The sequence below is a fragment of the Ochrobactrum quorumnocens genome, assembly GCF_002278035.1.
Taxonomy (GTDB): domain Bacteria; phylum Pseudomonadota; class Alphaproteobacteria; order Rhizobiales; family Rhizobiaceae; genus Brucella; species Brucella quorumnocens.
The window spans coordinates 1797501-2008185 of record NZ_CP022603.1 but is presented as its reverse complement, the minus strand read 5'-3'; the positions used below and the strand labels follow the sequence as shown (position 1 = coordinate 2008185).

Here is a 210685-nt window from a genome sequence, read left to right as displayed (position 1 = left end):
AGTGTGAAACGGTTTTCGGAAAAGATGCGCTTTAAAACAAGCAGCGAGCGACAAAAAATCCGATGAATATTTGTCTGACCTATCGCATTGAGACAACCGGCAGCATCGAGCAGATGGCGGCCAAGATCGCGAGCGATCAGTCGACCGGCACTTTTGTCGCCCTCCCCGGCGAAACAGAAGAACTCAAAGCCCGCGTGGCAGCGCGGGTGCTGGAAATTCGTCCGCTTGAAAATGCAACTGCGCCAGCATGGCCAGAGCTTGAGGCCGGACACGGCCCTATCAAACGCGCCGATGTTGATATTTCTTTCCCGCTCGATGCCGTCGGTACCGACCTTGCAGCTTTGATGACGATTGCCGTGGGCGGTGTATATTCGATCAAGGGCATGACAGGCATCCGCGTCGTCGATATGAAGCTGCCGGAAGCATTCAAAAGCGCGCATCCCGGACCGCAGTTCGGTATTACCGGAAGCCGCCGCCTGACCGGCGTTGAAAAGCGTCCGATTATCGGAACAATCGTCAAGCCAGCGCTGGGTCTGCGTCCACATGAGACGGCAGAACTTGTCGGCGAACTGATCGAATCCGGTGTCGACTTCATCAAAGATGATGAAAAATTGATGAGCCCGGCCTATTCGCCGCTCAAAGAGCGCATCGCCGCCATCATGCCGCTTATTCTCAACCATGAGCAAAAGACCGGCAAGAAGGTCATGTATGCTTTTGGCATTTCCCATGCCGATCCCGATGAAATGATGCGTAACCATGACATGGTGCTTGAAGCTGGCGGTAACTGCGCAGTCGTCAACATCAACTCGGTCGGTTTTGGTGGCATGAGCTTCCTGCGCAAGCGTTCTGGACTTGTGCTGCACGCACACCGCAATGGCTGGGATATTCTGACCCGCAATCCGGGCGCTGGCATGGATTTCCGCGTCTATCAGCAGTTCTGGCGGCTGCTCGGCGTCGATCAGTTCCAGATCAACGGCATCCGCGTGAAATATTGGGAGCCGGACGAAAGCTTCGTCAATTCATTCAAGGCAGTCAGCACGCCTCTGTTCACGCCTGCCGATTGCCCCCTTCCTGTCGCGGGTTCGGGCCAGTGGGGCGGACAAGCCCCCGAAACCTATGAGCGCACAGGGTGTACAACGGACCTGCTCTATCTTTGCGGCGGCGGCATTGTCAGCCATCCGGGCGGACCGGCGGCTGGCGTTCGCGCGGTGCAGCAGGCCTGGCGAGCAGCAGTCGCTGGCATCCCGCTCGAAACTTACGCAACGGACCATCCCGAACTTGCGGCTTCAATCGCAAAATTCGGGAAGGGAGGCGAATAATGGCCAACAATCTTCTTCTGTCTTATTACGGCGACGATCTCACCGGCTCGACGGATGTAATGGAAGCCATGGCTTCCAACGGCGTCGATACAGTTCTGTTCATGAACGTGCCGGATGAAACGCTGCTTGCGCGCTTCTCGCACTGCAAGGCAATCGGACTTGCAGGCACCAGCCGCAGCGAAACGCCAAAATGGATGCAAGAGCATCTCACTCCCGCTTTCAGCTGGCTGAAAAGCCTCAATGCGGCGATCGCACACTATAAGGTCTGCTCGACATTTGATTCTGCACCCCATGTCGGCAATATCGGCAAGGCAGTCGAAATTGGCAAAACCATCTTCAATCAGGCCTATGTGCCATTGGTTGTCGGTGCGCCGCAGCTCAAGCGCTACACCTCATTCGGAAATCTGTTTGCCGCCTATCAGGGCGAAACCTATCGCATCGACCGCCACCCGGTCATGAGCCGTCATCCGGTTACACCAATGCATGAGGCTGATCTTCGCTTGCATCTGGCACAACAGACCGCACTAAAAACAGCACTTGCCGATCTGGTAACGCTTGCAGCACATGACGCAAATGATCGCGTCAACGCCATTGCCGAGAATGCCGACGGCATGTTGCTGCTCGACGTCGATAGCGTTGAAAGCCAGTTGCAGGCAGGCGAACAGCTCTGGCATTTGCGCTCCCGTGACGGCTGGTTCGTTGCTGGCTCGTCGGGCGTTGAATATGCGCTTCTGGCCGCTTGGGCCAAGGCCGGACTGATCGGCGCTAAAAAAGAATTCCCGCTTCCCGGCAAGGCCGACCGTATTGCGGTGGTTTCAGGCAGCGTTTCGCCAACAACCGAACGCCAGATCCGTCATGCAACCGCATCCGGCTTTACCGGCATTGATCTCAACCCGCTCGATCTGCTTGGCGAAAATAGCAATCAAGCAATCGAGACAGCCATTGCTGAAGGCCAGAAAGCGCTCAAGCAGGGCAACAGCGTAATCCTCAACACCGCGCTCGGCCCTTCGGCTGATCGGGGTGCAGAAATCGATAAGATCGCAGGCAGCCGTCACACACTGGCACGCAGCCTCGGTTTCATCCTCCGCAGCCTTGTTGAGCGCGAACAACTGACACGCGCAGTCATTGCAGGCGGCGACACCTCCAGCCACGCATTGCGTGAGTTGCATGTTGATGCACTCACCACGCTTTTGCCGCTTCCACAAACACCGGGGTCGCCGCTTTGCACGGCACACGGCACTCACGCCGCCACCAACGGTCTGCAAATTGCCCTCAAAGGCGGACAGGTCGGTTCTGACGGATATTTCAGCCAGATTCGCGACGGGCTCACCGCCTGAATCTGGAATACTCATTGACTGGTCATACCAGTTAAGATACCAAAACTACGGGAAGGAATTTCAATCATGACAGCTATTGCTCTGTTTGGCGCAGGCGGCAAGATGGGTTACCGTCTGGCCAAGAACCTCAAAGGTTCACGCTTTGACGTACGCCATATCGAAGTCAGCGACGCAGGCAAGGCACGCCTGAAAGACGATCTCGGCATCGATACCGTCGATGCTGATGCAGGTCTTGAAGGCGCTGAAGTCGTCATTCTGGCTGTTCCAGATACCATCATCGGTAAGGTTGCAGCAGGCATCGTCGACAAGCTGAAGCCAGGCACCATGGTAGTTGCGCTCGATGCAGCAGCACCATTTGCCGGTCACCTGCCGGACCGTGCAGATCTCACCTATTTCGTGACGCACCCTTGCCATCCGCCGATCTTCAACGACGAAACCGACATGCAGGCAAAGAAGGACCACTTTGGCGGTCTGTTTGCCAAGCAGCACATCGTTTCCGCTCTCATGCAGGGTCCGGAAGAAGCCTATGCGCTCGGCGAAGAAGTCGCCAAGGTCATCTGGGCTCCTGTCATGCGCTCGCACCGCGTAACCGTTGAGCAGCTTGCAATTCTTGAGCCCGGCCTTTCGGAAACCGTTGCTGCGTCGCTGCTTGTTGTCATGAAGCAGGCCATGGACGAAACCGTTCGTCGCGGCGTCCCTGAGGAAGCCGCTCGCGACTTCCTGCTCGGCCACATGAATGTTCTGGGCGCCGTCATTTTTGGCGAAGTACAGGGCGTGTTCTCGGATGCCTGCAACAAGGCAATCGAATTCGGAATTCCTGCGCTGATGCGCGACGACTGGAAGAACGTTTTCGAACCTGAAGAGATTGCAGAAAGCATTCGTCGTATCACGTAATAACTATTGGGGAGAGCGCAAGCTCTCCCTTCACTGCCTCTTGGGAAATGGGGCTTCAATTGGGAGGAAAACATGAAGTTTACACGTAGGACAATTGCGCGCGGATTTGCGGTCGCAGCTCTTTCGGCCACTTTGGCAGGCGGAGCGGTCATGCCGGCTTGGGCGGCAGACCTTATCGCAATCATCACACCATCGCATGACAATCCATTTTATAAGGCTGAAGCCGTTGGTGCGGAAGCCAAGGCTAAAGAGCTGGGTTACGACACGCTGATCCTTCAGCATGACGACGATCCGACCAAACAGTCGCAGCTCGTTGATACGGCCATTGGCCGTGGTGCCAAGGCTATCATCCTCGACAATGCCGGTTCGGAAGCATCGATTGCAGCCGTTCAGAAGGCCAAGGACGCGAAGATCCCTTCGTTCCTGATCGACCGTGAAATCAATGCCTCAGGCGTTGCCGTTTCGCAGATCGTTTCCAACAACTATCAGGGCGCACAGCTCGGTGCAGAAGAGTTCGTCAAGCTGATGGGCGAAGCTGGCAATTATGTCGAGCTGCTCGGTCGTGAATCCGATCTCAATGCAGGTACCCGTTCCAAGGGCTATCACGATGTCATTGATGAATATCCAGACATGAAGATGGTAGCGCAGCAGTCGGCAAACTGGAGCCAGACTGAAGCCTTCACCAAGATGCAGAGCATTCTTCAGGCAAACCCAGAGATCAAGGGCGTGATCTCCGGCAACGACACCATGGCCATGGGCGCATGGGCAGCACTTGAAGCTGCCGGTCGCAAGGACATTATCGTTGTCGGCTTCGACGGCTCCAACGACGTCCGCGATTCCATCAAAGCCGGTGGCATCAAGGCAACCGTTCTTCAGCCGGCCTATGCCCAGGCACAGATGGCGGTCGTTCAGGCTGACGAATTTATCAAGACCGGTAAGGGTCCTGCTGAAGAAAAGCAGCTGATGGACTGCGTCCTCATCAATCCTGACAATGCAGACAAGCTCGAAACCTTCGCTTTGAAGGACTAACTCCCAAGGCTTGCGATGCCGGGAGCGCAGTTAAAAAGCGCGCTCCCGGTAATTCCTAAAGTACGTCGCGTTCAACCATATCCGGACGACGCGCTTTAATACCGAGGATAGATTCATGTCAGTGCTGAAGTCAGCTTCCATTATCCTGCTGGCCTGCGGTGTCGCGCTTTCGGGCTGCAAAATTATCAAGACGCCAACAGCAGAAGAAGCCGCCGAAGCACGCGGCGATAATTTCAATCCCGATCGTTCGGTTGCCGACGTCTGGGATTCAAAGGTTAAACCGTTTTTTGCCGAAAAAACTGCAACACTCGACGAAGTGATACAGGCCACCAATGCTGATGTTGATGCAGCAGGTGAGAAATTCGGTCACCGCGAAAAACAAGGCAATGCCCCATGGACTTTTGCAGCCAAGCTTGAAGGTACTGTGGTTGCCGCTGAAACAAAGTCACGTGCCGCTTATGTCGATGTCGACAGCAACGGCGACGGCAAGGCCGATGCGCGCGTACAGATCGGGCCGACGGTACGCGGGAGTTCGATCCGTGACAGCCTGCCCTTCGTGAGTTTCAACGAATTTCGCAACCAGATTGACTGGGCGCAGTACGGCAAGGCTTTCAACACCCGCATCAACGACGATGTGCTGTCAAAGCTGCCGCGCGAAAATCTGGTCGGCATGAAGGTGAAAGCTGAAGGTGCCTTCCCTCTGCCATCGAAGGGGCAGCTTCCGCTTCTCACCCCCGTTTCCATCTCTGTGGAGAAATAAATAATGGAAACGGAATTGAACGAGAAAAACGACATCGTCCTCAAGCTAGAGGATGTTTCCAAGGTCTATTCGGGCATTGTTGCGGTCAAGCGCGCCAATCTTGAATTGCGCCGTGGCTCGGTCAATGTGCTTGTCGGTGAAAACGGCGCGGGCAAATCCACGCTGATGAAAATCATCGCTGGCGTTGAACGCCCTACCATGGGGAAGATTATTCTCGACGGCGAGGAAGTGTCGTTCGACAGCCCTGCCGCCGCGCAAAAGCGCGGTATCGCGATGATCTTTCAGGAGCTGAACCTGTTTTCAAACATGTCGGTTGCAGAAAATATCTTTGCCACCCGCGAAATCATGCGCGGTGTGCGCGGCATTGATCATCAGGCACAGGTTGTAAAAGCCAACGAATATCTCGACCGGCTCGATGCTGGCATCAGTGCAAATACGCTTGTCGCCGATCTGCCAATTGGGCAGCAGCAGCTCGTAGAAATCGCCAAGGCGATCTCCATTGATGCGCGTATCGTCATTATGGATGAGCCGACATCTGCGCTTTCCGCAGCCGAAGTCGACATTCTTTTCAAGGTCATTGCCGAGCTGAAAAGTCAGGGCGTGGCAATCGTCTACATCTCGCATCGTCTGGAAGAGCTGATGCGGATTGGCGATTACATCACGGTTCTGCGTGATGGGAAAATCACCGGGCAGGAAGAAATCAAGAATATCGATACGCAATGGATTGTGCGTTCGATGATTGGTTCTGATGCCAAGGATTTTGCCAAACCTGTTACCCATAAAATCGGTGCAGAGCGGTTTCGTGCCGAAAACATCACCCTACCCCGCCCAACCGGCGGACTGGCAGTCGATGATGTTTCGCTAAGCGTGCGTGCAGGTGAGGTTCTGGGCATTTATGGCCTTATGGGCGCAGGGCGTTCCGAGTTCTTCGAATGCGTGATGGGCCAACACGGACACTCCACCGGCACAATCTTTATCGATGGTCAGCAAGTGAAGGAGCGTGACACCACCCGTCGTATTCGGCGTGGCCTTGCTCTCATACCAGAAGATCGCCAGCGCGAAGGCCTGGTGCAGATATTGTCTATTGCCAGCAACCTGACATTGGCGAGTCTTGACCGTCTGGCGCGCTTCTTCCACATCGCGCCAAAGCGTGAAAAAAAGGCCATCCAACAGGCCATCAAAGACCTTGCTATCAAGGCACCAAACCCGGAATTTGAAGTTACTTCAATGTCGGGGGGCAATCAGCAAAAGGTGGTCATCGGCAAGGCGTTGATGACCAATCCAAAAGTGCTTCTGATGGACGAACCATCGCGCGGCATTGATGTGGGTGCGAAGGCTGACGTCTTCCGCACCATGCGCAGGCTTGCCGCCGAGGGCCTTTCCATCCTCTTTTCAACCTCTGATCTGGAAGAAGTCATGGCGCTCTCCGATCGCATCGCGGTGCTCAGCAATGGGAAGCTGATTGCCATATTCGACCGCGACAAAGCGACGGAAGCCGACATCGTTGCCGCTTCGGCCAAAGGCCACGGGCATACGCATGACAACGACCACAACAAACAAACAAGGGAACTCGCGTCATGACAGCCAACACAACGGCGGCGGCCACTGACTCAGCCTTTAACAGCGGCTCGGCCCTGCTAACACTGATGAAACTGAGAACCTTCATCGCGCTTTTCGCGGTGTTCATCTTCTTCTCGTTCGCAGCACCAAACTTCCTTTCTGCCGCGAACCTGATCCTGATGTCGAAGCACGTCGCCCTGAACGCATTTCTTGCGATGGGTATGACTTTTGTCATCATCACAGGCGGCATCGATCTCTCGGTTGGCTCCATTGTTGGACTTTGCGGCATGGTCGCCGGTGGCTTGCTAATCTATGGCATCGACCTCGGTGTCGGCTACACGATCTATTTCAACATCATTGAAATATCGCTTATCACTTTGGCTGTTGGTGTCGCAGTTGGCTTCATAAACGGGCTATTGATAACCAAGCTGAATGTCGCGCCGTTCATCGCGACACTCGGCACCCTTTATGTGGCGCGCGGCTTGGCTCTTCTGTCCTCGGACGGTCAGACCTTCCCAAACCTGGTGGGTCGTGAAGACCTCGGAACAACCGGATTCGCATTTTTGGGCTCAGGCAGCATTCTCGGTCTTCCGGTGTCGATCTGGATTCTGATCGTTGTTGCCCTGGTTGCGGCGTACATTGCGCGTTACACACCACTTGGCCGTCAGATTTTCGCAGTCGGCGGTAACGAACGTGCAGCACGCATGTCAGGCATCCGTGTCGATCGCGTAAAGATGTTCGTTTATATGTTTTCGGGCTTCTGTGCGGCGATTGCTGGCCTCATCATTTCGTCTGAGCTGATGTCGTCGCATCCGGCAACAGGTAACTCGTTTGAGCTAAACGCCATTGCGGCGGCAGTTCTCGGCGGCACCTCAATGTCTGGCGGGCGCGGTACCATTGGCGGTACGATCATCGGTGCATTCGTTATCGGAATTCTCTCCGACGGTCTGGTCATGATGGGCGTTTCGTCCTTCTGGCAGATGGTTATCAAAGGTCTTGTCATCATCATTGCCGTGGTGGTCGATCAGGCACAGCGCCGCCTGCAGCAGCGCGTTACACTCATGCAAATGGCAAAAGCGGGTTAAAAATGGCAGAATTGAATGGCGCTCTCATCGGTTGCGGTTTCTTCGCAATCAACCAGATGCATGCATGGAATGACGTTTCGGGTGCCAAAATCGTGGCAATTTGCGACCGCGATCCTGAGCGGTTGAAGATGGTCGGCGACCAGTTTGGCATCGAACGCCGCTACACGGATGCGCAGGCGCTGTTTGCGGATGGCGGCATCGATTTCGTCGATATCGCCACCACGGTTTCAAGCCACCGTGCGCTGGTGGAACTTGCTGCCGCCCATAAGGTGCCAGCAATCTGTCAGAAGCCCTTTGCCAAGGCACTCGATGATGCAAAGGCCATGGTGAAAGTCTGTGTTGAAGCAGGCATTCCGCTTATGGTGCATGAAAACTTCCGCTGGCAGACACCTATTCAGGCGGTCCGTAAAGCGCTTGATAGCGCTGCAATCGGAACACCGTTCTGGGGCCGCTTTTCATTCCGCTCAGGCTTTGATGTTTTCTCCGGCCAGCCTTATCTGGCAGAGGGCGAGCGCTTTATCATCGAAGATCTCGGCATTCACACGCTGGATATTGCACGCTTCATTCTGGGTGATGTTACGAGCCTCGTCGCACGCACAAAGCGCGTTAATCCCAACATCAAGGGCGAAGACGTGGCGACCATTCTCATGGACCATGAAAATGGCGCTACTTCCATTGTCGACGTGAGCTATGCCACCAAGCTCGAAACCGATCCTTTCCCGGAAACGCTCATTGAACTTGATGGTACCGAAGGCTCGATCCGTCTTTATCAGGGCTATCGTTTTGAAGTGATTACCCCTTCTGGCACCACAGTTTCCGATGTTTCGCCAAAACTGCTCTCATGGGCCTCGCGTCCATGGCACAATATTCAGGAAAGCGTCTTTGCCATTCAGCAGCATTGGGTCGACAAGCTTGCATCCGGTGAAGAAACGTCGACCTCGGGTGCTGATAATCTTAAGACCTTCGCGCTTGTTGAAGCCGCCTATGACAGTGCGGCCAGCAGTAATCGAGTTGATGTGACGGCATTGCTCAAATGAGCAGCGTCGATCCCTTCCTGCTGTATGGAACGCGTGAAGCTGAAACCTCGCCTCAGCATCTCAAGGCAGGTTTGCTTTCAGTTGATCTGAGCGATGGCAATCTACGAACTATCAAATATGATGGCGTCGAGGTTCTGCGCGCTGTTTCCTATCTGGTGCGGGATCGAGACTGGGGAACCTATAATCCGGAAATCCATGATCTGAATGTTGAGCAAAACGACAGCGGTTTCATCGTCACCTATCAGGCACGTTGCGAAGGCCCAGATGCGACCCAACTCACCATTGATGTTCGCATTCAGGCAGAGATTGGCGGCACGCTCACTTTTGATGCCGTAGCGAATACAGCAACAGGCTTTGAAACCAACCGTTGCGGCTTCTGCATTCTGCATCCAATCGTCGGCGTGGCAGGCTCGCCTGTTAGCGTCGAGTACGTCGATGGAACGCTCAACCAAACCCATTTGCCCGACCTGATCGAGCCATGGCAGCCTCTTATGGACATGCGCGCTATCACCCATGAGGCTATCTCCGGCGTTTCAGCCGAGTGCCGTATGGAAGGCGATACTTTTGAGATGGAAGATCAGCGCAACTGGTCTGATGCATCTTACAAGACCTATGTGCGTCCGCTGGCTTTGCCATGGCCTTACCAGATCGAAGCCTCCAAGCCTCAGCATCAGCGCATCGTGCTCAGTATTCGCGATAAACGCAAAGCAGCGTCACAAGCGGGCACGAATGCGGAGCCGGTGAGCATCACGCTCGGCGACCTAAGCGGCAGGATGCCAAATATCGGCATCATCATCACGCCAGAAGAAGCCAAGGCCAGTTTAGCTGCAACAGAGCTACTTCAGGAAATAGCCCCGCAAGATTTGTTATTTCATTACGATCCTTTGGCCGGACACGATAGATCAGCTTTCATCTACTTTGCAGCTCATGCAGCTCGACATGAAGGGCGCGTTTCGCTTGAAATTGCATTGCCTTGTGCAAAGTCTCTGATCGATGAAATGAACGAGATTGCAGCAGACATGAAAGCGGCTGGCTTTACCCCAGATGCGGTCATTGTTTCACCGGCCATAGACCGACAATCGACGCCTCCCGGAAGCGAATGGCCGCCCTGCCCGCCGCTTGAAGATGTTTATGCGGCAGCAAGAGCAGCATTTCCCAATGTGCGTCTCGGCGGTGGAATGCTGAGCTATTTCACTGAGCTAAATCGCAAGCGTGTTCCGGGTGAGCTTGTTGATTTTGTCACTCACTGCACCAATCCAATTGTCCATGCAGCCGACGACTTGAGCGTCATGCAGACACTGGAGGCGCTGCCTTTCATCACCCGTTCTGTGCGTGCCATCTATGGCGACAAGCCCTATCGGATTGGACCGTCTACCATCCCTATGCGTCAGAATCCCTATGGAAGCCGGACGATGGAAAACCCGAGTGGCAAACGTATCGCCATGGCCAATCGCGACCCGCGCCATAATGGAAAATTCGCGGAAAGCTTTGCAATGGCCTATGCCATATCTGTGCTGAATGCTGGCCTCGATAGCCTGACACTTTCCGCCCTCACCGGCCCGTTCGGGCTTGTTGCGGGCGAAAACGAACCGACAGTTGCTGGCGGCAAGCGTCCTTTGTTCAACGCTGTAAAAGTGCTTGCACAGCTTGCCGGGAAAAACTTCAAGCCGTGCCAGTCTTCGCGTCCATCGGACGTTCTGGCAATGGCGGTGGAAGAGAAGACCGTCTGGCTGGTCAATATCACACCGCATACACAGAACGTGGTGGTTGCAGGCAGCAAAATAATATCATTGCTGCCCTATGGCGTACAGTCGAGCGTGATCTAAAAAACGAGCCGCTGGCCCGTTTTTATTTAGGTGCTTGGATATTGAGTATCCGTCACATGCTCCATCCAGTCGACAACCTTGCCGTCGAGCTGTTCCTGCATTGCGATATGGGTCATCGCATTTTTCGGTGACGCGCCGTGCCAATGTTTTTCACCCGGTTCAAACCAAACAACATCGCCGGGCCGAATTTCCTCAATCGGTCCGCCCTCACGCTGCACCAACCCCAAACCAGCGGTAACAATCAGTGTCTGTCCCAGTGGATGCGTGTGCCAAGCGGTCCGTGCACCCGGTTCAAATGTCACGGTAGCGGCTGCAGCGCGCCGCGCGTCATTGGGCGAAAACAACGGATCAATGCGAACCTTGCCCGTAAACCATTCTGCGGGTCCAACACCGGATGGTGTCGATCCATTTCTTTTGATATCCATAGCGTTCTCCTGTCAGCGCATAAGATAGCGTCGTGACCTTGCAAAGAAATAGCAAAACGCCGATCAAATGACCGGCGTTTATCAACTTGATTTGAATGTTTTAAAGCATGTTTCCCAAAAGTGGGAACCGGTTTCGGGGCAAAGACATGTACCGTGTTCTAGCGGCGTTTCGCTGGCTGCTCGCCAAGCTTCATGCCGTGACGTTTTGAAAGCTCAGCAATAACAAGCTCAAGCTCCTGCGCCTTGCGTGCAGCGTCCCAGCCAAATTCGACTCCAAGAATATCAGCAATTGCGGCCAGATTGGCATTTGACAGCGCGCCATCAATTGCCAGTGTCGTGCGTCGCAGAACTACGTCGGAGAGATGCACGACCAGCTCATTGCGCGCAATCCACGCTATTTCCGCACGGCTTATGCTGTCTGTGTCAGGCAGAAGGGTAACGCCAACTTTTGCTTCATCCGCAATGATAGGCAAGGCCGTGGTGCCATAACGCTTCAAAAGCGTCTCGACGCGTTCGGCTGCAAGCCCAGTTTCCTTGGCCTGCTTCGCCACCCATGCGGCGCGTGCACGCTCGTCTGCCGGGTAATCCTTGCCGCCACCAATCGTCAGAGTGCGGGTTGATTTGAGACGCTCGCGGCCAAAACGTTTGAGCACAATATCTGCTACTTCTTCGGCAAAGCCGCGGAACGTCGTCCACTTACCGCCAACCAGCGAAATGATCGCAAACGGACGGCCTGCATCTGGCTCGATAACCGGTGCGGAATGATCGCGACTGATGAGCCCCGGCTCCGACGCATTCGAGGCAGGCAGCGGACGAATGCCGCTATAGGTGTAGACGATCTGGTTACGGTCGAACTTCAGCTTCGGCAGCAGCGAGCGCAGGCTCTCGATGAAGTAATCGATTTCCTTGTCTTCCGCGAAAACCTCATCCGGATTGTTTGCCGGTATGTCAGTAGAACCCACGAGCGCCAGACCGTGATAATCATAGACGAGGCAGATACGACCATCATCGGCCTCGAAATAGATCATGCGGCCCTTGAGGCTTTTCACCAGGTCTGGGTGATCGATCAGGATATGCGAGCCCTTGGTGCCGCCGATCATCTTGGTTTCTTTACCAAGCGCCGCGTTGACATGATCGATCCACGGACCAGCCGCATTGATGACGAGCTTAGGTTTAACCGCGAAAGTCGCCCCATCCGGCCCTTTAAAACTTACTACGCCGTCGTTGGCTGCAACAATTGCTGTGAAATTGGCTGCTGCACTTTTCGGGTTAGCCTTCAAACCATCGCTGACAAGCTCATAAACCAGACGTTCTGGTTTGCTGACCCATGCATCATAATAAATGCCACCAGCCACTATGGATGGTGTCATGTAAGGCATTTCCTTCAAGGCACTCTTTTTGAAGAGAAAATTATGTTTTGGCATAACGCGTTCCCGCGCACCAAAATAATCGTAAAGTCCGAGACCGATTTTGATCAGCACGGCACCACGGCTACGTGGAGCAGTGGTTGATCCAAACAGAGTCCTGAGCGCTGCGCTAATACCCTTGGTCCACGAAAAGACCGGAATGAAGGTAGGCAGCGGCTGGACATTATGCGGCGCATTTTTCAGCAAGATATTGCGCTCGACCGTTGATTGAGCAACCAGACCAAATTCACCGGTTTCCAGATATTTTAGGCCGCCGTGAATGAGGCGCGAAGGAGCGGCACTTGTGCCCGAACCAAAATCGCCTTTGTCAACGATAAAGCAGCTTACGCCCTGTTCGCTCAAATCGCGATAAAGGCCCGCGCCATTGATGCCTGCACCCAGAACGAGCACATCAACACCGTCGGCTTCGAGTTGGTTGATACGGCTCTTCATTTGGCTACTGCTTACGAAATCGTTCATTTCACTGTCTTTACTTCGTCATCGCGCAAACGAGCGCGGCATATTTCAATCTGTTAAGGCGTCGATCTTGGGCCAGATCGGTCCAAGCGCAGATGCGATTTCTTTGAACAAAGCATAGCGCTTTTCATATTGCTCGCTGCGTGCAGCATCCGGGATATAGGTTCGGCCAATCGCATCAAGATCACGCGGATCGCTGTAAACATCGGCGAAAACGCCTGCGCCCTTGCCTGCACAAAGAGCAGCGCCCCATGCAGCCGCTTCGTCCGTATCAGTAACTGTGACCGGCATACCCAGCACATTGGCAAACATCTGCGCGAATGATGGGCTGCGCGAAACACCACCTGTCAGGCGCGCTGCGGAAATTGCAAAGCCGTCTTTCAAATGATCGACATGGATACGGTGGTTAAAGGCAATGCCTTCCCAGACTGCGCGCAGCATATCGCCACGTTCCTGCCAGCCGCGAAGACCAAAGAACGCGCCACTTGCCATCGCACCATAAGGCGAGCCAAACAAATAAGGATGGAATAGCGCTGTCGAAGGCTTGGCCAAAGCGGCATCGATTTCCGGGCGCAACATGTCGTGGATCGACCGACCGGTTTCCGCCGCTTCACGCCGCTCTGCCGGGCAGAGCTTGTCGAGGAACCAATCGTAATTTGCGGTAGAAGCCGGCGAAATGGACATGTTGTTCCATTCACCGGGCGCAATGCCATTGCGGCAGAACCAGCTCTTATCAACACGGGGTTCGGACGACAGCGTTTCATTGATCGAATAGGTGCCAGCGACGACCGCAACCGTGCCGATCTTGAGGCCGCCAACACCAAGCGCCGAGGCGGTTACATCATGCAGACCACCAACAACGGGTGTCCCGGCGACAAGGCCGGTTCGGCTTGCACATTCCTGAGAAACGCCACCGACAATTTCGTCGGAGCGCGACATCGGAGGCAATGCATCCCACAGCGCCTCAAGGCCAAAAAGCTTGAGCGCTTCCAGCGAATAGTCCTGTTTTTGGTAGTCGGTGAAAGACGTCGATGCCTCGGTGCGATCAGTACCAACTTCTCCCGTGAGACAGAAACGCAGCCAATCCTTGCAGGCAATCACATGCCCGATACGATCATAACGTTCCGGCTCGTTTTCCCTGACCCACGCCAGAATAGCAGAAGGAGCAGATGCATGCGGCAATTGCCCGGTGACGGCAATCGACTGGTCTGCAACTGCGCTGTTTAACCAGCGCTCGGCAACGTCAACCGCCCGGCTATCGAGTGACAGGATACCCTTGCCGAGTGGGCGCGCATCGTGATCGAGCATATAGATCCCATCGCCATGGGCTGTAGTGGCAATGGCGAGAATGTCGGATGCAGGACGTCCACTTTTTGCAATGGCCTCGGCAATTGCATCGGCAGTTGCATTCCAGAATTCATCCATATCGCGCTCGACATGGCGCGGCTGCGGGAAGGATTGCGCAACACGGCGACGAGCGACAGAAAGCGTTGTGCCATCAATATCGAACAATACGGCTTTGGTGACGGTCAGTCCGCTATCAATTCCCAACAGAGACGGCATGGATCGTATTTCCTGATATGTATGCGATGAGCGCGTCCCGAAAAGTGTAGAACCGGTTTAGGACTAAGATGCGCGTTAAACTCTCAAGCGTTTAGGCTTATTCTTTTGAACCGCCCGAGCGGGCGACGACGACATTAATTCCCTGCGCCTGCATGCGTTCGATATGCGCGAAAGGCGTCTCCTCATCGACAATCACAACGTCGAAATCAGTAAGCGCTCCGAAATTATGCAATGCGCGGCGCTCGAACTTTGTGTGATCAGCAAGCAGCACGCGCTTTGCTGCACAATCAAGCATGGCGCGCTTGGTTTCGACCATTTCCGGCGATTGGTGAAACAGCAGATCGTCGGTGATGGCCGCGATCGAAATGAATGCCACATCCGCACGAAGGCGGCGAATTTCATGAATGGTCATGCCGCCAACAAAGGCGTTGCACCAGTTATAAAGCTGTCCACCGAGACCAAGCAGCGTGACATCTTTGATGTCGCGTACTTCATTCATCAGGATTAGCGAATTGGTAATGACAGTCAGCGGTCCCTTGCCGGGCAGGTAAGGCACCATCTGAAGAACAGTTGTGGAGTCGTCGAAGAAGATGGCCTGGCCCGGCTCTACAAACTGCATCGCGGCTTCCGCGATCAGCTTTTTCTCTTCGGACTGACGTGCAACGCGATAAAGGTCGCTCGCTTCAATGAGGCTTGTCGGTGCGGCAGAAACAACGCCGCGCGCCTTACGAAACAGACCGCGACTGACGAGTTCGTCAACATCTCTGTGCGCAGTCATCAGGCTGATGCCGAAACGTTCGGTCAGATCTTCGATCCTTACCGATCCTTCGGACATAATCATTTCAGCAATCTGCTGGCGGCGAACCAACTGACGTGCGTGCCGGCTATCGTTCGGCACCTGCTCTGTCATCAGGTTGTCTATGCTTGCTTTGTTGCTTGTGACCATGCTTACCACTCGTCCCCAGCCCGCTCAGTTTATTGACCGGTCCCGATTCATAGCATCGGTACGAAAAATGCGGAGAGGAGCGCGAGATCAAGCCCGCGCCCCATCTTGTCAGGTCTTACTGTTCCAGAACGAAAGGAGCAGTGTACTTGTCTACATTGTCCTTGGTGATCAGGAAGCAATCGAAAAGCTGCTTTTCCTGGTCAACACCGGTCTTGCCGGTCTTGATGAAGTTGTCGGCCTGCTTAACAGCAGCTTCCGAGAAGATCGCAACTGGCTGCAGAACGGTGTACTGAAGTTCACCGGCCTTGATGGCTGCAACAGCGTCCGGCGAACCGTCGAAACCGCCAACCTTAACCTTATCCAGCTTGCCAGCCTTCTTCAGAGCAGCGATTGCACCGAGAGCCATTTCGTCGTTACCGGAGATAACGCCGATGATGTCTGGGTTTGCCTGAAGCAAAGCCTGCATCTTGTCGTGACCCTGAGTACGGTTCCAGTTGGCAACATCCTGACCAGCCTTTACGAGGTCTGGGTACTGCGAAAGAACGGTTTCATAGCCGTTCGAACGAGTGGCGGCATTGTTGTCCGACGGCGAACCGAACAGCTCAACATACTTGCCTTCTTCACCAACGCTCTCAACCCACTGCGTTGCACCAAGTGCAGCACCCTGTGCATTGTTGGAAACGAGCTGTGCCTTTGCGAGGCCTTCCTGATTGATTTCAGCGTTTACGAGGAACACTGGAATACCAGCTGCAACAGCGCGCTTAACCGCACCGACCGAGCCGTCAGCATTGGCCGGATCAAGAATGATCGCGACCGACTTGTTGGTGATCGCGGTGTCGATCAGGTTGCTTTCGGTGTTGGTGTCGCCCTTGTGACCACCAACAACTGCCGAATAGCCGAGGCCTTCAGCGGTCTTCTTGGCGATTTCGCCTTCGGTGTACCAGTATGGGTTCGAAGGATCGTTGACCACGATTGAGATCAGACCTTCGGCCCAAGCCGAGCTGGCAATAAGCGGCAGTGCTGCAGCAGCAGCAAACAGAACGCGCATACCCTTCTTAAACATGTCTCACTCCCGTAAAATTATCGTTGAGTTATGCCGGTTGCCCGGCGTTACCATTTCCAGTGGGCGAAATTTCAAACTGATATCGCCGTCTTGGAACCTTTCGATACCCCCGAAGAACCAGCTCCGCCCGGAACGGTGGGCGGAGCCGTAATTATCAACGCCGGGAGTATTGAATGCTGTTGAGCAGAACTGCGAGCACGATAACCGCACCGGTAAAAACAGTCTGCCAGTAGGATGATACGCCGATGATCACGAGGCCATCGGAGAGGAAGCCGATAACGAAAGCACCCAGAAGCGTACCCTGAATGGTACCGCGGCCACCCGTCAGTGCTGCGCCGCCGATTACGACTGCGGCGATAGCCGTCAGTTCGTAAGTGGTGCCGGCGGTTGGGCCTGCAGAAGTCAGCTGTGAAGACAGAACCAGACCAGCGATTGCGGCACAAATGCCAGAGATCACATAGACCGAGATCTGTACGCGCTTGACCGGAACGCCGGAAAGTTCAGCTGCGCGTTCATTACCACCGGACGCATAGAGCCAGCGGCCAAATGCCGTGCGGTTAAGCACGACTGCAACGATGATGGCGAGGACAGCCAGTACCAGCACGCCAATCGGCACACCAAAAAGCGTATTGAAGCCGAGCCACTCAAAGCCGGTATTGCCGAGTTCCGGGCGCCCCCCGAGATTGTTGTAGGTGAGACCATTGGTCATCAGAAGTGCCACACCGCGCGCGCAATACAGTACGCCGAGCGTTGCCACGAAGGCCGGAACGCGCAGATAAGCAATCAGAACACCGTTGATGGCGCCGACAAATGCACCCAAAGCACAGGTGATGAGGACAACCGCCCAAATCGGGAAATAGAGAATGATACCCAGTTCCGAAAGGTTCACACCTTGCATCAGGAAGCCAGCAACAACACCTGCAAGACCGAGTGTTGAACCGACCGAAAGATCGATACCGCCATTGAGGATAACCAGCAGCATGCCAATTGCCAGCAGCCCGAAAATGGCCACATGCGATGACATGATGAGGAAGTTATTGACGGTGAAATAATAAGGCGAAAGGAACGAGAAGACCGCGATAATCGCGATTAACGCAAAGAACGCACGGCCTTCGAGCAGCAAATGCACGATGCTGGTTTTGCGCTTTGTCCCAGTGGACGCCGCCTTTTCTTTTGTGCTCGTGACTGACATTCTATCAGTGCTCCATAATCAACAGCATTTGCGGGCGGTAAGACCGAACCGATGCTCTAACTCTTTGTTTTAACCCATAACCTTGTCTGAAAAGTCCAACGACGTTTCAGGATTATGCTCTGGCATTTTTCGCATTATCCAACGCAAAACCGCGTCACACTTTTGCTGGAAATGCTTTAGTGACCAACCATAGACTCGCCCGAGGCGGCCATGATCTTTTCCTTGGAGACATCAGAACCGAATTCGGCGGAGATGCGTCCACGGTGCATAACGATGATACGATGAGCGATGCTGAGGCATTCGCCGACTTCAGATGTCGTGTAGACGACCGCAAGTCCATCTTTGGCCTTTTCAGCCAGCAGCTTGAACACTTCGGCCTTCGCACCAATGTCGATACCGCGGCTTGGCTCATCCAGTAGAATGACCTTTGGCTCAGTCGCCAGCATCTTGCCGATAACGACCTTCTGCTGGTTGCCGCCTGAGAGCGACCCGATTGCAGCGTCGCCACCGTCCGTCTTGATGTGAACATTCTTGATCGACTGATCGACGATGTTCTTCTCACGTTTCGTTGACGTGAAAAGGCCTTTCGTCATTTCGCCAATGCTTGCAAGCGAAAGGTTTCGGCCAACCGTCAAGGTCTGCACCAGACCGTCGCGCTGACGATCTTCCGGGACCAGGACCAGGCCTCTGTCGATGCGCTGTGCAATCGTGAGGCCAGCCACATCCTGTCCCTTGAGAAGAATGTTACCAGCACTGGCCTTGAGACGTCCTGCAACAGTTTCAAGCAGCTCGGTACGACCGGCACCCATCAGGCCATAGATACAGACGATCTCACCAGCGCGGACTTTCAGCGACATATTATCGACAAGTGCGAAATCGCCGCCTGTTGGGTCCTGAACCGTGAGGTTTTCAACCGAGAGAGCGACGTCGCCCCATTCGTAACCGGTCGGAGGCGAACCGAGATCGAAGTTCTCGCCAACCATGTTGCGAACGATCCATTCAAGATCAATCTCAGCACGCGGTGCATAAGCGGTCATCGCACCATCACGCAGCACCACGGCATGATCGGTGATCTGCAGGGCTTCTTCGAGATGGTGGGAAATGTAAACAATCGCCACGCCACGCGCTGTCAGATCACGAATGACCTTGAACAGCACTTCAACTTCCGATGCACTGAGCGCCGAAGTCGGCTCATCCATGATCAGAATGCGGGAATTGACCGAAAGTGCACGTGCGATTTCGACAACCTGCTGTTGGCCGAGACGAAGCTCTTCGACAGGCGTAAGCGGATCGATATCTTCTTCGAGTTCTGTCAGAAGTTCGCGGGTCAGGCGTTCTTCTTCCGCAAAATTGACACCGGTTGAACCGCGAATTTCGCGACCCATGAAGATATTGTCGCGCACATTCATATTGGGCGCGAGGCTCAGTTCCTGGTGAATGATCGAAATACCGCGATCGCGCGCTTCCGAGGAGGAATTGAACGAAACCGGCTCACCATCGAGAATAATCGTGCCAGAGGTCGGCTGAATAACACCCGACAGAACCTTCATCAACGTCGACTTGCCAGCACCGTTTTCGCCAAAAAGTGTGGTGACCTGACCGCGACGGATTTCGAAATTCACACCCTTAAGCGCGTTGATACGCCCATAAGCCTTCGCTACGTCATGTGCGGAAAGAACGACTTCGCCGTGCTTGCCTTCAATTTTGGTCTGAAGGGTCATTTTACTTCAAACCCCACTGGCGTAACCAGCCAGTTCTTCGGATTGACCAGCTTGAAAACGCCCGTCACCGACACTGTCTTGCCAACGAGATTGTTGACGTCAACACCTTCGAGAACCTGCTTCTTCATCTCATTGTTGAGAGCGGAACCTGCATTCTGGAATTCGATCTGATTCTTGAACTGACCAAATTCGATTGTGCCAGTTGCATCGCGCAAATCAGTACCGTTTACGGCCGGACCAGTCTGGACCCGGATTGCCATGCCTTCAGGGAAACCATCGACCTTGATGACATTATAGTTCGACTTACGCTCTTCAACGGTGCCCGTGAACTTGATCGAAATGACCGGGTTCACACTGCCAACACCATACTTCTTGCCAGCAGCATCCTTGTCAGCAGCAAGCGCGGTGCCAACTTCAACTGCATCGGCGGCGCGCTCTTCAACGCTTGCCTTAACTTTCGGAAATTCCGTAGCGCCATAGGCTTCAGGGGAGAATGCCTGCTGACGCACATCGGCATCTGAACCGATCTTCACGATCTTGGTGTCAAATCCAATCGCACCGACAACCACCACCGCAGCGACCACACTCCAAAGGACTGCGCGGTTCAGCTTGGCTGGCTTCTGTGAAACTTGATTAGCTTGTGTACTCATAATCAAACGCCTTCAGCAAATTCTGCCGGATTGTCGTTGTAAAAAACGGATTACGCCGCGGAACTTACACCGCTTGTAGATTGCACCCGCGATAAGGCACCCGGCCAGCGACGGCTAAACGGATTTTCGCGCAGGCGGCCATGGGAGTGAGAAATTCAATCATAACGACCTCCACATAGTTCCCTGGCTCCGACCCTCCGCGCAGCTTGGAAACAGATGCGCCGCAACCATATGCTATGATAGCGGCATGTTATCAACTTCAATAATCATGTTATAAACACCAATATCTGTCAATCAGCTGTTTTTGAAACCCGCCCCATTTCGCACAATTGCAGTCCAAAAACTCACAATAACGCAAGGGAATCCATCGTCAAAAGACAGCCTTAGATGATGAGCACAGCGAACCGACTTTGTTTCCATACAACTTCGTCCACACCGGGATTATCTAAATTTAGTGTTTCAAAACAGATATATAGCTTTCTTCTACCTCATATTCATTGCCGTAATACCGACGAAACCATATAAAAAAGAGCGAGATTGCAGGTCGAGAATTTCGCGGCAATCACCTTTTGTTGAAAAAAAATGCTTACCCACGAAAATTTTACAGACAGTTCGATACCGTTATGTTATCTCGATCATACGCAACAGCTCTTTTTCATTAAAACAAGAGCCGCGAGCGACAGAATTATAGTCGCGGGAGGAATCCAAATGTCCCTGAATGAGCACTTTGGGAAAGCGTATTTCAGTCATGCGTGGTAAGGGTGATATAATCATCGGTATCGACGCGGGCACATCCGTCGTCAAGGCAGTGGCGTTCGATCTTAGCGGTCGTCAACTGGAATCGGCGGCCGTCCGCAATACATACGAAACCGGAGAACATGGTGCCGCAACTCAGTCTTTGTCCCAGACATGGGAAGACTGCGTAAGCGCATTGCGCGGCCTGTCAGAAAAAGTTCCCGGCTTAAGCGAGCGCACTGCCGCTATTTCCGTCACCGGTCAAGGTGACGGCACATGGCTTGTTGGTCGCGACAATAAGCCGGTCGGCGATGCCTGGATCTGGCTCGACGCGCGCGCCGCCAATACCGTCACAAAACTTGCAGGAGGTCCGATGAACCGCGCGCGCTTTGAAGCGACCGGAACCGGCCTCAATACCTGCCAGCAAGGCACACAAATGGCGCATATGGACAGTTTCGTGCCGGAACTGCTCGATAATGCCGAAGTCGCCCTTCACTGCAAGGACTGGCTTTATCTCAACCTCACCGGCGTCCGCGCAACAGACCCCTCGGAAGCCAGTTTCACATTCGGCAATTTCCGCAATCGCCAATATGACGATGTGGTTATTGATGCGCTTGGCCTGAAAGAGCGCCGTGGGCTGTTGCCCGAAATCGTGGACGGCACACTGACACAGCATCCGCTATCCCCCGAAGCAGCAGCTGCGACTGGTCTTCTCGCCGGTACGCCGGTGAGTCTCGGCTATGTTGATATGGTCATGACGGCTCTTGGCGCTGGCGTTTATTGCGGCACCGCAGATGCCGGTTGCTCGACTATCGGATCGACGGGCGTGCATATGCGCGCAAAGCCAGTTGCCGACATTCACCTGAATGCTGACGGCACAGGTTATGTGATTGCGCTGCCAATCCCGGGTATTGTCACCCAGGTTCAGACCAATATGGGCGCGACGATCAATATCGACTGGATTTTGCAGATTGCAGCCGATCTCATGTCGACCGCAGACAAAAAAGTCAGCTTGAACGATCTGATTCCCCGTCTTGATGAGTGGTTCAATACGAGCCGCCCCGGCGCGTTGCTTTATCATCCTTATATTTCCGAAGCTGGAGAACGCGGACCTTTCGTCAACGCTTTTGCCCGTGCGGGCTTTATCGGCCTTTCAAGCCGCGACCGTTTCCCTGAATTGGTACGCTCGGTCGTTGAAGGTCTCGGCATGGCAACACGCGATTGTTATGCGGCCATGGGCGGCATGCCAGCGGAACTACGCCTGACAGGTGGTGCTGCACGTTCGCGTGCGCTTCGCAGCACGCTTTCCGCCGCAGTCAATGCGCCAGTTCGTGTCTCTTCGCGTGAAGAAGCAGGGGCCGCAGGCGCTGCGATGATGGCCGCAGTCGCAATCGGCGCTTATCCTAGCATGGATGATTGCATCGCAGAATGGGTCGCGCCTCTGCTGGGATCGGGAGAAGCGCCTGATGCCGCGCAGGCACAGCGCTATGAAGAGCTTTTCACCGCCTATAAGGACGCCCGACTAGCCCTGGCGCCCATCTGGGACAAGCTTGCAGCCGACAGATAATTCGACAATCGGCTGTAATTACATATTATTTTGCCGGAGTTCCGGCATCCGAAGGAGCATGAGATGGCTGAACCGGAAACCTACGATCTGTTTGTGATTGGCGGCGGTATCAATGGCGCGGGTGTAGCTCGCGATGCGGCTGGGCGCGGCCTCAAGGTTGTGCTGGCGGAAAAAGACGATCTCGCGGAAGGCACCTCCTCCCGCTCCGGCAAGCTTGTGCATGGTGGCCTGCGCTATCTCGAATATTACGAATTCCGTCTGGTTCGCGAAGCTTTGATCGAGCGCGAAGTTCTGTTGAACGCCGCACCGCATATCATCTGGCCGATGCGCTTTGTTCTGCCGCACAGCCCGCAGGATCGCCCGGCGTGGTTGGTACGCCTCGGCCTGTTCCTCTACGATCATCTCGGTGGTCGCAAAAAGCTGCCCGGCACCCGCACGCTTGATTTGAAGCGCGACCCGGAAGGCACGCCGATCCTTGATCAATATACAAAGGGCTTTGAATATTCAGATTGCTGGGTCGATGACGCCCGTCTCGTCGTACTCAATGCCGTAGGTGCCGCCGAAAAAGGTGCTACCATTCTGACCCGTACGCCGGTTACTTCCGCACGTCGCGAAAAAGGCGGCTGGATTGTTGAAACCAAGAACCGCGATACCGGCGAAGTGCGCAGCTTCCGCGCGCGCTGCATCCTCAATTGCGCAGGTCCGTGGGTTACTGACGTTATCACCAATGTGGCTGGATCGAATTCTTCGCGCAATGTGCGTCTGGTCAAGGGCAGCCACATCATCGTGCCAAAGTTCTGGTCGGGTGCGAATGCTTATCTGGTTCAGAACCACGACAAGCGCGTAATCTTCATCAATCCATATGAAGGCGACAAGGCACTCATCGGCACAACCGATATTGCTTATGAAGGCCGAGCCGAAGACGTGAGCGCGGACGAAAAAGAAATCGATTACCTGCTCACCGCAGTCAATCGCTACTTCAAGGAAAAGCTGCGCCGCGAAGACGTGCTGCATAGCTTCTCTGGCGTGCGTCCGCTGTTTGACGATGGCAAGGGCAACCCTTCCGCCGTTACGCGCGATTATGTTTTCGATCTTGATGAGACCAACGACGCCCCTCTTCTCAACGTTTTTGGGGGCAAGATCACCACATTCCGCGAGCTTGCAGAGCGCGGTATGCATCGCCTCAAGCACATCTTCCCAAATATGGGCGGCGACTGGACGCATGACGCTCCATTACCGGGCGGCGAAATTCCAAATGCGGATTACGAAACCTTCGCCAACAGTCTGCGTGACAACTATCCTTGGATGCCGCGCAAGCTGGTCCAGCATTATGGACGTCTCTATGGTGCGCGCACGAAGGATATCGTCGCGGGAGCTAGCGATCTCAGCGGTCTCGGCCAGCATTTCGGCGGCAATTTCTATGAGGCTGAAGTCCGCTATCTCATTTCCAAGGAATGGGCGAAGACGGCAAATGACATTCTCTATCGCCGTACCAAGCATTATTTGCACCTGACCGAAACCGAACGCGCTGCTTTCATCGCATGGTTCGACAACGCTAAAGTTTCTGCTTGAGGTTCTCATGGCTCTGACATTATCGCTCAATACCAATCCGCTTGTGAACCGCTTTGCAGAGCCGGATGATCTGATCGAAACGGTTGCGCGTGATTTGCGTCTGCGCGATCTGCAACTTACGCATGAGTTCATCAATCCAAGCTGGCAGGCATCAACCGTTCGCCGTCTGACCCGCGATATGGACAAGGCGCTGCAGCGCACTGGCGTTCGCGTCACATCCGGTATGACCGGCCCTTATGGTCGTCTCAACCATTTCGGCCACCCGGATGCAGAAGTGCGCCGCTATTATATCGACTGGTTCAAGACATTCGCCGATATCATCGGTGATCTGGGCGGCAAGTCGGTTGGTACACAATTTGCGATCTTCACTTACAAGGATTTTGATAATCCTGAACTCCGCGAAGAGCTGATCAAGATCGCCATCGACTGCTGGGCGGAAGTTGCCGAACATGCGAGCGGCGTAGGCCTTGATTATGTTTTCTGGGAACCGATGAGCATTGGCCGTGAATTTGGCGACACCATTGCTGAAAGCATCAAGCTTCAGGATCGACTGACCGCTGCCCAAATGGCAATCCCGATGTGGATGATGGCCGATATTGATCATGGTGATGTGACCTCGTCCAATCCGGATGATTTCGATCCCTATGCATGGGCGCGTGCGGTGCCGAAAGTCTCGCCAATCATTCACATCAAGCAGAGTCTGATGGATAAGGGGGGGCATCGTCCTTTCACCGCTGCGTTCAATGCCAAGGGCCGCATTCAGCCGGAACCGCTACTCAAAGCTTTTGCCGAAGGCGGTGCGGTGGACAATGAAATCTGCCTGGAGCTGTCGTTCAAGGAACGTGAGCCGAACGATCGTGAAGTTATTCCACAGATTGCGGAAAGTGTGGCCTTCTGGGCACCGTACATTGACACGGGCACCGCGGACCTGAAGATATAAGCATAGGAAAAATATAAAGAATCGGGGACAGGCAGCGCGAAAATGGCAGATTCAGACGATTCCTTAGCCCTTCGTGCGGCCTGGCTTCACTTCGTCGCCGGAATGACCCAGTCTGCAGTGGCAAAGCGGCTTGGAATACCTTCCGTGAAAGCACACCGTCTTATTGCCAAGGCGGTTGCCGAAGGCGCGGTCAAAGTGACGATCGACGGTGACATCACCGAATGTATCGATCTCGAAAACCGGCTCGCCGAAAAATATAACCTCGAATATTGCGAAGTCGCGCCTGATCTCGGTGAAGAAGCCTTGCCACTTCTATCGCTCGGCAATGCCGGTGCGGAATTTCTGCGTCGCGAAATCGAGCACGGCGATCACGAGGTGATCGGTCTTGGTCACGGTCGCACACTTTCTGCGGCGGTCAATCACATGCCACGTGTTGGCGCAAAGGATTTGCAGTTCGTTTCATTGCTCGGTGGCCTTACCAGAAATTTTGCTGCTAATCCGCATGACGTGATGCATCGCATCGCTGAAAAGACCGGCAGGCCAGCCTATGTGATGCCGGTGCCATTCTTCGCCAATACTGCGGAAGACCGTGAAGTGTTGCTGGCGCAAAAGGGCGTGACCAGCGTTTTCGAAATGGGCTGCCGTGCAGAGCTGAAAATCGTCGGCATCGGCACAGTCGACGCCCATGCACAGCTCGTCACTTCCGGTGTGATCGACCTCTCCGAAATGGAAGAGATCGCGGAGCGTGGTGCCGTTGGCGAAATGCTTGGCCACTTCTTTGATAGCAATGGTACGCGTCTTGAAACCGGGCTGACGGCCCGAACCATTGCGGCATCGGTTGAAAACGCCGATATGAGCCGCATCATTGGTCTGGCAGGCGGTCTTTCGAAGGCAGAAGCCATTCGCGCCGTACTGAAAAGTGGTCGTCTTTATGGCCTCATCACGGATGAACGCACTGCAAAGGTACTTCTGCTGTAGCACACGGCTCGCTTACACATCGATCAACAAAATATCACAAAATCACATTTTATATGGATTGTTTTGTGATTTTGTGATTTAAGCTTGTGCGATAAACAAACATGTTCTGAGATCGGAAATTCCGTGAAACGCGACGAACGAAGACAAGCGATCATCAATCTGCTGATTGAAAATCATGCAGTCGATCTCGATGATCTTTCCGAGCGTTTTGCAGTTTCCAAGATGACCATTCATCGTGATCTGGATTCGCTTGAAGAATCTGGCGTGCTGCGCAAAGTGCGCGGCGGGGCGACTATGGATGCCGGCTCTCAGTTCGAGAGCGATTTCCGTTTTCGTGTTCAGCAGGACAATGAAGCCAAGATTGAGATGGGCCGCGCCGCTCTGGAGCTCATTGAGCCCGGCATGACGGTTATGATCAATGATGGATCAACCGCCGCAGTTCTGGGGAGTATGCTGATTGAAAAGCGTCCGCTGACGGTCATCACCAACAATGCTGTCATCATTGAAAACCTCAAGGGCGAAGGCGGCATCAATCTGATCGCGCTCGGCGGCGTATTTTCTGCGAAATTCAACGCTTTCTTTGGCCTGCTGACCGAGGAGGCCCTTTCCAAGCTCAGTGCCGACATTGCCTTCATTTCCGCGCCTGCGGTCAACGGACGCCTCGTCTATCACATGGACGAGAATGTTGTTCGCACCAAGCGCGCCATGACGGCATCGGCAACGCGCACATGCCTGCTGGTCAACCACCAGCGCTTCCGCCGCACAGCGCTGCATGTGATGGCTGACCTTGGCGATTTCGATGCCATCATTACGGATAAATCACCGGGCGATGCGCTTGTGGCCGAACTTGAGCCGGCAGGCATCAAACTGACGATTGCAGAATAAAACACGAGAAGAAAGAGCATTCGAGCATGTCCAAATTCTTGGCCAAATTCTGGGTTGGTACGAGCTGGAAAATGAACAAGACGCTGGCCGAAGCCCGCGTTTTCGCGAACGCGCTCAAGGACGCCGACGGCAGCCGTTCAGCAGACATTCAGCGCTTTGTCATTCCACCGTTTACCTATGTTCGTGAAGTGAAGGAAATCCTGTCGGAAACATCCGTCAAGGTCGGCGCACAGAACATGCACTGGGCTGATCAGGGCGCATGGACCGGTGAAATCTCGCCACTGATGCTGAAGGATTGCAATCTCGACATCGTCGAACTCGGCCATTCCGAGCGTCGCGAACATTTTGGTGAAACCAACGAAACGGTTGGCCTCAAGGTTGAAGCAGCTGTTCGTAACGGTCTGATCCCGCTTATCTGCATTGGCGAAACGCTGGAAGACCGCGAAAGCGGACGTGCGGCAGAAGTGCTGGCAGAAGAAGTACGCGCAGCACTTTCTAAGCTGTCCGACGAGCAGAAAAAAGCTGAAATTCTTTTCGCTTATGAGCCGGTATGGGCGATTGGCGAAAATGGCATCCCAGCCTCAGCCGATTACGCTGATGCCCGTCAGGCCGAAATCATTGAAGTTGCGACAAGCATTCTGGGACGTCGCGTGCCTTGTCTCTATGGCGGCTCGGTCAATCCCGGCAATTGCGAAGAACTCATCGCCTGCCCGCATATTGATGGCCTGTTCATTGGCCGTTCGGCATGGAACGTGGAAGGCTATCTCGACATTCTGGACAAGTGCGCCAGACAAATTCAATCCAATTAAAGGAGTCTCCCCATGAAAGTAGCAGTAGCAGGCGATAGCGCCGGTGAAGGTCTGGCCAAGGTTCTTGCCGATCATCTCAAGGGTCGCTTTGAAGTGTCCGAAATCTCCCGCACGGACGCTGGCGCAGATGCGTTTTACGCCACCCTCTCGGACCGCGTAGCATCCGCAGTTCTCGATGGCACCTATGATCGTGCAATTCTTGTTTGCGGCACCGGCATCGGTGTTTGCATTGCAGCCAATAAGGTTCCAGGCATCCGCGCAGCGCTGACGCACGACACCTATTCGGCAGAGCGTGCAGCACTTTCCAACAATGCGCAGATCATCACCATGGGTGCACGCGTAATCGGTTCGGAAGTGGCAAAGACCATTGCTGACGCATTCCTTGCACAGACGTTTGACGAAAACGGCCGTTCGGCAGGCAATGTTGATGCGATCAACGAAGTCGACGCCAAGTACAACAAGCGTTGATTATCTGAGCAGCGCCCCAAAGGCGATGTTCTAAAGCACAAAAAGCGGCGGGTTTCCCCGCCGCTTTTTTGCTTTTTAGTTAAGAACTTAGCTGAACTTCGGGTCCAGCGAGCCGTCGCTGTAACGCTTTGCCATGTCCGACAGAGGGATCGGACGAATTGACGAGGCATGACCCGCGGTGCCGAACTGCTCGAAACGATCCTTGCAAAGCTTGGTCATCGCCGCCATTGCTGGCTTGAGATACTTGCGCGGATCAAATTCGCTCGGATCTTCCTGCAACACGCGGCGGATCTGACCTGTCAGTGCCATGCGGTTGTCGGTGTCGATGTTGATCTTGCGCACGCCATGCTTGATGCCGCGCTGGATTTCTTCAACAGGCACACCCCAAGTCGGCTTCATCTTGCCGCCATATTTGTTGATGATTTCCTGAAGCTCTTCCGGCACAGACGACGAACCGTGCATGACGAGATGCGTGTTTGGCAGCTTGCGATGGATTTCTTCGATCACATTCATCGCCAGCACTGAACCGTCTGGCTTGCGGCTGAACTTATATGCACCATGCGATGTGCCCATGGCGATTGCCAGCGCATCGACCTTGGTTTCGCGAACGAATTTCACGGCTTCATCCGGATCGGTGAGAAGCTGATCATGCGAAAGCTGGCCTTCTGCACCGTGGCCGTCTTCTGCTTCACCCATGCCAGTTTCGAGCGATCCGAGAACGCCCAGTTCGCCTTCGACGGAAATGCCACCCAGATGGGACATTTCGCTGACCTGACGCGTAACCGAGACGTTATAATCCCAGTCAGCCGGGGTCTTACCGTCGGCCTTGAGCGAGCCGTCCATCATGACGGACGTAAAACCAGCCTGAATTGCAGTCATGCAAGTGGCGGCTTCATTGCCGTGGTCGAGATGCACGCAAACCGGAATATGTGGATAGATTTCCGTCACCGCGTCCATCATGTGACGCAGCATGATGTCGTTTGCGTAGGAACGTGCGCCGCGCGAAGCCTGCAGGATAACCGGCGCATCAGCAGCATCTGCCGCTTCCATGATGGCGAGTGCCTGTTCCATGTTGTTGATGTTAAATGCCGGAACGCCATAGCTGTGTTCAGCAGCGTGGTCGAGCAATTGCCGCAGCGTAATACGCGCCATGTTAATATCTCCTAATTAGTTGCGCGAACGCGCGTAATACTCACCGAGAACGTCGACTTCTTCCGCGACGCCGAACACCAGCGCACTGCGCTCGTGATAGGTTTCCGGGACGATGTCGAGGATTGGTGTGGAACCGTTGGTCGCTTTGCCCCCTGCCTGCTGGCTGAGGAAAGCAATCGGATTGGCTTCATAAACGAGGCGCAGACGGCCCTTTTCGTAGCCGGGGCGTGCGTCATCCACATAGAAGAAGATGCCACCGCGCTGCATGATGCGGTGCATGTCACCGACAGCCGCACCCAACCAGCGCATGTTAAAACCGCGCCCGCGCGGGCCATCCTTGCCTTTGAAGGCATCATCGACATAGGCCTTCATACCAGTCGACAGGTGATGATAAACGGAAGCGTTGAATGCAAGATCGGACGTGCGCTCTGGCAACATAATGTTCTTGCGGGTGATCTGGAAAATGCCGCTGACCGGATCAAGCGTTGCAAAGATAACGCCTTCGCCAACAGACAAAGCGAGATCGACCGAGTTACCGAACGACACATAGCCTGCTGCAATCTGGCGATTACCCGGTTGGAGAAAAGGCTCCGCCGTATCTGCAGGCAAGATTGAGAAAATGGTGCCAAGCGGTGCGCCAAGACCAACATTGCCGGACCCATCAAGCGGATCGATTGCCACGGCAACTAGTCCATCGGTCTTACCCGCAACTGGCAGATCAGCTTCTTCGGAAAGAACCGATACAGCACCTGCCGCAATCAGCAATTCAACGAAGAGATTGTGCGAACCAACATCGATGCTCTTCTGCTGATCCTGATCGCTGTTGACGCCAACCAGCTTGCCTGGATCGCCGGGAAGCGAACCACGCGCGATGCGGCCAGCAAGGCGGCCCGATCCTGCGAGAATGGCCTTGATTGAATTGCTTGTCGCTAGACGTAAGCTGTCCTGACCTGCCCAGTTGTCGAGATATTCTCCGACTGCCTGAGCGTCGACGCGGTCGCTATCGCCAGCCAGAACCAGTGGCGCAAAATTTCCTGCCATCGTCATTCGCCCTGCTCCTGAAGAAGAAACAGTTGCAGCACGTTGGAAGCGGGGGAAACGGAATTCATTTACTGGCAATCTCCATGCGGATGTCTTCAAGACACGCCCGATAGTGGGCTGAGACACGCAGGACGTAACACCGTTCTGATATCATCACAATGATGTGGATAACATTATAACGATTTAAATGTGATAATGTGTTTTAAAATGATGTTAATTACGGATAAGCTACGTCATCTGCGCACTCTATATGCATGCGGAAGACCTGAAAGCGAGTCGACAACCCGCTCTATTTCAAACATTGAAGCGAATTTTAGTGTTTCAACGCAAATGTGCGGTAGCAGCCTAAATGGCCTGTTGCCGGTTCAATCCTACTTTTTCTTGTCGGGATCAAAAGTCACAAAGAACCGAAACGCCGACCAAAGGCCCATCGCACCAAAAAGCATGGCCCAACCGACACTGCCCATCCAAAACTCGAATGCAGTCCAGGCAAAACAGCTTCCTGAGATTAATACCCGTGTCCATAATGGTCGAAATCGCGGGTCATCAAACTCAAACATTGGCCAGCCTTGTAATGGTTTCACGTCTCTGGAACATTTTTCCAAAGAATTCGCGCCATGTGTAACCAGTTTGCGAGCGTCTCGTAAGAGCTACGTGTTCAATTTGACTGATATTTTGTGATTTTAAGCGGATTGTTGTCTTCCGCCCCCGAACCTTGTCGAAAGACACAACTATCGCTCGATGTAGTGCTGAGCGATCAGGCCGCCTCAGCGCGTGGTGCCAACGCTCCAGTCATCAGGGCCACAGCATCCGACATCGAATATTCCTTGGGATCAACCACCGTCAGACGACGCCCAAGCCGGTGGATATGAATGCGATCGGCCACCTCAAACACATGTGGCATGTTATGTGAGATCAGCACTATAGGCATGCCACGTGCCTTCACATCCTGAATAAGCTCCAGAACGCGGCGCGATTCCTTAACACCGAGAGCTGCTGTCGGTTCATCCATAATAATGACCTTGGACCCGAAGGCTGCTGCGCGCGCAACCGCAACACCTTGCCTCTGTCCGCCGGACAGCGTTTCCACGGCCTGGCCAATGTTTTGAATGGTCATCAGGCCCAGTTCCGAGAGTTTCTCGCGGGCAATCTTTTCCATTGCGCCACGATCAAGCATCCGCAGCCATGTGCCAAGCGGCCCTTTACGGCGAATTTCTCGTCCAAGAAAGAGATTATCTGCAATGGAAAGAGCCGGAGATAGCGCGAGGTTTTGATACACCGTCTCGATGCCCGCCTTGCGTGCTTCCATTGGTGAATGGAAACTCACTGGCTTTCCATCCAGCGTGATCTCGCCTTCGTCGGGACGAACTGCACCCGACAAAGCCTTTATGAGCGAAGACTTACCCGCACCATTATCGCCAATGACGGCAAGAACCTCTCCCGGATAAAGATCAAAATCGGCATGATCGAGGGCGGTGACGCGTCCGTAACGCTTAACCAGACCACGGGCGGAAAGAACAGGCGTAACTGAGGGTTTCATGCGGCAGCCTTTCTGATCCACTGGTCAATAGCAACGGCAGCGATAATAAGCACGCCAATCAGGAGATAGGTCCATTGTGGATCTGTGCCCCAAAGGCGCAGTCCAAGCGAAAAGACGCCCACAATCAAGGCACCAAACATTGTGCCAAGGATAGAGCCCCGCCCGCCAAAGAGCGATATTCCACCAATCACCACAGCAGTGATGGATTCAATATTAGCAAACTGACCGGAGGTCGGTGATACAGAACCAAGTCGCCCGATCATTGCCCAGCCAGCAAGCGCGCAGATAAGTCCAGCCAGAATATAGACCGACATCAGGATCGGCTTGACCGAAACGCCCGACAGTTTTGCCGCTTCAGGATCATCGCCAATAGCGTAGACATGGCGTCCCCAAGCGGTGTGGTTCAAGACAAACCAAAGCACCAACACCAGCAGGACCATGGCGATAACGCCGTAAGTAAAGACCGCTCCGCCGAAACGAATGCTTTCACCAAAGAACTGCAAAATGGGTGCCTCTGCGGTAATTTCCTGCGCACGAATGGTTTCATTCGCCGAATAGAGGAAATTGGTTGCGAGGATCACCTGCCACATGCCCAAAGTAACGATAAACGGTGGCAGTCGAACATATGCGATCAGAAAGCCATTTATAAAGCCGCACAACGCACCGGTCGCAAAGCCAAACAAAATTGAAATTTCCGCAGGTAAACCATAGCGGAAGGTAAATTGCCCCATCACGACTGAGGACAATACCATAATGGCACCAACAGAAAGATCGATACCAGCAGTCAGGATGACCAATGTTTGTGCTGCCGCCACAATGCCGGTTATCGCGACCTGTTGGAGAATGAGCGTCAGCGCAAAGGCGGAAAAGAATTTCCCACCCAATGTAATGCCGAATACCAACAACGAAATCACGAGCACAATCAGTGGCACAGCCGCTGGATTGTGATGCAGAAAGTGCCGGAGGCGATAGAGCACCGAATGATCGCCATCATCAAAAGATGCGACATCACTGGCACTTCGCGACAGCGTGCTCTCATACTCCTGGATTGACGGCTTTACGGGGGGGGAGGTTGCCTCTGGCTCACTCATGTCAGTCTCCTGCTATCTGGTGCAAGAGCATCCGGCAGGAACTGCCGGATGCGAACTATCGCGAGACTATTTAGCCCCAGCACTTGCCAAGAGCTGTTTTGGTGTCGATTGACTCCACACCCTCAACAGGCTTGTCAGTGACCAGTGCCACGCCGGTATCGACAAAGGTCTTACCCTCGGTCGGCTTAGGCTTCTCACCAGTATCAGCGAACTTCTTGATCGCTTCGATGCCAAGGGCAGCCATCTGCAGCGGATATTGCTGCGATGTTGCGCCGATCACACCAGCTTCAACATTCTTAACGCCGGGGCAACCGCCATCAATCGACACAATGAGAACGTCTTTTTCACGTCCCACCGCCTTCAATGCTTCATAAGCGCCAGCAGCAGCCGGTTCATTGATTGTGTGGACGACATTGACGGTCGGGTCTTTCTGGAGAAGATTTTCCATGGCACGACGGCCACCTTCTTCATTGCCATCGGTAAGGTCGCGACCTACGATTCGTGGATCATCTTCATCGCCGAGCTTGGTCTTGTCCTTCGGGTCAATGCCGAAGCCGACCGCGAAACCCTGATCGCGCAGAACGTCCACGCTTGGCTGTGAAGCAGTGAGGTTCAGGAAAGCAACGCGCGCATCCTTGACCTTATCGCCAAGCGTTGCTGCGGCCCATTTGCCTACAAGCTCACCCGCAAGGAAATTGTCCGTTGCAAAAGTAGCATCGGCGGCATCGGCTGGCTCCAGCGGCGTATCGAGCGCAATGATCAACGCGCCAGCATCGCGGGCTTTCTGCAGCGATGGTACAATACCCTTGGTATCGGACGCGGTAATCAGAATACCCTTGGCACCATCTGCAATACAGGTTTCGATAGCAGCAACCTGACTTTCGGAATCGCCATCAATCTTGCCTGCATAGGTCTTGAGATTGACGCCAAGCTCCTTAGCTTTGGCAATCGCACCTTCTTTCATCTTGACGAAAAAAGGATTGGTGTCCGTCTTGGTGATCAGGCACGCGCCAACATCAGCAGCGCTGGCCGGCCCGACTGCGGAAGCGGCAACGCCAAGCGTGAAGGCAGCAAACGCTGCCGAGAGAACTGTCTTCTTCATGAACTCCTCCCAGAGTGAAACCGGTTCCTCTTCCCCCGGCATGCTTGAAGCAAAACACGGCTTCCCGAGAGAGTCAATTAATAAATCCACTTGATTTATTAATTTGCTGTGCCACTCTCTGGCAATCAGAATGAACTTAGCTCACGCGCCATGTGAATACAGTCGCCGTCTAAGTTAATGTTTTTATTTAACATGTTCTACAAAAGGGGACTTTTTCTGCTTCGTCGAATGGAGTAGGCCGGACGGTGTTAAGGCATATCTCCTGAAAGCGGAAACCGGGTTGGGGGTAAAAACATGCATAAAAATAAAATGCTAAAGCGCGGGATCACGCTTTAGAATAGGCGGGACCTGGGAGGGCTTATGGTCAGGCACAATTCAGAACGTGGTTCTGATCAACGCGACGGACCAGCCGTGGCAGGCTCCGCCGTGCCGCAATTTGCCCAAGCCGGAGCAAGCATCAATCGCGGTTCCAACCAGATCGGCGTGCGCGCTTATAATGAGCGTCTTGTTCTTGCTCTTGTGCGCAGACATGGTTCGATGGCGCGCGCCGATATTGCACGAAAAACGGGATTATCTGCACAAACCATCTCCGTGATCATCCGAGAGCTGGAAAAAGATGGTCTCATCACACAGGGCGAACGCGTGCGCGGGCGGGTTGGGCAGCCATCCATGCCCATGCGGCTTGCCGCAGACGGTGTCTTTTCCTTTGGCCTCAAGATCGGTCGTCGCAGCGCCGAAATCATTTTGATGGATTTTCTTGGCAACATCCGCCAGCGCCGCCACATTACTTATCGCTGGCCTGTGCCTGATGAAATCCGCAAGTTCTCCTTCGATAGCATCGGAGCGTTTACAGCCGCGCTTGATGCAGACAAACGTGAAAGGATTGCCGGGCTTGGTATCGCGCTTCCTTTCGAACTCTGGAACTGGGTGGAAGAAGTCGGCGCACCTGCCGCCGATATGAATGCCTGGCTTGATGCCGATCTGATCAATGACTTTGGTTCAGCCCTGCCCTTTCCGGTCTACCTCCAGAATGACGGAACCGCAGCCTGTGGTGCGGAACTGACATTCGGGCGCGGGCCTGAATTCACCGATTTCGTTTATTTCTCCATCGGATCGTTCATTGGCGGCGGCGTTGTTTTGAACAACACACTCTATCCCGGGCGTACCGGCAATGCTGGTGCACTCGGTTCCATGCCCATGCGCATGCGCAGCACAAATGACGCGCGCGAAACCATGCAGTTGATCGACACCGCCTCGCTCTTTGTGCTCGAACGCATGTTGCAGGAGAACAATATTTCTTCAGATGATCTCTGGCTCTCGCCTGAGCGGTGGTCAAACTTCGGCGCTTTGCTCGACGAATGGATCGCGTTGGCAGCACGCGGGCTGGCCCATGCTGCGGTGGCCGCCGCAGCTGTTATTGATTTTCCGGCGGCGATCATTGATGGCTGGCTACCAGAAAGCGTTCGTCATCGGATCGTTGAAGCGACGAAACTCGAGCTTACGCGCATCGATCTGCAAGGGCTTTCAGCACCTGAGATCGTAGAAGGAAAAGTAGGCGTTCATGGCAAAGCAATGGGGGCTGCAAGCCTGCCGCTTTCCCATCGCTATCTTTTCGACCAGAGCGTTCTTTTCAAAGACAGCGCCTGATGGAAAGTGCTCTGACGCTGCCTGCATACAGACAGCGTCAGAGCCTCGTTTACCGATTAGAATGAACGCTGAAAGCGCACTTTCAGACCAAGCGCATCTTGGCCATCAAGCGTGGTGCGCTTGTTGTTCCATTGAACATAGGTGAGTTCTGGTGTGATGTTAAAACCTGGCACCAAAGCATAGCTGATATTACCAGTCGCCATCAGGGTTTCGCTGGCATCATAACCAACCTGCAGGTTGAGCTTTGCTTTTTCAGTTGCCTGATAGGCAAGACCACCCCACAAAGCCCAAGCACCACCCCAAGTTCCGTAGAAGCTGTCTACGATACGATACACCTCGCCGTTGGCATTGGCTTTGTAGTGATCATCATTGGATTTGTAAGCAAACTGCGACCACACTGAGAACTTGTCGTTCACCTTGAGGTCGACCTTGACCTTGCCTGCCCATTCTTCATTGCGCGCATCATAGGCAGCGACGCCAGCAATACTGCCCCATGACTGCGCATATTTAAGACCACCCACCACATGCGGCATGTAATCATCGATGGTGACATCCACATCCGCATCGGTATTACCACCCTGTTCAAGTGATAAGGTCGCGGAGAAACCTTCCTTATTTTTGTAGGTGTAGCTGATGAGGTTTGTGCGATAACCACCCGCCAGAATGACGTCGTCGTTCAGCACATTACCCAGATAATCGGTGAAGGTAACAAATGCAGACTGATCAAGACCAACACGCAGGCCACCAAGCTCAATAAAACCCAAACGCAGAGAACCGGACGATGAAGAGTCTGCACCATTGTACCATTGATAGCGCACTTCAGTGACCGTCTTGAGTGTCCCGAGTTCCGTTTCAGTGCCGGTAAATGTGCGGAAGGTGAAACGGGTCAGCTGCGCATAAGTATCCATATCTTTGGTGCTCGGTACGCGCGCATAAGCATTGTCGCCACCACTGACATCATAACGCACATAACCAGCAAAACGCAGGCAGGTTTCAGTTCCAGGGATATAGAAGTAGCCTTTGCCATATGCATCGCAAACGCGAACATATTCAACGGATTCTGGCTCTGGTGCGATGATTGCGTCGGCAGCCGACGCCGCTTGTGACAATGCCAACACAGCAACGGATGCAGATAGAATTTTCTTCATTTGAGTAGTGTCCCCTTTGATTTTAGGCAATAGGAGTTTTTCGGCGGAAAGAGGCTTTCCGTCGTGCTGAGAACAAGCTGCCGGAACTCGCTAAAACCGGACGCCTGCTATGGCTGTGATTGCTGGATAATTGGCTTGGTCAGGACGGAATGTGCAGCACCGTCATCAACTCAAATCCCCCATCTGGATTTCTAAAGTTTGCAGTGACGCGTCATCATTTCGGCAACGTCATCCCGCCCCTCTTCGCGTAATTTTTTGATAGCTGCGCTCATATCCGCTGAACGCTCGTCTTGCCCCAGCTTGAACTTGATCTCCATTTTATCGATCGGCATTTCGTAGCCGACGATATTTGGCAAGCGTCGCTCAAGACCGCCGGGACCAAGTTCCTTCATCTGCCATGGCTTGTCTCGCCCCTTTTCCATGTGCCTGACGAGCTCGTGGAGATGCTTGGTGGTCGCTGCTTCCGACAATATTTTGGGCGCCCCATGAATATGGGCGACCATAAAACTCCATGTCGGTGCGCTGTCTCTTTCCGGGTAGCCCGGATACCAGGACGAAGACACATAATGACCAGCGTCCATCAGGATCGCGATTGAGGGCGATCCGCGCTTCAGAAACTCAACATGATCGTTTGAGGCCGCGACATGCGAGACCAGCGTGCCGTTTTCGCCTCTAGTCCGATCCATCATGAAAATCGGATGAGAAATTGCAACACCACCCTCATGGCTGGTGATCAAAGTGCCAAGAACCGTTCTGTCAACAAGATCGAAAACCTCGTTTACATCGGGCGGCTGGAAATAGGGCTTTGTATAGAGCATGGCTTGTCTCTTGATTTCAGGCGTGAATTGCTGGCAGGCGGTCAGACCATGGGCACATGGTTTCCAACTGGCCTGCGAGTTCAAATAACAGATTTTCTGCCCCATAGGGGGCAATGAACTGGCTGCCAACAGGGAAGCCATCCGACGTTTCGTGTAGCGGCACACTCATTGCAGGCAAGCCAGCCGCATTGACAGGATGGGTAAAGCTCGTGAGTTCCAGAAACTGTTGAACAAAGCTTTCCCAGTCAGGTGAACGCACGTCGAGCATTCCAAGCGGAAATGATGCGACTGGCATGACGGGGCTTAAAACCACATCGCATCCTTGAAACAGGCGACCGAAACTGCGAGCTGTGCTGTTTGCGGTCAGGCGCGCCTGAATGACTTCGGTTGCGGACAAACCCTCACCATAGGCAGCCAATCCCAGATTGGCCGGCTCGAAATAGAGATCATTGGCGGGCTTGCCAGTTGTAGCTGTAACATCGGCGACTTCAATTGCAGTGTAGACAGCAATCAGTTTTTGCACGGCATCTGCCAGCTGAGAACCGTCAAAATCTGGCTGCACGAAAACGACTGTGTGGCCGAGCTGTTCACAAAACGTAATTGTCGCCTCAAGTGCCGCAGCAGATTGCTCATCCAGATGCTCACGAAGAGCGGATTGCTGCCAGACGCCAATGCGCAACTTACGGGGAGTGGTTTTGGCACTGTTAACAAAGAGATCCGTCTTCGCCGGTGCGGCATAAAGCGAACCCGGTTCTAGCGCATCTGTCAGATCGAGCATCGTCGCGGAATCGCGAACCGAGCGCGTCAACACGTGGTGGCTGACCATCCCGCCCCAGTTTTCTGTCGAGACCGGACCACATGGGACGCGGCCACGTGATGGACGCAGTCCGAAAAGACCGCCGCAGGACGCAGGAATGCGGATGGAACCGGCTCCATCATTGCCATAGGCCACAGGCACCATACGCGCAGCAACCGCTGCTGCCGCGCCACCGGAAGAACCACCAATGCTGCGCTTCACGTCCCAAGGATTGAGGGCCGGACCATGCAAAGAGGATTCCGTTGCAACATTGCAGGAAAACTCAGGCAGATTGGTCTTGCCCACAACGACCAGACCGGCGGCTTTATAGCGCTTAACCAGCTCGTGATCGCGATGCGAAATATTGCCTTCAGCTGCACGGCAACCAAAGGACATGGCAGCGCCTGCATAGGATGGGCAATCATCCTTCAACAAAACCGGGACACCGCTGAGCGGCCCTTCTGGCAGTGTTTTAAGCTGCTCTTCGGCCTCATCGCGCATTTCATGAATGACAGCGTTAAGCTGAGGATTGCACCGATCAATCGCTGCAAATGCTTCCTGAACGGCCTCGCGCGGCGACAGAACTTTGGCGCGAATGGCCTCTCCCAGACCGACCGCGTCAGTCCGGATATAATCAAACGATGTAGACGTCATGGGATTATTCCGATGTGATAAGCTTCAGCAATGGGCGCGTTACTGCATCTTGCTAACCGTCCAGAAACGGTCAGTGTCACCAGCCCAACCCTTGTAATCATTCACTTTTGGGCCCGTCGCCGTAATGGATGGTAAATTTACCAGACCAAGGATCGGCACCTGCTCGGCCATCAGCTTGTTGAGTTCGTTGAAGAGCTTTTTACGCTCCTCGACATCACTTGTCGCTGAAACCTGCTTGAGAAGCTCTTCCGCCTTTGCATCATCCCATTGACGCGCAGCGTCGGCTTTCTTGTCACCAATCATCGATTGGAAAGACAACAATGGATCGAGGCGCGCGGAGTAGGCAAAGACTGCAAGTTCATATGCACCACGGCGATACTGGTCGAGCTGGGTTGCCCAATCGCGCACTTCAAGCTGCGCATTGATGCCCGATCCAGCAAGGAACGCCTGAATAATTGTGGCGACCTGTACACGGTTCTGGCGGTTGGCAACCAGAAGACTGATTGGCTCGCCCTTGTACCCTGCCTTGGTAAGCAGTTCCTGTGCCTTGGCGGGATCATAAGCAGGCCAGGCAGCTGCCTGATTATCCGAATAGATCGTATTTGGTGCGATGACCGATGGATTCGGTGTGTACATGCCCTCGCCAATCGCCGCTGCCAGTTGGTTAAGATCGATAGAATGCGCGATCGCCTGACGGAGCTGCGGATCTTTCAGTTTGTCAGAATCTGACTGGATTTGCAGCACCATCCATGCAGGCGTCTGCTGGACATTCACCTTCATTCCCTTTGCTTCCAGATCCTTGACGCCGGTCGGTTCAACTTCATCGATGAAATCGATCTCGCCTGACAACAGACCATTGGTGCGCGTGCTTGAATCGGGAACCGTCATAAACTGGATCGTTTTCATATGACCCTTTTTGTTACCGGCCAAACCATCCGCTGCACCAGACAGCGCCGCGTAATCGTCAAAACGGGTGAGGTCAAGAAAACGGCCCCGTTCCCATTTGGAAAAGGCATAAGGACCGGTACCAATCGGCTTTACAAACTTGCCATCAGCATCAACAGATTCAGGGCTTAATATCCATGGCGTGCATTGGATGGTCGCCATTGTGATGACGAAATTTGGCGCAGGCGCTGCGAAATTGAAACGCACCGTGCTGTCGTCAACAGCCTCAACCGACTTCAATTCGGAATCCACTTTGCCGTTATAGCGGTTCACGCATTGGAAGCCGGTTTCAGGCTTCAGATAACGTTCGAAATTCCACACTACGTCTTTGGCTGTCAGCTCTTTGCCATTCTGGAATTTCACGCCTTGGCGGAGTTTAAAATCATAGACGGTATGGTCAGCGTTTGCAGTCCAGCTTTCAGCCAGCATTGGCTTGATCGCCAGATCATCGCCATAGGCAACCAGACCTTCAGCAATGTGCGCGACGACCACATCGGCATTGGCGTCACGGTTGACACCGGGGTTAATGCTCGCGACATCGGAATGAAAAGCTACGCGTAAGGTCTCGTCATCTGCGGCATGTGCTTGGAAGGATGTGGCGCAGAGGCCAAGGAGCGCGACGCTAAATGCGGCGCATATTGAAGTTGGATTGAACATTTGATTTCCCCTTTTTGTTTTTGGTTTTGTGACAACGTCAGCTTTGTGACTTCAGAACATCAGCGAAAAACGCCTCCACCGGCTCCAGAACCTTGAAAGGTTCATGTGCCACGTCGGGCACCTGGTCTCTGCGAACTCCGATGCCATGCGTCTCGAAAGACCGGGCCAGTGCTTCAATGCGGTCAATCCGGCAATCGCCCTGCAAATCAGCTCCATCCATCCAGAAGGCACTGTCGCGCGGAATGGCAATTTCCCAGGTGGCGGTATCCTCTTTGCCAATAACCGTTTGCACCGTCACCGCTTTCATCGCTTCAAGATCGATACGACAGCCAAAGCGGGCCTCAACATCGCGCACGCCGACCCACCAGTCGTAATCGGGATTAAGCAAGGTCACGACACCGGGGGCACCAATCGAAACGGCTTTGAGCCGTTGCGGATGCAGTATGAAAAAGCGCTGGCAGAACTGCCCACCGCCCGAAAAACCATACATGATCACGCGATTGCTCTTGAGGCGATATTTGGCCGCCACTTCGTCGATCATCGACAGAAGAATATGATCAAAACGAATGCCGTGAAACTCAATGCGTTTGTAATTGGCGAGATCGTCCTGCACAACAATGCCAGCAGGAAACAACGGTGCCAGTACGATGCAACGGTTCTTTTGCGCAAAACTTGCGAAGTGATCGCGATATTGCGCAGCGGTGCGTCCAGTGCCATGGACGATAATGATCAGCTCGTGCGTTTCCGTGCCGTCTTCGTCGTAGTCTTCCGGCACGTAAAGGCAATAGCTGAAGCGCTGATCGAACTGGCTTGCGAAAAAGGTGGTTGGACCAAAATCATAGAAGCTGAGCTTTTTGCCGTGACCCTGCCGTTTGGTTGCAGGCTGTTCTTCAATGATGGACATGATCGCCCTCCTCCCCGAATTTCGTATTTGCGCCGTCGCCACGCCATTTTAGTTTGACGCCACCCTCGCCCGTCAATTCGAGCACCGGAATGGCCGACAGCAGACGGCGGGTATAGTCGTTTTGCGGTGCGTCAAAGATTTCATCACGCGTCCCCTGCTCGATGATGCGTCCCTCATTCATAACAACCACACGGTCAGCAATTTGCTCCACCACGCCCAGATCATGGGTGATGAACAGACAGCCAAAGCCATAGCTCTGCTGAAGTTTGGCAAAGAGATCGAGAACCTGCGCCCGCACCGTGACGTCAAGCGCCGAGACGGCTTCATCGGCGATCACAAAAGCTGGACGGCGCGCAAGCGCACGGGCAATTGCCACACGCTGACGCTGGCCTCCCGACATTTCATGCGCGTAACGATTGGCGTAATCGCCACCGAGACCCACATCGTCGAGCGTATCGCGAATCCGCTCGGCCTTTTGGCTCGAAGAAAGTTCTTTTGAGAAGCGCAGTGCCTCGCCAACCAGTTCACCCACTTTCATGCGCGGATCGAGCGACGAGTAAGGGTCCTGAAACACCATCTGCGTGTGATAGCGATAGTCGGAGTAATGAACCGAACGTCTTTCAACAGGCTGTCCCTTAAACAGCAGCTTGCCCCCACTCGGTTTGATCAATCCGGCCATAACGCGTGCGGCCGTGGTTTTTCCCGAGCCTGAACCGCCAACCACCGCGACGACCTCATTCGGCAAAACATCAATCGTCACGCCGTGCAGTGCGCGTTTGCCGCCAGCCTTCTTGAACCAGCCGCCGCGCCCTTCAAAGTCGACAACCAGATCGCGAACACTGATCAGCGGCTCTGCCTGTGGCACCTCACGGGCGGCTCCCCGAACTGGTAATGTTGAAAGCAGCTTGCGGGTATAATCATGTTGCGGTTTGGCGAGAACATCAGCGGTATGCCCCGTTTCAACCACCTCGCCATGACGCATCACGACAACCCGATTGGAGTATCGTGCGATCATTGGAAGGTCGTGGCTGATGAGTAAAACGGTCGTTCCGCGTTCCCGCGTGAGATCAACCAGCAACTCCATAACCTCGCGCTGGATGACCGCATCGAGCGCCGTTGTCGGCTCGTCGGCAATCAGCAGATCAGGCTGCATCAGCATGGCGCACGCGATCATGATACGCTGGCGCATCCCACCGGAAAACTCATGCGGAAACGCCTCAATCGCACGATCAGGCTCGGCGATACCAACACGCTGCAGCATCGCTCTTATCCATTCGGCATGTTGAGCTTTTTCCGCCGGAAAATGAAGCTCCAGCCCTTCCTCAAGCTGACGTCCGATGGTCAGCGACGGGGTGAGCGATGTCATCGGCTCCTGAAAGATCATAGCGATGCCATCGCCACGAATGCCGCGCAATGCGGCCGACGACATCGTTGATACGTTCTGTCCTTTGAAGCGGATCGCACCATGACTTGTTTTGATGGACGCTGGAACCAGCCCCATGATCGCCCGCGCGAGCATCGTCTTTCCAGAACCGGATTCGCCAACAATACCAAGGATTTCGCCACGCTTGAGCGCGAAGGAAGCACGCTTGACGATCTCCAGTGTGCTATCGCCAACACGCAGGCTTACATTGTCGATTTCGAGCAGGGGTGCGGAAGTCATGAGCGCTTCCTCATGCGTGGGTCGAGGCGGTCGCGCAACGCGTCACCAAGAAGATTAATACCAAGCAGCGACAGCGAAATTGCAAGGCCGGGGAAGATACCAAGCCAAACGGCCTGCTCAATGAAATTGCGACTTCCGGCTAGCATATTGCCCCATGTCGGCGCTGGCGGCGGCACGCCCAGCCCCAGAAAGCTGAGCGAGCTTTCTGCGAGAATTGCCCAGCCGCACATGGATGTTGCCATGACCAGAACAGGTGCCAGACAATTGGGCAGGATATGACGCACCATCGTATAGATTTCCGAGTTTCCCATGACGCGGGAAGCCTCAACGAACTCCCGTTCACGCAGGCTCAGTACCGTACCGCGCACAACGCGAATAACCGAAGACATATAGGCGAGAGCCAGTGCAAGGATGATGCCGTTCTTGTTGGCGCCAAAGACGGCCAGCAAACCAAGAGCCATCAATATGCCGGGGAATGCCAGCAGCGCATCATTGATCATCATTAGAAACCGGTCGAACCAGCCACGTAAGAAGCCACTGATCGCACCAATCAGAACACCACCCAAGGTGGCGATGAAGACTGTGAAAACGCTAATCGAAACGCTGGCGGACGCGCCTTTCATCAGGCGGCTCAATTGGTCGCGCCCAAACTCATCCGTACCAAGCCAGTGCGCAGCACTTGGCGGCGCAAGACGTGCGGTAAAATCAAGCGCGAGCGGATTGTACGGTGTCCAGAAGGAACCAACGAGTGCCACTGTCAGAAGCGTTGCAGTCAAAGCCCCGCCGATTAGGGCATTAAGAGAGATGTTTTTCATTTCGCCGTCACCTTCGGGTCGAAGAACGGATAAAGAAGGTCCACGATCAGATTGACCAGCACATAGACGCAAGCCGTAAACAGCAAGCAACCCTGAATGACCGGATAGTCGCGGGCAAAAATCGCATCGACCAGCAGCCTGCCGAGACCCGGAATGGTGAAAACAGTTTCCACGACGGCAATACCGCCGAGCAGATTACCAAGGATCAAACCAAGCAATGTCCAGGTGGGACCAAATGCATTGCGGAATGCATGGCGCCACATAACGGTTGCTTCCGACAGCCCCTTGGCGCGTGCGTGGGTGATGTAATCAAGGTTCAGCACTTCGAGCGTCGATGCTCGCGCCATACGCAGGATCACGCCAATTTCATGCAGAAACAGCGTCGTGACCGGCAATACCAGATAGAGAAACGCCTTCCATGGATTTTCGCCGAAGCTGACATAACCAACAATCGGCAGCCATCCCAGCTTCAGACCAAATGCCAGCAACAACAGCAAGCCCATCCAGAATGCCGGGATCGACAACAGTAAAGTGGCGCTTGTCACAAGCGTGAGATCCGTCAGGCTGTTTTGTTTCCATGCAGCGATCATACCGAGTGGAACCGCGACCAGCGTGGAAAGCACGACAGCAGACAACACAATACGCGCGCTCACCAAAAACCTTTCCAGAACCAGTGAAAGTACAGGCTGTTGGTTGGCTATGGAAACACCGAGATCGCCATGCAGAACATTGCCGGCCCAGATCAGAAACTGGGTCATGATGCTATGGTTGAGCCCCAGCTGTTCGCGCAAGGCAGCCAATGTCGCCGCATCCGCAGAATCGCCAAGCATCAGAGCCGCAGGATCGCCCGGTATCAACCGGACAATCACAAACACAGCCACCGCCACAATCAGCAATGTTGGAATGGCCATGCCTATTCTGGAGAGCGCAAAGCGCAGCATTTCTTTAGCCTTCGATAAAGAGGGATTTCGCGCGCGGCGCTGCATCGGCAGGAAGCGGCGTATAATCCTGCAGACAATAAGTCGCAAACTCACGATTCAAGGCTGGCAAGGGCGCGATTTCCATCATGCCGAGAGCAGCCTCCATCACCACCATCGCGACCGTTGCGGTGATATTGTCGTGGTTGCCCGGACGTGGCGGACGGCACACGGCATAAGGCGTCAGGAAGTCATCAAACAGCGCTTCTTTGAGTTCCTTACGGCCAATTTTGCCACCATGGGCTTCAAGACACTGGCGCACACGCCAGTCGCGATAAAAGCTCTCCGGCACATATGGAATGCCCGTGTCACGCAGCTTGGTCAGCGCAATCGGACTTATCCAATGATTGGCATGAACGATAAGATCGTTCTCCGGCAGGATCGGGAAGGACTCATCCGGTGCACATTCAAAATCAATACCAAAGCCCGCACTAGTGGCGATCATGATATTGTTTGAGCAGGACTTCGGCGTCGAAGCCACAGCTTTGATTGCTTTGGCAAAATGCTCCTGCTCCAGCACCTTACGACGCACGAGACCAAGCGGAACGCCAAGCTTCTTATAGTCGCGCTCGCATTCAAGATAATTGGCAGTAATCGAGATACCGGCTTCATTAAAGCCGCTGCGCGCCAGACCACCTGCTTCGACAAAAGTAACGAAATCGGGGCCGTTATTGTTGCGGACACGCAGCACGATACCAGTCTCTACACATTCAGAACGCCAGTCCCAGTTCTGGCCGTGCACAAGATTACCTGAAGCACTTCTGGCGGGCATGATGAGCGCGCCGGTGCAACCGTCGTCCTGCTCTTCCGGATCAGGTGCGCCCGTTTCCGCACGCGCCATCGCAACCACTTCCGTACGTGCATTGATCATGACGATCTGCTCAAAAGGGACACCCGCCCCCTTGGCGATACCGCGCATTTCCTCGACATAAGAAGCGTCGAATTCTTCGATCCTGCTAGCAAAATCCTCGATCAGGCTCTGCTTACGCTCAGGCGAAAGACCGAACGCATCGAGCGTGCCTGAGTAAAGGCCAGCGCTTAGCCGGATACGCTCTTTGGCCAAAACCCCATATTGGCGACCGCGCTCTTCCGGTGCGCCAGAAACTGTGATGAATGGAAATGGGGTAATAGACATTCTTGATCCATATTTTGTATTTTGCATCTTCTTAATACAATTCACATTCAATCATTGCGGAGTCAATAGTTTTTTATTAGAATATGGAACAATTTGATTTATACCCTTCCTATGCAGAGTCAGCCTGTCTTTCCAATGGGATAGGCACTACGAGAAAGAAATAGCCTATTGCGAAATATTCCGTATTCTTTGAATTTAAATTCATGGGGGAACGCACATTCAGGGGGTGCCGGGCGTGAATATGAACATTAAGAGATCGACAGAAGGCGAATCCGGCCTGAGCAGTCTTCAGGCGGAAGTCGCGCATAAAATGGTCTCGCTCATATCTGCGGCCCGCTGGAATATTGGAGACCGGCTGTCTGATGCAGCAATTGCCAAGGAGCTTCGCGTATCGCGTTCGCCTGTGCGTCAGGTACTGAACCTGTTGGTACAGCAAGGCATTGTCAGCCAGACCCCAAATCGCGGCTATCAGTTGCATCGTCTTCCTGAACCTGATGAGCTGAACGACAGGCTTCTTCCACCATCCGAAGCTGAGGAGCTTTACCGACGCCTGATGAGTTCACGCGCCTCTGGTACGGTCGGCGATGAAGTGTCCGAAGCTGAACTTGCAGACCAGTTGGGCGCCACACGTGGTGCCGTGCGCCGGGTATTGATGCGTTTTGCAACGGAAGGTCTGGCAGAACGCCTGCCGGGTCATGGCTGGCGATTTGCCGAGTCGCTCGACAATGAGCGTGCCGTCAATGAAAGCTATGCTTTCCGTCTGGTGATTGAGTGCGGAGCACTTGCCCAAGCCGAGTATGCACCGGACCCAATCCAGCTTGCCGCCCTTCAACGCGAGCAGAAAGATATACTAGTTCTACCACTGCAAAGTCTCACACGCGACCTGTGGTTTAATGCCAATGCAAATTTCCATGAAACCATTGTTTCGTGGGCGAACAACCGCTTTTTCACGCAATCCGTCCGCTGGCAGAACCATCTGCGGCGTATGACCGAATATTCCGACTTCGACCGCTTGGGCGAAGAGCGCATCCGCAAGGCTTGTATGGACCATTTGGGCATTTTGGAAGCTATTGAGAACAAGGATTTCGAATTCGCCGCCGCCTTGCTGAAACGCCATATCAGCCGCTCGGGCGCCGAAGACGTTTAACCGGCAAGGCAGTTGTTAAGCGCGGAGTGTAAAATCCGCGCCTCTGGGTCAAACGCGTTCCAGCGCTATCGCAATCCCTTGCCCAACGCCAATACACATTGTCGACAATGCGTATTGGCCACCGGTGAGCGAAAGTTCAAGCGCCGCCGAACCTGTAATGCGTGCGCCTGACATGCCGAGCGGATGTCCTAATGCGATTGCTCCACCATTTGGATTGACGCGGCTATCGTCGTCAGCAACTCCGAATTCCCGCAACACAGCGAGCCCTTGCGAAGCAAAAGCCTCGTTGAGCTCGATCACATCGATCACATCAATGGCGATCCCAAGCCGTGCCAGAAGTTTGCGTGTGGCAGGCAGAGGGCCGATGCCCATAGTCCTTGGTGGAACGCCAGCGGTGGCCCCGCCGATAATACGAGCGATAGGTTTCAGATTGTATTTCTTAATGGCCGCCTCAGAAGCAATGATTAACGCGGCCGCCCCATCATTGACGCCGGATGCATTGCCTGCCGTTACAGTTCCACCGCCTCTGAACGGTGTCCCAAGCTTTGCGAGTGCTTCCATCGTTGTGACACGCGGATGTTCATCCATATCCACAACGACTGGTTCGCCTTTGCGTTGCGGGATGCTTACAGCGACGATTTCTTGAGCAAGACGCCCGTTGGCCTGTGCTGCGGCAGCTTTCTCCTGACTGCGCAACGCGAAAGCATCCTGATCTTGACGTGAGATATTGTAATCTTCAGCAACATTCTCGCCGGTCTCAGGCATGGATTCGACGCCATATTGTTTCTTCATCAGCGGGTTCACAAAACGCCAACCGATAGTCGTGTCAAATATTTCCGCTTTGCGGGAAAACGCGGCATCGGCCTTCGGCATCACGAATGGGGCCCGGCTCATGCTTTCGACGCCCCCTGCGATGATCAACTCAGCCTCGCCGGCCTTGATTGCGCGCGCAGCACTTATAACCGCATCCATCCCTGAACCACAAAGGCGATTAATCGTGGTTCCAGATACGCCGACTGGCAATCCCGCAAGAAGCAGTGACATGCGTGCGACATTACGGTTGTCTTCGCCCGCCTGATTGGCAGAGCCAAAAATAACATCGTCAACCGCTTCCCAGTCGACCGATGCATTGCGTTCCATCAATGCGCGGAGCGGAATGGCTCCGAGATCATCCGCTCTCACGGACGAAAGCGAACCGCCAAAGCGACCGATGGGCGTACGAACATAGTCACAAATATAGGCGTCACTCATTATGAAGTCTCATGGTTCTGGCATAGCAACAAGATTGGGACGTATTCAGGCCTGCAAATGCGAAACGAATTTCGTATTCTGATAGGCATCCAGCGCGTCGGCACCACCTTCTGTTCCGTAACCAGAATCGTTGATGCCGCCGAATGGCACTTCCGGCAGAGCCAGACCATAATGATTGATGGTGATCATTCCGCTGCGTAAGGACGACGAGATTTTCGCGGCATTGGCTGATGATCCGGTGAATGCATAGGCCGCAAGACCATAGTTAAGCCGATTGGCCTCCCCCAACGCCTCATCCAGCGTCTGAAAACTGTTAAGCAGCGCTACTGGGCCAAACGGTTCTTCGTTCATAATCGCAGCCTCAAGTGGCACATCTGCCAGCACGGTTGGCTGGAAAAAGTTTCCGCGATTACCAATGCGCTCACCCCCTGTTACCACAGCAGCCTTGTGTTCTTTAGCTTCGCCGATCAATCGTTCCATGGCATTGACCCGGCGTGCATTGACCAGCGGCCCCATGGTTGTTTCTGCATCGAGACCGTTTCCGACATTCAACGCGCTCGCATATTGGGAAAGCCCTTCGATCACTTGATCATATGCGGGTTCTTCGATCAAAAAGCGGGTTGGCGCGATGCAAATCTGTCCCGCATTACGAAACTTTGCAGCGGCTGCAACCTTGATCGCCTGATCAATATCGGCATCCGCCATGATGATGACAGGTGCATGTCCGCCCAGCTCCATCGTTGCCCGCTTCATATGCAACCCGCTTAATGCCGCAAGTTGTTTCCCTACCTGTGTAGAGCCAGTAAACGACACTTTCTTAATCACGGGATGAGGAATGAGATAAGACGATATTTCCGCCGGATCGCCATAAACGAGATTGATGACACCGTCTGGCAAACCAGCATCAGCAAAAGCACGCACCAACTCAGCCGGAGCAGCAGGTGTGTCTTCCGCAGCTTTCAAAATAATGGAACAACCAGCAGCAAGTGCGGCCGAAATTTTACGAACCGACTGATTGATCGGGAAATTCCATGGTGTGAACGCCGCTACAGGACCAACTGGTTCCTTAATCTCAGTCTGCATCACATGAGCAAAACGCGGTGGGACGATACGGCCATAGCTGCGGCGCGCTTCTTCAGCAAACCAATCGATCAAATCGCAGGCTGCAGCAGCTTCGGTGCGCGCTTCAGCAAGAGGCTTGCCCTGCTCCATCGTCAGCAAATGGGCCACGATTTCGCCACGACTGCGAAAGATATCAGCGGCTTTTCGCAAAACTTTATAGCGATCAAAGGCCGACACCTTGCGCCAAATCTCGAACCCGCGATCGGCAGCAGCCAGTGCATCATCGAGATCAGTGGACGTGGCTTTGGCTATACGGCCAATAGCCTCATTTGTGGCAGGGTTTAGAACCTCTATCGTCTCGCCACGCGACCCATCACGCCATTTCCCATCAATGAAGAGCTGTACGTCGGAATATTCCACTTGAGTTTCCATCGTCCTCTCCTATTGTCAAACTGTCGGTTGATATTGGTGAATGACGCCAGCATCGATCAACTCGGCCAGCTTGATTTGGTCCATATTGAGAACGTCTTCGAGAATAGAAACACTGTCCTCGCCCAGCATCGGAGGCGCTTTGTAAGACGCCTGCTTTTGCGCTTCCAACCCTTGCGCTGGCCGCACCAGCGATACCGGCCCCAGATAAGGGCTTTCCAGAGTTTGTACGACTTCACGCGCCAATACATTCGGGCTTTCAAAAGCTTCTGGGACCGTTTTCACCTGACCTGCAGGAACACCCATTCGCAAGCATTCAGCCATCCAAAACCCACGTGTATTGCTGGAGAAGCGTTTTGCCATCGGCGGTATCAGATCGGCCCGGTTTAAGGCGCGACCGCTTGCTGTCTTAAAACGCTCGTCAGCTGCGAGTTCAGGCAGATCGATAATCTTTTCGCAAAGGATAGCGAACTGACGATCATTGCCGACGGCAAGCGCAAAAGCCCCATCTGAGCATTCGAAAATCTGATAGGGAACAACAGTCGGATGCGCGTTGCCAAAGCGCTTGGGCACATGGCCGCCATTCAGATGTGCGCTGCCGATATTGATAAGCGTATTAAGCGCGCATTCAAACAACGAAATATCGACAAACTGCCCCACACCAGTGGCTTTGCGCTGATAGAGCGCCGCAAGAATGGATTGTGTACCGACCATCCCGGCAACAATATCCGTCATAGCGACACCAATACGCATCGGTTCACCGTCGGTTTGTCCCGTTATTGACATCAAGCCGCTTTCAGCCTGAACCACAAAATCATACCCCGGACGTTGAGCCTCAGGTCCGGTCTGGCCATAGCCGGAAATAGAGCAATAGATGAGCGCCGGGTTAAGCGCCTTCAAAGTATCGTAATCAATCTTTAATCGCTCGACGGTTCCGGCTCGGAAGTTTTCGACGACAACATCAGCCTGCTTTGCCAGTTCGTAAATGATGTTGAGCCCTTCAGGCGATTTCAAATCAAGCGCCAGACTTTTCTTGCCGCGGTTCGCGCAAAGAAAATAAGTGCTCGCTCCCTTATAATTGGGAACGGACCACGCACGCGTGTCGTCGCCGCCCTGAATATTTTCGATCTTCCAGACCTCAGCTCCCAGATCGGCGAGACTCATCGTGGCCCAGGGACCGGCAAGAACGCGCGAGAGATCGAGAACTTTTATTCCAGCCAGTGGCAAAACAGCGTTACTATCGCCCACAGCGGGAACCTTCAGCTCGTTCATTATTGTCAAAGTCACGTCCTTCTCAAACAACCCCGCAAACGGCGGGAGCCGATAGCCAAACTTGATTGGCGAAATTACTGTTACGAGCGCCATTCCTGCGGAAAATGACACGCCACGGCATGGCCATTTCCCTGCATCTGCAACTCAGGCCTGATCTCGGCACAGACCGCCTCCGTCCTGAAACAGCGCGTACGGAACGGACAACCAGACGGCGGATTGATGGGGCTTGGCACATCACCTTTCAGGAGAATTTGCTGCCGCTTTCGCTCAATCACCGGATCGGCGAGCGGCACAGCCGACATCAAAGCCTGCGTATAGGGATGAAGCGGGCGGCTATAGAGCTCGTTGGCCGGAGCTTTTTCAACGATGCGGCCAAGATACATTACCGCAACGGTATGCGAGATGTGCCGCACGACCGACAAATCATGGGCAATGAAAATATATGAGGTGCCAAACTCAGCCTGAATTTCCTGAAGAAGGTTCAAAACACCAGCCTGCACAGACACATCAAGCGCTGACACCGGTTCATCCAGCACCAAGACCTGCGGATTGAGCGCCAAGGCGCGTGCAATCACAACACGTTGACGCTGGCCTCCGGAAAGCTCGTGTGGATACCGCTTGCCGTGCTCTGGATTGAGCCTAACGAGCCGCAACATCTCTTCCACGCGCTCTTTGCGCTGATGCTGCGAAAGATCGCTGATACGGAGAGGTTCTGCGATGCTTTCCGCAATCCGCATACGCGGATGCAGCGAAGCAAACGGGTCCTGAAAGACAAATTGCAAATGCTTGCGCACCGCACGCATTTCTCTTGGCGAAAACTGCGCCACGTTTTGTCCTTGAAAGAGAACCTCGCCGCTGGTCGGCTCAATTAGGCGCAGCAGGCAGCGCCCTAGTGTTGATTTTCCGCAACCAGATTCTCCGACCAAACCAAGGGTTTCGCCCTTTGCCAGATCAAATGAAATGTCGTCGACAGCCTTCACCTCGGCAATGTCACGCTGAAAGATCGTCCCACCTTTGATTGGAAATGACTTTCGCAAATTACGAACCGAAAGGGCTGCGTCGGATAAGGATGGAGTTGCCGTCTGTGATGAAAAAACGGGATTCATAGTACGGCCTCTTTCGTGACCGGCATATCGGCCTTGCGTTGGTATGCAGGCAGGCTGTCAGCAAAGTGGCAGGCCGATATATGGCGCCCGAAATGCTGGTATGCGGGTGGTGTTGTTTTGCAAATTTCCTGTGCGTGGGCGCAACGCGGATGAAATGCGCAGCCGGTTGGAAACGCACCCAGAACTGGTGGTGCACCTTCAATGGAATAAAGCTTGCCGCCGCTGTCGCTCAGCGTAGGGATCGAAGCAATCAAACCGCGCGTATAAGGATGGCGAGGATTATCGAAAAGCTCAAAAACATCCGCCTCTTCAACCACTTCGCCTGCATAGACTACCGCCACGCGGTCAGCGTGACCAGCGAGCACACCCAGATCGTGAGTGATGAGAATTAGTCCCAGACCCAGCTTGTTTTGCAACTCGCGCAAAACTGCCATGATCTGCGCCTGAACAGTCACGTCGAGCGCGGTGGTCGGCTCGTCAGCGATCAGCAGTTCGGGGTCGTTTGCAACTGCCATAGCAATCATGACACGCTGCCGCATCCCACCCGAAAACTCATGCGGATACTGCTTTACCCGCTGATCCGGTTGCGGGATGGAAACAAGTTCCAGCAACTCGATAGCCCGTGCCATTGCAGCCTTGCGGCTCAGTTTTCTTTGATGAAGTTGCAAAGCTTCAATCAGCTGATCGCCGATCTTCATCACCGGATTAAGCGACGAAAGCGGGTCCTGAAAAATCATGGCGATTTTTGAACCGCGCAAACTGCGCATTTCGCGGCGTGATTTACCGACAAGCTCCTCACCAAGAAAAGTGACCGAACCTGTGACTTTTGAGTTTGGTGGATTTAGCCCGATGGAAGCCAGCATCCCGATGGATTTTCCGGAACCGGATTCGCCAACAATTCCCAAAACCTCGCGGCGGTTCAGTTCCAGATTAATACCTCGGACGGCATCGAGCACCATGCCATCGCGGCCAAAACCGACGCGCAAGTTCTCAATTCGAAACAGACTGGCGTTCTCATTTGGATTTGTCATCTTGTTCTCCAATCACTTCGAACGCGGGTCGAAATAGTCGCGAAGACCATCGCCGATGAAATTGAACCCCAGAACGATCGTCAGAATGGCAATACCCGGCCCCATGGCGATCCACCAATTGTAGAAATAGACCGCACCTTCCGCGATCATCGAGCCCCATTCCGGGGTCGGCGGCGTTGCACCAAGTCCGATAAAGCTGAGCGAAGCGGCAAGCAGAATGACCTGTCCCAAATCCATCGTCGCGCTGATCAATATCGGCGTCCAGCAGAGCGGCAGAATATGCTTCAAGAGAACACGTGTGCTGCTTGCGCCGGAGGCAATGGCTGCTTCCACATGCTCGCGTTCACGCACTTCCAGCACCTGAGCGCGCATCAACCGCGCATAAACAGGCCACCAAACAATAACCATTGCGATGGCAGCATTCTCCAGACCCGGTCCGAGCGAAGCGGCAACGGCCATGGCGAGCAGCATCGGCGGAAAAGACAATGTTATATCGACCAGACGCATGATTGCAGAGCCGATGAAACCGCCCTTGTAGCCGGAGATTGCGCCCGCCAAAGCGCCGATAATCACGGCGCTCGCCACCACAATAAGAGCAATAGGCAAAGAGTGCTTCGCTCCATAGAGCGTTCGCGTCAGCACATCGCGTCCAAGGGCATCCGTACCAAGCCAGTGAGACCAACTCGGTGCCTGCAGACGACGCCCGACCATATCAAGCGGATCATAAGGTGTCATATAGGGGGCGAAAAATGTCGCGATGATCCAGAAGCCAACAACCACGATGCCGATGGCAACTGGCAGGGTAAGCCAGCGTGGTATTTTGATTTGGCGCGGTGCAGTATTTACAGTTGCAACCATTTGTTCCCCCTATCCCAACCGAACGCGCGGATTTGCGAGAACATAGGCAACGTCAGTCAAAAGGTTCGTCACCAGGAACATGACACCACCAACAATGGTGACGCCGATGATTGCAGGAAAGTCTAGCGAACGCGCAGCTTCAACCGCATAGGACCCCATGCCCGGCCAGGCAAAAATGGTTTCGGTCAACACAGCGCCCGTAATAAGATAAGCAAACGAGTAGCTGATGACCGTCAGGACCGGCACAAGAATATTGCGAAGAGCGTGGCGGAACACGACGCGGAATTCACCCGCACCTTTTGCGCGGGCAGTGAGAATGAATTCTCGCCCGATCACATCAAGCATATTGGCGCGCACCAAACGCGAGATCGTGCCAGCAACCGTCCAGCCCAACACCGTTGCCGGCAGAATGAGGTGAGCGAGTGCATTTTTGAAAGCTGCGAAATTTCCCGCAAGCAAACTGTCTATGGTCATAAAGCCCGTAACAGCAACGGGTGGCGCCATACGAGGATCAAGCCGACCTGGCCCCGGAAGCAACTCAAACTTCACCGAAAAAATAAACAGAACAGCGAGGCCCAACCAGAAAACTGGCAGAGAGGAACCCAGCAGCGCAAACAGGCGCGCCACATGATCAATGGCGCTATCGCGATAATATGCTGCCAGAATTCCCAGCAGTATTCCGACGACGGAACCAAGAACCATCGCCGACAACACCAGTTCCATGGTGGCGGGTAAACGCGCCATCAAATCCGTGCTGACAGGTCGCTTAGTGACGAACGACGTTCCCATATCGCCAGTTACAAGATTTTTCAGATAGATGACGTAGCGCTCGGGAAGGCTTCGATCGAGTCCCCATTTTGCCTTTGCAGCGGCCACAACCTCGGGATTATTCATTTGCTGCTCCGCCACAATCGATGTGAGCGGATCGCCTTTGGTTATTGTCGTGAGCGCAAAGGCCATAGTGACGATGCCCAGAATTAGAAATGGCATCGCAATTAGGCGCTTAAAGAGATAATTTGACATGCACGGTTCCCATTCTGGAAATCTGGCGCAGTTTTTGTGCGTCCTTGCACATAGTATTGACAAGCAAATTTGACGCCGTCAATATAAATGAAATTAAATTTCATTTTCTGGAATGACATTCCTGCAAACTGAAATCGTCAACATCGTCCAGGAGACAACGTGAAGAAAAGAGCGAAGCCCAGTTCAGTGGACCTCGATAAAGACAGCGCTCAGGTTTCCAGTGCCCTCGTTCGAGGACTGGAGATTTTGCGCAGCTTCACCCCCAATGATATTTCTCTTGGGAATCAGGAACTTATTGACCGTACAGGATTGCCGAAAGCCACGATTTCGCGTTTGACGCTGACCTTGGTCAATCTCGGCTATCTCAATTATGACGACAATCTCGGTCGCTACAGCATTGGCCCAGCAACCATCTCGCTGGGTTATTCGGGACTAAGCTCGAACGCTGTCGTCTATATGGCCATGCCATTGATGCGAAAGCTTGCAGAAAAAACGGGCGTTGCCGTGGCCATGGGCCTGCGTGAGCAGCGCGAGATGGTCTATATCGCCAATGCGCGCTCCGAAAACCCCGTCTCGCTACGCCTCAATGTCGGCTCAAGATTGCCGATCTGGCGCACAGCTATGGGACTTTCTTATTATGTTGGTATGGAAGAAGCCCAGCGCGAGATTCTTCTCGAGCAAATGCTTGCGGCCGAACCGGAACATGCCGAGAAAATCCGTCGACTGACCAGCCACGCACTTGAGGACTTCGCAAGAGATGGCTTCGTGGCTTCATGCGGCGACTGGTACAGCTATATCAATGCTGTTGGAATCCCTTTCCGGCCAACCGACGGAACCCAGCTCGTCGCAATCACTTGCGGCGGCATCACCGACATTGCACCGCGCGGCGCTTGTTACGCCGAAATCGGACCAGCACTCAGACAACTTACCGTTGAACTGCAGGAACGATTGATCGGCAATACAGACACGTTTTCACATACGTCCTTACCCTAACCTCGCCAGCGGCGACGTAGTAGATTGATGCAGGAAATCTCATGGCCACCGATATTCTATATCCAAAAGTCAGTCTGGAAACCAATTCCGGCACAATCTCACGTTGGCACGTAAAGGACGGTGAGGAGGTACGACAGGGGCAGCTGTTGTTTGAAATCGATAACGATAAAACAGTTGTTGAAGTGGATGCCCCTCACGATGGCACGCTGAAAATTCTCAAACCATCGACCTCCGATGAGATCGACGTCGGTCAAAGTGTCGCGAGCCTGTTCTTGCAGGGCGAAGCAGTTTCTTTCGCCCCATCAAAACTCGCCGCGGAAACCACTGCCGAACAAGCTCCTGAAACGAAAGAGGTTTCTGAGATCCCGGCATCGGATATCCGTTCAAACACCACACTGACCGGCAGAATGGTCGCAACACCACTTGCAAAACGCCTCGCTGGCGATGCCGGGATTGATCTTTCACAGATCAATGGCAGTGGACCGAGCGGGCGCATACAAAAGAAAGATATCATCGCTGCAATAGAGACTGGCAATGTTCTGCCACGGCAAATCAGCGGCAAATCAAGCGCTTCTCATAAGGACACCGTCTTGAACGCCGTCTGGTTGCGCAAGGGTGAAGGCATACCACTGGTGCTCCTGCACGGCTTCGCGTCCGACCATAACAACTGGCGCGGACTTTTCGCGGGAAGCCAATGGCAGCAGCCTTTGCTCGCTATAGACCTGCCTTCACATGGCGCCTCGCCGCTTGAAACCGTTGCAGACCTTGATGCAGTCGCCGGCCTCGTGGAAGCCACCATCAGGCAGCTCAATCTCACAGAAATAATTATGGTGGGGCATTCCTTCGGTGCAGCAGTCAGCGCGCGACTGGCGGCCCGAGGCAATATCGATATCCGTGCTCTGGGCCTGTTTGCACCCGGAGGTCTGGGGCCTGAAATCAATGTTGGATTTGTCGAAAACTTCGTGCGAGCCAAATCGAAAGAGAGTGTAACGCCATGGTTGCATGAGCTTGTGCACGCAAAGGACGTTATCTCAGAAACATTCATCTCTGCAGTTGTTCAGCAACGACAGGATCAGCGCTTAAGCGACGCGATGGCGGCTTTTGCAAAGCGCTTTTTTGCCGATGGAACGCAGACAATTTCGATCATCGACGATCTCGCTGCACTTGAGATACCGGTGCGCGTGGTCTTTGGAAAACAGGATAGAATCCTGCCTTTCAAACATAGTCGCAATCTTCCCGACAATGTGGCCCTTCATGCGTTTGAAGCGTGCGGGCACATGCCTCATCTTGAAAAGCGTAGCCTGTCACTGCGCATCCTCAGTGAACTTACAAATTCGGTTTGCTGATAGAATACGCCGTGAAAGAAAAAAAGGCCGGAGATCACTCTCCGGCCTTTCCAGTTTTTCCACTTATTTGGCGAGTGAAATCTCAGCCAATGGCAAGTTGCAGCAGGCAGAATAGCGAACGCCGTTCACCTTGTTGTTGTAGGCTAGAATGACATCCGGGCTCAGCATTGGAATGATGACGTTTGCGGCGGCCATTTTCTCACCGGCCTGAAACCAGACCTTATCTGCCTGATCGGCGGGCGCTTTGAGAGCGTCGGCCATGACTTGCTGAATATCGCCAATTACGAATGACGGGTCACGCGCTTCACCGGCTCGCTTGGCCCATAGACTGCCCTTGGCCAGGCCAAACGCATCGATATATTGTGATGTGCCGTAGAAATCAGGTGCATAATAGACCACCGTCAACGGTGTGCCATCTCCGTTCACCTTTTCACGCCATGTTGCAAAGGAAACAGGCTGCAGCTCAACCTTGATATTCACCTTCGACAGATCTTGCTGGATCTTTTGCATCATCTGCGTGAAATCAACGCCATAAACATTCAGATTTGGATAGGTTGCCTCAAGTTTGAAGCCATCTGGATGCCCAGCTTTCGCCAGCAGTTCCTTGGCTTTGTCCACATTATATTCAGGGATTTTGTGATCCGAGCCACCGGGAAAGCCGATCGGAATAGCAGCGCCAATCAACTGGCCTTTGTCGCCCAGCATGAAATCGAGCAAAGTTTCACGATCAATGGCCGTGGAAATTGCCTCGCGCACTTCGGGCGTCAGCGGTACTTCGTTCGATTTGGCCCCCGGCGAAAGTGCAATGTAGATAAAGTTATAAGAGTGAATGGAATCGATCTTCACGTCCGGATTGCGAATGGTTTTGGCGGTTTCTGGGTCAATCTGCATTGCAATATCGGCAGAGCCATTTTCAAGCATCTGCGCCTGCGCCACCGCATCCTTCACCTGACGGATAACGACCTCCGCAACCTTCGGAGTCTCGCGCCAATACTTGTCATTGCGCTTCAGACGCAGTTCGGAATTGGGTTCGTAAGCGCCCAGAACGAATGGACCACTGCCAGCCGAATTGGCGAGAAACCATGCCTCGGCATTATCCTTTTCGGCAGCGTCCACACCGTTGACAGCCTTCGCCTCTTCGGTCGCTACTTTACTGTTGACGATACCGAAATAGGGCGAAGCAACCACGTTGAAGAATTCCGAGTTCGGCGCCTTGGTTTTTACAACCACAGTTGCTTCATCAGGCGTTTCTATCGAGCCGATTGTATCCGCAAGAAACGACGGGCTGCCCTTAACATTCTTCAGACGTTCCCAAGACCACTTGACGTCCTTGGCTTCGACTTTGGCACCATCCGAGAATACGGCTTTCGGATTGATCTTGAAGGTAAACTCAGTCTGGTCGCCATTTGCTGTATAGCTTTCAGCGAGAACTGGGATGACCTTATTGTCCTTGTCCAGCGACAGAAGACCTTCATAGACTGCAGAGTCATAAATCTGGCACGTGTCGCAGAAGGTCCGGTGTGGATCGAGTGAATTGATGTCCATGTTACGCGCGATAACAAGTGAATCCGCATTTTGTGCATAGGCTGCCGGAACGGCAGTCAACAGCGTTGCAGCCATTATCACGCTTTTGAAATTCATCGTCAAAAGGCGGTTGAGCCCTGTTTTCCCATTTTTCATTGTGTTCCTCGTTTTTCTCTTTTTATGATCAATTCATCAGGCAGTACGCGTGATTTGTTCAAGCGCCGCCCGAACTTTTTCCGCCGACCCTAGAGCCGCCTTATTCAAGACCAGTGAAACTACAGGCGAGGACAGACTGCCCGTCACATGAAGAATTTCGTGGTCAAGATCGTTGAAGAAACGCCGCTGGATTTCAGCGGCCCAATGCCGTCCGAGTGACAACCCGCTCGCGACCTGCTCGGCAATCACCACACGATTGGTCTTCGCGATAGATTGACCAATAAGCTCCCAGTCGATGCCGGTCATGTCGAGGCTTCGCATATCGATAATCTCGGCATCAATACCGGATTCGTCGGCAACTTTAACCGAAGCCTGCACCATCACCGATGTCGCGAGCACGGTACATGCCGAACCAGACCTGACAACTCGCGCCTTCCCGAGCGGAATGCAATAATCGCGATCATCCTTGGGCACCAAGCTCTCGCGCTGGTAGAATTCGACATGCTCGATAATTGCCACAGGATCGTTAGACCGGAGCGCGCTGTTCATCAGACCGACATAGTCAAAGGCATTGGTTGGTGAAACGACGCGCCATCCCGGAAACATTGCAAACAATGCCGACGGATCGCCTGAATGCTGCGAACCGTAACCTGTATGCGGCGACACACGAACGCGCAAAACAATCGGAACGGGAAACCCATCGCCGAACATGTGGCGGACTTTCGAAATACCGTTTGCAATCTGATCTGCTGCAACGAAACAGAAGTCACCAAACATGATTTCTACGACTGGCCGCAGCCCGCGTAATGCCGCTCCCAAAGCAACACCCGTAAAGCCATTTTCGGCAATCGGCATGGCCAGAACTCTGCCGGGAAACTGTTCAAGCGCGTTTTTGGTAAAACCACTCACACCACCGGCAAAGCGATGAACATCCTCGCCCATCACGATGATTGTGGGATCTTTTTGCATCGCCCGACCAATGACGTCAGACGCTGCAGCAGCAAACCGTATCTTCTCCAGCTCATTGGGAGAATAGTCCTCAATTTCGCGAAAGCGAGCATCGTCAAATTCTTTGCCGTCACCGAGGATGCCTTCATCGACACTCTGCGGCGAAGGCCACAAGGCGTCTGGAATACGCAGAACATTGCTGCCGGGTGCAGTCTCCGTCAGACGCCCGCCAGCAATCTGCACCGCAGCGCTCACCTTTTCGTCGATCTGAGCAAATTCAGCATCGCCTGCAATGCCGAGTTCCTTCAGTCGTCGCTCTGCCTGCGCGATAGGGTCCCGACGCTTCCATTCTTCTTCTTCTTCGCCGGTGCGATAACCAAAATCACTGCCTGCCTTGCTTCCGCTTTGATGCAAATAGCGATAGCATTGCGCTTCGATAACGACAGGGCCGCCCTCTTCTTCGATGATCCGGCAGGCATCACGCATCGCCTGATGAACGGCAACAACATCCATTCCATCACATTCAATGCCGGCAAAGCCGAGCATCGGACCACGCGACGCAATACGGGTTTCGCGCGTGGCGTCTTGAATGTGGGTCGATACAGCGTAGAGATTGTTCTCAACGTAGAAAATGACAGGCAAACTGTAGAGTGCGGCGATGTTCATCGCTTCATAAGTGGCCCCCTGCAGGGAAGCACCATCGCCAAAGAAAGCGACCGATACACCTTTCCTGCCAAGAAGCTTGTCCGCAAGTGCGTAACCGGCGGCATGCGGAATATTTCCGCCGACAATCGCGCTCGTTCCCGCAATGCCTGATGCAGCGTCACGCATATGCATAGAGCCGCCACGACCACCGCAATATCCGGGATTAAGCCCCATGATTTCCGCCATCAGACGATAGACGGCATCATTCATGTCGTCGGTAAAATCAGATTGAAGAATATCGAAATCGGATGGTGCCTGTGCGTTTATCAGCTTTGTGAGCACCTGATGATGCGCACGATGCGTACCATTTATCTGATCGTCGGAACCGAGCATTGACATGGCACCAACTGCGGCGGCTTCCTGTCCGATACTGGCATGAGCAGGTCCGTGGACCAGTCCGGCTTTTTCAAAGTCGAGTATTTTTTCTTCAAAGCGCCGGATGAGCTTCATCTGGCTATACCATTTCAAAAGATCACCGGCTTTCGCAGCGCGCCAATCCTCCTCGGTCACATTAAGCCGATACCAGGGCGCAGAAGGTTTCAGATCAATTTTTTCGGCCATGATAAAGGTTCCCTAATTGTATTCTGCGAGCGGCAGTTTCAGTTCGGCCCTGCGACGCAACCAAAGGCTGGCACGATAACGCGGGTCACCGGTTCTTTCATGAATGGCATCGAGAATACGGACAATCATGTCCGCACCGATCCTGTCGCCCCATTCGAGCGGCCCATGCGGATAACCGAGTCCCAAACGCACAGCAGCATCGAGATCATCAACTGACGCAATCTTCTGATGAACAATGTCGGCTGCAATATTCACGATCATCGCCAACACACGTTGGCAAACAGTTCCGCATGTGTCTTCGACCACCGACGCTTTGACACCGTCGGATTGCGCAAGAGCTAAAGCTTGTTCTCGCACATTGTCAGTTGCTCCCGGCGAAGCAATCAGCGTCCGATGCTTGTCGACGCCGAATAGCGGATCAAAACCAATCGTATTGGCGGCGTCGAGGCCTTCGCGGACGATTGTCGAGGTCAGATCATCGCCAATCAAACCAATCAGAACCAGTGGACTCGAACGCGCATCGTCACTGATTTGAACACCTGCCAGCTCCGCAACTTTTTGCAGCGCTTTTTCGGGCGTATCGCCGATGATCGTCACCGATTTCGGTAGACTGCCTTGTTCATCAGTGGTCGTGATCGTAATTGAATCGTCAGAGTAGTCATAAAAGCCGCGCCCACTCTTGCGTCCGAGCAGACCAGCATCAAGGCGCTGGCGCGTAATCACTGAAGGTCGATAACGCGGCTCTTGATAATATTGGCCGTAGATCGCTTCCATCACCGGATGGGAGACATCAAGACCCGTCAGATCGAGAAGCTCGAAAGGCCCCATACGGAAACCCGCAGCATCCCGTAAAATAGCGTCGATAGTTGTGAAATCCGCAACGCTTTCGCGGATCATCGCAAGCGCTTCGGTCCCATAGGCGCGACCGGCATGGTTGACGATAAACCCCGGCGTATCGGCCGCCATGACTGGTCTATGGCCAATCCGCTCTGCAAGTTCTTTCAGACGCTCTAGGACCGCATCACTTGTCAGTGCACCTTTGATCACTTCCACAACCCGCATCAGCGGAACAGGGTTGAAGAAATGAAAACCCACCACGTGTTGCGGGTTTTCAGCTTTTCCCGCGATTGCAGTCACGGATAAAGACGATGTGTTCGTCGCGATAATCGTTTGAGGCGATAGATGCGCTTCCAGGGATGCAATCAGCTCGCGCTTCACACCCAGATCTTCCACAATGGCTTCGATAACCAAACTTGCCGAAGCCAACTCCTTCAAGGCGGCAATAGGTATAATCTGGTCCAGAGTATTCGCTGCTTTAGCAGCTTCCAGTTTCCCACGTGCAACTCGAGTGTCCAGACGTTTTGAAAGGTCGCGCTTCGCTGTCTCTGCTTTGCCCGGAAGCTGATCGAACAGGTAAACTTTCAAATCGGCAGCAGCCATTGTTTCAGCAATGCCGATGCCCATAATCCCAGCGCCAATGATACCAACTTCACTGATGGGGCCTGACATCACATCCATCTCAGCGCCCCTTGAACTCTGGCTTGCGCTTGGACAAGAAGGCATCGATTCCTTCCCTCTTATCTTCTGTGTCGAAAAGAAGTTGGAATGCCTTACGCTCCAATCTCAAAGCGGTTTCCAGAGGCGCATCCTCACCATATATTACCGCTTCTTTGATCTGCTCTGCCGCAAGCGGCGGCATCAACGCTATTTTCCCGGCAAGCTTCAGAGCTTCCTCGAGCGCTTTTCCCTCATCCGTCAACCGACTGACAAGGCCATATCTTTCGGCATCGACCGCTGAAAGCATTTCGCCAGTCAACGTCAATAACATGGTCTTATATTTACCTATCGCCCGCAAAAGCCTCTGCGTGCCGCCCGCGCCCGGCATAAGCCCAAGCTTGATTTCTGGCTGACCGAAGTTCGCAGTCCGCGATGCAATGATAATATCGGCATGCATCGCAAGTTCGCATCCTCCACCCAGCGCATAGCCTTCAACGGCAGCAATCACAGGCTTCGGGCAGTGCGCGAGACTTTCCCAGTAACGGTGAAGCCGCTGCGCAAGGATTTCTCCTGCACCAGTTTGCGCGAACACTTTCACGTCTGACCCAGCGGCAAAATTTCCGCTTTTGCCGGCGATGACGATCACTCGCGTTTCGTGATCAGCAGCAAGGCGATCCACAGCTTCAGACAGCTTCTGCCGAATATCCATATTCAAAGCATTGAGTGCTTCTGGACGATTGATCTCCAGTAAAGCAACACCAGTCGCCGGACGGCTCTCAATCACCACATCGGTAAGCTCGGTCATCCTCTCCCTAACTTCCCCTGAACCAACTCCAATCACAGCCAAAACTACAAATGGAATTTAATTTCATTTTATATTGTTTCGAACTTTAATCTATGAAACATTCCCTTAGCAATAGGATATTTCTGCAAAACGCGACGTGTTTCATCTTTGTTGAAATCGTGTGCGAAGGGGCAACTTATGATCCGCGATCCGGAGACCTTCCAATCTCTCATAAATACGATCAGACGCTTCGTTCGGGAGCGGCTGATGCCTGTCGAAAGGCAAGTGGAAGAGACAAACAGCATCCCGGAAGATGTCATCGATGACATGAGGGCGATGGGCTTGTTCGGGCTTTCAATCCCGGAAGAATATGATGGGCTTGGCTTGACGATGGAGGAAGAAGTTCTCGTCGGTTTTGAGCTTGGCTATACCTCACCAGCATTCCGCTCCGTCATCGGAACCAACAACGGCATCGGGTCGCAAGGGATTATTGTTGACGGAACTGAAGCCCAGAAAACCTATTGGCTACCCAAGCTTGCGAGCGGCGAGATTATCGGCTCCTTCGCTTTAACTGAACCAGATGTGGGGTCCGATGCAGGCGCGGTTAAAACCACGGCGGTCAGGGACGGCGATGATTACGTTCTCAATGGCGTGAAGCGCTTCATAACCAATGCACCAATTGCCGGTGTTTTCACACTCATGGCGCGAACTGGCGAAGCCGGGCCTTCCGGCGTCACGGCCTTTCTGGTTGATCGCAATGCGCCCGGTCTGACTGTGGGAAAAGCCGACCACAAGATGGGCCAGCGCGGTACGCAGACCTGTGATGTCTATCTGGAGAATGTTCGCGTCCCTGCAGAAAGCATCATTGGCGGGATAGAGGGCCGAGGCTTCAAGACGGCAATGAAAGTGCTCAATCGTGGAAGATTGCATATATCTTCCGTATGCACAGGCATGGCAGAGCGATTAATTGACGAGGCCGTCGACTTCGCAAAAAGCCGGGTTCAATTCGGCAAGCCGATTGCAGAACATCAGATGATACAGGCTATGCTTGCTGATATGAGCACAGAGGCCTATGCCGCACGCTGCATGGTGCTTGATGCTGCACGCGCTTTCGATGACAAAGACCCGACCATCATCCGCAAAGCTGCAAGCTGTAAACTTTATTGTTCGGAAATGGTGGGCCGCGTTGCTGACCACGCTGTTCAGATACATGGCGGGTCAGGTTATATGCAGGACTATGCTGTCGAACACTTCTATCGCGATGTGCGCCTGTTTCGTCTTTATGAGGGCACTTCGCAAATTCAGCGGATCATTATCGCACGCGAAATGACGAGGGCCTAACCCATGGAAGTCACTGGCAAAAGTAAAATCCTTTTCGTTCTGGCGCATCCGGTTGGCCATGTTCGGGCAAGCCACGTCTTCAACACCTATTTCAGCAAAACAGGCAAAAATGCTGCGGCAGTTCCGCTGCATGTCCATCCAGAAAATCTTGCACAGGTCATTGATGCAATTCGCAAACTAGGAAATGTGAGCGGGTTCGGAGTGACTATTCCGCACAAGATCGCAATCATGCCTCTTCTGGACGAAGTGTCCGATGCGGCACGAGAGATCGGCGCGGTCAATTTTGTTCGCCGTGAAGAAAGTGGGCGTCTCGTTGGAGATAACATTGACGGTCCCGGCTTTATCGAAGGCTTGCGCAACCATAATATCGAACCGAAAGACATGACTGTATTGATGCTGGGTGCAGGCGGAGCTGGACGCGCTGTGGGATTTGCTCTCGCCAAGGCAGGCGTGCGAACTGTATGGATCACCAATCGTGACCAGAATAAAGCCGCAGCACTCGTCACGGATATACAATCCGCCTATCCTGACTGTAAGCTCAAAAGCGGACCACATCACGGTACGCAATTCGATCTGATCGTCAACACAACTTCGCTTGGTATGGCCGAAGAGGACGAACTTCCGATTGATCCCATTGATGTTTCGTCTGACACGATTGTATCGGATATAATAGTCAATCCGCCGATGACGCGCTTGTTGCAACTGGCTCAGGCAAAAGGCTGCACGATCATCAATGGTGTGCCCATGCTTGATGCACAGATGGTTCTGGCCTGCAAACATATGGGCATTTGAGTAGTGACATTGAATTGATATATTCGGCCGCTCGACAAGGATGTGTCCGGCAATTGGAGTCTATTGATGAACTTTGTAAATGAACCGGACAGCAGCTTAACTGAAGCCGACGACACAACCGCGGAAGAAGCTCAGGCAGAATCTGGCGAGGTGTTATCAAACACCGTTTACAATACGCTCAAATCGCAGCTGATGCAGGCGCAGCTGCTGCCGCTCCAACGGCTTAAAGTTCGTGATCTTGCACGCTCGCTGGGAACATCTGAAACGCCCGTTCGGGAGGCACTTATCCAGCTCTCCCGCGAAGGCGCAATTGAGATCAAGCCGCGCTATTACATCCGCGTGCGGAAGCTTTCGGCCGACGAGTATGAAGAAATTCGCGCGATGCGTCTTGAACTCGAACCGATGGCGGCGGAGCGCGCTTTACCGCATATTACTAACGAAGATATCCTTCAGCTCGAAGACCTGCATCACCGCTTGATTGCCGCCGAACAAAGCGGAGATTGGCCCGAGGCGCTGCAGACCAACTTCGATTTCCATTTCATCATCTACCGCCGTTCAGGCATGAAACATCTGATAGACGTGCTCGAAGCGCTCTGGATGCGTATCGGCCCCATACTTTCAGAACTTTATCCGCACGCCATGCCAACCTATGCCGGTCCGCACCAACACGAAGTTGTCCTCTTAGCGTTGCGCGACCGCGACTCCTATGCCTTGCGCATGGCAATTCGCATGGACCTTCTTGAGGGTGGAGCGGCACTCATCCGGCACCTGAAGTCCTCGGCCTATACAGTTTAATCCAAACAAAAGCCGACGCCACAAGAGCGTCGGCCGGAGATTGCTTGAAGCATTGCTTATTCAGCAAGCCAGTTCTGCCAGCGCTCACGCAGCATATTGCGATTTTCGCCGATCCACTTGAAATCCGGCACCAGCAATAATTTGTAGTTATCCGGTGACGTAGCGTAATTCTTCTGTTCAGCCTCAGGCAACAAAGCCACGCCTTCCTTTGAATGCGTCGCATAATTGGCCGTCTTGATGAAGGCTGGGTGGCCTTCGGCATGACCATAGAAGTAGTTGATGAACTTCAATGCGCCTTCTGGATTTGGCGCATCCTTGAGGATCGCGAAATAGCCCGTATCCATCACGGCATCGTTCCAGCTTACATTGAACGGCGCGCCATCATTCATCGCGCTCAATGCTCTGCCGGAATAAGACATGGTCATAGCAACTTCCTGATCGCGCATGATCTGCGCCACCTGGTTGCCTGTCTTCCACCACACGCTGATATGCGGCTTTATTTCATCGAGTTTTTTGTAAGCGCGATCCAGATCCATCGGGAAGATTTTATCGCGCGGCACGCCATCAGCGATCAAGGCGATTGCAGGCAACCACCAGTCACGGTCGCCGGTATCAGGCAATCCGCGAGGGCCGGGAAAGGTTTTGACGTCCCAGAAATCAGCCCATGTCTGAGGAACCTTATCCTTGTAAACTGACGTGTCATAAGCAAGCAGCATACCGCCAGTCGTTCTGGCAACGCCCTTTTCCTTGCAAGAACCTTCAACGCCTTTAGCTTCAACATTGGGTAGCTTGGAACAATCAATCGTCAATAGAAGATCGGCCTTGTCGACCAGATCAGGACCAGTCGCAGTCACGATATCAAACTCATATTTGTTCGTGCGTTTCATGGCTTCGACTCGTGCCCACTGGTCCGGCACTTCGATATCGAACGGCACGACATCAGTGCCGCTTTCTTCCTTGAAAGGTCCGTAAAACTCTTTCTCAAGCGTCAGGCGCATCTGGCCACCGGTCGTTGCATAGACGACGCTGTCGGCTTTTGCGGTCGACGCTCCACCGGCAAGCATAAATCCGGCACACATCAATAGTCTGGTTGTTTTCTTGAACATGTTTCCCTCACATCTATTGTTTTATTTATTCTTCAGACACAGTCTGTTGCGAGCGCATGGCAAGCGCTCGAAGTCCGGCAGCACCCACCAGAACGATGATTGAAAGCAGTGTCAGCATCACAGCAATCGCAGGAATAATCGGCGTCAGATTTTGCTCGATATCGTCGAACATCATGCGCGGCAGGGTCTTGTCGCGCACGCCTGCCAGAAAGAAAGAAATCACCGGCTCATCGAACGAGATAACAAAAGCGAAAAGCGCCCCCGATAAAACATTCGGCCAGATAAGGGGCAAGGTGACGGCTCGAAACGCCGCGAATCGATTGGCCCCACAGCACATAGCAGCGTCCTCCAGCGCAGGATCGACTTGCGAAAGGGCTGCAACAATCGTGAACACGCTGAATGGCAATGCGATAATCGTATGAGCGATGACGTATCCAGCCGTGGTCTCAGACAATCCAACGCTTTGGAACAGCAGGTAAAGCGCGATTGCCAAGGCGATATGCGGAACGACGATTGGACCAATGAGCAAGGTCTGGAACACCGTTGCCAGCGCACCCTTCCCGCGCACAATTGCATAACTTGCACAAAGGCCAATTACAGCACTGGAGATTGCCGTGAAGAAAGCAATCCGAGCGCTGAATGCGGTGGCACTCATCCACTGTGCGGACTGGAAGAAGGCTCCAAACCACTGCCACGTAAATCCTCTTGGCGGAAACGTGATGTAATCCGTTTCACTGAAAGCCATTGGCAGAATGATGAGGATCGGCACCACGAGAAAGCACAGTACCAAATAAACATAGGCATTGAGGAGCAGATTGCGGGTGTTCATGCACTGCCTCCCATCATTCGGTTAAACTTGAAGACGCGACCGAAGATCAGCGAAACCGCCATAACAAGAAGCGTGAGTATGCCGACCAAAGCTGCTGCAAAAGGCCAATCCAGCGTTTCGCGAAGCTGCTGGGAAATCAGCGTTGCGATCATCATTTCCTTCGGTGATCCCAGCAACGAAGGAGTGATAAAGTAGCCAAGTGCCGTCAGAAAGGTGAGGATCATGCCACCCATCACACCCGGCAGTGTCAGCGGGAAAATAACCTCAAAGAAAGTCCGCACAGGACCAGCGCCAAGAATGGCCGCCGCGCGTGCATAGTCGCGGGGTACATTCCGGATGGCGCCATAGATCGGCAGCACAACGAAAGGCAACAGAACATGCGTCATCGCGATCAGGACTGCGGTTTGCGTGTAAAGAAGCTTCAGCGGCTGATCGATGAGGCCAAGCTGAAGTAACCCCTGATTGACCAATCCATTGCGCTGTAAAAGCACAGCCCATGCAGCCGTTCGCACCAACACCGACGACCAGAACGGCAATAGAATACAAGCGGTTATGAAAATCAGCTTGGGGCCGCTCGAATGCGCCATAAGCCAGGCAATCGGGTAAGCCATAAGCAATGCGATCACGCTGACCAGCGCGGCAATCAATACGGTTCGCCCAAGCACATTCAGATAAACCGGATTGGAGAAGACCCGCTGATAATTATCAAAGGAAAGCGATGGCTCCGTAACAGACAGAGCCAGCAAGCTGACCAGCGGATAAATAAAGAACAGCAACAATAGCGAGAAGAAAGGCAATAGCAGGAGAAGCATCCCGCCTTTCGAGAGCTTGCGTCCGTCCGGCTCGAAAAACATTTTTAACATCGGCTTAGCTCGCTCGAGAATAAACGAGGCTGGCTTCAGGCGCGAAACCTAAACGCAGCTTTTGCCCGGCACCAATGTCGGAAATTGCAGCGCTCGCCAAACGTGCGCGCAGTTCGGTGCCGTCGACCATAGTGCCCAGAATGGCAGTATCTGGGCCGGCATAAATGACATCACGCACGGTGATCTCTAGCCCCTGCTCCGCAGGTATCAACCGCTCCGGGCGAACCGCCATCAGCGCGTCACTGGATTGAGCGCCCATGACATTTTCTGACGGTATGGAAACGACAGTGCCATCGGCAGCCCGCGCCTGCACACCATCCCATGTGATGGGTATCAAGTTCATCTCACCAATGAAGCTCGCAGAAAACAGATTTGACGGGCGATTGTAGAGTTCGCGCGCACCCGCGATTTGCTGGATATGACCGCCCTGAAGGATCGCAACGCGGTCAGCCATTGTGAGCGCTTCGCCCTGATCATGGGTCACAAACACGATTGTCATACCCAGTTCGGCATGAAGGCGCTTGATCTCGATCTGCATTTCTTCGCGCAGGTTTTTATCAAGCGCGGACAAAGGTTCATCCATCAGAAGAACACGCGGCGAATAGACAATCGCGCGGGCCAATGCGACACGCTCCTGCTGCCCACCGGAGAGCTGTTTCGGACTGCGATTGGCGAAATCTGCGAGCCGCACGCGGGCAAGCGCCTCGCGGGCGATACGATGCCGCTCCTCTTTTGGCACACCACGCGTTTTGAGTGGGAAAGCAACATTGTCGAGTACACTCATGTTGGGAAACAGCGTGTAATGCTGAAACACCATACCAATATTGCGCTTATGCGGCGGAACGCGCGTATAGTCGTTGCTACCGAACAAGATACGCCCCTTATCGGGACGCTCAAACCCGGCAAGCATCATGAGGATTGTCGACTTTCCGGAACCAGACGGCCCAAGCAAGGCGAGAAATTCACCAGGTGCAATCTCCATATCGAGATCGTCAACAGCCGTAAAGCTTCCATAGCTTTTCCTCACACCCTGAATGCTGATGCCCAGCCCGGAATCGGGCGTGCTTTTATGGCTAGCCATGCTTTCCCCTGATGTTTTTGTTGTTGGATGAGCTTAACCCGCATTCCACTTCTTTGTCTAGAATGATATATCAAATTTATCGAACTTACCGGCCAGGCTGCAGCCTTCCTGCTGTTTTCTTTCGGAAATCTCCGCTTTTCGCGGCCAGACCCCGATATTTTCGCTAAATGACCCATGAAGTACGCTACTATAATAATATTTACGCATCTTTACGGATTCCATCTTGACATATCTTCATCGTCAGGATCATTTTTGATATATCATAATTCGACGTGACGAGCGTAAAAACGTCGTCAAATGGGAGACAACCAATGCATGCGCATTCCACTTCGGCCCAAACCTTGAACGCACACAATCTCGACGCTGAGCTGCGCGAGCGCGCCGAACGCGTCATCCCCAACGGCATGTGGGGACATCAGCGCGCATCATCTCTCCCAGAGGGTTACCCTCAATATTTTGCGTCTGGTGAAGGTGCCCATGTCACCGACGTTAATGGTAGCAGCTATATCGACTTCATGTGTGCTTGGGGTCCAATCATACTGGGTCATCGCAACACTCTCGTGGATGCAGCAGCGCTCAGCCAGATACAAGCAGGTGACTGCCTCAACGGCCCAACAGCCCACGCAGTCGAACTTGCAGAACTGCTTGTTGAGACAGTGCCGCATGCAGATTGGGCATTGCTTCAAAAGAACGGAACGGATGCCACGACCAACTGCGTTACGATTGCACGTGGCGCCACCAAGCGTCGTAAGGTACTGGTTGCCAAAGGCGCTTATCACGGTGCTGTGCCATGGTGCACACCATCGATTGTTGGCGTAACAGCGGAAGACCGTGCGCATCTTATCCACTATGTTTATAACGATGTTGAAAGCCTGACAGCGGCAGCCAAGCAAGCGGGCGATGATCTGGCCGCAATCATTGTTTCTGCTTTCAAGCACGATCTTGCCATTCCGCAGGAACTCCCGACATCGGAATTTGCAATGACGGCGCGCGCACTGTGTGATGCAGCGGGTGCAGCACTCATTCTCGATGACGTTCGTGGCGGCTTCCGCATCGATCTTGGCGGAAGCTGGCGTGGCACAGGCGTTGAGCCAGATCTGGCTGCCTATTCCAAGGCAATTGCCAATGGTTATTCGCTTGCAGCCATCACTGGCACCAACCGCTTTCGCGAAGCTGCAGGACAGGCCTATATGACCGGCTCGTTCTGGTATGCGGGAGCATCAATGGCCGCGGCAGTTGCTACCATTAAAGAACTAAAGCGCATTAATGGCCCTGCGCTCATGAAACATGCGGGCGAACGCCTGCGCAATGGACTGGATGCACAAGCCCGTGCTCACGGATTTGAACTTCTGCAAACCGGACCTGCCGCAATGCCTCTCGTGCAATTCATCGGCGACACAGATGCGCAACTTGGTGCTCGCTTCTGCCGCGAAGCTTTAAACCGTGGTGTCTATCTGCACCACAAGCACAACATGTTCATATCTTGTGCGCACACGGATGCGGTGATCGATGATGCTCTTTCGCGAACGCAGGATGCCTTCAAGGCAATCTCCGTCAGATAAGGACAAAGCGTGAGCGAACAGGCGGGCGACGATCGGGACAACCTTTCTGACATCGTGTATCAGCAGCTCAAATCGGGGCTGTTGCGCGCGCAGTTCAAACCGCATCAGCGGTTCAAGGTTCGTCAACTGGCTTTGTCGCTGGGCACATCGGAAACGCCTGTCCGCGAAGCGCTGATGCAATTGTCACGCGAAGGCGCGATTGAAATCAAACCGCGCTTTTATATTCGTGTACGACGCTTGAGCCTTGCAGAATACAAAGAAATCCGTGCAATGCGGCTCGTCCTTGAGCCTCTCGCTGCGGAACACGCGCTGACGAATATCTCAGATGAAACCATCGCCAAGCTGGAGACTATCCATCGTGAGTTGACCGAAGCCGAGCGCACCGGGGATTGGCCAGCAGCCTTGCAGATCAACTCGGATTTCCATTTTGCGCTCTATAAGCAAAGCGGCATGGCGCATCTTATCGATGTGCTTGAAAGCCTCTGGATCAGGGTTGGACCCTTGGCATCCGAACAATACCCCTCGGCAAAGCCAACATATCCAGGGCGTCATCAACACGAAAATATTCTTGCCGCTTTGAAGGCGCGCGATAGTTACGCTCTGCGTCTGGCGGTCCAGCTTGATTTGATTGAGGGCGGCACTGCTTTGATAAAGCATCTGCAAGAATACGAACAAAACAATCATGTCGATGCCGATACTGAAATTGGACATTAGACGCAGATCGAAAACGACATTTTATAAATGCCTAGGAGAGAGCTCACTATGCCCCGCGACAAGTTTAAATTTCCTGAGATGGGACCACACGCGATCAAGCCTTGGGCCGTTCGCAAAGGCTATGCGGACGAGCATTTCCTCTCCGATTATCGTTATCAGTTTCCGCGTGAAGACCCGAACCTTCCCGAAGTCTTCGTCTATACCGAAAAAATGTCTTACGATCCCGGCGAAACAGTCGAATTTCATGGCTCCACCACAGCCAAGACATGGTCGATCCAGATATATCGGGACAGCCATGAGCCCCAGATGATGGACGAAGCTTTCGACCTTCCCGGAAGCTTCACCAAAACATCGGAAACCGCCTATATGGATGGTTGCGACTGGCCGGTTCTCTATCGCTGGAAGATTCCAGACGATGCTCGTTCCGGTTTTTATCGCGTTGTCTCGACGTGTATGCGTCCGGATGGCGAACGCTTCGTCCAGCATCACTTTGTCGTCGTGCGCCCCACGAAGAAAACCCGCTCGGGTCGCATTCTCCTCATGTTCGCAACCGGCACCTGGACAGCCTATAATGATTGGGGCGGTGCCAACCACTATTTTGGCACTTGGGGTCCCAACAAGAACGAGGGTTCACCTATCTTGAGCCTGCGCCGTCCATGGTCCAAGGGGATGTGCTGGCTACCGGAGGGAGCTGCGCGCGTCTGTAATCCAGTCTGGCAGGACATGGGCGATGCAACCCGTTACCCATCTAAAGAATGGGGTTATACGATGGGCTTCTCACAGTTTTATTCTTCTGCTGGCTATGCACAATACGAGCGCTATTTCGTGACTTGGGCTGAAGCAGCAGGCTACCAGATCGACTACATCACTCAAACCGATCTCCATTATAACCCATCAATCCTCGATGATTATAATTGTCTTGTGACCGTTGGGCATGATGAATATTGGTCGTGGGACATGCGCAAGACCGTCGAGGGGTTTGTCGCACGCGGCGGGAATCTCGCTCGCTTTGGTGGTAACTTCCTTTGGCAAATCCGGCTTGAGAACGATGGGCAGACGCAAGTGTGCTGGAAGACCAAAGCACCCACGCAAGACCCCATCATGCAGACCGATCAGAAACACTTGTGTACGGCAAACTGGGCAAGCGGCGCCGTAAACTGGCCCGGCGCATCCACGGTTGGTGTTAACGGTGAAAACGGAATGTATGGCAGTTGGGGTGGCTTTTCTCCACGGGGCTCACGCGGACTTACTGTCTATCAACCCGAGCATTGGATCTTCGAAGGCACACATCTGCGCTATGCCGACATCTTCGGCCATGAAGCGCAAATCTTTGGCTACGAAGTCGATGGCCTCAATTATTCGTTCAAGAATGGCTTCCCATATGCCGCGGAAGAACATGGTGTGCCGACCGAGAAGATCGAGATTCTGGCCATGACCCCGGCTTCGATCTACGAGTACGAACTCGACGGCCAGGGACATCGTTACTACGTTCGGGATAGCGATCTGCAAGGCATCTGCGAAATGGCTCCTGATGGCTATGAATCCGCGCGAAAGCGATTGGCCCATGGCGCTGGAATGCTCGTATCAATGAAGCAGGGTGACGGGGAAGTGGTAACCGCAGGGCTTTGTGAGTGGGTGATGGGCCTAAAGCGCAACTGCGCCTACACAACCACCATTACCCGCAATGTGCTCGACCGGTTTCAGGAAACGGGACCAGCTGCTGCGTAACTGGTAAATCAATTCAGGCCCGAATGTCTCATTCGGGCCTGTCGCGATTGCCTATCAACGAGGCATCGGTTTGCTGCCATAATATCCATAGCGTGCACGCACTTCATCAAGCTCGTTTTCGCTCAGGATAGCCGGATCGCCGACCTGACAGGCCAAAATATACTGACGCGCCAGAGTTTCAAGCTTTTCAGCCAGAAGCGTCGCGTGAGCCATATCCCGGCCCCACACGACCATCCCATGACTTGCCATCAGACAGGCGCGATGGTTGCCCATAGCACGAACGATTTCATAGGCCAGAGCATCAGACCCGAACACACGATAGTCAGCGCATGGAACCTTACTGCCGCCAAAGGAAGCGATCATGTAATGGAAAGCTGGCAACGGTTTACGCAAGCAAGAGAGCGCAACGCAATTATCTGCGTGCGAGTGGATCACGGCACCCGCTTCGGGGTGATTGCGCATGATCTCTGTGTGAATGCGCCATTCGCTGGATGGAACCTTGCCTGCCAGATGCTCGCCTTCGACCGACACAAGGCTCATATCTTCGGGCTTCATAAGCGATGTGGCACCCGTTGGCGTCACCCAAACATGTTCGCCCTCACGAATGCTGATATTGCCGCTGCTACCGTGATTAAAACCCTTGTTTTCCATATGGCGCATAGCATCCACAATTGCGCGGCGCGCAGTAAGGTTCTGATCGTAGTCGGTTGGCATCGTGTATTCCCCATCTGTTTGCAGCCAAGAATTTTTGATGTCGCGTAGAGCGCGTTTCGATCTGATTAAATCAGATCGGTGCTCTCATTGTTCGTTTTTACACACATCTTATCCGAAAACCGCTTCACACTTTTCGGAGTGTGCGCCAACTTCATAATCCCGGTAATTGACGTGGTCTATCAAAATGATACTTGTTTGGAATTAAATTTCATTATCACAGAAATAGCGTTGGATATGGCCTGATATGAGGATAAAAATGGGGAACACAGCCACTCTGGGTATCATTGCCGACGACATGACTGGCGCGTTGATGGTCGCAGCCTATTACGAGACAGCAGGAATTAAAACTGCGGTAGTAACTGAAATCGACGCAATCCGGGAATGTGACGGTGAAACTGTCGTTATATGGGCTGGAAGAACACGCCTCGCCGATCCGGAAGAAGCATGTTTGCAGATTACCCGCGCCGCCGGCGCTTTCGATGCGATTGGATGTGATCAGGTCATTTACAAAGTCTGCGCCAGTTTCGATTCAACGGAACAGGGAAACGTGGGGCCTGCTGCTGACACATTGCGTGCGCGCTACAATCCAAGCAGCCTATTGTTCTGCCCCGGCTTCCCAAAGTTCAATGCTACGGTACATCAAGGCTATCTCTTCTACCGAAGCCGTCTCATCTCCGAATCTGTCAAACGCTATGACCCTGCCACCCCGATGAACGATCCAGACATGGTACGCTTCATCGGCAAGCAGACAGCCGAACCTGTCGGCCTTCTGCCCCACTCCGTTCTGCTCAAAGGCAGAGAGGCCGCACAAGCACATCTTGATGCGATGGCAAGAGGTGGCACCTGCTACTGCGTCGTCGATGCAAGCGATGATGGCGATGTCAAAATCGCTGCAGAACTGGCAAGAGCGCAACCGACAATGGTCAGTTCTGACGCCGTTCTCATCCAGCTTGGGATCGACCGTTTCGCACCCAAACCAGCCATATCTGTTGCGCCGCCATCACCGAGCAACGGCACCGCAGCCGTACTGGTTGGAACCGTTGGACCTATTGCAGATGGGCAGATTGCTGTCTTTGCCGCAAAGCATCCAGTGTTAACGCTTGACCTCATAAAGGATGGTAGCGTTGAAGAGATGGTTTCAAAATCAATGCAATGGGCGAAAGCTCACCATGGAAATCAGCCTTATCTTATATCCACTACAGTACACGATACGCGCGTGAAGGAAATTCAGGCCGAGCTTGGTGTTCGCGGCGCCAGTGAAAAAGGCGAGCGGCTGATATCGGAACTGGCTGCAGCCGTTTCCGAACTTGGCATAGACAAGCTTATTGTGGTGGGTGGCGAAACATCCGGAGGCGTCATAAAGCGTCTTGGCTTGCAGCGGCTTCGCGCGTTTCCTGATAACGGTATCGGGACGGGATTTTGCGAGAGTGATGATAATCATCATACCCGGTTCTTTTTCAAGTCCGGTAAGACCGGAACTGAAACGGTCCTTCTTGATGCCTTGGCCGTTATGTAAGCCGTTTCGATCTTTGAGGTCTTGAAACTGAACAAGTCCATTACCAATTAATGGACACCTCCCGTTATGACGTTTCCTGCTGCACTAGTCATGCAGTGTTCGAAGTCGTCCGGGTAAGAAAAAGGGCGCTCCCCATTGGGTAGAGCGCCCTTTTTTATCTTGAGAATAAAGTCTCGGATCAATTACCAGGTAATCTTGAGACCACCCGAAACCTTGCCAGCGGCATTGGTGGAACCACCGAACTCGACAGCACCGCGGCCGAACAGGCTGACATTTTCCGAAACACGGGCAACCACGCCAACACCGACATCATAACGTGTGCCACCCATATCATTACCGATGCCAGTGCCTGAAGCCACAAGGCCATTCTTGCCCTTGAACTCACGCCTGACGTTAGCATCCGCATAGGTCGTAACGGACTTCACGAACTTCTTCTTTTTAGGAGCCTCCGGCAGAGGAGCAATAACCGTCTTTGCCTTTGCACCCTTCTTGCCCTTCGCGTTCTTAGCAGGCTCATCGGCTTGGCGGGGGCAGCTTCAAGCGTCTCTTCTTCACCACCGAAATAGAAGGTCTTTTCAAGACGCACACCAACACGACCGATCAGCGATTCCGCTTCCTGACCATGGACAGCAATGCCGTAGGGATCAGTGAAGCTGTCTGCCTTGATCTTTGACCAGGTCAGCTGAGCCTGTGGCTGCAGCACAACATTGTTGCCAAGATCAAAGCCATAGCCTGCTTCAATAGACGCGGAGGTTGCCTTGCCCTTATAGCCATTTCGCAGATCAAAACCCGATACAGACTTGGCATTCACGCCAAAGTCGAGCCAGTCTTGCTTGACGACGGCATCTACATAGGCGCCCGTTCCAGGCTTACGGTCAGTTGGAGCTTTCTGCTGCCAGGTCACATAACCACCAAGTCCTTTTGAGGATATCGAACCATCGGCTGTGCGGCCACGAACATCGAAGCTCGAATTCACATATTCTCCAAAGATGCCGACTGTGAGCTTATCGCCAGCCACAAAGACATCGCCCTTTGAATAGTCAGCACCGATCTGGACACCGGCCGTGGTCATGTCAAACCCATGGCCATTATAACCAGTGATGCTCTTTGGCGAATAGGAACCGGTCTTGCCGATACCGCGCATCCAGGCATGAAAGCCATCCTGCATATCTTCTGAGCGCAGTTCGCCCAAGCGCTCATGGAACGTGTCGAGCGTGGTCAATACGTGGTTTTGCGCAGCAGACAGAGCGATCCGGGGCTTTCGGTTACGCCGTGGTCGTGGATGTGCTCGCAGGTGTTGCCGAAGGCTATGCCAAGGGCGGTTATTTTGTCGTTGTGGATGGAAATCGGCCCTTGGTTTCTGCAACCGTTCAAGACAGTCGCCGCGCCACTCCACTACGTTGTACCGGCCGCCGTTAGATGCGGCCATTCATCGCTGTCAGGAACGTGGTGGCGACACGTTGACCGACCCAGAGCCTATCACCGCACCCCTTCAACAATTCTCATCGCTAGAGCAGCATGTTCCGCCTACCGATGGACAAACCCGTCATGAAACGCTGAGCATGATGATCAAGGCTATAGAGGGCGGCAAGTTTCGATTAGCGACATAGGCAGCGTTGAGAAGCAGCCACCAGTCGCTGACTTTTGATACGTCGTAAAAGTCAGCGTATTATCTCGTGTCTGCCGCTTAACTCGCAAGGAGCACAGTTATCGGGGGCAACAAATGCAGTCTCCTGCGTGTCATTTTTGCGCTTTGCTCTGGATCGGGGGGCAACCGAATTTGCGCGAAAACGCGCGGGAAAAGGCGGCGGCACTACCGAAGCCTACCATGACGGCGACAGACTTGACGCTCCGTCCAGAGCGCAGTTCGGCACGTCCCAACGCCAAACGCCAGCCATTCAGATACGCTCCCGGCGACTGACCAACGGTTTGCTTGAAGGCTACAATGAATTGCCCGCGCGACATTCCCGCGATGGCAGCCAAGTCCGCAATCTGCCAACGCCGCACCGGATCGTCGTGCATGGCGACAAGGCTTACGTGAAGTTTGGGATGAGCAAGCCCCGCCAGCAACCCGGCATCGACAGTGCCGATCGCTATCGCTTTGCGGATCGCCAGCACGACGACGATCTCGCATAGCCGCGCCTGAATCGTACCGCCACCGCAGCGAGTGACTTCGACCTCGGCCATGATCAACTCGGACAGCCAAAGCAACTGCGGCTCGTCGGTCAGTGAGAAGCACAACTCATCTGGCAACGCGCCGACCAACGGATTTGCGCTGCCGCCAAAATCCACCTTGGCGGCAGCGAACAAGGCGGCCCCGTCCGGCAGCGCGGCTGTGGATCGCGCCCGGTAAAGCAGATGGGTCGGTCCACCGGAACCATTGACGTTGACGATTAGAAGATTCGCTTCCTTCGCGGATTCACAATGCGTTACGCTGAGGGTAAAGGCTTTTAGAAAAGCGATCAGTCGATCATGCTTTCGCTCGATATTAGAATTTTCGATCATGTACTTATTCTACATCATGATCCTAAATCGTCTATCCTTTCACCAGCCCACAGCTGAAACGACCGACAGGAAATCATATGACATCGGATTCCGCCGCCAAATTCGACGCCTCCCGCGCCGAGGAGTATGCACGCCAGAGCCGGATCGCGTTAGCCGGATATGATGCCTGCCATGAGCTTTCCGCTTGTATGTTGTCTGCCGCCCTGGGTGAAAGAAAGCAGGCCCGAGTTCTGATTGTCGGAGCCGGAGGAACGGCGGGTGAAATCATTGCCGCCGCGCGGCTGGAGCCGGAATGGTCCTTTGTCGCCGTCGATCCGTCGCCGCCGATGCTGGATCTCGCACGCACACATCTGGTCGAGGCCGGAGTGTCCGACCGGGTGGAGACTGTTCATGGCACCGTCGCTGACATCGATTCAGCCCCATCATTCGACGCAGCGATCATGATCGGCGTATTGCACCATCTGCCGGGAGATGCGATGAAGCAGGATATTCTGGCGCAAATCGCAATGCGGTTGAAGCCGGGCGCGCCCTTGGTCATCGCAGGGAATTACCGAGCTTACGCTTCCCAGCCGTTGCTCATGGCAGCTTGGGCCACCCGTTGGCGAATGAACGACGCAGGACCGGAAGAAGTCCAGTCTAAGATGAACAAGATTCTGCAAGGTGCGGAGCCGCCCAGGTCGGAGGAAGCGGTAATCTCCTTGCTAACGGAAGCCGGTTTCGAGGAGCCACTTCGGTTCTTTGCCAGCCTGTTCTGGGGCGCTTGGTTGGCTCGACGCATTCCAAAAATCAAGTGAGCGGCCTGTGTGGGCGCGCAGGTTCGCTAGCCCCGCGACTTCAACGGTGCTTCGATCCCGTTCGTACCTGTCGCAACACTCCTGAATTTGCCGCCAAGTCGCCGACACTGAAAAATCTGTGACTTTGATCGCTATTTGGCACTAATTATCAGCGCTAAGTGGCACCGATTACGAGGACTGATCGCGCCGCCTCCACCACGTCATCCGTGATCGCGTTGAGCTCATTGATGCGCAGGATGCGCTCGATCTGGACGAACAGGCGATGAACGAGGCGGAAGTTGCCGCCGGTGATCCGGACGATCGTGGCGATAGCCTTGGTGTCGGTAAAGTCGGCATCATCGAGGTTGAGCCCAAGCTGCCGCCAGCGCCGGGTGAGAACGAATGTCAGTTCTTCATCCTGCAAGGGCCGGTAAGCATGGGCGAAGCCGACCCGGCTGTAGAGCTGGGGCCTCATCTGAATGCCGGGCATGCCGATTAGGATCAGGCCGACGCCCTCTCGATCAAACATGTCCCGGAGATATTCGAGCGCAGTCGTTGACAGACGCTCTGCCTCGTCAACGATGATGAGTTCGACATGGCTGGGACGGCGGTGGGAAGGAGAACAGCCCGGCGGACTTACATGCTGGTCCACGCAGATATCGACGCGGGAAAGCAGGCGGGGCAAGTCTTTGCGCAGCTCGCCGAGCGTGGCCCCGACTGTCGGCGTGTAGAAGACCGAACGTGACCGGGCGAGTGCTGCATAGACCTTTGCGTCCGATTCTTCCCTTGGCCCCCATTCATTCAGTAGGGTTTGGGCAACATCCCATCGGGCATAGCGCCGGGCGGAAAGTGTTTTTCCGACGCCGGCAGGGCCGTGACAAACACCGATATAGCGGTGCTTGCGAACAGCGTCGGCGAACTCGGAGAAACGACGATGCTCCCCGGTGACGATGAAGGTTCCTGTTCGCTCGCCACCCTGGTGCACTCTCATCCTCTGTCCTCGGCATAAAGGCGCAGACGTGGCCGAGTTGGTAGCGCTGCTTCCGGTTTCGGTTTTGCAGGAGCCGAACTTGGGACGGATGGAGCTGGCAGCAGATCGGCGACACGGCCTCGCTTCTCCTTGATGTCCTGCCGCACTTTGCGGCGATGGGCGGCGCGAGCGGTCTGCACGTCCTTCAGCGTGACGCTCCGATCGGTATGTTCGGCGTTGACGGCGCGGCAGAGGAACGCATTCCGGTGAAACACCCGTATCTCGCCCATGTCGCGCGGGTCGTAGCGGACGGTCACAGGCTCGCCGACATAGGCCGCGAGTGTCGGACTGAGGAAGCGCAGCCCCTCGAAATGAATTCCGTCCCGGCGGATGACGCGGGGCTTGGCGACCATGACCAACAATGTGTCGAGCGCTTCCAGATCGTCCGGCAGGCGAGGTAGCCAGCCTTTGCCGCGCCAAGCTTCGATCGGGGCTACGCCGATCGCGCTGTGCTTCCTCATGTTGTAGATATTCACGATGAAAGTACCGATCGCCGCGTCCAGTTCCGGCAATGACAAACGGGGCATGGAGGCGACTTTTCCTTCGAGAAGGTGCCCCGGCAGCTCGGGCAGCAATTCCGTATTGATCGTGCCAAACAGCCGCTCGACCTTGCCGCGCCCCTGGGACGGGCAACGGTAGAATAGATGATCTGAAAGCGAAGATCGGCGGACGCCTGGTCGAGATGAATGCTGGTGAAGTCGGACCCATGATCGACATGCAGCACGTCAGGAATCCCGCAAACCGGCCAATCGGTTTGCGGCTTTCTCCAGATCGCCTGGCGCAGTGCCAGCGACGTATTCAGCGCCGATGGGGCTCCCAGGAATACCATGTATCCCGCGACGGCGCGGGAATAGTCATCGATCACGGTCGTAAGCCAAGGCCGTACTTCTTTGCCGTTCGCGTCGAGGATCAGGATGTCAAGCTGGGTGTGATCGGCTTGCCATGTTGCGTTCGGCCGCTCGGCACGATGCCGATGGATGAGTTCATATCGGTCACGGAACGCGGCTTCGCCTTCATGGGCGAGTGTCAGGGTGGCCGGACCGATCCCGCCGACGATTGAATGAACGCTCGCGTAGGACGGCGGCCGCAATCCTCGTTCCGCCGCGACTTTGCAGATCCGGCGATGAATGGTCGCGATCGACAGGCGCGGTCTGGTGAGCGCCAACCCTTCGACCAATCCTATAAGATTGGCATCAAGCCGCCGATCACCGGCATCCGCGCGCTGCTTGCGTCTGAGAGCTGCAGGGCCGCCCTCCCGCATCCGGGCGATCCAGCGCCGGGCGGTGCGGAGCGGGATGCCGGCGGCGGCAGCCACCTTCGTCAGTGGGGCTTCGCCGTCGATGTAGGGGCGCAATACCGCGATGCACATCGCGGTATCTGCATCGCCATCCTCTGCCTTGCTCATTCATCCCTCTGTCCGAAAGAGGATCGTTCAACGGACGGTTTTCCCCGCACTTACCGGCACGCCGGAAAGTCCGCTTTTGGTGGAGTGACGTTCGTCTCATTTGAATGGTACTATATTTCTTGCGTTGAAGGAGCCCCTTACGTTACAGATTCAAGTATGACGAACACGCTCATTGGCTATGCCCGCTGCTCAACCGACAAGCAGGACCTCGCCGCCCAGAAGGACACTTTGATTAAGCTCGGCGTCGCGGGGGATCGCATCTATACCGATCACGGATTCACCGGCGCGAATCGAGCCCGGCCCGGTCTCGACCAAGCGCTTGCGGCGGTGCGTAGCGGCGATACGCTCGTCGTGCCCAAGCTCGACCGTCTCGCACGCTCTGTCCCTGACGCGCGCACAATCGGGGATGATCTTGCTGCGCGGGGTGTGAGGTTGCAGATCGGGGCGAGCGTCCATGATCCGTCCGACCCAATGGGCAAGCTGTTCTTCAACATCCTCGCCACCTTCGCCGAGTTCGAGGCCGACTTGATCCGGATGCGGACGCGCGAAGGAATGGCGGTCGCCCGTTCCAAGGGAAAGCTGCGAGGCAAAAAGCCGAAGCTCTCCGATCGCCAGCAAAAGGAGCTGCGCCGGATGTATGACACCGGCGACTATTCGGTCAGCGATCTTGCAGAAGTGTTTTCCATCGCCCGCCCGACGGTCTATCGCACGCTTGCTCGTCATGCTGCAGATAGCACGTCAAGATAACAGCAGACTTCGATTTCCCCTCATCATTTCCACGAGTTCAAATGAAATTCCTTATTGACCCTAGCGCAATCCGTGTTGCCGCAGACCGCATCCACCACAACGTCGTCCGGACCGCAACCATCGAGAGCCCTGGTTTGTCTTCCATCATCAAGCGGCCAGTCTACCTCAAATTAGAGAACACGCAGGTTGGCGGCTCTTTTAAGGCGCGGGGTGTTTTGAACAAGTTCGCTGAAATTCGATCTCAGCTGCCCTCCCAACGCTTTGTCGCAGTCAGCGGCGGCAATTTCGGGATAGCGGTCGCGCAGGCGGCTGCAAGCCTGAACGCCAATGTTACGATCATTATGCCGCAAACAGCGCCTGCTTCGTCCATCGCAAAAATCCGGGCGCTTGGCGTCCCCGTTGTCGTGACAGTAGACGTTCGAGAGGCTTTTGCGCACGCGGAAATGCTTGCACAGCAGGGCTATGTTATTCTCGATGACTGCGACGATACGGCGATTGCTGAGGGTCACGGGACATTGGCTTTGGAATTCATCCAGGACTGCCCGGCTTTAACTGATGTTTTTGCTGCGGTGGGAGGTGGTGCAATGCTGGCTGGTGTCGCGACGGCTTTAAAAGCCATCAAACCGGAGATTCGGATATGGGGCGTCGAGACCGATGGTGCGAACTCTATGGATCGGGCACTACGCGCCAAAGCTCCTGTAGAAATCGCAGTAAGCTCGATTATCTCGACGCTCGGTGTCCCGATGGTCAGTGATCTGATGCTGCATCACGCCCAGACCTATCTGGAAAATGTTGCAGTTGTTTCCGATCTCGAGGCCATCGCTGGGATGCTCTGTTATGGCGAGAGTGCAGGGCAGTGGGTTGAGCTTGCGTCGGGAGCCGCCCTCGCAGGTGCTATTCAGGTGGCTAAGAAGCTTCCCTCTGACGCAATCGTCGGGTTGATCGTTTGTGGAGGCAATATCGCGTCAGAGGATATGAGGAAATGGATCGCTTATAGATCCCAGGTCTCATGAGCATCAGACTGTCGCCAATCGGTGCCAAATAGCGCTGATAATTAGTGCCAAATAGCGATCAAAGTCACAGAAAAATCAGGGGAAATTCGGTCGCAAAAGCCGTGACATTCATGGGACTTTTGCGACATCTGACGGTCGTTTCATCGCCAACCAATCCGAAAGCTGCCCGACCGGTACCCACTACTCACAGACATTTACCGAGTTGTAGGTATGGCGTCCGCTTATAGGTGTTCCAGACAATCATTTTAATGACTGATAAGCGGGCGCGTTGCCTACCGGCAGTTTTCGACCTTGATGGTCCCCGTCCCCAAGGCTATGAGTTACGACCGAAGCCTGCCGTTCGTCCAGAAAGACTAACGGTACAGTTTGGACTGTGAGCAAATTGGTCTGCAAAAAACTGCCTTTCCATCGGCAAGATCATTTTCTTGAGACGCGGTAAATGATTTCTCTAAGCCAGAGCATGACGTTGTATTTCTCTACCCACGGTATCGCAGAGCGTCGATGATGACTTTGAATGCGGGCAGATTCTGGCGGCGGCTGGGATAGTAGAGAAAGTAGCCATCGAATAAGGGCGACCAGTCGTCCAAAACTTGGATCAGCTCGCCGGAAGCAATGTGCTGCGCGACGATGTTTTCAGGCACATAGACGATACCATAACCACTAACCGCTGCATCAATCATGGCGTATGAATTGTTGAAGGTAAGCTGGCCAGACACACGGACGCGCAGCTCCTGTCTCTCTTTCTCGAATTCCCAGGCATAAAGGCCGCCGCCAGTCTCATGACGCATGTTGATGCAGCGGTGCCGGACTAGATCCTGCGGATGTTCCGGCACGCCATGTTTGGCGAGATAGTCGGGCGAGGCCACGGCCACCAACCGCCAGTCCGGTCCGATCCTGACCGCAATCATATCCTTCTCGACGCTCTCGCCCAGCCGAACGCCAGCGTCAAAACCTTCCTCAACTATATTGCGGAAGGTGCTGTCCAGGATCAGCTCGACGGCGATGTCAGGATATTCACGTAACACCGGCTTCAGGTTCGGCCAGACCACGCTTTCCAGCGCATGATCGGAAAGCGTCAGCCGGATCGAACCGGATGGTTTGTCGCGGAACGTCATCAACGCGGCGATCTCGTCCTCGATCTCGGCCATTCGAGGGGTGATCGTCTTGAGGAGCCGTTCCCCCGCAGGCGTCGTGCTGACGTTTCTGGTCGTGCGCGTCAGGAGGCGGATACCCATGCCGGCTTCCAACTGTTTGATCGCGTAGCTGAGGGTCGATTGCGCGACGCCGATCTTTGCTGCCGCTTTGGTGAAGCTCTTCTCCTCGGCAACGATTCTGAACCAGGTCAACTGGTTGAAATCCGTCTTCTCCATGTAATTCCACCCATTCCTGTGGGCCTTAGATTAATCGATCATATCGATTGATCCAATCAAATTGTAACGGCTAATCGGTCGCAGGTCGATAGGCTATATTGATGTGCAGACCTCATAGTTTCATTTTAGGAATACGCAGAGAATGGTTTCCACTGAGGAAAATGCCGGCGGCAGACCCGCTGCCTGGGGCGCGGTGCTTTCGATGGCGCTCTGCGTGGCAATGCTCATTGCTTCGGAATTCATGCCAGTGAGTCTATTAACGCCAATGGCAGAAGGGCTGCACGCGACCGAGGGGCAGACCGGTCAGGCGATCTCAGTGAGCGGCTTTTTCGCTGTCGTTGCCAGCTTGTTAATCACGACGGCTGCTGGCACGCTGAATCGGAAATGGGTTCTGGTGGCGATGACCGCGCTTATGCTGGCATCGCTGGTTCTGGTCGCCACCGCGCCAAACTTTGCTGTCCTTATACTCGGCCGCGCGCTTCTCGGCGTCTGCATCGGTGGTTTCTGGGCTTTGGCCACAGCCGTCATCATGCGTCTGGTGCCGGCCGCGGACGTGCCCCGGGCGCTGGCTTTGATGTATGGCGGCCAAGCCATCGCCGCGGCCTTTGCCGCGCCGATTGGAAGCTACCTAGGCGGTCTGTTCGACTGGCGTGAGGTGTTCTGGGCGCTGACGCCAATTGTAGCTATCAATCTCGTATGGCACGTTGCGGCACTCCCGTCCCTGCCCGCACGCGAAAGGCAGGACTTCCGATTGATGTTAGCCTTGTTGAAGCGGCCATATTTTCAACGCGGACTTGCAGCCTGCATGCTGTCCTGGGGCTCTGCCTTTACGATGTTCACCTATCTGCGCCCGTTTCTGGAGCAGGTTACGCGGGTTGATGTAACCACACTATCGGCTCTCCTGCTGCTTCTGGGATGCGCCGGTTTCATCGGAACATGGGCGGCGGGACGCTTCCTGAAAGGCGACGTTGCCCCCTTCCTGAAACTGCCGGCCCTAGTCATGGGCGGGGCCACCCTCGGTCTCCTGCTACTTGGCTTCTCGATCATCGCCGCCGGCCTGTTCATGGCTGTCTGGGGTGCAATGAACACCATGTTCTCCGTCATCTGGATGACGTGGATGTCGCAGAACGCCGATGACATTCCGGAGGCCGCCGGCAGCTTGATGGTCGCAGCGATCCAGATGTCGATCCTGCTCGGGGCCCTAGTCGGCGGATTGCTGCTCGACGGCATCTCCGTTCATGCGACTTTCATCGGCAGTATCGTTCTGGCGGTCCTGGCAGTCATGATGATCGGCAACGGCAAGCGGATGCTGAAGCCGGAGGCGGAGGCGGCCTGACATGAGCCCGTTCTCATCGAGATCTCGACGTCGACTGCTGGCAGCGGGCGCTGCCAGCCTCTTCATCCCCACTTTTGTTTCCGCGTTGACGGGGAGAACTCAAGCACAGGGAGGAACGGCTATGCGCCTCAGACTGACCTTCGCCGACCAGGATTTCATCGCGACGCTGGAGGACAACCCTTCGGCACACGACCTGTTCGCGATGCTGTCGCTCGTTCTCACGATCGACGATTATTCGACCAATGAGAAGATTGCCTATCTGCCGCGCAAACTGACCGAAGAAGGCAGTGGTCGCTTCGGCAACGAGGCGATTGGCGACCTTTGCTACTACGCGCCGTGGGGCAATCTGGCGATGTTCCATGGCCCTTACCACTGGTCGCGCGGACTGATCCGGCTTGGCCGGCTGGACAAGGGAGCCAAGCCACTCCTGGTGCGCGGCGAATTTCCGCTTCGCATTGAAGCGTCGTCCTGACGCGCGACGCCAATCTCGTGAGGAGACCAGCCCGTTTGAAACCGCAAGGAGAACCTGCAATGAAACAGAATGTTGAATCCGAAAACGCACTCCATCATCAGGTAGCGCCCGATGCCGGTCGCCGCAATCTTCTCAAAATGAGCGGCGTCGGCATGGCCGCTCTCGGCGCGGCGTCACTTTTCGATATTTCCAACGCGAATGCTCAGAATATATCGCAAGAATGGGACAAGGTTTTCCCTAAAAGCCAGAAAGTCGACCATCAGAAGGTCACGTTCAGGAACCGCTACGGCATCACGCTTGCCGGCGATCTCTATCTGCCTAACGATCGCGCCGACAAAAAGCTGCCAGCCATTGTTGTCAGCGGTCCGTTCGGCGCGGTCAAGGAACAGTCATCCGGCCTCTATGCCCAGACCATGGCCGAGCGCGGCTTCGTCACGCTGGCCTTCGATCCGTCGTTTACCGGCGAAAGCGGCGGTGAGCCGCGCAATGTCGCCTCGCCGGACATCAACACCGAGGATTTCATGGCGGGCGTGGATTATCTAGGCCTTCATGATTCCGTCGACCGGGAGCGCATCGGCGTTATCGGCATCTGCGGCTGGGGCGGTATGGCGCTGAACGCCGTTGCCGCCGACAAGCGCGTGAAGGCCGTTGTTGCCAGCACTATGTACGACATGACCCGCGTCATGTCGAAGGGCTACAATGACAGCATGCCGCTCGAACAGCGCACGCAGGCACTGAAGCAGTTGAGCCGGCAGCGCTGGGAAGACGCGGCGAATGGTGCCCCAGCCTACCAGCCGCCGTATAATGAGCTGAAGGGCGGCGAGACCCAGTTCCTGGTCGATTACCACGATTATTACATGACGCCGCGCGGCTACCATAAGCGCGCGGTCAATTCCGGCAACGCATGGACCATCACGACGCCGATGTCTTTCATGAACATGCCGATCCTGAACTACATCAAGGAAATCTCACCGCGGCCGGTACTGTTCATCCATGGCGAGAAGGCGCATTCACGCTACTTCAGCGAAACCGCCTATGCAAACGCTGCCGAACCGAAGGAACTGGTAATTGTCCCCGACGCCAACCACGTCGATCTCTATGACAAGGTGGACATGATCCCATTCGATAAACTGACCAGCTTCTTCAATCAGCATCTCGCCGCTTAAGCTGAGTTGGCGCCTGCACCATGGGTGTAGGCGCCGCAATTGGTTGGGAAACATCAGTGACCGTGTTCCCAAAAGACTGCGTATCTATTGCGAATTCCAAGAGCCGTCGGATGGATCCACCTCTTCGCAGGCATTTACTGGAGACGCCGACAGAATGTCGCCTTCTGGATGTGCCCGGCAAAAACACCAATGACCGGAAATAAGACGCGTTACTGACCGGCAGCTAGCGCCCACCCACGGTCAAAACAATGCGCTGGAGTTAACCAAAAAACTGACATTCGTGGAAGCCCTGCCCAGTGCGGCCACTTTCGCGAGGTCTGCGTCTAGCTCATTTATGGTAACGTTGAAACCATGAGGACTGGCTCCCTTAATTATATTGTAATCGAATTTGCATAGGGCGAACGCATCGCGGTACTTAATCCTACGAGGCTAGAATGAATAATCGTTACGGAAGACTGGCTTCCTGGGTCTATAATCTCGATAAACCGGTCGGCCGCTCATTCGGCGATGTGGAATATTATCAGCAACGCCTTGCGAAAACCGAAGGTCCGATCTTGGAACCTGCCGTCGGCAACGGTCGTGTTTATGTGCCGCTTCTGGAGTCCGGATTTTCGATAGAGGGATTCGATGCATCTGACGAGATGCTGGGGTACTGCCAAGATGAATGCAGGAAGAGAAACCTTTCCGCGAGCCTCACACGACAGACATTCGAAGAATTCTCCTTTAGCAAACGCTTTGCTGCGGTTATTATTCCGGCGGGGTCATTCCAGCTGGTCACGGATACGAAATCGGCGATTGCTACGCTAAAGCGGTTTTATGATTGTCTAGTTCCTGGGGCAAAACTGATCATAGATCTCGATCCAATAGGCAGTTTCATTGGGACGACCGGTTCTGTTCGGCGTTGGAAGACCGAAGGTGGAGATTTGCTTACACTGACAGAGCAAAGGGTTGAGACCGATTATGTCGCGCAAACCACGCTAGCCCATCTGCGTTATGAACTCTGGCGAGACGGAGAACTTGTTCAATCCGAGCTCGATTTGTTTAAGCTGAGATGGTGGGGTGTCGAAGAGTTCCTGATGGCGTTGCAGTTCACTGGGTTTGCCGATGTAGTGGTGTCGGGCAACTACCAGCACGGAAGAGCACCACACAAGGACGACGAGATCATTAGTTTCGAGGCTCTGCGGCCCAAATAGGCTGAGATGCGTTTTTGTTGCCCTGAGACTTCGATGTCCGCGACGGGCCGACCGTCAAGGCGCCCGCAGCCAACGACCAGTTCAAGGTCCGCTTACGAAAACCCCATTCCGATACCCCCCCTTCGGCTTTCAACCCTAACCGCCGCCCCTCATGACTTAAGCGGATCGAAAGCTTTTAGCTTGCTCTTAGCTGGCGGCCAATGTCCGGAATGAAGACGCACAGCCGACAGGCAGCTAAGAGGCCGATTTCGCTCGTTATTGAAACCCGGTAGCGCCCTCGGAAGTTGACGTTGCATCCGTAATCGTTTCAATCCAAGCGCCGTGCGGGTCGGTCCATGCTGTAGGTTGATTGTTGACCGACAGCAGGAAGGCACCTTGCGATGGAGCGTCTGCAGAGGCGAAGCCAGAATGCGACACGACGCCCGGTGCCTCGTTGCAGATCCATATGTCGGATAGCGCAGAGACTTGGTCGGCAAATTTCACGCGGTCGCCCTTGTTTGGGACGTAGGCGAGAACGGCGGTATGGAAGACCACCAGCGTGGCATCCTGCGGAGCTTGACGGCACAGAGCTTCGAACTCAGGTCCCAGGAGATCACCCTTTGCGATCTTCGGCTGCTCTCCTGCCACGATATCTAGTGCCAAACGAAGCCGGCTGCGGCGCTCTTCCTGTTCGGGCCAGATAAGTGTTTCGAGCCAGGCAGCATCGTCTGGGTCGCCAGCGTCCAGCGGATTTAGATCGAGCCCAGCCCGCCAAACGATCTGCGGAAGCGTGTCAGGGAGTTGGATATTTGCGGCAGCCTTACATGGGAACACGGGATGCGGTTTGGCCTCCGCCGAGGGCCGAAGGCTACGTGAGGGGTACTCGTATCCGTAGCGATCAGGGAATAGGCAAAGCCCAGCGGACGCTCCGACTTCCAAAAGCGCCAGAGGCTGCGGCAGGCTCGCTAAAACCGGCAGAAGCACAGCGCACCGTCCCGGCTCGTTGGTTTGCGTCGAGCGCTCAAGCATGATGGAGCGAACTCCATCGAAGCGATCCACCAAAACTTGCCTGAACTCGCTGTAGTTCGACGGCACACCGAAGAGGTGTCGGTAGGCGGCAAGAAGTAGGTTGGGCTGCTGCTTTGGTTGAGGCAAGGCCGAAATCAGGCTGAGGACCTCTGCGTCTTTCGATACGCTCATGGTGAGGTGCTCGTATAGCGGAGACCGTCCGCTAGCCTCACGAACTGCAAAACGATGGTAGCGGCAGGACAACTCATCTCGATCCGCGTCCATAGTCATGCTAAACTCCTTCGTGCCACTGGTTGCCAACGAAGGCCAGCTTATAGCATCCGGTTGTAAAACCTGAATCTTCCTCTTTCCAGCCTTTCACGAACGTTGAAAGCAGGATAAGCGCAACGGCCGCATTGAACTGCCTGAGAATGCTGTGCTGACGACTGGAAGGACGGCGCGAAGCGGTCATTGGTGTTTTCCACTGCTGGCTTGGAAATATCTTCCGTCTGCCGGGTAAGTCGATACAGTGGCATCGCATCGGCACCCGCTTTAGCTTCGTCGATCAATTTGACCTCGGTTGTTGGCCGGTTTCAGCAGGTTATCGACATGATGTTTCGGCCAGACCTTACCTTGCAAACGTCCGACTTGCGCATGAATTGCAGGAGCGATCCTGCGTAATAATCTCCAAGCCCGACATCGCCTCCGGCGCGCGCCCTACGCAGGTTCCAAATAACTTAGCCCCGCTCAACTAAAGTTTGCCGAGGTTGTTCTTTATGGTGACGAGCGGACTGATCACTAGGACTGCCCTTTTACGATTATCTTGTGTGCTCTTTCTAGGGGTACTTCAGCGAGCTGCGGCGGCTTGGATCTGCTCCTTTTCCGCTGTTCATTTTATTTATCGGCAAGTTTTCGTGGGGTGCTTGCTTGGTTTTTTGATTATTGTTTAGATTTGGTTTGCTTTAAACGCAAAAAGCCCCGTCGGAGACGGGGCTATTTTTGATTTGGTTGCGGGGGCACGCAACCACCGATACCGACATTCGTTGCGAGTGGCAATTTAGGCTGTAAACTGCAATGGCTCTTGCCTTCTCTCTGAAGTTAGCCGGTAGATTCGCTTGAATGTTGATTTTGCGCTGAGCGCTGACCACTCCTCAGCGCAAAATCAACATTCAAGCAGATGAGAAGCGTCCCGAACAGAACCGGCTTACGGTTTGTCATGCTTCGTTTTCCCACATCGTCAAGTTTACGATGTCCTTCCAAGGTCATCAGTCGCGCGCCAAGGCTTCGATCGGGTCAAGTTTTGCCGCATTGCGGGCGGGAAGGAAGCCGAAGACGATTCCGATCAGGGTCGAGCAGGTGAAGGCCATTATGATGGAGCCCGAAGAGAAGACCATTTTGAAGTCGGAGCTCAGCAAATTGAAAAGAGCGCTGATCCCGAGGGCGAGCATCACTCCCATGAAGCCGCCGACAAGGCAGACCATGACGGCCTCGATCAGGAACTGGGAGAGGATGTCGCTGCGGCGCGCGCCGACGGCCACACGAACCCCGATCTCCTTGGTGCGCTCGGTCACCGACACCAGCATGATGTTCATCACGCCGATGCCGCCGACAATCAGCGAGATCACGGCGACTGAGGATATCAGCAGCGTCAGGGTTCGCGTGGTGGTCTCGATGGTTTCGCGAATGGTCGCCGAGTTGGTGAGGAAGAAGTCTTTCGCGCCGTGCCGACGCTCGATAAGGCGCGAAACCGCGGCCTCGACATTCCCCGGATCGACACCGTCGCTAATGCGGACCGTTATGCCGTCGACATTCGGACGGCCCAGCATACGGCCCATGACGGTTGTGTAAGGCGCATAAACCGTCAATGTATCAACCGCCGGGCCGAAGGACTTCTCCTGCTTTGTCACGCCAACGACCCTCGCCGGCATTGTACCCAGAAGGATGACCTGTCCCACCGGGTTCACCCGGTCGGCAAACAGGTCTCGCGCGGCATTTGCATCAATCACCACATTCTGGCTGTAGCCGGTAACGTCCCGGGCGTCGAACAGATGTCCCTGCGCCAATTCAAGGCCCCTTGCGCGAAAGAAATCCGCGCCGACCCCGGTGACTGCCGCATTAACTGCCACGGCGGCGCGCTTGACAGTCACGTTCGTCGCGACGGTTGGCGTCACGCTGTCGACATAGGGCTGGTTCGCCAGGGCTTCCGCATCGGCAGGCACCAGAGTCCGTATTCGCCCCGCTTCCAGATCGCCGAAGCCTTTCCCGGCTCGCACCTCTATCGTGTTGGTGCCGAGCGAACTGATACTGCTCAGGATTTGTTGCTGCGAGCCAGCGCCCAGGGCCGAGATAGCCGCCACCGAGGCGATACCGATGATGATGCCGAGCATGGTCAGAAGCGAGCGCATCTTGTGCGCCCAGATTGCCGCGCCAGCCATACGAAAGGCCTCAGTCATCCGATCGATTGCGCCGCGCCAGCCAGCGCCCGGCGCGTGCTCGCGGATGGGACGGGCCGTCGCAGCGGACTTGGATATATTGCGCTCGTCGGAAATGATAACGCCGTCGCTGATCTCGACAACCCGATCCGCGTGGTCGGCGATCTTCTTGTCGTGGGTGACCAGGATGATGGTGTGCCCTTCGGCGTGAAGTTCGCGCAGGATCTTCATAACCTCGGCGCCACTGTGGGTATCCAGTGCTCCGGTCGGCTCGTCGGCCAGAATTATCTCGCCGCCATTCATCAGGGCGCGGGCGATCGATACCCGCTGCTGCTGGCCGCCCGACAGCTTGCCAGGGATATTGCCCGTCCGCTCGGCCAGGCCCAGTCGGCTCAACAAGGAGATGGCTCGCTTGTGCCGGTCGGATCGGCTGCGTCCGGCATAGATGGCCGGCACCTCGACATTACTCGCTGCGCTGAGGTCGCCAAGCAGATGATAACGCTGGAAGATGAACCCGAACCGCTCACGGCGTAGCGCAGCCAGTTCGTCCACAGCCATCTTCGACGTCTCGCGCCCTTCGATCCAGTAACTGCCAGTCGTTGGACGATCGAGGCAGCCAAGGATGTTCATCAGTGTCGACTTGCCAGAACCCGAGGCACCGATAATGGCCATCATCTCGCCGGCCTCGATGTCGAGGTCGACGTCTTTCAGCACGCGCACCATCTCGTCGCCTGCGGGAAAAGCGCGGGATACCCCGCGTACGCGGATCAGTGGCTCCGTCATGACACCGCCCTACCGCTGCGCCGCGGCCAGTTGAGACTGACCATCCGTGCGCTCGTCCGTGGATGCTCCCAGGACGATGATCTCGCCTGTCTGAAGACCGCTAAGGATCTGGATGTCCGCGCCGTTGTCGACACCGACCTGCACCTGCCGGATCTGAACCTCGCTCGCCGCGTCGAGCACCCGGATGCGTGCCGTGTCGCCAGCTCGCGGCGCACCCTCCACAGCACTCAGCGGCACCAACACGGCGCCGCTGACGCGGCTGAGAACAATGGACACCTGCGCCGTCATGGAAGGCCGCAGAACCCCGTCCGCGTTTGCGACGTCGATCAGCCCGGTGTAATAGACAGCACCTTTGGTTGAGCCAGGCCCGCTTGCAGCAGTGCTGCCTTCGTTGGCGATGGAGGCGGGAGCCGGTTCCACCTGGCGCAACTCCCCATCGAAACGACGCTTCGGATCGCCAAGAATGCTGAACCAGACCGGCAGGCCCCGCCGGACACGCACGACGTCAGCCTCGGAGATATCCGCGCGCACCTTCATTCTGTCCAATCGCGCGATCATGACGATGGTCGGCGCAGTCTGCAGGGCATTGACGGTTTGACCTTCGTCGGTGACGATCGCGACCACTGTGCCGGCGATTGGGGCAGTGATGCGGGTATAGTCCAGTTCTATACCCGCAGACTCCAGCGCGACCTGCGCTTGGGAGACCTGAGCGTCCAGCGACTGAACCTCAGCCCGTGCGGTGTCTCGCATCGCAACCGCGGCGTCATACTGGGCGCGCGGCGTGGAACCACCTGCCAGCAGGTCACGCTGGCGCTCGAAATCCTTCTCGGCTTTCACCAGTCCGGCCATACGCGCGGCGTGAACGGCCCGGATGTTGGCCAAGGCGGCCTCCCGGTCTCGCAAGGTGTTGCGTCGGGTCTGGGAATCGATCTCGGCCACCAATTGGCCAGCTTCGACAACGTCACCGATCTCGACCGCCAAACGCTCAACGCGACCCGACGCCTGAGCGCCGACACGCACCAGCTCGAGCGGTTCGAGAACCCCTGTCGCCAACACGACCTCTTCAATGTCACCCGTTCTCGCCTGCGTGGTCACCAGTTCAGGTTTCGCCGGCGGACGCAGAAACAGGGTCCAGACAACCAGCAGACCCACAAGGGTCACTGCCGCCAGGATCAGACGCTTGCGGGTAATGTGTCGTGTCATCAATTCATGGTCCGTGCTATTGAGAATTGCGGGCTTTCTCCGTCACGAAAATTACGCAAAAATTACGGAGAGCGGCCGTCCCGGCTGGCCGCTGGTCAGGAACCCGACATCACCTGGCTGTTGTCACGCCTGGTGTGTTTGGCGCCCATTGCAAAGTCGACCGGTCGGCAAAGAGTGCTTGCCAGATTGATGGCATGCCAGAGATTGCCCGCGAGACATTGAGTGCGATAACGGCCCTATCCACAAATGATACCGTCTCATCGACCAGCCGGCGCAACCGGCGGGTTCCCTACGGCTGGCGGAAAACGCGCATGTCGCGCCAGCGCACCACAAAGGTGCTGCCCTTGCCTGGCGCGGAAGAAAGCTCGACGTAACCGCCATGGCGGGTCACGATCTCGTTGACCATACTGAGCCCCAGGCCCGCACCTGAGCCGTGAGGGTTGACCCGGTAGAACGGCTCGAATATGCGCGAATGCTTGTCGCCGGCAATTCCGCAGCCCTGATCGGCGACAGTCACGCTGCCGTCAGCCTCAATACCGACCGATATCTGTCCCCTTCCACCTCCGTACTGAACCGCATTACGTACCAGATTGACGAATGCACGCTCCAAAGCTTCGGCATCACCGGGAACGAACATGCCTTCCGCGTAGCTGTCGAACGAGATTTCGTAGCCTTCGGCGATGGCCAAGGGAGCAAGTTCGGCGACCACCTTCGACACAACGTTGTTGAGATCGACAGGTACATTTTGCTGAGGTTTCTGCCGGTACTTCTCAGTGTCGAGAAGCTGGTTCGCGATCGCTGTAAGTCGTTTGATGGCCGTCTGTAGGTGTGTCTTGTCCGAACCTGGTGAAAGGGTGTCGATTCTCACCTGCAGGATAGCGATCGGCGTTCGAAGTTCATGCGCCGCGTTGACGAAGAAGCGCTCCGTCGCCTCGAAGCCACTATCGAGACGACGTAACGCCCTGTTGATGTCACGCACAACGCGAAGAACTTCGTTGGGCAAGCCACGCTCTTCGACCAGGGCACCGCGAGTGTCGAGATCGATCCTGTCGAGACGCCCGGTCAGGTCGCTGAAGGACCGCAGCGCCCAGCGTGTGACGAACGGAACGCCAATGAGGGAGATGGCGACGAGGATCAGCGCCGGCACGCCGATGGCAAGGTTACCCAACAGCACGGTCACACCATATTGGGACATCGAAACACCGCCAGCGAAAATCGTTGCCTCACCGGCCTCTGTGTCGAAACGCTCCATGCGGGCGACACTCAACGGATCCTTCAGATCACCATGGAGCTCGACGCTTCTGAACGTCCGCAAGAATGGTATGTTGTCGGCAATTTTCCCGGGAGGCACGCCGTGTGCAAGGACGATATCTTTGCCCAGGTCTGCCACGAACCAAAGGTCAGGCGCTTCCTCCATGATCTCTTTTAGCTTGGCCGTCGGCACCAGCTGGGGCCGGCCATTCGGCTCGAGACGAACCGAATCTGCTATTTCCTGAGACAGCCAGATGGAGGTGATCGCCACATCGGGCTTGAGGCCAGAAAGGAGATAGAAAACCAGGCTGAGCGACGCGACGACCCCGCAGAGCTGCAGGACAATAAAACCAAAAGTGAATCGCCAACGAAGGGATGTGCTGGTCATCCTATTTCTGCTCATGAAGGTAGTAGCCTATGCCACGAATGTTCTTGATAACAATGTCGGCCTCCGCTTCGCCAAGCTTTCGGCGCAGGCGAGACATATTGGATTCCAGTGAGTTCGACTGGATCTCATCGTCAAATGAATAGACCTGCCCCTCAAGGGACGAGCGCAACACGGTACGGCCTCGGTTTCTCAGAAGTGTTTCGATAATGAGCAGTTCCCTGCGGGTGAGCGCAAGCCGGACGCCGTTGACATGCACATCGCATGAAACACGATCATAGGTGACGTTTCCTGCCGACAGGACGAACGGGCCGGTTGTCGGCGCCCGCCTCAGCACAGCGCTCATTCTGGCAATCAGCTCGGGAATTTCGAACGGCTTCGGCAAATAGTCATCAGCACCGTCATTGAGCCCGGAAATTCGCTCGTCGGTCGACCTCAGAGCGGAGATGATGATGGATCGCGTATTTGAACCCGCGCGACGCAAATCGGCGAGGAAAGTACTGCCATCACCATCCGGCAGTTGCCGATCAATAAGGACAATATCGTAATCCGCCATGGCGATTGCTTCCCGCGCCGTTGCCAGATCTCCAACGGCGTCAAGAACGATGCCATGCTGCGAGAGAGCTACCCTCAACGCATCCGTCATTTCCGGATCATCTTCGATAAGTAGAAGTTTCATAATCGTCTAATGATTTAAGTCTCGAACTATCATTCCTGATAGTCTCTACAGCAAAACTAAGACTCTGGTTCAGATAAAATCGACGGGCGCGACGTTCTGACCGTCAGGTTGTTGTACATCATGAGATTGCTGCGGGCGTGGAGACCGGAGAAACCGAAGTTCGTCCGCTATCCATTTCGCCTTTGACGCGCGCCGCCCAGCCAGCAATCCTTATCGACAACGACCGTAATGATCCCGGTATTTGCAGCCGTAATTACGTCGGTCCCGTTGCTCCCAGCGGTTGCGGCGGTTCCTGTCTTTATTTTCGCTGATGTTGCCCACTACGGCCCCTCCCGCGCCACCTGCAGCGGCTCCCACTGCAGCGCCTTCCCACGTCCCGCTTGCCAGCCCACCGATGATAGCGCCGCCCGCCGCACCAATGCCTGCACCCTTTTCCGTCTGGCTGCACGCTGTCAGCGTCAAGCAAACGAATACGCCTGCAATAATCTTTTTCATGCCTGTCCTTTCGATCCATCGCCGCTACGGCCGTCCGTCGACCGTTGAGAAGCACCAAGACAGAGACGTATGGCCGCCGAAAATTACGTGGAAGTTACGCGGAGTTTGACCTGCCACTGAGAATTTCCTCCAGAATGGATTAGAGTCCTGCCCATTGATGTGGTCGTGGGCTTTAAAGCATCAGGGCACAAGAACGATCTTGCCGTGTAGCCCGCCTTCTACGATCAGGTGATGCGCTTGGTCTGCCTGCTCGAACGTCAGTGTCTGAGCGACGACCGGCTTGATGTTCCCGGCTGTAACGTCGGCGAAAATCTTTTCTGCGGCGCTGTTGAGATGGGCATCGGGAACGGTATCTAGGCTGAGCGTGATGAGAGACCGGGACCGCCTGAAGTCCGCGAGCAGGGAACTAGCGAAATCCGCTGGCGGCATGCCTGCAGAAATTCCTGCGATCACGTAGCGACCGTTCGCATTGAGCTGTTCGATAAAGGCGCCTGTGTCCGATCCTGCGACGAGGTCGATGACCACATCGGTGGGTGCAGGTGAACTGCCTCTGGGGCTATCGATCAATTGGGCCCCCAAGCTTGCCGCCATTTGGACCGCGAGGTGGCCAATACCTCCCTGCGCACCCCGTACGAGAACATGTTCGCCGCCAATCACCTGCGCCTTGGTCAGACAAAACTGGGCAACCAGCGCATTGACCCCCGAAGCGACCGCAGCTTCGAAAGACAATCCCTCCGGCAAGGCGACAAGCACAGCGCTGCTGACGACCACCTGATCGGCATAGGCACCAGCCTTTGTGCGCGAAAACACGCGTCGACCGAGCCATTGTGGATCGCAATCAGGACCTGCCGCCAAGACGATGCCCGCAACCTCGATGCCAGGTACGAAATCCGCCGAAATTATCTCTCGCATGATCAGGTCGACGCGGCCAACGCCGATCGCGCGAACATCGATGACCACCTCCCCGACACCTGCAGCCGGCGGTTCCACCTCGACAATTTTCAGTTCGGTCCGGGGTCCTTTCGAAACAATAGTTCTCATGCTTGTTTTTCCTTTGAGTTGCACCTAAGATAGGAGATATATCTTGTATACTAACTGCACAAGAACGCACTAAAGGGTCATATAGTAGCCATGACGATACTGCCCCCTTACGACGATCCGCCCCCGGAACTATCCGAAGGGGCCAGAAGCCTGATGGCACTTCTGGCTGAAAAGTGGACCTTGTTGATCCTCGTACAGCTTTGCCATGGCCCGCTGCGCTTCAACGCACTGCGACGTTGCGTCGGGCCGGTAACGCCAAAAGCCTTGGCGCAGACCCTGCGCAGGCTCGAGCGAAGCGGCCTTATATCGAGACAGATCATTGCTGGATCGCCACCGGGCGTGGAGTATCGTGGCACCGAGCTTGGCTTTGCGTTGGCTCCCGCCATCAGATCGCTGGTGCGGTGGGCGTCGACGAACTTCGAAGAGATTGAGCAAGCACAAACGCGATACGACGCAGCTAATAGTGGCTAGGTGCAACGGTTATCCGACGGTGCCGACGCCGGACAATCGATACTGACGTTGGCGGAGCCATCGCTAAGGCGGTGACGCGAAGAACGATGCGTTCGACCCATTTAAGCGCGCTGAACAGCAGGCTTGTGTAACTGTGCTCACAACGCGCGCCTTCCCAGTGCGTCAGGGAGGACAGGCTCGATCAATGCTTCGCACGTCCAAAACGTTCACCGAAGCTTCGCCGTACCCACCTTACCGCCAAGCTGGAATCAGGACGATGTTCCTAGAGATGGGGACGACGGCCGGCACCCAGACGAGTGGACAGAGGAATATGAGAGTTGAAGATAAGAGCCCGCGCAGATCTGGCGTCTGCTGTTTCCATACACTGCTGCAATGATGCTTTTGCCTCAGGTCGCCAGGAACCCCGACGAAACCAGCCTGAAGGCTTCTAATGCTTTGGGCAGTGTTGCATGCGGATCGTCACTCGCCGCGACCCAAAGTGCTGCATTCAGAGCCGCCCCGTTCAGCAGGCGTGCCGCGGCTTCAATGTCAACTGGCTTGAGAACACCAGCCCCGGACATATTGGCCAACGCCACGCGGGTATCCTCAAGACATACGCATTGGCTGGGCCATTGCGATGGATCGCCTAGAAAGGCCGGCCCGTCTAACAGCACAATACGCTGAATTTCGGGATCAAGTGCCGCCTCGATGTAGGCTACGCCCTGTGCTTCCAGCGCTGCCCAACCGGTTACTGCCTTTTCTCCTGCCAGCCGAGCGCGCTCGGCCATCTCTCCATCGATCTGCGCCACAACTGCGGCAAACAACCCCTTCTTGTCGCCGAAATGGTGATACAGAGCACCCCGCGTCAGTCCGGCAGCTGCCGTAAGATCGTCCATGGACGCTGCAGCGAAACCCTTCTCAGCAAAGGCACGCCTTCCCGCAGCGATCAGTCTAAGCCGAGTTTCCTCCATCATCGAAGACCGGCTTCTGGACGTGCTTCTCACCACTAGGTTGCCTTTCTGTTGCACACACGATTGACATACGAACCGTATGTCAGTTACACATACGCATCGTATCTGAAACCTTGCCTAGTGTGAAGGCTCTCGAACCCAAGAGGTAAGAATGACGACCCCTACCCCTGTTTTCCCCGCCGACCGCCATGCTCTTTACGAAGCGCATGGCTATTCGGCTGCAATTCGATCCGGTGATCTGCTTTTCGTATCTGGGCAGGTCGGCAGCAGAGAAGATGGTAGTCCTGAACCAGACTATCCGGCACAAGCCCGCCGCGCCTTCGCCAATCTCAAAGCCGTCCTATCAGCAGCCGGATGCGGCTTTGCCGATATCGTTGATGTGACCAGCTTTCATACAGATCCGGAGAAACAGTTCGAGGCCTTCATGACGGCGAAGGCCGAGGCCTTCCCAGAAGCGCCCTATCCAAACTGGACAGCTGTTGGAGTGAACTGGCTTGCAGGGTTTGATGTTGAGATAAAGGTTATCGCGCGCATCCCCTCCGTGTCATAAAATTGAGTGACCGCGTTTTGGTCTGTGCCCCACCGGCATAACTCGCCCGATCAAAAGGGCGGGCGAGTTGTGGAAACGGAGCGTCACGCGGGACGACCGAGGCAGCATTTTTTAAAGCTGTGCTCCAATAATGATGGGCTGCTCGCCCTTATCGTCAACCGGATCGTCTTCGCCATCGCTGAAGTAAAAAGCAGTAAATCTTCAGTTCCGGCTGCGGTTCGACATGTTAAATGGCCGCGAACCACAGGGCCTGAAACCAAAGACCCCGGGGGCCGAACCATTCAGGCGACCGCATAGGTGATCAGCCATAGGCCGTTGAAAACGGCATGCACGACAAGGCCGGGCCAAATCGAATTTGTCTTGCGAAACAGCAGGCCGGTGAGGACGCCTATAAGAAATGCGTTGAGGAAGACCACACTTGGCCCGTGAATGGCAGCAAAGATGAATGCACTGCCGCCGACGCCGGCCCATCCGCCATAGCGATTCAAAGCGTTGGCAACGACGCTGCGAAACACGGCTTCTTCGCCAAAAGGCGTAAGAATCGCGCCACTCACCAGCAATATGAGAAACGAGAGCGCCCCGTCAGTTGCGGCGGCCTGAAAATCTGCCTGAGTGTTTTGCTCGGCGATGTAGGTGAAATAGACGGCCTCCATGACATGACTGATGCCATAGGCCGCAATCCCGATCACCGCCCCCGCAAATAGCCACGTCACGGCAACGCGGCGAAGGCCGAATTTTCTTAGGCTGCGGATGCGCATGGAAATCGCCGCTGCTAACGCGAGAACACCCGCTATACCATTAGCCACCATGCCAAAATTGCCACGCAATACGGCATTCTCGTCGGAAATCCGTGCCATCATGACGGCAATGACGGCTAGCAGCATCAAATAGATGAGCAAAGCGACTGCGACTTCTGGCCAGCCGGGCCGGGACAATTGCATCCCCTTGCTGCGAATCTTCATTCCCGTCTCCTTTGTATTCTCATGTCTGCTTTTGGGCGACACGAGCACCGCTTCGATCACATCGCAGCTAGGGCAACAGAATTACGCGAAGATTACAGCCAGATGGGATGCAAGGTTCTGGCTCGAACGTATTTTTTCCGGCTGCGACACGCTGGTCAGGGCCGGCCGACGCTTGCAATCCAACCACGAAAAGACAGAGCAGCATAAAACAGGGCGATTTCCGTAAAGCCGGCTTCGCGCAAGAAACTCTCTTCATCGGCGGGAGACAATAACGTCAACCGCTCGATCATCATCCTGCCCGTGGTCTCGGCCTTCTCCCAATCAAGCCCGTCTCGGTCACCAAAGGCGACAGATCGCGTCATCCACCGCACAGGGTCGGGGTCAGGAGCCGTATGCTCAGTGATGATAAGGCTAGCCCCTGGTGTGAGACGGCGCCGGATGCCCTCCAGCGTTCGTAGCCGTTCGCCTCCGTCGAGATGATGGAGGGTCAATAGGCAAGTTGCACCATCGAACGGGCCATCGGGGGCCTGCGCAACCGTGCCCTTGCGTAGATCGTAAGCGCTCATTTTAGTGCACGTCGAGGTGATTTGACGGAACTGGAAGCCGCTCGACTGGGTTATTTTTTGAATTTAAATGGCAGCAGATCTTCCATATCCGCATCGTTTGAGCGTTGTGGCAATTCGGTGAGGACGTGCTTCAGCCATTCGAATGGTTCAACACCGCACGCGCGGCAGGTCAGCATGAGGCTGTAGATGACGGCGCTGGCCCGTGCTCCGTCGACGGTATCGCTGAAGAGCCACGATTTTCTTCCAGTGGCAAAAATTCTGATGTCCCGTTCCAATAAATTGTTGTCGATCGGCATAGTGCCGTCTTCAGTGTAACGGGTCAGGTATTCCCACTGATTGCGCGTATAGGAGACAGCATCTTCAAGCTTGCTCTGTGGCAAAACCTTGGGTGCAATTTTATCCAGCCATTGCTTGAGAGCTTGGAGAACCGGAACGCTGTGTTGCTGGCGAAAGCGTCGGATGCAGTCAGCTTGCGTTTCACCGTCATCCGGGTTTTCGTCGCGGGCCTGTTTTTCAATCCGGTAAAGCTGCTCGTAGAATTTCAGCGCCTGCTCTGGTGGCCCGCCGCCTTTCTTTCTGGCGCGCAGCGCTTCGACAAAGCGCCGCCGCGAATGCGCCATGCAGCCGATATGCGTGGCTCCTTTCAAGGTGCGCCAGGCCGTATAACCATCGCTCACCAGTATGCCACGATAGTCGCCAAGAAAGGCCTGCGGGTAAATCTGCCCACGACCAGGCTGATAATCGAGCAGCACGATCGGTTGGGCACAATCCTGACTGCTTCGGTACGCCCACATGTAGGATGTACTGGTGGGAGCTTTGTCCTTTTCCTTCAGTACTTGAACTGTAGTCTCGTCGCCATGAATGAGAGGCTGGGATCTCAGCCGCAATTTCAGCACATCATAGATACGGGAAAGATGCTTTTCACTGGAACCGATCACCCAATGCCCCAGAGCACCACGGCTGACAGGAACGCCCGCACGCTCGAAGGCTTTCGCCAGACGATAAAGCGGCGTGCCGTCGACATATTTGTGAACGAGCGCAAATGCCAGCGTCGAGGCCGTGGCAATGCTGCCTGGCAAGGGCTGAGCGTGTATCGGTGCGATCACAATCGGGGTTTTGATCCCGGTGCGATCGCAGTTGCGACACGCATATTTGGCCCGCACGTTCTGCAAAACCTTGACCTTCACCTCAATATGAAGCTGTTCGGTAACGAGCTCACCCATGCGATGCATCCGATAACTGCAACACGGACACATCTTCTGATCATCGGGAAGGTCATATTCGACACGCTCGCGCGGCAGATTGGCAGGCAGCGGTTTACGCCCGCGCTTCTTGCCTTGCCGCGCTTCGGAGTCTGGCAACCCCGTTTCGGGCAGTTCAACGGTGTCCGCGTCGCCTGCATCATCCTCAAGAGCAGCCTGTTCAGCTTCATTGAAGACACGGTCAGTGTGCTTTTCGCTGCGCGGCGCAAAGCGATGTAATCTTGCGAGCGCCAGTTCTTCCTCAAGTGTGAAGACCCGCTCGTTCAGTTTCTGGTTTTCTGCTTGCAGCGCAGCGATCTCGGCAGCCTTCGCCGCCAATAGTGCCATCAATTCCGCAACATCAGGTGTACCTGTCCGATTCATTCCAATGTTTGAATCGAACGTAACGCGCCACGTCAATAAATGAATGCTGTTTCCGTTTATATTTATCCGCTGAGCTTAATACCCATCAACCAGCAATTCTATATTGTCGTACCGGGTGACGAACCATCGCATCGATATCAATGCCGTCTAGCAACCAGTGCAATTGCTCAACGTCAAGCTGCATGATTGTTTCCTGACGCTGCGGCCAGCGGAACTTGTCGTCAGTTAATCGCTTCAATATGAGTACAAAACCTGAGCGATCAAAGAACAAAATCTTCATCCGGTCGCGACGGCGGTTGCAAAATGCAAAGATCGCCAGTGCAAACGGGTCAAGCTCCATCTCCTCCTGAACAAGAACCGCAAGGCTATTGATCCCGGCTCGGAAGTCGATGGGATCACGGTGCAGATAGACCTGAACTTCAGAAGCAAAACTAAACATCGCTCACGGCTCCGATGACCGCCGTTAATGCCCGCACATCGTCGCATTCCAGCGACAGCTTTATCCCATTGGGCAAGGACACAGTCAGCCTCGCTACAGAGGAGAACGAGGCGATCTTCGCAGGCGTCGGCCGCATCTCACCAGAATTACGGGATTTCAGGGCCAGCGCGCGAGGCCTGTCACTTCTCGTCACGACATCATCTGCAGCAGATTCAACCCGAACCGGAATAAAGGCTGACCCTAAAGGCGGCGATGGCTGCAGGGTATCCATCTGCGCCTCCTTATGCTTACGCACCCACTTGCGCACAAGGTTCGTATTTATCCCGTGATCAATGGCAACACGCGATAGCGAAGTGCCCGGCTCGAGCGCAACCGCAACAACCTGCTTCTTCCATTCGCGATCATAGTGATGGTTCCCTTGACGGTCCACAAACGTAAGCGCTCATTTCCCTGCATGTTCTTGGGCAAAGTAATGAGGTCTTGTAACAAAGCCGCTGTTGCCGTCTGATCAAACTTATGCTCAAGCTTTTTGGGAAAGCGCTATTAGCTTAAGGAGTCCAATTTGGAGATCATCGGTTATCGGACAGAAACTGCGGTCGGCACAGCGGCTGAGCAACTCGCTGCAATCCGGGTAGAAGCCATGCGTCCAAGCCTTGAAGCCGTCGGAAGATTTGATCCGGATCGCGCTCGGGAGCGCTTCTTGTCGTCCTTTGATCCAAAAGATACAGAGATCATCTATCTAAATGACAGAATTGTCGGTTTCTATGTTTTGCGTAAACACTCCGATCATCTTTACCTGGACCACCTCTACATCGTTCCCAACTCTCAGGGGCGCGGCATCGGCCAGAGGGTGATCAAGGCTCTAAAGAGGCAAGCGGAGACATGTGGATTACCCATCAGGCTTCTGGCCCTGAATGGAAGTCCGTCCAACAAATTTTACCGCTTTTGCGGATTTGAATTTGTTTCTGCTGATACGCTTGACACTATTTACGAATGGCGACCTGCGCAGTCTGTGAGCAGCGGATAAAGTGATAAGTCGCTTGGCCAAAACCAGCATGCAATTCAATATACGTTGTGGCGATTTGACGGTGCCATTATCGGTTGAGCCTTAGGCTATTGAAGTTGAATGGCAGCAGGTCGACAATATTGGTATCGTCGGGTCGCTGCGGCAGTTCGGTGAGGACGTGCTTAAGCCATGCAAATGGTTCAACGCCGCATGCACGACAGGTCAGCATGAGACTGTAGACGATGGCGCTGGCCCGCGCTCCGTCTATGGTATCGCTGAAGAGCCACGATTTCCTGCCGGTGGCAAAAATTCTGATATCGCGTTCCAGCAAATTGTTGTCGATCGGCACGTTGCCGTCTTCGGTGTAACGCGTCAGATATTGCCATTGATTGATCGTATAGGAGACCGCATCCTCAAGCTTGCTTTCCGGCAAAACCTTCGGAGCTATCTTGTCGAGCCATTCCTTGAGGGCATTCAGGACCGGAATGCTGTGCTGTTGGCGAAAGCGACGAATGCAGTCTGCCTGCGTTTCACCGTCATTCGGGCATTCATCGCGAGCCTGTTTTTCAATCCGGTAAAGCTGCTCGAAGAACTTCAGCGCCTGCTCTGCCGGTCCACCGCCTTTCTTTCTGGCACGCAGCGCTTCGACAAAGCGCCGCCGCGAATGCGCCATGCAACCAATATGTGTGGCACTTTTCAAAGTGCGCCAGGCCGTATAACCATCGCTCATCACTATGCCGCGATAGTCACCGAGAAAGGCCTGGGGATATTGCTGCCCGCGACCGGGCTGATAATCGAGCAGCACGATCGGTTCAACGCTGTCTTCGCCACTCCGGTATGCCCACATGTAGGACGTGCTGGTGGCAGCCTTGTCCTTTTCTTTCAGCACCTGAACCGTGGTCTCGTCGCCGTGAATGAGTGTCTGCGATCTGAGCCGGAGTTTCAGTGCGTCATAAATACGAGAGAGGTGCTTTTCGCTCGAACCGATCACCCAATTGTTGATTTCCACGTAGAAGTGAGCCGGAATTTTCACCGAGAAGTGAGCCACCATTAATTATGGATTCCGGCTTATGCTTAGGTCAAGTCATTGGTTTTTTCCTTTGTCTTTTTGAGCTGCTGCTGCAGAACTCGCTTTAAATCTGAAGCTATCGTTTCCAGTTTCCAGGATATGACAGCGGTGCGTCAGTCTATCGAGAAGTGCCGTCGTCATCTTTGCATCGCCAAAGACGCTGGCCCATTCGCTGAAGCTGAGATTGGTCGTGATGACAACGCTGGTACGCTCATAGAGCTTGCTGAGCAGGTGGAATAGAAGTGCTCCCCCTGACGCACTGAATGGCAGATATCCAAGTTCGTCCAGGATCACCAAATCCAGCCGTGTTAAGTTCTCAGCAATCTGGCCTGCCTTACCCTTGGCCTTTTCCAGTTCAAGTGCGTTGACGAGCTCAATGGTTGAGAAGAAACGAACCTTGCGCCGATAATGTTCGATGGCATGAACACCGATGGCTGTTGCGGCATGGGTCTTCCCTGTTCCCGGTCCGCCAATCAGCACGATATTCTGCGCCTCATTGAGGAACTCACAGCGATGTAGCTGTCGTAAGCTTGCTTCATTGATCTCGCTGGCTGCGAAGTCAAATGCCGAGAGGTCCTTATAAGCAGGGAAGCGGGCTGCTTTCATGTGGTAGGCAACAGAACGAACTTCTCGTTCGGCCAGCTCAGCTTTGAGCAGTTGAGACAGGATCGGAACTGCAGCTTCAAAAGCGGGCGCACCCTGCTCGATGAGGTCAGTAACCGCCTGTGCCATACCATGTATCTTCAAACTGCGAAGCATGATGACAATAGCCCCACTGGCAGGATCATGACGCATGACGGCCTCCCGTTAGCTGCATGCGTAGATCATCATACCGCTCAACGTTGGCTTTAGGCTCATGCTTTAAGTTCAATGCCTGCGGAGTGTCGAGGTTTGGTCCGTTGCTTGTCTTACCATCAATCAGTCGGTGCAACAGATTTAGCACATGGGTTTTGGTCGCCACACCTTCGCAAAGAGCGAGTTCCACAGCCGTAAGTACGGCCTGCTCATCGTGTTGCAACACCAATGCCAGTATATCAGCCATCTCGCGATCTCCGCCGGGGCGACGAAGCATAATGTCCTGTAACTGTTTGAAGGCAATCGGTAATTGAGCAAAGGGCGCGCCATTGCGCAAGGCACCTGGTTTGCGCTGGATCACTGCCAGATAATGATGCCAGTCATAAATTGTGCGTGCAGGCATTCTGTGTGATCGGTCAATGATACGTGGATGTTCACATAAGAACTGCCCTTCTGCGACGATGACAAGTCGATCAGGATAGATCCGCAGACTAACCCGACGGTTCGCAAATGATGCCGGTACACTGTAGCGATTACGCTCAAAGTTAATCAGGCAGGTCGGGGAGACACGCTTGCTTTGCTCAACAAAGCCGTCAAATGCTACTGGCATTGGCATCAGTGATGATTGTTCACCCACCCAAACATCCGCAATTGATCCAGTAAGAGTGCCATGCGGGATCTCATTCCAAAGCTCAATACAACGCTGTTCCAGCCACCCATTAAGTGCATCCAGATCGGGAAAGCTGGGTATTGGTTGCCACAAGCGCGGGCGAGCATCTTGCACATTCTTCTCGACCTGCCCCTTCTCCCATCCAGCAGCAGGGTTGCAGAACTCTGGCTCGAAGACATAGTGGTTCGCCATGGCAAGAAAGCGCATGTTGATATGCCGTTCTTTGCCACGGCCAACCCGGTCAACTGCCGTCTTCATGTTATCGTATATACCGCGTTCGGGCACACCACCCAGGACGCGCAACCCGTGCCAATGGGCATCGAACAGCATCTCATGGGTCTGAAGCAGGTAAGCCCTGACCACAAATGCTCGACTGTGAGACAATTTAAAATGCGCAACCTGTAACTTGGTGCGTTCTCCACCCAGCACAGCAAAATCCTCACTCCAATCAAATTGAAAAGCTTCACCCGCGCGGAAAGTCAGCGGAATGAAGGTTCCGCGCCCGCTTGTCTGCTGCTCCCGTTGGCGATCTGCACGCCAGTTCCTAGCGAAGGCTGCAACCCGGCCATAAGATCCGTCAAAACCAAGAGCGACCAGATCAGCATGAAGTTGCTTCAGATTACGGCGTTGTTTCCGCGATTTACCTGCTTCAATTTTTAGCCATGCTGCAAGCTTGTCTGCGTAAGGATCAAGCTTGCTGGGTCGATCCGGTGTCGCAAATTTAAGCTCAATCGTACCCGAGGAAACATGCTTTGTAACAGTATTGCGTGAAAGACCAGTCCGCCGTGCAATCTCACGGATCGAGAGCTTGTCCCGCAAAAACATGCGGCGAATGATGTTCAAAAGTCCCATGTGGATCACTCCGTTGTCCTCCGCTGCACAAAACAGTGGAGGCAGGGTCACATGGCTCAGTTCTCAATGGAAATTACCCGCAATTCCGGGGGTGCGGACGAAAACTTGGACTATCATGGAGCTAGTTCATGTATTCCTACGAAGACCGGATGCGAGCAGTTGCGCTCTACATCAAGCTTGGCAAACGCCCGAAAGCGACTATTCGCCAGTTGGGCTATCCAAGCAAGAATGCTTTGAAGGGCTGGTACCTGGAATATGAGCACCTTCTTGATCTGCGTTTAGGATTTGCGCCCCGAGCCCCAAAGTTCACACAGGCGCAGAAGGAAGCGGCTGTTGAGCACTACCGCACACATAGTCGTTGTGTTTCTGCAACGATGCGCGCCTTAGGCTATCCAGGTCGTGCAACGTTGACAGCATGGGTTCGTGAGGCGTTTCCTGAAGCTCGAAAAGCGACAGTTGGTAGAGTTGGTCCTCCACGATATCCGGAGACGTTGAAGAAGGCTGGCGTCGTCGGACTTTATAATCGGCAAGAAAGTGCGCAGGCCCTGGCCGAAAAGCTCGGCGTATGCAGACCGACACTGTATAACTGGAAAAACCAGTTACTTGGTCCGGAGGCTCCCGCAATCATGAAACGCAAGAACAACTCACCGCCAGTGCCAGAGCGAAAAGAATTAGAGCGCCAGCTCGAAACACTGCAGCACGATATTCAGAAACTGCAGCTTGAGCACGACCTTTTGAAGAAAGCGAATGAAATTCTAAAAAAAGACCTGGGCGTCGATCTGCAACTCCTGAATAATCGGGAGAAAACGCTGTTGGTTGACGCCCTAAAAGATCTTTATCAACTCCCGGATCTGCTTGCTCAGTTGGGACTGGCGCGCAGCTCATATTTTTACCATCGAACCCGCATGAGGATGAGCGACAAGTACCTCACTATTCGTCAAAACATCACCGAAATCTTCGAAGCCAACCGTCGATGCTATGGCTACCGCAGGCTACAGGCGTCATTAGCCAAACAATGCGTTACAATCTCAGAGAAGGTTGTGCAGCGCTTGATGAAGCAGGAGAACCTGATCGTTGCCACGCCAAAGCGGCGGCGATACCGCTCTTATCTCGGAGAAATCAGTCCGGCACCCGAGAATCTTATTAATCGCGACTTTCAGGCCACAGCCCCAAACGAGAAATGGCTGACCGATATCACTGAATTCCATATTCCGGCTGGCAAGGTGTATCTCTCGCCCATCATCGACTGCTTCGATGGTTTGGTCATCAGCTGGTCTATCGGAGTGAGACCAGATGCGGAATTGGTCAATACGATGCTTGATGCCGCCATAGAAACTGTCACAGGTAGAGATGAGTGGCCAATAGTACATTCTGATCGGGGAGCACACTATCGCTGGCCGGGTTGGCTATCGAGGATCAGTGATGCGAAGCTGGTGCGCTCAATGTCCCGCAAGGCGTGCTCCCCAGATAACGCTGCATGCGAAGGCTTCTTCGGAAGGCTGAAAACAGAACTCTTCTACCCCCGTGATTGGAAGACCACCACACTTGAGCAGTTTATCAAGGAAGTCGATGACTATATTCGATGGTACAATGAGAAACGGATCAAAATGTCACTTGGCGCACGAAGCCCAATCGAATATCGAAACAGTCTTGGCATTGTAACGTAAAACCAGTCCAAGTTTTTATCCGCACCCCCTCCGGCTCACTTCTGGGTGGAAATCAACACCAGTCGCTCAGAAACATCTTCGCCAATGCAATGCATGCAACCACCGCAGGCGCAAATCAGACTTTCCGGTTCTATCACTTCGTCGATACGTGGCAGGTGCTTTGGAAGAGAACCGCGATTGATGGCACGTGGCTTTGAGGCAGGCTTGGTGGATGCTGTATCCGCTTCATCCTCCGCATGGATCGCCGCAATAGCTGTTTCCAGATCTTCCAGGGCCAGATCAAACTGCTCTGGATTAATCTTCTCTGACTTGCGTCCAAAAGCGGCCTGTTTGAAGGCTGCAACCAGCTTCTCCAGCCGCGCAATCCGATCATCCTTACGAAGACCGAGCGCTGTTGCTGCAATCAGAAGCGCCTTCAACTCAGCAATATCATTGGGAAGATCAGAGGCATCCAGCATGGGCTAAACTTACCAAATCCGGCCTTGATATGCTTGAGGATTATGCTGCCAGAGTCATCGTGCCGCAGCTATGAGACAGGTGCTCAATAGCTATTCAACCGTAATCGGCGCTCTCACCTCCACTGCGCGCACACGTCGCCAGTCAAGCCCAGCAAACAAAGCCTCAAACTGTGCATGGTTCAACGACATCAGCCCATCCCGGATCTCTGGCCAGCTGAACGTATGGGCTTCCAAACGCTTATAAGCCAGAACCATACCTGTGCCATCCCAGTAGATCAGTTTTAGCCGATCGGCCTTGCGCGAGCGAAAAACAAATACAGTTCCAGTGAAAGGATCTTTGCGCAATTCGTTCTTCACCAACGAAGCTAGCCCGTCATGCCCTCTGCGGAAGTCAACAGGCTTTGTTGCCACCATGATCCGCACCCGATTGGAAGGAAATATCATGATGAGACTGCCAGTCCACGTGCAACTGCAACAATACGCGAAATCGGCGCACCCGATTCAAGACGTACTGTCACTGAACCAATGCATATCTCCACGCAGCTGGTGTCAGAGCCCGGTTGTTCCGCCAAGGGCTCGCTGATCACCAACCCTGCGAATTCTATTCCGTCTTCCGGTGCTGGCAAAACCAGTTGACCGCGCTTGGCTAGCGTTCGCCACATAGATAATCTGTTTGCTCGAACACCATAACGCTGCGCCACATCAACCACACGGGCACCAGGCCGAAGCGTTTCTGAGACCAGTCTGGCCTTGAATTCCGGCGTCCATTTATTGCTTCCCCCGCTAATACTCTTCTCAGGGGTGAGAAACTCCACCGTAGGCCCCATGGGGAAACTCCTTCATCCATCCATGAAAAGCCCTTCGCAGATCAAACAGCGCGAGAAAATGTGGGGCCGAAACAGCGGTTACTATTCACCGGAAATCTGAGGCGATCACGCGGGGCGCGCGCATGCTGCGCACCGCCCTTGGCCCCGCCATCGCCCGGTTTCTGGAAGACCCGTCGATCGTCGAGGTGATGCTCAATCCTGACGGCCGGCTCTGGATCGACCGGCTTTCTGAAGGCCTCTCCGATACCGGTGAACGCCTGTCACCTGCGGACGGAGAACGGATCGTCCGTCTGGTGGCGCACCATGTCGGCGCTGAAGTGCATTCCGGCGCTCCACGTGTTTCAGCCGAACTCCCCGAGACGGGAGAACGGTTCGAGGGCCTTCTGCCCCCCGTTGTCGCTGCGCCGAGCTTTGCGATCCGCAAGCCGGCCGTCGCTGTCTTCACCCTCGACGATTATGTTGCCGCCGGGATCATGAATGTTGGCCAAGCCGAGGCATTGCGGCAGGCCGTTGCGTCTCGCGCCAATATTCTTGTCGCGGGCGGCACCTCAACCGGCAAGACCACCCTCACCAACGCGCTACTCGCCGAGGTCGCCAAGACCTCCGACCGCGTCGTGCTGATCGAGGATACCCGCGAGCTGCAATGCGCTTCGCCGAACCTTGTGGCCATGCGCACCAAGGACGGCGTGGCGTCGCTCTCCGATCTCGTTCGGTCATCGCTACGTCTGCGCCCCGATCGTATTCCGATCGGCGAGGTGCGCGGCCCCGAAGCGCTCGATCTCCTGAAGGCCTGGGGAACCGGCCACCCCGGCGGGATCGGCACCATCCACGCTAGCACCGGCATCGGTGCGCTGCGCCGTCTCGAGCAGCTCATTCAGGAAGCCGTCATCACGGTGCCCCGCGCGCTGATCGCCGAGACCATCGATCTGGTCGCCGTGCTGTCGGGCCGCGGATCGCTGCGCCGTCTTGTCGAACTCGCCAGCGTCCAGGGCCTCGGCCCCGACGGCGACTACCGCGTCATCCCCGCAACCGATGCCCCCAGCCCAACAGGAGACCTTTCATGATCCGCCGTCCCTCGCGTATCCGTCGCCACATCGCGACGGCCGCCGCTGTCACCTACGCCACCCTGGTCCTCGCACCGACCGCCCATGCCTCCGGCTCATCCATGCCGTGGGAAGCCCCGCTCCAATCGATCCTGCAATCGATCGAAGGCCCGGTCGCCAAGATCATCGCGGTGATCATCATCATCGTCACCGGCCTGACGCTTGCCTTTGGCGACAGTTCTGGCGGCGCCCGCAAGCTGATCCAGATCGTCCTTGGTCTCTCGATTGCGTTTGCTGCCAGCTCGTTCTTCCTGAGCTTCTTCAGCTTTGGCGGCGGAGCGCTTGTCTGATGGCGAGTTCGCTTGAAAACCTGGCCGAAGTGCCGGGCTTCATAGTGCCGGTCCACCGGGCGCTGACCGAGCACATCCTGCTCGGCGGAGCCCCGCGTTCCATAGCCATCGTCAACGGAACGCTCGCGGCCGCCCTCGGCCTCGGGCTGCGCCTCTGGCTGGTCGGCATCGCGCTCGGACTGCTCGGCCACTTCGCTGCCGTCTGGGCGGCCAAACGCGATCCGATGTTCGTCGATGTCGTGCGCCGCCATCTGCGCATCCCCGGCCATCTCGGCGTTTGAGGAGCCACACCATCATGATGAACCTCGTAGAATATCGCCGCACCGCCACCCGCCTCGCCGACTTCCTGCCCTGGGCAGCATTGGCCGGTGACGGCGTGGTGCTGAACAAGGACGGCTCCTTCCAGAGGACCGCGCGGTTTCGCGGGCCGGATCTCGACAGCGCCGTGCCCGCCGAACTGGCGGCCGTTGCCGGACGGTTGAACAACGCCTTCCGCCGCCTCGGCTCCGGTTGGGCAATTTTCGTCGAAGCGCAGCGCCATGCCTCCGCCACCTATCCGGCCAGCCGCTTTCCCGACGCGGCATCAGCCCTGTTCGATGCCGAGCGCAAGGCGGGGTTCGAGGAAGACGGCACGCATTTCGAGTCCAGCTACTTCCTGACCTTCCTTTATCTCCCACCCGCCGAAGATGCGGCGCGCGCGGAGAGCTGGCTCTATGAGGGCCGCGAGCAATCCGGCGTCGATGCACGGGAAATTCGCCGCAGCTTCGTCGACCGCACCGACCGCGTGATCCAGCTCGTCGATGGCTTCATGCCGGAATGCGAATGGCTCGATGATGCCGAGACCTTGACCTATCTGCACGGCTGCATCTCGACCAAACGGCACCGCGTCCGCGTGCCCGAAACGCCGATGTATCTCGATGCGCTTCTGGCTGACCAACCGCTAACCGGCGGGCTGGAGCCGCGCCTCGGCGCCTCCCATCTGCGCATCCTCACCATCGTCGGCTTTCCGACCGCGACAACGCCGGGAATTCTCGACGAACTCAACCGGCTGGCCTTCCCCTACCGCTGGTCGACGCGGGCAGTGATGCTCGACAAGACCGACGCGACCAAGCTGCTGGTCAAGATCCGCCGCCAATGGTTCGCCAAGCGCAAGTCGATCGCATCGATCCTCAAGGAGATCATGACCAACGAGGCCTCGGCTCTCGTTGACACCGATGCGTCGAACAAGGCCGCCGATGCCGATCTGGCGCTTCAGGAACTGGGCGCGGATTTCGCGGGGCAAGCCTATGTCACCGCGACCGTGACAGTCTGGGACAACGATCCCCGGATCGCTGCCGAAAAACTCCGGCTGGTCGAAAAGATCATTCAGGGCCGCGACTTCACGGCGATGGCGGAAGGCATCAACGCCGTGGACGCCTGGCTCGGCTCCCTGCCCGGCCATGTTTATGCCAATGTCCGGCAACCACCCATCAGCACACTCAATCTCGCCCACATGATCCCGCTCTCGGCGGTGTGGGCGGGGCCGGAACGGGACGAGCATTTTGCAGCGCCCCCTCTGCTCTTCGGCAAGACCGAAGGCTCGACCCCGTTCCGGTTTTCCCTTCACGTTGGCGATGTCGGCCACACCCTGATTGTCGGCCCCACCGGCGCGGGCAAGTCCGTCCTGCTGGCGCTGATGGCCTTGCAATTCCGGCGCTATCCCGGCGCACAGGTCTTCGCCTTCGACTTCGGCGGTTCGATCCGGGCAGCCGCACTCGCCATGGGTGGTGACTGGCATGATCTTGGCGGGGGCTTAAGCGAAGACGCCGACGACAGCGTTTCGCTACAACCGCTCGCCGGCATCCACGATGTCCCAGAACGCGCTTGGGCCGCCGACTGGATCGTCTCGATCCTCACCCGCGAGGGCGTAACCATCACGCCGGAAGTGAAGGAATATATCTGGACGGCGTTAACCTCGCTGGCCTCCGCCCCAGTGAATGAGCGCACTATCACCGGCCTCGCCGTGCTGCTGCAATCCAACGATCTGAAACAGGCGCTGCGACCTTATTGCGTGGGCGGCCCTTATGGTCGGTTGCTAGACGCCGAGGCTGAGCATCTCGGCGCGGCATCCGTGCAGACCTTCGAGACCGAGGGGCTGATCGGCACGGGTGCGGCCCCCGCCGTGCTCTCTTATCTCTTTCACCGCATCGAGGACCGGCTCGACGGTTCGCCGACCATGCTGATCATCGACGAGGGCTGGCTGGCGCTCGACGATGACGGCTTCGCCGGTCAGCTCCGCGAGTGGCTGAAGACCCTGCGCAAAAAGAACGCTAGCGTCGTCTTCGCCACGCAAAGCCTGTCCGACATCGACGGTAGCAACATCGCTCCCGCCATCATCGAAAGCTGCCAGACGCGGCTTCTGTTACCGAACGAGCGGGCAATCGAGCCGCAGATCACCGCGATCTACCGGCGCTTCGGTCTGAACGACCGGCAGATCGAGATCCTCGCACGCGCCACGCCCAAGCGGGATTATTACTGCCAGTCCCGCCGCGGCAACCGGCTGTTCGAGCTGGGCCTGTCCGACGTGGCCCTGGCGCTCTGCGCCGCCTCTTCCAAAACCGACCAGACCGAGATTCAGCGCATCGTCGCTGAACATGGCCGCGAGGGCTTCCTCGCCGCATGGCTGCGCCACCGCGATGTGGCCTGGGCCATCGACCTCATCCCCGACCTCACCCTCCAGGAGAAACTACCATGATCATCCGTCGCTCCCGCGCGGCCCTCATTGCCGCCACCCTTTTTGCCGTGCCGGTGGCGCTGTCGCCGGTCTTTTCAGTGCCCGCCCATGCGCAGTTCGGGCGCATCGTCTATGACCCGACCAACTACAGTCAGAATGTGCTGACGGCGGCGCGCACGCTCCAGCAGATCAATCAACAGATCACGTCCCTTCAAAACGAGGCGACGATGCTGATCAATCAGGCCCGCAACCTGGCGAGCCTGCCCTATTCCTCGCTCCAGCAACTCCAGCAGTCTGTCCAGAAGACGCAGCAACTTCTGAGCCAGGCGCAGAACATCGCCTTCGACGTCCAGAAAATCGATCAGGCCTTCCAAACCCAATATGGCAATGCGTCGATGTCGGCGTCGGATCAGGCGCTCGTCGTCGGCGCGCGCGACCGCTGGCAGAACACGGTCGGCGGTCTTCAGGACGCCATGCGCGTGCAGGCCGGTGTTGTCGGCAACATCGACACCAACCGCGCCGAGATGTCGGCGCTGGTCGGCCAGAGCCAGGGCGCGACCGGAGCGCTGCAAGCGACCCAAGCTGGAAACCAGCTTCTCGCCCTTCAGGCCCAGCAGCTTTCCGACCTGACTGCGCTGCTGGCCGCCAACGGCCGCGCCGGCGCTCTCTCCGCTGCCGAACAGGCTGCGGCGGCCGAACAGGGCCGCGAGCAGCGCCGCCGCTTCCTGACGCCCGGTTCCGGCTACCAGCCGGGCAACGCGCAGATGTTCAACAACGGCAACTGAGCCCGGAAAGGGAAACACCATGGACGGCAAGATGCTGGCCCGCCTGGGCGCCATCATATTCGTCGCGATCGCCATTACGGCGACCGCCATCGAGATGACCCGTGAGGAGGAGATGCCCGCAGCCCCCTCCGCCCGGCAGCTTCAGCCGTCCAGCGCCGATCCGCTGCGCGCCGGGCAGCGGCGCTGCCAGCTCCTGGGTGAAGCTGCGACCCGCGATACGGAATGCCTGGGCGTCTGGGCCGAGAGCCGTGACCGCTTCCTCGGCGTCCCCTCACCCGTCGCACCCGTATTGCCGGCCGCGCCGCATCAGAACGAAGGACAATAATCATGGGCGGCACTGGCGTCATTGACCAATTCCTCCAGGTCTTCACCAGCTACATCGACAGCGGCTTTGGCCTGCTCGGCGGCGAAGTCGCCTTCATTGCCACCACCCTGATCGTCATCGACGTGACGCTGGCCGCCCTGTTCTGGTCCTGGGGCGCCGACGACGACATCGTCGCGCGCCTGGTCAAAAAAACCCTGTTCGTCGGCGCCTTCGCCTACATCATCGGCAACTGGAACAATCTCGCGAAGATCGTCTTCGACAGTTTCGCCGGGCTTGGCCTCAAAGGGTCAGGCACCAGATTCACGACCGCCGAATTGCTGTGCCCCGGCAAGGTCGCCCAGACCGGCCTCGATGCGGGTCGACCGCTGCTCGAATCGATCTCCGGCCTGATGGGCTACTGGTCCTTCTTCGAGAACTTCATTCAGATCGCCTGCCTGATGTTTGCCTGGGCGCTGGTGCTGCTCGCCTTCTTCATTCTCGCCGTCCAGCTCTTTGTCACGCTGATCGAGTTCAAGTTGACGACATTGGCCGGCTTCGTGCTCATTCCCTTCGGCCTGTTCGGCAAATCAGCCTTCATGGCCGAGAAGGTGTTGGGCAATGTGATTTCTTCCGGCATCAAGGTGCTGGTGCTCGCCGTCATCATCGGCATCGGATCAACCTTGTTTGGCCAGTTCACCGCAGGGTTCGGGGGAGCAGCGCCTAGCATTGATGACGCCATGGCGATCGTGCTGGCGGCACTGTCCCTTCTCGGTCTCGGCATCTTCGGCCCCGGCATCGCCAACGGCCTCGTCTCTGGCGGTCCGCAGCTTGGAGCTGGCGCTGCCGTCGGCACCGGGCTTGCGGTTGGCGGTGCGATGATGGCTGGCGCTGGTGCTGCCGGTCTCGCGGCCAGAGGCGGCGCTGCTGCCCTGTCCGGTGGAGCTGCCGCCGTTCGTGGTGGCGCCGCGGCCGCCGGCGGCGCATCGACCGCCTATAGCCTCGCCTCTGACGGTCAAACCGGCGCAGGCTGTGTGGCCTCCGGTCTCGGCGGTGTGACGAAAGCCGCAGGCTCCGCCGCCGTCTCGCCCCTCAAGCGCGCCGCGTCCAAAGCCACCAACAGCGTCAAAACCAGCTTTTCTGACGGCGCCAAATCCGCCTTCGAGACCACGGGCGGGTCCTCTGAGGCTGCATCTCCTGCCGCATCTGGCGGCGAGCCGGCCTGGGCAAAGCGCATGAAGCGCTCGCAATCGATGTCCCACGGCGTCTCGGCCGCCGCCCATGCCGTGCGCTCCGGCGACGCCCATGGCGGCGGCTCTTCCATCAACCTTTCTGAAAGTGACCGCTGATGAGCATCTTCAAACGCCCCGCAACCCACTATGGCAAATCACCCGAACCCGAAACACCCTACCAGAAGGCCTCTCAGGTCTGGGACGATCGCATAGGTTCGGCGCGCATCCAGGCTAGGAACTGGCGCTTTATGGCCTTCGGCTCGCTGATCCTGTCGGCCGGTTTTGCTTCAGCCTTGGTCTGGCAGTCGGCGCGCGGCACCGTCGTTCCCTGGGTCGTACAGGTCGACAATCTCGGCCAGTCGCAGGCTGTCGCCCCGGCAACCGCCGACTACCGGCCGACCGATCCGCAGGTGGCCTGGCATCTCGGACGCTTCATCGAGCAGGTCCGTTCGATCCCCGCCGACGCGATCATCGTTCGCCAGAACTGGCTGCGTGCATATGAGTTTACCACTGATCGAGGAGCGGCCGCGCTCAACGATTACGCCCGCGCCAATGATCCCTTCACCAAGGTCGGCCGGGACCAGATCGCCGTCGAGGTATCGAGTGTCATCCGGGCATCGCCCGATAGTTTCCGCGTGGCCTGGACGGAGCGCCACTATGAGAACGGCCAGCTCTCCGGCACGCAGCGCTGGACAGCGATCCTCACGATTGTCCTGCAGCCTCCGCGTGACGCCGAACGGCTGAAGTCCAACCCATTGGGCATCTACGTCAATGCGATCTCCTGGTCGCGGGAGATGAGCCAATGAACACAGTCATCAGACCATCGGACCGACAGGCGAGTAAAAACCCAGCCCTTCTCGCGGTTCTCCTCGCCGCAACCACGCTCGCCGGCTGCGCCACGATGAAAAAGCCGCCGGAGATCAGCTACGATTCCGATGTTCCGCCACTGCCAGCCGTCCCGACTGTCGTGACAGAACAGGCGCCGCGCCCCTTGCATTTTCCCCCTGGCTGGACAGTTAGCCGGGGCGGCACCGCGGCTGCAACGCCTGGCGGACGCGTCGAAAACGCCAATGCCGCCGCCCGCGTTGAGCCAAGACGCGAGGGGTATTACAACGCCATCCAGATCTACCCCTGGAGTGAAGGCGCGCTCTATCAGGTCTATGCTGCTGTCGGCCAGATCACCACAATCGCGCTCGAACCGGGTGAGATCCTGACCGGCGCAGGTCCCATCGCAGCCGGTGACACCGCGCGCTGGATCATCGGCGATACCGAAAGCGGCGCTGGCCTGAGTCGCCGGGTGCAAGTGCTGGTCAAGCCGACGCGCGCCGACATCGCGACCAACCTCATCATCACCACCGATCGTCGGACCTATATGATCGAGCTGCGCGCCCGAGAGGCCCTCTACATGCCAGCCGTCGCCTGGGCCTATCCCGCACAGCCGGGATCGCGGCAGACCGTGCCGACCACGCCCATTATCCCGGCCGCGACGGCTCGGAACTACCGTTATGGTCTCACCGGCGGCAATCCACCATGGAAGCCCGTCTCCATCTATGACGATGGCCGGCGCGTCTATGTCGAGTTCCCGCGCGGCATCGTGCAGGGCGAGATGCCCCCACTCTTCGTCATCGGCCCCGACAGCGAAGCGCAGATCGTCAACAGCCGCATCCACCAGCATATCCTTATCGTGGACCGCCTGTTCGGCGCCGCCGAGCTGCGTCTTGGCAGCGGCGACCGCCAGCAGGTCGTCAGGATCGTTCGCACCGACGGAAGGCCCGCATCATGAGTGCTACAGACAACAGCAGAAGTGAGCCAACCGGATCTGACGACGATTCCGCCATCTCGCTGGCGGGTGCGTCCGGCGATTCTGCGCCGACAATGCGCCTGCGCGCCGAGGCTCCGCGAGTCACCCGCCTGTCGCGCAAGGTTCTGGCCGGGCTTGGCGTCGTCACCGCGCTCGGTGTCGGCGGCGCGCTGATTTACGCGCTTCAGACCCGCGAGGCAGGCCCTGGCGGCGAAGAACTCTATTCCGTCGACAATCGCAGCACGGCGGACGGCCTGGCCGGCCTGCCACGCGACTATACCGGTCCGGTTCTCGGACCTCCTCTTCCCGGCGATCTTGGTGGCCCGATCCTTGACGCTCAGAACCGTGGCCAACCCGTCGTTCCCCCGACCATGGCTGGCGCACCGGGGATGGATCAGGAAGAGCAGCGCCGCCTTGCGGAAGAGGAAGCGGCCCGCACCAGCCGGGTGTTCTTCCAGACCGAAGCCCGACCCGGCGTCGGCGCAGCGGCTGGCGGCGCAACGCCGGACTTCGCAAGCATGGGTCTCGCAGGTCAGGGCGGCGCGCAGACGGCACAGGATCGTCAGGGGGCCTTCCTCAATGCCCCTGTTGATCGGCGCACCGTCTCGGGCGATCGCGTCGCGGCCCCGGCTTCGCCCTATGTGCTTCAGGCCGGAGCGGTGATCTCGGCGGCGCTCATCACCGGTATCCGCTCCGACCTTCCCGGCCAGATCACTGCGCAGGTCACGGAAAACATCTACGACAGCCCAACCGGCCGTATCCTGCTCGTGCCGCAGGGCAGCCGCATCATAGGCGAATATGACAATGGCGTCGGGTTCGGGCAGCGACGTGTGCTGCTGGTCTGGAACCGGCTGATCATGCCCAACGGGCGCTCGATCGTTCTGGAACGTCAGCCCGGCACCGATGGTCAGGGCTATGCCGGTCTGGAGGACGGGGTCGATTATCACTGGTGGGATCTCGCAAAGGCCGCAGGGCTCTCGACCCTCTTGTCCATTGGCGCCGAGCTTGCCGTCGATGACGATGACCGTCTGCTCCGAGCAATCCGCGACGGCGGCCAGGATACCATCAACGACGCCGGACAGCAGATCGTGCGCCGCCAGCTCAATGTCCAGCCGACACTCACCATCCGGCCGGGTTTCCCGGTCCGGGTGGTTGTGACCCGCGATCTTGTTCTCGAACCCTATGGAGGCTGACATGACCAAGTTGAAACTCGGACCAATCTTCGAAGACAAGCCGGTCAAGATCACCATCGATTTACCCGGTGAGCTGCATCGTGATCTGGTCGCTTATGCCGAGGTCATGGCGCGCGAAAGCGGCCAGAGCGCAACGGACCCGAAGAAGCTTATCGTGCCAATGCTAGAGCGGTTTATCGCGACGGATCGCGGCTTTGCAAAGGCACGGCGAGTACAGGGACAGCTCCGGCGGACTACGAATGATCAATTAAGCCCTTCGTGACCAAACAGGTTTCGCAGCGCTTAGAGATGAGCTTCGCGAGACTGAGCAAGCGCCGGAAAGCGGGATTGTCGTTGCGTGGCGACCATACGGCACAAAAGGGCAGAATCTCTCCGGCGAGCGGGCGATAGGTAACGCCTGGGAACTTTGTAGCTATGGTCGCCTCGCTGGTCAGCGTGAGGCTTTGCCCTTGGGCCACAATCTGCATCAGCGTGTCACGATAAACCGCGTGTAACTGAACATTCGGAATATGGCCTGGCCGCGAAAGATGCTTTACCAGATAGTCTTGGATCTCCGGCCCAGCCTGCGCCTTGCTGACGACGAATGATCGGTCCTGCAGATCGCTCCAAGAGACCTCTTCAATCTCGGCCAGTTCGTGCTTTTCTGACATCGCTACATAGATGCGTTCATTCCAAAGATGCGCAAGATCGCAACCCTCGGCCACTGGACCTCCCGTCAGAAACGCGACGTCCAGTCGATGCTGCCGAACCGCCGTGATATGGTCCGCCGCATCTCCTTCCGCATAATCAATCTGCACTCCCACATGGCTCTCGCCGTATGTGTCCACCAAATTGGCAATGAAGCCGGAGGCCATCGAGGACATCAGACCAATCCGAACAACGCCCTCCTGACCCCGCCCGACGACGTCAACATCTGCGGCTGCACGGGCGAGATGGTTCAGCGCCTTGCGCACCCTTCCGATGAATCGCTCGCCCGCACCCGTAAGGCTGACGCCGCCATGCCCGCGAATGAACAGGGCAGCGCCAATTTCATCCTCCAAATCACGGATGCGCCGACTAACCGTCGAAGGCTCGACGGATAGGGCGCGCGCAGCACGCCTGAAGCTCCGTTGTTCCGCCGCCGCGAGGAAATATCGCAAATGGCGAAATTCAAACTTCATTCGGCCGTCCTCTGCTCAATAACAACCGAGAAATAAATCGTATTGGTGATATATGGGCGGAGCGTGTCCCCAATGAAGTGGAAGATCATTTTTTCAACGTTGATCAACGCAACTGCCGGACAACTCCACATCTACATCCCCCGCTCGGTTCCAAACCCTCCTGACGGCCAGGCATCAACTGGAAAAACGTCCTCGGCCGCCTTATATCTGCGCGTGCCTGGAAGCGGTGGATAGCTCGGCGGTCCGGCAAAGCACTGTGCGATATCCATCCACCGTTTGGCATCGCTACCGACTACAAGCAATGATGTATCGGCAATATTCCGTGTCTGGGTAACGACCTGGCAAAAGGCTACCGCATCGCCGCATATGGCATCTTCGCTGTGCTCGTTAATCCAGGCCCATTCTGCCCCCGACGGCGCAGTCAGGCGGACACTCGGTCGCTGGGCGGGGGGCTCGATTCCCTTGACGGAAAAACTCCATCCGAACGTGTTCATTCCCAGAACCGCAATGCTCTTGATCCGGTCGGTTTCCTGCCGCTCGATACCAAGCAAATCATATATCGCCTGCCCGTGCGCCCACGTTTCCATGAGCCGAGCGGAGATGCAGGATCTTGCGCTCATAGAGGGCCCACCCCAGCTTAACCGCTGTCGGGGATCTATACTTCGAAACGTCGCGGTGACCTGTTCAGCGCCAAGCCACCACTCCTCAAGCAGGCCAGCGCCGTAAAGCCCGCCAAACTCGCCGCGCTCGAACTGCCGCACGTTCTGTTGCTCTATATATGGCCTTGCCCGAGTGAAATAGGTCTCAAAGTCTACCGCGCTACGGGTGGTGAGTAACGCTGCCAGGTTCCATGCATGCAGGTGCCGGACGATGTCAGCAATGGTCCACTGCTTGAATTGCGTGGGAAGGTGTTGAAGTATCTCCATTTTCCCATCGAGAAGCTTGTGTAACCCCCGGCTTTCTTCATGGAAATCCACCGCTTCATTCATGCTTGCAGCCCGGTCGGCTGAAAATGTTTTCTCAACTCGGATTTCAGGATCTTGCCGTAATTACTCTTTGGCAAGGCGTCGAGAACGATATAGTCCTTTGGACGCTTGAACCGGGCTATGTGATCAAGGCAAAGCTTGTCCAGATCGCTCTCGACAATCGTCTGACCAGGACGTGGCACGACAAAGGCGACGACTTCCTCGCCCCAATCCGGATGAGGTCTGCCCACGACCGAAACTTCCAGAACGCGCTCGTCCATCAGCAATATCTCTTCGACTTCACGGGGATAGATATTGCTTCCGCCGCTGATCACGACGTCTTTTGAACGATCCCGCAAGGTGAGAAGGCCCCACCTGTCGAGTGATCCAATGTCGCCCGAGTAAAGCCATCCATTCTGGATGGCTTTTTGCGTTGCTTCCTCATTCTTCCAGTATCCCAGCATCGTTACGTCGCTGCGGAAAATTACCTCTCCGAGTTCGTCGGTTGTGCAATCCTCACCGTCCGCAGTTACAACGCGGATTTCCATACCCGTCCTCGGAATGCCGACGCTCGCCAGACGCTGCTCATATGCAGGATGCGAGGCGTCGACGTGCATGGTTTTCGATAAACCAGTGCCGGTCATCGGGGACTCCCCTTGTCCGTAGATTTGGTAGAGCCTCGGCCCGAAAACATTAATGGAACGCTTGATGTCCTCGACGTAAGTCGGGGCACCGCCATAGAAGATGGTGTTGATGTGTTCGACGGGTATCGAACCCACCCGGGAATGATTGGTGAGTCTGGTCAGCATGGTGGGCGCGACGTAAAAGGTGACACCTTCGTATGTCCCAAGAAGATCGATCAGTTCGTCAACATCGAAGCCACGGCTGACTGGAATTACCTGATTTGACCCCTTCATCAAATGGGGCAATGCATAAAGCCCGGCACCGTGCGACGTCGGCGCAAGATGCAGGTAGCAACTCTTTTCCGACACCTGCTCGATGTCGGCGTAGTAGCGCAGGGTCATTGCAAGCAGATTACCATGGCTGAGCATAGCGCCCTTGGGACGGCCCGTTGTACCGCTGGTGTAAAACAACCAGGCCACATCGGACTCATTCACGTCAACCGTTGCAAGCGACGGCCCGGATGCCAGCGACTGGAATGGCTCATCATCTACATTGATCACATGCTTCAGGCAGGCTGGCGTTCCAGTCGCCAGTCCCGTCGCGAGGTCTTCAGTGGTAAAACAAACAGAAGCCTCCGCATTTTCGATAATGTAGAGCAACTCCTTGGTATGAAGCTTCGGGTTCATGGGAACTGCACACAGTCCGGCGCGCCAGCAGGCCAGCAGAACTTCGATGTAGGCTGGACCATTTGTCATCGCCAGCGCGACACGGTCGCCGACCCCGAGACCGAATTTGTGACGAAGCTGATAGGCCAGTTGTCCGACACGTCTCTCAAGATCAGCATAGCTATAAAGCAGCTTGGCACCGCTGGATACGGCGGGCCTGTCTCTATATTGCAGGGCGATTGATGGCAGGAATTGAGCAATGTTCATAGTTGGCCCCTTCAACGACTTAAGATGGTAATCGCGGCAACGGCTTCTTCGTACTTGTAGAAACCGCCTCCGTTCTCAGCGATTGCGACACGAGCCCCATCTACCTGGCGAGGTCCAGCCTCCTCGCGGAGCTGCATTACCAGTTCATGAATCTGAGCAAGCCCGGTGGCACTGATCGGATGACCTCGGGAGATAAGGCCTCCCGATGGGTTCACCGGGATGCGCCCGCCGATCGTCGTTGCCCCGCTTTCCGCCAGACGCCCGCCTTCGCCGATGTCGCAGAAACCCAGGTTTTCCGTTTGGAGAATTTCCGCAAAAGCAGATGCGTCGTGGACTTCGGCAAGGTGCATATCAGATGGCTCCATGCCGGCACGCTCATAGGCCTCGATGGCCGCCAATCGCCCGATATGCTTACTGGTATCACGCGGATCGCGATCGGTTCCGCCTCCGATAACCGAAGCGTCGATGCGAATTGCGCGACTACGGTCGAACTTGTGTAGCGCTTCCTTTCGGCAAAGAATTACCGCAGCGGCCCCGTCGGAGACGGGCGCACACATCGGAAGGGTCAAAGGCCAGGCGATCACTCGAGACGAAAGCACCTCTTCGACGGACACGGCATTCTGATACTGTGCGAACGGATTTTGGATCGAGTGCTGATGATTTTTGGCGGCGACTATGGCGATTTGACGTTGGGTTAAACCAAACTTCGCCATGTGATGGCGCGCGATCGACGCATACATATCCATGAAGACGCTGCGGTTACCGGTGGCGTTCTCGTATGGCTCGGGGATGGCCATATCCTGACCGAGTGCGGAAAGGATCTCAAACGTTTCATCTCGTGTCGCGACGTCCCAGGCCCCATCAAAGATCGAAAGGCTCAGCGCCTTGTCCGTATGAACCATTTTCTCGACGCCGACAGCAAGCGCGACGTCACATTGCCCCGCGAGCAAATCGACATAGGCCAGATGAAAAGCCGAAGTACCTCCGGCACATGCGTTCTCGACGTTGAATATTGGCTTTCGCTGAAATCCCAATTCACGTAGCGCAATCTGGCCAGGAATCATATGCTGGCCTTCCATGATCGATTGGGTCGAATTCGAAAAAAACAGCGATCCGATCGAATCTGCACTCGTTGACGCGTCGCTCATGGCAACCTCGACCGCCTGGCGCGTCAGATCCTTGACGGAACGGTCAAGCATCTTCCCGAATGGCGTCATACCCACGCCGACAACAAAAATCTCACTCATTGTGCTCTTCCATCAAACAGTCTGGTGCTGAACAAACCCATAGTTTCTAACACTCCAATGCGATTATCTGGCTAACCAAGTCGACGAACATGCGTAGATATTATCAATGCATTTACGAGCGCCATACATATCGCTCTGTTTCAAACCTGAGACAGCGCAAGCTTTGTGCCAAAGATCATCGACTGTCGAACATTGAAGCGAGCAGGGTCGATCCAAAGGGTATTCATACGGGGTGCGGATTCCCTCTTTACGCTCCGGTCAAAGCTTTAAGGGGAGCCGTCGCGAACGAACTCCTCAACGGCTTTCCGATGCGGTTCCCGCTCGCTGGAAATAACCTCATATGCGAGGGACGCATCCATTATGCTGGCAACGAGTTGCTTTAGAGAAATGTTGACCGCGATTTTAGTGGTCTGAATGGCCAGTTGTGGCAGGCAAGCCAACTTGTCCGCGAACGCTTCAACCGCTGAATCGAGTTCTTCCAATGGGAGTGCGTGGTTGATCAGGCCAATTTCGGCCGCCTTCGCCATCGTGATGAGATCACCGGTCATCAGGTACTCTTTGGCTCTGGCGTGACCAATTAGCTGCGGCCAGATCACGGACGAGCCGTCGCCTGCTGTAAGCCCCACGAGAACGTGAGGATCGCCGATTTTTGCGGTCCTGTTCCCGAAGACGACGTCACAGAAGAGCGCCAGAGTGGCTCCGAAGCCTGTCGCGTGACCATTCAGCTTTGCTATGATGGGTTTACGGCAGTCGAGAATGGAACCGACGATGCGCTTTGCTTCCGGAATAATGCGATCATAGAATGCTTGTTCCCTGACGAGATCCTGCATGTATTGAACATCCCCGCCGGCGCAGAACGCCGAGCCATTTCCGGTCAAGATAATCACGTCAGTTTCCCGGTCGCTGTCCAGATCATAGAAGATGTTCGCAAGCTCTCTATGGAGCGTTGCATCGGTAGCATTGCGTACCTGTGGGCGGTTCAGCGAAACGGTCGCAATCCGTCCTCGGCGCGATATGGTAAGGCTCTGATAGTTCTGCAAAGGCTGCTCCCTTTCCTTAAACCTGACTGTAGCAACGTCAGCGAATGCCCGATCCTAATGTCGCTTCGCTTGATCACGGAGACATTACTAACCCCGTCGATGCACGTTTTTTTGCGCTATGGCTGGAAAGCGGTCTCGTCAGGAGAGTTGTCACTCGCAAGTCCCGAGCCAGAGGCGGATATCATTCGCCAAGTATGCCGATTGATTAACTGAAGCTAAATAAGGCACCTCTCCTGTCCTTGACAACGACAGATGCGCGACATTTTGACTTCAAAAAATACACTTCAGGTGATCAGAACCAGCGCAAACTGAAGCAATCTCTTTGAGACCTCTTGTACCAAAACCCCAATCGCCAGTCGACGTTTGGCATGGTTATTGCGGCAATTTCAATCAAGCAGTGCTCAAGCTGTCAGAAAGATGGGAACGACTACCGGAGGAATAAAATGTTATCTCGCAGAGCTTTGCTTATCGCAACAGTCTTGGGCGCAACTTTTGCCTCTGATGGCGTAGCCAGCCAAGACTATCCTGAAAGGCCGGTGACTATTGTCATGCCGTTTGCGCCTGGTGGCCTCGGTACGACCGTTGCAACTTTGTTGGGAAATGAGCTCGCGAAAAGGCTCGGCCAAAATTTCGTCGTCGAACATCGGGAGGGCGCTGGCGGTGCGATTGGATTTCAGTATGTTGCGAGGGCAGCCCCGGATGGCTACACGCTGCTATTGGGAACGATAAGTACCTCGACCATTTTGCCTGCAATGCGCAAACTTCCGTTTGACGTAAAGGCTGATTTCCAACCTCTGGGCCAAGTGGCTTCCAGTGCAAGTATCGTTTTCGTGCCGTCAAGTAGCGATATTCGGACCCTTGACGAGTTGATCGCGTTTGGTAAGCGCGATGGCTCAAACGTAACGTGCGCGCATGCCGGTGTCGGATCTTCTCAGCACCTGTCTTGTGTTCTCCTCAATGAGACGGTCGGTGCGCACTTCACACCGATCGCATATACAGGGTCGTCTCCTGCGCTCGTAGGCCTTGCTGGCGGTGAGACAACCATGATGTTTGGACCTCCATCAGGCATCGACTTCGTGAAGGATGGCTCGCTGAGGGCGATAGCTGTGACTACCGAAAAGCGGCTCGAAAGCTTGCCGGAGGTACCAAGCGCTATAGAGGCCGGGGTCGCAGATGTCACCATTGACAACTGGTGGGCTCTTTGGGCGCCTGTTGGCGTACCTGAGGATGTCGTGACCAAAATCAGCGCTGCACTTATCGATATCAGTAAGACAGAAGAATGGCTGGAAGCCCTGGAAAAACTCAGAATGCTCCCCGCGAGTGATCCGTCCACTGAACGTCTCCAAGCGCTGATCTCGCTTGAGCTGGAGAGGTGGCGTCCGATCGTTGATGCATCGGGAGCGGTGCAACAGTAGTCTGAGATTGGCATCTAGACGGACGTGGAGGGCGGCGTAATTTAATCCCTCCCGCTCATTCAAAAGCAGCATCCTATGAGCGTGTGAAGGAGGATTGAATGCTGGGAACCCCAAATGGGACTTCGCTTGGATCGTCAGGGAAAACCCGCAACCTATGGGAGATAGGAACGGCAGCTCTCCTTTTGGCAACGGGTGCCGTTATCGTGATCGAGAGCCTTCGGTATCCCCTTGGTACACTCAGGCAACTCGGCCCGGGCGCAGTCCCGCTTGCAATCGGGAGCATACTGTCCGTATTTTCCATCCTGATTGGAATCAAACAACGCCGAAGCGAAACGCAACAGCCTCAAATATCATGGCGTGCGTCGGTGTGCGTGATTGCCGCCATGCTGATTTGGGCAGCAACCGTTAATTCCCTTGGATTGGTGCCTGCTACGGCACTGCTTGTCGTCATCAGTTGTCTGGGCGTCAGCCCTGTCAATCCTGTGCGGACCCTGGCGCTGTCAATCGCCATTCCAGCGATCGGATACCTCGTTTTCATTTTGGGGTTTCGCCTTCCCATACGTGCGTTCGGCTGGATGTGACCATGGACCTTACAAGCATTGCCGCTGGCTTTTCCGTCGCACTTTCGTTTGAGGCTTTATTATTTTGCTTCATTGGCGTCACGATCGGAACTTTCGTCGGAGCGCTTCCTGGCATCGGCGCCTTGGCAGCAATATCAATGTGTCTGCCATTAACGCTCTATCTAGAGCCGACCACCGCCTTGATCATGCTGGCGGGCATTTTTTACGGTTCGCAATATGGCAGTTCAATTTCGTCAATTTTGATTAACATCCCCGGTACTGCGACGGCGGCCGTGACTTGCCTGGACGGTTACCCGATGGCGCAACAGGGGCGCGCGGGGCAAGCGTTGTTCATCACGGCCGTTGCATCATTCGTAGGCGGATCTCTCGCAATCATCCTACTCATGTTGTTTGCACCTACCTTGGCCAGAGTATCAATCCATTTCAACTCGGCCGACTACTTTTCCGTGATGTTGTTTGCGCTGGTTGCTTCTTCGAGTGCTGGAGACGGTAGCCCGATCAAAGGCATTTCGATGGTGCTTTTGGGCATCGTGTTGGGTTTGGTTGGCACTGACGTGACTTCGGGTTACTACCGATTCACATTCGGCCTATTCCATCTTACCGACGGCATTAGCCTGGTTGCCCTGGCCATGGGACTGTTTGGGGTCGTGGAAATTCTCAATTCAATCGGGCAAAAGTACACGGTCCGAGTAGATCCGAAATCGATCACAGTCCGGGGGATGATACCCACGCTATCGGAAATGCGACGATCGCTCATGCCAACGCTGCGAGGTTCTTTCTTCGGGTCAGTCATGGGAATATTGCCCGGGACGGGAGCTACGATCGCTACTTTCATCTCCTATATTGCTGAAAAACGGATAGCGAAGCATCCTGAACAATTTGGCAAGGGTGCAATCGAAGGTGTCGCAGCGCCAGAAGCCGCAAACAACGCAGCTGTCCAGGCCGCCTTCATTCCAACACTTAGTCTTGGGATTCCCGGTGATGCTGTTATGGCCATACTGCTGGGCGCTATGCTGCTGCATGGGGTCACACCGGGGCCACAACTCATATCAGAGCACCCCGACATGTTCTGGGGGTTAGTCGCAAGTTTTTGGGTTGGAAACGTACTGTTGCTTGTACTCAATATCCCATTGATTGGCATCTGGGTGAGACTGCTTTCGATCCCCTATTACGTTCTTTACCCCGCAATGTTGTTTTTTATCTGCATTGGCGTGTTCAGCATCAGAGGCAGCACCTTCGATGTAGCGGTCTGTGTCGTCGCCGGTGTATTAGGTTATGCCCTTACCGCAATGCGTTACCCGATCGTCCCGCTTCTTCTTGGCTTCATATTGGGACCGATGATCGAGGAGAACTTCCGGCGCACCATGCTTATCTCTGCCGGCAACCCATCCGTACTAGTGGAACGTCCGATTAGCGCGGTGTTTCTAAGCCTCTCATTGTTGATCCTTTTAGCTCCCCCATTGCTTAAGACGATCGGAGGCGTCCCGCGGCTTTCCAGAGGGAAGCGCAGAAAGACCAGCGTCTGATGGCTTAACCGAAAAGCATAACGGGGTGTCAAGGTCAGCAGCATCTATGATGTTGGACCATTTTGTATCCCTCCGACTTACAGGTACCTAATTCCGGTGTTCGGCTGAAAATAGCTGACATAGGCAATTTTGCCATTTGATAATGTCTCGACAGAGATGCAACAGACAGCGGTGTGTTATGGATGACTTTACCGACAGGATTGCATTCATCACGGGCGGAGCCTCGGGGATCGGGCTCGCTTTGGCGCGGGCTTTTTCATCGGCGGGCGCAAATTTGGTGTTGGCTGATATCAACGGTCCACGACTTGAGGAGGTCGTCTTAAAATTTAACCGCGACGGAACGGAAGCGTTAGGGGTCGAACTCAACGTCGCCGATATCGAATCGTGGAAATCGGCTCGAGCGCAAACGGAGGATCGCTTCGGTGGAATCGATATTCTTTGCAACAATGCGGGTGTGGCACCAGCTAATCTTCCCTTCGAACAAATCTCTGACGAAGACTGGAATTGGATCGTTGGTGTCAACTTGAATGGGATTCGCAACGGCATAGCGACCTGGTTGCCTGCGATGAAGCGGGCCGGAAGACCCGGCCATATCATCAATACGGCCTCCGTCTTGGGCCTGTTTGCTACCGCCAATGCGGCAGACTATGTCGCATGCAAATACGCGGTGGTTGGCATGTCCGAAGCATTGCACATGGAACTTTCTGACACACTGATCGAGGTATCAGTCATTTGCCCCGGATTCGTCGAAACACCACTGGCGGCAGATCGAGAGGTCCACAAGCGATTGAGCGGTATTGTTTCCACGTTGTCTCGAGAGCCTTCCAGCAGGATTGGCGATCGCGCTGCCCTTCTTCCCGACCGCCTCGGTACCGACGTTCTGAACGCCCTTCGCAGTCGTCAGTTCTTGATACTTCCACAGCCCGAATATGCACGTGTAATCGATAGCAAATATGGGAGAATACGTCGCGAATATGGCCTGTGCGATGCAACCGGAGAGGATGTAGCGGCGCTCGGAGGTGGAGAGCTCGGATGGCACTCTGGGCCTAGCCGACCAAGGTAATACGGATGCAAAGACGACGCCTTGTCCATTTTTTAAGGTCTCAGCCAATTTGGATTCAGCATTGATTGCTGCGCCCGTGATCCCTGCTGCAAGGCAGTTAGGGTCGTTGTTTGACCATCAACACGATCGAAAGGTTCCTCTATGTCCACCCCAGAAATTGTTATCGCAGCCCCGGTTCGCACTGCTATTGGGGCTTATAACGGCAAGCTGAAAGGCATGCCGGCCACCGAACTCGGAGCACTTGTTGTCCGCGAGACCCTACGCCGGTCAGGTCTCGAGGCCGGGCAAATAGGCAGTGTCGTTCTCGGCAATGTCGTCCAGGCCGGCAACCGGATGAACCCGGCACGTCAGGCATCCATCGGCGGCGGCCTGCCTGTCTCCGTTCCAGCGCTGACGGTCAATCGTGTCTGCGGCTCCGGCGCACAAGCCATTCTTTCAGCCGCGCTGGAAATTGTTGCCGGTGATAGCCTGGCTGCGATCGCTGGCGGGATGGAGAATATGGATCGAGCACCCTATTTGCTGGATGGCGGACGCTGGGGATACCGCATGGGACCTGCCCAGATTCTGGATAGCATGCTGACCGATGGCCTCAATGATGCCTTCTCGGGCGAGCACTCAGGTTGGCATACCGAGGATCTGGTGGCCAAGCTTGAGATCGGTCGCGAGGCGCAGGACGCCTTTGCGGCGCGATCCCAGCAGCGTTTCGCAATAGCCAGCGCGGCTGGACATTTTGCGGACGAAATCTTGCCCGTGGAGATAATTGGTCGGAAAGGCACGGAACTTTTTGCGATCGACGAAGCGCCCCGCCCTGACACGACCATGGAAACGCTGGCCCAGCTGAAGCCTGCCTTTCGCAAGGATGGAACCATCACTGCGGGCAACGCGCCGGGTCTGAATGCCGGTGCGGCAGCAGTGGTCGTGGCGGAGCGTAGCTTTGCCGAAAGAGCCGGCGTCGAGCCTGTCGCACGTCTAGCCGGTTATGGCGTTGGCGCGATCGAACCCGGCCTCTTTGGACTAGGCCCCGTGCCGGCGGTGCAACGCGCCCTCGACAAGGCGGGATGGTCGCTTGGCAAGGTTGAGCGTTTCGAAATCAACGAAGCCTTCGCCGCCGTGCCACTCGCAATCATCAAAGAAATGGGGCTGCCAGAAGACATCGTCAATGTTGATGGTGGTGCAGTTGCCCATGGCCACCCGATCGGTGCGACGGGTGCGATCCTGACAACCCGTTTGCTGCATTCGCTGCGCCGCGACGGCCTCTCTAAAGGCATCGTCACGCTTTGCATCGGAGGGGGACAGGGAATTGCACTCGCGTTCGAACTCATTTGAGCAAGGCTACATTATGCTCATATTCCAGCTCGCCGATCCCCCATAACTGCCGCTCGTAACGGAAGTAGGCGATAACTGAGGAAGACGGTACTGAGAGCGGCGTTGAGAAAGTCTGGCATGGCGAGCTTAACGGCATGTCCGTCCGCCGAATGGGCGAACTGGTAGATTGTCTCGTGGCTGACGGAGGTCGAATGGCGCTCCAGCCGCATCCGGCCCGCAATCTGCTGCGGCGACCAGCCGTATAAGATCCGGTCGATGACGGACTGCCTGACGTGCAAGAAGCGCGAAAGCTTCCTCTGTGCGTGTTTCAGTAATTCCCGGACAGTTTCTTCACTAAATAGCGGACACGTGTTTCAGTAATTAGCGGACAGTGATTTCGCTAATATGCGGACAGTTTTTGAAGTGTGTTTTGCGATCGCCACGCAGCATGATTTCCTTATGGTTTTTCCATGGAGTTTTCATGCCGCGCAGGAAGCAAGCGAGACGTATCAACGTGAAGGACATACGATCAATTCTGCGCCTGAGCTATGAGCAAGGGCTATCTGTTCGTGAGATTTCGGAACGGCTTGAAATCGGAAAGACTGCCGTCAGTACGTATCTGCTGCGTGCCCGTGAAGCTGGTATCTGCAGTTGGCCATTATTGTCTGCCTATGAGAATGATAATGCGCTGGAACAACTTGTGTTCAAGCGTGCGGGACGACCGCCTCAGGATTTGAGCATTCCGGATTGGAGCACGATTGCTCGTGAACTTAAACGCAAGGGCGTAACATTAACATTGCTTTGGCAGGAGTACCGGCAAGCGCATCCTGATGGATACGGCTTCACATGGTTTTGTACCAACTACGCCGCTTTTGCTTGCAAGATAAACCCGTCCTATCGCAACCGTCATGAGGCGGGTGCTGTAATGCAGACAGATTATGCTGGGCAAACGCTACCATTGATTGATCCGAAGACCGGAGAAATATGTCAAGCGCAGGTATTTGTCGCAGTACTTCCTGCTTCCAATTTGACCTTTGCCTATGCCAGTCTTAGCCAGAAGCTACCTGATTGGATCGAGGGGCAGATTAGAGCTCTGTCGTTCTTTGGCGGCGTTCCTAAAACGATTGTCTGCGACAATCTTAAAGCCGGTGTCGCGAAGCCACTTTGGTTCGAACCAACCATCAATCCTACTTTTGCAGCCATGGCAGAGCACTATGACACCACTATTCTGCCGACGCGTTCGCGCAAACCGAAGGACAAAGCCAAAGTCGAAGGCGCGGTACTGATTGTCGAGCGCTGGATACTTGCACGACTGAGGAACCGGACCTTCTTCTCCCTGTCGGACTTGAATACAACTATTGCTGCCTTACTGGAAGATCTCAACAATCGTCCAATGCGCCATTACGATAAATCCCGTCGTCAACTCTTTGAGGAGATTGAGCGCACTGTACTATCAGACTTACCGGAAGTGCCCTTTGAATATGCTGAGTGGAAGACGGCAAAAGTACATCCCGATTATCATGTCGAGGTCGACAAGACATTTTATTCGGTTCCGCATAGCTTGATCGGTCAAAAAGTGACTATTCGTCTTACGCACCGCGTTATTGAGATATTCGTCGTTCTCAACGCAATGGTCATGTCACTATCAATGAGCATATGCCCAAATCTCATCAGCGCTACGCTGGCCTGAATGCAGCAAGCTTGGTTCGACAGGCGGAGAAAATCGGCACAAGCACCGCTATATTCGTTGAACGGCTCATGCATGACAAACCACATCCTGAACATGGCTTTCGAGCCGTGATGGGCATTTTATCTTTAGCACGGCGCTATGATCCGCAACGGCTTGAAGCTGCATGCGAACGCGCGCTGACTATTCAGGCGCTTTCATATTCTTCGGTCAATTCCATTCTTAAATCCGGCCTCGACAGGGCAAAGCCTGTCGCGGAAACCGGTCAATCGCTTCCACCACACGTCAATATTCGTGGTCGGGGCTATTACCATTGATACAGAGAAAGATCAGATATGCTTACAAACCCCACCCTTGAACAAATGCACGCGCTTGGTCTACCCGGGATGGCGAGCGCTTATCGTGAATTGGCGGAACACGACAATAGTCATGAACTGAGCCGAGATGAATGGCTTGGCCTCATGTTCGACAGAGAAGTGGCCATGCGTGCCGATAAACGCCTGACAAACCGACTTGCAGCGGCAAAGCTACGCTTTCCACAAGCGTGTATCGAAGATATTGATTTTGCAGCATCTCGAAAGCTTGACCGACGCAACACAATGGCCCTGGCACAGGGACAGTGGGTTAACAATCATGAGAACATGATCATCACTGGTAAAACCGGAACAGGAAAGTCCTGGCTTGCCTGTGCATTTGCCCGGCAAGCTGCACGCCATGATCACTCAGCGCTTTATGTGCGAGCACCCCGTCTGTTCGAGGACCTGGCTGTTGCGCGTCTTGATGGGCGCTTCCCACGTCTGATGGACAGGCTTGCAAAAGTACAACTCCTAATCCTCGATGATTTTGGAACACATGCCCTTACTGAGCAGCAGCGTCTTCATTTATTTGAAATCGTAGAAGAACGCTATCAACGCCGATCAACCCTCATAACAGCTCAAATCCCCGTGTCAGCGTGGCACGACGTCATCGCAGATGCCACCGTAGCCGACGCAATACTCGATCGTATTGTCCACAATGCACATCGCATCAACCTTGAAGGAGATAGCATGCGAAAGCAAAAAGCAGGGGCTGTCTTGACGCAAACTCAAAACGCAGAAATCATCACTGAGTGATCAACAAATGACTCGTAAAACATAGAAACAAAAACTGTCCGCAATTTAATGAAAACAATGTCCGCATATTAGCGGAAACGCTGTCCGCTTTAACTGAAATACGCACTCTGCTTGGCGCGCGCTTGCTAGCCATGTCATGCGCCCTCACGCAGTGGTAGCCGCTCAGTTCAGGCCATTCCTTGTCGATGAATACATTGGGACTGCGCTCGCGGAAAATCGTCGAACGATGCCGCCCGAGCTTCTCAGCGATGATATCCACTCAGGCCGACCTGGCACCAACGCGCGATCCTGCGACGTTCATTAAGGTCTATATGGGAGCAGGAGTAGGTGCATTCCATTGAAGTTTTCTTGCAATTGATAACCTATTGGCGTCATTCGCAAAGTCGCACTTCATCTTTGAACCCACCAGGCCATCCTCGTGGATCGTATAAAACGAGGAAATATATGACTATGTCGCATTCTTGCCTTAGTGGAAATGGAGCGCCCCGCTGTATGACATGCAGGTCGCTCTCACCAGATATTAAGGAAGTCAATCGTCAGAAAAGCTTGCTCACTCTCAAGAGATATGAAGTATCAGACTGGAACCCACCCTTCACATCGAAATCATGGTTGACCTGCCCCAGAAGCTGCCAAGTTGGAGTGACCCAATAGGAGACAGCGCCACGAATTTGCTGCCGCTCAGAGTTGAAACCGCTGGCAATGCCGTTCAGCTTCTGCTCACCGCCCCACGAGGTGCCCCAGCCACCCGAGAATGACAATGTGGAAGTTACGGCATAGCTGAGCCAGGCTTGGGCGGCGTATGTCGGATCCTGCGCCAGAACGCTTCCATTGCCATCGGCATTCTTGTTGTCTCGATAGAAGGAGACGTCGATCGCGCCTTCCAGGAGCCAGTTATCTCCCAACCCATAAGAACCGCTCATTTGCAGTGCGTACGACGTTCGATTGGCTCCCGGGTTGAGTGGGTCAAAGCCATTGTATTTACCCGTAGGGACACCCAGATAGGCGATAAAGTCCAAGTTACGCTTCGTCGCGAAATCATTGTATAACCCGTAAGTGAAGGCAAGCGTCGTATCCCCAATACCATCCGTCTCATTGAGTGGAACGCCCGCAAGGCTTCCGTCTCGTAAGTCGACATAAGGGATAATGCCAGTGATCAATGCCTTCTGACCTGGGATATCGAAATAATAGGTCAGGCGCTGAGCAATCGCAAAAGACTGAAGCGATCCACCAACGTCAGCGCCATTGAGATATGCGCTGTTTGACTTGCCAAAACTGAAATACTGGGTCCAAATGGCAGTTCCAGGTGGTGCCGTCAGCACGTCATATGGCTGGATGTCAATCGCGTGAGACTTATCTGCTGCCAACCCAAAAAACGCGAGCAACGTCCCCGCAAACGTGTATCTCAAAAGCTTCATTTCAACCTCTCCCAAGATTTTGATTTATGTTGAAGCCAAGAGACATCGGATCTTATCATCCAAGCCATCGGCTTATTGCTTTCCCCACCACTGTTTCCAGTGTCTTTCTGATGTCACCAATGAACTTTGGGTCAACTCGCGAACGGCCCTTCGGTTAGGCAAAGCAAATTGTTCAGCGTCGCTGAACTGAGCCAAACATCGCATCCGATAATTCAGTTCTTCTCAAGGCTCCACGGCTTGCCGTCTCGCCGGCTTGAGTGCCGCTCATCCCCTTTTTTTCAGGCAACACAACGCCGAGCCTCTCCGTCGCCGCAGAGACTGGCACTCCGTGCCTTGTTCAGCAAAACTGTATCCTCATCCACCCGGAAGCACCGTTTCCGCGACCTGTAGGACGCCCCACAGAAGAGCGATCGCGCACCTTTACCCCAAAGCACCCGTGCTATTTGACTGTTCTCTTCCCTTCGTCGGTTCCGCGTCGAGGATAATAGTTTTGGGTTCCAGAAAGCCCCTGAGCCCCTCGCTGCCGCCTTCACGGCCCAGACCTGACTGTTTGAAGCCACCCGCTGCGATGTAAAAATCTGTGCGGAACGAGTTATGTCCTACAGTGCCTGATCGCAGTCTCCGCGCAATTTCCCATGCGCGGTCTGCGTCATCGGTGAATACGGACGCATTGAGGCCGTAAGGACTATCGTTGGCAACGGCTATTGCCTGCTCGTCATCATCGACCGGTATCACACTGAGCACGGGGCCAAAAATCTCGTCTCTGGCAATCGTCATCGCGTTGTCGACATCGGAAAATACAGTCGGCTCCACGTAGAAACCCCTATTCAGCCGGTCCGGGCGCTTTCCGCCCACAACGAGTCTTGCCCCTTCGTCCCGGCCCTTGGCGATGTAACTCTCAACCCGGTCTCGTTGGCGCGAAGAGGCGAGTGGCCCCATATCTGTTTCTCTGTCGAACGGATCGCCAACCTTTGTAGACAGAAATGCTGCCGAAAGGGCTTCAATGAGCTGGTCCTGACGCGTCCGTGGCACTATGAGCCGCGTGAGTGACGAACAAATCTGTCCCGACAACACACGTGCTGATTGGGAAATCGATAGGGCAGCCTTCTCCACATCGTAATCATCGAGAATGAGGGCAGCCGATTTCCCGCCGAGTTCGAGCGTGCAGCGCGCGACACGTTCGCCACAAATGGAAGCGATGCGTTTGCCGACGGCACTCGAGCCCGTAAATGTAATCTTATCGACATCAGGATGGCGAACGAGATGCTCCGAAACTTCGCGGTCTGCGAGCACAACGTTGAACACACCAGACGGAATGCCGACCGCAGCAGCGGCCTCAGCTATAACCCAGGCCGGACCGGGGGATTCGGGCGACGCCTTAACCACTACCGTACAACCTGCCAAAAGGGCTGGCGCGCATTTCCAGACAGTTAGCCCCAGCGAGCCGTTCCAGGCGACGATCGCGCCGACGACGCCCACTGGCTCATGGACAAGATAGCCATGGTTGCCCCCACTGCGCGGCTGATGCCTTTCGACAAAGGGGAAGCGTTCGGCGAACCCGGCGTAATAGTCGAAGACAGCTGCAGAGCGTGGCACGGAAGCGTTCGCAATTCTGCATGTCACACCCACCTCGGATGTCCAGATATTGCTCAGGTCCGGAATGCGTGAAGACAATTCTTTCGACAATGCCCTGAGATATTCTGCCCGTTCGGCATGTGTCAAACGAGGCCACGGCCCCTCGTCAAATGCAATGCGTGCGGCTCCAACCGCCTTGTTGATATCCTGTATATTTGCCGCTGCGAACCGGCCGAAAACCTCTTCCGTTGAAGGGGTAACGACATCGAGACGATCACCAGACTCCGGTGCCACCCATTCACCACCTATGTAAAACGCACCGGGTTGCCGGATGCCGTGCGGCTGGCCGCCAATTGATGTTTGAGACATGAAATCCCGCTCCTTTGACTGTTTCGTCTTCCCAGGACTGCTCTTGGGAACATGGTTAATCGCGCACGAAGCGCCTTTCGAGATCCAGATAGAAGTCCACCCCTAGGAACTGCAGCAGCCCGGAGCCGGCTTCCAGGCGTTCTGGTTTCTCCTGAAATAACGATACCCTTCCGGTGGACTTCAATTCTCCAAGAGCGATCATCATTGCCGTCGCCGCAGCATTGATTGTGCCAGCTGAGAGAGAGATTAGCTTTACTCCGATCGCGCCCAGATCGAAGGCGGTATAGCCACCTGGGGGAGGCCCCACATACATTACGTGGCCATCGATATCGGTGACGACCCTCTCAATATGCCTCATCTGCTTATCTGGCGGCAGATCGTGGAAGGATGCGCCGTTGAGCTCGATCATCATCGGCAGGACACAGTCTACGCCCGTAGCCAGGTACTCGTTGGCCCTCATGATCTGTTCGTCGTAACCGATGATGTCTGCATCGGTCCTCGCAATGATAATGAAGTTGGTATTACTCCTGGCCTCCAGGGCCACGGCATAGCGATCCTTGGCTTCCTGGAGTGCAACTACTTTCCGACCTGGAAGCAACGGGCATTTCTTTGGCAATGTCTGGTCTTCAAGGTGAATGCCCGATAGGCCTGCGCGCTCGGCCAGGCGAACGGTGCGGTGAATGTTCTGCACACCGCCAAATCCGGTATCAACATCGGCGATGACAGGAATATTGACCGCGTCGGTAATGCGAGCCGACTGCTCCACAAGTTCCGTCAGCGTCATTAACCCGATATCAGGCCCACCTAAGTGAGCGCCTTCGAGCGCGAACCCGCTGATAGCGGCGGCCTCAAAGCCGGCACTTTCTATCAGCTTCGCTGACAGCGCGTCATAGCAACCCGGCATGTAAATCGCTCCAGGTTCGTCCAGGCGCTGGCGCAAGTTCGTCTTTTCAGAAACGTTCAAAATAAGCTCCTAGACCGATGGCGACTGAGGAGCACCGGCAATGATGGTCTCAGCACGAGCACGGATGCGCTCTGTAAGTGGCGGGTGAGTTAGGATGTTGCATCGGTTGGCGCGGATACCCTCGATGACGATGCGGCCGACATCCTCAGGCCAGATATACTGCCATGGCTCTGTGGCAAACTCGACAGGATCCTGCCTCGCAGCATTGGTGGGATCGTCGATCGAAGGGTTGACGACCTCGCTCACATAGCGCGACCAGGGAACAACATCGCGATTACCCGATCTGTCTGTCTCAGTCCGCCAACGTTCGCTCGTTGGAATGTCTGTCTTAACACCGGCCGGATGCAACAAGCTGACGCCGATGCCGAAGCCGCGAAGCTCTTCCCTGGCGCTATATGAAAATCCATCCACTGCTGATTTGGACGCACAGTATGCAGAATGACCTGCAACGGAAACAATCGACCCGACCGATGATGTGTTGACGATGTGTTTTACGCCTGGCCGGTCGATCATGGATCGAACAAAAGCCATATGGCCATGAACCACGCCCCAAAAATTCACATCCATGATCCAGCGAAAATCTTCGAGACTTGTATCCCAGGATGCCCGAAATGGCCTCAGTGTAACTCCAGCATTATTCACGAGAATGTCCACCGACCCAAATTCGCCAAACGCGCGTGTCGCCAACTTTGTTACGTCATCGAAATTTGACACATCGACTTGCTGAGCCAATCCTGCAACGCCTAGTTCGCACGCATCGGAGGCAACTGTTTGAGCCGCTTGCGCATCGATATCAGCCACCAGGACATTTGCGCCGGCACCGGCAAGTGCGAGTGAGATTGATCGACCAATACCGCTTCCGCCCCCCGTTACGACTGCGTTCCTGCCGAGAAAATTTTCCAAGTGTAGTGCCTCTCATCGATGGCCTCAGCTGCATCTAAGCGAGACTTGATGTTTGTCACGCAAAGTCCGTGCCACAGATAACTGAGTTCAAGCTGAAACATGTATTTCGGAAGGGTATGTCCTTGGCGGATACACTGTTGGGGTGAATTGTCGTCGTCATACGCATATGCGTGTTTGTTGTGCGGCAACAATTCTTGACGGGCACTCGGTGCCGCGGTGGTGGCTGGAGTGCGCAGGCTTTCGTCGCATCGCAGTGCAGAGATGCCGACTTGGCACAGAGCTTGCGAGTTAGCACTGCAACGCAAATCATCCGCGCCCGATTAGCAGGCGCAACAGTACTCACTGGGAAAAGGTAGACTATGGAAAAGGACCTGAGCAGCTATGACACCGATCTTGTGCGGCCCGAATGGTATCCGTCTGGCGAGCACCATGAGATATTCCGTCGCCTACGCGACGAAGACCCGCTGCACTGGGCCGAGCCCGATGATTATGGGCGCAACTTTTGGGTCGTTACACGCTACGACGACATGAAGGCAATCCTGAACGATGCAATGACCTTTAGTTCGTCTTTCGACAGCCGTGTTCCGCGGTCGGGGCGGCGATTGACTACCCTGCAGAGGCGCAAGCTTATGTGGGACGCCAGCGTCACACTCATGGATCCGCCGCTTCACACAGTTATGCGGCAGCCCATGAACAAGCACTTCAGTACGCCTATGGTCGGTCGCATGCGCGCCGATATTGAAAAGATCGTAGACGAGATCATCGAAGATATCCGCAAAAAGGGGACGGCGGATGTCGTCGACGAATTCGCAGCCGTCCTGCCGATGCATGTGGTGTTCAAGATGCTGGGTATCCCAGAGAGTGACTGGGATGAACTCGGTCGCTTCGCATGGCAGGCTTTCTCTCCCGCAGATCCACGTGGCGCAATCCCTGGGAAAACTCACGAAGAAACGTCATTCATTGGAATCGAAGCGATCGGCGACTATTCCATGCGCATGGCGCGCGACAGATTGGCCAACCCGCGTGATGATCTGGCTTCGATCATCGCCCGTATGGTGGTCGACGGCACGCCGCTTGATGAGCACGAAATCGCAGGCTGGTTCCTTTTGCTCATTTTAGGCGGGCTCGAAACCACCCGGAATGCAATTTCGGTCGGGATGTGGTGTTTTCTTAAGGATCCGGAGCAGCGACAGTTACTGATCGATAATCCAACGCTGATCGACGGCGCCGTAGACGAGATTCTGCGATGGACCACTCCGGCGAGGGGACGGCTACGGGTTGCCCGCGCGTCTTACAAGATGCATGGCAAAACGATCAATCCTGGGGACTGGGTTGTCCTCTTCGCAGTTTCTGGCAACAAGGATGAACGCAAGTTCGACAATCCGCACAAGTTCGATATCCGTCGCACTCCTAATGACCATCTCTCCCTCGGGGAAGGCATTCATGCCTGCTTGGGACGCGCTCTTGTGCGATTGGAACTGAAGGTACTGTTTTCCAAGATTTTCTCTGCTTTTCCCGATATCGAATTCGCCGGCGATGACACTCCGCACTGGGTCGTGGACCATCAGGTCACCGGCCTTAGTCAGTTGATGGTCAAATTCCAGTGATTGCCTCCACCTCCTTAGCAGATGAACAGAGGACCGTGGCCGATGGTTGAGATAACTTTTGTAACAGAGAGCGGCGAGCTAACCCTAAATGCAGTCGAAGACACCTCCGTGATGTGGAACGCTGTTCAGAATTCAGTGCCCGGCATTATCGGAGAGTGCGGTGGAGAGCTGTCATGCGCAACCTGTCATGTCTATCTTGACCCCGCTGCAATCAGTCGGCTACCGGCGCCGACGCTGGCCGAGACTGAGATGCTTGAGGTCTTGGAAGCTTATACTGAATGCTCACGCCTGTGTTGTCAGATCCGGGTTAACGAAGCTCTAAAGGAAATGCGCTTTCAAGTGGCGCCGCAGGAATAGAACATGGGAAACGCTTCTCACAGCTCAATGCCAGTGGCGCACGCCACGGCCAGGATCGTCGAATACCTCTCTCCGGGGAAACTCGCAATGCGGGAGGTACCTCTGCCGGACATGGGCACCGAGGATATGCTAATCCGTGTGGCCTTATGCGGTGTCGATGGCTCCGAATTGCACATGTATCGGGGCGAACTTGGGTGGATCAATGACCTCGCCCCCCTGACCTTCGGTGATGAAATTGTTGGTACCGTTGAGGCAATCGGTGAGTCCGCAAGCCGCGCACGAAATTTGAGCGTAGGAGACCGCGTAATTCTGGAGGCTCGTTGGCCATGCCACAATTGCGACTCCTGTCGGGCAGGGCAATACTATCTTTGCGACCAGAAGGGCAAAGGCACCGGCTACGGGATTACGTCCAACCGGAAGGCTCCTCAGCTTTGGGGTGGATACGCCACGCATGTCTTTGTGCCCAAGGAGGCACTGGCATACAAATTGCCCGATGGGCTCAGCGATGGTGCAGCATTGGTTGGCGGCTCCCCTTTGGCCAACGGTATGCGCTGGGTTACTTCGGCGGGAGTGAAACCTGGCGATCATGTTGCCGTTATCGGTCCCGGACCACAGGGATTATGTTGTGCTGTCGCTGCCATGGAACTCGGCGCCAATGTCACCATGGTTGGCCTTGAGACCGATGAACTCCGCCTGGATCTGGCTCGGCAATTGGGAGTGACCACGACACTGGCCATGGCGCGAGATGCCGACCCCGATCTGGTCGCGCAAGATCTGTTGGCGCGTAGCGGTCAGGCCAATGTGGTGATCGATCTGGCGGGCGTTCCCCCTGCGAAGCGATTGGCGTTCCGGTTGCTCGCCAAAATGGGGACGTTTGTGAACGTCGCCATATCGTCGCCGGCCGTTCAGCAGATCGATTGGGTAGAGCTGCTAATGAAGGAAATCCGTTTGCTCAGCTTTGCATCCCATCCCAATTTTGTGGAAGCAGGGCTGCAATTGGCGCTCGACCTTCAGAAGCGCGGCGTCGATCTTGCCGGCTGGGTCAGCGAAACCTATCCCCTCGAAGAGGCAGAGACAGCGCTGAAGGCTGCAGCTCATGAACTAGACGGGCGGCCGATTAAAGTGGCCCTGCGTCCAGCTCCGCTGTGAGTTAATTGGAACGGTAGCGATACCGACAAAAAGGACAAAGGTTCCAGAGTGAAACGCGCAACCAACAAAGACCTTTATCAGGGTTACGGCATGTACCTTTTGACCTCCGTGCGCATGTGCGCCGTCCTTTAATGAGTAAGCTGATGGATTCTCAGAATGCTATTAGAGCCGATTATGTGGTGGTGGGAGCTGGCTCAGCCGGCGCGATTGTTGCCTCACGCCTGAGCGAAAACCCGAAGATCAACGTGGTTTTGATTGAGGCTGGCAACAAAGACAGAAATCCCTGGCTGCATATTCCCATTGGTTATTCCAAGACCATTGGAGATCCTCGGTACGACTGGTCTTACAAGACCGGACCTGAGCCCGGACTTAACAACCGAATGCTACACTACGCCAGAGGAAAGACCCTCGGCGGATCAAGTTCAATCAACGGATTGGCCTGGACGCTGGGTAGCCGGCACGATTACCAGCGTTGGGTCGAGGCAGGTTGCGGCGATTGGGGGTATGAGGCGGTTCTTCCATTTCTCAAGCGGCTCGAGGATTTCCCTCAAGGCGGCGAGCATCGAGGGAAAGGCGGCCCGGTCAAGGTCGAGATCAACGCGGGGCGACACGACTGCATAGAGTTGTTGCGCGAATCCTGTGCGGCCTATGGCCTGCCGGAAATGCCTGACCCTAACGCGCCCGAGGCGATTGGGGTGGGGCGCATGCAGACCAATGTGCACCGCGGAATTAGACAGAGCACGTCTCGCACCTATCTTGACCCTGCACGAGCTCGCTCGAACCTGGAAATAGTCACCGGGTCTCTTGTTCAGCGCGTGGTGCTGGAGAACGGAGCGGCGGTCGGTATCGAAATTCAACGAGATGGACGCACTGAAACGATCTACGCTGAAGCTGAAGTCATTCTCTGTGCGGGGGCAGTGGGTTCGCCATTGCTGCTGGAGGGGGCCGGTATCGGCGACCCTGAGCGTCTCAGCAGTCTGGGAATAGACATCCGTGCGGAAAGCCGTGAAGTCGGTGAAAACGCAAGAGATCACATGTTGTTGCAGACCAAGCTGCGTTTACGTGGTCTCAAATCCCTTAACGGCACCGACAAGGGGGTTGGAGCAGTTTGGAGCGGCCTACAATATATGTTCGGACGCCATGGACCGCTCAGTCGGACACCATCGGAGTTAATTGGGTTCGTCAGGCTGTTTGCGGATGAAGGCCCGCAAGACCTTGAAGTCTACAGCAATGCGATGACGTACCAGTTCAAGCAGGTGAGAGGCCAGATCAAGGCTGTTCTCGATAGTGCTCCCGGCATGAGTTTTAACTGCTACCAAAGCTATCCGCGCAGCAAGGGTCATGTGCATCTCACCGCGACCGGGCAACCGTCAATTGTCGTCAATTACCTTACGGATGAATTTGACCGAAAGGCCGCGGTAGCTGCACTCAGGTTGCTGCGAGCGATCAATGCAATCCCTCCTTTAGCTGACCACGTCGTCGGCGAGCTTGCTCCTGGCAATGATGTCGGCGACAGCGAAGAGGAACTGCTTGCCTACGCCGCACAAACCGGGGCAACGGCCTTTCATTTGTGCGGCACGTGCCGTATGGGGAGCGATTCAAAGTCGGTGGTTGACGAACAGCTTCGCGTCCGTGGAGTTCGGCGACTTCGGGTGGCAGACGCTTCGATAATGCCGGCTATCATTGGAACCCATACCAATGCTCCTGCCATGATGATAGGCGAGAGAGCCGCGGCCTTTATCTGCGGCACCGATTAGGCAGGGGCGCGCACCCCATGGAATTTGGTAAGGGCTTTGAACTTTGTTCTCCCCTTCCCTCCTCGTCCAAAGCCAGGTTCCCGCTAAAGGTGGCACCAAGTCACCTATCCGGCAGCGGGTCCTGACCCGCGGTCCAGCTTGGACCGGCATAATGGCTGTCATCGGGAAAACGTCGCGCCAGATCGAAAGTCGACATCCACGCGGGATAACGGACCGGCTCTGCGCTAAGAGATTCGAGGAGTGCGACGTCGTCTGGTTCAAGCGTGATTTCGAGAGACCCCAGATTTTCGTTAAGCTGCTCGACTGCTCTGGCCCCCACGATGACGCTGGCGACCGCTGGGCGGCTCAGAAGCCAAGCCAGTGCAACTTGCGGGACAGACGCTTCGTATCGGTCCGCCATTTGCTGCAGGGCTGCAATAATCTGCAACGCCTTACCCTCGTCGACGGGTGGAAATTGATTGACAGCTCCCCGTTTGCCGCGCCTGGTGCCGGCAACTGGCCCGGATAAAGCTCTTCCGGAGAGTAGCCCACCGCCCAGTGGGCTCCAGCACATCATGCCGACGCCCTGGTCCAGCATCGCCGGCACCAACTCGTCCTCCACTCCACGGCCCACCAGCGAGTAATAGGCTTGAACCGTGCAGAAGCGCGTCAATCCCTCCTTGTCGGAGACGCCCAGTGATTTCATCAGCTGCCATGCAGCCAGATTGGACGCACCGATATAACGAACCTTCCCCTGTCGAACGGCGTCGTCTAGCGCGCGGAGCGTTTCCGCGATCGGAGTGAGCCGATCCCATCTATGTATCTGGTAGAGATCAATGTAATCTGTTTGCAGTCGTTTCAAGCTTTCTTCCAGCGACTGCATAATATGTATTCTGGACAGACCGACATCATTCGGCCCCGGACCGCTACGTACGTGGACTTTGGTCGCCAGTACGAGATTCCGGCGGCGTGGTCCCAAAATCTCCCCGAGGATCTCTTCAGACTGCCCGCCTGTGTAAACGTCAGCTGTATCGACAAAATTGATGCCGCTCTCAAGCGCTCGGCCGACAATTCTGTCAGCCTGTGATTTGTCCACGCCCGCAATCCCGTTACTTGAATCGAAGCTTCCACCAAAGGTCATTGTCCCGAGGCAAAGTCGGGAAACAAAAACACCTGTCTGTCCAAGTGCGCTATACATCATGGCTTTGTCAGCACTCCATACCGAATTGCTCAGGCGCGCCTCTGTTCGGCCTGCCTGGCGCGATGATTTGTGGCGATCTCGTTATACGCGGCACGCAACAGCATCAGGTCAGCGTTGTGCACCACCAGGTCCGCATCCTCGGAGTTGAACTGAACGGTCATGAGAAGCTTCCCTGCCGCCCGCGCCGCCGTCCTGACGGATATTGCCGCCTGCAGGACCTCCGGGGCATCCAGCGCGCAACCCTTGTCCTGCGCGAAATCAACGCGCCCGAAATAGGCCACGTCTATGCCTTCCACGGCCATGATCTGATCGACGCATTCCACGCCCTGGACAGTCTCAATCAGCGGTATGGCCAAGACGTTGGCGTTGTTCGTCTGCCTGTAGTCGTCCCAGTTGTCATAGCTGAAACCTGCGCCCAATACGGTGGGGCACGCGCCGCGCCCCCCCGGAATGTAGCGCACGGCCAAAGCGAGCCGCTGGGCATCTTCTACGGATTGCACTTTGGGTGCGATCACGCCGTCCGCCCCGGCATCCATGGCCGCCTGGATTAAGGTGGAGCGGTTCTCAAGCACCCTTACGAAGACGATCATGCCACAAGACCGCGCGGCCAAAACATGGCGAGAAACGGTTTCTATGGTCAACGGACCGTGCTCCATGTCGATAACCACGAAGTCGAGCCCCACTGAGCCGGCAATAGCCGTCGTCATGGGATCGACCGACATCACCATCGTGCCGATAGCCTGTCTTCCCTGTTCCCGCATCTGCTCAATACGTGTTCTAGCTGAACTCGTCATTTCAATACCCTTCAATGTTCAACCCAGGAGCCCCTGTATCACTCACGGCCCCGGAAGAAGCTGCGGATGTCTGCGACCAATAGGTCAGGTTGTTCCAGCGCTGGAAAATGGCCTCCACGCGCCATTTCGGTCCAGTGCACAACGTTATAAAGTCGTTCCATCTGCCTGCGAGACGAGCGGTTGATTTCTTTTGGGAATACACCAACGCCTGTAGGGACTGCAGTTGGTCTCTTGATAGGTCCGGCGGACCCCGCGAGAACGACCGATTCCCGATACAATCGCATGGAAGAGCCGATTGTGTTGGTGAGCCAGTAAGCCGTAATATTGTCCAGAATGTCGTCGCGGCTCAGAACGGATTCCAGATCGCCATCGCAGTCTGTCCAGGCGCGCATTTTCTCAACGATCCAACCCGCTAGCCCTGACGGAGAGTCGCTGAGTGCATAGGCTAGGCTCTGTGGCTTCGTCGCCTGGATAGAAATGTAGCCGACTTCCGTAGAACGATAGCGTTCGCGCTCAGAAGCGATTTGCTGTTCCTGCTCAGTCGGCTTGTCATCAGTGGTGATCGGAGGGACATTGACCATAGTCAGGTAAAGTCCGGAAATTCGTTCCGGATGTAACGTGACCATATGTGAGGCAATCAGCGACCCCCAGTCACCCCCCATCAATCCGTAGTGATCATAACCGAGCCGCTGCATGGTGACGCCCATCGCAGCTGCGATACGGCCAACGTCCCATCCCGGGTTTGTTGTAGGACCACTCCAGCCGTAGCCCGGAAGTGAGGGGATGACCACGTCAAAAGCCTCGTGATCGCTTTTGCCATACGCTGCCGGATCGATAAGCGGCTTTATGATTTTTGTGAACTCGAAGACAGAACTCGGCCACCCATGCAGTAGCATCAGCGACCGGCCTGTACCTGTCTTTGACTTCACGTGCAGGAAATGAATCTGTTGGCCGTCGACGATCGTGGTAAATTGCGGCCATTGGTTTAACGCTGACTCAGCGCGAGCCCAATCGTATTCACTCTGCCAATAGGCACATAACCCGTGCAGGTAGGCGAGGTCCGTGCCACTTGACCACTCATCGCCGTTTATTGAGCTGGGCCAACGGGTCTGTGAGAGCCGACGCCGAAGATCCGCAAGATCGTCAGGATCGGTCGCTATCTTATAGGGTATGATGCTCATGCCACGCCCATTTCGGCATCCAACCGCTTGATCTTACCCAGACGGTCCCAATTCTGCGTAATCTTGTTGCGGGTTTCTTCTGCGAAAATCCAATCCATGCCTCGCAACATACCAGTGGTTTCCGCGAATTTGGTCATGATCTCCAAATCCTCGGTGCAGAGCGCCATCAGCCTGTCCATGTAGTCGTTGCGTTCTGTGCGCTGCACTTGCTGTGGCGCTCCGTTTAGCTCGACACCTGGAATTTGCAGGTCAGCACCTGTTGAAAGCACCCAGCACTGCTGCAGCACATTGTCGTGCAGGCACTGTTGGAAGTGCGCGGCAAAGCCACGAAGGTCTTGGCCATTCTTTGTGAACCACGCGGGTAATTCGCTGGAGAGCAACAAGGCACCCTGCGCCGCTGATGCCATTCCCTGGCCATAAACCGGATTAAATGCCGCGACAGCGTCCCCGAGCACAATGAAGTTTTCGGGTCGTGTAGCCAAACCAGCGAAATCGCGCATACGATTGGTCGTTGTCCTCCAAGAGACCGGGGGCTCGATCATTTGACCAGTCTCCAAAAGATCCGTGAACTCCCTTCGACCAAAGCTTCCGAGGAAATCGCGATATCCTGCTTCATCGCTTGGTGGCAGGTCGCCTCCGCATCCCTGTGCAGTCAGTACCCATACGCCACCTTCTTGCCTCCACATCGCTGCACCGCGCGTGGCCTGAGGCCCCTCGCCCGTAACTGTTGGCGACACATAGAGAACGTCAAAGTCCGGGTTCCAACTCGGGTCCGGTTTGATATAGGCGGACGTGTAGCCCCACTTCGCGTCGATCGTAGTCTCCGCCGGGGCAGGATAACCCATGGCCTCAAACCATTTCGGCGCCAAGGACGACCTGCCGCTTGTATCGATCACGAGATCGGCCATTATCGTCCGCGAGTTGCGTTCGGCATCTGCCATCTCCACACCAACTACGGCTCCGTTTTGAGCTACAAGGCTCGTCACAGTCGAACGCTCAATGATTTCCACATTGTTGAGTTCACGCGTGCGTGTCCGCATTCGCCATTCCAGGAAGGTTCGTGTAGCGAGCAGGTTCCTGTGTTCGGACGGCCCTCGCTTTAAGAACCCGAACTTGGACAAATAGGCAATATCCTGGGTCCTATCGATAAGCTGCGCTCCCAATTCGACCGCTTGCTGGCTAAAGCCTGGAAATAGCTCTTCGATAAATACTCTACCGCCAATTGTCAGCGCATGAAATTGATGGCCATGCGGCGTGCCTTTGCGCCGCCGCGGCTCTGAGGGCAGTTCATCTCTGTCCAGAACAATGACGCGCTCAAAGCTATTGCTCAGCGCAGCTGCTGCAACCGACCCGCCGATGCTTCCGCCGATGACCACGGCGGTTCCGAACGGGCGCCGTGCGTATTCTCTTTGGTCCATATTTTCACCCTCCTTCCACTGTGCAGCCGTAGTTATTGTGACTGCGTAGTTTTATTGTTCGCAAGCTTCGTGCCAATTATAGATTGGCCGCCTGCAATGGGGCGGCATTCCTTGGCTTTGCACTCGCCGCTGCTTCTCAACTTGCGTTATGTCAGATCCGGCGCAAGGATCAGACCAAAGGGAGGTTGATGTCTTCCGCATCCCCGTGCCTGACTTGATTTTAACTTGGTCACTTGTCGATCGGTCTGATCCAATCAAATGCTCTTCGGAATTCACCGAAGCGACGGAGCTGTTGGCGAAAGAAGATCGAGCAGCCGTCCAGATTAAATGGGGACAAGTGTTAACGGCTGAAACGATTTCCACCTCACCGGCGGGCATTGGATAACAGAAACTTCAAACAGCTTACCTGATCCGGCTACGCTCTACTTCGCGAGCTCTCTGCTCTGTAAAGACTGTGATACCCGCTCCGATCACAAGCACGATGGACATTACATAAAATCCACTATTTTGGTTCGAAGTGAGGTCCGCCAGCCAGCCTGTGACAGTGGGGCTTACGAAGCCTGCGAAGGCGCCCATAGAGTTGACAAGGGCGATCGCCGCATAAGCTCCAGAGCCCGCAAAGACCCTGGTAACGATCGGAATAAAAAGATTAGCCCCCACCTGACCTGCGAGAGCGACCATGCTGAGGGATGCAATCGTTGAAAAAGGGCCGGTCGCAAATGTTGTACTGACGCATCCCGCTGCTCCTATTAAGGCGGCCGCTGCGGCCAGGGGAGCGCTACGTCCCGTCCGACCGGCAAGCAGGGCCGCGGCGAAAGCGCATAGAACCCCAAAAAGCATAGGAATGCCGGCGATCAGCGAAGCCTGTAAAGTCGTGAAATGCGTATCAAACTGTTGTTGGAAGCCAAAAACGATAGTGGGTGCCCAGACGGTTATTGTATAGGTCGCGTAAAACATCGAAAAAAAGCCGATTCCCATCACCCATGGCCGCCAGTCACGAATGACTTGCCAGGATGAAACAGAGGGCACATTTGCCCGTTCAGCGTCCGCATCCAAAATCGCCTGGTATCGGTCTTTTTCCAAAGACGTCAACCACGGGGCCTCGGCCGGACTTTCGACGATGAATAATCTTGCCGGAATTGCCGCGATCAGCGCGAAGATGCCCAGAATGAGAAGAAGGAACCGCCATCCCGGAAAGCTTGCAATGTCGAGATTGTCACCACCTTCGACAAGGAACCCCGCAAGAGTGGGGCCGAGCACTGAGGAAACGCCAAGTAATGCACTGTAGATGACGAGTACTAACGGGCGATAGGCGCGGATAAACCATTTGGAAAACAGATAGTATACGGCGGGCGTGAAACCGGCCTCCGCGACGCCAAGCAGGAAGCGCCCCAGAAGCATGAATTGAAAATTGGGAGCGAATGCTATGAGGCACTGAATTCCCCCCACGTTAACATCACTCGCACAATCCAGCGGCGGGGTCCCCATTTCGTGACAAAGCCCGCGGTCGGAATCTCGAATAGCACGTAACCGATAGTGAATACGCCGACTACAAAGCCGAACGCGGTCGCCGTGAGCGACAGGTCCTTGTTCATTCCGTGAGGACCAGCAAAGGCTACGGAAATTCGATCCAGATAAGCAACGAGCCCGAGTAATCCAAGCAGAAGCCCAACATGGAGGATGGCCTTTCGGGAAAGCCGTTGGGTTTCGCTGGATTCCCCAGCGGGAAGCACTTCAGCCATGGCCTTCTCCTTATGCGGGTGACCCTGATCGTGGTATGTACTGTCGGGTGGGTTAACGGCGCTCACGCAAGTGGGAAGTCGAAATCTGCCAGCTCTTCCGAAGAGTGACACAACGGGTGCAAGATAAGCTTACGACCTTGTACGTAATCTTTCGGACGATTGACGCAATCCATAGCGATAATCTGGTCGGACTTCAGGTAAAGAACGGAAAAGCTCCGCGCTGACGGCCGCCCTCTAACGATCGTCCTGTCATGTCCCGTCGATAGGCCTATTGTTTGTAACCTAACATCGTACTGGTTCGACCAGAACCATGGAAGCGCCTCATACACGACCTCTTCTCCGAGAATCCGGCGAGCAACCACGGTTGCCTGGTCGTTGGCATTCTGCACGGATTCCAGCCGAACAACTGCGCCGTACGCATATGTGTTGGAATGTGCGGCACAGTCACCCACTGCGAAGACGTCCTGCAAACTCGTCTCGCAGCGATTGTCAACGAGAACGCCATTCGTTCCCGCAGCTCCCGCCTCGTGCAAAGGTTCAACGGATGGAATTATGCCGATACCGACAATGACCATATCCGCTTGCAAGATCGTGCCATCGTCCAGAACAACCGCATCGACCCGCCTGTCTCCCTTCAACGAAACTACCCGGGCGTTTGTGCGTATATCGACTCCATGCGCTCGATGCTCATCTTCAAAGAATTGTGAGAGCTCCGCGCCGGCGACCCGCGCCAACACGCGATCCATAGCCTCCAGAACGGTGACTTTCTTGTCTAATTTGCTGAGCACGGCAGCTGTCTCGAGGCCAATGTACCCGCCACCGACGATCACAACATTTTTGATCGAGGGCAGTTGCGTCATGATCGCGTCCACATCCGCCCGCGACCTAACGCAATACACCCCTTGAAGGTCATGTCCCTCACAACTCAATTGACGCGCATGGCCGCCTGCCGCCCATATCAGCTTTCCATAGCCAATTTGAGTGTCGTTATCGAGTTTCACGATATGCGCTTGGGGATCCACCATCACCACGCGTTGCCCACTCCGTAGAGCGATCGAGTTGTCTTGCCAGAACGCGGCGGGACGTAACAGCAATTGCTCGAAGGGCTTTTCTTTGGCCAGATAAGCCTTGGACAGTGGCGGGCGCTCGTAAGGAAGCTCTCGATCTTCGCCCACGATAGCAATACTGCCCGAAAACTGCCGCTGGCGCAGCGCAATTGCAGCCTGCGCGCCAGCGTGGCCGCTGCCCACAATTACGATATCATATCTGTCGTTCATCTTTTTTCCTTAAGGCGCAGGACAGCGCAGTGTTACTCACTATCCCGGAACGTGAACCGAAAGACCATCCAGCGCTGTCGTGATGGTGATTTGACAACCTAACCGGCTATTCGGGAGCCGCTCGGCGAAAGTTCCGTCGAGCATGGCGTCTTCGTCCTCGGTCATGGGGACGAGCCTTTCGACCCATTCCACATCAACATAGATGTGACAGGAAGCACATGAGAGACACCCTCCACATTCGCCCAGAATGCCATTAATGTTGTTAGCGACCGCAATGTCGCGTATGGTAGTGCCTGGCTGAACAGCCAGCACATGCTTTCTACCGTTATTTTCAATGATTGTAAGATTCGACATTAAAAACCACCTATAAAACCATTGATCGGCAGCGTGAGTTACACCCTCCCAAGTTAACCATTAGCAGCCAGATTTGCTGGCTCGATCGTTGGTTGCGATTTCATCACGCCTTTGCTCGACAGCTTTATTCCCGCCTGTTGCCTGTCCCAGGTTTGCTGCCCGCGCTCAAGTTTGCGAAGCTCGCCTTTGGCGACCTTGTAGTTCGGCGTGCGCGGCAATTGATCAATGAATTCAATGTATCGAGGCACCATGAAATGGGGCATACGGTCGACAAGAAAGTCGAAAATCTCCTCATGGCTCACGTTTGCTCCAGCCTTCTTTACGACATAGGCAAAAACATCATCTTCCATTTCAGTCGAGGGAACCCCAATGATGGCGCTTTCGGATACAGCGGGATGCTGATTGATCTCGGCCTCCACCTCGATCGACGAAATGTTCTCACCACGTCGGCGCAGTGCATCCTTATTTCGGTCGACAAAGTGATAGTTGCCCTCAGCATCAATTTTGAAGAGGTCGCCAGTGTGGAACCAACCATCTGTCCATGCCTCTGCGGTGGCCTCCGGCATATGAAGATAACCGCGGGTTATCCCAGCCGGTTCGGTGTGCCTGACGACGAGTTCACCTATCGACCCTTGGGGAACGTCGTAGCCATCAGCATCAAACAGACGAAGTTGCCAGTCGGGCGAAGCGGCCACACCTGCCCGGTTCATGTTGCTCGTCCCGACATCGGTCCTGAGCGGTCCTGGAACCTCTGACATGGCGAAGCCTGTGAAAAGCGCGACGTCGAAGCGTTTGCCGAACTCTTCCGTTTCAGGAATGTAGGGAACGAGGCAGGCGACCCTTATCGGGTTGTCGGCATCGTCTGGGGTTGCGGGCTGTCGAAACAGAAAACGTGCCATGGCCGCCATAAAGGTGCATGTTGTTGCTCCCATGCGTTTGACCGCCGGCCAGAAGTCCTCTGTGCGGAAACGTTCGACCACGGCAATGGAACCACCGCGCACCAACATTGTGTAAAGCCATCCGGTGCCACCAACATGGAACATCGGCAAACACAGAAAGCAGCGATCGGTTTCGTCCAACTCCCGACCATACCAATCGGCATAGATCTCGTGGTGGCGGTACGAGCAACGAACAGCCTTAGAGGGGCCGGTTGTGCCGGAGGTGTAGATGTAGACCATGTCGTCGGTGGGTTTTCGCGCGCAGATTGCGGGAGGTTCGATTGCCGCTTCACTCGACAACCTCTGCCAAAGGACATGATCGACGGAGAGAACCTGTGTAGCGATATCACCGACGACCACCACAGTTTTGATATGCGGCAGATCAAGCCCAACGAGCCGGTCATAGAGGTCTGCATGAATTACCAACAGCTCTCCCCTCGGCAGGTTCAATGCGTGCTGGAGTATGGCGCCTCGGTAGGCGACATTGATCGGAGCGTAGACGGCTCCCGCCGCATTGGCTCCGAAGAAGGCGAGTACCGCCTCTTCTCCGTTAGGCAGAAAGGAGAGCACAGGCTGTCCAGGTTTAACGCCGAGTTTTGTCAAAGCGGCCCCCACTCGCCAAGACAGATCCAATGCGTCGCTATAACTCCATTGCGTGCCTGATTCGAACACCGCAAAAACCTTGTCCGGCGTAAGCTCTGTCCACTTGCGCAGTAGCGTTTGTGTCATGAAATTCCTCCCTGAATTTTCTTATGGAAGCGGGTCAGGCCTTCTCAAACCACGCTACTGGACGGCGGCCGATTTCTTCGGCCGATACCGGCATAAACTGGACAGGCATGTCACATTTGTAGGATGAGAACTCGCCATCTGCGTCCGCTGGCAGCCGAACCATAAGCTGCGGACCCTCGTCGAGTTTGACGATGCCGATACCGTAAGGGGTGTCCTCGGCAAAGGCTTTGGGCGAGGCTGCCCTCACCACCGTATAGCTTAGCAAGGCACCTTTACCGCAGACGCGGACCCACGAGAGATCCGATGAATAGCAATGGGGGCACCGCGCGCGGGGATACATATTGAGTTCCCCGCACGAGTCACATTTCTGAACGTGCATTTCGCCATTGGTGAGGTGTTGCTGATATTCTGACTGAAGCGACATCTGTTCGTCCCTGTTAAGCTACACGTTCCATCAGCAGCACCTGGGCATCGCTGTAGCTGCCCCCGGTACCCCCGACGATTCCACGTTCCGCACCCTTGATCTGCCTTTCAGGCGGCGCTTCATGCATCAGCTGCCGTACACCCTCCACCAACAGCGCCAATCCACCGCCGATACCAATATGACCGGCGCCGATAAGGCCGCCATTGGTGTTGACGGGAAAGCGCCCGCCTGGAGAAAACTCCTTGTTGGCAAACATCCGGGCCGCCTGCCCTTTGGGAGCTAACCCCAAACCCTCAAGGCCCACCGTGAGCACGCTGGGATATGAGTCGTAGACCTGTGCGAAGTCGGCGTCTGCTGCATTCCAGCGTACTTTTGCAAAAGCGCGTTCTGCTGCCTTGGGCCAGCCGAGTGTTCCGAGACCCCTTTCCTGACCGATGCTGAAATGTGTCACTGAGCCGCCGCCACCCACGATCTCAACGACGGGTCGCTTCAGTTCCCTGGCCCGTTCTGACGTCGTCATGACAAATCCGACACCACCGTCCGCCATCATAGGGCATTCGAAACTGTGCAAAGGATCGGCCACCATGCGTGAGCTCAAGACCTTTTCAACTGTAAGCTTCTTGTCACGCCAGGCTCCATTGGGATTGAGGTTGCCCCATTCGCGCAATGCCACGGTAACACCAGCCATTTCCTCTGGCGTCGATTTGCTTTCATGCATGTAGCGTTGCATCAAAAGCCCACCGATAGCGTTGAAGGACAGGCCCGCAGGCTTCTCCCACTCCCGCGGAATGCCGTTATGGGTGAGCATTTCCACCATTTCTTCAACTGGCAGGGTTGCCCAACGTTCTGCCTGCAGAACCAAAACCGTCTCGGCTTCCCCCGACTCGATGAAGTTCGACGCGACGCGGGCCAGATTATCACTGGTCGAGCCGCCCGAATGGACGAGCATGTTGGTCGTCAGATTGCCAAGGACCCCAAATTCCTCGGCAAAGCGCGAGAAGATCAGGTCTGCCTGAGCGTCCGAGGAAAACATCGGTGCTCCGAACAGGATCACATCGACATCCAGCGGAGTTAGACCGGCATTTTTAAGCGCAAGCAGCGCAACGTCGGTGAGGTCGCCCATGAATGTCCGATCGGCGAACCGGCCTGATTCAAGCTCGCCGATACCGACGAACGCAGCCTTGCGGTCATGTTTAGCCATGGGCTTGCTCCGAGTTGCGGCGCTTGGCCAACATCACCATGTTATAGGTCATCACTTCTTCGTCCTTTTGATTGAGTACGCTGTAGGCGACGGTGAGCTTGCCGAGATTGGGACGCTTCCACTCGTCTAACCCGACCACTTCGGCGCGGACACGCAATGTGTCGCCGGGTCGAACCGGTCGAAGTGCTCGCATATTCTGGCACTCCAACATATTCTGGATGGCCATCCCGTAATAGCCGGACTGATACATCAGCCCTGACGAAATCGAGAAGGTCAGAGGACCGTGTGCGATCCGGCCACCAAATGGAGTCTTCCGGGCGTACTCTTCGTCAACGTGCAGGGGGAAAAAGTCTCCCGTCAGCCCGGCGAATGCGGAAATATCCGAAGCTTCGATTGTCCTGCCATCGGTGACAATGACCTCCCCAAGGAAGAAGTCCTCGAATGCCCGTTGTAGCTTCTGCGCCTGGTTCAGCCTTTCGCTCATTTACTTTCTACTCCACCACTTAGATTATCTCGTCTCAGGCAAACACGACCGTTGGACGAACGTTGTAAACATCTGGCGCAATTTACGTGCCAAGTCTTCCTGTTTAGCGTTATTTCTCTTGGTATCGATCCAACACTTGATCAGGGACAGCACAAGCATCAAGATGTGTCGTCACAGAGGACACAAGGCGCTTGCCGTGGCTTAATCGGAGACATTCGGACGCGACATGTTTTACCATCGGTCGCTCGCGTAACGCCCCGGTCGATGAAATCGCCGTTCGGCTGCTTGGCACGGAGTTTGCGAGTACTCAGGGAAAGAAAAAGGCCGTTTGGCGGCTGATACAATTGGGAGGAACGAAGATGAAGGAAAAGACATTTAATCACGGCTTGATCGTTCAGGCGAGCGCCTGACATGATTCTTCAGCAACTTCTCAATGGTATAACCACCGGTGCGGTCTATACGCTATTCGCGCTCGGATTTACGATTGTGTTCGGAACACAACGTATTTTGAATCTCGCACATGGCGCGGTCTTCATGGCGGGCGCATTCATCGGCTATTACGCAACCCGCATTGGCCTCTCGTTCGTGCCGGCTGTACTCCTCGCTATGGCGGGATCCGCTTTGATATCTTGCCTGACTGACCTGATCGCGTTTCGAAGGCTCCGTGCCATGGGACAAATCGAGTTTGGCGCAATCATCTCATCAATTGGTGTTGGCCTGATCCTGACCAGCCTTGGCCAGTCGATCTCCAAGACCAAGGTGCTTGTCTACCCATTCGATCTGTTACCCAACGAGTATTTCAACGTGCTCGGGGTAAGGATTTCATTGCTCCAGATCGTCACTGTCGCGTCCGTGGCAGTTATTTTAGCGCTTGTCATTTTTCTGATCTACAGAACGAGCCTCGGACGTCAAATCCGGGCCACAGCTGGCAACGAAAGGGCTGCCGTCCTGCTCGGTGTCAATCCAACCCGGGTTTACCTGATCGTCTTCGCCATATCGGGAGCTCTTGCCGGATACGCGGGCGTTCTCATCGGCCTGTTGTTCAATTCCGTGCATTTCATGATGGGCGATCCATATTTGCTGAAAGCGTTCGTCATCGTCGTTCTAGGCGGATTGGGCAGCGTCTATGGTGCCGTGGTAGCAGGCTTCCTGCTTGGTATTGTCCAAGCATTTTCTATAGCTTACTTCACCGGTAGCCTCGCCGACATTATCTTCTATTCGTTGGTTTTCGTAATCCTCATTGTCCGTCCCGGGGGATTGTTCGGAAACACCGGCGCCACAGTCAAAGTAGGGCGCATCTGATGGCCAGCTTCTTTTCAATCTACGAAGCCCAATTCCAGCTCTTCCTGATTGGCGTCGGGTTCGCCTACAGCCAGCAGATCGTGTTGCGCGCCGGCGTGTTCTCCATCGCAACAGCGGGTTTTGCATCGATAGGCGCTTATGCCGCGGCGATATTTGTGACGAGGTACGGGGTGCCCCCGGCCTTGGCCATCGTGATTGCGGCCGCTATTGGCGGCTTGGTTGGAACTGTGCTTTCCATCCCCCTCGTGCGGCTTCGCGGTGTCTATCAGGCGATAGCAACGCTCGCCTTTGTTCAGGTCGTCATGGCCTTCGCGTTCTATGCCGAGCCATTGACCGGGGGCGCGCTTGGTATCAACAGAATTCCGCAGGTGGTCAAAACCTGGCACCTGTTGCTCGCTGTTGGCGTAACGATGTATCTGACATTCTCGATCGCTCATTCCGGAATGGGCCGTGCGTTCGATGCAATCCGCCAAAACGAGATGGTGGCCGCGACGCTCGGCGTCTCGATTGTTCGATACCAGACCATCGCCTTCGTGATCAGTGGGCTGTTGGGCGGTCTGTTTGGCGGGTTTCTCGCGCTTCAGTCATTCAGTGTTACGCCCGAACATTTCGGCTTCGCGTTTTTGACAGCGGTGCTCGCATATATCGTTCTGGGCGGACGCAACTCAGTTCTTGGACCGTTTGTGGGCTGCGCCATATTGTCGGCGCTTCCGGAAATCGTCCGTCCGTTGGCCGAGTTTCGGATGTTGGTTCAAGGCGCCCTGATGATTGTCGTCATAAACTATATGCCGATGGGTGTCGTCGACACTTTACAGATGGTCGTTCGACGGAGCCGGGCGGCGGAAAAAACCAACAATCCAGCGAAGGTTCCCGCGCTATGACACTCGTCCTTACAAAGGTTTCCAAGCATTTTGGCGGCGTTACGGCAGTTTCCGATGTCTCGATGACGGTTCCCAAAGGAGCAATCACCGGCCTTATTGGTCCAAATGGAGCTGGGAAGACGACCATCGTTAATCTCATAACGGGTACCCTCGCTCTCAGTGAAGGCTCGATCGCTCTCGACAACATCGCCATTGGGTCAGAGCCGCCACATCGCATCGCAGGCATGGGGATTTCCCGGACGTTTCAAAACATCCGGCTTCTCCCCGAAGCGACCGCCGTCGAAAACATTATGATCGGCTTTCACCGTCACGAGCGCTCCACTCTTGCGGCCCAGATCGCGGGATTTCCATCCAGCCGCCGCGAAACACGTGAATTGCGCGAGCGAGCCCGCAAGCTTATGGCCCGTTTCGAAATGGAGAATTTTGCCGAATTGCCTGCAGGCGGGTTAGCCTATGGGCACCAACGAAAACTAGAGATGATGCGGGCGGTTGCCAGCCAACCCGCCGTGCTGATCCTGGACGAACCTGTCGCCGGCATGAACGATGTCGAGGCATTTGAGATGGGTCGCATCTTTCAGGAGCTCGTGGCGGACGGCATGGCACTGCTGCTCATTGAACATAATGTTCGGTTTGTCAGTGACCTCTGCAGCGCGGTTTATGTGCTGGACAGCGGTAGAATGATCGCAAGTGGGACGCCACATGACGTCTTGCAGGACCCCTTGGTCCGAAGTGCGTATCTGGGGACCATATAATGCTTGAAATCAATCAACTTGCCGCTGCATACGACGGCATCAAAGCCCTTAAGGGCGTTTCGCTCAAAGTCCTGCCTGGCGAGATTGTCGCTCTGATCGGACCAAACGGCGCCGGTAAATCCACCCTTCTCAACTGTATTTCGGGATTAGTCCGACCAACGGAAGGCTCCATCCTGTTCCAGTCCTCGGACATAACGAAAACGCCTGCATACCGGATATCGCAACTGGGGCTGCAACACGTTCCCGAGGGACGGCAAATTCTGGTGGATCTGACGGTCGAGGAGAATCTGCAGATCGGCACGCTTGCACTCGGCAAAAGATTGCCGCGGCTCAGCCTTGAAGATGTGTACGGGCTCTTTCCAATCCTGAGAGAAAAGCGCCTGCAACGGTCTGGCGATCTCTCGGGTGGCCAGCAACAAATGCTCGCGATCGGACGCGCGCTTGTCGCCAATCCCGGGCTGTTGTTGCTCGATGAGCCGAGCCTGGGATTGTCGCCGCTCATCACCGACCAGGTTTTCGAGACCCTCAAGCGTTTGAACGAGACAGGTCTCACGATCCTCATTGTCGAGCAGAACGCGTTAAGAGCGCTCACCTATACGCAACGGGCATACATCCTGGAGCGCGGCCGGGTTGTCCTGGAAGGGCCAAGCGCCGAGTTGCTGACAGATCCACGCGTTGCCGAGCACTACCTCGGCAACGCAAAGTCATCTTCTGAAAGCTCAATCACGCATTTGTAGGGAGGAAAGATATGCAAGCCTTTAAAAAGTACACTCAGGTGCTTGGCACGGCGGTGCTGACGATGCTGATCGGCAGCGTCTCGCAAGCAGCAGCGGACAACTACAACATTGCCGTGGGCAAGAGCCTTACGGGTAATCTGGCATTTATTGGGGTGCCGCAGGCCAACGCCATTCGCATGGCGGTCGACGAACTGAATGCCGAGAAGTTTCTTGGAGAAGACACGCTTTCGGTAACGGTTGAAGACGATGCGAATGATCGAGGCCAAACGATCACTTTGGTAAATAAGGCCGCCGCCGATCCTAATACGCTGATCTATCTGGGTTCAATCTGGAGTGCTCATGCCATCGCAGTTGCGCCATTGCTGAACGATCTCAAGATCCCGATGTTTGGCACGGCGCAAAGTGTTGAACCGTTGAAATTGAGCGAATGGTATTTCAAGAGCACAATGTCACCACCGAAGTCCGTGACCACCATCGCGAAGTATGCTGTTGAGAAGGTCCAGATCAAGGATCTGGCTGTGGTCTTTACCCGAGACGCCGAAAATGCCGTCGTTGGCGCCGACATTTTTCGCGACTATGCGAGGAAGCATGGCGTGAGCATCGTCTCTGACGAGAGCATCCTTGTGTCTGAAACCAATTTTTCCGCGATCGCCACGAAAATAGCCTCAACCAACCCGGATGCGATCTGGATCGGGGCTTACGGTGCACAGGCTGCAAACCTGGTCGTTCAGCTGAAACGCGCTGGCGTGCGCCCTGACCTGAAAATTTTCACCACCGCCGGTCTGGGAACCGATTATCTGGAAGCCGGCGGCTCGGCCGTAGACGGAACGTATTTTTGGGGTGACTTCAACATTCAGAGCGCCGATCCGCGTATTGCCGCTTTTGTCAAAAACTACGAGGCCCGATACTCGGCTACGCCTGACAGCTGGGCTGCCGTTGGCTACACCGAAGCATTGCTCGCAGCCTATGCAATCAAGGCGTCGCTTCCCAATCCAACACGAGAGAAGGTGCGTGATGCCATTGCGGCGATGAAGGATGCACCAACGGTGCTCGGTGCTGGATCCTGGTCATTGGATGCGGAACGTGTTCCAGTTTACGAACAAAGCATCGTCATGGTCAAGGGCGGCAAGTTTGAAGCAGCTCCCTGACTTGAAGCCTTCGTCCGCAGTTCTGACCCGGAAAGAAAGCTGCACAGGTTGTGCGTCAAGGCGGCTTTAATCATTGGGTCAGTTTAAATTAATGGAAAGTCTATGATGCTAAATCTTACAATCACTCAGTCTGACGGCAGAAAACAAATGCTGCATGTCCAGCCAGGCACGACGATTCGCGAGGCAGCCATAGCCAATAACGTTAGTGGTGTCCCGGGAGAATGCGGAGGATGTCTCTCATGCGCCTCCTGCCACGTTTATGTTGATCTCGCCTGGATAGACAGGCTCGCCCCGATGACAAAGGACGAGGACGACATGCTGGACGGCACATTTGCGGAAAGGCTTCCCAATAGCCGCTTAGGCTGTCAGGTCGCGGTGACACCGGATCTGGACGGTCTGGTGGTTCATGTCCCCGGCCAGTGAGGAAGCTGTTGCAAAGGCAGAAAATCGACCTGATCACGGTGTGGAAGCAGTTTGCGTGAACACCCTCCACGCTTCCCGGTCGTCCAGTGACGGCGTCGACAATCCATTGTGATAACAATAGCGACGGACTGGACGTTTGCGTGACCAGTCTCAGCTGCTGAGGCTTGGCATATAACTTGCGCACATGTTTCGCCGAGAGCGTCGAAACATGTGCGCAGCCAACCTAACGCCTCGTTCCGCTACAACAGAGTTAGTTGAAAAGAACGGTCGAGCAAGTGCGCATGAGACGTTCATCGTCCCATGAAATCACGAGGCCAAAGAGAACGAGTGGTGAGAAATGGCCCGATGGGAGCTCCATACGACCAAAACACACCCTACAGTTCGGCCCAAAAATTGGTGACTATTATCGCCAAGCGCGATGCGTAAATAAAATTGTTGAGACGCGCCCTTTGTGCGGCCGAAAGGACGCACGGCGCTCTCGCCAGAGATAACAGCACAACAGCACTTTGGGAGGAGTGAATGATGAAGCTGATATACGCTCTATCAGGGCAGATAATTGTGTTTGGAGGAATAATTGGTCCGGCTCAAGCACTGGACGTCCAGCCGTTTGACGTTTTACCGGCACCAGCGGGAACTGCTGCCTGGACGACATCGCTCTACACTGCTGCAAATCGGACCACATATTTCGACGGAGAAGAGGTTGGCGGTAATCTCAGATCGTCTTTCGTTGGGCAACGTCTGACGTATTTTTTCGACATTCTGGGGCAGCCCGCCATGGTCACCGGCGTTGTTCCTTACCTGGATCTGAGGGATGGGAATATAGCGGGGAACGCGCTCAATGACACCAGTGGTTTAGGCGATACTACGTTCGCAGCAACCTACTGGCTATATAGCCAGCAGGAAACCAAGCGTCATCTGAACATTTCGGCCTATATTGGCATTCCAACGGGCGAATATGAACCTGGAGATCCATTAAATCCTGGGAGTAATCGGGCCTTCTATACACTGCAGCTTGGTGGTTCCTATGGTTTTGGATCCCAATGGTTGGTGGAAAGTGCATTGGACGTTTCTTTCTACCAGGACAATAAGCATGTCGGTGATGCGCACAGTGTGCTGGAACAGAAACCCGCCTATGCTGCGCAGCTTTGGGTTAGCTACGCAGCGACACCGACTTTATCATTCTCGGCCGGTTGGGGCGGTTCGTGGGGCGGTGAGCAAAAATTGAACGGAATTTCAAATGGTTTCGATTCTGACCGTCAGCAGGTACGCGCTGCAGTGTCAATGTGGGTCAGTCCCACACTCCATGTTCTTGGTCAGATAAATAAGGATGTCGCAGTCAACGGCGGTTTCGAAGCGAATCCTTCCTTTCTGTTAAGGTTCACCAAGCTGTTTTAAGGTGATATTACTCTCGAACACGCCCGATAATCGCGCGACGTATCTGGCAACGCTGGTGCACTGATATTGGATTGCGGTGTTCTTTCACGAAAGCAAATCTCAATTGCTATGGTCGGCGTAGAACATGGTCTATTCAAGCTGTCGTCAGCAGATGGCATATCTTCAGCTCGAGACTGCTTTATCCATTTGGATAGCCCAAGAACGGCCACCACATCCCTTCACGCGCGATTAGATGCCCCCATCGATCAGGCTCTATAGCATTGGCCCGAAAATCAATGGTGATTTTCGGGCCAATTCGCAGATAAAATAGTTGAGACGCGTCTTTTGTGCGCCTGGAAGGACGCACGGCGATTTAGCCTGGCGCTGGCGTCGCCAACTCGATAATGCCCTCAGACACTCGCACCTCGAAGCAACGTACGGGCCTTTCTGTAAGAGTGCCCGTCGGACATCCTGTGCGCAAATCGAAGCGCACACCATGCTCTGGACAGAAAATGGCGTTCCCGCGAATGCGGCCACCTTCCAAAGCAAAGTTCTGATGGGTGCATTCGTTGGCAATCGCGAATATGCCCTCGGTGGTTCGGCACAACAAAACCGACGTCCCAAACGCATCGACAGCTTTGTTCGATCCTACAGGAAGATCTGCCTCATTGAGAACGCGGAGAAACTCAGTCATTGATCCGCCTTCAACCTAAGCATCTTGAGCCGTTCCAGCGAGAATACATGGTCTGGCGCAGCATATTGGAGCTCAATGAGCCTGCCATCGGGATCGCGCCCATAGACGGCACGGATCCCGTCCGTTTCGTCAGGGACGGTTCGGTGGAAAGTCATGCCGGCCGCTACCAGGCGTTTGTAGTCGTCCTCAATATTGTCTGTATCGACGGAAAAGTGGGTGTACCCTAGGTCATTTGGATTGAGTGCTGCTGCTTCCTTTCCTTGAGGAGATGTATATTCCCAGACCTCGAGGTACATATTATTGGCCTGGAGCATGATCACTCGGCCAGCGGTCCCTTCGAGGCCAATGACGCTGTCGAAGAAATCGCTTTTGCTCCAAGCGACTTCATCGATAACTGGAGTGAATCCAAATGCCTCTACGTAAAAGGAGCATATCCTATCGAAATTTTTGGTATGGATTGCTATGTGATGGATGCCACGTATCATAGTATCACCTCAGAAATATTAGTAGCTGGTTTGGCGGCTATTCTGGCGCATAGCGCGTCAAATATTCATCCAGGGTTTTTTCCAGGTGTCTGATCCTGATTTCCTGCGTTTGAGCAAACTGCATCGGCACATTCGGAGCGCAGTTCATACCTTGCTGTTGCGGACCGAGGTTCGCGTAATCCTGATCATAAGTTTGTCCCAAAAGGATCGAATAATCTTTTAGAGCCTCCTGAAAACTCCGATCACCCATGTCAAGCACTTCGGCTGCGGGCGGTCGCGCACCGGAAACGGGAACGTCTGCGAGCAAATAAAGATCGAAGATGCAGCTATGTGGGTCATTGTTATTGGGCCGGAAACGGTAAACGGCTGGGAAAATCAGTGTACGCCACAGTACGAGATTCGGGAAAAGGGAATACTGTGTTGAATCAATGAGTTCTGCTTCAGGACAGGACGTGTAGTCGCGGCCGGACTGGGCCGCATAAAACTGGCGCATTTGCTCGGCTAGAAATGCGCGGGCGGTCATCCCTTCAGGTATTGGGGGCGCTGCCCCCAAAGCGTTTGCTTCGAAAAACTCGTCGACGATTGATTGCTCTGACAAGGTTTCCGAGATTGCAATGGCTTGTTGGCCAACTGTGATGCAAAAGCGGCTGACATGATCCCCGAGAATATCATATTGACCGTTTTCATCAGCGGCAAACCCAGCGAATTGGGGATGCACCGAAAGCGTATGCAAACTCTCGATGAATGCCTCGATACCAAGCTTCCAGTTGCAGGGCAGAACCTTTTTGAAATGTGCTTTGATGTACTTTTCAGAGTGATCGACATAGCCGCTCAGATGCTGAGGAAGCACTTCAAGGAAGGATTCAAGTGAGGCGGCGTCTGGATCGGGGTTGATGAAGACGAATCCACCCCACAGGCTCACGCGTACTTCCGAAAGATGCGCCGCTTCATCCGTCATGTGCGGGAAATCCCAGCGCATGGGAACATCAATCAAATCGCCGTGTAGATTCCAGGTAAAGCCGTGAAATGGACAGCGTAGTTTGCTGATGCTGGTGTCCGCGTCGCACAACTTCATGCCGCGATGCATGCAAGTATTTCGGAACGCCCGGATTTTGAGATCGTCCCCTCGCACGACGATGAAAGAAGCTCCAGCTATTTCGTAAACATACACGTCGCCTGCTTCGGGAATTTCCTCCTCGCGGCATGCAAATTGCCACACGTGCTCCCAGAGCCCTCTCACCTCACGATCATGGAATTCCTTCGACACATAGCGGTGACGCGTGAATCTGAAGTTCAACAGTTCGGCGTCCCAGGACGGCCGAATGACGGCATCCGGCGGGACTAGCTTATCTTCAGCAAGGTTGTCCTGATATCGTGATCCGATCTGCTTGTCTTGATCAGGCCTCCGTGTCCAGCTTCTCCCTGAACGTATTGCCACCTTTTCCATAATTCCCTCCTCGAATTATTAGAGATCGAAAGGACTGCTCGCCTGCACGGTTCCATTGTGTTTGCAAGAGAGCGCCCGATAAGGTTTTCGCAAAATGCGTGCCATCCCGTCGCATGACGACGTATCAGCCGCCTAATGAACATAATCAGCACGTACACACGGATGATCACGTGTTCCGTCCGGCAAATGCAGTAGAAGAGCCCATCACTGTTTACAGTGCGGACAACATTGTCCACATCACAGGCACCTGCATCGCATGATGAGCGTGACGCTCACATTCTTGAATCGGTTACTGATGTCATCGTGGCTGAGCTACAAGAAATACGGGTAAAGCAAAAATGCCGGCGCGACCGTGGCCGCGGAAAACCTGGCAATGAAACGGAAACTACGTGGGATCAGTCGGTCGCAAAAGAAGTTACAGCAGACCAGACGGGTCGGAGTCGCGGTTGGTATCTACAGATTGTCAAACCGCCGGCATGAAAGCGCGGCTGCTGTTGGAGCGTGACACCGAAATCCTGACCGTAGTTCAATCACCTTACCGAAATCGCTAATGAGAACGTGCGCTGGGCAATTCTTGTCCAAGCAGGCGTGAAAAATGCCCCACGTATTGATTACTCGTAAGTTTTCATCGATGTGCTGCTCAAGTTAATCCAAAAATCAATCAATCGATGCAATACGGGCGTCACCCCGTACTGCGGATAAAATTTCCGTGCCGAAACTTGTTGGCTGCGGCCCGTTTTCAACCACTCAAGTAGCCGCGATCTCAGCCTGGCCCGCTGGCGTGAAAGCGCGGTAGGTGTCGATTGCCTCCTGACCTGAATATTGTATCTCGAAATAGACAGGGAATTCCAGCAAGCCGAGCGAGAAGGCATCCGTTCTAATGAAAGCTTGCGTCTGTGGTGTAACCGAGGTGGGGTCGTTCAGCCGGTAAATCCCTGCGATCTCGATCCGCCCGGCCAGAAGGGGATGGTTCTTTGCGGCGTCCCGCACCCGCGCAACCCGCGCTTCCCAATCGTCCAAGGACGGAACAGAAAACCCGAAGTGCGGGAAGATTTGTGGCTGGCCGGATGTCTGTCGCCGGTATTCTTCCGCAGCGGCCTTGAAGCTGGCGTCGGCTACAATCGCGGCCTTCATGGCCTGCTCCAGTGCCAGTTGTGCTGGCCTGACCTCTGAGCAGTATATGACATTGTCGATCCCGTTGGCGTTTGCCGGATCAAGGGATGCGAAAAGGAACACCATATCCTTTCCACCAACGTTGGTCGTGAACTCCGCTACGAAAAAGCCAAGTATTTCGAATACTGCCCTCGCGACATCCTTGTCGCCAGGGCGGTGAACAGTTTCGATATGGTTGAGGCCAAGAGGTCGATCAATCATCTTCGTTTCTCCAATGGGGTTGTTCGTTCATTTACTTCGGTAGAGACTGCATGGCGCAATAGCTGAACACCATCGCCGGGCCGATCGTGGCTCCTGCGCCGGGATAAGATGTGCCCATCATCGAGGCGGTTGTATTACCAGAGGCGTAGAGCCCAATGATGGGTTTTCCATTGCGAAGGACTCTGCCAACGGCATCCGTTATCATGCCACCCTTTGTCCCGATGTCGCCCGGATAGATGCGGATCGCCCAAAAAGGACCTTTCTCGATCTTGCCCAGGTTGGGGTTCGGCAGCGCCGGATCGCCGTAATATTTATCGAAGGCAGAAACACCGCGTTGGAAGGCTTCATCATAATTGTTCTCAACGAAGCCGTTGAACCTGGTAATCTCCTCTTTTAGGGCGGCCACGGGGAGACTGCATTTGCGAGCGAGGGCGTCGAGCGTATCGGCTTTAATGAAATAACCCGATTCCAGCAGCTTCTTCGGCGTTATTCCGCCGGGATATTTGTTGAATAAATAGTTTTTACGATATCGACTGTCGGCGACAAGCCAGACAGGTGATTCCCTGTCTCTGTTCATCCCCCAAATGATACCGCCAACGGTCAGATAGTCCGCTGCCTCGTTAACAAATCGGCGACTGTCCTCATTGACCATGATGGAGTGGGGCATGTTACGCTCAATTGCCAACATGTCACTTCCTCCCTCCTGGTCGAGGACAGTCGGCATCCACCAAGCCGTGTCCATCAATCCCATGTCGGCACCTATGGTGAAGCCATCTTCAATGGCCTTGCCATCAAGCCCCGTAGGGGCCACGGAATGCACGGTCGGCAGATTGTGGTATTTTCTGCGCAGCCCGGCGTTTAGGGAAAAGCCTCCGGTGGCCAGCACCACGGCTTTGCGGGCTTTCACGACTATACGTTTGCCTTCCCGCGACACCTCCAACCCGACGGCTCGATCTTCATCGAAGAGGATCCTCTCGTAAGGCGCATTCAACCACAACTCGGCGCCGTGTTTTTCTGCAATGGTCCATAATCCGGCAACCAGCGACTTGCCGCGGGACAGAGGTGTGCGACCGGTGCCACGCCAAAAAGCATTCAGCATCATCACCCTTATAGCGGTGCTAAAGCCCTTCAGCGAATGAGTGACGAGCAGCATGTTCGGTGCCAGCGTGGTTGCGAATTCCACAGGCGGCATCGCATCAGACGTCCGCAGTGTTTTTAGCCACTTGCCAAGTTTTTTCCCGTTGAACAAGGCTGCTTCGAGCGTCCGCCCGATCTTGCCGCCCGGCTTTTCGGGATGGTAATCTGGATAGCGCGGGATCGAGACCCACGGGAAGCCAAGCCGCTCCAGATAGTCCACCATCTCGGGACCGCGATCCACAAAGGTTTCGAGGCGTGGCTGTGAAGTGGCAGGACCATGGTCACCGACCAGTTCTTGCAGGTAAGTGAGTGCCTCTTCGCGGCTGTCCTTCAGACCCTTTTCTCTGGCCGGGCGCGTGTTGGGAATCCAAACACCTCCGCCCGATATTGCGGAGGTGCCACCCCATTTGTCAGTGCTTTCCAACACCAGAACAGAAAATCCCCGCTCGGCCGCGGTCACCGCAGCAGTCAAGCCGGCGGCGCCGCTTCCGGCGATGACAACATCAAAAACGCATTCGTGTTGATTTTGGTACATTGAGGCTCCTTTCTCGTCACAATCTCCGCTGCGGCGTCTGCATAAGCGTGATTTTGGCGCTCCACATAAGTGTGTGCCATTGCAGCTAAGTCAGTCACGAACACGAACGGGGCATACGGCCATCGAACGACGAGATGACAATCATCCTGTCGGCTCACAATACGCAAACACCATGCCATCGCACTCCGAGCCGGTGCAGTTCCCGATAAGTGTCCGAAACGGTCTGGCGCTGGATCTTCGGTTTGATCGCTTTTCGTAAAGGTGGTCAGCTGTAAGTCAGACCGGCTGTTTGAAATGCACGGCGTTTGAAGCCCCCAACACGGGCGCGCTGGGCAAGATTGTGGGCTCACGTAACCCAGGTACGACGATTGACGGCAGAGCCGGAAGAATGTGGCTTGAAATTTCCAGCCTGTTGTCGAAGGTGCCGCGTGACGTCCAGTGGGGATCTCGCACCGCTTCTTCTAGCGTCAGCACCACCGAGCAGCATACTTCCCGCCCGGCAAAGGCCTCCATCCACTCCGAAGCATCCTTCGATATAATTCGTGATGCCACGGCATCGCGCGACGCAACCGGATTACGGCTGTCATCGGCAAGTTCGGGCGGGAGTTCCAGAACCGCGACGAAATTGGCCCAGAATTTATCCTCAAGCGGCGCAGCCGCAATATAGCGACCGTCGCGCGTACGATAGATATGATAGCGCGGTGAGCCTCCTGTAACCGTTTCTCCGCCAGTGACCGGCCACTGATCGAGAGCATTGGCATTGCCCAACGCCCAGTAGAGGAAAGGAAAGAGATTTTCGCCCATCGCGACATCAAGCCAAGCGCCCTCGCCCGTGCGGTCGCGACGGCGTAGGGCCAGTAGAATGTTGATGACTGCGGGATAAGTGCCGCCGGCAACATCGGCGGCCAGAATCGGAGGAAGGATTGGCGCACCATCAGAGCCGATAGTGAGACCAAGCACTCCGGTTTCCGCCAGATAATTGAGATCATGGCCAGCTTCCGTCGCTTTTGATCCGGACTGGCCCCACCCGGTGATCGAACAATAAATGATGTCCTTTTTGATTGCCTTGACAGCTTCGTAACCGAGACCAAGCCGTTCCATCACGCCCGGGCGGAACTGTTCGACAATCACATCGGCGCGTTGAATGAGCGGCAAGAGCATCTCCCGCGCACCAGATTTCTTCAAATCAATCTCAAGGCTCTCCTTGCCACGATTGAGAATCGCAAAATTGATGCTTTCTCCGTCGACCGCAGGCACATACGTTCGCATTTCGTCGCCCACATGCGGGCGCTCAATCTTGATCACATTCGCGCCCGCATCCCGCAGGATAAGCGTCGCCATAGGCCCGGGCAGCAAGGTGCTGAAATCAAGAACAAGAAGGTCTTTCAAGGGTGGTTCATTGGGATTGCTTTCAACCATAATCTATTGCCCGTTTTCGAGGTGGAGAGGTCGCAACCTTGCTATGGCCGGCAGGGGACAAGCTGGCGAAGTTGCAGGTTACGCTTTCGTTGTGCCGATGAGGGGATACGCATTTGGCTTCGATATTTCGCAACCGTTCGTCTCGCGACTCCCACCCCGTCGCGTTTCAGCATTGAGACAATTGCATCGTCCGACAGCACGTTGTCGGCCGTTTCTTCCGCGGTGAGTGTCTTGATCCGATGACGGATAACGGTCGACGCCAATTCTTCCTCGCCGTCTTCCGACCCGACCCCGTCAGAGAAAAACGATTTGAGGGCAAAAAGCCCGCGGTCGCAGAGCAGGCTTTTGTTGGCGATCGCCCGGCTGACCGTAGACTCGTGCACTTTTAATGCCAGAGCAATCTGCCGCTGGGACAACGGGCGAAATCCTTCGTCGCCAAGGCGAAAAAACTGCTCCTGATGACGCACTACCGCACTCGCTATTTTCAGCATTGTGACAGTCCGCTGATTGAGGTTGCGTACAAGATGACGTGCATCACGAAGGCAGTTGCGGAGAAACTCCTTCTCTTCGTTGCGGTTGGTCCTCAAAGATAGATCTTCATAATACTCCTGATCGAGCAGCAGACGAGGCAGGAGTTCCGGGTTCATTTCGACGCGGATGCGCTCACTGCCATGAGTCGTCACCAGAATGTCCGGCAACGCTGGGCAGACAGGATCAAGCTCAAAGGCACGCCCCGGCTTGGGCTCCAGTTGACGAAGTTGATGCAGTAGTTCTGACAGTTCATTCGTGGTGATCTGGCATCGACGACAAAGCTGAGCGACTTCACCGCGCTCAAGTATGTGGAGATTGTCAATCAATGCCGCCATGCTCTCGCTGACAGGCCCTTTATCGAGAAGCTGCAGAGAGAGGCACTCTTTTAGATTTCGTGCGCCAACGCCGACCGGCTCAAGCTTCTGCACTTCGTCAAGAGCGCGTTCGAGGTCACAAATAGGCAAATCTGTCAGATCAGCCATCTCGCCTATATCTTGCCGAAAATAGCCGTCGGGTTCCAGATAGTCGATAATAGTTTGAGCTGCTGCGAGTGTGTTCGCTGGCAGGCCAGCCAATGTCACTTGCTGCTGGAGATGTTCCCGTAGGCTGATCTGGTAGCGTAACACTGCTTCCAGAGAGTAGAGACGATCGCTATTGGCGGCGACCGCTGGGTTCGATTGCTGCCGCCCGGGGGTACTTAGACGAGACGGTGCGGTATCCGCATCCGGCGCGGGCTCCAAACTGAGCAAGGGATTGCGTTCGCATTGATCGTGCAGGAAATCCTCCAATTCGCCCTGCCCTAATTCCAGCATCTCAACTGCTTGTATCGCTTGCCGTGTCAACTGTTGCGTCTGGCGGACGCTCGCGTTGACCGTCATGTTAATATTCATCTTATCCTCCCGGCGCTTTTTCCAGCCGCCATTTCCCCTGACCGATCGCTCCCACGCGTTGATCGGACACCTTTACTCTGCAACATCCATGCCACCTCCTCTTCCGCCAGATTGTCGCATATTGCGTAGGTCAGCAAACCGGGTGTATGTCTTCAGTAAGAACAAATTCCGCCGACAACGATAGAACGTGTACGCGCGGGAGACAGGGAGGTTCTATGTCGGGTTCCGAAAATGGTATTCGCGGGTTAGCGTTGATTGATCCGAGCGGAAAGCTAGCCTTCCACTCGGGAGCCGCGTCCGATCCCCGGGTGCGAGCGATGTTATCTGACGCCGGATGGCTGAAAGAGGCGGAGGCTCGCAAGCTGGGGATTATAAGGCTTGTTGATGCAAATCATATCGTCCTCGTCGTCTCCTCACAAAAGACGCGAATTGCCATAATGCTGGGAGAAGCGGGAGAAACGTCATTACAATTCTTTCTCAATGTCGAGTTTGCCAACGACATCATTGAACATCTGCTAACAGACCCATTCGACGCCATGGCGGTAATTGACGCGAAAGAACGCTTGGTCTTTGTGTCACCAATCCACGAGAAGTTTTTCGGTCTAAAGGCTGGGGAAGGTGTGGGGAAGAAGGTCCGCGATGTGATTGAAAACACCAGGCTGCATCACGTTGTTCGAACTGGCGTCGCGGAAGTAGGCCAGATCCAGAAAATGAATGGACGCGAGAGGGTCGTTTCCCGTCATCCCATTCGACACAATGGCGACGTGGTTGGCGCGATCGGCCGGGTAATGTTCAAAGGCCCGCAGCAGGTGGAGGCGCTTTCGCGCCGCGTCAACACTCTCGAACGCGAAATTGAAACCTACCGCAATGAAGCGAAGGAACACTCGCGCGGCGAGAGTGCGCTTGAAGCGATCATCGGTCAAAGTCCCGCCGTGCTGAAACTTAGAGACCTGATCAGGAAAGTTGCTCCTCTCGACATCCCGGTATTGATCCAGGGCGAAAGCGGGACTGGTAAGGAACTTGTCGCCAAAGCGTTGCACATCATGAGTTCGCGCCGGGACAACCGGCTCGTAACGGTCAATGCTGCAGCCCTTCCCGCGCAGCTTGTCGAGAGCGAACTGTTTGGTTACGAACCGGGTTCCTTCACCGGCGCCGATCAGAAGGGTCGGTTGGGCAAGTTCGAGCAGGCAGACAAGGGTACAATCTTCCTCGACGAGATCGGCGATATGCCGATCGAGGTTCAGTCGAAGCTCTTGCGCGTCTTGCAGGATCGCGTCGTCGAGCGTGTCGGGGGTGATAAACCCAGGAAAGTTGACTTCCGTCTGTGCTCGGCAACCAACCGCAACCTCGAAGAGTCCGTCGAACAGGGGCAGTTTCGGCTGGACCTTTATTACAGAATAAGCCCGTTCGTTATCCCCATGCCGACGCTCGCCGAGCGCCTTGAGGACATCCCGCTCTTGGTCTCCTCGTTCGTCAATGAGTTGGCGGCACAATATGGCAAAGATGTTCCCGAGGTTGACAGCGATGTGTTCGATTATCTGACCGAACGACCATGGCCTGGAAACGTGCGCGAACTGCGCCATGTCGTGGAACGTGCCTTCGTATTCAGTGAGCACGGTCGCCTGCGACTTTCAAACTTTTCCGACGCGGCTGGGCAGCGAAAGCCTGAACCGGCGAAAGCGGAAGTGGTAATCAACGATGCGTCAGGCGGCACCTTGCGGACCGCACTGGATAGGTACGAGCACGACCTGATGACCGAGGCGATGGCGCGCTTTAACGGTAACAAAAAGAAGGTCGCCGAGCACCTCGGGATTTCACGAAGCTATCTCTACAAAAAGTTGGGAGAATAAGCTTCCCCCGCAGTCTTTTGGCATGCGTCTTGCGGTTCTCATAACGAAGAGACGCAAAGGAGAAGACTTTGGCTGGAACGGTCCGTGCAGAGAACCAAATGCCGTGGCGCCAACTGCCTCTTATTGATGCTGGAGTGGGGTGTGATTTCCTTTCCGGCTGCCGAGTGGTTGACCTGACGACTTCGATTGCCGGACCTTACGCGACGATGCTGCTGTCTGACTTTGGAGCCGAGGTCATCAAGGTCGAGCGTCCGGAGGGTGATGATGCTCGCGCATGGGGGCCTCCGTTTCTTGACGATCAGGCATTGTGGTTCACCGCCGTCAACCGCAACAAAAAGAGCGTCGTTCTCGACATCAGAAAAGAGGCAGGGCGGGCTGATTTGCTCGCGCTGATTGAAAGCGCCGACGTCGTCGTCACCAACCAGCCGCCGGATATCCAGCGCAAGTTCAACCTTGACTATGAGACGCTCAGCAAGATCAAGAGTAATCTCGTCTTCGTCTCGATCACGGGCTTCGGTCTGGACGGGGCCCGGTCGGAGCTCACATCGTACGATCTGATCGCCGAGGGATATTCCGGCATTATGGATGTGACTGGTGCCGCAGGCGGTGCACCCCAGAAAGTGGGCGCTCCCGCTGCGGATATGCTCGCAGGTCAGGATGCTGCAATGGCCGCCATGGCTGCACTCTTCTCTCGCCAAAAGACAGGTAAGGGTGCCAAGATCGATGTCAGTTTGGTTGAGAGCATGACGCGTCTGCTCGCATGCCGGATCATCAGTTATTTCGGTTCGGGAGAAGTGCCCATCCGGTCTGGGGGAACCGACAGCGTTATAGCGATTTATCAGAGTTTTGATACCGCCGACGAGCCGATCAACCTGGGCATCGGATCAAACGCCATCTGGACGCGGTTCTGGGCAGCAGTCGATGACGCTACCTGGGGCTCGCGAGCAGAATTTGCCACAAACGCAGCACGCCGGGATCATCGCGCAGAAATCGTCATCCGAATACAATCGATCCTTCGCACGAAAACACGGCAGGAATGGCTCGATCTTTTTGCCGGCGCGCGCGTTCCGGCGGGTCCGATCAATCGTGTCGATCAAACCGCACACGATGGTCCGCTGCAGGACCGTGGGATGTTTTTCACGCTGAAGGATGGTGACCGGCTCGTCCCGCAAGTCGGGCTCGGCATTCGTATAAATGATACCGCAGCTGTTCCCAGATCAGCTCCTCCGTTGCTTGGTCAACACACAGAGGAAGTTCTCTCTGAGCTGAAGCACAGTGAAACAATCACGAAAAGCACTTTGGATAGCAAAGATGACATACACGCAAATCACGTACGATGAAGACGGTCCAATTGGCACGATTACGTTGAACAGACCTGATAAAGGCAATATGTTCACCGAGACGATGTGCCATGAGATCAGAGATTGCATCGAAGCGATCCGACGCGAAACGCGCACTCGGGTGCTTGTTTTAACGGGTGCCGGCGATCGCTTTTTCTGTATTGGAGGTGAGAAATCCGGCATGGAGGATACGCGCCTCTATGCCGGCGTGCTCCCGACGTTGGAGATATACGAAGCGATTGACCGGCTGCAAAAGCCGGTGATTGCGTCGGTCAATGGCTTTGCTGTTGGCGGCGGCAACGTTCTGCAAATGGTTTGTGACGTCACCATTGCCAAGGAATCAGCGGTATTCAGGCAGGTCGGACCTATGATGGGCTCGTTCGATGCTGGTTACGGTACGTGGTACCTCGAGGATCTGGTCGGCAAAAAGCGGGCTAAGGAAATCTGGTACGCAAACCCGAAGATTTCTGCCACTGAGGCGAAGCAGATGGGGCTGATCAACCGTGTCGTTCCTGACTCCGAACTGAAAGAGCGCACCCGGGAGTTTGCACTTGAGATCGCTGAACGCGGCGCTTTTGCGCTTGCTTCAATCAAGGGCGCCTTCAATGCGCGTCACGGCGGTGTTGCCGGCTTGTCGCGTGTCACGCATGATTTGCTTCTCAGTCAGTATCTAACAACCGACGAGCACGATGAACTGAGTGCCTCGTTCAATGAAAAGCGGAAGCCTGACCCAACAAAATTCGGTCGCTAGAGGGAACGATGCGTCCACACCTCACATTGCACGATCCCACGACCGCTCGCACCTATTACGAGCAAGGTCTCTGGACGTCTGACACCTTCTACTCTCTTTTGCGGAAGCATGCCAACAACATGCCCTCCGCCAAAGCCCTTCGGGATGGCCGCATTCATCTGGACTGGCGCAGTCTCAAAGCAAGAGTCGATGCTCTTGCCGACGACTTCATTGAGCGCGAGATCGGTGCGGGCGACCGGGTTTCGATATGGATGTCAAATCGTGTCGAAGCGATTGTCACATTTCTTGCCTGTTCGCGCGTCGGTGCAGCCTGCAATCCGTCGCTCCATCGCACTTTCACCTGCGCCGAGGTGATCGACATGCTTACTGAATTACAGGTAAGTGCGCTCGTTACGGAAGACGGATGGGGAGCCGACGCTGACAGGCACGACATGTCCAGCATGCTCGAGAGACTGCCTTTCCTGAAGAAGGTCTATAAGCCGACAAACATGCCACTTTACATAACGCAATTGCAGGAGACCTATCACGCCAATTCCGACACGGTATCCTACCTTGCATTCACGTCCGGAACTACCGGCCGACCGAAGTGTGTGATGCACTCGTCCAATACGATTCTGGCCAACGCCAGAGACTTGAGCCGGGAGTGGAAGATTTCGGGCAGCGATGTGATACTTACGTTAAGTCCGCTTTCACATCACATCGCCTGGGTGGCCGTGGGGCAATGGCTGGTCATTGGGGCGGAGCTTGTGGTCGATGACCCTCCAAGCGGGTTGAGCCGGTTGGACTGGATCATTGAAACAAACGCATCTTACGTTTTGGGGGTGCCGACTCACGCAATGGATATTCTCGCCGAGCAGCAATTGCGCGGTATAAAAGATCTCGGTTCCGTGCGCATTTTCTATATGGCCGGGGCACCTATTCCCGATGCCATCGCACGCGCGTTCTCGCAGCAGGGTATTTCACCTCAGAACGTTTACGGGATGACCGAAAACTCGTCGCATCAATTCACGCATCCGGGCGATCCGCTCAATATTGCCGTATCGACCTGTGGTCGTGGCGGTCGATCCTACGAAGTCAAAATCTGGGATCCCGAGAACATTGACCGTGAACTGCCGCAGGGCGCTACGGGCGAGATCGGTGGCCGCGGTGCGGCACTGATGCTTGGCTATTTCGGGGATCAACGCTCGACCGAGCAAGTCTTCAACAAGCACGGCTACATGATGTCGGGAGACCTCGGCTCGCTTGATGCCTTGGGTAATCTTCGGATTGAAGGGCGCTTGAAAGATGTCATCATTCGCGGTGGCCACAATATCTACCCGTCACGCATCGAAGCAATGGCGCTGACCCATCCCAACATTTCCGGTGCAGCCGTTTTTCCTGTGCGAAATGATCGCCTCGGCGAGCAAGTGTGTCTGGCGACGATAGGCAAGGTCTCGTCCAGCGATCTGCTCAAACATCTGGCTCAGGAAGGTCTGTCCAAGTTCGATATGCCTGAATGGCATGTCGCCATGGAAAGCTTTCCGCTAACCACCAGCGGGAAAGTTCTTAAACGGCGCCTGATCGAGATGGCCGGAAACGCCGAGATCACGCCATTACCAGTTCGATTTCAAGCGAGGAACAAGCGTTGACGACTCATGTAAAACTCGAGCGACTGGATGAGTTTGCGCTACTGACGCTCGACCGCGCCGATGCACTCAATGCCCTTTCGTTTGATATCCTTGGCCAGATCGGTGAGGCGATCGATGAAGCCGCTTCTCTTTCTGACATTCGTGCATTGTTGCTGACCGGCGCCGGCGACCGGGCCTTTTGTGCGGGTGCTGACATAAAGGAACTGCGCAACAGATCGCTCGCGGAGCAATTGCGCGGATCTGAACTTGGTCAGAGCATCTTCTCGAAGCTCGATCGTTTTCCAGTGCCCTCCGTGGCACTTGTTGAAGGCTATGCGTTCGGCGGTGGCATGGAGTTCGCCCTGGCGGCAACATTTCGTCTCTGCTCGCCCAATGCGGTTTTTGGTCTGCCTGAGGTCAAGCTTGGACTTATTCCAGGATATGGTGGCACTCAAAGATTGCCCCGATTGATCGGCGAAGGACGCGCCCTGGAAATGATCCTCACTGGGCGTTCGGTGAAAGCGGAGGAAGCCGCCCAGATTGGCCTTGTCCATCAGGTTGTGGAGGGCAATCTGATGGATGCCGGTCTCGCCTTCGCGCGCCGCTTCTCGGGTTTCAGTTTGCCAGCTCTCAACTTCGCCCGCCGCGCGATACAGCGCGCCGGCGATCTTACGCTTCACGAAGGCCTGCAAGTCGAGGCGGAGCTTTCGACAATGGCGTACCGCACTGCTGACGCAGAAGAGGGTATGGCAGCTTTCGAAGAAAAACGTAAACCGGAGTTCAAGGATGCCTGAGGGTCAGATAATTGTTACCGGAGGTTCGAAAGGCATTGGGCTTGCCATCGCAGGCGAACTGATCCGCCGGGGTCGCGATGTCGTTTGCCTATCCCGGTCTGGCGACGGCACTGCGGGTCATCAGATCAGGTGTGACATGACGGACGAAGAAGCTGTCAGGCAGGCAATGGTCACAATCGCCGAGCGCGGTCCCATCGCCGGATTGGTGAATAACGCTGGCGTCCACACCAGTGCGCCCGCAGCCGCTGTCACCGTGGCCGACTTTAACAGGACGATCGCATTGAACGCGACGGCTGTCATGGTTGCCGCTCGCGAGGTCTTTCCGCACCTCAAAGACAATGGTGGCACCATCATCAACATAGGGTCCTTCTTTGACCGCATCGGCGCACCAGACAATCTTGCATACTGCGCTTCAAAAGCAGCGGTGGGGGCAATGACCAGGGTTATGGCGGTTGAGTGGGCGCGCCACAGTATTGGCGTCATAAACGTCGCTCCGGGATACATTGAGACGGACTTGAACAGAGATTACCTCGCGAAGGCCAAGGTGCAGGCATGGATGGGGTCACGCATTCCAACCGGCGCCCCTGGAAAGCCCCACAGCGTAGCCCAGCTCGTTGCATCACTGATAATCGAGAACATTGCGTATCTTACCGGCGAGACCATCTACATCGACGGCGGCCAAGGAATTAATCACTGATGAAGCTATACCAACAGATTTCCGATGCCCGGCGTTGGACCGACATCGAACAACAGATGCTGGAACAAGTTCAGCGGGTTTCAGACAGGGTTATCGCCCCCAATGCTGCTCATATTGATCGCACAGGCGAGTTCCCTTGGCAGAACATCAAGGCACTCAACGATTTGGGACTTAATGCCATTTTTGTCCCCGAGGCATTCGGGGGGGTTCCCATGTCATATGCTCTTTATCTCGAGATTGTCTCGATCATCTCAGAAGCATGTGCCTCCACGGGCATCATCTATGCGACGAACTTCCATGGTATGAAGCCTTTGGTTCAGTTCGGTAACCTCGAGCAGCAAGAACGTCTGTTACCCAGAATTGCGGAAGGGGGGCTTGGTGCCCTTGCGATTACTGAGCCCTCGGCAGGTTCGGACGCAACCGGCATGAAAACAAGCTTCACACCTGATGGCGATGAGATCATCATTCGCGGATCGAAGACATTCATCTCCAACGGCGACGTTGCGGATCTTTACCTGCTTTTTGGCAAGTGGGCGGAAATCGATGATCCTAAAAAGGCGATCTCGGTCCTGATATTCGAGAAGGGCACGCCTGGCTTCTCCGTAGTTTCGAAAGAACACAAAATGGGCCATAACGGCTCATCGACCTGCACAATCGCTTTCGATGATTGCCGTGTCCCGCGCGCCAACCTGATTGGTGTGCCGGGCGACGGCCTAAAGATTCTTTTCGCATCGCTTAACAAGTCGCGACCTTCGATCGCGGCTCATGCACGTGGAATTGCACGTGCGGCATTCAAAGACATGATCGCCTATGGAAATGAGCGGGCGCAAGGGGGCAAACGCGTTCTCGAGTATCAGGGCAACCAATTCACCCTTGCTGATCTCGCATGCGAGCTTGTCATGGTTGAACGGTGGATCGACCATGTTGCAGCCCTGGTTGACGAGGGCGAAGAGGATATCGGACTGGCCGCGTCAGTCGCCAAATTGAGAGCGAGCGACCTGGCGATGAAAATGACGATCGAATGCGTCCAGTTCTATGGCGGGTACGGCTACTGCCAGGACTATCGCGCGGAACGTTTGATGCGTGACGCGAAAATCACCCAGATCTGGGAAGGCACCAATCAAATTCACAGGCAGCTGATAGGACGGAGTTTCGTTTCCAAATGAGTAAAATCTTGAGGGTTGGCGTATGTGGTGCTGGCGGCACGATGGGAAGCGGTATCGCAAGAGTTGCAGCGCGCGCCGGGTATGAGACGATATGCTTCGATCAGTCGATCGAGGGCCTGACACATGCGCGAGCCCAGGCTGAGAGGTTCTTCTCCAAATCCGTCGAACGTGGCCGCATGACGGCAGCTCAGCAAACTGAGATCATGCGGCGTATGAAGGACGAAACGGATCTGAGCGCGCTGACCGAGTGTGACCTGATCGTTGAAGCCATATTCGAGGATCTTGATGCGAAACGGCAACTGTTTTCGCGTCTTGACGCGATATGCAAGCCGGAGACGATCTTCGCTTCAAACACCTCCACCCTGTCGATCACCGAAATCGCCAGCGGCTGCGGTCGCGAAGACCGGGTCGTGGGTATGCACTTTTGCCTGCCTGCTGAACTGATGAAACTGATCGAAATGTCGCGAGGCATCAATACCTCTGATGAAACTTTTCGGGCTGCGCGGGCCTGGACCGAAGCCGCTGGACAACTGCCGATCGAAACCCAGGACAAGCCAGGATTTATCCTGAACGCATTGCTGGTTCCTTTCAACAACGACGTCCTGCGCGCGATCGAGGCCGGGCTGTGCGCACCTGAGGACATTGATACCGCAATATGTGTAGCGCTCGGCTACAAAATGGGTCCATGCACGCTGCTGGACCTGATTGGTCTCGATACACAAATACGTCTGGGGGAGGCTTTCCATCCCATCACGCAGGATCCTCGTGCGGCTGTGCCTCCCATCCTGAGACGAATGGTAGCGGCCGGTCGTCTTGGAAACAAGTCTGGCAGAGGCTTGTTGACCGGCCAGCAGCGTGCTCCCTCAACTGAGGCTAAATCCTTCTCGATAGAATCAGAAAACGAGAGCCGTTCATTTCCGTTGGGCGATGCATTTTTGACCAGAGCCACTGATGGTGGAGAGGTTACTGTATGCCTCGGCGGAGCATTTTCACCTGCCCCTGCGAAAGTTGCGGTAATCGTTGAACTGGGCACCGAATGCCTCGGCTTCCACACAGGAGAGGATTCGGGTCGTGAAGGCTCCAACGTCGTAGGATTTGCGCGATATAGAAACGGTTCAGATGCACCTTCAAATCTGATAGAAATTGCACGTCAACCGAAAACCTCTGCGGCAGCGGTGGATAGTGCTCGAGCAATATTCGAGCAGGCAGGTTTTCGAACAGTAATCTGTGCAGATTTGCCCGGACGCATCGTGGATCGATTGGTTCGTCCGAAATACAATGATGCGTTGCGATTTCTCGATGAAGGCCTCGCCTCGGCCGAGGACATGGACAAGACATGTTGCCTGGGCCTCGGATATCCAGACGGCCCGATTGAGCGGGTAACACGAGGTGGCCTCTCGCGTCATTTCGATGTATCGGCCGCAATCCACCGTATGACGGGATTGCCTGGATATGCACCCGCCCGAGCGGCAGTGGTCGCGGCCGATCGACAGCAAAACCGCCGATAACCTCTCCCTTGAGGGCAACAGTCGTCCATGCGCATAAGCAGCATTCGGAAATAAAGCGTGGCTGAGAATTCAACCGTAATGAGATAATTTGGTGGATAATCGTATGTTTACTGTCGCAGTCGTTGGAACTGGTGCCATGGGCCGCGGTATCATTCAATGGGCCGCAGAGGCGGGAGCAAAAGTCATCGCTTTCGATCAGCGAAAGGGTGCTGCAACAGAAGCCTGTAATTTTGTTTCGGACATGTTCGGACGAGCAGTTTCAAAGGGGCGAATGTCTGCCGAACAAAGGCATGACGCCATGGAGCGTATACAGATTGCCGATGAACTCGGTGACCTTGCGTCGTCCGATATCGTGGTTGAAGCAATTCTAGAAGATCTTAAAACCAAACGTGATCTCTTCATGACGCTGGAGCAGGTCGTCTCCGACGACACAATTCTGTGCACGAATACATCATCTTTGTCGGTCACCAGTTGCGCCACGGGTTGTCGAGTCCCCGAACGAGTGGCAGGCCTGCACTTCTTCAATCCGGTACCTTTGATGAAGGTAGTGGAAATCATCAAGGGCGAACTGACAGAACAGAGAGTCATTGATCGACTGTTCGCATTGGTCGCAGCGACCAGTCATCATCCGGTAATCTGCGCGGACACGCCAGGTTTCGTGGTTAATCATGCGGGACGAGGGCTTGTTACTGAAGGCTTACGCATCGTTCAGGAGGGCGTTGCGACATTCGCGGATGTCGACCGCGTGATGAGGGAGTCTGCCGGGTTCCCTATGGGGCCTTTCGAACTCTTCGATCTTACGGGGCTTGATGTCTCCAGTCGTGTGCTGCGGGAAATCTACGACGCCTTTTTCCAGGATCCACGTTATCGTCCCTCCCCCCTCGTTTACCGCCGTGTCGAAGCAGGACTGCTCGGCCGTAAGGCTGGACGGGGCTTTTATCAATATGACAACGGCAGAAAGGTCGAGCCAGATGAGCAGTATTGCGGCTTGGAATCGAGTGGAACTGTATTCGTTGACCCAACAAACTCCTCCATCGAGATGACCCTTTCAAAGCTGCTGACGGCCGGCGGTCTGATCAAGGCGAACTCGGCAGAGGAAGCGACTGCTGTCGTTCTGGCACCCTACGGGCTGGATGCTACAACAGCGGCGTTAGCTGCTGGATATGACCCTACCAAGGTAGTGGCCATCGATCCACTTCACCTGGAAACCTACAAGGACGGCGGACGGCTCACTCTCATGCCGACCCCTGCGACTGGATCGGCAACCGAGATCGTGAATGCGGCACTTCTGAAAGCAGGTGCCAAGGTGACGCGGATTTCGGACTCTCCGGGCTTCATTGCGCAGCGCACGATCGCGACAATTGTAAATATCGCCTGCGAGATTGCCCAGCAACGGGTCGCTGTTCCCAACGATATCGATGCAGGCGTCAGGCTCGGCCTGGGATACCCCAAGGGGCCCTTGAGCTTGGGCGACTTTATTGGTCCTGCACGGATAATGCACATACTCGTTCGCCTGCTGGAGCAGACTGGCGACCCGCGTTATCGGCCAAGCCTTTGGCTTCGTCGTCGGGCCGCATTGAACATTTCCCTGACAACACCCGAGTAGAGATATCTCATGCGCGACACAGTAATTTGCGAACCTGTTCGCACCCCGGTCGGCCGATTTGGCGGCCAGTTCCGCGCATTGGCAGCGCAAGAGCTTGGCGCAACCGTGGTGCGCGCGTTACTTGAAAGAACGGGTTTTCCTGCAGACCGCATCGATGATGTGATTTTCGCACAATGTTACCCGACAATGGATGCTCCAGCGGTTGGCCGAGTCATCGCGCTTGACGCCGGTTTACCTGTGGAAGTCCCCGGGTGGCAGCTTGATCGACGGTGTGGATCGGGACTTCAAGCGGTGATCAATGCCAGCATGCAGGTCGCGACAGGTGCATCCGATGTGGTCCTAGCGGGCGGCACAGAGTCAATGAGCAATGCACCCTTTTATTCCAATAGCGCGCGGTGGGGGGTAAAGTCAGCGTCGATGCAGTTTTATGATGCTCTCGCGAAAGGCCGAGTTACCGCTGGCGGGAAGAACTATCTTGTTCCTGATGGAATGGTCGAAACTGCAGAAAATTTGCGAAGGATATACCACATTCCGCGAGATCAACAGGATGAGTTTGCCTTCAATTCACATCTCAAGGCGGTCGCTGCGCAGGAATCAGGGCGATTTGATGATGAGATCATCCCAGTCACGGTGAGAGACCGCAAGGGAGCCTTTCTTTTTACCCGCGACGAGCATCCCCGTCCCGAGACAACAGTTGCGTCTCTAGGCCTTCTGAAGCCGATTTTGAGCGGAATTGATCCGGAAGCGACAGTTACGGCGGGTAACGCCAGCGGACAAAATGACGGCGCCTCGGCTGCAATTGTCACGACGAGGGCAATTGCTGATCAATTTGGCCTGAAGGCCTTCGCGCGCCTCGTTTCTTGGGGTGCCGCCGGTGTGGCACCCAACGCTATGGGTATTGGACCCGTGCCCGCAACTTCACGTGCGCTTCATAAGGCTGGACTGAAGCTTTCTGATATGGATCTCATTGAGTTGAATGAAGCCTTTGCGTCACAAGTGCTGGCGTGCACGCAGGAGTGGCAATTTCGCAAAGACGACTTTGAACGTCTCAACGTTAATGGCTCCGGTATCTCGTTGGGCCATCCGCTCGCGGCGACAGGCGGAAGGATACTTGCCACGCTCTTACGTGAGATGGACCGCCGTGGTGTGCGATATGGCTTGGAGACCATGTGTATCGGGGGCGGGCAAGGGATTGCGGCAATCTTTGAAAGCGTACAAGATTAGTTTTTCAACGAGCCCCTCCAGAATTTCAGCGAATTCAACCAGCCTTTCAGTCACAGCATGACGCGGATGCCTTTTGCTTGCGTGTTTCAGTAATTCCCGGACAGTTTCTTCACTAAATAGCGGACACGTGTTTCAGTAATTAGCGGACAGTGATTTCGCTAATATGCGGACAGTTTTTGAAGTGTGTTTTGCGATCGCCACGCAGCATGATTTCCTTATGGTTTTTCCATGGAGTTTTCATGCCGCGCAGGAAGCAAGCGAGACGTATCAACGTGAAGGACATACGATCAATTCTGCGCCTGAGCTATGAGCAAGGGCTATCTGTTCGTGAGATTTCGGAACGGCTTGAAATCGGAAAGACTGCCGTCAGTACGTATCTGCTGCGTGCCCGTGAAGCTGGTATCTGCAGTTGGCCATTATTGTCTGCCTATGAGAATGATAATGCGCTGGAACAACTTGTGTTCAAGCGTGCGGGACGACCGCCTCAGGATTTGAGCATTCCGGATTGGAGCACGATTGCTCGTGAACTTAAACGCAAGGGCGTAACATTAACATTGCTTTGGCAGGAGTACCGGCAAGCGCATCCTGATGGATACGGCTTCACATGGTTTTGTACCAACTACGCCGCTTTTGCTTGCAAGATAAACCCGTCCTATCGCAACCGTCATGAGGCGGGTGCTGTAATGCAGACAGATTATGCTGGGCAAACGCTACCATTGATTGATCCGAAGACCGGAGAAATATGTCAAGCGCAGGTATTTGTCGCAGTACTTCCTGCTTCCAATTTGACCTTTGCCTATGCCAGTCTTAGCCAGAAGCTACCTGATTGGATCGAGGGGCAGATTAGAGCTCTGTCGTTCTTTGGCGGCGTTCCTAAAACGATTGTCTGCGACAATCTTATACCAACGCTCATTGATTAGTACCGATGCGCCCAATCCCTTAACCCGATGGAAGCGATATTCCATGGATCTGCAATAAGGCTTCGCCATGCCTTGCAACAGTGCTCGATAATCTCCTCGTAAGTTTCGAAGATGATATTTGAAAGCCAGTTGTCGCGCATGAACTGCCAGATATTTTCCATTGGGTTGAGTTCTGGCGATTTGGCTGGTAGCGGCAACAGCGTGATGTTGTCAGGTATGATGAGTTTATCCGTGAGATGCCATCCCGCCTGATCAAGGATCAGGACAGCATGGGCTCTGCGTCCGACATGCCGTGATATTTCTACAAGATGCTCATTCATGGCATGGGTATCACACCAAGGCATCACGAGGGCGGCACCTTTGCCCCACTTTGGGCAAATCGCGCCAAAGATATATGCAGAACGTGTCCTTTGATCCTGTGGGGCACTTGGTCTCGTGCCACGCCTGGCCCATCGACGGGTGAGTTTGGTCTTCTGTCCAACACGGGCCTCGTCCTGGAACCATATCTCTATTTCTTTGCCTTTGGCCTGACATTTGCGGATTTCTGCCAAAGCGGCTGGGAAGTTTTTTTAAAAGCATCGATTGCCTTGCTATCCTGCGCATGATGTCTGGGGCGTGCAGATAACTTGCGATAGCCCATGATGCGAAGTTCCCGGCCGACCGTCTGACGGCTTGCAGTAATATTGAACTCCTTCTCGATCCAGCGCACCAAATCACACAAACGCCAGCGCACAATTCCATCCAGTTCAAATTGTGGGCCGCTATCAACCAATGAGGTCAGTGCCTTGCGTTGTTCTTCATTGAGAAGCGCCTTGCGCCCCGGTGCTTTACCAGTCTCCAGTCCTGCCGGCCCTTTCGCGTTAAAGCGCAAGACCCAATCCCGGATGATTTGTAATCCAACGCCGCCAAAGCGAGCAGCATCACTGCGCCGCCCACCGTCATAAATAATAGACAAGGCCAGAAGACGACGCGTACATGCCGCTTCCTTGTGTTGTTTGGCTAAAGTCCGAAGATGGTCACCAGTGAAATCCGTTCGCAATCTTATCGCTCCGCCCATCCAAAACCTCCTGTTTTGAATGATGAATCACGAAAATGCCCATAACGAAAGACCAAAATGAGTCAGAATTCAACGGCGTTGGTATTAAAGCCGGTGTCGCGAAGCCACTTTGGTTCGAACCAACCATCAATCCTACTTTTGCAGCCATGGCAGAGCACTATGACACCACTATTCTGCCGACGCGTTCGCGCAAACCGAAGGACAAAGCCAAAGTCGAAGGCGCGGTACTGATTGTCGAGCGCTGGATACTTGCACGACTGAGGAACCGGACCTTCTTCTCCCTGTCGGACTTGAATACAACTATTGCTGCCTTACTGGAAGATCTCAACAATCGTCCAATGCGCCATTACGATAAATCCCGTCGTCAACTCTTTGAGGAGATTGAGCGCACTGTACTATCAGACTTACCGGAAGTGCCCTTTGAATATGCTGAGTGGAAGACGGCAAAAGTACATCCCGATTATCATGTCGAGGTCGACAAGACATTTTATTCGGTTCCGCATAGCTTGATCGGTCAAAAAGTGACTATTCGTCTTACGCACCGCGTTATTGAGATATTCGTCGTTCTCAACGCAATGGTCATGTCACTATCAATGAGCATATGCCCAAATCTCATCAGCGCTACGCTGGCCTGAATGCAGCAAGCTTGGTTCGACAGGCGGAGAAAATCGGCACAAGCACCGCTATATTCGTTGAACGGCTCATGCATGACAAACCACATCCTGAACATGGCTTTCGAGCCGTGATGGGCATTTTATCTTTAGCACGGCGCTATGATCCGCAACGGCTTGAAGCTGCATGCGAACGCGCGCTGACTATTCAGGCGCTTTCATATTCTTCGGTCAATTCCATTCTTAAATCCGGCCTCGACAGGGCAAAGCCTGTCGCGGAAACCGGTCAATCGCTTCCACCACACGTCAATATTCGTGGTCGGGGCTATTACCATTGATACAGAGAAAGATCAGATATGCTTACAAACCCCACCCTTGAACAAATGCACGCGCTTGGTCTACCCGGGATGGCGAGCGCTTATCGTGAATTGGCGGAACACGACAATAGTCATGAACTGAGCCGAGATGAATGGCTTGGCCTCATGTTCGACAGAGAAGTGGCCATGCGTGCCGATAAACGCCTGACAAACCGACTTGCAGCGGCAAAGCTACGCTTTCCACAAGCGTGTATCGAAGATATTGATTTTGCAGCATCTCGAAAGCTTGACCGACGCAACACAATGGCCCTGGCACAGGGACAGTGGGTTAACAATCATGAGAACATGATCATCACTGGTAAAACCGGAACAGGAAAGTCCTGGCTTGCCTGTGCATTTGCCCGGCAAGCTGCACGCCATGATCACTCAGCGCTTTATGTGCGAGCACCCCGTCTGTTCGAGGACCTGGCTGTTGCGCGTCTTGATGGGCGCTTCCCACGTCTGATGGACAGGCTTGCAAAAGTACAACTCCTAATCCTCGATGATTTTGGAACACATGCCCTTACTGAGCAGCAGCGTCTTCATTTATTTGAAATCGTAGAAGAACGCTATCAACGCCGATCAACCCTCATAACAGCTCAAATCCCCGTGTCAGCGTGGCACGACGTCATCGCAGATGCCACCGTAGCCGACGCAATACTCGATCGTATTGTCCACAATGCACATCGCATCAACCTTGAAGGAGATAGCATGCGAAAGCAAAAAGCAGGGGCTGTCTTGACGCAAACTCAAAACGCAGAAATCATCACTGAGTGATCAACAAATGACTCGTAAAACATAGAAACAAAAACTGTCCGCAATTTAATGAAAACAATGTCCGCATATTAGCGGAAACGCTGTCCGCTTTAACTGAAATACGCATTTTGCTTGAGCGATGTGCCGATCACACGTTACCAGGAATAGATGTCTCCGCGGCAGTGATACGGTTAGTGAAATTTTGGCGACACTGAATATTTGAACCTTCATAAGCAAGGACCAATATTCATGTCCTTGCCATCCCATTCATGGCAACGAACGACACTTTCCACCCCACCAGTTCGCGACGGGTGTGGAGGAGACCCACCGTTGATGGCCCCAGTGCGAAAGCTCTGTTACCATTACCGCATCAATCTTGCGAGCCTGGGCGAGTGTTAGTCTCAGAAGACGCGGACATTCAATCCAGCCATTTGAACTGCCGACCGTCAGAGCCTTTTGCTGTTCCTGCCGCCTGTCTCACGCACTCTCCGTTCGCCGAATGACGACTTTTCCTCGCGCCCGGCCAGATGCCGATCGCTCCAAGGCTGCAACGGTCTCCTCGAACACGAACTCGCTGTCAATGACTGGCCGCAGAGCGCCTACTTCGATCAACCTCCCGATTTCCGTAAGTTGATCACCCTCCGGGCGCATGAACAGAAAGCTGTAATCGATGCCGAGTGCTCGCGCCTTTTTACGGATCGAATAACTTCCAAATCTGATGAATTGTTTGACCAACCAGTTGGCGTTGACCGTTTCCGCGAAGGCAGGATCAGGCGGCCCAGCGATCGAGATCAGCATTCCCCCGCGTTTGAGAACATCAAGTGGACTTCACAGTCACCTCGCCGCCAAGCGTATCAAGCACCACGTCATAGCCGCTCAGGCGCTCTTCAAATGCCTCCTGGCGGTAATCGACCACCTCATCGGCGCCAAGATCGCGAACGAGCGCTACGTTGGCGGTTCCAACTGTGGTTGCGACATGAGCTCCCAAATGCTTTGCAATTTGGATAGCCACAGTGCCGACGCCGCCCGAACCTACATGGACGAGCACTCGTTGTCCCGCGCGCACCTTCGCGCGTTCGACCAGCACTTGCCAGGCGGTAAGTGACACTAGCGGCAGCGCCGCCGCTGCCGAAGGATCCAGGTTCGCCGGCATCGAGGCGAGGTCCGCTTCGACGACCGCGATCCGCTCGGCAAAGGTGCCGACGCGGTCCCCGCCGACACAGGCGAACACCCGGTCGCCAACCTGCGCCGCACGCCTTCGCCCATAATCTCAATGCAACGCCGCGCAAGTGTCTTGGATTTAAGACACCCGCTGAGGTCTTTGCTACACTTTTGCAGGAAGCTGCATAATCAGATACCCTCACCTATGGCATGATGCAGTTGGGGTAGCTTTTCCACCACCGTGCACCGCACCCAGCGGGTTATACGCCCTGCCGTCGGGTATTCCTTCGAATACGGCTCTTCCTCGGTCGACCTCGACCAGGTGAAAATTCAGGGTATCACCCATCGGTGCTCGCCGGCCAGCGGCAAGCAAGGATCGCAAATGGGCCAGCCCATCCGGGCGGTTATCTTCGGTCTTGTTCATTATTTGCTCACCATTGCTCATGGAACGGTCGTACCCCGGCCAAGAACGACCGGGCATCTCGGGGCTTATGTGCCAAGTGGAACACTTCTGCTGCGATTGGTATTGGCGATGTAAAGCGGCAAGCAAGCGTCGTAGTTGGGCTAGCCCATTCAGTGGCTTGTCGTCCGCCTCGCTCATTATTTGCTCACCATGGCTCGTGAAACGGTCGCACCTCGGCCAAAAACGACCAAGCATCTCGTGGCTGATGTGCGAGGTGGAACACTTCGGCCGCGATCGACGTTGGCGAGATGAAGAAGTCGTCCGGCTTGGTCGGCTGAAGCTCGCGCTGCCACGGTACGTCGATCGCTGCGTCGATGACCAGATAGGCGACATGGACGCCCTTGGGTCCGAGATCACGCGCCAGGGATTCGGCAAGGATACGCTGTGCTGCCTTTGTGGGTGCAAAGCCTGCGAAGGCCGCTTTGCCTCGTTGAGACGCGCCGTTTCCGGTCACAATGATCGCCCCTTCGCCTTTCTCGACCATGGATGGTGCCGTCAAGCGGGCGAGATGGAATAGGGCCATGGCGTTTATCTCGAAGTTTCGAACCAGCGTCTTTGCATCTATCTTATCGAAGGTCCCGAATGCTCCGCCAACCGCGTTGTGGACCACCACTTTAGGCGCTCCCACCCGATCAATTGCGCTTGCCAATGCCTCAGGATCCGCCACATCGCAGGGTACTGCAATCGTATCCGCAATTTCGTTCTCAAGCGCAGCGAGTCGGTCGGCATTGCGGGCCAGCATCGCCACATGATAACCCCCTTCTACAAAACGACGAACGGTCGCTGTTCCGGTCCCTGGTCCAACGCCCGTGACGAGCGCGAGAGGCTTGTCAATATTGCTCATGCGGCGGCCTCCACCCGTGCAAGCTCCTCGCGCAAGAAGTCGATCCTGTCATTGCCGAAGAACATCTCATTGTTAACGATCATGGTTGGTGAACCGAACACCCCGCGCGTTGCCGCCTCATCAGTAAGTTTGTCGAGCTGCATTACGGCTTCTTCAGTATCGATACGAGCAGCGATAACAGCGGTTTCGATGCCCGCTGAAGCGAGTTCCTCGACGACAGCTTGTGATGTCGCGAGCGATCGGCCGTCACTCCAGATGGCACGAAACAGTGCTAGCGTTACGGCCGCCCGATCCTCTACCTCAGCGACGATCACCGCGCGTGCCATTGCCTCACCGTCATTCGTTCGCATGTCAGAAGGATTAAACCTCAGTCCATAGCGGTTCGCCCATCGGCCGAGATCGATACGGGCATAACGACCCTTAGGGGCACAGGTGATTGTAGTAGGCGTGTTTCCGACTTTCTCCATGACGATGAGCACCTTCATAGGCTTAAAGTCGATTGAGGAGGCCAACTCGGTCAGCTGGGTAAACGCCAGGTATGAGTAAGGGCTGCGGAAATCGTAAAAGAATTCGACGGTGCGAGACATCAGTCGGCTCCTGTTGCAGTGAGAAGGTGGTGAACAGCGGCGTCGGCTCCCGGTCCTGGCCGTAGCCGAGCGCGTTCGAGCGGCAAAACTTCGTTTGTCACGGCATCGACCAGCGCTAGGGTTACGGGTCGTCCGGTCTCTCGATCAACCAGCTCGATGGTGGGGGCTCCAAATCCGGTCGCATCCCAGCGATCGCCCCATTCACGCAAGGCAACACTGACCTTCCATAGGTCACGACCCTTGTTCGTCAGGCGGTATTCATCACGCGGCGGGCGGTCTTGGTAGCGAACACGCTCTACGATGTCGGAAGAAATTAGATGCTTTAGCCGCGCTGAAAGCGTGGCCGCCGGAATTCCTGTGCTGGCTCGCAGATCATCATATCGGCTAAGGCCGAGCGACAGGTCGCGTAAAACCAAGAACGCCCATCGGTCGCCGATCATTTCTAATGCTCCAGCGATCGAGCAGCGCATACCAGAAAAAGATTTCGTCTTCATCTCCCGTTCCACCTCTCAAGCGGTGCGCCTCGAGCGAGCCGACATCAAGCAACTGCGCCACATCTGGGCCGCCAAAGAACATTTCGATGCTCCGCAGCTAACCGCACCGATCTGATATTCTATTAACTTCAATTATTGAAGCTACTACAATGTGACGGCGCAGTCCAGTCCGCCGTGTTGCCGGAAAGTGTTCAAAGGGACCAAAGCCCGCTACCCACAACTGCTTTCCGCTGACATTCAACCGAAAGCCCGATCAGACAAAGCTGTCTTCATCGTATTGGTCGAGTTGTATATCGTCGCAGGCTTCGAGTTCTTTTGATAGCCCGACAAGATCAGGAATAGCCGTGATGGTCGGAAAGACGATTGCAAGAGTCTAGGGTCAAATGGGGTATTCGGCTTAAGCCCATCTGGCCCTAGTCGCCATCTACTGACTGCCGCAAAAGTGATCTGCACGACACCTGTAGGTCGGCGGATCGTCTTGGACAAAGAATTCTCACCGCCCTTGAAATCTCCCTTTTTCCGTTTCCGCTTGAACGCGGTTCAGCAGTCGAGGCGCTTATTGATGCTAAAATTATTGTCCGGTAACGGAGTTGATGGTATTGCCGCTTGCTCGTCCCAAGCGGTCGATTTGCTGCCCATAGCTCCGCCGAGTTTGAGGATCGAACACCGCTATTGGCGCGTTGACGAGAACGCTAGCAGTTCCGCCAACTGTCTGCGCAGCACCAATCGCCACCGCACCAAGGCGATCTCCAACTCCAATTTCCGAATCTGTAATCGTTTGTCCGGTCACCAACCGGGATCCGATTAGTTTGACAACTTCCGGGCTTTCCGCAAATTTCCCGTGATTTAATCCGTCGCCGCTTTTCAGAGCAGTCAGGTCGATGATTGTTATTCCAGACTTCTCAAGCTCCGACTTATAGGGTTCAACGGACGGATCGATCTGTCCAAGCCTGTCGATATTCCCTGAAATACGACGCGACAAACTTAACGCACGATCGTCTCGCGAAACAAATATTGTCATGTTCGGTCGTTTCTTACCCATGGACTCCCATTGTTTTCCAAATACATCGACATCGAGATCAGGAGAGGCCAGAATTACATTCTTTATCTTGGAGGCGACACGGCCATCTCGAATTGCCATCTGCCGGAGCGCTTCGACAGTAAGCCAAGAGCCCATCGAGTGCGCCATAATCGTGATTTCCCCCACGGCTGGATTATCCGCTGTCTGACGCAGGACTTCTTCAAGCGCGTCTCTGGAATAATTGGTGCTTTCCTTGTCGTAATTATAGTCAAAAACGCTGGCACGCGACGGCCACGTGAAGATCAGCGGCGCGACGTCTGCCCCTGAATCGTGCACAATTTGGGTAAAACGGTAGACAGCGGCTTCATAAGTATTATTGAAACCATGAACAAAGATCATCACACGTCGGCTGGCTGGCATATGAGATTTGAGCCAGAGACGGGCTGCTTCATCACTCTCGATCGACTTAACGCTAACAGTGGAAAAATCAGTCGCAGGATTGGCGGGAAGCCGATTCGGCCACTGAACCTGTCCAACCTTTCGGCTCGTTGCCGGTGGAATTGAAACCTTGATTTCGGTAATAGCGAGTTGATCAGCCCTCTCCCCTGTAAAAGCCAAGCTTTTATCGTCAGATGGTTTTCGTGTTGTCGCGACCAACACATCGACCACTGAAGCCTCCGGTGACGTTTTACCCGATGGTTGGAGTACGCCTGTAGGGCGCCCGGCACAGCCCGTTAAAACTGCCGCAATTACTAGGCCTGTCATAAAAGTCGAACCATGACGTTTGAATTGGCTGCATAAAGAACAACGGCCAATGATCACTTGATAAGGAAACATGGTTTATGAAGCCTCTCTGAGAGCGTTTAAACCACGTTCTGTTATTCGATAAATTGTTGGCTTTGATGCGATGAGCTCGCAAAGCCCTTTGCGTGAAAGTCGTGTCAAGCCATCGCGCGCAGATGCTTTAGCCAGATATGGATGACCATTCGGGAGTGCTTCGCTGACATAATTGATGTCGGCACCGTCAGGCTTTTGCGCGAGGCGCCGCAAAATTCTCGACTGCCTGGCGGTAAGTTTTGGTTGCACACTCCCCACTTTCTCTTGAAGGCGCACTGTGTCGTTTTTCATGAACTTTTCGGGCAAAGCTTCATCATTCAATGCGTCAAACGTCGCAACTCCATCCCACTTCCCGTTGGGATCATGCCCGGCTTCATTAAGAACGACGTGCACCGCACGCACATATTTTAGCTGTTCCACGAGAGCAAGTTCAGCCCAAGACCGCCTGGCATCGTGACCGTAACGGCTTATGCTATGATGGCGCCAAAGCTCCACAGCGCATCTTTCAATAAGTTTTTCTGACAATGTCATAGCTGTTTTCCAACGCATAATTTTTTGATCTTGACGATCGAGCATTCAGATCTGATCGTTCGAACAGCAATAAATACGACTGTTCAACGCGTTAAATCTCGTCGGAATGAAGCAAAGAGACCTGTAACGCTTTTCTTTGCGTTAGCTAAAACACGTTCACTGCGTTCGGAAAGCAGGATCTCTCGCTCAAATCCTTTAACGAGCGAGCGCATCGTATTAAAGGAGGTCTCTGGAGAATGCCCGTTGCCCAATTGACCACGTTCTGCGGCGCGCATAAACGCAAACTCCATCGCCCATCTTTCTTCAATTTCCAACTTCCTGATAACGCGTTGTAACGCATCTGGCTTGGCCTGGAGATCAATGCGTAATACGATGGTGAACATCCGTTTCAGATGCGGGATCGTTCCCAAGCAATCGAACCACGAGAGAATTTTTTGCTCCAGAAAGCAGAGAGGTTCAAAGCTTATACCCTTGGCATCTTCGTCAAAAATTTCCTGTAGATGATTGACATGAAGACCAGCAAAGAGCTCATGGAGCAAATCATCTTTGCCCCGAAAGTGCCAGTATAAGGCCCCCCGGGCAACCCCCGCTTGAGCCGCGATTTGATCCAGAGAGCAGTTTTCTACGCCTTTGCTATAAAAAAGCAGCTCAGCGGCTTCAAGTATGGCTGCCCTTGTAAGGGCAGCCTCTGATTTAGTTCTTTTCAATCGCCTTTCCTCCGCCATCCCCCGGAACATTCTCAGCGACATCGTCCTTTGAGAACATTTTCATCACAAACACGAAGAACACCGGGACGAAGTAGATTGCGAGGACGGTTGCGGTAATCATCCCGCCCATCACGCCAGTGCCGATCGCATTCTGACTTGCAGCACTCGCGCCTTTTGCAATAGCAAGCGGAACAACGCCGAGAGTAAAAGCGAGAGAGGTCATGAGGATTGGCCGGAACCGAAGTTTGCACGCTTCAATGGTGGCCTCGAGCAGAGGCTTGCCTTCAGCTCTCAGGTCCTTGGCAAACTCAACGATCAAAATGGCATTTTTTGCTGACAAGCCAATAATTGTGATCAAGCCAACCTTGAAATAAACATCGTTGGGCATGTCACGCAGCATAACGGCCAGCACAGCACCGATGAGCCCAAGTGGAACCACCAGCATCACGGATAGCGGTATCGACCAACTTTCATAGAGTGCCGACAGCAACAGGAAGATGAATACGACCGTCAAGCCGAGAAGGAAGGGAGCTTGCGACCCGGACTGAATTTCCTGCAGCGACTGGCCAGACCATTCGTAGCCAAAACCTTCCGGGAGTTGCTGCGCAAGCCGCTCCATCTCCGCAATTGCAGCTCCTGATGAATATCCGGCAGCTGCATCGCCTGCGAAGCGTATTGCCGGGTAGCCATTATAACCAACTATCTGTGCAGCGCCCTTTGCCCATTCGACTGTAGCAAATGATTGCAACGGAACCATGCCACCTTTTGAGTTGGCAACATTCAGATTAAGCACGTCCTCGGGCGTCATACGTTTCTGATCATCAGCCTGGACGGTCACTCTTTGCATTCTGCCTGCGTTCGGAAAATCGTTGATATAAGACGATCCAAGGTTGGCAGATATTGTCGCGTTTATTTCTGCAAAAGTGACACCAAATGTATTGGCTTTTTCCCGGTCAATATTGATGATGAGCTGGGCTGCTGCTGGCATACCCTCAGTCCGCACGCCACTGAGAACATTGCTCTTCTGAGCCTCTGCCATCAACTGGTTAGCCGCACTGTTTAGCGCATTCTGGCCCGCTCCGGATCGGTCCTGCAAACGGAAAGTAAAGCCACCTGAATTGCCAAGGCCCTGAATTGGCGGCGGCGATAGCGCAAAAGCTACTGCGTCTTGTAATTGCGCCATGCTGCCATTGCCCCTCTGACTAATCATGGCAGCGCTGTTGTTTGCATCCCGTTCGCTCCAGTCTTTCAACGTAACGAATGCAATCGCAGCGTTATCCCCGAAGCCGGAAAAGCTGTAACCATGGATGATGGTTCGATCTTCAACTGAAGGCTCCGCGGCAAAAACCTTGTCAATCGCTGCTGCAACATTGTCAGTGCGGTTTGTACTTGCTTCGGGGGGGGTCTGAATATCAACGAGTACAAAACCCTGATCTTCATTGGGTAGAAATGAAGACGGAAGCTGTAAGAAGAGGTATGCCAGCCCGCCTACAATCACGACATAGATAATCATGAAACGGCCGGTGCGTTGGACAATCCAGCTAACGCTATTCGAGTATCGGCGGGTACCGGCATCGAACTTGCGATTAAACCAACCAAAAAAGCCCTTCTTTTCATGGTGACCTTGCGGGATCGGCTTAAGAAACGTCGCGCATAAAGCTGGTGTGAGCGAAAGCGCCAAAAAGCCTGAAAACAGAATGGAAACGACCATTGTCAAACTGAACTGTTGATAGATCACCCCGACCGCGCCCGGAAAAAACGCCATAGGGATAAACACGGCCGTCAACACAATTGTAATGCCAATGATAGCGCCGGAAATCTGGCTCATTGCCTTCCGCGTTGCTTCCTTTGGAGAAAGCCCCTCTTCCGCCATTATTCGTTCGACATTTTCGACAACTACAATGGCGTCATCAACAAGAATACCGATTGCCAGAACCATCGCAAACATTGTGAGAACGTTGATCGAGAACCCGCTTACGAACATGATCGCACATGTCCCCAACAAGGCGACGGGCACCACAAGTGTCGGGATGATGGTGTAGCGGAAATTCTGGAGAAAGATGAACATCACGATGAAGACGAGAACAATCGCCTCGATCAGTGTATGCATCACTTTCTCAATGGAAATTTTGACGAATGGAGATGTGTCGTATGGGACCAGATACTCGATACCAGCCGGGAAATACTTGGACAGCTCCTCCATCTTAGCCTTCACGGCGGTCGCGGTTTCCATCGCGTTGCCTGTCGGCGAAAGCTGGACCGCAATTGCGGCTGCCGGTTTTCCGTTGATCTGGCTGGAGAAGGAATATGCTTCACCACCAACCTCAATCCTTGCCACATCACGAAGACGAACGGATGATCCGTCGGAGTTCGCACGAAGAACAATAGAGCCAAACTCTTCGGGGGTCGTCAGCTGTCCTTTGACAAGAACGGTTGCCGAAATCTGCTGATTTATCGGATTGGGACGCGCTCCAATGCGTCCGGCTGCGACCTGTGCATTCTGCGCTGCAATCGCATTATTTATATCTGCAGTCGAGAGTTTGAGGCCAACCATCTTATCCGGATCAATCCAGATGCGCATGGCGCGCTGGCTCGCAAAGACCTGTGCGCGTCCCACACCCTTAATGCGCTGTATTTCACCAAGAACATTTCGGTTCAGGTAATCACCCAGACCTACCACATCAGTGTTGCCGTCAGTTGATACCAGGGCGACCAGCATCAAGAAGCCGGTGCCTGCCTCTTGTACCTGCACGCCCTGGCGAGAAACCACTTCTGGCAAGCGGGATTCAACACGACGCACAGCATTCTGAACATCAATCGATGCCTGCGACGTATCCGTTCCAGGTTCGAAAGTGACGTTGATCTGAACGGTCCCCGAAGAGTCAGACGTGGATTCAAAATAGATCAGCCCATCGACACTATTGAGTTCCTGTTCAATGGGTGCGGTCACACTTTGATAAATATCCTCCGGCGACGCACCCGGATAGGTCGTAAAGATCGAGATCTGCGGCGGAGCTACATTCGGATATTGAGCGACTGGCAGTGAGGGTATCGCCAGAAGCCCAGCAATGATGATGAAAATCGCAACGACCCATGCAAAAATTGGTCGTCCAATGAAGAATTGCGCCATAACGACTGCCCTTGAAATCTAATTATTGAGACTGACATTCGTCACTGAACAGCAGCGGTGGACTCCGGAGACTTCCATTCGACAGGGTTGACTGTTGCTCCAGCAGCAGTTTTCTGAAACCCTTCTGCAACAACACGGTCCCCTTCATTCAATCCCTGCTCGACAACCCAGCGCTCGCCGATCATACGGCCCACGACAACGCGCCGCTGCTCAACGATATTCTGATCATTAATGACGAGGACATTTGCCTGACCGCCGGCATCCCGCTGGACCGCCTGTGTTGGAACCGCCAGTGCCGCACGCTGTATCCCCTGCTCGATCGCGACACGGACATACATGCCGGGCAACAGATCGCCATCGGGATTTGGGAATTCACCACGTAGCGTGATCTGTCCGGTGCTCTCATCAACAGCTGCTTCAGAAAACAGCAACCTGCCTTCCAGGGGATAAGTTGTTCCGTCGTCAAGGATCAGATGAACCGTTGCTTCATTCGGACCGGTCATCAGCTGACCATCCTGCAACGCCTTGCGCAACCGTATCAGGTCTGCGGCTGGTTGCGTAAAGTCAGCATAAATGGGATCAAGCTGCTGAATGGTCGCGAGATTTTCCGCCCCATTCGCACTTACCAGTGCGCCTTCAGTAATCAATGCTCGACCGATACGTCCTGAGATTGGCGCTGAAACGTTGGTATATTGCAGGTTCAGCCGCGCCTCGGCCAATCCCGCCTGCGCAACCGCAACATCCGCCTGTGCCTGCGCAAGTGTCGCGATAGCGGTCTCGCTATCTCGCTGAGACGCAACATTTGACTTTCGCAACTGCTCAATGCGATCCGCTGATTGCTGTGCTTGTAAAAGTGACGCTTCAGCGCGTTTAAGCGTCGCTTCCGTGCTGTTGACCTGGACCTGGAATTGGGCTGGGTCAATTCTGTAAAGCACATCTCCTTTTTTGACAAAGGATCCCTGCTGGAAAACCTGGTCGACAACTATCCCCGTGACACGTGGACGAACTTCCGCTAGCCGTGTCGGCGCAATACGTCCAGGAAGTTCCTTGTTTATCGGCAGCGCTTCTGGGCGGAGCTCAACAACACCCACATTGGCAGGAGGCGGCGTTTCCGCTGCCTCTTCATCTTTCTGGCAGCCGGACAATACGGCCGATAAGGCAAGGCAAACCAATATGCCCACGTAACGATTTCTCATTGCTACTCCAATTGCGCTTAGTCTGGCAGCCGTAAATTCTTACTGCTCTGCCTTTTTCAGCCTGCTGATCGCTACGTCGCGCACAGCCAAAAAAGGATACGGATAAGTGTACTAATCCAAGTTTGCCATTTGCGCAACTAATCGGTATACTTTTTCATCACAAGGAGTTTAGATTTGACTGAGCAAACTTTGCATCTGACTGGCCGTCCAACGAAAGCCCAGATGCTTCAGATCACCAACGCCGTTTTGGATACGGCGTGCGACTTCTTCTCGGCGAAGGGGTTTGCTGGCGCATCAATGGATGACATTGCCGATCGTGCTGGCATCACCAAACGCACAATTTACCGACGCTATCCCAGCAAGCATGCCTTGCTGGACGCAGTTGTCGAGCGCGAGATTTTAAGGTTTCACGAATGGCTAAATGGTGCTGAACCTGGCCAAACCACAATCGCAAAGCTGAAAAACACAGCGTTTCGGCTGTTTGAATATAATACGTGCACTCACAACACTCGTTTTGCGCATTTCCTGTCCGCTGAAGGGAGTTTCTCTGAAGATTTGCGCGAAAAGGTCATTGAATGGGAAGACGTCGCGCTTGCCCCTGTCATTTCCCTGATTGCCGATGCTCAAAAGGAAAAATACTTACCCGAGACCGACACTAGCGAACTAAGCTATTTGTTGTTGGATTTGATCAACGGTGGGCGCCAGATTAGAAATCTTGATAGATTGATGAAAGGTAACATTGGGACCCGAACACAGTTTTTTAATTATCGATGGAAAATATTCCTGAACTCGACCAGTTGATATTCTCCCAACATCTCGGAGGTCGGAACGTAAATGGCCAAGCAATATTGCCCGCATCAGTACATTATTGCTTCGCAGAAGTTGAACGATCAGGCCGAACTATGAAACGCGAGTAGCGTGTCCATCAATCCAGTCTGATGAGTGCACGCAATCGGGCATTAATCCGGTCCACCAGCCAGACGAGGCTGCCATTCCAAAAGCCGTGTATGCGAGACTGATGGGCTCGGTAAAGCATGGCATGGCTGAGTTGCGCGAGATGGCCTCTGATGGAGCGCCCTTCGAGAAAGCCAAACTTCCCCAACGATCCGAAGGCGTCGTACTGGGCAAGAGAAACTAGTGCTCCGAAGTTTCGGTATGCGTAACCGGGTATTGGCTTTCCATTCAGCCAAGCAGGCAGATGATTGATCACATGGTGCGCCTGTTGATGGGCGACCTGAGCAGTAGGAGGCAATGGGCGTTGTTCGCGGACAGGCGTGAAGCTTGCACAGTCACCCACTGCAAAAATCGCCGGATCGCGCGTCGTCTGCAGGCTTGGCAAGACCACAAGCTGGTTATTTCTCGCTGTCTCCAACCCATCAAGCTCATAGAGAAAATCTGGCGCTTTCACACCAGCGGCCCAAATCATCAACGAGCTTTCTATCAACTCGCCGTCTGACAGGCGAAACCCGTTTTCTTCGGCCGCGCCAACCGTCGAGCTGGTAAGCACTGTTACGCCCAACTCTTCGAGGCGGCTCTTCACCGACTGGGAGATATCAGCCGGGAAGGAGGCCAGCAGCCGATCACCGCTTTCGATCAAGCAGACCTTCAAACGGGAAGACATTCCAGCCCCGCCGTACAAGTCTGCCGTCTGCGCCAGATGGACGAGTTCTGCCGCCAATTCGACGCCAGTGGCGCCACCACCCACAATGCTGATCGACAGTCTGGTTTTCTCCTCCATGCTCTGGAGCATTCGGATGCGCAGTTCCTGATTGAAATTGTCAGCCTGCGTGCGCGAGTCGATCATGTAACAATGCTCGAATACGCCCGGCGTTTTGAAGTCATTAGCCTGGCTACCCAGTGCCATTATCAGCACATCGTATGGCAGCCGTCGCCCCTGCATCATCAACCTGCCGTCCGACGCCGAGATCGGCGCGACCAGCACCTCCCTTGCCTTCCGGTCGAGCCCACACATCTCGCCAGGCTGGTAAATGAACCCGCTATTTCTGGCCTGTGCAGCATATGCGACCTGCTGCTGATAGACATCGCGCGTGCCAGCGGCGATTGTGTGCAGCATTGGTTTCCAGATATGCGCACTGTCAGCATCGAGCAAGGTCACCTCAAAATTCCTGTTTCGCCGGGCAGATCGCCCCAACTGCGTCGCAATTTCGAGGCCGGCAACGCCGCCACCGACCACCAAAACGCGCTTGGGGTTTCCCGCTTTTGAACTCATCAATCTGTTCCATTCCCTTTTCTTGCGCTGGCTAGTTTCCCGGCGTCGATCCTGAGTTCTTTCTCAATCGAAAAGCTGACCGTGCCGCTAACCGGGAGGGACTTCATCGCCAGATAGCTGAACACCATGGCCGGACCAATTGTGGCTCCAGCGCCACCATAGCTTTCCCCCATCATTGATGCCGTTGCGTTGCCCGATGCGAACAAACCCTCGATCGGAGCGCCATTGCGCAGCACACGACCGATCTCATTCGTCACGACGCCACCCTTGGTCCCGATATCGCCCGGATAGACCCGCACCGCCCAGAACGGAGCTTTTTCAATCTTTCCGAGGTTTGGATTTGTCATTCTTGGATCGCCATAATAGCGGTCGAAAGCCGACGCTCCACGACGAAAGTCCCTGTCGTCATTCGCATCGACGTTGCTGTTGAACCTGCTGATTTCCTGTTTGAGCACATCAGCGTTCAAGCCGCACTTTCCCGCCAATTCCTCAATCGTATCGGCCTTGATAAAGTAACCGCTGTCGATCAACCGTTGAGGTGTGACGCCACCGGGGAAGTTGGCGAAAAGATATTTCTTCCTGAACCTGGCGTCGGCGAGGAGCCAGACAGGCACCTCCCTCTCCCTGTTCATCTCCGCCAGAACGCCGCCAACGGTCATGTAGTCGGCGGCTTCGTTGATGAAACGGCGGCCTTCCTCGTTCACCATGATCGAATGCGGCATGCCGCGCTCAATTGCGAGCATGTCACGTCCGTCGTTCTCATCGAGAACGGTTGGCATCCACCAGGCGATATCCAGCATCGCCATATCCGCGCCGATCTTGAAGCCATCCTCAATGGCTTTGCCGTCGATACCCTCAGGAGCCATCGAGTAGCGTTCGCCGAGATTGTGGAATTGTCTGCGCAAAGGCTCGTTTCTGGAGAAGCCGCCGGTGGCAAGCACCACTGCCTCCCGAGCCTTTACAACAACCTTCTTGCCATCGCGGAGTACAACCAAACCGGAAGCACGGTCCCCGTCGAAAATGATCTCGTCGTACGGTGCGTTGAGCCACATTTCCACACCGTGTTTCGTTGCGATTTGCCAGAGGCCGGCGACAAGGCTCTTGCCGCGCGACAGCGGCACGCGCCCTGTCAGACGCCAGAAGGTGTTGAACATCATGACGTAGGCCCCTGTCAGCAACCCCTTGAGAGAGGAGGTCGCCATCAGCATCGCCGGCGCCAATGTCGTGGCGAATTCTATCGGCGGGGCCCTGTCAGGTTGGCGCATGGACTTGAGCCAGGGACCCAACTCCTTGCCATTGGCGATGGCAGTCTCCAGGGTTCGGCCAATCTTTCCGCCAGGCTTTTCCGGATGGTAGTCAGGATAGGTTCCTATGGCGACCCACTTGAGCCCGAGGCGAGCGAGATAGTCGACCATCTCGGGTCCGTGATCGACATAGGCTTCCAATCGCGCTGGCGACGTCGCCGCGCCATGATCGCCGACGATGGCTTTCAAATAGGTGAGAGCCTCTTCGCGGCTATCCTTGAGGCCTTTCGCCTTTCCGAAGCTGTTGTTCGGTATCCATACGCCGCCACCCGAGATTGCAGACGTTCCACCCCAGCGATCGGTGCTTTCCAGGACAAGGACCGAGTAGCCGCGTTCCGCCGCGGTGATCGCGGCGGTCAGTCCTGCTGCGCCGCTGCCCGCTACAACAACATCGTAGGTGTGTTCATCGCCTTCGATCATGGTTTCACTCTCTTTCGTGACGGGTTAAATCTGCACTGCGACAAGATCGGATTGGGGCGCTCTTCCCCCTCGGAGCTACGCAACCGTCGCCCCACCATCGACGACCAATTCGGCGCCGGTGACAAAGCTTGCTTCATCCGATGCCAGGAACAGCGCCATATTGGCGATATCGGCTGGCGTCCCGAGGCGGCCCAGCGGTATGGTCGCAGCCGTCGCGTTCCTGGCCGCGTCACCCGGGATCAACCCCTGCACCATTCCCGTATCGATGGTTCCTGGGTGAATGGAATTGCAGCGGATGCCATAGCGCGCCTCGTCGACGGCCATGGCCCTGGTGAAAGCGCGCACCCCACCCTTCGTCGCCGCATAGGCCGCTGTGCCGGGAACGCCGATCAGAGCTGAGACCGAAGAGATATTGACGATGGAGCCGCCCTTGGCGCGCATATGCGGAACCACCGCGCGGCATCCGAGGAAAGCGCCGCGAAGATTGACCGCCACGAGCCTGTCGAATGTATCAAGCGATGTTTCGGAGATGGTATCTCCACGGAACATGCCGGCATTGTTGACGAGGATGTCGATACAATCCCAGCGGCTGCGCACCAGTTCAACTGCTGTGCTCCAAGCTGCCGGATCGCTCACGTCCATGGCATGGACCAGGGCTTTGTCAGTCAAGCTTGCCAGGGCTGCTGCGGCTTCATCGAGCCCCTCTTGACTGATGTCCGTGAGCAATACCGCTGCCCCTTCTTCAGCGAACCTCCGCGCAGTCGCAAATCCCATTCCCTTTAGAGACGCTGCACCTGTGATGATCGCCGTCTTACCTTCCAACCTGCCACTCATGGACTTGCTCCTCCTGCACGCCGCCACTCAGGACACACTGTGCTGTTCCAACAGAATAAATGTTACACTATGTAACGTTTATCGTTAAATAGGCCTAGAACTTCGCGAACGTCAAGGAATTTCGTGTATGAGTGATGGAAGGTAAAGGAGACAGTGAATGAGCCAACGTGCAGACGGCCGGGAAAATCGGCTACGCCTGATCGAGGCTGCCGAAGCCATTTTTGCGAATGAGGGGTTCGATGTGCCGCTCGAGGCCATAGCAAAATCGGCGGGGGTCAGCCGCATGACGTTTTATCGCCATTTCCAAGATCGGGAGTCACTTTGCTTCGCTATTTTCGAGCGGAACATCGTGAAGTTGGAAGAAATGGCAACGCGACTACAAAGTGATCCGAACGCTTTTGCGCTGCTTCTGGACGCGTTGGCCGACATGTTCGCCAGCGACTACGGCCTGGTGGAAGGACTGACGCGGCAACAAACGCACCAGGATCAACTCAACAGCCTGAGGCAGCGTGTCGTCGAGCTTCTGTCCGCGCCGCTGGTGCGAGCCCGAGACTTCGGTTTGATAAAAGACGATTTTCAGCTGAACGATCTCTATATCCTGATTGACATGTTGGGGGCTGCGGTCGGCGTCGGGTCGATAGAAGCAAGGCGCGCGCGCGTCAGCCGAGCATTGATGATTTCCACCTCAGGCTTCACACCTCCTCCGACAACGCCGACATTTATCCCGTCAAGTCCGGCGGACGGCGCGACCAATGAGACTAAGCTTTAACTTGATGAAGAAAGATGAACTTGCTTATTCAACGACCCTGCTGAGAAGACTGTCGGACCAAGCTTGGAGCCTAGGGCCGGAAATCGGAATGAGGACGCGCCCCATCTCGCCGCGGTTAAGACACGCGCATTTGTGATCTGACTTCCAACGCTGATGCGGCCACCATGGACCGCAGCAGCGTGCAATGTCGATACATTTATCAGACCTTGAGTACTCGGCCACTCTCAGCTACACATTGCTAAAGATATGGCTGGAGCGTTGTCGTGTGCACGATGACACTCATTATCCCTGTGAGCCTGTAGCTGCACTTTTCGCGCCAGTATTTGCGCGACGCTATGCTTCGCAGGATTACGCCATTGCCCGATATATCAACCGTTTCAAAGTCATTCACCGCCGGCTGCTTCTCTGTAACCAGAGAGGTTTTCGCGCCATTGTCGTGCTGTGACCTACAGGATGAGCACGAATATGGCACGGGATACCAAGACCAGGCGGAAGGAGCAGAAGGAGTTCGGCCAGCCCGAACTCACCCTCCTACGCGTTGGCACTGGCCCAGATCCGCGCCTGGTCGAAATGGTTCGCCTTCTCGCGCGTCGGGCTGCAACCGAACTTTACGAGCAGGAGCGGAAGAAACGCCAGACAGAGCGCTCCTGATCAACACCCAGGGGATTACATCGTGAAAGTCGCCGTTTACGCACGCTATTCGTCAGACAATCAGCGGGACGCATCCATCGCCGACCAGCTGCGCATATGTCGCCTTCATGCTGAAAAGCAGGGTTGGCATATCGTCCAGGAATACACCGATCACGCGGTATCCGGCGCCTCCTTGCTCCGCCCTGGCATCCAGGCACTGATCTCCGATGCCAATCGTGGACGCTTCGATATCATCCTTGCCGAGGCAATGGACCGGCTGTCTCGTTATCAAGAGGACATTGCCGGTATCTTCAAGCGCATGACCTACTCCGACGTGAAAATAGTCACGTTGTCTGAGGGGGAGATCACGCACCTTCACGTCGGCCTCAAAGGCACGATGAACGCGCTCTTCCTGAAGGACCTGGCCGACAAAACGCGTCGCGGCCAACGTGGTCGCGTGGAAGCTGGAAAATCAGGGGGTGGCAATTGCTACGGCTATGATGTCGTCAAGAAATTCGATGTCAACGGCGAACCCATCCGTGGTGATCGTACGATAAACGAGATTGAAGCCAATGTGGTTCGTCGCATCTTCCGGGACTACAACACCGGCAAATCCCCAAAACGTATCGCCGTCGAGTTGAACAAGGATGCAATCCCGGCCCCGGGCGGCGGTGATTGGGGCTTCAGCACCATCAATGGCAATGCCAAACGCGGCAACGGCATCATCAACAACGAGATGTATATCGGCAAGCTGGTCTGGAACCGCCAGCGCTTCATCAAGGACCCGGACACCGGTAAGCGTCAGGCGCGACCCAATCCGGAATCCGAATGGATCATTCAGGACGTGCCGGAATTACGCATTCTCGATGACGAGCACTGGAACGCAGTGAAGGCGCGTCAGGCTGCCATTAAGACCACGCGCACCGATGGGAGCGCCGAGAACCATTTCCGTGACCGCCGGCGTCCCAAGTACCTCTTCTCAGGCCTGACCAAATGTGCCAGCTGCGGGGGCGGCTACTCGATGATCTCAGCCGATCTTATCGGCTGCTCGACCGCCCGCAACAAGGGCACCTGCGACAACCGGAAGAACATCCGCCGCGATCGACTGGAGTCTCGTGTCCTGAATGCCCTGCGTCATCACCTGATGGACCCAGCGCTCTTCAAGGAATTCTGCGACGAGTTCACGCGCGAGATGAACCGGTTGCGGATGGGGGGACGCGCGTCAATCGATGCCGCCCAGGCAGAAGTCAAGAAAATCGATCGCGAACTGGATACGCTGCTGTCCCTTATCCTCAAGGGCGGTGCGGCGGACCGCCTCAATGAGAAGATGGTTAGCCTTGAACGTCGGAAGAAGGAAGTGGAGCAGTTTCTCCAGGAGGCCGAGGAACCGCCGCCTCTCCTCCATCCCAATATGGCCGATCATTACCGGGTTCAGGTCGAGGACTTGTACGAGGCGTTGCAGGAAGACGCTGAGGCCAAGCGGATGACCGCCGCCGACATTTTCCGGTCGCTGGTGAAAGAGATCATCCTGACGCCGGGCGAAGACGAGCTTCAGATCGACGTCCGAGGGGATCTGGCTGGCATTCTGGCCATCTCCCTGAATACGAAAAAGCCCGCCACAAGGGCGGGCTCTTCACAAATAGATTTGGTTGCGGGGACCAGCTCTGATCTGAACTTGCGCCGGTCGCTAGTTGAAGTGGTTGCGGGAGGGCGCAACCATCAGAACTTGCGAACACAAAAAAGCCGCCCGGATGGGGCGGCTGATGTGGGCGATCATGGATCGCAATTAGAGATGGTTGCGGGGGCAGGATTTGAACCTGCGGCCTTCAGGTTATGAGCCTGACGAGCTACCGGGCTGCTCCACCCCGCGCCAGGGTGTTTATTTTGAACCGGTTTGGTATTTTTTGCGCATCGCGCTTACTAATCTGTTTTGTATTGGTTTGAGAAGATGATTTGATTTGTGTGCTTAGCAGACCTGGCAGCGACCTACTCTCCCGTGTCTTAAGACAAAGTACCATTGGCGCTGGAGCGTTTCACGGCCGAGTTCGGAATGGGATCGGGTGCAGCCGCTCCGCCATAACCACCAGGTCGGCGAAGAACACAAATATGAGAAGCTGGTTGTCTTTCGTGCAGATAATAAAACGATATCAGTTTAAACGTTTCGAAGCGTAGCTTCGCAAGGCCGACTGGCCGTCGCCGATGTTTCGGCGTGCTGTCCGCAGGCTAGCCTGACGTTAGTCAGGCGCTCAGCCGTAAGGACATAAACTAAACTAATATCTATCGAACTTCGTTCGATGGATATTGTAAATGAGAGTGATCAAGTCGATCGAGCTATTAGTACCGGTAAGCTACATGCGTTGCCGCACTTCCACACCCGGCCTATCAACGTGGTAGTCTTCCACGGCTCTGATAGGGAATACTCGTTTTTAGGTGGGTTTCCCGCTTAGATGCCTTCAGCGGTTATCCCGTCCGTATATAGCTACCCTGCTATGCCGTTGGCACGACAACAGGTCCACCAGAGATACGTCCATCCCGGTCCTCTCGTACTAGGGACAGATCCTATCAATATTCCTACACCCACGGCAGATAGGGACCGAACTGTCTCACGACGTTCTGAACCCAACTCACGTACCGCTTTAAATGGCGAACAGCCATACCCTTGGGACCTGCTCCAGCCCCAGGATGCGATGAGTCGACATCGAGGTGCCAAACAACCCCGTCGATATGGACTCTTGGGGGTCATCAGCCTGTTATCCCCGGCGTACCTTTTATCCGTTGAGCGATGGCCCTTCCACGCGGGACCACCGGATCACTATGACCGACTTTCGTCTCTGCTCGACTTGTCAGTCTTGCAGTCAGGCAGGCTTATGCCATTGCACTCGACGAACGATTTCCGACCGTTCTGAGCCTACCATCGCGCGCCTCCGTTACTCTTTAGGAGGCGACCGCCCCAGTCAAACTACCCACCATACACGGTCCTGGACCCGGATAACGGGCCGCAGTTAGACATCCATATAGATAAGGGTGGTATTTCAAGGATGACTCCACAATGGCTGGCGCCACTGCTTCAAAGTCTACCACCTATCCTACACATGTCGACACGAATGCCAGTGTAAAGCTATAGTAAAGGTGCACGGGGTCTTTCCGTCTAACCGCAGGAACCCCGCATCTTCACGGGGAATTCAATTTCACTGAGTCTGCGTTGGAGACAGCGGGGAAGTCGTTACGCCATTCGTGCAGGTCGGAACTTACCCGACAAGGAATTTCGCTACCTTAGGACCGTTATAGTTACGGCCGCCGTTTACTGGGGCTTCAATTCAATGCTTGCACATCTCCTCTTAACCTTCCAGCACCGGGCAGGCGTCAGACCCTATACGTCGTCTTGCGACTTCGCAGAGCCCTGTGTTTTTGGTAAACAGTCGCTACCCCCTGGTCTGTGCCACCTCCACCTAGTTGCCTAAATGGAGGTCACGCTTCTTCCGAAGTTACGCGTGCATTTTGCCGAGTTCCTTCAACGCAGTTCTCTCAAGCGCCTTGGTATTCTCTACCAGTCCACCAGTGTCGGTTTAGGGTACGGTCTATATGCAGGAGCTATTTCCTGGAACCGCTTCGCTGCCAGATCAATCCAATAAGACCTGACAACACACGCAATCCGTCACTACCTGCAGGCCCACGAATATTAACGTGGTTCCCATCGACTACGCCTTTCGGCCTCGCCTTAGGGGCCGGCTAACCCTGCTCAGATTAACTTTAAGCAGGAACCCTTGGACTTTCGGCGAGGGAGTCTCTCACTCCCTTTATCGTTACTCATGTCAGCATTCTCACTTCCGATACCTCCAGGATGTCTCACGACTGTCCCTTCACAGGCTTACGGAACGCTCCGCTACCACGCACATACGTGCATCCACAGCTTCGGTGTATGGCTTTAGCCCCGGTACATTTTCGGCGCAAAGACCCTTATTTAGACCAGTGAGCTGTTACGCTTTCTTTAAATGATGGCTGCTTCTAAGCCAACATCCTGGTTGT

187 protein-coding genes, 1 tRNA gene, 2 rRNA genes and 12 pseudogenes (1 of these 202 running past the window's edge) are annotated in these 210685 nt (G+C 54.9%); 88 read left to right on the top strand and 114 right to left on the bottom strand.

All coding sequences use genetic code 11. The annotated features are described in order from the left end of the window. The first annotated feature begins 62 nt into the window (after nt 1-62). The 9 genes from oiaX to apnL all read left to right on the top strand — a co-directional run bounded on the left by oiaX (nt 63) and on the right by apnL (nt 10847). Nucleotides 63-1319, top strand: coding sequence for a 3-oxo-isoapionate-4-phosphate decarboxylase OiaX (gene oiaX, locus CES85_RS09465; protein WP_095445632.1), 1257 nt, complete (start codon nt 63-65; stop codon nt 1317-1319). Next, the gene (locus CES85_RS09460) at nt 1319-2656 is read left to right on the top strand and encodes a four-carbon acid sugar kinase family protein (RefSeq protein ID WP_095445631.1); all 1338 of its coding nucleotides are present in this window, start codon (nt 1319-1321) and stop codon (nt 2654-2656) included. The genes oiaX and CES85_RS09460 overlap by 1 nt, the downstream gene beginning before the upstream one ends. A gap of 66 nt (nt 2657-2722) precedes the next feature. Continuing rightward, nucleotides 2723-3550: a phosphogluconate dehydrogenase C-terminal domain-containing protein gene (locus CES85_RS09455; protein WP_095445630.1), complete on the top strand. Its 828-nt coding sequence runs from the start codon at nt 2723-2725 to the stop codon at nt 3548-3550. A gap of 72 nt (nt 3551-3622) precedes the next feature. After that, nucleotides 3623-4579 carry a D-ribose ABC transporter substrate-binding protein gene (locus CES85_RS09450; protein ID WP_095445629.1) on the top strand — a complete coding sequence of 319 codons (957 nt, stop codon included), beginning with the start codon at nt 3623-3625 and terminating at the stop codon, nt 4577-4579. A 115-nt stretch (nt 4580-4694) separates the two neighbouring features. Then, on the top strand, nt 4695-5339 hold the full coding sequence (locus CES85_RS09445; protein ID WP_095445628.1) for a DUF2291 family protein: 645 nt from the start codon (nt 4695-4697) through the stop codon (nt 5337-5339). A gap of 3 nt (nt 5340-5342) precedes the next feature. Continuing rightward, nucleotides 5343-6920 (top strand): sugar ABC transporter ATP-binding protein, encoded by a 1578-nt coding sequence (locus CES85_RS09440; RefSeq protein WP_095445627.1) that lies wholly within the window; start codon nt 5343-5345, stop codon nt 6918-6920. Continuing rightward, the gene (locus CES85_RS09435; protein ID WP_095445626.1) at nt 6917-7984 is read left to right on the top strand and encodes an ABC transporter permease; all 1068 of its coding nucleotides are present in this window, start codon (nt 6917-6919) and stop codon (nt 7982-7984) included. The genes CES85_RS09440 and CES85_RS09435 overlap by 4 nt, the downstream gene beginning before the upstream one ends. Nucleotides 7985-7986: 2 nt before the next feature. After that, nucleotides 7987-9021, top strand: a complete 1035-nt coding sequence (locus tag CES85_RS09430) for a Gfo/Idh/MocA family protein (protein ID WP_095445625.1) — start codon at nt 7987-7989, stop codon at nt 9019-9021. Next, nucleotides 9018-10847 (top strand): D-apionate lactonase, encoded by a 1830-nt coding sequence (gene apnL, locus CES85_RS09425; protein WP_095445624.1) that lies wholly within the window; start codon nt 9018-9020, stop codon nt 10845-10847. Before CES85_RS09430 ends, apnL begins: the two co-directional genes overlap by 4 nt. Before the next feature lie 26 nt (nt 10848-10873). Here the strand turns inward: apnL and CES85_RS09420 are convergent, their stop codons facing one another. From CES85_RS09420 to CES85_RS09380, 8 genes are all read right to left on the bottom strand, one after another. Beyond that, nucleotides 10874-11272: a (R)-mandelonitrile lyase gene (locus CES85_RS09420; protein ID WP_095445623.1), complete on the bottom strand. Its 399-nt coding sequence runs from the start codon at nt 11270-11272 to the stop codon at nt 10874-10876. 158 nt (nt 11273-11430) lie between these two features. After that, complete coding sequence (locus CES85_RS09415; protein WP_095445622.1) at nt 11431-13158, bottom strand: glycerol-3-phosphate dehydrogenase/oxidase; 1728 nt, start codon at nt 13156-13158, stop codon at nt 11431-11433. A gap of 45 nt (nt 13159-13203) precedes the next feature. Continuing rightward, complete coding sequence (locus CES85_RS09410) at nt 13204-14718, bottom strand: FGGY-family carbohydrate kinase (protein ID WP_095445621.1); 1515 nt, start codon at nt 14716-14718, stop codon at nt 13204-13206. 97 nt (nt 14719-14815) lie between these two features. Beyond that, nucleotides 14816-15664, bottom strand: coding sequence for a DeoR/GlpR family DNA-binding transcription regulator (locus CES85_RS09405; protein ID WP_095445620.1), 849 nt, complete (start codon nt 15662-15664; stop codon nt 14816-14818). A 115-nt stretch (nt 15665-15779) separates the two neighbouring features. Beyond that, nucleotides 15780-16727 carry a D-ribose ABC transporter substrate-binding protein gene (locus CES85_RS09400; RefSeq protein ID WP_095445619.1) on the bottom strand — a complete coding sequence of 316 codons (948 nt, stop codon included), beginning with the start codon at nt 16725-16727 and terminating at the stop codon, nt 15780-15782. A gap of 154 nt (nt 16728-16881) precedes the next feature. Further along, entirely contained in the window at nt 16882-17919 is a 1038-nt protein-coding gene (locus CES85_RS09390; RefSeq protein ID WP_095445618.1) for an ABC transporter permease, read from the bottom strand. A gap of 176 nt (nt 17920-18095) precedes the next feature. Continuing rightward, nucleotides 18096-19640: a sugar ABC transporter ATP-binding protein gene (locus CES85_RS09385; protein ID WP_095445617.1), complete on the bottom strand. Its 1545-nt coding sequence runs from the start codon at nt 19638-19640 to the stop codon at nt 18096-18098. Further along, nucleotides 19637-20290, bottom strand: a complete 654-nt coding sequence (locus tag CES85_RS09380; protein WP_095445616.1) for a DUF2291 family protein — start codon at nt 20288-20290, stop codon at nt 19637-19639. Before CES85_RS09380 ends, CES85_RS09385 begins: the two co-directional genes overlap by 4 nt. 748 nt (nt 20291-21038) lie before the next feature. Between CES85_RS09380 and CES85_RS09375 the strand changes: the two genes are divergently transcribed. The 5 genes and pseudogenes from CES85_RS09375 to CES85_RS28415 all read left to right on the top strand — a co-directional run. After that, on the top strand, nt 21039-22592 hold the full coding sequence (locus CES85_RS09375; RefSeq protein WP_095445615.1) for an FGGY-family carbohydrate kinase: 1554 nt from the start codon (nt 21039-21041) through the stop codon (nt 22590-22592). A 63-nt stretch (nt 22593-22655) separates the two neighbouring features. Beyond that, entirely contained in the window at nt 22656-24164 is a 1509-nt protein-coding gene (locus tag CES85_RS09370) for a glycerol-3-phosphate dehydrogenase (RefSeq protein WP_095445614.1), read from the top strand. Between the two features lie 7 nt (nt 24165-24171). Next, nucleotides 24172-25104 (top strand): TIM barrel protein, encoded by a 933-nt coding sequence (locus CES85_RS09365; protein ID WP_095445613.1) that lies wholly within the window; start codon nt 24172-24174, stop codon nt 25102-25104. A 42-nt stretch (nt 25105-25146) separates the two neighbouring features. Beyond that, the gene (locus CES85_RS09360) at nt 25147-26082 is read left to right on the top strand and encodes a sugar-binding transcriptional regulator (RefSeq protein ID WP_095445612.1); all 936 of its coding nucleotides are present in this window, start codon (nt 25147-25149) and stop codon (nt 26080-26082) included. Nucleotides 26083-26205: 123 nt separating this feature from the next. After that, a pseudogene (locus tag CES85_RS28415) lies at nt 26206-26367 on the top strand (DeoR family transcriptional regulator); the annotation flags it as partial. On the opposite strand, the pseudogene CES85_RS28410 reads toward CES85_RS28415, so the two are convergent. Continuing rightward, a pseudogene (locus CES85_RS28410) lies at nt 26344-26394 on the bottom strand (hypothetical protein); the annotation flags it as partial. The pseudogenes CES85_RS28415 and CES85_RS28410 sit on opposite strands and share 24 nt — an antisense overlap. Here CES85_RS28410 and CES85_RS09355 point away from each other — a divergent pair. Genes CES85_RS09355 through derI form a run of 3 tightly spaced genes read left to right on the top strand, consistent with a single transcriptional unit; the run spans nt 26377 to nt 28244 of the window. Beyond that, on the top strand, nt 26377-26967 hold the full coding sequence (locus tag CES85_RS09355) for a DeoR/GlpR family DNA-binding transcription regulator (RefSeq protein WP_491562644.1): 591 nt from the start codon (nt 26377-26379) through the stop codon (nt 26965-26967). The pseudogene CES85_RS28410 and the gene CES85_RS09355 overlap by 18 nt on opposite strands. 38 nt (nt 26968-27005) lie before the next feature. Next, nucleotides 27006-27776, top strand: coding sequence for a triose-phosphate isomerase (locus tag CES85_RS09350; RefSeq protein WP_095445781.1), 771 nt, complete (start codon nt 27006-27008; stop codon nt 27774-27776). Between the two features lie 12 nt (nt 27777-27788). Continuing rightward, entirely contained in the window at nt 27789-28244 is a 456-nt protein-coding gene (derI, locus tag CES85_RS09345) for a D-erythrulose-4-phosphate isomerase (protein WP_095445611.1), read from the top strand. Nucleotides 28245-28331: 87 nt separating this feature from the next. Here the strand turns inward: derI and fba are convergent, their stop codons facing one another. The 5 genes from fba to CES85_RS09315 all read right to left on the bottom strand — a co-directional run bounded on the left by fba (nt 28332) and on the right by CES85_RS09315 (nt 34170). After that, nucleotides 28332-29396 (bottom strand): class II fructose-bisphosphate aldolase, encoded by a 1065-nt coding sequence (gene fba / locus CES85_RS09340; protein WP_094575932.1) that lies wholly within the window; start codon nt 29394-29396, stop codon nt 28332-28334. A gap of 15 nt (nt 29397-29411) precedes the next feature. Further along, entirely contained in the window at nt 29412-30443 is a 1032-nt protein-coding gene (locus CES85_RS09335; protein ID WP_095445610.1) for a class 1 fructose-bisphosphatase, read from the bottom strand. A gap of 751 nt (nt 30444-31194) precedes the next feature. After that, nucleotides 31195-31977 (bottom strand): ATP-binding cassette domain-containing protein, encoded by a 783-nt coding sequence (locus CES85_RS09325; protein WP_095445608.1) that lies wholly within the window; start codon nt 31975-31977, stop codon nt 31195-31197. Continuing rightward, nucleotides 31974-33068 carry an ABC transporter permease gene (locus CES85_RS09320; protein WP_095445607.1) on the bottom strand — a complete coding sequence of 365 codons (1095 nt, stop codon included), beginning with the start codon at nt 33066-33068 and terminating at the stop codon, nt 31974-31976. The genes CES85_RS09325 and CES85_RS09320 overlap by 4 nt, the downstream gene beginning before the upstream one ends. Before the next feature lie 70 nt (nt 33069-33138). Next, a complete protein-coding gene (locus CES85_RS09315) occupies nt 33139-34170 on the bottom strand; it encodes a sugar ABC transporter substrate-binding protein (RefSeq protein ID WP_095445606.1) in 1032 nt (343 codons plus the stop codon). A gap of 360 nt (nt 34171-34530) precedes the next feature. Between CES85_RS09315 and CES85_RS09310 the strand changes: the two genes are divergently transcribed. After that, entirely contained in the window at nt 34531-35817 is a 1287-nt protein-coding gene (locus CES85_RS09310; protein WP_095445605.1) for an ROK family transcriptional regulator, read from the top strand. 56 nt (nt 35818-35873) lie between these two features. On the opposite strand, the gene CES85_RS09305 is transcribed toward CES85_RS09310, so the two are convergent. From CES85_RS09305 to CES85_RS09265, 9 genes are all read right to left on the bottom strand, one after another. Then, on the bottom strand, nt 35874-36965 hold the full coding sequence (locus CES85_RS09305; RefSeq protein ID WP_095445604.1) for a porin: 1092 nt from the start codon (nt 36963-36965) through the stop codon (nt 35874-35876). A gap of 191 nt (nt 36966-37156) precedes the next feature. Further along, entirely contained in the window at nt 37157-37783 is a 627-nt protein-coding gene (locus tag CES85_RS09300) for an FMN-binding negative transcriptional regulator (protein ID WP_095445603.1), read from the bottom strand. A 16-nt stretch (nt 37784-37799) separates the two neighbouring features. Continuing rightward, on the bottom strand, nt 37800-39233 hold the full coding sequence (locus tag CES85_RS09295) for an amidase (protein WP_095445602.1): 1434 nt from the start codon (nt 39231-39233) through the stop codon (nt 37800-37802). A gap of 39 nt (nt 39234-39272) precedes the next feature. Next, entirely contained in the window at nt 39273-40835 is a 1563-nt protein-coding gene (locus tag CES85_RS09290) for an ABC transporter substrate-binding protein (protein ID WP_095445601.1), read from the bottom strand. A 37-nt stretch (nt 40836-40872) separates the two neighbouring features. Further along, nucleotides 40873-41739, bottom strand: a complete 867-nt coding sequence (locus CES85_RS09285; RefSeq protein ID WP_095445600.1) for an alpha/beta hydrolase family protein — start codon at nt 41737-41739, stop codon at nt 40873-40875. Next, nucleotides 41726-43402 (bottom strand): dipeptide ABC transporter ATP-binding protein, encoded by a 1677-nt coding sequence (locus tag CES85_RS09280; RefSeq protein ID WP_095445599.1) that lies wholly within the window; start codon nt 43400-43402, stop codon nt 41726-41728. Before CES85_RS09280 ends, CES85_RS09285 begins: the two co-directional genes overlap by 14 nt. Beyond that, complete coding sequence (locus CES85_RS09275) at nt 43399-44217, bottom strand: ABC transporter permease (protein WP_095445598.1); 819 nt, start codon at nt 44215-44217, stop codon at nt 43399-43401. The genes CES85_RS09280 and CES85_RS09275 overlap by 4 nt, the downstream gene beginning before the upstream one ends. Beyond that, complete coding sequence (locus CES85_RS09270; protein WP_095445597.1) at nt 44214-45158, bottom strand: ABC transporter permease; 945 nt, start codon at nt 45156-45158, stop codon at nt 44214-44216. The genes CES85_RS09275 and CES85_RS09270 overlap by 4 nt, the downstream gene beginning before the upstream one ends. Nucleotides 45159-45162: 4 nt before the next feature. Beyond that, nucleotides 45163-46329, bottom strand: a complete 1167-nt coding sequence (locus CES85_RS09265; protein ID WP_244923186.1) for a C45 family autoproteolytic acyltransferase/hydrolase — start codon at nt 46327-46329, stop codon at nt 45163-45165. A gap of 241 nt (nt 46330-46570) precedes the next feature. On the opposite strand from CES85_RS09265, the gene CES85_RS09260 reads away from it, so the two are divergent. Next, on the top strand, nt 46571-47476 hold the full coding sequence (locus CES85_RS09260) for a GntR family transcriptional regulator (RefSeq protein WP_095445596.1): 906 nt from the start codon (nt 46571-46573) through the stop codon (nt 47474-47476). Between the two features lie 48 nt (nt 47477-47524). Here the strand turns inward: CES85_RS09260 and pcaF are convergent, their stop codons facing one another. From pcaF to CES85_RS09225, 7 genes are all read right to left on the bottom strand, one after another. Continuing rightward, the gene (pcaF, locus tag CES85_RS09255) at nt 47525-48727 is read right to left on the bottom strand and encodes a 3-oxoadipyl-CoA thiolase (RefSeq protein WP_095445595.1); all 1203 of its coding nucleotides are present in this window, start codon (nt 48725-48727) and stop codon (nt 47525-47527) included. A 45-nt stretch (nt 48728-48772) separates the two neighbouring features. Then, nucleotides 48773-50221: an NAD-dependent succinate-semialdehyde dehydrogenase gene (locus tag CES85_RS09250; protein WP_095445594.1), complete on the bottom strand. Its 1449-nt coding sequence runs from the start codon at nt 50219-50221 to the stop codon at nt 48773-48775. Between the two features lie 15 nt (nt 50222-50236). Further along, nucleotides 50237-51490: a CaiB/BaiF CoA transferase family protein gene (locus tag CES85_RS09245; RefSeq protein ID WP_095445779.1), complete on the bottom strand. Its 1254-nt coding sequence runs from the start codon at nt 51488-51490 to the stop codon at nt 50237-50239. An 80-nt stretch (nt 51491-51570) separates the two neighbouring features. Further along, nucleotides 51571-52596: an ABC transporter ATP-binding protein gene (locus CES85_RS09240; protein WP_095445593.1), complete on the bottom strand. Its 1026-nt coding sequence runs from the start codon at nt 52594-52596 to the stop codon at nt 51571-51573. Further along, a complete protein-coding gene (locus tag CES85_RS09235; RefSeq protein ID WP_095445592.1) occupies nt 52593-53627 on the bottom strand; it encodes an ABC transporter ATP-binding protein in 1035 nt (344 codons plus the stop codon). Before CES85_RS09235 ends, CES85_RS09240 begins: the two co-directional genes overlap by 4 nt. A gap of 12 nt (nt 53628-53639) precedes the next feature. Beyond that, nucleotides 53640-54485, bottom strand: a complete 846-nt coding sequence (locus tag CES85_RS09230) for an ABC transporter permease (RefSeq protein ID WP_095445591.1) — start codon at nt 54483-54485, stop codon at nt 53640-53642. Nucleotides 54486-54494: 9 nt separating this feature from the next. Then, entirely contained in the window at nt 54495-55508 is a 1014-nt protein-coding gene (locus tag CES85_RS09225; protein WP_095445590.1) for an ABC transporter permease, read from the bottom strand. Between the two features lie 159 nt (nt 55509-55667). Between CES85_RS09225 and CES85_RS09220 the strand changes: the two genes are divergently transcribed. Next, the gene (locus tag CES85_RS09220) at nt 55668-56501 is read left to right on the top strand and encodes an IclR family transcriptional regulator (protein ID WP_095445589.1); all 834 of its coding nucleotides are present in this window, start codon (nt 55668-55670) and stop codon (nt 56499-56501) included. A gap of 41 nt (nt 56502-56542) precedes the next feature. Then, nucleotides 56543-57847 (top strand): acetoin dehydrogenase dihydrolipoyllysine-residue acetyltransferase subunit, encoded by a 1305-nt coding sequence (locus tag CES85_RS09215; RefSeq protein WP_095445588.1) that lies wholly within the window; start codon nt 56543-56545, stop codon nt 57845-57847. Nucleotides 57848-57910: 63 nt separating this feature from the next. Here the strand turns inward: CES85_RS09215 and CES85_RS09210 are convergent, their stop codons facing one another. From CES85_RS09210 to CES85_RS09195, 4 genes are read right to left on the bottom strand one after another with little or no spacing between them, the layout of a single operon-like run. Further along, nucleotides 57911-59527: an ABC transporter substrate-binding protein gene (locus CES85_RS09210; protein ID WP_095445587.1), complete on the bottom strand. Its 1617-nt coding sequence runs from the start codon at nt 59525-59527 to the stop codon at nt 57911-57913. A gap of 36 nt (nt 59528-59563) precedes the next feature. Continuing rightward, nucleotides 59564-61741, bottom strand: coding sequence for a dehydrogenase E1 component subunit alpha/beta (locus CES85_RS09205; RefSeq protein WP_095445586.1), 2178 nt, complete (start codon nt 61739-61741; stop codon nt 59564-59566). Nucleotides 61742-61753: 12 nt separating this feature from the next. Continuing rightward, nucleotides 61754-63259 (bottom strand): 3-hydroxyacyl-CoA dehydrogenase, encoded by a 1506-nt coding sequence (locus CES85_RS09200; RefSeq protein WP_434063350.1) that lies wholly within the window; start codon nt 63257-63259, stop codon nt 61754-61756. Nucleotide 63260: 1 nt separating this feature from the next. Beyond that, nucleotides 63261-64043, bottom strand: a complete 783-nt coding sequence (locus CES85_RS09195; RefSeq protein WP_095445585.1) for an enoyl-CoA hydratase — start codon at nt 64041-64043, stop codon at nt 63261-63263. Nucleotides 64044-64220: 177 nt separating this feature from the next. On the opposite strand from CES85_RS09195, the gene CES85_RS09190 reads away from it, so the two are divergent. From CES85_RS09190 to CES85_RS09180, 3 genes are all read left to right on the top strand, one after another. Continuing rightward, complete coding sequence (locus tag CES85_RS09190) at nt 64221-65363, top strand: acyl-CoA dehydrogenase family protein (protein WP_095445584.1); 1143 nt, start codon at nt 64221-64223, stop codon at nt 65361-65363. Between the two features lie 3 nt (nt 65364-65366). Next, a complete protein-coding gene (locus CES85_RS09185; protein WP_095445583.1) occupies nt 65367-66155 on the top strand; it encodes a shikimate dehydrogenase family protein in 789 nt (262 codons plus the stop codon). Between the two features lie 66 nt (nt 66156-66221). Continuing rightward, the gene (locus tag CES85_RS09180; protein WP_095445582.1) at nt 66222-66950 is read left to right on the top strand and encodes a GntR family transcriptional regulator; all 729 of its coding nucleotides are present in this window, start codon (nt 66222-66224) and stop codon (nt 66948-66950) included. Between the two features lie 56 nt (nt 66951-67006). On the opposite strand, the gene CES85_RS09175 is transcribed toward CES85_RS09180, so the two are convergent. The 4 genes from CES85_RS09175 to CES85_RS09160 are packed head-to-tail and all read right to left on the bottom strand — an operon-like array spanning nt 67007 to nt 70829. Then, the gene (locus tag CES85_RS09175; protein WP_095445581.1) at nt 67007-68056 is read right to left on the bottom strand and encodes an extracellular solute-binding protein; all 1050 of its coding nucleotides are present in this window, start codon (nt 68054-68056) and stop codon (nt 67007-67009) included. 25 nt (nt 68057-68081) lie between these two features. Then, a complete protein-coding gene (locus CES85_RS09170; protein ID WP_095445580.1) occupies nt 68082-68885 on the bottom strand; it encodes an ABC transporter permease in 804 nt (267 codons plus the stop codon). Next, nucleotides 68882-69748, bottom strand: a complete 867-nt coding sequence (locus CES85_RS09165; protein ID WP_095445579.1) for an ABC transporter permease — start codon at nt 69746-69748, stop codon at nt 68882-68884. Before CES85_RS09165 ends, CES85_RS09170 begins: the two co-directional genes overlap by 4 nt. 4 nt (nt 69749-69752) lie before the next feature. Continuing rightward, nucleotides 69753-70829, bottom strand: coding sequence for an ABC transporter ATP-binding protein (locus tag CES85_RS09160; RefSeq protein ID WP_095445578.1), 1077 nt, complete (start codon nt 70827-70829; stop codon nt 69753-69755). 311 nt (nt 70830-71140) lie between these two features. Here CES85_RS09160 and CES85_RS09155 point away from each other — a divergent pair, with 311 nt between their 5' ends. From CES85_RS09155 to CES85_RS09145, 3 genes are read left to right on the top strand one after another with little or no spacing between them, the layout of a single operon-like run. Further along, nucleotides 71141-72391 (top strand): aminotransferase class III-fold pyridoxal phosphate-dependent enzyme, encoded by a 1251-nt coding sequence (locus CES85_RS09155; RefSeq protein WP_095445577.1) that lies wholly within the window; start codon nt 71141-71143, stop codon nt 72389-72391. 9 nt (nt 72392-72400) lie between these two features. Then, nucleotides 72401-73105 carry a GntR family transcriptional regulator gene (locus tag CES85_RS09150; protein WP_095445576.1) on the top strand — a complete coding sequence of 235 codons (705 nt, stop codon included), beginning with the start codon at nt 72401-72403 and terminating at the stop codon, nt 73103-73105. A gap of 48 nt (nt 73106-73153) precedes the next feature. Next, the gene (locus tag CES85_RS09145; RefSeq protein WP_095445575.1) at nt 73154-74833 is read left to right on the top strand and encodes a N,N-dimethylformamidase beta subunit family domain-containing protein; all 1680 of its coding nucleotides are present in this window, start codon (nt 73154-73156) and stop codon (nt 74831-74833) included. Nucleotides 74834-74887: 54 nt separating this feature from the next. Here the strand turns inward: CES85_RS09145 and CES85_RS09140 are convergent, their stop codons facing one another. Continuing rightward, a complete protein-coding gene (locus CES85_RS09140; protein ID WP_095445574.1) occupies nt 74888-75547 on the bottom strand; it encodes a class II aldolase/adducin family protein in 660 nt (219 codons plus the stop codon). Nucleotides 75548-75842: 295 nt separating this feature from the next. On the opposite strand from CES85_RS09140, the gene CES85_RS09135 reads away from it, so the two are divergent. Then, complete coding sequence (locus CES85_RS09135) at nt 75843-77063, top strand: four-carbon acid sugar kinase family protein (protein WP_244923254.1); 1221 nt, start codon at nt 75843-75845, stop codon at nt 77061-77063. A 182-nt stretch (nt 77064-77245) separates the two neighbouring features. On the opposite strand, the gene CES85_RS28115 is transcribed toward CES85_RS09135, so the two are convergent. Beyond that, nucleotides 77246-77488, bottom strand: coding sequence for an autotransporter outer membrane beta-barrel domain-containing protein (locus tag CES85_RS28115; protein WP_095445572.1), 243 nt, complete (start codon nt 77486-77488; stop codon nt 77246-77248). Continuing rightward, a complete protein-coding gene (locus tag CES85_RS09125; RefSeq protein ID WP_280523377.1) occupies nt 77485-78285 on the bottom strand; it encodes an autotransporter outer membrane beta-barrel domain-containing protein in 801 nt (266 codons plus the stop codon). Before CES85_RS09125 ends, CES85_RS28115 begins: the two co-directional genes overlap by 4 nt. Before the next feature lie 47 nt (nt 78286-78332). Between CES85_RS09125 and CES85_RS27795 the strand changes: the two are divergent. Then, a pseudogene (locus tag CES85_RS27795) lies at nt 78333-78673 on the top strand (ATP-binding protein); the annotation flags it as partial. Nucleotides 78674-78803: 130 nt separating this feature from the next. Here CES85_RS27795 and CES85_RS09115 read toward each other — a convergent pair. Further along, nucleotides 78804-79568, bottom strand: coding sequence for an AraC family transcriptional regulator (locus CES85_RS09115; RefSeq protein ID WP_095445570.1), 765 nt, complete (start codon nt 79566-79568; stop codon nt 78804-78806). Between the two features lie 77 nt (nt 79569-79645). Between CES85_RS09115 and CES85_RS09110 the strand changes: the two genes are divergently transcribed. After that, the gene (locus CES85_RS09110; RefSeq protein ID WP_095445569.1) at nt 79646-80362 is read left to right on the top strand and encodes a class I SAM-dependent methyltransferase; all 717 of its coding nucleotides are present in this window, start codon (nt 79646-79648) and stop codon (nt 80360-80362) included. Nucleotides 80363-80516: 154 nt separating this feature from the next. Here the strand turns inward: CES85_RS09110 and CES85_RS09105 are convergent, their stop codons facing one another. Genes CES85_RS09105 through CES85_RS27540 form a run of 3 tightly spaced genes read right to left on the bottom strand, consistent with a single transcriptional unit; the run spans nt 80517 to nt 82776 of the window. Then, nucleotides 80517-81326 carry an AAA family ATPase gene (locus tag CES85_RS09105; RefSeq protein WP_244923185.1) on the bottom strand — a complete coding sequence of 270 codons (810 nt, stop codon included), beginning with the start codon at nt 81324-81326 and terminating at the stop codon, nt 80517-80519. 2 nt (nt 81327-81328) lie between these two features. Further along, on the bottom strand, nt 81329-81898 hold the full coding sequence (locus CES85_RS27545; RefSeq protein WP_208636270.1) for a Mu transposase C-terminal domain-containing protein: 570 nt from the start codon (nt 81896-81898) through the stop codon (nt 81329-81331). Next, nucleotides 81844-82776: a TnsB C-terminal domain-containing protein gene (locus tag CES85_RS27540; RefSeq protein ID WP_208636269.1), complete on the bottom strand. Its 933-nt coding sequence runs from the start codon at nt 82774-82776 to the stop codon at nt 81844-81846. The genes CES85_RS27545 and CES85_RS27540 overlap by 55 nt, the downstream gene beginning before the upstream one ends. Nucleotides 82777-82932: 156 nt before the next feature. On the opposite strand from CES85_RS27540, the gene CES85_RS09095 reads away from it, so the two are divergent. Both CES85_RS09095 and CES85_RS09090 read left to right on the top strand, forming a co-directional pair. Continuing rightward, nucleotides 82933-83523, top strand: coding sequence for a recombinase family protein (locus tag CES85_RS09095; protein WP_095445567.1), 591 nt, complete (start codon nt 82933-82935; stop codon nt 83521-83523). Nucleotides 83524-83564: 41 nt separating this feature from the next. Continuing rightward, complete coding sequence (locus tag CES85_RS09090) at nt 83565-84536, top strand: threonine ammonia-lyase (protein ID WP_095445566.1); 972 nt, start codon at nt 83565-83567, stop codon at nt 84534-84536. A 476-nt stretch (nt 84537-85012) separates the two neighbouring features. On the opposite strand, the gene CES85_RS09085 is transcribed toward CES85_RS09090, so the two are convergent. Next, complete coding sequence (locus CES85_RS09085) at nt 85013-85906, bottom strand: LysR family transcriptional regulator (RefSeq protein WP_095445565.1); 894 nt, start codon at nt 85904-85906, stop codon at nt 85013-85015. Between the two features lie 142 nt (nt 85907-86048). Between CES85_RS09085 and CES85_RS09080 the strand changes: the two genes are divergently transcribed. From CES85_RS09080 to CES85_RS09065, 4 genes are all read left to right on the top strand, one after another. Further along, nucleotides 86049-87242 carry an MFS transporter gene (locus CES85_RS09080; protein WP_095445564.1) on the top strand — a complete coding sequence of 398 codons (1194 nt, stop codon included), beginning with the start codon at nt 86049-86051 and terminating at the stop codon, nt 87240-87242. A 1-nt stretch (nt 87243) separates the two neighbouring features. After that, nucleotides 87244-87714, top strand: coding sequence for a cyclophilin-like fold protein (locus CES85_RS09075; RefSeq protein ID WP_167388263.1), 471 nt, complete (start codon nt 87244-87246; stop codon nt 87712-87714). A 59-nt stretch (nt 87715-87773) separates the two neighbouring features. Then, the gene (locus CES85_RS09070) at nt 87774-88880 is read left to right on the top strand and encodes an alpha/beta hydrolase (RefSeq protein ID WP_095445562.1); all 1107 of its coding nucleotides are present in this window, start codon (nt 87774-87776) and stop codon (nt 88878-88880) included. Nucleotides 88881-89314: 434 nt separating this feature from the next. Beyond that, the gene (locus CES85_RS09065; RefSeq protein WP_095445561.1) at nt 89315-90073 is read left to right on the top strand and encodes a class I SAM-dependent methyltransferase; all 759 of its coding nucleotides are present in this window, start codon (nt 89315-89317) and stop codon (nt 90071-90073) included. Nucleotides 90074-90328: 255 nt separating this feature from the next. On the opposite strand, the gene CES85_RS09060 is transcribed toward CES85_RS09065, so the two are convergent. The 8 genes from CES85_RS09060 to CES85_RS09025 all read right to left on the bottom strand — a co-directional run bounded on the left by CES85_RS09060 (nt 90329) and on the right by CES85_RS09025 (nt 99329). Further along, entirely contained in the window at nt 90329-91351 is a 1023-nt protein-coding gene (locus tag CES85_RS09060; RefSeq protein ID WP_244923184.1) for a DUF2332 domain-containing protein, read from the bottom strand. A gap of 1 nt (nt 91352) precedes the next feature. Beyond that, on the bottom strand, nt 91353-91532 hold the full coding sequence (locus tag CES85_RS09055) for a hypothetical protein (protein WP_095445560.1): 180 nt from the start codon (nt 91530-91532) through the stop codon (nt 91353-91355). Nucleotides 91533-92325: 793 nt separating this feature from the next. Continuing rightward, complete coding sequence (locus CES85_RS09050; RefSeq protein WP_095445559.1) at nt 92326-94275, bottom strand: MacB family efflux pump subunit; 1950 nt, start codon at nt 94273-94275, stop codon at nt 92326-92328. Nucleotides 94276-94284: 9 nt separating this feature from the next. After that, on the bottom strand, nt 94285-95478 hold the full coding sequence (locus tag CES85_RS09045; RefSeq protein WP_095445776.1) for an efflux RND transporter periplasmic adaptor subunit: 1194 nt from the start codon (nt 95476-95478) through the stop codon (nt 94285-94287). 289 nt (nt 95479-95767) lie between these two features. Then, on the bottom strand, nt 95768-97117 hold the full coding sequence (locus tag CES85_RS09040; RefSeq protein WP_095445558.1) for a sensor histidine kinase: 1350 nt from the start codon (nt 97115-97117) through the stop codon (nt 95768-95770). Between the two features lies 1 nt (nt 97118). Then, nucleotides 97119-97793, bottom strand: coding sequence for a response regulator transcription factor (locus tag CES85_RS09035; protein ID WP_095445557.1), 675 nt, complete (start codon nt 97791-97793; stop codon nt 97119-97121). A gap of 210 nt (nt 97794-98003) precedes the next feature. Beyond that, a complete protein-coding gene (locus CES85_RS09030; protein WP_095445556.1) occupies nt 98004-98288 on the bottom strand; it encodes a YMGG-like glycine zipper-containing protein in 285 nt (94 codons plus the stop codon). A gap of 180 nt (nt 98289-98468) precedes the next feature. Further along, complete coding sequence (locus CES85_RS09025) at nt 98469-99329, bottom strand: quinone oxidoreductase family protein (protein WP_095445555.1); 861 nt, start codon at nt 99327-99329, stop codon at nt 98469-98471. Nucleotides 99330-99419: 90 nt separating this feature from the next. Here CES85_RS09025 and CES85_RS09020 point away from each other — a divergent pair, with 90 nt between their 5' ends. Then, on the top strand, nt 99420-99800 hold the full coding sequence (locus tag CES85_RS09020) for a winged helix-turn-helix transcriptional regulator (protein WP_095445554.1): 381 nt from the start codon (nt 99420-99422) through the stop codon (nt 99798-99800). 386 nt (nt 99801-100186) lie between these two features. On the opposite strand, the gene CES85_RS09015 is transcribed toward CES85_RS09020, so the two are convergent. After that, the gene (locus CES85_RS09015) at nt 100187-100750 is read right to left on the bottom strand and encodes a TetR/AcrR family transcriptional regulator (RefSeq protein ID WP_095445775.1); all 564 of its coding nucleotides are present in this window, start codon (nt 100748-100750) and stop codon (nt 100187-100189) included. Nucleotides 100751-100901: 151 nt separating this feature from the next. Here CES85_RS09015 and CES85_RS09010 point away from each other — a divergent pair, with 151 nt between their 5' ends. Next, nucleotides 100902-101300 carry a RidA family protein gene (locus CES85_RS09010; protein WP_095445553.1) on the top strand — a complete coding sequence of 133 codons (399 nt, stop codon included), beginning with the start codon at nt 100902-100904 and terminating at the stop codon, nt 101298-101300. Nucleotides 101301-101581: 281 nt separating this feature from the next. Here the strand turns inward: CES85_RS09010 and CES85_RS09005 are convergent, their stop codons facing one another. The 5 genes from CES85_RS09005 to tnpA form a co-directional block, all read right to left on the bottom strand. After that, nucleotides 101582-102262: a CPBP family intramembrane glutamic endopeptidase gene (locus tag CES85_RS09005; RefSeq protein WP_095445552.1), complete on the bottom strand. Its 681-nt coding sequence runs from the start codon at nt 102260-102262 to the stop codon at nt 101582-101584. A gap of 155 nt (nt 102263-102417) precedes the next feature. After that, nucleotides 102418-102828, bottom strand: coding sequence for a class I SAM-dependent methyltransferase (locus CES85_RS09000; protein ID WP_095445551.1), 411 nt, complete (start codon nt 102826-102828; stop codon nt 102418-102420). A gap of 50 nt (nt 102829-102878) precedes the next feature. Beyond that, nucleotides 102879-104453, bottom strand: coding sequence for an IS66 family transposase (tnpC, locus tag CES85_RS08995; RefSeq protein WP_095445774.1), 1575 nt, complete (start codon nt 104451-104453; stop codon nt 102879-102881). An 85-nt stretch (nt 104454-104538) separates the two neighbouring features. Next, on the bottom strand, nt 104539-104892 hold the full coding sequence (gene tnpB, locus CES85_RS08990; RefSeq protein ID WP_095445550.1) for an IS66 family insertion sequence element accessory protein TnpB: 354 nt from the start codon (nt 104890-104892) through the stop codon (nt 104539-104541). After that, the gene (gene tnpA, locus CES85_RS08985; protein ID WP_095445549.1) at nt 104885-105322 is read right to left on the bottom strand and encodes an IS66-like element accessory protein TnpA; all 438 of its coding nucleotides are present in this window, start codon (nt 105320-105322) and stop codon (nt 104885-104887) included. The genes tnpB (CES85_RS08990) and tnpA overlap by 8 nt, the downstream gene beginning before the upstream one ends. A 132-nt stretch (nt 105323-105454) precedes the next feature. On the opposite strand from tnpA, the gene CES85_RS08980 reads away from it, so the two are divergent. Further along, nucleotides 105455-105919, top strand: coding sequence for a GNAT family N-acetyltransferase (locus CES85_RS08980; protein WP_208636268.1), 465 nt, complete (start codon nt 105455-105457; stop codon nt 105917-105919). Nucleotides 105920-105986: 67 nt separating this feature from the next. Here the strand turns inward: CES85_RS08980 and tnpC (CES85_RS08975) are convergent. From tnpC (CES85_RS08975) to istA (CES85_RS08965), 3 genes and pseudogenes are all read right to left on the bottom strand, one after another. Continuing rightward, nucleotides 105987-106901, bottom strand: a pseudogene (gene tnpC / locus CES85_RS08975) (IS66 family transposase); the annotation flags it as partial. Nucleotides 106902-106982: 81 nt separating this feature from the next. Continuing rightward, nucleotides 106983-107762 (bottom strand): IS21-like element helper ATPase IstB, encoded by a 780-nt coding sequence (gene istB, locus CES85_RS08970; protein ID WP_095445548.1) that lies wholly within the window; start codon nt 107760-107762, stop codon nt 106983-106985. Continuing rightward, nucleotides 107752-109284: an IS21 family transposase gene (gene istA, locus CES85_RS08965; protein ID WP_095445547.1), complete on the bottom strand. Its 1533-nt coding sequence runs from the start codon at nt 109282-109284 to the stop codon at nt 107752-107754. Before istA (CES85_RS08965) ends, istB (CES85_RS08970) begins: the two co-directional genes overlap by 11 nt. A gap of 128 nt (nt 109285-109412) precedes the next feature. Here istA (CES85_RS08965) and CES85_RS08960 point away from each other — a divergent pair, with 128 nt between their 5' ends. Next, nucleotides 109413-110951: an IS3 family transposase gene (locus CES85_RS08960; protein WP_095445546.1), complete on the top strand. Its 1539-nt coding sequence runs from the start codon at nt 109413-109415 to the stop codon at nt 110949-110951. A 41-nt stretch (nt 110952-110992) separates the two neighbouring features. On the opposite strand, the pseudogene CES85_RS08955 reads toward CES85_RS08960, so the two are convergent. The 3 genes and pseudogenes from CES85_RS08955 to CES85_RS27130 form a co-directional block, all read right to left on the bottom strand. After that, nucleotides 110993-111409, bottom strand: a pseudogene (locus CES85_RS08955) (transposase domain-containing protein); the annotation flags it as partial. Between the two features lie 90 nt (nt 111410-111499). Further along, complete coding sequence (tnpB, locus tag CES85_RS27135) at nt 111500-111853, bottom strand: IS66 family insertion sequence element accessory protein TnpB (protein ID WP_138787576.1); 354 nt, start codon at nt 111851-111853, stop codon at nt 111500-111502. Then, the gene (locus CES85_RS27130) at nt 111850-112236 is read right to left on the bottom strand and encodes a transposase (protein WP_157743443.1); all 387 of its coding nucleotides are present in this window, start codon (nt 112234-112236) and stop codon (nt 111850-111852) included. Before CES85_RS27130 ends, tnpB (CES85_RS27135) begins: the two co-directional genes overlap by 4 nt. A gap of 122 nt (nt 112237-112358) precedes the next feature. Here CES85_RS27130 and trbB point away from each other — a divergent pair, with 122 nt between their 5' ends. From trbB to CES85_RS08895, 11 genes are all read left to right on the top strand, one after another. Then, nucleotides 112359-113300, top strand: coding sequence for a P-type conjugative transfer ATPase TrbB (trbB, locus tag CES85_RS08945; RefSeq protein ID WP_095445545.1), 942 nt, complete (start codon nt 112359-112361; stop codon nt 113298-113300). Further along, nucleotides 113297-113629, top strand: coding sequence for a TrbC/VirB2 family type IV secretion system protein (locus tag CES85_RS08940; protein WP_095445544.1), 333 nt, complete (start codon nt 113297-113299; stop codon nt 113627-113629). Before trbB ends, CES85_RS08940 begins: the two co-directional genes overlap by 4 nt. Beyond that, nucleotides 113629-113910: a VirB3 family type IV secretion system protein gene (locus CES85_RS08935; RefSeq protein ID WP_095445543.1), complete on the top strand. Its 282-nt coding sequence runs from the start codon at nt 113629-113631 to the stop codon at nt 113908-113910. The genes CES85_RS08940 and CES85_RS08935 overlap by 1 nt, the downstream gene beginning before the upstream one ends. A gap of 14 nt (nt 113911-113924) precedes the next feature. Further along, entirely contained in the window at nt 113925-116363 is a 2439-nt protein-coding gene (trbE, locus tag CES85_RS08930; RefSeq protein ID WP_095445542.1) for a conjugal transfer protein TrbE, read from the top strand. Then, complete coding sequence (gene trbJ, locus CES85_RS08925; RefSeq protein ID WP_095445541.1) at nt 116360-117127, top strand: P-type conjugative transfer protein TrbJ; 768 nt, start codon at nt 116360-116362, stop codon at nt 117125-117127. Before trbE ends, trbJ begins: the two co-directional genes overlap by 4 nt. 19 nt (nt 117128-117146) lie before the next feature. Further along, complete coding sequence (gene trbK-alt, locus CES85_RS08920) at nt 117147-117452, top strand: putative entry exclusion protein TrbK-alt (protein WP_095445540.1); 306 nt, start codon at nt 117147-117149, stop codon at nt 117450-117452. Nucleotides 117453-117454: 2 nt separating this feature from the next. After that, nucleotides 117455-118777 (top strand): P-type conjugative transfer protein TrbL, encoded by a 1323-nt coding sequence (gene trbL, locus CES85_RS08915; RefSeq protein ID WP_095445539.1) that lies wholly within the window; start codon nt 117455-117457, stop codon nt 118775-118777. After that, nucleotides 118777-119466, top strand: a complete 690-nt coding sequence (trbF, locus tag CES85_RS08910) for a conjugal transfer protein TrbF (protein ID WP_095445538.1) — start codon at nt 118777-118779, stop codon at nt 119464-119466. The genes trbL and trbF overlap by 1 nt, the downstream gene beginning before the upstream one ends. Then, nucleotides 119463-120443, top strand: a complete 981-nt coding sequence (trbG, locus tag CES85_RS08905; protein ID WP_095445537.1) for a P-type conjugative transfer protein TrbG — start codon at nt 119463-119465, stop codon at nt 120441-120443. Before trbF ends, trbG begins: the two co-directional genes overlap by 4 nt. 92 nt (nt 120444-120535) lie before the next feature. Continuing rightward, nucleotides 120536-121654, top strand: a complete 1119-nt coding sequence (locus tag CES85_RS08900) for a TraB/TrbI/VirB10 family type IV secretion system protein (protein WP_208636296.1) — start codon at nt 120536-120538, stop codon at nt 121652-121654. Nucleotide 121655: 1 nt separating this feature from the next. Next, complete coding sequence (locus tag CES85_RS08895) at nt 121656-121916, top strand: DUF2274 domain-containing protein (protein WP_095445535.1); 261 nt, start codon at nt 121656-121658, stop codon at nt 121914-121916. Here CES85_RS08895 and CES85_RS08890 read toward each other — a convergent pair. The 5 genes from CES85_RS08890 to CES85_RS08870 form a co-directional block, all read right to left on the bottom strand. Further along, nucleotides 121888-122814, bottom strand: coding sequence for a LysR family transcriptional regulator (locus CES85_RS08890; protein WP_095445534.1), 927 nt, complete (start codon nt 122812-122814; stop codon nt 121888-121890). The genes CES85_RS08895 and CES85_RS08890 overlap by 29 nt on opposite strands. 131 nt (nt 122815-122945) lie before the next feature. Beyond that, on the bottom strand, nt 122946-123803 hold the full coding sequence (locus CES85_RS08885) for a TIGR03084 family metal-binding protein (protein ID WP_095445533.1): 858 nt from the start codon (nt 123801-123803) through the stop codon (nt 122946-122948). Continuing rightward, nucleotides 123800-125335, bottom strand: coding sequence for a class I adenylate-forming enzyme family protein (locus CES85_RS08880; protein WP_095445532.1), 1536 nt, complete (start codon nt 125333-125335; stop codon nt 123800-123802). The genes CES85_RS08885 and CES85_RS08880 overlap by 4 nt, the downstream gene beginning before the upstream one ends. Before the next feature lie 11 nt (nt 125336-125346). Further along, nucleotides 125347-126582 (bottom strand): thiolase family protein, encoded by a 1236-nt coding sequence (locus tag CES85_RS08875; protein WP_095445531.1) that lies wholly within the window; start codon nt 126580-126582, stop codon nt 125347-125349. 266 nt (nt 126583-126848) lie between these two features. Next, nucleotides 126849-127622, bottom strand: coding sequence for an enoyl-CoA hydratase/isomerase family protein (locus tag CES85_RS08870; protein WP_095445530.1), 774 nt, complete (start codon nt 127620-127622; stop codon nt 126849-126851). Between the two features lie 443 nt (nt 127623-128065). On the opposite strand from CES85_RS08870, the gene CES85_RS08865 reads away from it, so the two are divergent. From CES85_RS08865 to CES85_RS08845, 5 genes are all read left to right on the top strand, one after another. After that, a complete protein-coding gene (locus CES85_RS08865) occupies nt 128066-129037 on the top strand; it encodes a Bug family tripartite tricarboxylate transporter substrate binding protein (protein WP_157743442.1) in 972 nt (323 codons plus the stop codon). A gap of 98 nt (nt 129038-129135) precedes the next feature. Continuing rightward, complete coding sequence (locus CES85_RS08860; RefSeq protein ID WP_095445528.1) at nt 129136-129618, top strand: tripartite tricarboxylate transporter TctB family protein; 483 nt, start codon at nt 129136-129138, stop codon at nt 129616-129618. 2 nt (nt 129619-129620) lie between these two features. Next, on the top strand, nt 129621-131144 hold the full coding sequence (locus CES85_RS08855; protein ID WP_095445527.1) for a tripartite tricarboxylate transporter permease: 1524 nt from the start codon (nt 129621-129623) through the stop codon (nt 131142-131144). 178 nt (nt 131145-131322) lie between these two features. Continuing rightward, on the top strand, nt 131323-132207 hold the full coding sequence (locus tag CES85_RS08850) for an SDR family oxidoreductase (RefSeq protein WP_157743441.1): 885 nt from the start codon (nt 131323-131325) through the stop codon (nt 132205-132207). A gap of 141 nt (nt 132208-132348) precedes the next feature. Further along, the gene (locus tag CES85_RS08845; RefSeq protein ID WP_095445525.1) at nt 132349-133533 is read left to right on the top strand and encodes a thiolase family protein; all 1185 of its coding nucleotides are present in this window, start codon (nt 132349-132351) and stop codon (nt 133531-133533) included. A 122-nt stretch (nt 133534-133655) separates the two neighbouring features. Here CES85_RS08845 and CES85_RS28300 read toward each other — a convergent pair. Continuing rightward, nucleotides 133656-133829: pseudogene (locus CES85_RS28300) on the bottom strand (IS30 family transposase); the annotation flags it as partial. 164 nt (nt 133830-133993) lie between these two features. Here CES85_RS28300 and istA (CES85_RS08835) point away from each other — a divergent pair. Together istA (CES85_RS08835) and istB (CES85_RS08830) are read left to right on the top strand one after the other, a co-directional pair. Then, a pseudogene (gene istA / locus CES85_RS08835) lies at nt 133994-135516 on the top strand (IS21 family transposase). An 18-nt stretch (nt 135517-135534) separates the two neighbouring features. Further along, a complete protein-coding gene (istB, locus tag CES85_RS08830; protein WP_095445478.1) occupies nt 135535-136311 on the top strand; it encodes an IS21-like element helper ATPase IstB in 777 nt (258 codons plus the stop codon). A 118-nt stretch (nt 136312-136429) separates the two neighbouring features. On the opposite strand, the pseudogene CES85_RS28295 reads toward istB (CES85_RS08830), so the two are convergent. The 5 genes and pseudogenes from CES85_RS28295 to CES85_RS08810 form a co-directional block, all read right to left on the bottom strand. After that, nucleotides 136430-136649 (bottom strand): annotated as a pseudogene (locus tag CES85_RS28295) (helix-turn-helix domain-containing protein); the annotation flags it as partial. 198 nt (nt 136650-136847) lie between these two features. Continuing rightward, on the bottom strand, nt 136848-137726 hold the full coding sequence (locus CES85_RS08825; protein WP_095445524.1) for a transporter: 879 nt from the start codon (nt 137724-137726) through the stop codon (nt 136848-136850). Nucleotides 137727-138146: 420 nt separating this feature from the next. Then, nucleotides 138147-139670, bottom strand: coding sequence for an aldehyde dehydrogenase (locus tag CES85_RS08820; RefSeq protein ID WP_095445523.1), 1524 nt, complete (start codon nt 139668-139670; stop codon nt 138147-138149). 55 nt (nt 139671-139725) lie between these two features. Further along, entirely contained in the window at nt 139726-140634 is a 909-nt protein-coding gene (locus CES85_RS08815; RefSeq protein ID WP_095445522.1) for an isocitrate lyase/PEP mutase family protein, read from the bottom strand. Nucleotides 140635-140643: 9 nt separating this feature from the next. Beyond that, nucleotides 140644-141537 (bottom strand): SDR family NAD(P)-dependent oxidoreductase, encoded by an 894-nt coding sequence (locus CES85_RS08810; RefSeq protein WP_095445521.1) that lies wholly within the window; start codon nt 141535-141537, stop codon nt 140644-140646. A 359-nt stretch (nt 141538-141896) separates the two neighbouring features. Between CES85_RS08810 and CES85_RS08805 the strand changes: the two genes are divergently transcribed. The 4 genes from CES85_RS08805 (at nt 141897) to CES85_RS08790 (ending at nt 146407) form a co-directional block, all read left to right on the top strand. Beyond that, complete coding sequence (locus tag CES85_RS08805) at nt 141897-143144, top strand: cytochrome P450 (protein ID WP_095445520.1); 1248 nt, start codon at nt 141897-141899, stop codon at nt 143142-143144. A gap of 21 nt (nt 143145-143165) precedes the next feature. Then, nucleotides 143166-143501 (top strand): 2Fe-2S iron-sulfur cluster-binding protein, encoded by a 336-nt coding sequence (locus tag CES85_RS28250; protein ID WP_350340778.1) that lies wholly within the window; start codon nt 143166-143168, stop codon nt 143499-143501. A gap of 87 nt (nt 143502-143588) precedes the next feature. Next, a complete protein-coding gene (locus tag CES85_RS08795) occupies nt 143589-144650 on the top strand; it encodes a zinc-dependent alcohol dehydrogenase (protein ID WP_167388261.1) in 1062 nt (353 codons plus the stop codon). A gap of 143 nt (nt 144651-144793) precedes the next feature. Next, the gene (locus tag CES85_RS08790) at nt 144794-146407 is read left to right on the top strand and encodes a GMC family oxidoreductase (RefSeq protein WP_167388260.1); all 1614 of its coding nucleotides are present in this window, start codon (nt 144794-144796) and stop codon (nt 146405-146407) included. A gap of 100 nt (nt 146408-146507) precedes the next feature. On the opposite strand, the gene CES85_RS08785 is transcribed toward CES85_RS08790, so the two are convergent. The 12 genes from CES85_RS08785 to CES85_RS08725 form a co-directional block, all read right to left on the bottom strand. Then, nucleotides 146508-147587 (bottom strand): aldo/keto reductase, encoded by a 1080-nt coding sequence (locus tag CES85_RS08785; RefSeq protein WP_095445516.1) that lies wholly within the window; start codon nt 147585-147587, stop codon nt 146508-146510. Nucleotides 147588-147616: 29 nt separating this feature from the next. Next, on the bottom strand, nt 147617-148381 hold the full coding sequence (locus CES85_RS08780) for an HpcH/HpaI aldolase family protein (protein WP_095445515.1): 765 nt from the start codon (nt 148379-148381) through the stop codon (nt 147617-147619). 38 nt (nt 148382-148419) lie between these two features. Further along, nucleotides 148420-149562, bottom strand: coding sequence for an epoxide hydrolase family protein (locus CES85_RS08775; RefSeq protein ID WP_095445514.1), 1143 nt, complete (start codon nt 149560-149562; stop codon nt 148420-148422). Continuing rightward, complete coding sequence (locus CES85_RS08770; RefSeq protein WP_095445513.1) at nt 149559-150980, bottom strand: NAD(P)/FAD-dependent oxidoreductase; 1422 nt, start codon at nt 150978-150980, stop codon at nt 149559-149561. Before CES85_RS08770 ends, CES85_RS08775 begins: the two co-directional genes overlap by 4 nt. A 402-nt stretch (nt 150981-151382) precedes the next feature. After that, the gene (locus CES85_RS08760; protein ID WP_157743439.1) at nt 151383-152429 is read right to left on the bottom strand and encodes an MFS transporter; all 1047 of its coding nucleotides are present in this window, start codon (nt 152427-152429) and stop codon (nt 151383-151385) included. Next, nucleotides 152405-152722 (bottom strand): MFS transporter, encoded by a 318-nt coding sequence (locus CES85_RS08755; protein ID WP_095445510.1) that lies wholly within the window; start codon nt 152720-152722, stop codon nt 152405-152407. The genes CES85_RS08760 and CES85_RS08755 overlap by 25 nt, the downstream gene beginning before the upstream one ends. Before the next feature lie 62 nt (nt 152723-152784). Next, the gene (locus CES85_RS08750) at nt 152785-153999 is read right to left on the bottom strand and encodes an NAD(P)/FAD-dependent oxidoreductase (RefSeq protein WP_095445509.1); all 1215 of its coding nucleotides are present in this window, start codon (nt 153997-153999) and stop codon (nt 152785-152787) included. 39 nt (nt 154000-154038) lie between these two features. Further along, nucleotides 154039-154353: a 2Fe-2S iron-sulfur cluster-binding protein gene (locus CES85_RS08745; protein ID WP_095445508.1), complete on the bottom strand. Its 315-nt coding sequence runs from the start codon at nt 154351-154353 to the stop codon at nt 154039-154041. Between the two features lie 53 nt (nt 154354-154406). Then, entirely contained in the window at nt 154407-156020 is a 1614-nt protein-coding gene (locus tag CES85_RS08740; protein ID WP_095445507.1) for an AMP-binding protein, read from the bottom strand. Nucleotides 156021-156054: 34 nt separating this feature from the next. After that, a complete protein-coding gene (locus CES85_RS08735; RefSeq protein WP_095445506.1) occupies nt 156055-156444 on the bottom strand; it encodes a Zn-ribbon domain-containing OB-fold protein in 390 nt (129 codons plus the stop codon). A 13-nt stretch (nt 156445-156457) separates the two neighbouring features. Continuing rightward, the gene (locus tag CES85_RS08730; protein WP_095445505.1) at nt 156458-157645 is read right to left on the bottom strand and encodes a thiolase family protein; all 1188 of its coding nucleotides are present in this window, start codon (nt 157643-157645) and stop codon (nt 156458-156460) included. After that, nucleotides 157638-158129 (bottom strand): MaoC family dehydratase, encoded by a 492-nt coding sequence (locus CES85_RS08725; protein ID WP_095445504.1) that lies wholly within the window; start codon nt 158127-158129, stop codon nt 157638-157640. Before CES85_RS08725 ends, CES85_RS08730 begins: the two co-directional genes overlap by 8 nt. Before the next feature lie 411 nt (nt 158130-158540). On the opposite strand from CES85_RS08725, the gene CES85_RS08715 reads away from it, so the two are divergent. The 7 genes from CES85_RS08715 (at nt 158541) to CES85_RS08685 (ending at nt 164767) form a co-directional block, all read left to right on the top strand. After that, nucleotides 158541-159431 (top strand): branched-chain amino acid ABC transporter permease, encoded by an 891-nt coding sequence (locus CES85_RS08715; protein ID WP_095445502.1) that lies wholly within the window; start codon nt 158541-158543, stop codon nt 159429-159431. Continuing rightward, a complete protein-coding gene (locus CES85_RS08710) occupies nt 159431-160312 on the top strand; it encodes a branched-chain amino acid ABC transporter permease (protein ID WP_095445501.1) in 882 nt (293 codons plus the stop codon). The genes CES85_RS08715 and CES85_RS08710 overlap by 1 nt, the downstream gene beginning before the upstream one ends. Beyond that, on the top strand, nt 160309-161064 hold the full coding sequence (locus tag CES85_RS08705) for an ABC transporter ATP-binding protein (protein WP_095445500.1): 756 nt from the start codon (nt 160309-160311) through the stop codon (nt 161062-161064). Before CES85_RS08710 ends, CES85_RS08705 begins: the two co-directional genes overlap by 4 nt. Next, a complete protein-coding gene (locus CES85_RS08700) occupies nt 161064-161801 on the top strand; it encodes an ABC transporter ATP-binding protein (protein WP_095445499.1) in 738 nt (245 codons plus the stop codon). The genes CES85_RS08705 and CES85_RS08700 overlap by 1 nt, the downstream gene beginning before the upstream one ends. An 11-nt stretch (nt 161802-161812) precedes the next feature. Then, nucleotides 161813-162949, top strand: a complete 1137-nt coding sequence (locus CES85_RS08695) for an ABC transporter substrate-binding protein (protein ID WP_095445498.1) — start codon at nt 161813-161815, stop codon at nt 162947-162949. 105 nt (nt 162950-163054) lie between these two features. Beyond that, complete coding sequence (locus CES85_RS08690) at nt 163055-163372, top strand: 2Fe-2S iron-sulfur cluster-binding protein (protein WP_095445772.1); 318 nt, start codon at nt 163055-163057, stop codon at nt 163370-163372. A 519-nt stretch (nt 163373-163891) separates the two neighbouring features. Further along, nucleotides 163892-164767, top strand: coding sequence for a transporter (locus CES85_RS08685; RefSeq protein WP_095445497.1), 876 nt, complete (start codon nt 163892-163894; stop codon nt 164765-164767). A gap of 352 nt (nt 164768-165119) precedes the next feature. Here the strand turns inward: CES85_RS08685 and CES85_RS08680 are convergent, their stop codons facing one another. From CES85_RS08680 to rpoN, 7 genes are all read right to left on the bottom strand, one after another. Then, nucleotides 165120-165440: a Rieske (2Fe-2S) protein gene (locus CES85_RS08680; protein WP_095445496.1), complete on the bottom strand. Its 321-nt coding sequence runs from the start codon at nt 165438-165440 to the stop codon at nt 165120-165122. Next, nucleotides 165437-165925: a VOC family protein gene (locus tag CES85_RS08675; RefSeq protein WP_095445495.1), complete on the bottom strand. Its 489-nt coding sequence runs from the start codon at nt 165923-165925 to the stop codon at nt 165437-165439. Before CES85_RS08675 ends, CES85_RS08680 begins: the two co-directional genes overlap by 4 nt. A gap of 37 nt (nt 165926-165962) precedes the next feature. Beyond that, entirely contained in the window at nt 165963-167372 is a 1410-nt protein-coding gene (locus CES85_RS08670; protein ID WP_095445494.1) for an aromatic ring-hydroxylating oxygenase subunit alpha, read from the bottom strand. A gap of 747 nt (nt 167373-168119) precedes the next feature. After that, on the bottom strand, nt 168120-168746 hold the full coding sequence (locus tag CES85_RS08660; protein ID WP_095445492.1) for a hypothetical protein: 627 nt from the start codon (nt 168744-168746) through the stop codon (nt 168120-168122). A 31-nt stretch (nt 168747-168777) separates the two neighbouring features. Next, nucleotides 168778-170418, bottom strand: a complete 1641-nt coding sequence (locus CES85_RS08655; protein ID WP_095445491.1) for an FAD-dependent oxidoreductase — start codon at nt 170416-170418, stop codon at nt 168778-168780. Nucleotides 170419-170694: 276 nt separating this feature from the next. After that, nucleotides 170695-171837 carry a CaiB/BaiF CoA transferase family protein gene (locus tag CES85_RS08650; protein ID WP_095445490.1) on the bottom strand — a complete coding sequence of 381 codons (1143 nt, stop codon included), beginning with the start codon at nt 171835-171837 and terminating at the stop codon, nt 170695-170697. Nucleotides 171838-171878: 41 nt separating this feature from the next. Next, nucleotides 171879-173258, bottom strand: a complete 1380-nt coding sequence (gene rpoN / locus CES85_RS08645; RefSeq protein WP_095445489.1) for an RNA polymerase factor sigma-54 — start codon at nt 173256-173258, stop codon at nt 171879-171881. Nucleotides 173259-173473: 215 nt separating this feature from the next. Between rpoN and CES85_RS08640 the strand changes: the two genes are divergently transcribed. The 11 genes and pseudogenes from CES85_RS08640 to CES85_RS08590 all read left to right on the top strand — a co-directional run. Then, on the top strand, nt 173474-175108 hold the full coding sequence (locus CES85_RS08640; RefSeq protein ID WP_095445488.1) for a sigma-54 interaction domain-containing protein: 1635 nt from the start codon (nt 173474-173476) through the stop codon (nt 175106-175108). Between the two features lie 68 nt (nt 175109-175176). Further along, the gene (locus CES85_RS08635) at nt 175177-176448 is read left to right on the top strand and encodes a CaiB/BaiF CoA transferase family protein (RefSeq protein ID WP_244923183.1); all 1272 of its coding nucleotides are present in this window, start codon (nt 175177-175179) and stop codon (nt 176446-176448) included. Then, nucleotides 176420-177199, top strand: coding sequence for an enoyl-CoA hydratase-related protein (locus CES85_RS08630; protein WP_095445487.1), 780 nt, complete (start codon nt 176420-176422; stop codon nt 177197-177199). The genes CES85_RS08635 and CES85_RS08630 overlap by 29 nt, the downstream gene beginning before the upstream one ends. An 8-nt stretch (nt 177200-177207) precedes the next feature. Further along, on the top strand, nt 177208-178827 hold the full coding sequence (locus CES85_RS08625) for a class I adenylate-forming enzyme family protein (protein ID WP_095445486.1): 1620 nt from the start codon (nt 177208-177210) through the stop codon (nt 178825-178827). Next, entirely contained in the window at nt 178824-179600 is a 777-nt protein-coding gene (locus CES85_RS08620) for an enoyl-CoA hydratase/isomerase family protein (RefSeq protein WP_095445485.1), read from the top strand. The genes CES85_RS08625 and CES85_RS08620 overlap by 4 nt, the downstream gene beginning before the upstream one ends. Continuing rightward, nucleotides 179593-180297, top strand: a complete 705-nt coding sequence (locus CES85_RS08615; protein ID WP_095445484.1) for an SDR family NAD(P)-dependent oxidoreductase — start codon at nt 179593-179595, stop codon at nt 180295-180297. Before CES85_RS08620 ends, CES85_RS08615 begins: the two co-directional genes overlap by 8 nt. Further along, on the top strand, nt 180297-181463 hold the full coding sequence (locus CES85_RS08610) for an acyl-CoA dehydrogenase family protein (protein WP_095445483.1): 1167 nt from the start codon (nt 180297-180299) through the stop codon (nt 181461-181463). Before CES85_RS08615 ends, CES85_RS08610 begins: the two co-directional genes overlap by 1 nt. Further along, nucleotides 181460-182971 (top strand): 3-hydroxyacyl-CoA dehydrogenase NAD-binding domain-containing protein, encoded by a 1512-nt coding sequence (locus tag CES85_RS27785; protein WP_095445482.1) that lies wholly within the window; start codon nt 181460-181462, stop codon nt 182969-182971. The genes CES85_RS08610 and CES85_RS27785 overlap by 4 nt, the downstream gene beginning before the upstream one ends. Nucleotides 182972-183074: 103 nt before the next feature. Then, on the top strand, nt 183075-184577 hold the full coding sequence (locus CES85_RS08600) for a 3-hydroxyacyl-CoA dehydrogenase (protein WP_208636267.1): 1503 nt from the start codon (nt 183075-183077) through the stop codon (nt 184575-184577). 9 nt (nt 184578-184586) lie between these two features. Then, nucleotides 184587-185801 (top strand): acetyl-CoA C-acetyltransferase, encoded by a 1215-nt coding sequence (locus CES85_RS08595; protein ID WP_095445480.1) that lies wholly within the window; start codon nt 184587-184589, stop codon nt 185799-185801. Nucleotides 185802-186040: 239 nt separating this feature from the next. Then, nucleotides 186041-186700 (top strand): annotated as a pseudogene (locus CES85_RS08590) (sigma factor-like helix-turn-helix DNA-binding protein); the annotation flags it as partial. 17 nt (nt 186701-186717) lie between these two features. Here CES85_RS08590 and CES85_RS08585 read toward each other — a convergent pair. After that, a protein-coding gene (locus CES85_RS08585; RefSeq protein ID WP_095445479.1) for an IS630 family transposase occupies nt 186718-187778 on the bottom strand; the annotation gives its coding sequence in 2 pieces (ribosomal slippage) (nt 186718-187286 and nt 187286-187778; 1062 coding nt in all). A gap of 83 nt (nt 187779-187861) precedes the next feature. Here CES85_RS08585 and CES85_RS08580 point away from each other — a divergent pair. Both CES85_RS08580 and istB (CES85_RS08575) read left to right on the top strand, forming a co-directional pair. Beyond that, nucleotides 187862-188727: pseudogene (locus tag CES85_RS08580) on the top strand (Mu transposase domain-containing protein); the annotation flags it as partial. Nucleotides 188728-188745: 18 nt separating this feature from the next. Then, entirely contained in the window at nt 188746-189522 is a 777-nt protein-coding gene (gene istB / locus CES85_RS08575; RefSeq protein ID WP_095445478.1) for an IS21-like element helper ATPase IstB, read from the top strand. Nucleotides 189523-189978: 456 nt separating this feature from the next. On the opposite strand, the gene CES85_RS28110 is transcribed toward istB (CES85_RS08575), so the two are convergent. Next, nucleotides 189979-190299 carry a zinc-binding dehydrogenase gene (locus tag CES85_RS28110; RefSeq protein WP_280523376.1) on the bottom strand — a complete coding sequence of 107 codons (321 nt, stop codon included), beginning with the start codon at nt 190297-190299 and terminating at the stop codon, nt 189979-189981. Between the two features lie 19 nt (nt 190300-190318). Then, nucleotides 190319-190654 (bottom strand): zinc-binding dehydrogenase, encoded by a 336-nt coding sequence (locus CES85_RS28105; RefSeq protein ID WP_280523375.1) that lies wholly within the window; start codon nt 190652-190654, stop codon nt 190319-190321. Nucleotides 190655-191044: 390 nt separating this feature from the next. On the opposite strand from CES85_RS28105, the gene CES85_RS27120 reads away from it, so the two are divergent. Then, a complete protein-coding gene (locus CES85_RS27120; RefSeq protein ID WP_157743438.1) occupies nt 191045-191200 on the top strand; it encodes a hypothetical protein in 156 nt (51 codons plus the stop codon). Nucleotides 191201-191270: 70 nt separating this feature from the next. On the opposite strand, the gene CES85_RS08560 is transcribed toward CES85_RS27120, so the two are convergent. The 8 genes from CES85_RS08560 to CES85_RS08525 all read right to left on the bottom strand — a co-directional run bounded on the left by CES85_RS08560 (nt 191271) and on the right by CES85_RS08525 (nt 200472). Next, nucleotides 191271-191969 (bottom strand): SDR family NAD(P)-dependent oxidoreductase, encoded by a 699-nt coding sequence (locus tag CES85_RS08560; protein ID WP_244923182.1) that lies wholly within the window; start codon nt 191967-191969, stop codon nt 191271-191273. After that, nucleotides 191966-192556 (bottom strand): 2-hydroxychromene-2-carboxylate isomerase, encoded by a 591-nt coding sequence (locus CES85_RS08555; protein WP_095445476.1) that lies wholly within the window; start codon nt 192554-192556, stop codon nt 191966-191968. The genes CES85_RS08560 and CES85_RS08555 overlap by 4 nt, the downstream gene beginning before the upstream one ends. Next, a complete protein-coding gene (locus CES85_RS08550; RefSeq protein WP_095445475.1) occupies nt 192556-193050 on the bottom strand; it encodes a winged helix-turn-helix transcriptional regulator in 495 nt (164 codons plus the stop codon). The genes CES85_RS08555 and CES85_RS08550 overlap by 1 nt, the downstream gene beginning before the upstream one ends. Before the next feature lie 571 nt (nt 193051-193621). Next, nucleotides 193622-194836, bottom strand: a complete 1215-nt coding sequence (locus CES85_RS08545; protein ID WP_095445769.1) for an alpha/beta hydrolase — start codon at nt 194834-194836, stop codon at nt 193622-193624. 75 nt (nt 194837-194911) lie between these two features. Continuing rightward, nucleotides 194912-195484 (bottom strand): hypothetical protein, encoded by a 573-nt coding sequence (locus CES85_RS08540; RefSeq protein ID WP_095445474.1) that lies wholly within the window; start codon nt 195482-195484, stop codon nt 194912-194914. Nucleotides 195485-195522: 38 nt separating this feature from the next. After that, nucleotides 195523-196146 (bottom strand): TetR family transcriptional regulator, encoded by a 624-nt coding sequence (locus CES85_RS08535; RefSeq protein WP_157743437.1) that lies wholly within the window; start codon nt 196144-196146, stop codon nt 195523-195525. Further along, a complete protein-coding gene (locus tag CES85_RS08530; RefSeq protein WP_095445473.1) occupies nt 196133-199276 on the bottom strand; it encodes an efflux RND transporter permease subunit in 3144 nt (1047 codons plus the stop codon). Before CES85_RS08530 ends, CES85_RS08535 begins: the two co-directional genes overlap by 14 nt. Before the next feature lie 41 nt (nt 199277-199317). Beyond that, the gene (locus CES85_RS08525; protein WP_095445472.1) at nt 199318-200472 is read right to left on the bottom strand and encodes an efflux RND transporter periplasmic adaptor subunit; all 1155 of its coding nucleotides are present in this window, start codon (nt 200470-200472) and stop codon (nt 199318-199320) included. 222 nt (nt 200473-200694) lie between these two features. Here CES85_RS08525 and CES85_RS08520 point away from each other — a divergent pair, with 222 nt between their 5' ends. Next, nucleotides 200695-201273 carry a TetR/AcrR family transcriptional regulator gene (locus CES85_RS08520; RefSeq protein WP_157743436.1) on the top strand — a complete coding sequence of 193 codons (579 nt, stop codon included), beginning with the start codon at nt 200695-200697 and terminating at the stop codon, nt 201271-201273. 124 nt (nt 201274-201397) lie between these two features. Here CES85_RS08520 and CES85_RS08515 read toward each other — a convergent pair whose 3' ends face one another. The 3 genes from CES85_RS08515 to CES85_RS08505 all read right to left on the bottom strand — a co-directional run bounded on the left by CES85_RS08515 (nt 201398) and on the right by CES85_RS08505 (nt 205260). Beyond that, complete coding sequence (locus tag CES85_RS08515) at nt 201398-202702, bottom strand: NAD(P)/FAD-dependent oxidoreductase (RefSeq protein ID WP_095445470.1); 1305 nt, start codon at nt 202700-202702, stop codon at nt 201398-201400. Next, nucleotides 202702-204426: an FAD-dependent oxidoreductase gene (locus tag CES85_RS08510; RefSeq protein WP_095445469.1), complete on the bottom strand. Its 1725-nt coding sequence runs from the start codon at nt 204424-204426 to the stop codon at nt 202702-202704. Before CES85_RS08510 ends, CES85_RS08515 begins: the two co-directional genes overlap by 1 nt. A 75-nt stretch (nt 204427-204501) precedes the next feature. After that, on the bottom strand, nt 204502-205260 hold the full coding sequence (locus CES85_RS08505) for an SDR family NAD(P)-dependent oxidoreductase (protein ID WP_095445468.1): 759 nt from the start codon (nt 205258-205260) through the stop codon (nt 204502-204504). A 157-nt stretch (nt 205261-205417) separates the two neighbouring features. Between CES85_RS08505 and CES85_RS08500 the strand changes: the two genes are divergently transcribed. The 4 genes and pseudogenes from CES85_RS08500 to CES85_RS28100 all read left to right on the top strand — a co-directional run. Beyond that, complete coding sequence (locus CES85_RS08500) at nt 205418-206029, top strand: TetR/AcrR family transcriptional regulator (protein WP_095445467.1); 612 nt, start codon at nt 205418-205420, stop codon at nt 206027-206029. Nucleotides 206030-206494: 465 nt separating this feature from the next. Next, nucleotides 206495-206680 (top strand): hypothetical protein, encoded by a 186-nt coding sequence (locus CES85_RS08495; RefSeq protein ID WP_095445466.1) that lies wholly within the window; start codon nt 206495-206497, stop codon nt 206678-206680. Between the two features lie 22 nt (nt 206681-206702). Then, nucleotides 206703-207497, top strand: a pseudogene (locus CES85_RS27780) (recombinase family protein); the annotation flags it as partial. Nucleotides 207498-207566: 69 nt separating this feature from the next. Continuing rightward, nucleotides 207567-207782: pseudogene (locus CES85_RS28100) on the top strand (recombinase zinc beta ribbon domain-containing protein); the annotation flags it as partial. A gap of 99 nt (nt 207783-207881) precedes the next feature. Here the strand turns inward: CES85_RS28100 and CES85_RS27770 are convergent. The 4 genes from CES85_RS27770 to CES85_RS08475 all read right to left on the bottom strand — a co-directional run. Further along, on the bottom strand, nt 207882-208082 hold the full coding sequence (locus CES85_RS27770; protein ID WP_244923181.1) for a hypothetical protein: 201 nt from the start codon (nt 208080-208082) through the stop codon (nt 207882-207884). Between the two features lie 370 nt (nt 208083-208452). Further along, a tRNA-Met gene (locus CES85_RS08485) sits at nt 208453-208529 on the bottom strand. A gap of 103 nt (nt 208530-208632) precedes the next feature. Next, nucleotides 208633-208747, bottom strand: a 5S ribosomal RNA gene (rrf, locus tag CES85_RS08480). A 225-nt stretch (nt 208748-208972) separates the two neighbouring features. Then, nucleotides 208973-210685, bottom strand: a 23S ribosomal RNA gene (locus CES85_RS08475); it runs 1099 nt beyond the window's last position.

Excerpts from the sequence above, each read along its gene's own strand:
- CES85_RS08640 (WP_095445488.1), top strand. The coding sequence starts at position 173,474 with ATGTCGGGTTCCGAAAATGGTATTCGCGGGTTAGCGTTGATTGATCCG.
- CES85_RS09440 (WP_095445627.1), top strand. The coding sequence starts at position 5,343 with ATGGAAACGGAATTGAACGAGAAAAACGACATCGTCCTCAAGCTAGAG.
- CES85_RS09035 (WP_095445557.1), bottom strand. The coding sequence starts at position 97,793 with ATGAAACTTCTACTTATCGAAGATGATCCGGAAATGACGGATGCGTTG.
- CES85_RS09430 (WP_095445625.1), top strand. The coding sequence starts at position 7,987 with ATGGCAGAATTGAATGGCGCTCTCATCGGTTGCGGTTTCTTCGCAATC.
- CES85_RS09320 (WP_095445607.1), bottom strand. The coding sequence starts at position 33,068 with ATGAGTGAGCCAGAGGCAACCTCCCCCCCCGTAAAGCCGTCAATCCAG.
- CES85_RS08845 (WP_095445525.1), top strand. The coding sequence starts at position 132,349 with ATGTCCACCCCAGAAATTGTTATCGCAGCCCCGGTTCGCACTGCTATT.
- CES85_RS08820 (WP_095445523.1), bottom strand. The coding sequence starts at position 139,670 with ATGTCTCAAACATCAATTGGCGGCCAGCCGCACGGCATCCGGCAACCC.
- CES85_RS08860 (WP_095445528.1), top strand. The coding sequence starts at position 129,136 with ATGCTGGGAACCCCAAATGGGACTTCGCTTGGATCGTCAGGGAAAACC.
- CES85_RS09115 (WP_095445570.1), bottom strand. The coding sequence starts at position 79,568 with ATGATCGAAAATTCTAATATCGAGCGAAAGCATGATCGACTGATCGCT.
- CES85_RS09365 (WP_095445613.1), top strand. The coding sequence starts at position 24,172 with ATGGCTCTGACATTATCGCTCAATACCAATCCGCTTGTGAACCGCTTT.
- CES85_RS08725 (WP_095445504.1), bottom strand. The coding sequence starts at position 158,129 with ATGAGCGAAAGGCTGAACCAGGCGCAGAAGCTACAACGGGCATTCGAG.
- CES85_RS09230 (WP_095445591.1), bottom strand. The coding sequence starts at position 54,485 with ATGGTTGCAACTGTAAATACTGCACCGCGCCAAATCAAAATACCACGC.
- CES85_RS08805 (WP_095445520.1), top strand. The coding sequence starts at position 141,897 with ATGGAAAAGGACCTGAGCAGCTATGACACCGATCTTGTGCGGCCCGAA.
- CES85_RS08680 (WP_095445496.1), bottom strand. The coding sequence starts at position 165,440 with ATGACTGAGTTTCTCCGCGTTCTCAATGAGGCAGATCTTCCTGTAGGA.
- CES85_RS08855 (WP_095445527.1), top strand. The coding sequence starts at position 129,621 with ATGGACCTTACAAGCATTGCCGCTGGCTTTTCCGTCGCACTTTCGTTT.
- CES85_RS08510 (WP_095445469.1), bottom strand. The coding sequence starts at position 204,426 with ATGATCGAAGGCGATGAACACACCTACGATGTTGTTGTAGCGGGCAGC.
- CES85_RS09000 (WP_095445551.1), bottom strand. The coding sequence starts at position 102,828 with ATGAGCGCTTACGATCTACGCAAGGGCACGGTTGCGCAGGCCCCCGAT.
- pcaF (WP_095445595.1), bottom strand. The coding sequence starts at position 48,727 with ATGAGTGACGCCTATATTTGTGACTATGTTCGTACGCCCATCGGTCGC.
- CES85_RS08675 (WP_095445495.1), bottom strand. The coding sequence starts at position 165,925 with ATGATACGTGGCATCCATCACATAGCAATCCATACCAAAAATTTCGAT.
- trbB (WP_095445545.1), top strand. The coding sequence starts at position 112,359 with ATGCTGCGCACCGCCCTTGGCCCCGCCATCGCCCGGTTTCTGGAAGAC.
- CES85_RS08935 (WP_095445543.1), top strand. The coding sequence starts at position 113,629 with ATGGCGAGTTCGCTTGAAAACCTGGCCGAAGTGCCGGGCTTCATAGTG.
- CES85_RS09070 (WP_095445562.1), top strand. The coding sequence starts at position 87,774 with ATGAAACAGAATGTTGAATCCGAAAACGCACTCCATCATCAGGTAGCG.
- CES85_RS09390 (WP_095445618.1), bottom strand. The coding sequence starts at position 17,919 with ATGTCAGTCACGAGCACAAAAGAAAAGGCGGCGTCCACTGGGACAAAG.
- CES85_RS09175 (WP_095445581.1), bottom strand. The coding sequence starts at position 68,056 with ATGTTCAAGAAAACAACCAGACTATTGATGTGTGCCGGATTTATGCTT.
- CES85_RS09295 (WP_095445602.1), bottom strand. The coding sequence starts at position 39,233 with ATGACGTCTACATCGTTTGATTATATCCGGACTGACGCGGTCGGTCTG.
- CES85_RS09305 (WP_095445604.1), bottom strand. The coding sequence starts at position 36,965 with ATGAAGAAAATTCTATCTGCATCCGTTGCTGTGTTGGCATTGTCACAA.
- CES85_RS08500 (WP_095445467.1), top strand. The coding sequence starts at position 205,418 with ATGAGCCAACGTGCAGACGGCCGGGAAAATCGGCTACGCCTGATCGAG.
- CES85_RS08705 (WP_095445500.1), top strand. The coding sequence starts at position 160,309 with ATGACACTCGTCCTTACAAAGGTTTCCAAGCATTTTGGCGGCGTTACG.
- CES85_RS08595 (WP_095445480.1), top strand. The coding sequence starts at position 184,587 with ATGCGCGACACAGTAATTTGCGAACCTGTTCGCACCCCGGTCGGCCGA.
- CES85_RS09085 (WP_095445565.1), bottom strand. The coding sequence starts at position 85,906 with ATGGAGAAGACGGATTTCAACCAGTTGACCTGGTTCAGAATCGTTGCC.
- trbJ (WP_095445541.1), top strand. The coding sequence starts at position 116,360 with ATGATCATCCGTCGCTCCCGCGCGGCCCTCATTGCCGCCACCCTTTTT.
- tnpB (WP_095445550.1), bottom strand. The coding sequence starts at position 104,892 with ATGTTTAGTTTTGCTTCTGAAGTTCAGGTCTATCTGCACCGTGATCCC.
- CES85_RS09240 (WP_095445593.1), bottom strand. The coding sequence starts at position 52,596 with ATGAATCCCGTTTTTTCATCACAGACGGCAACTCCATCCTTATCCGAC.
- CES85_RS08715 (WP_095445502.1), top strand. The coding sequence starts at position 158,541 with ATGATTCTTCAGCAACTTCTCAATGGTATAACCACCGGTGCGGTCTAT.
- CES85_RS09030 (WP_095445556.1), bottom strand. The coding sequence starts at position 98,288 with ATGAAAAAGATTATTGCAGGCGTATTCGTTTGCTTGACGCTGACAGCG.
- CES85_RS09385 (WP_095445617.1), bottom strand. The coding sequence starts at position 19,640 with ATGACCCTTCAGACCAAAATTGAAGGCAAGCACGGCGAAGTCGTTCTT.
- CES85_RS08795 (WP_167388261.1), top strand. The coding sequence starts at position 143,589 with ATGCGGGAGGTACCTCTGCCGGACATGGGCACCGAGGATATGCTAATC.
- CES85_RS08685 (WP_095445497.1), top strand. The coding sequence starts at position 163,892 with ATGATGAAGCTGATATACGCTCTATCAGGGCAGATAATTGTGTTTGGA.
- CES85_RS08615 (WP_095445484.1), top strand. The coding sequence starts at position 179,593 with ATGCCTGAGGGTCAGATAATTGTTACCGGAGGTTCGAAAGGCATTGGG.
- CES85_RS27545 (WP_208636270.1), bottom strand. The coding sequence starts at position 81,898 with ATGCCCCGTTTGTCATTGCCGGAACTGGACGCGGCGATCGGTACTTTC.
- CES85_RS09050 (WP_095445559.1), bottom strand. The coding sequence starts at position 94,275 with ATGACGGAGCCACTGATCCGCGTACGCGGGGTATCCCGCGCTTTTCCC.
- CES85_RS08740 (WP_095445507.1), bottom strand. The coding sequence starts at position 156,020 with ATGACACAAACGCTACTGCGCAAGTGGACAGAGCTTACGCCGGACAAG.
- CES85_RS09415 (WP_095445622.1), bottom strand. The coding sequence starts at position 13,158 with ATGAACGATTTCGTAAGCAGTAGCCAAATGAAGAGCCGTATCAACCAA.
- trbE (WP_095445542.1), top strand. The coding sequence starts at position 113,925 with ATGATGAACCTCGTAGAATATCGCCGCACCGCCACCCGCCTCGCCGAC.
- CES85_RS09285 (WP_095445600.1), bottom strand. The coding sequence starts at position 41,739 with ATGTCCATCATTGAAGAACAGCCTGCAACCAAACGGCAGGGTCACGGC.
- trbF (WP_095445538.1), top strand. The coding sequence starts at position 118,777 with ATGAGCATCTTCAAACGCCCCGCAACCCACTATGGCAAATCACCCGAA.
- CES85_RS09155 (WP_095445577.1), top strand. The coding sequence starts at position 71,141 with ATGCATGCGCATTCCACTTCGGCCCAAACCTTGAACGCACACAATCTC.
- CES85_RS09300 (WP_095445603.1), bottom strand. The coding sequence starts at position 37,783 with ATGCTCTATACAAAGCCCTATTTCCAGCCGCCCGATGTAAACGAGGTT.
- CES85_RS09170 (WP_095445580.1), bottom strand. The coding sequence starts at position 68,885 with ATGAACACCCGCAATCTGCTCCTCAATGCCTATGTTTATTTGGTACTG.
- CES85_RS08890 (WP_095445534.1), bottom strand. The coding sequence starts at position 122,814 with ATGAAGTTTGAATTTCGCCATTTGCGATATTTCCTCGCGGCGGCGGAA.
- CES85_RS09205 (WP_095445586.1), bottom strand. The coding sequence starts at position 61,741 with ATGGCCGAAAAAATTGATCTGAAACCTTCTGCGCCCTGGTATCGGCTT.
- CES85_RS09010 (WP_095445553.1), top strand. The coding sequence starts at position 100,902 with ATGACGACCCCTACCCCTGTTTTCCCCGCCGACCGCCATGCTCTTTAC.
- CES85_RS08525 (WP_095445472.1), bottom strand. The coding sequence starts at position 200,472 with ATGAGAAATCGTTACGTGGGCATATTGGTTTGCCTTGCCTTATCGGCC.
- CES85_RS08505 (WP_095445468.1), bottom strand. The coding sequence starts at position 205,260 with ATGAGTGGCAGGTTGGAAGGTAAGACGGCGATCATCACAGGTGCAGCG.
- CES85_RS08650 (WP_095445490.1), bottom strand. The coding sequence starts at position 171,837 with ATGGTTGAAAGCAATCCCAATGAACCACCCTTGAAAGACCTTCTTGTT.
- CES85_RS28250 (WP_350340778.1), top strand. The coding sequence starts at position 143,166 with ATGAACAGAGGACCGTGGCCGATGGTTGAGATAACTTTTGTAACAGAG.
- fba (WP_094575932.1), bottom strand. The coding sequence starts at position 29,396 with ATGGCGCGTATTACGCTGCGGCAATTGCTCGACCACGCTGCTGAACAC.
- CES85_RS08610 (WP_095445483.1), top strand. The coding sequence starts at position 180,297 with ATGAAGCTATACCAACAGATTTCCGATGCCCGGCGTTGGACCGACATC.
- CES85_RS08560 (WP_244923182.1), bottom strand. The coding sequence starts at position 191,969 with ATGAGCAATATTGACAAGCCTCTCGCGCTCGTCACGGGCGTTGGACCA.
- CES85_RS08550 (WP_095445475.1), bottom strand. The coding sequence starts at position 193,050 with ATGAAGACGAAATCTTTTTCTGGTATGCGCTGCTCGATCGCTGGAGCA.
- CES85_RS09400 (WP_095445619.1), bottom strand. The coding sequence starts at position 16,727 with ATGTTTAAGAAGGGTATGCGCGTTCTGTTTGCTGCTGCTGCAGCACTG.
- CES85_RS09165 (WP_095445579.1), bottom strand. The coding sequence starts at position 69,748 with ATGTTAAAAATGTTTTTCGAGCCGGACGGACGCAAGCTCTCGAAAGGC.
- CES85_RS08545 (WP_095445769.1), bottom strand. The coding sequence starts at position 194,836 with ATGACAGGCCTAGTAATTGCGGCAGTTTTAACGGGCTGTGCCGGGCGC.
- CES85_RS08710 (WP_095445501.1), top strand. The coding sequence starts at position 159,431 with ATGGCCAGCTTCTTTTCAATCTACGAAGCCCAATTCCAGCTCTTCCTG.
- CES85_RS08850 (WP_157743441.1), top strand. The coding sequence starts at position 131,323 with ATGGATGACTTTACCGACAGGATTGCATTCATCACGGGCGGAGCCTCG.
- CES85_RS08865 (WP_157743442.1), top strand. The coding sequence starts at position 128,066 with ATGTTATCTCGCAGAGCTTTGCTTATCGCAACAGTCTTGGGCGCAACT.
- apnL (WP_095445624.1), top strand. The coding sequence starts at position 9,018 with ATGAGCAGCGTCGATCCCTTCCTGCTGTATGGAACGCGTGAAGCTGAA.
- CES85_RS09020 (WP_095445554.1), top strand. The coding sequence starts at position 99,420 with ATGACGATACTGCCCCCTTACGACGATCCGCCCCCGGAACTATCCGAA.
- CES85_RS09225 (WP_095445590.1), bottom strand. The coding sequence starts at position 55,508 with ATGTCAAATTATCTCTTTAAGCGCCTAATTGCGATGCCATTTCTAATT.
- CES85_RS09315 (WP_095445606.1), bottom strand. The coding sequence starts at position 34,170 with ATGAAGAAGACAGTTCTCTCGGCAGCGTTTGCTGCCTTCACGCTTGGC.
- CES85_RS09265 (WP_244923186.1), bottom strand. The coding sequence starts at position 46,329 with ATGTCTATTACCCCATTTCCATTCATCACAGTTTCTGGCGCACCGGAA.
- CES85_RS09065 (WP_095445561.1), top strand. The coding sequence starts at position 89,315 with ATGAATAATCGTTACGGAAGACTGGCTTCCTGGGTCTATAATCTCGAT.
- CES85_RS09095 (WP_095445567.1), top strand. The coding sequence starts at position 82,933 with ATGACGAACACGCTCATTGGCTATGCCCGCTGCTCAACCGACAAGCAG.
- CES85_RS09250 (WP_095445594.1), bottom strand. The coding sequence starts at position 50,221 with ATGGAAACTCAAGTGGAATATTCCGACGTACAGCTCTTCATTGATGGG.
- CES85_RS08790 (WP_167388260.1), top strand. The coding sequence starts at position 144,794 with ATGGATTCTCAGAATGCTATTAGAGCCGATTATGTGGTGGTGGGAGCT.
- CES85_RS08660 (WP_095445492.1), bottom strand. The coding sequence starts at position 168,746 with ATGATTGATCGACCTCTTGGCCTCAACCATATCGAAACTGTTCACCGC.
- CES85_RS08530 (WP_095445473.1), bottom strand. The coding sequence starts at position 199,276 with ATGGCGCAATTCTTCATTGGACGACCAATTTTTGCATGGGTCGTTGCG.
- CES85_RS09280 (WP_095445599.1), bottom strand. The coding sequence starts at position 43,402 with ATGACTTCCGCACCCCTGCTCGAAATCGACAATGTAAGCCTGCGTGTT.
- CES85_RS08875 (WP_095445531.1), bottom strand. The coding sequence starts at position 126,582 with ATGAGTGAGATTTTTGTTGTCGGCGTGGGTATGACGCCATTCGGGAAG.
- tnpC (WP_095445774.1), bottom strand. The coding sequence starts at position 104,453 with ATGAATCGGACAGGTACACCTGATGTTGCGGAATTGATGGCACTATTG.
- CES85_RS08750 (WP_095445509.1), bottom strand. The coding sequence starts at position 153,999 with ATGAACGACAGATATGATATCGTAATTGTGGGCAGCGGCCACGCTGGC.
- CES85_RS09075 (WP_167388263.1), top strand. The coding sequence starts at position 87,244 with ATGAGCCCGTTCTCATCGAGATCTCGACGTCGACTGCTGGCAGCGGGC.
- CES85_RS27130 (WP_157743443.1), bottom strand. The coding sequence starts at position 112,236 with ATGGGGCCTACGGTGGAGTTTCTCACCCCTGAGAAGAGTATTAGCGGG.
- CES85_RS08900 (WP_208636296.1), top strand. The coding sequence starts at position 120,536 with ATGCGCCTGCGCGCCGAGGCTCCGCGAGTCACCCGCCTGTCGCGCAAG.
- CES85_RS09445 (WP_095445628.1), top strand. The coding sequence starts at position 4,695 with ATGTCAGTGCTGAAGTCAGCTTCCATTATCCTGCTGGCCTGCGGTGTC.
- CES85_RS09335 (WP_095445610.1), bottom strand. The coding sequence starts at position 30,443 with ATGACGATGGCAGGAAATTTTGCGCCACTGGTTCTGGCTGGCGATAGC.
- CES85_RS09245 (WP_095445779.1), bottom strand. The coding sequence starts at position 51,490 with ATGAACGAGCTGAAGGTTCCCGCTGTGGGCGATAGTAACGCTGTTTTG.
- istB (WP_095445548.1), bottom strand. The coding sequence starts at position 107,762 with ATGCGTCATGATCCTGCCAGTGGGGCTATTGTCATCATGCTTCGCAGT.
- CES85_RS08700 (WP_095445499.1), top strand. The coding sequence starts at position 161,064 with ATGCTTGAAATCAATCAACTTGCCGCTGCATACGACGGCATCAAAGCC.
- CES85_RS09460 (WP_095445631.1), top strand. The coding sequence starts at position 1,319 with ATGGCCAACAATCTTCTTCTGTCTTATTACGGCGACGATCTCACCGGC.
- CES85_RS08515 (WP_095445470.1), bottom strand. The coding sequence starts at position 202,702 with ATGAGTTCAAAAGCGGGAAACCCCAAGCGCGTTTTGGTGGTCGGTGGC.
- CES85_RS09160 (WP_095445578.1), bottom strand. The coding sequence starts at position 70,829 with ATGGCTAGCCATAAAAGCACGCCCGATTCCGGGCTGGGCATCAGCATT.
- CES85_RS09140 (WP_095445574.1), bottom strand. The coding sequence starts at position 75,547 with ATGCCAACCGACTACGATCAGAACCTTACTGCGCGCCGCGCAATTGTG.
- istB (WP_095445478.1), top strand. The coding sequence starts at position 135,535 with ATGCTTACAAACCCCACCCTTGAACAAATGCACGCGCTTGGTCTACCC.
- CES85_RS09145 (WP_095445575.1), top strand. The coding sequence starts at position 73,154 with ATGCCCCGCGACAAGTTTAAATTTCCTGAGATGGGACCACACGCGATC.
- CES85_RS28110 (WP_280523376.1), bottom strand. The coding sequence starts at position 190,299 with ATGCTGATCTCGATCGCTGGGCCGCCTGATCCTGCCTTCGCGGAAACG.
- CES85_RS08670 (WP_095445494.1), bottom strand. The coding sequence starts at position 167,372 with ATGGAAAAGGTGGCAATACGTTCAGGGAGAAGCTGGACACGGAGGCCT.
- CES85_RS09190 (WP_095445584.1), top strand. The coding sequence starts at position 64,221 with ATGATCCGCGATCCGGAGACCTTCCAATCTCTCATAAATACGATCAGA.
- CES85_RS28105 (WP_280523375.1), bottom strand. The coding sequence starts at position 190,654 with ATGCCGGCGAACCTGGATCCTTCGGCAGCGGCGGCGCTGCCGCTAGTG.
- CES85_RS08630 (WP_095445487.1), top strand. The coding sequence starts at position 176,420 with ATGACATACACGCAAATCACGTACGATGAAGACGGTCCAATTGGCACG.
- CES85_RS08745 (WP_095445508.1), bottom strand. The coding sequence starts at position 154,353 with ATGTCGAATCTTACAATCATTGAAAATAACGGTAGAAAGCATGTGCTG.
- CES85_RS09090 (WP_095445566.1), top strand. The coding sequence starts at position 83,565 with ATGAAATTCCTTATTGACCCTAGCGCAATCCGTGTTGCCGCAGACCGC.
- trbG (WP_095445537.1), top strand. The coding sequence starts at position 119,463 with ATGAACACAGTCATCAGACCATCGGACCGACAGGCGAGTAAAAACCCA.
- CES85_RS09055 (WP_095445560.1), bottom strand. The coding sequence starts at position 91,532 with ATGACCGCTTCGCGCCGTCCTTCCAGTCGTCAGCACAGCATTCTCAGG.
- CES85_RS09290 (WP_095445601.1), bottom strand. The coding sequence starts at position 40,835 with ATGTTCAATCCAACTTCAATATGCGCCGCATTTAGCGTCGCGCTCCTT.
- CES85_RS08895 (WP_095445535.1), top strand. The coding sequence starts at position 121,656 with ATGACCAAGTTGAAACTCGGACCAATCTTCGAAGACAAGCCGGTCAAG.
- trbK-alt (WP_095445540.1), top strand. The coding sequence starts at position 117,147 with ATGGACGGCAAGATGCTGGCCCGCCTGGGCGCCATCATATTCGTCGCG.
- CES85_RS09450 (WP_095445629.1), top strand. The coding sequence starts at position 3,623 with ATGAAGTTTACACGTAGGACAATTGCGCGCGGATTTGCGGTCGCAGCT.
- CES85_RS27770 (WP_244923181.1), bottom strand. The coding sequence starts at position 208,082 with ATGATCGGCCATATTGGGATGGAGGAGAGGCGGCGGTTCCTCGGCCTC.
- CES85_RS09355 (WP_491562644.1), top strand. The coding sequence starts at position 26,377 with ATGGATGCCGGCTCTCAGTTCGAGAGCGATTTCCGTTTTCGTGTTCAG.
- CES85_RS09200 (WP_434063350.1), bottom strand. The coding sequence starts at position 63,259 with ATGGATGTGATGTCAGGCCCCATCAGTGAAGTTGGTATCATTGGCGCT.
- CES85_RS09235 (WP_095445592.1), bottom strand. The coding sequence starts at position 53,627 with ATGACAAATCCAAATGAGAACGCCAGTCTGTTTCGAATTGAGAACTTG.
- CES85_RS09195 (WP_095445585.1), bottom strand. The coding sequence starts at position 64,043 with ATGACCGAGCTTACCGATGTGGTGATTGAGAGCCGTCCGGCGACTGGT.
- CES85_RS09135 (WP_244923254.1), top strand. The coding sequence starts at position 75,843 with ATGACTGGCGCGTTGATGGTCGCAGCCTATTACGAGACAGCAGGAATT.
- CES85_RS09045 (WP_095445776.1), bottom strand. The coding sequence starts at position 95,478 with ATGACACGACACATTACCCGCAAGCGTCTGATCCTGGCGGCAGTGACC.
- CES85_RS08755 (WP_095445510.1), bottom strand. The coding sequence starts at position 152,722 with ATGGCTGAAGTGCTTCCCGCTGGGGAATCCAGCGAAACCCAACGGCTT.
- CES85_RS09025 (WP_095445555.1), bottom strand. The coding sequence starts at position 99,329 with ATGAGAACTATTGTTTCGAAAGGACCCCGGACCGAACTGAAAATTGTC.
- trbL (WP_095445539.1), top strand. The coding sequence starts at position 117,455 with ATGGGCGGCACTGGCGTCATTGACCAATTCCTCCAGGTCTTCACCAGC.
- CES85_RS09060 (WP_244923184.1), bottom strand. The coding sequence starts at position 91,351 with ATGACTATGGACGCGGATCGAGATGAGTTGTCCTGCCGCTACCATCGT.
- CES85_RS08940 (WP_095445544.1), top strand. The coding sequence starts at position 113,297 with ATGATCCGCCGTCCCTCGCGTATCCGTCGCCACATCGCGACGGCCGCC.
- CES85_RS09380 (WP_095445616.1), bottom strand. The coding sequence starts at position 20,290 with ATGAGTACACAAGCTAATCAAGTTTCACAGAAGCCAGCCAAGCTGAAC.
- CES85_RS09275 (WP_095445598.1), bottom strand. The coding sequence starts at position 44,217 with ATGAAAAACATCTCTCTTAATGCCCTAATCGGCGGGGCTTTGACTGCA.
- CES85_RS08695 (WP_095445498.1), top strand. The coding sequence starts at position 161,813 with ATGCAAGCCTTTAAAAAGTACACTCAGGTGCTTGGCACGGCGGTGCTG.
- CES85_RS09360 (WP_095445612.1), top strand. The coding sequence starts at position 25,147 with ATGGCAGATTCAGACGATTCCTTAGCCCTTCGTGCGGCCTGGCTTCAC.
- CES85_RS08885 (WP_095445533.1), bottom strand. The coding sequence starts at position 123,803 with ATGAATGAAGCGGTGGATTTCCATGAAGAAAGCCGGGGGTTACACAAG.
- CES85_RS08730 (WP_095445505.1), bottom strand. The coding sequence starts at position 157,645 with ATGGCTAAACATGACCGCAAGGCTGCGTTCGTCGGTATCGGCGAGCTT.
- CES85_RS08600 (WP_208636267.1), top strand. The coding sequence starts at position 183,075 with ATGTTTACTGTCGCAGTCGTTGGAACTGGTGCCATGGGCCGCGGTATC.
- CES85_RS09180 (WP_095445582.1), top strand. The coding sequence starts at position 66,222 with ATGAACTTTGTAAATGAACCGGACAGCAGCTTAACTGAAGCCGACGAC.
- CES85_RS08520 (WP_157743436.1), top strand. The coding sequence starts at position 200,695 with ATGCTTCAGATCACCAACGCCGTTTTGGATACGGCGTGCGACTTCTTC.
- CES85_RS09325 (WP_095445608.1), bottom strand. The coding sequence starts at position 31,977 with ATGAAACCCTCAGTTACGCCTGTTCTTTCCGCCCGTGGTCTGGTTAAG.
- CES85_RS08540 (WP_095445474.1), bottom strand. The coding sequence starts at position 195,484 with ATGCTCGATCGTCAAGATCAAAAAATTATGCGTTGGAAAACAGCTATG.
- CES85_RS09420 (WP_095445623.1), bottom strand. The coding sequence starts at position 11,272 with ATGGATATCAAAAGAAATGGATCGACACCATCCGGTGTTGGACCCGCA.
- CES85_RS09005 (WP_095445552.1), bottom strand. The coding sequence starts at position 102,262 with ATGAAGATTCGCAGCAAGGGGATGCAATTGTCCCGGCCCGGCTGGCCA.
- CES85_RS08690 (WP_095445772.1), top strand. The coding sequence starts at position 163,055 with ATGCTAAATCTTACAATCACTCAGTCTGACGGCAGAAAACAAATGCTG.
- istA (WP_095445547.1), bottom strand. The coding sequence starts at position 109,284 with ATGGGACTTTTGAACATCATTCGCCGCATGTTTTTGCGGGACAAGCTC.
- derI (WP_095445611.1), top strand. The coding sequence starts at position 27,789 with ATGAAAGTAGCAGTAGCAGGCGATAGCGCCGGTGAAGGTCTGGCCAAG.
- tnpB (WP_138787576.1), bottom strand. The coding sequence starts at position 111,853 with ATGATATTTCCTTCCAATCGGGTGCGGATCATGGTGGCAACAAAGCCT.
- CES85_RS09370 (WP_095445614.1), top strand. The coding sequence starts at position 22,656 with ATGGCTGAACCGGAAACCTACGATCTGTTTGTGATTGGCGGCGGTATC.
- CES85_RS08495 (WP_095445466.1), top strand. The coding sequence starts at position 206,495 with ATGGCACGGGATACCAAGACCAGGCGGAAGGAGCAGAAGGAGTTCGGC.
- CES85_RS09040 (WP_095445558.1), bottom strand. The coding sequence starts at position 97,117 with ATGACCAGCACATCCCTTCGTTGGCGATTCACTTTTGGTTTTATTGTC.
- CES85_RS08780 (WP_095445515.1), bottom strand. The coding sequence starts at position 148,381 with ATGACGAGTTCAGCTAGAACACGTATTGAGCAGATGCGGGAACAGGGA.
- CES85_RS08770 (WP_095445513.1), bottom strand. The coding sequence starts at position 150,980 with ATGGACCAAAGAGAATACGCACGGCGCCCGTTCGGAACCGCCGTGGTC.
- CES85_RS08735 (WP_095445506.1), bottom strand. The coding sequence starts at position 156,444 with ATGTCGCTTCAGTCAGAATATCAGCAACACCTCACCAATGGCGAAATG.
- oiaX (WP_095445632.1), top strand. The coding sequence starts at position 63 with ATGAATATTTGTCTGACCTATCGCATTGAGACAACCGGCAGCATCGAG.
- CES85_RS08825 (WP_095445524.1), bottom strand. The coding sequence starts at position 137,726 with ATGAAGCTTTTGAGATACACGTTTGCGGGGACGTTGCTCGCGTTTTTT.
- CES85_RS08555 (WP_095445476.1), bottom strand. The coding sequence starts at position 192,556 with ATGTCTCGCACCGTCGAATTCTTTTACGATTTCCGCAGCCCTTACTCA.
- CES85_RS09210 (WP_095445587.1), bottom strand. The coding sequence starts at position 59,527 with ATGAAAAATGGGAAAACAGGGCTCAACCGCCTTTTGACGATGAATTTC.
- rpoN (WP_095445489.1), bottom strand. The coding sequence starts at position 173,258 with ATGAATATTAACATGACGGTCAACGCGAGCGTCCGCCAGACGCAACAG.
- CES85_RS27540 (WP_208636269.1), bottom strand. The coding sequence starts at position 82,776 with ATGAGCAAGGCAGAGGATGGCGATGCAGATACCGCGATGTGCATCGCG.
- CES85_RS09455 (WP_095445630.1), top strand. The coding sequence starts at position 2,723 with ATGACAGCTATTGCTCTGTTTGGCGCAGGCGGCAAGATGGGTTACCGT.
- CES85_RS09260 (WP_095445596.1), top strand. The coding sequence starts at position 46,571 with ATGAACATTAAGAGATCGACAGAAGGCGAATCCGGCCTGAGCAGTCTT.
- CES85_RS09405 (WP_095445620.1), bottom strand. The coding sequence starts at position 15,664 with ATGGTCACAAGCAACAAAGCAAGCATAGACAACCTGATGACAGAGCAG.
- CES85_RS08785 (WP_095445516.1), bottom strand. The coding sequence starts at position 147,587 with ATGATGTATAGCGCACTTGGACAGACAGGTGTTTTTGTTTCCCGACTT.
- CES85_RS27120 (WP_157743438.1), top strand. The coding sequence starts at position 191,045 with ATGGGCCAGCCCATCCGGGCGGTTATCTTCGGTCTTGTTCATTATTTG.
- CES85_RS09215 (WP_095445588.1), top strand. The coding sequence starts at position 56,543 with ATGGCCACCGATATTCTATATCCAAAAGTCAGTCTGGAAACCAATTCC.
- CES85_RS09015 (WP_095445775.1), bottom strand. The coding sequence starts at position 100,750 with ATGGAGGAAACTCGGCTTAGACTGATCGCTGCGGGAAGGCGTGCCTTT.
- CES85_RS09110 (WP_095445569.1), top strand. The coding sequence starts at position 79,646 with ATGACATCGGATTCCGCCGCCAAATTCGACGCCTCCCGCGCCGAGGAG.
- CES85_RS09185 (WP_095445583.1), top strand. The coding sequence starts at position 65,367 with ATGGAAGTCACTGGCAAAAGTAAAATCCTTTTCGTTCTGGCGCATCCG.
- CES85_RS08960 (WP_095445546.1), top strand. The coding sequence starts at position 109,413 with ATGTATTCCTACGAAGACCGGATGCGAGCAGTTGCGCTCTACATCAAG.
- CES85_RS09270 (WP_095445597.1), bottom strand. The coding sequence starts at position 45,158 with ATGCTGCGCTTTGCGCTCTCCAGAATAGGCATGGCCATTCCAACATTG.
- CES85_RS09310 (WP_095445605.1), top strand. The coding sequence starts at position 34,531 with ATGGTCAGGCACAATTCAGAACGTGGTTCTGATCAACGCGACGGACCA.
- CES85_RS09080 (WP_095445564.1), top strand. The coding sequence starts at position 86,049 with ATGGTTTCCACTGAGGAAAATGCCGGCGGCAGACCCGCTGCCTGGGGC.
- CES85_RS08775 (WP_095445514.1), bottom strand. The coding sequence starts at position 149,562 with ATGAGCATCATACCCTATAAGATAGCGACCGATCCTGACGATCTTGCG.
- CES85_RS27785 (WP_095445482.1), top strand. The coding sequence starts at position 181,460 with ATGAGTAAAATCTTGAGGGTTGGCGTATGTGGTGCTGGCGGCACGATG.
- CES85_RS08880 (WP_095445532.1), bottom strand. The coding sequence starts at position 125,335 with ATGAACATTGCTCAATTCCTGCCATCAATCGCCCTGCAATATAGAGAC.
- CES85_RS08655 (WP_095445491.1), bottom strand. The coding sequence starts at position 170,418 with ATGTACCAAAATCAACACGAATGCGTTTTTGATGTTGTCATCGCCGGA.
- CES85_RS09435 (WP_095445626.1), top strand. The coding sequence starts at position 6,917 with ATGACAGCCAACACAACGGCGGCGGCCACTGACTCAGCCTTTAACAGC.
- istB (WP_095445478.1), top strand. The coding sequence starts at position 188,746 with ATGCTTACAAACCCCACCCTTGAACAAATGCACGCGCTTGGTCTACCC.
- CES85_RS08625 (WP_095445486.1), top strand. The coding sequence starts at position 177,208 with ATGCGTCCACACCTCACATTGCACGATCCCACGACCGCTCGCACCTAT.
- CES85_RS09410 (WP_095445621.1), bottom strand. The coding sequence starts at position 14,718 with ATGCCGTCTCTGTTGGGAATTGATAGCGGACTGACCGTCACCAAAGCC.
- CES85_RS09375 (WP_095445615.1), top strand. The coding sequence starts at position 21,039 with ATGCGTGGTAAGGGTGATATAATCATCGGTATCGACGCGGGCACATCC.